Source organism: Sorangium sp. So ce726, assembly GCF_051521405.1.
Taxonomy (GTDB): Bacteria; Myxococcota_A; Polyangia; order Polyangiales; family Polyangiaceae; genus Sorangium.
The window spans coordinates 2,018,504-2,249,189 of record NZ_CP150349.1 but is presented as its reverse complement, the minus strand read 5'-3'; the positions used below and the strand labels follow the sequence as shown (position 1 = coordinate 2,249,189).

Annotated in this window: 182 protein-coding genes and 1 pseudogene (1 of these 183 only partly in view); 94 read left to right on the top strand and 89 right to left on the bottom strand. The window is 70.5% G+C overall.

Translation table 11 applies throughout. From position 1 onward, the window contains the following. Positions 1-492: 492 nt before the first annotated feature. From WME79_RS08520 to WME79_RS08510, 3 genes are all read right to left on the bottom strand, one after another. Entirely contained in the window at positions 493-1,821 is a 1,329-nt protein-coding gene (locus WME79_RS08520; protein ID WP_437534118.1) for an amidohydrolase, read from the bottom strand. Between the two features lie 140 nt (positions 1,822-1,961). Continuing rightward, on the bottom strand, positions 1,962-3,899 hold the full coding sequence (locus WME79_RS08515) for an RICIN domain-containing protein (RefSeq protein WP_437534117.1): 1,938 nt from the start codon (positions 3,897-3,899) through the stop codon (positions 1,962-1,964). Between the two features lie 118 nt (positions 3,900-4,017). Beyond that, positions 4,018-4,956, bottom strand: a complete 939-nt coding sequence (locus WME79_RS08510; protein WP_437534116.1) for a LysR family transcriptional regulator — start codon at positions 4,954-4,956, stop codon at positions 4,018-4,020. A 173-nt stretch (positions 4,957-5,129) separates the two neighbouring features. Here WME79_RS08510 and WME79_RS08505 point away from each other — a divergent pair, with 173 nt between their 5' ends. After that, positions 5,130-5,990, top strand: coding sequence for an NmrA family NAD(P)-binding protein (locus WME79_RS08505; protein WP_437534115.1), 861 nt, complete (start codon positions 5,130-5,132; stop codon positions 5,988-5,990). 142 nt (positions 5,991-6,132) lie between these two features. Here WME79_RS08505 and WME79_RS08500 read toward each other — a convergent pair whose 3' ends face one another. Together WME79_RS08500 and WME79_RS08495 are read right to left on the bottom strand one after the other, a co-directional pair. Then, positions 6,133-6,504, bottom strand: a complete 372-nt coding sequence (locus tag WME79_RS08500; protein WP_437534114.1) for a VOC family protein — start codon at positions 6,502-6,504, stop codon at positions 6,133-6,135. Positions 6,505-6,826: 322 nt separating this feature from the next. Continuing rightward, a complete protein-coding gene (locus WME79_RS08495) occupies positions 6,827-7,132 on the bottom strand; it encodes a hypothetical protein (RefSeq protein WP_437534113.1) in 306 nt (101 codons plus the stop codon). Between the two features lie 330 nt (positions 7,133-7,462). Between WME79_RS08495 and WME79_RS08490 the strand changes: the two genes are divergently transcribed. Further along, on the top strand, positions 7,463-8,851 hold the full coding sequence (locus WME79_RS08490; RefSeq protein WP_437534112.1) for a hypothetical protein: 1,389 nt from the start codon (positions 7,463-7,465) through the stop codon (positions 8,849-8,851). After that, the gene (locus WME79_RS08485) at positions 8,848-10,728 is read left to right on the top strand and encodes a prolipoprotein diacylglyceryl transferase (RefSeq protein WP_437534111.1); all 1,881 of its coding nucleotides are present in this window, start codon (positions 8,848-8,850) and stop codon (positions 10,726-10,728) included. The genes WME79_RS08490 and WME79_RS08485 overlap by 4 nt, the downstream gene beginning before the upstream one ends. A 52-nt stretch (positions 10,729-10,780) precedes the next feature. Here WME79_RS08485 and WME79_RS08480 read toward each other — a convergent pair whose 3' ends face one another. From WME79_RS08480 to WME79_RS08460, 5 genes are all read right to left on the bottom strand, one after another. Then, positions 10,781-11,365 (bottom strand): O-methyltransferase, encoded by a 585-nt coding sequence (locus tag WME79_RS08480; RefSeq protein ID WP_437534110.1) that lies wholly within the window; start codon positions 11,363-11,365, stop codon positions 10,781-10,783. 288 nt (positions 11,366-11,653) lie between these two features. Next, positions 11,654-12,385, bottom strand: a complete 732-nt coding sequence (gene mtnC, locus WME79_RS08475) for an acireductone synthase (RefSeq protein ID WP_437534109.1) — start codon at positions 12,383-12,385, stop codon at positions 11,654-11,656. Positions 12,386-12,387: 2 nt separating this feature from the next. Then, entirely contained in the window at positions 12,388-12,930 is a 543-nt protein-coding gene (locus tag WME79_RS08470; RefSeq protein ID WP_437534108.1) for a 1,2-dihydroxy-3-keto-5-methylthiopentene dioxygenase, read from the bottom strand. Then, entirely contained in the window at positions 12,927-13,565 is a 639-nt protein-coding gene (locus WME79_RS08465; RefSeq protein ID WP_437534107.1) for a methylthioribulose 1-phosphate dehydratase, read from the bottom strand. Before WME79_RS08465 ends, WME79_RS08470 begins: the two co-directional genes overlap by 4 nt. Before the next feature lie 102 nt (positions 13,566-13,667). Beyond that, positions 13,668-14,744 (bottom strand): glycosyltransferase family 2 protein, encoded by a 1,077-nt coding sequence (locus tag WME79_RS08460; protein WP_437534106.1) that lies wholly within the window; start codon positions 14,742-14,744, stop codon positions 13,668-13,670. A gap of 400 nt (positions 14,745-15,144) precedes the next feature. Between WME79_RS08460 and WME79_RS08455 the strand changes: the two genes are divergently transcribed. After that, on the top strand, positions 15,145-16,773 hold the full coding sequence (locus tag WME79_RS08455; RefSeq protein WP_437534105.1) for an N-acyl-D-amino-acid deacylase family protein: 1,629 nt from the start codon (positions 15,145-15,147) through the stop codon (positions 16,771-16,773). Between the two features lie 125 nt (positions 16,774-16,898). Here WME79_RS08455 and WME79_RS08450 read toward each other — a convergent pair whose 3' ends face one another. Continuing rightward, a complete protein-coding gene (locus WME79_RS08450) occupies positions 16,899-18,029 on the bottom strand; it encodes a hypothetical protein (RefSeq protein WP_437534104.1) in 1,131 nt (376 codons plus the stop codon). Between the two features lie 266 nt (positions 18,030-18,295). After that, a complete protein-coding gene (locus tag WME79_RS08445; protein ID WP_437534103.1) occupies positions 18,296-19,372 on the bottom strand; it encodes an MBL fold metallo-hydrolase in 1,077 nt (358 codons plus the stop codon). Positions 19,373-19,593: 221 nt separating this feature from the next. On the opposite strand from WME79_RS08445, the gene WME79_RS08440 reads away from it, so the two are divergent. Then, positions 19,594-20,556, top strand: a complete 963-nt coding sequence (locus tag WME79_RS08440) for an AraC family transcriptional regulator (RefSeq protein ID WP_437534102.1) — start codon at positions 19,594-19,596, stop codon at positions 20,554-20,556. Between the two features lie 33 nt (positions 20,557-20,589). On the opposite strand, the gene WME79_RS08435 is transcribed toward WME79_RS08440, so the two are convergent. Together WME79_RS08435 and WME79_RS08430 are read right to left on the bottom strand one after the other, a co-directional pair. Continuing rightward, positions 20,590-21,246, bottom strand: a complete 657-nt coding sequence (locus tag WME79_RS08435) for a hypothetical protein (protein WP_437534101.1) — start codon at positions 21,244-21,246, stop codon at positions 20,590-20,592. A gap of 76 nt (positions 21,247-21,322) precedes the next feature. After that, positions 21,323-21,787 (bottom strand): hypothetical protein, encoded by a 465-nt coding sequence (locus WME79_RS08430; protein ID WP_437534100.1) that lies wholly within the window; start codon positions 21,785-21,787, stop codon positions 21,323-21,325. A 278-nt stretch (positions 21,788-22,065) separates the two neighbouring features. Here WME79_RS08430 and WME79_RS08425 point away from each other — a divergent pair. From WME79_RS08425 to WME79_RS08395, 7 genes and pseudogenes are all read left to right on the top strand, one after another. Next, positions 22,066-22,188, top strand: a pseudogene (locus tag WME79_RS08425) (peroxiredoxin); the annotation flags it as partial. Positions 22,189-22,448: 260 nt separating this feature from the next. Continuing rightward, positions 22,449-22,886 (top strand): cupin domain-containing protein, encoded by a 438-nt coding sequence (locus WME79_RS08420; RefSeq protein WP_437534099.1) that lies wholly within the window; start codon positions 22,449-22,451, stop codon positions 22,884-22,886. Between the two features lie 255 nt (positions 22,887-23,141). Further along, a complete protein-coding gene (locus WME79_RS08415; RefSeq protein ID WP_437534098.1) occupies positions 23,142-24,281 on the top strand; it encodes a glucose 1-dehydrogenase in 1,140 nt (379 codons plus the stop codon). Between the two features lie 40 nt (positions 24,282-24,321). After that, positions 24,322-26,097 (top strand): IlvD/Edd family dehydratase, encoded by a 1,776-nt coding sequence (locus WME79_RS08410; RefSeq protein WP_437534097.1) that lies wholly within the window; start codon positions 24,322-24,324, stop codon positions 26,095-26,097. 26 nt (positions 26,098-26,123) lie between these two features. Then, positions 26,124-27,119: a C-terminal binding protein gene (locus WME79_RS08405; protein ID WP_437534096.1), complete on the top strand. Its 996-nt coding sequence runs from the start codon at positions 26,124-26,126 to the stop codon at positions 27,117-27,119. A gap of 82 nt (positions 27,120-27,201) precedes the next feature. After that, a complete protein-coding gene (locus WME79_RS08400; protein WP_437534095.1) occupies positions 27,202-27,903 on the top strand; it encodes a cyclase family protein in 702 nt (233 codons plus the stop codon). Further along, complete coding sequence (locus WME79_RS08395; protein ID WP_437534094.1) at positions 27,881-28,891, top strand: aldo/keto reductase; 1,011 nt, start codon at positions 27,881-27,883, stop codon at positions 28,889-28,891. The genes WME79_RS08400 and WME79_RS08395 overlap by 23 nt, the downstream gene beginning before the upstream one ends. A gap of 53 nt (positions 28,892-28,944) precedes the next feature. Here WME79_RS08395 and WME79_RS08390 read toward each other — a convergent pair whose 3' ends face one another. The 5 genes from WME79_RS08390 to WME79_RS08370 form a co-directional block, all read right to left on the bottom strand. After that, positions 28,945-30,999, bottom strand: coding sequence for an amylo-alpha-1,6-glucosidase (locus tag WME79_RS08390; protein WP_437534093.1), 2,055 nt, complete (start codon positions 30,997-30,999; stop codon positions 28,945-28,947). Positions 31,000-31,022: 23 nt separating this feature from the next. Continuing rightward, a complete protein-coding gene (locus tag WME79_RS08385; RefSeq protein ID WP_437534092.1) occupies positions 31,023-31,364 on the bottom strand; it encodes an SCP2 sterol-binding domain-containing protein in 342 nt (113 codons plus the stop codon). Positions 31,365-31,458: 94 nt separating this feature from the next. After that, positions 31,459-32,052 carry an HdeD family acid-resistance protein gene (locus tag WME79_RS08380; protein WP_437534091.1) on the bottom strand — a complete coding sequence of 198 codons (594 nt, stop codon included), beginning with the start codon at positions 32,050-32,052 and terminating at the stop codon, positions 31,459-31,461. A 180-nt stretch (positions 32,053-32,232) separates the two neighbouring features. Next, positions 32,233-32,970 (bottom strand): hypothetical protein, encoded by a 738-nt coding sequence (locus WME79_RS08375; RefSeq protein WP_437534090.1) that lies wholly within the window; start codon positions 32,968-32,970, stop codon positions 32,233-32,235. 305 nt (positions 32,971-33,275) lie between these two features. Then, positions 33,276-34,352: a hypothetical protein gene (locus WME79_RS08370; protein ID WP_437534089.1), complete on the bottom strand. Its 1,077-nt coding sequence runs from the start codon at positions 34,350-34,352 to the stop codon at positions 33,276-33,278. 155 nt (positions 34,353-34,507) lie between these two features. Here WME79_RS08370 and WME79_RS08365 point away from each other — a divergent pair, with 155 nt between their 5' ends. Then, positions 34,508-37,435, top strand: a complete 2,928-nt coding sequence (locus WME79_RS08365) for a sigma 54-interacting transcriptional regulator (RefSeq protein WP_437534088.1) — start codon at positions 34,508-34,510, stop codon at positions 37,433-37,435. Positions 37,436-37,440: 5 nt separating this feature from the next. Here the strand turns inward: WME79_RS08365 and WME79_RS08360 are convergent, their stop codons facing one another. Continuing rightward, positions 37,441-40,377, bottom strand: a complete 2,937-nt coding sequence (locus WME79_RS08360; protein WP_437534087.1) for a glycosyl hydrolase — start codon at positions 40,375-40,377, stop codon at positions 37,441-37,443. A 661-nt stretch (positions 40,378-41,038) separates the two neighbouring features. Next, positions 41,039-41,842 carry a helix-turn-helix transcriptional regulator gene (locus WME79_RS08355; RefSeq protein WP_437534086.1) on the bottom strand — a complete coding sequence of 268 codons (804 nt, stop codon included), beginning with the start codon at positions 41,840-41,842 and terminating at the stop codon, positions 41,039-41,041. Between the two features lie 66 nt (positions 41,843-41,908). On the opposite strand from WME79_RS08355, the gene WME79_RS08350 reads away from it, so the two are divergent. From WME79_RS08350 to WME79_RS08315, 8 genes are all read left to right on the top strand, one after another. Then, on the top strand, positions 41,909-42,799 hold the full coding sequence (locus WME79_RS08350; protein ID WP_437539800.1) for an SDR family oxidoreductase: 891 nt from the start codon (positions 41,909-41,911) through the stop codon (positions 42,797-42,799). A gap of 424 nt (positions 42,800-43,223) precedes the next feature. Beyond that, positions 43,224-45,746: a protein kinase domain-containing protein gene (locus WME79_RS08345; protein ID WP_437534085.1), complete on the top strand. Its 2,523-nt coding sequence runs from the start codon at positions 43,224-43,226 to the stop codon at positions 45,744-45,746. A 385-nt stretch (positions 45,747-46,131) separates the two neighbouring features. Beyond that, positions 46,132-47,121: a hypothetical protein gene (locus WME79_RS08340; RefSeq protein ID WP_437534084.1), complete on the top strand. Its 990-nt coding sequence runs from the start codon at positions 46,132-46,134 to the stop codon at positions 47,119-47,121. A 41-nt stretch (positions 47,122-47,162) separates the two neighbouring features. Then, entirely contained in the window at positions 47,163-47,795 is a 633-nt protein-coding gene (locus WME79_RS08335; RefSeq protein WP_437534083.1) for an RNA polymerase sigma factor, read from the top strand. Further along, positions 47,792-48,688: a hypothetical protein gene (locus tag WME79_RS08330; protein WP_437534082.1), complete on the top strand. Its 897-nt coding sequence runs from the start codon at positions 47,792-47,794 to the stop codon at positions 48,686-48,688. Before WME79_RS08335 ends, WME79_RS08330 begins: the two co-directional genes overlap by 4 nt. A 48-nt stretch (positions 48,689-48,736) precedes the next feature. Beyond that, the gene (locus WME79_RS08325; protein WP_437534081.1) at positions 48,737-50,272 is read left to right on the top strand and encodes a hypothetical protein; all 1,536 of its coding nucleotides are present in this window, start codon (positions 48,737-48,739) and stop codon (positions 50,270-50,272) included. Positions 50,273-50,875: 603 nt separating this feature from the next. Next, the gene (locus tag WME79_RS08320; protein ID WP_437534080.1) at positions 50,876-51,757 is read left to right on the top strand and encodes a hypothetical protein; all 882 of its coding nucleotides are present in this window, start codon (positions 50,876-50,878) and stop codon (positions 51,755-51,757) included. 48 nt (positions 51,758-51,805) lie between these two features. After that, positions 51,806-53,290 (top strand): hypothetical protein, encoded by a 1,485-nt coding sequence (locus WME79_RS08315; protein ID WP_437534079.1) that lies wholly within the window; start codon positions 51,806-51,808, stop codon positions 53,288-53,290. A 79-nt stretch (positions 53,291-53,369) separates the two neighbouring features. Here WME79_RS08315 and WME79_RS08310 read toward each other — a convergent pair whose 3' ends face one another. Further along, positions 53,370-54,875: a trypsin-like peptidase domain-containing protein gene (locus WME79_RS08310; protein WP_437534078.1), complete on the bottom strand. Its 1,506-nt coding sequence runs from the start codon at positions 54,873-54,875 to the stop codon at positions 53,370-53,372. Positions 54,876-55,242: 367 nt separating this feature from the next. Between WME79_RS08310 and WME79_RS08305 the strand changes: the two genes are divergently transcribed. The 5 genes from WME79_RS08305 (at position 55,243) to WME79_RS08285 (ending at position 59,742) form a co-directional block, all read left to right on the top strand. Continuing rightward, the gene (locus WME79_RS08305) at positions 55,243-55,824 is read left to right on the top strand and encodes an NADPH-dependent FMN reductase (RefSeq protein ID WP_437534077.1); all 582 of its coding nucleotides are present in this window, start codon (positions 55,243-55,245) and stop codon (positions 55,822-55,824) included. 151 nt (positions 55,825-55,975) lie between these two features. Next, positions 55,976-57,394 carry an STAS domain-containing protein gene (locus WME79_RS08300; protein ID WP_437534076.1) on the top strand — a complete coding sequence of 473 codons (1,419 nt, stop codon included), beginning with the start codon at positions 55,976-55,978 and terminating at the stop codon, positions 57,392-57,394. A 136-nt stretch (positions 57,395-57,530) separates the two neighbouring features. Further along, on the top strand, positions 57,531-58,115 hold the full coding sequence (locus tag WME79_RS08295) for a hypothetical protein (protein ID WP_437534075.1): 585 nt from the start codon (positions 57,531-57,533) through the stop codon (positions 58,113-58,115). A 251-nt stretch (positions 58,116-58,366) separates the two neighbouring features. Then, positions 58,367-58,789, top strand: coding sequence for a hypothetical protein (locus tag WME79_RS08290; RefSeq protein ID WP_437534074.1), 423 nt, complete (start codon positions 58,367-58,369; stop codon positions 58,787-58,789). Positions 58,790-59,091: 302 nt separating this feature from the next. Continuing rightward, the gene (locus WME79_RS08285) at positions 59,092-59,742 is read left to right on the top strand and encodes a glutathione S-transferase family protein (RefSeq protein ID WP_437534073.1); all 651 of its coding nucleotides are present in this window, start codon (positions 59,092-59,094) and stop codon (positions 59,740-59,742) included. Between the two features lie 173 nt (positions 59,743-59,915). Here the strand turns inward: WME79_RS08285 and WME79_RS08280 are convergent, their stop codons facing one another. Beyond that, complete coding sequence (locus tag WME79_RS08280; protein WP_437534072.1) at positions 59,916-61,427, bottom strand: serine/threonine-protein kinase; 1,512 nt, start codon at positions 61,425-61,427, stop codon at positions 59,916-59,918. Then, positions 61,424-63,769, bottom strand: coding sequence for a FecR domain-containing protein (locus tag WME79_RS08275; protein ID WP_437534071.1), 2,346 nt, complete (start codon positions 63,767-63,769; stop codon positions 61,424-61,426). Before WME79_RS08275 ends, WME79_RS08280 begins: the two co-directional genes overlap by 4 nt. Before the next feature lie 155 nt (positions 63,770-63,924). On the opposite strand from WME79_RS08275, the gene WME79_RS08270 reads away from it, so the two are divergent. Further along, positions 63,925-65,766 carry an OmpA family protein gene (locus WME79_RS08270; RefSeq protein ID WP_437534070.1) on the top strand — a complete coding sequence of 614 codons (1,842 nt, stop codon included), beginning with the start codon at positions 63,925-63,927 and terminating at the stop codon, positions 65,764-65,766. A 24-nt stretch (positions 65,767-65,790) separates the two neighbouring features. Continuing rightward, positions 65,791-67,596, top strand: a complete 1,806-nt coding sequence (locus WME79_RS08265) for an adenylate/guanylate cyclase domain-containing protein (protein ID WP_437534069.1) — start codon at positions 65,791-65,793, stop codon at positions 67,594-67,596. Between the two features lie 59 nt (positions 67,597-67,655). Here WME79_RS08265 and WME79_RS08260 read toward each other — a convergent pair whose 3' ends face one another. Further along, positions 67,656-68,204, bottom strand: coding sequence for a hypothetical protein (locus WME79_RS08260; protein ID WP_437534068.1), 549 nt, complete (start codon positions 68,202-68,204; stop codon positions 67,656-67,658). 478 nt (positions 68,205-68,682) lie between these two features. Here WME79_RS08260 and WME79_RS08255 point away from each other — a divergent pair, with 478 nt between their 5' ends. Beyond that, entirely contained in the window at positions 68,683-68,838 is a 156-nt protein-coding gene (locus WME79_RS08255; RefSeq protein ID WP_437534067.1) for a hypothetical protein, read from the top strand. A gap of 347 nt (positions 68,839-69,185) precedes the next feature. Here the strand turns inward: WME79_RS08255 and WME79_RS08250 are convergent, their stop codons facing one another. The 3 genes from WME79_RS08250 to WME79_RS08240 form a co-directional block, all read right to left on the bottom strand. Then, entirely contained in the window at positions 69,186-69,587 is a 402-nt protein-coding gene (locus WME79_RS08250; protein ID WP_437534066.1) for a hypothetical protein, read from the bottom strand. A gap of 225 nt (positions 69,588-69,812) precedes the next feature. Beyond that, on the bottom strand, positions 69,813-71,354 hold the full coding sequence (locus WME79_RS08245; protein WP_437534065.1) for an amidase: 1,542 nt from the start codon (positions 71,352-71,354) through the stop codon (positions 69,813-69,815). A 377-nt stretch (positions 71,355-71,731) separates the two neighbouring features. Further along, positions 71,732-73,009, bottom strand: coding sequence for a serine hydrolase domain-containing protein (locus tag WME79_RS08240; protein ID WP_437534064.1), 1,278 nt, complete (start codon positions 73,007-73,009; stop codon positions 71,732-71,734). An 840-nt stretch (positions 73,010-73,849) separates the two neighbouring features. On the opposite strand from WME79_RS08240, the gene WME79_RS08235 reads away from it, so the two are divergent. The 7 genes from WME79_RS08235 (at position 73,850) to WME79_RS08205 (ending at position 86,900) form a co-directional block, all read left to right on the top strand. Beyond that, positions 73,850-79,795 carry a PAS domain-containing protein gene (locus WME79_RS08235; protein ID WP_437534063.1) on the top strand — a complete coding sequence of 1,982 codons (5,946 nt, stop codon included), beginning with the start codon at positions 73,850-73,852 and terminating at the stop codon, positions 79,793-79,795. 177 nt (positions 79,796-79,972) lie between these two features. Continuing rightward, a complete protein-coding gene (locus WME79_RS08230; RefSeq protein WP_437534062.1) occupies positions 79,973-81,220 on the top strand; it encodes a hypothetical protein in 1,248 nt (415 codons plus the stop codon). A 366-nt stretch (positions 81,221-81,586) separates the two neighbouring features. Continuing rightward, positions 81,587-82,177 (top strand): GTP-binding protein, encoded by a 591-nt coding sequence (locus WME79_RS08225; protein ID WP_437534061.1) that lies wholly within the window; start codon positions 81,587-81,589, stop codon positions 82,175-82,177. 70 nt (positions 82,178-82,247) lie between these two features. Continuing rightward, positions 82,248-82,472 carry a DUF2188 domain-containing protein gene (locus WME79_RS08220; protein WP_437534060.1) on the top strand — a complete coding sequence of 75 codons (225 nt, stop codon included), beginning with the start codon at positions 82,248-82,250 and terminating at the stop codon, positions 82,470-82,472. A gap of 299 nt (positions 82,473-82,771) precedes the next feature. Then, on the top strand, positions 82,772-83,320 hold the full coding sequence (locus WME79_RS08215) for a hypothetical protein (protein ID WP_437534059.1): 549 nt from the start codon (positions 82,772-82,774) through the stop codon (positions 83,318-83,320). 140 nt (positions 83,321-83,460) lie between these two features. After that, entirely contained in the window at positions 83,461-83,829 is a 369-nt protein-coding gene (locus tag WME79_RS08210; protein WP_437534058.1) for a molecular chaperone DnaJ, read from the top strand. A gap of 590 nt (positions 83,830-84,419) precedes the next feature. After that, positions 84,420-86,900 carry a cellulose binding domain-containing protein gene (locus WME79_RS08205; protein WP_437534057.1) on the top strand — a complete coding sequence of 827 codons (2,481 nt, stop codon included), beginning with the start codon at positions 84,420-84,422 and terminating at the stop codon, positions 86,898-86,900. A gap of 186 nt (positions 86,901-87,086) precedes the next feature. On the opposite strand, the gene WME79_RS08200 is transcribed toward WME79_RS08205, so the two are convergent. The 7 genes from WME79_RS08200 to WME79_RS08170 form a co-directional block, all read right to left on the bottom strand. Next, a complete protein-coding gene (locus WME79_RS08200; protein WP_437534056.1) occupies positions 87,087-88,094 on the bottom strand; it encodes a rhamnogalacturonan acetylesterase in 1,008 nt (335 codons plus the stop codon). A 271-nt stretch (positions 88,095-88,365) separates the two neighbouring features. Then, a complete protein-coding gene (locus WME79_RS08195) occupies positions 88,366-89,529 on the bottom strand; it encodes a hypothetical protein (RefSeq protein ID WP_437534055.1) in 1,164 nt (387 codons plus the stop codon). Beyond that, a complete protein-coding gene (locus tag WME79_RS08190; RefSeq protein ID WP_437534054.1) occupies positions 89,526-90,587 on the bottom strand; it encodes a tetratricopeptide repeat protein in 1,062 nt (353 codons plus the stop codon). The genes WME79_RS08195 and WME79_RS08190 overlap by 4 nt, the downstream gene beginning before the upstream one ends. Then, positions 90,584-91,210: an RNA polymerase sigma factor gene (locus tag WME79_RS08185; RefSeq protein ID WP_437534053.1), complete on the bottom strand. Its 627-nt coding sequence runs from the start codon at positions 91,208-91,210 to the stop codon at positions 90,584-90,586. The genes WME79_RS08190 and WME79_RS08185 overlap by 4 nt, the downstream gene beginning before the upstream one ends. 87 nt (positions 91,211-91,297) lie before the next feature. Next, positions 91,298-92,536, bottom strand: coding sequence for an arabinan endo-1,5-alpha-L-arabinosidase (locus WME79_RS08180; protein WP_437534052.1), 1,239 nt, complete (start codon positions 92,534-92,536; stop codon positions 91,298-91,300). 238 nt (positions 92,537-92,774) lie between these two features. Continuing rightward, positions 92,775-93,698, bottom strand: a complete 924-nt coding sequence (locus WME79_RS08175; protein WP_437534051.1) for a TolB family protein — start codon at positions 93,696-93,698, stop codon at positions 92,775-92,777. A 70-nt stretch (positions 93,699-93,768) separates the two neighbouring features. After that, a complete protein-coding gene (locus WME79_RS08170) occupies positions 93,769-95,259 on the bottom strand; it encodes an MDR family MFS transporter (protein ID WP_437534050.1) in 1,491 nt (496 codons plus the stop codon). Between the two features lie 342 nt (positions 95,260-95,601). On the opposite strand from WME79_RS08170, the gene WME79_RS08165 reads away from it, so the two are divergent. Beyond that, positions 95,602-97,419 (top strand): serine hydrolase domain-containing protein, encoded by a 1,818-nt coding sequence (locus tag WME79_RS08165; protein ID WP_437534049.1) that lies wholly within the window; start codon positions 95,602-95,604, stop codon positions 97,417-97,419. Positions 97,420-97,548: 129 nt separating this feature from the next. On the opposite strand, the gene WME79_RS08160 is transcribed toward WME79_RS08165, so the two are convergent. Continuing rightward, positions 97,549-97,713, bottom strand: a complete 165-nt coding sequence (locus tag WME79_RS08160; protein ID WP_437534048.1) for a hypothetical protein — start codon at positions 97,711-97,713, stop codon at positions 97,549-97,551. A 234-nt stretch (positions 97,714-97,947) separates the two neighbouring features. Here WME79_RS08160 and WME79_RS08155 point away from each other — a divergent pair, with 234 nt between their 5' ends. The 4 genes from WME79_RS08155 (at position 97,948) to WME79_RS08140 (ending at position 101,918) form a co-directional block, all read left to right on the top strand. Further along, positions 97,948-99,162, top strand: a complete 1,215-nt coding sequence (locus WME79_RS08155) for a GAF domain-containing sensor histidine kinase (protein WP_437534047.1) — start codon at positions 97,948-97,950, stop codon at positions 99,160-99,162. Positions 99,163-99,255: 93 nt separating this feature from the next. Then, the gene (locus WME79_RS08150; protein ID WP_437534046.1) at positions 99,256-99,672 is read left to right on the top strand and encodes a Smr/MutS family protein; all 417 of its coding nucleotides are present in this window, start codon (positions 99,256-99,258) and stop codon (positions 99,670-99,672) included. Positions 99,673-99,724: 52 nt separating this feature from the next. Further along, positions 99,725-101,146, top strand: coding sequence for a sigma 54-interacting transcriptional regulator (locus WME79_RS08145; RefSeq protein ID WP_437534045.1), 1,422 nt, complete (start codon positions 99,725-99,727; stop codon positions 101,144-101,146). A gap of 133 nt (positions 101,147-101,279) precedes the next feature. Continuing rightward, positions 101,280-101,918 carry a hypothetical protein gene (locus tag WME79_RS08140; protein WP_437534044.1) on the top strand — a complete coding sequence of 213 codons (639 nt, stop codon included), beginning with the start codon at positions 101,280-101,282 and terminating at the stop codon, positions 101,916-101,918. An 86-nt stretch (positions 101,919-102,004) separates the two neighbouring features. On the opposite strand, the gene WME79_RS08135 is transcribed toward WME79_RS08140, so the two are convergent. Then, positions 102,005-103,390: an MATE family efflux transporter gene (locus WME79_RS08135; RefSeq protein ID WP_437534043.1), complete on the bottom strand. Its 1,386-nt coding sequence runs from the start codon at positions 103,388-103,390 to the stop codon at positions 102,005-102,007. Between the two features lie 459 nt (positions 103,391-103,849). On the opposite strand from WME79_RS08135, the gene WME79_RS08130 reads away from it, so the two are divergent. Continuing rightward, positions 103,850-105,346: a carboxypeptidase regulatory-like domain-containing protein gene (locus tag WME79_RS08130; RefSeq protein ID WP_437534042.1), complete on the top strand. Its 1,497-nt coding sequence runs from the start codon at positions 103,850-103,852 to the stop codon at positions 105,344-105,346. 458 nt (positions 105,347-105,804) lie between these two features. Here the strand turns inward: WME79_RS08130 and WME79_RS08125 are convergent, their stop codons facing one another. Further along, the gene (locus tag WME79_RS08125) at positions 105,805-106,170 is read right to left on the bottom strand and encodes a hypothetical protein (protein WP_437534041.1); all 366 of its coding nucleotides are present in this window, start codon (positions 106,168-106,170) and stop codon (positions 105,805-105,807) included. Here WME79_RS08125 and WME79_RS08120 point away from each other — a divergent pair. Continuing rightward, positions 106,163-107,065 (top strand): glycoside hydrolase family 5 protein, encoded by a 903-nt coding sequence (locus WME79_RS08120; RefSeq protein ID WP_437534040.1) that lies wholly within the window; start codon positions 106,163-106,165, stop codon positions 107,063-107,065. The genes WME79_RS08125 and WME79_RS08120 overlap by 8 nt on opposite strands. 65 nt (positions 107,066-107,130) lie before the next feature. Here the strand turns inward: WME79_RS08120 and WME79_RS08115 are convergent, their stop codons facing one another. The 9 genes from WME79_RS08115 to WME79_RS08075 all read right to left on the bottom strand — a co-directional run bounded on the left by WME79_RS08115 (position 107,131) and on the right by WME79_RS08075 (position 116,110). Beyond that, positions 107,131-107,316 (bottom strand): hypothetical protein, encoded by a 186-nt coding sequence (locus tag WME79_RS08115; protein ID WP_437534039.1) that lies wholly within the window; start codon positions 107,314-107,316, stop codon positions 107,131-107,133. 398 nt (positions 107,317-107,714) lie between these two features. Next, positions 107,715-109,388: an AMP-binding protein gene (locus tag WME79_RS08110; RefSeq protein ID WP_437534038.1), complete on the bottom strand. Its 1,674-nt coding sequence runs from the start codon at positions 109,386-109,388 to the stop codon at positions 107,715-107,717. Then, positions 109,385-110,329 (bottom strand): SAM-dependent methyltransferase, encoded by a 945-nt coding sequence (locus WME79_RS08105; RefSeq protein WP_437534037.1) that lies wholly within the window; start codon positions 110,327-110,329, stop codon positions 109,385-109,387. Before WME79_RS08105 ends, WME79_RS08110 begins: the two co-directional genes overlap by 4 nt. Further along, positions 110,326-110,652, bottom strand: coding sequence for an acyl carrier protein (locus tag WME79_RS08100; protein WP_437534036.1), 327 nt, complete (start codon positions 110,650-110,652; stop codon positions 110,326-110,328). The genes WME79_RS08105 and WME79_RS08100 overlap by 4 nt, the downstream gene beginning before the upstream one ends. A gap of 259 nt (positions 110,653-110,911) precedes the next feature. Beyond that, positions 110,912-111,955 carry a hypothetical protein gene (locus WME79_RS08095; protein ID WP_437534035.1) on the bottom strand — a complete coding sequence of 348 codons (1,044 nt, stop codon included), beginning with the start codon at positions 111,953-111,955 and terminating at the stop codon, positions 110,912-110,914. A 152-nt stretch (positions 111,956-112,107) separates the two neighbouring features. Then, on the bottom strand, positions 112,108-113,163 hold the full coding sequence (locus WME79_RS08090) for a polysaccharide deacetylase family protein (RefSeq protein ID WP_437534034.1): 1,056 nt from the start codon (positions 113,161-113,163) through the stop codon (positions 112,108-112,110). Beyond that, positions 113,156-114,004, bottom strand: a complete 849-nt coding sequence (locus WME79_RS08085) for a class I SAM-dependent methyltransferase (RefSeq protein WP_437534033.1) — start codon at positions 114,002-114,004, stop codon at positions 113,156-113,158. Before WME79_RS08085 ends, WME79_RS08090 begins: the two co-directional genes overlap by 8 nt. Positions 114,005-114,015: 11 nt before the next feature. Continuing rightward, positions 114,016-114,780, bottom strand: a complete 765-nt coding sequence (locus WME79_RS08080) for a class I SAM-dependent methyltransferase (RefSeq protein WP_437534032.1) — start codon at positions 114,778-114,780, stop codon at positions 114,016-114,018. Positions 114,781-115,120: 340 nt separating this feature from the next. Next, positions 115,121-116,110 (bottom strand): transaldolase, encoded by a 990-nt coding sequence (locus WME79_RS08075; protein WP_437534031.1) that lies wholly within the window; start codon positions 116,108-116,110, stop codon positions 115,121-115,123. Between the two features lie 115 nt (positions 116,111-116,225). Between WME79_RS08075 and WME79_RS08070 the strand changes: the two genes are divergently transcribed. Both WME79_RS08070 and blaOXA read left to right on the top strand, forming a co-directional pair. Further along, positions 116,226-118,178, top strand: a complete 1,953-nt coding sequence (locus WME79_RS08070; RefSeq protein WP_437534030.1) for a MutS family DNA mismatch repair protein — start codon at positions 116,226-116,228, stop codon at positions 118,176-118,178. A gap of 67 nt (positions 118,179-118,245) precedes the next feature. After that, a complete protein-coding gene (gene blaOXA, locus WME79_RS08065; protein WP_437534029.1) occupies positions 118,246-119,208 on the top strand; it encodes a class D beta-lactamase in 963 nt (320 codons plus the stop codon). A gap of 27 nt (positions 119,209-119,235) precedes the next feature. Here the strand turns inward: blaOXA and WME79_RS08060 are convergent, their stop codons facing one another. Beyond that, complete coding sequence (locus WME79_RS08060; RefSeq protein ID WP_437534028.1) at positions 119,236-120,141, bottom strand: alpha/beta fold hydrolase; 906 nt, start codon at positions 120,139-120,141, stop codon at positions 119,236-119,238. A gap of 153 nt (positions 120,142-120,294) precedes the next feature. Between WME79_RS08060 and WME79_RS08055 the strand changes: the two genes are divergently transcribed. From WME79_RS08055 to WME79_RS08025, 7 genes are all read left to right on the top strand, one after another. Next, complete coding sequence (locus WME79_RS08055) at positions 120,295-120,786, top strand: LEA type 2 family protein (protein WP_437534027.1); 492 nt, start codon at positions 120,295-120,297, stop codon at positions 120,784-120,786. A gap of 289 nt (positions 120,787-121,075) precedes the next feature. Next, a complete protein-coding gene (locus WME79_RS08050; protein WP_437534026.1) occupies positions 121,076-121,366 on the top strand; it encodes a hypothetical protein in 291 nt (96 codons plus the stop codon). Positions 121,367-121,382: 16 nt separating this feature from the next. Then, entirely contained in the window at positions 121,383-122,264 is an 882-nt protein-coding gene (locus WME79_RS08045; RefSeq protein ID WP_437534025.1) for a galactose mutarotase, read from the top strand. Positions 122,265-122,392: 128 nt separating this feature from the next. Continuing rightward, entirely contained in the window at positions 122,393-123,589 is a 1,197-nt protein-coding gene (locus WME79_RS08040; RefSeq protein ID WP_437534024.1) for a polysaccharide lyase, read from the top strand. A 157-nt stretch (positions 123,590-123,746) separates the two neighbouring features. Beyond that, positions 123,747-124,112 carry a DUF2089 domain-containing protein gene (locus WME79_RS08035; protein WP_272101125.1) on the top strand — a complete coding sequence of 122 codons (366 nt, stop codon included), beginning with the start codon at positions 123,747-123,749 and terminating at the stop codon, positions 124,110-124,112. Beyond that, positions 124,109-124,762, top strand: a complete 654-nt coding sequence (locus WME79_RS08030; protein ID WP_437534023.1) for a YIP1 family protein — start codon at positions 124,109-124,111, stop codon at positions 124,760-124,762. The genes WME79_RS08035 and WME79_RS08030 overlap by 4 nt, the downstream gene beginning before the upstream one ends. Before the next feature lie 128 nt (positions 124,763-124,890). Beyond that, on the top strand, positions 124,891-125,988 hold the full coding sequence (locus WME79_RS08025; RefSeq protein WP_437534022.1) for an alpha/beta hydrolase: 1,098 nt from the start codon (positions 124,891-124,893) through the stop codon (positions 125,986-125,988). 19 nt (positions 125,989-126,007) lie between these two features. On the opposite strand, the gene WME79_RS08020 is transcribed toward WME79_RS08025, so the two are convergent. Genes WME79_RS08020 through WME79_RS08010 form a run of 3 tightly spaced genes read right to left on the bottom strand, consistent with a single transcriptional unit; the run spans position 126,008 to position 128,013 of the window. Beyond that, positions 126,008-126,508 carry a hypothetical protein gene (locus tag WME79_RS08020; protein ID WP_437534021.1) on the bottom strand — a complete coding sequence of 167 codons (501 nt, stop codon included), beginning with the start codon at positions 126,506-126,508 and terminating at the stop codon, positions 126,008-126,010. Beyond that, positions 126,483-127,283: a hypothetical protein gene (locus WME79_RS08015; RefSeq protein ID WP_437534020.1), complete on the bottom strand. Its 801-nt coding sequence runs from the start codon at positions 127,281-127,283 to the stop codon at positions 126,483-126,485. The genes WME79_RS08020 and WME79_RS08015 overlap by 26 nt, the downstream gene beginning before the upstream one ends. A gap of 10 nt (positions 127,284-127,293) precedes the next feature. Further along, positions 127,294-128,013: a hypothetical protein gene (locus WME79_RS08010; protein ID WP_437534019.1), complete on the bottom strand. Its 720-nt coding sequence runs from the start codon at positions 128,011-128,013 to the stop codon at positions 127,294-127,296. A 538-nt stretch (positions 128,014-128,551) separates the two neighbouring features. Here WME79_RS08010 and WME79_RS08005 point away from each other — a divergent pair. Further along, positions 128,552-129,079, top strand: a complete 528-nt coding sequence (locus WME79_RS08005; RefSeq protein ID WP_437534018.1) for a hypothetical protein — start codon at positions 128,552-128,554, stop codon at positions 129,077-129,079. A gap of 3 nt (positions 129,080-129,082) precedes the next feature. Here the strand turns inward: WME79_RS08005 and WME79_RS08000 are convergent, their stop codons facing one another. From WME79_RS08000 to WME79_RS07975, 6 genes are all read right to left on the bottom strand, one after another. After that, positions 129,083-130,315, bottom strand: coding sequence for a styrene monooxygenase/indole monooxygenase family protein (locus WME79_RS08000; RefSeq protein ID WP_437534017.1), 1,233 nt, complete (start codon positions 130,313-130,315; stop codon positions 129,083-129,085). Between the two features lie 263 nt (positions 130,316-130,578). After that, positions 130,579-131,589 carry a P1 family peptidase gene (locus WME79_RS07995; RefSeq protein ID WP_437534016.1) on the bottom strand — a complete coding sequence of 337 codons (1,011 nt, stop codon included), beginning with the start codon at positions 131,587-131,589 and terminating at the stop codon, positions 130,579-130,581. A gap of 133 nt (positions 131,590-131,722) precedes the next feature. After that, positions 131,723-133,678: a M1 family metallopeptidase gene (locus tag WME79_RS07990; RefSeq protein WP_437534015.1), complete on the bottom strand. Its 1,956-nt coding sequence runs from the start codon at positions 133,676-133,678 to the stop codon at positions 131,723-131,725. Between the two features lie 194 nt (positions 133,679-133,872). Continuing rightward, complete coding sequence (locus WME79_RS07985) at positions 133,873-135,117, bottom strand: MFS transporter (RefSeq protein WP_437534014.1); 1,245 nt, start codon at positions 135,115-135,117, stop codon at positions 133,873-133,875. A 1-nt stretch (position 135,118) separates the two neighbouring features. Next, on the bottom strand, positions 135,119-136,258 hold the full coding sequence (locus WME79_RS07980; RefSeq protein WP_437534013.1) for a hypothetical protein: 1,140 nt from the start codon (positions 136,256-136,258) through the stop codon (positions 135,119-135,121). Between the two features lie 8 nt (positions 136,259-136,266). Continuing rightward, positions 136,267-137,145, bottom strand: a complete 879-nt coding sequence (locus WME79_RS07975) for a phytanoyl-CoA dioxygenase family protein (RefSeq protein ID WP_437534012.1) — start codon at positions 137,143-137,145, stop codon at positions 136,267-136,269. A gap of 294 nt (positions 137,146-137,439) precedes the next feature. Here WME79_RS07975 and nrfH point away from each other — a divergent pair, with 294 nt between their 5' ends. From nrfH to WME79_RS07960, 3 genes are all read left to right on the top strand, one after another. Beyond that, a complete protein-coding gene (gene nrfH / locus WME79_RS07970; protein ID WP_437534011.1) occupies positions 137,440-137,958 on the top strand; it encodes a cytochrome c nitrite reductase small subunit in 519 nt (172 codons plus the stop codon). 30 nt (positions 137,959-137,988) lie between these two features. Further along, positions 137,989-139,407 carry an ammonia-forming cytochrome c nitrite reductase subunit c552 gene (locus WME79_RS07965; protein WP_437534010.1) on the top strand — a complete coding sequence of 473 codons (1,419 nt, stop codon included), beginning with the start codon at positions 137,989-137,991 and terminating at the stop codon, positions 139,405-139,407. A 458-nt stretch (positions 139,408-139,865) separates the two neighbouring features. Next, positions 139,866-141,191: a M28 family metallopeptidase gene (locus WME79_RS07960; protein ID WP_437534009.1), complete on the top strand. Its 1,326-nt coding sequence runs from the start codon at positions 139,866-139,868 to the stop codon at positions 141,189-141,191. A gap of 29 nt (positions 141,192-141,220) precedes the next feature. Here WME79_RS07960 and WME79_RS07955 read toward each other — a convergent pair whose 3' ends face one another. The 3 genes from WME79_RS07955 to WME79_RS07945 form a co-directional block, all read right to left on the bottom strand. Then, complete coding sequence (locus tag WME79_RS07955; protein WP_437534008.1) at positions 141,221-143,377, bottom strand: substrate-binding domain-containing protein; 2,157 nt, start codon at positions 143,375-143,377, stop codon at positions 141,221-141,223. Positions 143,378-143,707: 330 nt separating this feature from the next. Then, the gene (locus WME79_RS07950; RefSeq protein ID WP_437534007.1) at positions 143,708-144,361 is read right to left on the bottom strand and encodes a hypothetical protein; all 654 of its coding nucleotides are present in this window, start codon (positions 144,359-144,361) and stop codon (positions 143,708-143,710) included. A 144-nt stretch (positions 144,362-144,505) separates the two neighbouring features. Further along, complete coding sequence (locus WME79_RS07945) at positions 144,506-145,207, bottom strand: hypothetical protein (protein WP_437539798.1); 702 nt, start codon at positions 145,205-145,207, stop codon at positions 144,506-144,508. A gap of 98 nt (positions 145,208-145,305) precedes the next feature. Between WME79_RS07945 and WME79_RS07940 the strand changes: the two genes are divergently transcribed. After that, positions 145,306-150,291, top strand: coding sequence for a sigma 54-interacting transcriptional regulator (locus tag WME79_RS07940; protein WP_437534006.1), 4,986 nt, complete (start codon positions 145,306-145,308; stop codon positions 150,289-150,291). A gap of 3 nt (positions 150,292-150,294) precedes the next feature. On the opposite strand, the gene WME79_RS07935 is transcribed toward WME79_RS07940, so the two are convergent. Further along, positions 150,295-150,714: an EamA family transporter gene (locus WME79_RS07935; protein WP_437534005.1), complete on the bottom strand. Its 420-nt coding sequence runs from the start codon at positions 150,712-150,714 to the stop codon at positions 150,295-150,297. 93 nt (positions 150,715-150,807) lie between these two features. Continuing rightward, positions 150,808-152,490 carry a hypothetical protein gene (locus WME79_RS07930; protein ID WP_437534004.1) on the bottom strand — a complete coding sequence of 561 codons (1,683 nt, stop codon included), beginning with the start codon at positions 152,488-152,490 and terminating at the stop codon, positions 150,808-150,810. 431 nt (positions 152,491-152,921) lie between these two features. Here WME79_RS07930 and WME79_RS07925 point away from each other — a divergent pair, with 431 nt between their 5' ends. From WME79_RS07925 to WME79_RS07910, 4 genes are all read left to right on the top strand, one after another. Continuing rightward, positions 152,922-153,509 carry a hypothetical protein gene (locus tag WME79_RS07925; protein WP_437534003.1) on the top strand — a complete coding sequence of 196 codons (588 nt, stop codon included), beginning with the start codon at positions 152,922-152,924 and terminating at the stop codon, positions 153,507-153,509. Between the two features lie 324 nt (positions 153,510-153,833). After that, on the top strand, positions 153,834-154,892 hold the full coding sequence (locus tag WME79_RS07920) for a hypothetical protein (RefSeq protein ID WP_437534002.1): 1,059 nt from the start codon (positions 153,834-153,836) through the stop codon (positions 154,890-154,892). A 260-nt stretch (positions 154,893-155,152) separates the two neighbouring features. After that, positions 155,153-156,223: a hypothetical protein gene (locus WME79_RS07915; protein WP_437534001.1), complete on the top strand. Its 1,071-nt coding sequence runs from the start codon at positions 155,153-155,155 to the stop codon at positions 156,221-156,223. 305 nt (positions 156,224-156,528) lie between these two features. Next, positions 156,529-158,715 (top strand): substrate-binding domain-containing protein, encoded by a 2,187-nt coding sequence (locus WME79_RS07910; protein WP_437534000.1) that lies wholly within the window; start codon positions 156,529-156,531, stop codon positions 158,713-158,715. Between the two features lie 30 nt (positions 158,716-158,745). Here the strand turns inward: WME79_RS07910 and WME79_RS07905 are convergent, their stop codons facing one another. Beyond that, positions 158,746-159,735, bottom strand: a complete 990-nt coding sequence (locus WME79_RS07905; RefSeq protein ID WP_437533999.1) for a LysR substrate-binding domain-containing protein — start codon at positions 159,733-159,735, stop codon at positions 158,746-158,748. A 126-nt stretch (positions 159,736-159,861) separates the two neighbouring features. On the opposite strand from WME79_RS07905, the gene WME79_RS07900 reads away from it, so the two are divergent. The 4 genes from WME79_RS07900 (at position 159,862) to WME79_RS07885 (ending at position 167,364) form a co-directional block, all read left to right on the top strand. After that, entirely contained in the window at positions 159,862-163,068 is a 3,207-nt protein-coding gene (locus tag WME79_RS07900; protein ID WP_437533998.1) for an efflux RND transporter permease subunit, read from the top strand. Continuing rightward, positions 163,065-164,375, top strand: a complete 1,311-nt coding sequence (locus WME79_RS07895) for an efflux RND transporter periplasmic adaptor subunit (protein ID WP_437533997.1) — start codon at positions 163,065-163,067, stop codon at positions 164,373-164,375. Before WME79_RS07900 ends, WME79_RS07895 begins: the two co-directional genes overlap by 4 nt. 589 nt (positions 164,376-164,964) lie before the next feature. Next, the gene (locus tag WME79_RS07890; RefSeq protein ID WP_437533995.1) at positions 164,965-166,383 is read left to right on the top strand and encodes a serine hydrolase domain-containing protein; all 1,419 of its coding nucleotides are present in this window, start codon (positions 164,965-164,967) and stop codon (positions 166,381-166,383) included. Between the two features lie 579 nt (positions 166,384-166,962). Continuing rightward, the gene (locus tag WME79_RS07885; RefSeq protein WP_437533993.1) at positions 166,963-167,364 is read left to right on the top strand and encodes a hypothetical protein; all 402 of its coding nucleotides are present in this window, start codon (positions 166,963-166,965) and stop codon (positions 167,362-167,364) included. A gap of 103 nt (positions 167,365-167,467) precedes the next feature. On the opposite strand, the gene WME79_RS07880 is transcribed toward WME79_RS07885, so the two are convergent. After that, positions 167,468-169,507 carry a membrane dipeptidase gene (locus WME79_RS07880; RefSeq protein ID WP_437533991.1) on the bottom strand — a complete coding sequence of 680 codons (2,040 nt, stop codon included), beginning with the start codon at positions 169,505-169,507 and terminating at the stop codon, positions 167,468-167,470. 139 nt (positions 169,508-169,646) lie between these two features. After that, the gene (locus WME79_RS07875) at positions 169,647-171,005 is read right to left on the bottom strand and encodes an ATP-binding protein (protein ID WP_437533989.1); all 1,359 of its coding nucleotides are present in this window, start codon (positions 171,003-171,005) and stop codon (positions 169,647-169,649) included. Positions 171,006-171,029: 24 nt separating this feature from the next. Between WME79_RS07875 and WME79_RS07870 the strand changes: the two genes are divergently transcribed. Further along, entirely contained in the window at positions 171,030-171,575 is a 546-nt protein-coding gene (locus tag WME79_RS07870) for a response regulator (protein WP_437533987.1), read from the top strand. A 96-nt stretch (positions 171,576-171,671) separates the two neighbouring features. Here WME79_RS07870 and WME79_RS07865 read toward each other — a convergent pair whose 3' ends face one another. Both WME79_RS07865 and WME79_RS07860 read right to left on the bottom strand, forming a co-directional pair. Continuing rightward, entirely contained in the window at positions 171,672-172,730 is a 1,059-nt protein-coding gene (locus WME79_RS07865; protein ID WP_437533985.1) for an ABC transporter substrate-binding protein, read from the bottom strand. A gap of 22 nt (positions 172,731-172,752) precedes the next feature. Then, the gene (locus tag WME79_RS07860) at positions 172,753-173,937 is read right to left on the bottom strand and encodes an MFS transporter (protein ID WP_437533983.1); all 1,185 of its coding nucleotides are present in this window, start codon (positions 173,935-173,937) and stop codon (positions 172,753-172,755) included. A 478-nt stretch (positions 173,938-174,415) separates the two neighbouring features. Between WME79_RS07860 and WME79_RS07855 the strand changes: the two genes are divergently transcribed. From WME79_RS07855 to WME79_RS07840, 4 genes are all read left to right on the top strand, one after another. Continuing rightward, positions 174,416-174,799 carry a hypothetical protein gene (locus WME79_RS07855; protein ID WP_437533981.1) on the top strand — a complete coding sequence of 128 codons (384 nt, stop codon included), beginning with the start codon at positions 174,416-174,418 and terminating at the stop codon, positions 174,797-174,799. Positions 174,800-174,923: 124 nt separating this feature from the next. Then, positions 174,924-175,730 (top strand): trehalose-phosphatase, encoded by an 807-nt coding sequence (gene otsB, locus WME79_RS07850; protein ID WP_437533979.1) that lies wholly within the window; start codon positions 174,924-174,926, stop codon positions 175,728-175,730. 398 nt (positions 175,731-176,128) lie between these two features. Next, entirely contained in the window at positions 176,129-176,563 is a 435-nt protein-coding gene (locus WME79_RS07845) for a hypothetical protein (RefSeq protein ID WP_437533977.1), read from the top strand. A gap of 339 nt (positions 176,564-176,902) precedes the next feature. Beyond that, positions 176,903-177,736: a hypothetical protein gene (locus WME79_RS07840; RefSeq protein ID WP_437533975.1), complete on the top strand. Its 834-nt coding sequence runs from the start codon at positions 176,903-176,905 to the stop codon at positions 177,734-177,736. A gap of 183 nt (positions 177,737-177,919) precedes the next feature. Here WME79_RS07840 and WME79_RS07835 read toward each other — a convergent pair whose 3' ends face one another. Next, positions 177,920-178,663 (bottom strand): SDR family oxidoreductase, encoded by a 744-nt coding sequence (locus WME79_RS07835; protein WP_437533973.1) that lies wholly within the window; start codon positions 178,661-178,663, stop codon positions 177,920-177,922. Between the two features lie 73 nt (positions 178,664-178,736). Between WME79_RS07835 and WME79_RS07830 the strand changes: the two genes are divergently transcribed. From WME79_RS07830 to WME79_RS07815, 4 genes are all read left to right on the top strand, one after another. After that, the gene (locus WME79_RS07830) at positions 178,737-179,633 is read left to right on the top strand and encodes a cupin domain-containing protein (protein WP_437533971.1); all 897 of its coding nucleotides are present in this window, start codon (positions 178,737-178,739) and stop codon (positions 179,631-179,633) included. A gap of 366 nt (positions 179,634-179,999) precedes the next feature. Next, positions 180,000-181,445: a protein kinase domain-containing protein gene (locus tag WME79_RS07825; RefSeq protein ID WP_437533969.1), complete on the top strand. Its 1,446-nt coding sequence runs from the start codon at positions 180,000-180,002 to the stop codon at positions 181,443-181,445. A gap of 58 nt (positions 181,446-181,503) precedes the next feature. Beyond that, positions 181,504-182,523, top strand: coding sequence for a hypothetical protein (locus tag WME79_RS07820; protein WP_437533967.1), 1,020 nt, complete (start codon positions 181,504-181,506; stop codon positions 182,521-182,523). A 10-nt stretch (positions 182,524-182,533) separates the two neighbouring features. Beyond that, the gene (locus tag WME79_RS07815) at positions 182,534-183,865 is read left to right on the top strand and encodes a hypothetical protein (RefSeq protein WP_437533965.1); all 1,332 of its coding nucleotides are present in this window, start codon (positions 182,534-182,536) and stop codon (positions 183,863-183,865) included. 139 nt (positions 183,866-184,004) lie between these two features. On the opposite strand, the gene WME79_RS07810 is transcribed toward WME79_RS07815, so the two are convergent. From WME79_RS07810 to WME79_RS07765, 10 genes are all read right to left on the bottom strand, one after another. Then, entirely contained in the window at positions 184,005-184,403 is a 399-nt protein-coding gene (locus WME79_RS07810; RefSeq protein ID WP_437533963.1) for an SRPBCC family protein, read from the bottom strand. Next, entirely contained in the window at positions 184,400-184,717 is a 318-nt protein-coding gene (locus WME79_RS07805) for an ArsR/SmtB family transcription factor (protein WP_437533961.1), read from the bottom strand. Before WME79_RS07805 ends, WME79_RS07810 begins: the two co-directional genes overlap by 4 nt. 145 nt (positions 184,718-184,862) lie before the next feature. After that, complete coding sequence (locus tag WME79_RS07800; protein WP_437533959.1) at positions 184,863-186,071, bottom strand: PAS domain-containing protein; 1,209 nt, start codon at positions 186,069-186,071, stop codon at positions 184,863-184,865. 232 nt (positions 186,072-186,303) lie between these two features. Next, on the bottom strand, positions 186,304-187,410 hold the full coding sequence (locus WME79_RS07795; protein ID WP_437533958.1) for a substrate-binding domain-containing protein: 1,107 nt from the start codon (positions 187,408-187,410) through the stop codon (positions 186,304-186,306). Positions 187,411-187,532: 122 nt separating this feature from the next. Beyond that, entirely contained in the window at positions 187,533-188,789 is a 1,257-nt protein-coding gene (locus WME79_RS07790) for a PAS domain-containing protein (protein ID WP_437533956.1), read from the bottom strand. Between the two features lie 429 nt (positions 188,790-189,218). Continuing rightward, positions 189,219-189,515: a hypothetical protein gene (locus WME79_RS07785; RefSeq protein ID WP_437533954.1), complete on the bottom strand. Its 297-nt coding sequence runs from the start codon at positions 189,513-189,515 to the stop codon at positions 189,219-189,221. After that, positions 189,512-191,941 carry a TonB-dependent receptor plug domain-containing protein gene (locus WME79_RS07780; protein ID WP_437533952.1) on the bottom strand — a complete coding sequence of 810 codons (2,430 nt, stop codon included), beginning with the start codon at positions 191,939-191,941 and terminating at the stop codon, positions 189,512-189,514. The genes WME79_RS07785 and WME79_RS07780 overlap by 4 nt, the downstream gene beginning before the upstream one ends. A 1-nt stretch (position 191,942) precedes the next feature. Next, complete coding sequence (locus WME79_RS07775) at positions 191,943-192,518, bottom strand: YfiR family protein (RefSeq protein ID WP_437533950.1); 576 nt, start codon at positions 192,516-192,518, stop codon at positions 191,943-191,945. Then, entirely contained in the window at positions 192,515-192,925 is a 411-nt protein-coding gene (locus WME79_RS07770; RefSeq protein ID WP_437533949.1) for a response regulator, read from the bottom strand. Before WME79_RS07770 ends, WME79_RS07775 begins: the two co-directional genes overlap by 4 nt. A gap of 4 nt (positions 192,926-192,929) precedes the next feature. Further along, on the bottom strand, positions 192,930-195,155 hold the full coding sequence (locus tag WME79_RS07765; RefSeq protein ID WP_437533947.1) for a HAMP domain-containing protein: 2,226 nt from the start codon (positions 195,153-195,155) through the stop codon (positions 192,930-192,932). A gap of 509 nt (positions 195,156-195,664) precedes the next feature. On the opposite strand from WME79_RS07765, the gene galK reads away from it, so the two are divergent. Then, complete coding sequence (gene galK, locus WME79_RS07760) at positions 195,665-196,819, top strand: galactokinase (protein ID WP_437533945.1); 1,155 nt, start codon at positions 195,665-195,667, stop codon at positions 196,817-196,819. A gap of 206 nt (positions 196,820-197,025) precedes the next feature. On the opposite strand, the gene WME79_RS07755 is transcribed toward galK, so the two are convergent. Then, positions 197,026-198,468, bottom strand: coding sequence for a cytochrome P450 (locus WME79_RS07755; protein WP_437533943.1), 1,443 nt, complete (start codon positions 198,466-198,468; stop codon positions 197,026-197,028). A 322-nt stretch (positions 198,469-198,790) separates the two neighbouring features. Between WME79_RS07755 and WME79_RS07750 the strand changes: the two genes are divergently transcribed. The 12 genes from WME79_RS07750 (at position 198,791) to WME79_RS07695 (ending at position 212,758) form a co-directional block, all read left to right on the top strand. Continuing rightward, positions 198,791-199,636 carry a PPK2 family polyphosphate kinase gene (locus tag WME79_RS07750; protein ID WP_437533941.1) on the top strand — a complete coding sequence of 282 codons (846 nt, stop codon included), beginning with the start codon at positions 198,791-198,793 and terminating at the stop codon, positions 199,634-199,636. Between the two features lie 376 nt (positions 199,637-200,012). Beyond that, positions 200,013-200,582, top strand: coding sequence for an RDD family protein (locus WME79_RS07745; RefSeq protein ID WP_437533939.1), 570 nt, complete (start codon positions 200,013-200,015; stop codon positions 200,580-200,582). Positions 200,583-200,598: 16 nt separating this feature from the next. Continuing rightward, complete coding sequence (locus WME79_RS07740) at positions 200,599-201,453, top strand: RDD family protein (protein ID WP_437533937.1); 855 nt, start codon at positions 200,599-200,601, stop codon at positions 201,451-201,453. Continuing rightward, on the top strand, positions 201,450-202,430 hold the full coding sequence (locus WME79_RS07735) for a stage II sporulation protein M (protein WP_437533935.1): 981 nt from the start codon (positions 201,450-201,452) through the stop codon (positions 202,428-202,430). Before WME79_RS07740 ends, WME79_RS07735 begins: the two co-directional genes overlap by 4 nt. Next, positions 202,427-203,224 (top strand): hypothetical protein, encoded by a 798-nt coding sequence (locus WME79_RS07730; RefSeq protein WP_437533933.1) that lies wholly within the window; start codon positions 202,427-202,429, stop codon positions 203,222-203,224. The genes WME79_RS07735 and WME79_RS07730 overlap by 4 nt, the downstream gene beginning before the upstream one ends. Further along, the gene (locus WME79_RS07725) at positions 203,221-205,317 is read left to right on the top strand and encodes a DUF4350 domain-containing protein (protein WP_437533931.1); all 2,097 of its coding nucleotides are present in this window, start codon (positions 203,221-203,223) and stop codon (positions 205,315-205,317) included. Before WME79_RS07730 ends, WME79_RS07725 begins: the two co-directional genes overlap by 4 nt. Continuing rightward, positions 205,314-206,279 (top strand): AAA family ATPase, encoded by a 966-nt coding sequence (locus WME79_RS07720; protein ID WP_437533929.1) that lies wholly within the window; start codon positions 205,314-205,316, stop codon positions 206,277-206,279. The genes WME79_RS07725 and WME79_RS07720 overlap by 4 nt, the downstream gene beginning before the upstream one ends. Before the next feature lie 5 nt (positions 206,280-206,284). After that, positions 206,285-207,580, top strand: a complete 1,296-nt coding sequence (locus WME79_RS07715) for a DUF58 domain-containing protein (protein ID WP_437533927.1) — start codon at positions 206,285-206,287, stop codon at positions 207,578-207,580. A 149-nt stretch (positions 207,581-207,729) separates the two neighbouring features. After that, a complete protein-coding gene (locus WME79_RS07710; protein WP_437533925.1) occupies positions 207,730-209,298 on the top strand; it encodes an AbgT family transporter in 1,569 nt (522 codons plus the stop codon). 156 nt (positions 209,299-209,454) lie between these two features. Then, positions 209,455-211,383 (top strand): serine hydrolase domain-containing protein, encoded by a 1,929-nt coding sequence (locus WME79_RS07705; RefSeq protein WP_437533923.1) that lies wholly within the window; start codon positions 209,455-209,457, stop codon positions 211,381-211,383. A 192-nt stretch (positions 211,384-211,575) separates the two neighbouring features. Then, a complete protein-coding gene (locus WME79_RS07700) occupies positions 211,576-212,172 on the top strand; it encodes a sugar O-acetyltransferase (RefSeq protein ID WP_437533921.1) in 597 nt (198 codons plus the stop codon). Between the two features lie 10 nt (positions 212,173-212,182). Then, on the top strand, positions 212,183-212,758 hold the full coding sequence (locus tag WME79_RS07695) for a TetR/AcrR family transcriptional regulator (RefSeq protein ID WP_437533919.1): 576 nt from the start codon (positions 212,183-212,185) through the stop codon (positions 212,756-212,758). A 21-nt stretch (positions 212,759-212,779) separates the two neighbouring features. On the opposite strand, the gene WME79_RS07690 is transcribed toward WME79_RS07695, so the two are convergent. The 4 genes from WME79_RS07690 to WME79_RS07675 form a co-directional block, all read right to left on the bottom strand. Beyond that, positions 212,780-213,334 (bottom strand): hypothetical protein, encoded by a 555-nt coding sequence (locus WME79_RS07690; RefSeq protein WP_437533917.1) that lies wholly within the window; start codon positions 213,332-213,334, stop codon positions 212,780-212,782. A gap of 145 nt (positions 213,335-213,479) precedes the next feature. Beyond that, positions 213,480-214,598, bottom strand: coding sequence for a DUF4185 domain-containing protein (locus tag WME79_RS07685; RefSeq protein ID WP_437533915.1), 1,119 nt, complete (start codon positions 214,596-214,598; stop codon positions 213,480-213,482). Between the two features lie 7 nt (positions 214,599-214,605). Next, positions 214,606-216,135, bottom strand: coding sequence for a sensor histidine kinase (locus WME79_RS07680; RefSeq protein WP_437533913.1), 1,530 nt, complete (start codon positions 216,133-216,135; stop codon positions 214,606-214,608). 473 nt (positions 216,136-216,608) lie between these two features. Further along, on the bottom strand, positions 216,609-217,043 hold the full coding sequence (locus WME79_RS07675; protein WP_437533910.1) for a GNAT family N-acetyltransferase: 435 nt from the start codon (positions 217,041-217,043) through the stop codon (positions 216,609-216,611). Positions 217,044-217,158: 115 nt separating this feature from the next. On the opposite strand from WME79_RS07675, the gene WME79_RS07670 reads away from it, so the two are divergent. The 4 genes from WME79_RS07670 (at position 217,159) to WME79_RS07655 (ending at position 222,469) form a co-directional block, all read left to right on the top strand. Next, a complete protein-coding gene (locus tag WME79_RS07670) occupies positions 217,159-217,932 on the top strand; it encodes an endonuclease/exonuclease/phosphatase family protein (protein WP_437539796.1) in 774 nt (257 codons plus the stop codon). Positions 217,933-218,200: 268 nt separating this feature from the next. Next, on the top strand, positions 218,201-219,850 hold the full coding sequence (locus tag WME79_RS07665; protein ID WP_437533908.1) for a serine/threonine protein kinase: 1,650 nt from the start codon (positions 218,201-218,203) through the stop codon (positions 219,848-219,850). A gap of 155 nt (positions 219,851-220,005) precedes the next feature. Continuing rightward, entirely contained in the window at positions 220,006-221,685 is a 1,680-nt protein-coding gene (locus tag WME79_RS07660) for a rhomboid family intramembrane serine protease (protein WP_437533906.1), read from the top strand. A gap of 73 nt (positions 221,686-221,758) precedes the next feature. Beyond that, entirely contained in the window at positions 221,759-222,469 is a 711-nt protein-coding gene (locus WME79_RS07655; RefSeq protein ID WP_437533904.1) for a GNAT family N-acetyltransferase, read from the top strand. A 193-nt stretch (positions 222,470-222,662) separates the two neighbouring features. Here WME79_RS07655 and WME79_RS07650 read toward each other — a convergent pair whose 3' ends face one another. Together WME79_RS07650 and WME79_RS07645 are read right to left on the bottom strand one after the other, a co-directional pair. Beyond that, the gene (locus tag WME79_RS07650; protein ID WP_437533902.1) at positions 222,663-224,078 is read right to left on the bottom strand and encodes a DUF6896 domain-containing protein; all 1,416 of its coding nucleotides are present in this window, start codon (positions 224,076-224,078) and stop codon (positions 222,663-222,665) included. 231 nt (positions 224,079-224,309) lie between these two features. After that, a complete protein-coding gene (locus tag WME79_RS07645) occupies positions 224,310-224,654 on the bottom strand; it encodes a hypothetical protein (RefSeq protein WP_437533901.1) in 345 nt (114 codons plus the stop codon). Positions 224,655-224,909: 255 nt separating this feature from the next. On the opposite strand from WME79_RS07645, the gene WME79_RS07640 reads away from it, so the two are divergent. The 3 genes from WME79_RS07640 (at position 224,910) to WME79_RS07630 (ending at position 227,682) form a co-directional block, all read left to right on the top strand. Then, positions 224,910-225,620 (top strand): DsbA family oxidoreductase, encoded by a 711-nt coding sequence (locus WME79_RS07640; protein ID WP_437533899.1) that lies wholly within the window; start codon positions 224,910-224,912, stop codon positions 225,618-225,620. 30 nt (positions 225,621-225,650) lie between these two features. After that, a complete protein-coding gene (gene ylqF, locus WME79_RS07635; RefSeq protein WP_437533897.1) occupies positions 225,651-226,562 on the top strand; it encodes a ribosome biogenesis GTPase YlqF in 912 nt (303 codons plus the stop codon). 196 nt (positions 226,563-226,758) lie between these two features. After that, positions 226,759-227,682 carry a DUF808 domain-containing protein gene (locus tag WME79_RS07630; protein ID WP_437533895.1) on the top strand — a complete coding sequence of 308 codons (924 nt, stop codon included), beginning with the start codon at positions 226,759-226,761 and terminating at the stop codon, positions 227,680-227,682. A gap of 29 nt (positions 227,683-227,711) precedes the next feature. Here WME79_RS07630 and WME79_RS07625 read toward each other — a convergent pair whose 3' ends face one another. The 4 genes from WME79_RS07625 to WME79_RS07610 form a co-directional block, all read right to left on the bottom strand. Continuing rightward, positions 227,712-228,152, bottom strand: coding sequence for a DUF3037 domain-containing protein (locus WME79_RS07625; protein WP_437533894.1), 441 nt, complete (start codon positions 228,150-228,152; stop codon positions 227,712-227,714). Next, on the bottom strand, positions 228,130-228,990 hold the full coding sequence (locus tag WME79_RS07620; protein ID WP_437533893.1) for a HipA family kinase: 861 nt from the start codon (positions 228,988-228,990) through the stop codon (positions 228,130-228,132). Before WME79_RS07620 ends, WME79_RS07625 begins: the two co-directional genes overlap by 23 nt. Before the next feature lie 305 nt (positions 228,991-229,295). Continuing rightward, the gene (locus tag WME79_RS07615) at positions 229,296-230,333 is read right to left on the bottom strand and encodes a hypothetical protein (protein WP_437533891.1); all 1,038 of its coding nucleotides are present in this window, start codon (positions 230,331-230,333) and stop codon (positions 229,296-229,298) included. Positions 230,334-230,642: 309 nt separating this feature from the next. Beyond that, positions 230,643-230,686 carry the final stretch of a dihydrofolate reductase family protein gene (locus tag WME79_RS07610; RefSeq protein ID WP_437533890.1) on the bottom strand. It continues 502 nt past the right edge of the window, so the window shows 44 of its 546 coding nt (coding positions 503-546); its start codon lies beyond the right edge, outside the window — the gene reads right to left on this strand; the stop codon is at positions 230,643-230,645.

Genomic DNA, 230,686 nt, shown 5'->3' with positions numbered 1-230,686 from the left:
CATTCATCGGCTGAGCACGGCCGGTGCCCGCCTGTGAGATAGTATCAAACCCCTACTTCACTGCTTCGAATGGTGATGGATCATCCGGCATGCGCTCCCCCTTGGGGCCGGTGACCGACGGGTGTTGAATGGAACGCGCGATAGCGCCTTCTACACCATGTGAAGCCGTCATTTTTTTGAAGTCAAGACTGAACTGCCCGCGGACTCGGAAATTTCGCCGCCCTGTCACGCAATGGTGTATGCAGCGGAACGCCAGGAAGCTGACGCCGGAACCCCATCATCTCTCGAGCGGCCAGCGCCGAGCCGAGGTGCACGCTCCTTACAGGCACATCAAATTCATCGTGGATTTGCTCGCACGGCACAAAGCGCGCTTCGAGTCGATTTCGGCCGCGACGGATCTCGTCGGGCCGTGTTCGAGGTCGTACGAACCGCTATCGGCGCGGCTCGCCTTCACGGTCGACCCACAAACGTCTCGTGGCCGGCGGGAGCCCGTTATCCGTGGTACTCGCGCAGCGGCGTGCCCCGGGCGCGGCGCAGCATGGCGAACGCGCGGCGCTCCGCTTCCCAGAGGATTCGCTCCTCGTCGAGCGTGAGGAGCTCATGGTCCTTCATGACGAGCCGGCCCGCGATGATCGAGTGGCGAATGTCGCTGGATCTCGCCGAATACACGATGTTGCCGACCAGGCTATGTCGAGGCCGGAGGTGAGGGCGGCGGGAATCGAAGAGGATCACGTCGGCCGCGGCGCCCGGAGCGATGACGCCGCTCGCCTCGAAGCCCAGCGCCCGCGCGCCGTTCCGTGAGGCCAGGCGGAGCACGGTGTCGCCAGGGAGGGCCTCGGCGTCGCGGAGGTGGGCCTTCTGCAACAGGCCCGCGAGCTGCGCCTCTTCCAGCATGTCGAGGTTGTTGTTCGAGGCAGCGCCGTCGGTGCCGAGCGCCACGTTGACGCCATGGGCGAGGAGCGAGGGGACGGGCGTCACCCCCATTCCGAGCTTCATGTGGCAGCCGGGGCATTGCGCGACGCTCACGCCGCGGGCGGCGAGGATCGCGATGTCCTCCTGGGTCACAGCGATGCAGTGGGCGGCGAGCTTCTGGCCGGGCACGTCGAGGAGGCCGACCGCGTCGAGGTGCGCGGGGGGCGTCTTTCCGTGGCGCTTCCGCGAGACCTCGACCTGCTCCTCGCTCTCGGAGAGGTGGATATGGACGCCCATGCCCTCCTTGCGCGCCGTCTCGCCGACGGTCTTGAGGAACTCCGGCGGGCAGGTGTACGGCGCGTGCGGGCCAAGGCACGTCTTGATCCGGCCGCCAGCCGCGCCCTGAAAGCGGCGAGCAAAATCCACGGCCCCGGCGAGATCCGTCTCGACCTCGCTGGAGAGGCCGAAGACGCACCACGCGAGCAGCGCCTTCAGGCCGCTCTCTTCGACGACCTGCGCGACGCGATCCATATGAAAATAGTGGTCCGCGAACCCGACAGTGCCGCTCCGGATCATCTCGGCCGCGGCGAGGTAGGCGCCCCACGCGACGTCGTCTGCGGTGAGGGCGCGCTCGGCGACCCAGATTTTTTCATTGAACCAGCGATCGAGCGGCAGATCATCTCCAAAGCTTCGCTCGAACGTCATGGCCGCATGCGTGTGCGCGTTCCAGAAGCCGGGCAAGGCGATGAGATCGGTGCCGTCGAGCACCTCGCCGGCGAGAAAGCCGGGGGGCGCCTCGCCAACGGCCACGATCGAGCCGCCCTCGATGGCGATGTCGACCCCGCGGAGCACATCGCCCGCGTCGTTGAGGGTGATCACATCGACGGACTTGATGAGGAGCGACGGCATGATGTTTTTACATCATTCTTTGCGCGAGGGTTCAAGACCCATGCGCGTGTTCACGACGGACGTGACGGCTCGTCGCGAAGCGGCTGGCTCCCCTCCCCCTGCTCCTGCCCGATCGGGAGCAGGGTAGTGGCGCGCGCTCCTCAGCGCGGCAGGAAGAGCTGTTCAGGGAGCGCGGTGTTGCAGGGCTCCTGAACGAGTTGCGCGTAGCCCGCGGTGCTGGCATCCTCGACGCTCAGGCACTTCTGGCTGTTCACGTTCATGATCGACCGATAAGCGCCCACCGGCCGCAGGACGAACTTCTGGTTGGGGTTGCCCGTGCAGGTGTATTGAATGAGCTCGGCGCCGTCCTCGAGGCTCGAGTAGTAGATGTCGAAGCAGAGCCCGCTGTGCCTTGGCTTGATGAACACGCTCCCGTCGGGGTCTCCCGTCGGGATGAGCTCGAAGCTCTGGTTGGGGTTGCCGGTCGCAGGCCATTGAATGATCGGCGAGAGCGGGGTCGTCTCCGAGTAATAGACGTCCATGTTGAGGCCGCTGTTCTGGTTGGTGAAGGTCACCGCCGGGTTGGTGCTGCTCACGCTCCCGAAGTCCACGGTCGTGTCGAGCTTGGGGGAGACAGAATAGTTTTGAGGATGCGCCTGGACGTAGAAGAAGTTCCAGTCGACATAGATCCCTTGGAGCACCTGGGTGTGCATGACGGAGAGCGGCACCTTGCCGTTGAACGAGCTCGGCGCGGAATAGACGGTTTGATACGTCGGCTGGAGGGTCGAGACCGCCAGGAACGGCAGCGTGTGGAGCGTCCCGGTCCACTGGTCGACGAGGTCGACGGGGTTCCAGTACGGATAGCCCTGCGCCGAGGTCATCCGGTAGCTCCAGGCCGACGTCAGCCCCGTGCTCTGATCGATCGCGGTGAAGTCGGACAAGGAAACGGTGGCGCTGTCCTGGAAGCTGCACGAGAAGCTGGCGCTCGCCGCGTCGGTGCCCCCCTGCGCGCCGACGCTGCAGCCGACGGAGCGCGTGAACGAGTTTTGTCCGTTCGGGGAGTTGGGCACGTGGGCGTACGGGCTCAGCGCCGTGCTGCCAGGCACGACGCTGACGTTCAGCTGCTGCTGGTAATAGCCCCGGTTGAAATTGCTGTTCGTGTTCAGCGGTCCCGGGTTTGCTCCCGCGCCCACGCCGGTGATGACCATGAATTTGTTGTTGGGCGTGGTGGAAGCGACGAGCTCGACCTCGTAGCTCAGATCCAGGGTCGCGACTTGAGAGGTGCCGGGGACGGTCCACCACGAGGAGCCGTTCACGATGAACTGGCGGTAGGTGCCTGGAGGGGCCGCGCTCGCGACGGAGAGGGCGAACGGCTGCACGACCGGCGCAGCCGCGAGCGTGCGGATGCGCGCCGCCACCTGGGCCGCGACGTCCTCGCGCGACGGACCGGCCGTGGGCGTGGCGCCCTCTGCGGCCTGTCCGGCGTGCTCACGGTCCGAGGCGCGCGCCGCCCGCTCCTCGGCGGGCAAGGGTGCGGCCTCGTGGTTCACCTTGATCGTGGCGGAGGAGGACTTCACCGCCGTCGCCTCGATGTTCCCGTAGAGCTTGATATCGAACTTCGTTCCCCCGCGCGATGGCTCCACGATCGCCACGTCGCCCGCGACGCCGTAGCCGAACACCGCGGCCATGCGCGCCGAGTCGCGGACATTCTCGAAGACGAACGGGATCCCGGCCTCGCTCGCGGCCTCGACCAGCGACCGGTAGGTCGCGAGATCCGCCTCATCGAGCTCGTCCATGTCGGCGATCACCGCGCCCGTTCGGCGAAGGAGGTCGCTGCGCTCGGCGGCGCCGGAGCGGAGCGAGTCCAGAGCGCTCTGCGCCGACGTCGCCTGGAGCTCGCCGGCGAGGTGATGGAGGACCGGTGTCCCGACCGCGGAGATCGGGGTCAGGGCGATGAACCCGGTACGCGCGGCGGGCGCCGCGGACGTCGATGAGCCTTCATCGAGCGGCTCGACGTCGGGGCTCCCGCAACCTTGCTGCAAGAATCCGAGGGCGAGCGTCGAGAGCGAGAACACCAGGCCGACTCTGGAACGGATCATGGATTCCTCCCTTGCGGCTTCCTTCGCCCAGGCAAGCGATCGAGCCGTCAGGTCCAGTTACGGTGGACGTCGGCATCGGTTTCGCAAATTTGCAAATTTGCCTCGGGGCAAAGACCACCTACTCGCGGCGGCTGCGCCCGGCGCGCGCCGGGTCGGTCGCCGGCAGCTCCCCGAGGAGGTGGTCGATGCAGGTCCGGACGGCGGCCGTCAGGGCTCGATGCGCGCGATAGAGGAGACTGACACCGCCGGCCTCGGCCTCGTAGCCCTTGAGGACGCGGACGAGACGCTTCGCGGCCACGTCCTCGGCGCAGAACACCTCCGGAAGCATCGCGATGCCAACGCCCGCGAGCGTCGCGCGGTAAGCGGCGGAGGACTCGCTCACATAGAAGCGGGGCTCGAAGGCGATGCGTCGTCTCCGGCGCCCCTGCCCGAGCGTCCACGTGGCCATTCCGTCCGCCGCGTGCACCGCGATGCAATCGTGATGCGCGAGGTCCTCGACCCGGTGGGGAATGCCCCTCGCCTCGAGGTAACACGGGCTCGCATACAGCAGCTTTCGCGTCGCCCGCCAGAGCTCTCGCGCCACGAAGTCGGTCGTGTCTTCTACGTGGCCCGGGACGATCGCGATATCGAAGCCCCCGGCGAGGAGGTCGACCCGCCGTGAATCGATCTCGAGGTCGACCGACACGTGGGGGTGCTTCGCGAGGTAGGTGCAGACGGCGCTCGCCACCGCGGCGCCGAGGGCGATCGGCGCCACGATCCGCACGCGCCCGCGCGGCTCGCTCTGGAGCTCGCGGACGTGATGCGTGCCTCTCGTGAGATCGTCGATCGCCCGCTCGGCGTGGCCGAAGTACGCGCGCCCAGCCTCGGTCAGCTCCAGCCGCCGCGTGGTTCGCTCGAGGAGCCGGACGCCGAGCGCAGACTCGAGCCGCGCGATGCGCCGGCTCACCGTGGAGACCGGCACGCCGCGCTCGCGGGCGGCGGCCGAGAAGCTGCGCGTCCGGACGACACGCACGAGGAGGGCGGCGTCGTTCAGGTCCAGATCGATTCGTGCGTCCACGGCAACAGTTCCTTCCCTCCAGGCACACTAATGCGCTCCGGTGGCCGGCGCTAGGCTCGACGACGTGAAGTAGCCCATCGTCACCGGGCCACACGGAGCACGGAGCGCCGCGTCCACGTGATGCTTGGGATGACCGCGCAGGGTCGCTGCGCCAAACGCAGCAGGAGGGTGTCATGATCATCGTCACTGGAGCCAACGGTCACCTCGGCCGAGCCATCATGGAGCGGCTCCTTCAGCGCGTGCCCGCCGCTCGGCTGGGCGTCAGCGTCCGCAACCCGGAGCAGGCCAGCGCGCTCGCCGAGCGCGGCGTCCGCGTACGCCAAGGGGCCTTCGACGACGTCGCGAGCTTGCGCCACGCCTTCGAGGGCGCCTCGCATGTCCTGATCGTCTCCATCAACAGCACCGGTGAGGCCGCGGTGCGCCAGCATGAAGCCGCGATCGAAGCGGCGCGCGCGGCAGGCGCCCGCCGCGTCCTCTACACGAGCCACATGGGCTCGAACCCGGCGTCCCGCTTCGAGCCCATGCGCGACCACGCGGCCACCGAGGCCTCGCTGCAAAGATCGGGGGTCGCGTTCACCTCGCTTCGCAACGGGTTCTATGCGGCGTCCGCGCTCATGCTCCTCGAGCGGGCGCTCAAGACGGGCAAGCTCGTCGCGCCAGAAGACGGCCCGGTCTCGTGGACAGAGCACGGCGACCTGGCCGACGCGGCGGCGATCGCGCTGACCGACGAGGCGCGCCTCGACGGGGTGACACCGCCGCTCACCGCCTCCGCGGCCCTCGATCTCACGGAGATCGCGGCGATCGCATCGGAGCTCATCGGGCGCTCGATCGCGCGGGTGACCGTCAGCGATCAAGCGTTCAGGGAAGACATGGTGTCTCACGGCGTCCCCGAACACCGGGCGGACCTGTTTCTGGGCATGTTCGCGGCGAGCCGAGAGCGCGAGTTCGCCGCCGTGGATCCGACCCTGGAGCGCCTGCTCGGCCGAGCGCCGATGTCCATGCGCCACTACCTGACGGCGCGCCTGTCACGCTGAGGCGCGGGGCGCACCTCGAAGAGCAGGTCGGCGCAGCGAGAGCCCCCGGAAAGGCGGCGCTACATCGACAATTTTCGAGAGGCGAGCGCCGCCTCGCGGCGCTACGCGGGGCCGATTGCGGATGAGGGTCCGGCGGTGGAGCTCAGGGCACCATGGTGAAGAAGTTGAGCTTGTTGCCGTCCAGGTCGCGGAAATACCCTCCGTAGAAGCTCTGTCCACGCGGCCCCGGCGCGCCCTCGTCCTTGCCGCCCAGCTCCAGGGCCTTCCTGTGGAGCGCGTCCACCTTGGCCGGGCTATCGACGACGAGCGCGACCATCACGCCGTTACCAACCGTGGCCGGCTGGTGGTCGAAGGGCAGGGCGACGGCGAGCGCAGGCGCGTTCGGCTTCACCGCCCAGATGATCATCCGCTCTAGCTGCCAGAGCCGCGTCGCGCCCAGCTCGCCCAGCAAGGCGTCGTAGAAACGGGCGGCGCGCTCCAGATCGTTCGTGCCCAGCGTGACATATCCGATCATCGATCTCTCCGTTCGTTGGAATGGTTCGTCTTCGTTGCCTGATCAGGGTCGGGTGCCCCGAACGCCATGCCGACCTGCCCCGCTCGCGCGTGGCACGCGCAAAAGGCGACCCAAGCCGGCGGAAAGCCGTGTACCATGGCGGCTGCCCGCGAGGTGCGGTTCCCGCGCTTCAGCGGGGTGATCGTGTTCTTCCACGATGTGGGAGCGGTCCTCCCGGGACGACGGCGGCCCCGCCGTCCGACGCGGCGGCGCGCACGCTCGGAGGTGAAGGCGAGCGCATTCTTCTGATGGATCCGGCGCGGCCGCAGAGATGGCGGCCGCGTCAGCCCGCGACGGGGTGGGCGCTGCCGCGCCGCGCTCCCGTGATCACGAACAAGATCCCCGAAAGGACGTACGGGCTCGCGATCACGAGCGCGTCGAAGGGCTGGTGAACCCGGGTGAGGCCATAGCTGGCGCCGCCGATCGCCAGGAGGCCGGTGATCCAGACGGCCTGGTTCCAGCTCCTGGTGGCGAGGCACAGACCTGCTCCTGCGCCCATGATCGAGAGGAAGGCGCTCATCAGAGAGAGGTGTCGATAGCGAATCACCTCGGCGAGGTAGCCGACCCCCGCGATCGGCCGGATGCACACGATTCTCTCCCGGAGCCCCCGGCGCGAGCAGTGTTCCAGGCGACATCACGCCCGCGCGGTGAGTGAACCGGCAGGCCGAGCGCGGCCGGTCGCGCCGGCGGGTCGAGCGCTGAGAACCCCGTTCCTGCGGGACGGACGCGATGGCGGGAACACCGAGCACCGGCTCGCACACAAGGCTCCATCGGTCACCCGTGGATCACGGCGATCCTCGCGGAAAGATCTTTTGGTACTGTGGTCGCAGGCGCCTCGCCTGCCTGATGCGCTCTCGCTCGATGGAGCAGGGCGCACCGAGTCGGGCCTCGCGCGCCTGAGGGGGTTCGAGGGAGGGGCATGCGAACAAAGGCCTTCATCGAGAGAGCGATACGCCATGCTGTCGCGTTGCTGGCGCTCCCGGCGCTCGGCGCGTGCGGCGCGGAGACACCGCCTTACGACGACCTGCCGCTGCGCGACGCGCTGAGCGCCGCGCCGGAGGTCCTCGCCGCCTTGCCGGAAGAGGTCCTGCACGACGTGGCGGTGCGGCTGGAGGAGACGCACGGCGAGCCGGGGGACGAGACGGCGATCGAGGGCGCGGAGATCGCGAGCGTCCCCGCGCTGGTCCGCAACGCGGACGCAGCGCGGGACGAGCTGGGCAAGGACGCGATCGTCCTCGGCTCGCTCGAGCCGTCCGAGGACGGGTTCTTGCTCCGCTCGGTCACGCCCGTTGCGGGGGGGCGCGGGCCCGAGGGGGCGCTCGATCGACCAGTGCCCGCCCTCGCGGGGCCGCCGGCGTCGCCGGAGACCGCTCTGCTGGAGGACGCGGCGCTCGGCGGCCGGGCGGGCGAGATCCTGGCGGAGCTCGCGCGGCGCGCGGACGCGCAGGACCTCGTCCGCGTCACCGGCCTGCCCGCGGGCGTCATCGCCCAGGATCACACGGTGTACGTCAACGCCGCGTGGCTCGTCGCGCTGAGCGCCCTCTCGCCCAAGGACGCGCCCGCGCTCCCCACCCCCTCGGGCGGCGCCGCGATGCCCGCGTGGCCCCGGAGCGAGCCGCGATCCGTGCGCTTCAACCCCTATCACCTCCCCTCGTCCGTCGCGGAGTGCGCCGCCGAGGTGCGGGACGTATGCACCTGCGCCGTGGCCGGGCAGTGCGAGCACGACCGCACCGACCCGACGTTCGAGGACGCCCAGGCGGAGTGTTCCTGGGTCAACGCCGGGGCGCTGAACGCCGAGGCGCTCTGCATCCTCGCGCTGCTGAGCATCGACGGGGTCAAGGAGTGTGTCTTCTCCGCGGGCAGCGGCGCGTGCGCCGCGCTGCCGATCGCGGGGCGCGACGGCGCCCTCGCGTTCGCCGGGGACGAGGGCTGCATGGCCTTGCTCGACCGCTGCCTCCAGTACGGCAGCCCGACGGTCCCCGCCGTCACCCCGAGCACGCCGAGCGGCACGTCGGGCGGCGACGACTGCGGCAGCTGCGGCGGCTGCAACGACGACGTCGCGGGTTGCAACCAGAACTGCAGCGAGTGCAACCAGAACTGCCGCGACTGCAACCAGAACTGCCGCGACTGCGACCAGAACTGCAAGGACGGCGATCCATCCACCGGCAGCAACTCGAGCTGCAAGCTGAGCGCCGGCCGGCGCGATCCCGGAGGAGGCCACCCGGGCGCGCCCGTGCCCCTCGGCGCCGCGTTCTGGCTGCTCCTGCCCGCGGGTTACATGCTGCTGCACATCCGGAGGCGGCCGTGAACCGGGCGGTGATGTTCTGGCTCGAGCGCCACGGCCTGCCTCCGTGGCTCGCGCCGACCTACACCGTGATGGTCGCCGTGGCGGGGCTCCTCGGGGCGACGGCGTTCTTCTGGCTCGTTCGCCGGGATCGGGGCGATGTGGCCGTGGAGGGCCGGGCGCTCCTCTCGGGCTACGTCGCGGCGCTCCTGGGCGGCTACGTCTTCGAGGCGCTGCGCGCCGCGCCCGAGGCGCTCGCGGGGGGCTCGTGGGGTCCGATGCTCCACGCCGGCCGCGCCGCCTACGGGGGCCTCATCGCCGGCGTCGCCGTGGCCGGCCTGGTCCTCTACCGCCGCGGCGCGGCCGTGCTCCCGTTCCTCGACCGGCTCGTGCCCGGGCTCGGGATCACCTACGCCTGCGTGCGCACCGGGTGCTTCCTTGCGGGCTGCGACTACGGCCGCGTCACCGGGGGCGCGCTGGGCGTCCGGTTCCCCGCCGGCAGCCCCGCGGCGGCGGACCACACGGCGGCGGGCTGGGTGCCCCTCGGCGCGCCGAGCCTGCCCGTGCACCCCACGCAGCTCTACGAGGCGGCGCTCGGGGCGATGGCGAGCGCGATCGCCGCCCTGTGGCTCGCCCGGGGGCACCGGGACGGGCGCGCCTTCGGGACCTGGCTCGCGCTTTACGCGGCGGGCCGGTTCTTCATCGAGCTCCTCCGCGGGGACGCCGGGCGCGGCGTGTACGGGGGGCTCAGCACCGGCCAGCTCGTCTCGCTCGCGCTCCTGCTGGGGCTCGCGGCGGCCGTCGTGCTGGCGCGCCGGGCTCGCAGCGCGCGTCGCGCCGCCGCCGTGGCGCCCGCGCTGGTGGCGCTCGCCTTCCTGAGCCTCGCCGCGGGCGAGGCCGCCGCCCAGCCGGCCCGCCCCGCGCCGCCCGCGCCAGCAAAGCCCGAGGCGGCAAAGCCCGCGGCCACGAGCTCAGCGCCGGCTCCGGCGCCTGCTCAGAGGCCGTCGCCGGCACCAACGCCCTACCCCTACCCGCCTCCCGCGGGCGGTCACGCCGCGCCCTACCCCTACCCGCCGCCCGCCGGCGGGTACCCCGCGCCCTACCCCTACCCGCCGCCCGCGGGCGGTCACGCCGCGCCCTACCCCTACCCGCCGCCCGCGGGCGGGTACCCCGCGCCCTACCCCTATCCGCCGCCTGCGGGCGGGTATCCCGCGCCCTACCCTTACCCGCCGCCCGCGGGCGGGTACCCGGCGCCCTACCCCTACCCGCCGCCCGCGGGGGGCCCTCCCCCGGCCTACCCCTACCCGCCGCCGGCGGGCGGATACCCCGCGTCTCCCCCTCCCTCGCCCGCGGCGGCCGCACAGCCGGAGCGGCGCACCCCGGATACGCCGCCGGGGCCCTCCGCGAAGGAGCCCGCGACGGGTCACCAGGCGGAGGCCAACGCGCGGCGGATGGCGCTCTCGCTCGGGATCTCCGGCTACTTCGTGCCGGGGCGCTTCGCGGTGAAGGACGGGATGTCCGTGGATCTCGACGTCCTCGCGCGCCTCCGCCTGAGCGAGACGCGCCGCTTCGAGGTCGGCCTCGAGTTCCGGACCGTCTCGACCACCGACGTCAACCAGCTCGCGGTCGGCGCGCCGCTCCGGCTCGTGATGGGGGTCGGGTCGCACGTCGAGATGTCGGTCGGGATCACGCCGGGCTACCACCGCATCTTCTTCGATTCCCCCTACTTCGAGAGCGTGGGCGCCTTCGGCGCTCGCTTCGGGTGGGGCATCCAGTTCCCGATCACCTCACACCTGTTCCTCGGCTTCTCTCCGGTGAGCTTCCTCGTGCTCGCCTCGGACGACGTGGACGCGCTCGTGGCGTACGAGCCCGGGCTCTGGGCTGGCGCAGGATTGCTGTGACAGACGTCGCTGGCGCTGCCGGCAGCTCCTCGAGGTGGGGCCCCGTCGTTCTCTAGGCGCGACCGATCCTGGTCGCGATGATGAGCCCAGACGACCAGCAGAGCTTGGTCAGCACGAGATCCTGGCGTCGCTCGAGAGCGGCGATCAGCTCCGCCACCTTGGGAGCGTGGTCATCGGGCCAGTTGGGCTGAGGGAGCATGTCGTCGATGACATAGAGCCCGCCGGGCTTGATCAGGCTCAGCGCCTCGTCCAGGGCGTAGTACTTCCCCGGCCATGTATCGGCAAAAATGAGCTCGAATTGCTGACCCAGCACAGAGCGCAAGAAGGCTTCGCCATCCATGTTCTTGAGCGTGAGGCGGGGGTCGCCTCCGAGGTGCTGGCGTGCCACGGCCAGGGCCTTCTCGTCGTGCTCCACGGAGACGAGCGTAGAGCTGGCATTCATGCCATCGAGGATCCAGCACGTCGAGATGCCCGTGCCGGTCCCGAGCTCAAGGAAAGCGCCCGACTTGGCGGCGGCGAGCGTACGCAGCATCGAGCCCGTCTGCCTGTCGCTGGCCATCGTAAACCCGATCTCCGCGGTGGCCCGCTCGATCCCTTCGAGCACCGCAGGCGGTCTCAAATTCCCCAGCTCCTTCATCAGCCGATCCTTCTCCACGCGGCCAGTCGCGCGTCACTCTACAGCACCTCGATCTGCCAGGCCTCGTGGAAAGAGCCAGCGGAGCCAGCGGGGGAGGGCGTGCTGCGCGGGGGGGCGGCGGGGCAGGCCCCCACAAACCCCGAGCGCCGGCCCGCAGCGCAGCCGGTCGCCCCCCGATCTCGCCTCCCGCACAGCAGGCAATAGCCCCCCAAAAGGCGCGAGTTTGTGGGACAGCCCCGCCGCCCCCCCGCGCAGCGCGCCCTCCCCCGCTGGCTCCGCTGCAGCCGTCTAAACCGACCGCTCTCCCGCGCCCCCCGCCGTCACCACAGCGATCTCATCGAAGCGCTCAGCCACCGCATGCCGGCTCCCCCCATCCCGCGCCGTCCCCGGCCGGATCACCAGCACCGTGCGCATCCCCGCCGCCGCCGCCGCGTCGAGCTCGGCCACCACGTCAGACAGGAACAGCACCTCCCCCGGCTGCACCCCGAGCGCCTCCGCGATCCGCTGGTAAGCGCCCGCCTCTCGCTTCGGCCCGGTCGTCGTATCGAAGAACGCCGTGAACAGCCCGGTGAGATCGCCGGCCGTCGTGTGCCGGAACAGGAGCTCCTGCGCCTCGACGGACCCGGAGCTGAACACGGCGAGCGTCACCCCGAGGTCTCGCCATCTCCGCAGCGCCGGCTCCACGTCTGCATACACGTGGCTCCGGAGCCCCCCCGACTCGTAGGCGCTGCGCCAGATCTTGCCCTGGAGCGCCTTCAGCGTCGTCTCCTTGCGATCCTGGTCGATCCACGCGAGCAGCGCCGCAGCGAGCTCGCCGTCGCTCACGGCCTGCTCGCTCTCGCCCCGCTCGCGCGCGACCGCGCGCCGGGCTGCCTCGACCTCCGGGCCCCCGGCGTGCGCCGCGACGTACGCCGCCAGATCCCGGCGCGCCACGGCAAACAGCGTCTCGTGCACGAAGCGCACGTCGGTCGTTGTCCCCTCGATGTCGATCAGCACCGCGCGCGCAGGGAGCGCCGCCACGCTCACGCCTCGAGCCGCGGGAAGCGCGATGCGATGTCCGACCCGGTGTGCTCGGCGACCCACCCCTTCGGATCGGAGAACCACCGGATGCAGGTGAACGAGGGCTCCGGCCCCATGTCGAACCAGTGCCGCGTCCCGGCCGGTACGCTGATGAGATCGCCCTTCTCGACAAGGAACGAGAGCACCCGCTCGCCGTGATGGATGCAGAACAGCCCTCGCCCCTCGACGAAGAAGCGCGCCTCGTCCTCGGTGTGGATGTGCTCGTCCAGGAACTTCCGCCTGAGGTCGGGGTGGTTGGGGGTGCCCGGCGACACCGACACCACGTCCGCTGTCACGAACCCGCACGCCTCGGAGAGCCGCTTCACCGGCCCCGCGTACGCCTCGAGCACCTGCTCCTGCGCCGTCCCCGGCGGCAGCGGGCGCTCGGCAGACCAGCGCTCGAAGCGGATCTGCGCCTCGGCGGCGACGCGGGCGATATCCTCGAGCGTCGTGTATTCGTCGGCCCTCGTCGGGTCGCTCTCCCGGTAAACCCGCAATCGGCTCATGATAGCCCTCCTTCCAGCAGCGCGCAGTCCAGCATGAACTCGATCGCCTCGATGTGGCGGATGGTGCTCGCGATGTCCGATCCCCACGTGTACAGCCCGTGACCTGCGATGAGGTAGCCGTACACGGGCGGATGCGCCGACATGAACGCGTCGACGTCCTCGGCCAGCTTCCGGATGTCCTGCGTGTTGACGAAGACCGGGAGGAGCACCGTGGCGGTGTGCGTCGTCATCCCGGAGAGCGCCTTCGCCACCTCGTAGCCCGAGAGGGTCACGTACCCCTCTTGCGCGCACCGGCGCGACAGCACCGTCGCCGCCCGCGAGTGGGTGTGCGCGACGGCGCCGATCTCGCTGGAGTGCCGGTAAAGCTGGCAGTGCAGCGCCGTCTCGGCCGACGGGCGGGCCGCCGAGGGCCCGGTCAGGCGGCCCTCCGCATTGACGACCACGATGTCCGACACGCCGAGCGCGCCCTTGGGCCGCCCGGACGCCGTGATCGCGAGGGTGCCGTCGCCGAGCCGGGCGGAGAAATTGCCACTCGTGGCCGGCGTCCAGCCGCGCTCATGGCAGAAGCGGGACAGCTCGATGAGCTCGGCCGCGACCGAGGAGAACGATGCAAACGACGTCCCGCGTACGCTCACGGCGCAAACATACCAAAGCGAACGCGGGCGATCAACGCGCCGCGCCGCCGCTCGAGCCGCGTCCGGGCCGCTGAACCCGGGGAATGCCGCGCTGCTCCGCGCTCACGGCGCCGGAAGGCGCTCGGCCTCGCGCCGGCCAACGCCGTCCCGCGCGCCGCGGAGCAGGCCGGCCCAGAACCCGAGCCCGTGCGCGGCGTGCACCGCGGGGAAGATGGCGCAGAGCAGGGGGAAATCACGCAGCGAGGCGCGCCGCGCGAGCCGGAGCGACTCCGCGATCACGAGCGCGGCGTAGCCGAGCGAGGCGAGCGCCAGCACCGGGCGGACCGCCGGCGCGAGCGCTGAGGCGAGCGCGAGCAGCGCGAAGGCCGTCACCATGAAGAACGGCAGCGCCGGCCGGAGCGACAGGAACTTGCGGCGGCACAGCAGCGTGCGCGCGCGCCCCTTGCCATACGCGAAATACTGCCGAACGAGCGCGGCGAACGACGACCGCGGGTAGTAATAGGCGACGATCTCCCGGGACAGGTAGACCGCGCCGCCAGCCTCGATGATGCGCTGGTTCAGCTCGGCGTCCTCGTTGGTGATGGCGGCCGGGTCGTAGAGGCCGGCGATCTCGAACGCCTCGCGCCGGAAAGCCCCGTTGAACACCGACTCGACGAACCCCTCGCGCGACGGGTCCCGGTACGCCGAGCCGCCCACGCCGAGAGGGCTCGAGAGCGCGACGCAGAGCGCCCGCTGAAAGCCGTTCCGGTGGCGCGGCCGCGCCGCGCCGCCCGCGTTGAGGGCGCCGGTCCGCCGGAGCGCCGCGACCGACGCAGCCACGTAGTCGCCGGCGTAGTCGGCGTGGGCGTCCATCCGGACGATCACCTCACCTCGCGCGCGGCGAATGGCGATGTTCATCGCGGTGGCCTGGATCCTGTCGGGGTTGTGGAGGAGCGTCACCCGTGGATCCTCCGCCGCGGCGCGGCCGACGAGCTCCCGTGTCCTGTCGGTCGAGCCGCCGTCGACCACGAAGATCTCGAGGAGCTCTGGAGGATAACGCTGCTCGAGGGCGCAGCGGAGGACGTCCTCGATGTAGCGCTCCTCGTTGTAACAGGGAATGACGATGCTGCACCGCGGCCGCTCGGCGAGCGGGCGCAGAGAGAGACGCCCGCCTCGCGGCGCGCTCGCTGTTTGATCCATGGCCTCTCCCAGTCTCTCGCGGGTCGAGCCGACCCGCCGCAGGACTGCGACAGCGGATACAATCGCGGGGCCACGCGATCTCGCGGGGTCGCCCGGCTCGAACTGCACTGCGTGATGCGGCCTGGACGCGGCCGGGGCAGCTCGCTGGGCTCTGGCTGCACACCGGCGGACTCATGCGAGGGGCGCGCGATGGGAGCGCGAACAGACGAGCGCTCGGCCTCGTGCTGCCAGGGCAGCGGCTCGAACGGCGCGTCCGCCTGGGCTCGAGAGCCACGGATCCCGGATCGGGGAGCGCACGGTCCGCGCGGAGCGCATGCTCCGCACCACGGCCGTCCCCGATTCGGTGGGCTTCCCACGGTCCCGCGTCGTCCGCGACAGAGCTTCTTGAGGAGGCGTGCAGATGGATTTCGATCTCGTCATCTCGCGGGGAACGATCCTCGATGGCAGCGGCCAGCCTCGCTACGTGGCGGACCTGGGCATCCAGAAGGGCAAGGTCGCCGCGATCGCCGGGCCAGGCGCCCTCGCGGGAGGGCGGACGCTCGACGCCAGCGGACTCGCCGTCGCGCCCGGCTTCATCGACATCCACTCGCACATCGACTGGCTGCTCGCGCTGCCCGACCACGAGGACGTCCTCGCGCCGATGGTCGCCCAGGGCATCACGACCGTGGTGGCGGGCAACTGCGGTCATTCCCCTGCCCCGGTCACCGAGGCGTCGATTCCGCTGGTGGAGCACTCGGCAGAGATCCTGAAGGACGGAGCGCTCGCCTACCGGTGGCGCTCGATGGGCGAGCTGCTGGCCGCCCTCGAGGCCGGCGGGCTGCTCGTCAATGCGGCGCTCCTGGTCGGCCACGGCACGCTCCGCCAGGCGGTCATGGGCAACAGCGCCGCTCCCCCGAGCCCGGAGCAGATGGACGCGCTCTGTTCGCTCGCGCGCGCGTCGCTCCGCGAGGGCGCGTTCGGGCTCTCGGCCGGGCTGGCCTACACGCCCGGGGTCTTCGCGCGAAGGCACGAGTTCCTGACGCTCCTCCGGACGGTGGCCGACGAAGGGGGCGTGTTCACGGTCCACGGCCGGGCCTACACGTGGATATCGCCGTTCTACAGGCCGCTGCTCCTCGGCCCGCCGCACAACCTCCGCTCCGTCCGCGAGCTGCTCGGCCTGGCCGAGGAGAGCGGCGCGAAGATCCAGCTCTCGCATCAGATCTTCATCGGCCGGCGGACGTGGCCCACGGTGCCGTGGGTGCTCCGCGCGATCGAGCGGGCCGTGGACAGAGGGGTCGACGCCGCCTTCGACGCGTTCCCCTACACGGTCGGCAACACCACGGTGAACGCCCTCTTCCCCGCCTGGGTGCTCGACGACTTCCGCGCCCGCATCAACGACCCGGCCATCCTCCGCCGGCTCCGGCGGGAGTTCGCGATGTTCCGGCGGCTCCTCGGGCTCTCGTATGCCGACATCCGGCTGCTCTGGGGCGGGGCGCCGGAGCTCGCGGCGCTCGAGGGGCTCGATTTCGAGGCGATCGCGGCGCGCCTCGGCGGGAGCGAGTTCGACGCCTACGCGCACGTCGCCCGCGTGAGCGACGGCAAGGCGCGCGTCCTCCTGAACACGTACTCGGGCGTCGATGCGCAGGACGAGCCGCTCCGGGCCGTGCTCTCGCACCCCCTCTGCGCGTTCGAGACCGACGCGATCCTCACCCGGCGCGGCCAGCACAACCCGGCGTCGTTCGGCACGTTCCCGCGGGTGCTCGGTCACTACAGCCGCGACGCCGGTCTGTTCCGGCTGGAGGAAGCCGTGCGCCGGATGACCTCGCTGCCCGCCGAGCGGATCGGGCTCCGCGACGTGGGGCGCATCGTGCCCGGGCACTGGGCGGATCTCGTCGTCTTCGATCCGGCCACGGTGGCGGACAACACGACGCCGCGGCGGGCCGACGCGCCGCCGTCAGGGATCCGCGCCGTCCTGATCACCGGCGAGGTGGTGGCGCAGGACGGCGCGCTGACGAGCAAGACCCGTCAGGGGCGCCTCCTGCGCAGGTAGGCGGGGCGGCGGTTTCCTTCGCTGACCAGGCGCGTTGAGCGAGCGATCTTCCGCGAATCATGGTCCGCGGCTGAAACGCGCTCCCCGTCGCGCTCGGGATCGAACGCGGACGGACAGCCCCGTCGTCACGGGCACGTCGCCGAGTCGTCGTTGTCTATCACGGACGCTCGTGGAACGCCGGTCCGCTCACGGAGCTCTTCCGCCTCACAGGTGGGGAGCCTCGGGTTCGTCGTGATCTCGAGAGCGTAGTGGATCCGCTCGAGCGAAGAAAGTCCATCGAGGCTGGTGAGCTCTCGGTTGTTCGAGATGGTGAGATTTTGCTCGATCGCCCGGAGCGCAGAGAGACCATCGATGGACGTGAGCACGTCATTGCTCCCGATCGTGAGATCTTGGTAGACCGTCTCGAGCGCCGAGAGCCCCTCGAGGCTCTCGAGGTTCGCGTTGCCGATGACGAGGAGGTTGGCGAGCTGGCTCACGCCTTCGAGGCCCTGCAAGTCCTTGAGCGCCGGGTTGAATTTGAGCACCACTGCGCCCGTGCCGGTCAGGTTGCGCAGCCCGGCGAGACTCGCCAGGACGGCGTTGTCCTCGATTTGAATGCCGAAGCGCACCGTCGTCAGACCCTCGAGTCCGCCCAGGTCAGCGAGGCGGAGGTTCGAATTGATGTTCAACGGGCCATCCACGGCCTTCAGGCCTTGAAGCCCCGTCATGCTCGCGAGCGTATCGTTGTTCGCGATCGTCAAACCCGCCGCGATGGACTCGAGCCGCTCGAGCCCCTCGAGCGTGGGGAGGTTACGCGTGTACCGGATGGTGACCGTGCCCGTGACGTGCCGTAGACAGCCAAGGTGATGCAGCCGATGCACCTCTTCACTGAGCACCAGGTCCCCGCGGACCTCCGAGATGAGCGGCAACTCGTCGAGATCGACCTGGTATTTCAGATCGAGCGAGCTCGAGATGGGCCGCGCCGTGGAGCAGTCCAGCTCCGCAGGTGCCCCCGCGCTCCCGCCGGTTCCATCTGGAGCCCCGCCGCTCGTGCTGCCCGAGCTCGCTGCCGCGCCGCCGTCGCCCGACCCCGTCGAGCCGAACGGGCCACCCGTGCCGGAGCCGTTGCCCGTGGTTCCGCTCGCGCCACTTCCTCCAACACCTCCCCCGGACGCCTCGTGCCCGGCCTCCCCGGGACCGTGGCCATCGGAGGAGGTTCCCCCTTCCCAGTCGCCCGCGACGCCTGGATCGTCAAGATGCGTCCTGCCGCAAGCCAATGGGCTTCCTGCTGCGACGAGCCCTGCCGCCGCTATCGGCGCCCAGTACCAAACGCGCCTGCTACGCACCGGCATGACCGAACCTCCGCCGCCGAGTATATGCCCAGGCGATGCCCTGGGGTGAGGGTCGGCGCCCGTCGAAGCCGTGCGGATCGAGTCCACACCGCCACGCGCGCCAAAGTTTGCGCCACCATTGACGGAAATGTGCCACGAGCGCGAAGCGCCGGGCCCCCCCAGGGCCGCGCGCGCGTTCTCGCGGCGTCGCGCTACTTCCTCTTCGCGTCGTCGACGTAAGGGGCGGGCACCCAGCGGTAGGACTCTCCGTCTCTCCGGACGTGGCCCAGCCCGGGGAACGGGGCGTGGGTGTGCGCGACGAGGTAGCCCTTGTCGGCCGCGTCGGCGAGCGCCTTCTTGCGCGTCTCCACGGCCATCGGCGCGTTCACGTCGAAGGCCACCGCCACCGAGGGATCGTCGAACTGAACGGCCATGATGTGAACGAGGTCGCCCCACAGGAGGAGCCTCTGGCCACCGCTCTCGAGAGCGTACAGCGTGTGGCCGGGCGTGTGGCCGTACGCCGGCTCCGCGCGGAACCCCGGAAAGAACTCGGCCGCTCCGGTGAACGGCTTCACTTGCCCGGCGTCGAGGTACGGCTGCAACGTGGCTTGCGCCGCGGCGAAGAACTGGGCCTGCATCCCCGAGGCTTTCGCGGCGATCGCCTTGTCCATCCAGTAGTCGAGATCCTTCTGGTTCAGGTGGACGGTGGCGTTCGGGAAGGCCCTCTTCCCGCCGATCACGAGCCCGCCGGAGTGATCCGGGTGAACGTGCGTGAGGAAGACGTCGGTGACGCTCTCGGCGCTCACGCCCGCCGCAGAGAGCGACGCGGGGAGCTTGCCTGTCGTGGGGCCCATGAGCTCTGCGCACCCGGTGTCGACGAGGATCGTCCTGCCGTTCCTGTGGATCAGGAAGGTGTTGAAGGACACGTCGATCGGCGACCTCTGGAAGGATTGCGCGAGGAGCTTGTCGACCTCACCCGGCTTGGCGTTGAGGACGAGGCCGTTCGAGAGTTCCAGGCCGAACGTGCCGTCGGAGAGCACGGTCACGTCGATGTCGCCCACGCGCGTGTGGTAGAAGCCCGCCTGACGCCTCTCGCCGCCGGACGGAACCAGCGCGCTCGCCGCCGGAGACGGCGCCGGTGCCGCCGGCGTCGCGGCGGGCTGCTCCGGAGCAGCCGGGCTCTTCGGAGCGCTGCTGCTCGGCGGGGCCGGGGCGGCGCACGCAGCGGGGAGGGTGAGAGCGCCCCCGAGCAGCAGCAGTGAGGCCGCGATGGACGCGATTCGCCGCATGGAAATCATCCGCATGATCGTTCTTGTCTCCGGGCTTTCTTCGGTCGTTGGCGGCGCGCGAGCGCTGCTCGCCGTCCTTCGGCGGGATGGCGGCCCGTGTTCGCCGCCCGTTCGTCGTTGCACCGTACGTCCCGGCATGTAGACTTGCTATGCCTGAAACATCAGAAAAATAAACCGGTCGTCCAGATGGGGCGCCTGATGGGCGCCGGAGGAGCGAGGCGATGGATGCCCTCAGCCGACTCTTTCATTCGCTGCACGTCGAGAGCGCCCTGTGCACGCGCTTCGAGGCGTCGGCGCCGTGGGGACACCGCGTCGCGCACCGCGGCCCCATCAAGTTCGTGCTCATCGTCGCGGGATCGTGCTGGCTGCGAACGCGCGCGCTCCCGGAGCCGAGGCTGCTCGGCGCAGACGATCTCTTCCTCGTTCTGGATGGCGAACCCTACGTGCTGTCCGATTCGCTGGACTCCGCGACCGTGGACTGCACCGCTCTCGAGGATCGCCGGGACGGCTATCTGATCCGCTACGGAGGCGGAGGCGCGCGCTCCACGCTGGTGAGCGTGGCCTTCGACGTGGATCCGACGGAGGGCGAGCCTCTCCTCGTCGCGCTCCCGCGCTTCATCCACCTGCGCATCGATCAGAACCGGAGCCACGGCCTCCAGTCGCTCATCGAGCTGTTGCGCCTCGAGGTCTGCTCATCGGAGATCGGATCGATCCCGATCATCCGCCGCCTCGCCGAGGCGCTCTTCATCTCGGCGGTCCGGGCCTACCTCCAGACCGGCGAGGGGCCGAGGAGGGGCGTCCTCGCGGCGATCGCGGACACGCAGCTCGCGCGCCCGCTCGGCGACATGCACGAGGACCTCGCGCGCGGCTGGACGATCGACGACCTCGCGCGCAGCGCGCGGATGTCTCGCTCCGCTTTCGCGGAGAGGTTCCGGAGCACGGTGGGCCAGACGCCGCTCGAGTATCTGACGCGGATACGGATGGACCGCGCGCGCGGGCTCCTGCGGGAGGGCATCCCCATCGCCGAGGTTGCCCATCGCGTCGGCTACGACTCGGCCATCTCGTTCACGCGCGCCTTCCGGCGCGTGACCGGCGGAACCCCGGGGGCGTACCAGCGCGGACACGAAAGCGGAGCGAGGCCCGAGGATGCGCGCGGGGAGGAGTCGAGGCCGCCACCGTCATGACGGTGGCGGCGATCCTCCCGCGCGCACGGCCGCTCATTGCACGACGCTCACCGGCAAAGGCTCGCCTTCGCGCGCGAGGTAGACAGTGGCGGTCAGCTCGCCCCTCGCGTCGGGCGTCGGCGGCGACGCGAAGAAGCCGGCGTTCCAGATCCGGGTGCCGGGGATCATGAAGGCACCCTGGACGAAGTTCCGGTAGCTCTCGAGGTCGGTGTGGCTCGTCTCGATACGGCACATGCTGGCGTGGCAGTCGACGTCGCGCAGCGCCGATGACTCGGGCAGCACCGCGGCGACGCGGGAGCTGACCGTGCGGCTCGCCTCCGAGGTCCAGGCGGGGTCGGGGCGCTCGGACGCGAACACCGTGTCGAGCTCGCTCTTCATCTCCGCAGGCTCGAACGTGGGGCGGGGCGGCTCGTCCTGCGCGTCTCTCTGGGGCGCCGCCTCGTCCTCGTCATCCTGCCCCGGCTCCGGAGCGAGCGGAGCCGTCTGCCGCGCGAGGACGGGCGCGGCCGCGGTCAGAAAGGCCTTGTTCGGCGGGCGGTCCTGCGCCGCCTCCACCGGCACGGACAGCGATCGCATCTCGGTGCGGAGGCCCGCGAGCTGCTGCTCGTGGCGGCGTTCGCTCCACACGTTGAGCGCACCGGCGGCCCCGACGAGCACGACGAATGTGACGATGACATGACCGTTCTTCATGGCTGTCTCCAGAGCAAGTCTCGCTCGCTGCGGGACGGGCGCGGGGAGGCTCGCTCCCCGCGGCCGGCCGTCGGGCTCAGTACGTCACTGTGGTGATGCGACCGCTGGGGGTGATGTCGCACGCCAGGTACGACGACCCGTTGGCGGGGTGGTAGCTCGTCACGTTGATCTGCTGGAACACGTTGACGGAGGTCAGCGACTTCGAAGGATAGAGATCCCAGGTGTAGCCGTCCCAGCTCGTGCCGATGGCGCGGCAGCTCACGTCGCTGCTGAGGTTGAAGGCAATGCCGCCCACCGAGAAGTTGGTCCAGCCGGCGTGGTCCACGACGGCGGGGACGAGCCAGGCACGCGGGCCAGCGCAGCCGGTCGAGCCGTTGTTGTGGATGTTGCCCCAGAACTCCGAGAAGCACGCGCGATCGGACGCCACGATGGTGGTCCCGGCGCTGGCCGTCGTCGTCCTGGCGGAGGCGGGCGCGGCGACAGCACCCACGGAGACAACGGCGACGGCGGCGAGGAGGAGGCTCTTGAAGGTGGTGCTCATGTGAGGATTTCTCCGGAGGGCAACTGTTGTTTGTCGGGAGCGGTGCCCTCCGTCCGCGCCCGAAGCCGCGTTTTGCAGGGCCCGTGCCGCGGGCTCCGGGAGCGCGGGAGGTCTGGATTCGTGGTGCTCGGCGTGACTGGCAGTCTGCGTGGCGAGCGGGTTGTCACGCGGCAGTCACATCGCGCCGGGGGGTTGTCGCCTGGCAAGCGACACTTCGGCGCAGGCTCCGGGGCTACGTTCTCCCGAGGCCTCGGACGACGTCGCCGCGCTCACCGCCGATGTCGTCGTCGGCCAGCCGCGGAACGGCGCGGGCCTCGGGCATCGCGCGCTCGAGCGACGGGAACCTCGACGTCACGCCGCGCCTGCCGCGCGAGATGGGCGGGCCGGGCGGCGGCACGTCGCGCTCGGCGCGTCACAAGAGAAACAGAAATGGAGCTCTTTCACATGCGCGGCGCGTGCTCACTCGCCGAGACGTTCCCCGGCACGCGGCTCCTCGGCGACGGCACGCCGCGTGCTCGCGTCGAGGTGATGCGCTGGGCGGCGTGCCTCGACTCCGACGTGCACAAGGCCTTCAAGCCGATCTTCACGCCGCGTCGGTTCCTCGCCGACCCCACGTCCGCCGCGCCCCTCGCGGACACGGCACCGCAACCACGAGGATCCCATGCTCCAGAATCTCCGTTTCGCCTCTCGCACTTCGAAGTTCGTGAAGAGCACCGCCGCCGTGGCGGCCGTCGCGGTGGGCCTGCTCGCCCGCCCCGCTGTCGCCGCGCCCGAGCCGGTCGTCACGACGCTCCTGACGAAGGAGCTCGCGAACATCCCCGGGAAGGAGGTGATGATGCTCATCGTCGACTACCCCCCCGGCGGCGCCGATCCGGTGCACCGTCACGACGCCCACGGCTTCATCTATGTCCTCGAAGGCTCGATCGTGATGGGCGTGAAAGGCGGCAAGGAGGTGACGCTCACCCCTGGCCAGACCTTCTATGAGGGGCCCAATGACATCCACACCGTCGGCCGGAACGCGAGCACCAAGAAGCCCGCGAAGTTCCTGGTCGTGCTCGTGAAGAACCGGGGCGTGGCCCCGTTGCTGCCCGTCCAATGATGCATCTCGTGGAGAGCCGGCAGCAAGCGACCGATCGAGTCCCGTCCGATCCGGTCAAACGCGATCACACGGGAAAGCTCACCACCTCCGCGCCTGTCGGGAAGCGACCGCCTTCTCCAAAGCGGTAGGTCACCGGCGAGTGCTCGCCACGGGCTTGCCGCATCCAGACGAACGACCCATGGGACCCGGCGCCGGCGTGCCCTGCCTGGCACGCACGGCGACGAGCGAGCAGGTGCTCGCAGGAAGAGGGGACGCGTGAAGTCGGTCGCTGCCTTGATGGCCGAGAGGGTGGTGTGTCTCGTGGAGGAGGAAGACCAACCGGATGCTCGGCCGCTGGCGAACGGGCACGCGCTGCTCCGCACGCTCGCGGTCGGAGTGTGCGGGACCGACCGAGAGATTGCCGCGTTCACGTATGGGTCCGCCCCGGCAGGGACGGACCGGCTCGTGCTGGGACACGAGGCCCTCGCCGAGGTCGTGCAGACGGGTGAGGGCGTGGTTCGCCTTCGGCCCGGAGATCTCGTGGTGCCGACGGTGCGTCGGCCCTGTACCAGGATCGAGTGCCCGGCCTGCCGCGTCGGGCACCAGGACTTCTGCGCGACGGGCGAGTTCATCGAGCGCGGTATCTCCGGGGCGGGCGGCTTCATGACCGAGCTCTTCGTCGAGGAGGAGCGCTACCTCGTCCCCGTCCCTCCGGCGCTCGGCGAGCTCGGCGTCCTCGTCGAGCCGCTGAGCGTCGTGGGCAAAGCGTTCACCCAGCTCGACGCTGCCCTGGCGCGCCTGCCCTGGGAAGACGACGCGCCGCGGGGCCTGGTCCTCGGCGCCGGACCGATCGGCGTGCTCACGGCGATGGGGCTGGTCGCGAACGGGTATCGGGCGGTCGTGTATTCGAGGGAGCCGAAGGACGGCGATCGGGCGCTCTTCGTGCGCAGCATCGGCGCCGACTACGTATCGAGCGAGTCCACCGATGTCGCCGGGCTGGTGAGGCGCCACGGGCGGTTCGACGTGATCATCGAAGCGGTGGGCGTGCCGGCGTTCGCGTTCAATACCCTCCCCGCGCTGGCGGCGAACGGCGCGTTCATCCTCACCGGCATCCCTGCGCCAGGGCCTGCGATCGACTTCGACGCATCCGGTCTGATGCGCGATTTCGTCCTCCAGAACCAGCTGATGTTCGGGACCGTGAACGCCGGCCGCAAATCCTACGAGGCAGCCGTCCGGATGCTCGAGCAGTTCCTGGTCCTGTTTCCCGACGCCGCGCGCCGCGTGATCGCGCGGCGGATCTCGCTCGACGAGGCGCCGGCCTTGCTGCGCGCGGGGTGGGGTGGAGCGAAGACGGTGATCCACGTCGCGGAGGCCGGAACCGCGACGCGTGATGAAGGGCTTCGGGCCGCTGGGTAGGCCGTGGCGCCCCCTCGTCCAGGAACCAGGAAGGACAGCGATGAACCAGAAGCGAAAGCTCAGGAGCCAGGCGTGGTGGGACGACGCGACCAATCCGGAGATGACGGCGCTGTACCTCGAGCGCTACCTGAACTTCGGGCTGACCCGTGAAGAGCTCCAATCCGGCCGCCCCGTCATCGGGATCGCCCAGACGGGGAGCGACCTCGTGCCATGCAATCGCCATCATCTGAGCCTCGCCGTCCGGGTCAAGGAGGGCGTGCGTGACGCCGGCGGGATCCCGCTGGAATTCCCGGCGCACCCCCTCCAGGAGACAGGCAAGAGGCCCACCGCAGCCCTCGACCGGAACCTCGCGTACCTCGGGCTCGTGGAGGTGCTCCACGGATACCCGCTCGACGGCGTCGTCCTCACGACGGGCTGCGACAAGACCACGCCGTCCTGCCTGATGGCGGCGGCGACGGTCGACCTGCCCGCGATCGTGCTCTCGGGCGGGCCGATGTTGAACGGATATTACCGGGGAAGGCTCGCCGGCTCGGGGCTCGTGATCTGGGAGGCACGCCGGCTCCTGGCGTCCGGCAGCATCGACTACACGGAGTTCATGGACATGGTCGCGGCGGCGGCGCCCAGCGTGGGACACTGCAACACGATGGGAACGGCCTTGTCGATGAACGTCCTCGCCGAGGCCGTCGGGATGACGCTGCCCGGATGCGCGGCGATCCCGGCGCCCTATCGGGAGCGGGCGCAGATGGCCTACGCGACCGGGCGAAGGATCGTGGAGATGGTGCACGAGGACCTGACGCCGAGCGCGATCATGACCAAGGCGGCGTTCGAGAACGCGATCGCGGTCGCCTCGGCGATCGGCGCGTCGACCAACTGCCCCATCCACATGAACGCCATCGCGCGCCACGTCGGGGTCGACTTGACGAACGACGATTGGCAGAGGGTCGGGCAAGACGTCCACTTGCTCGTCGACTGCCAGCCCGCCGGGCGCTTCCTGGGAGAGGACTTCTATCGCGCGGGGGGGGCGCCCGCCGTCATGAACGAGCTGCTCCGCGCGGGCCGTCTCCACGGGGATGCGCTCACGGTGTCCGGACGAACCGTGGGTGAGAACGTGGCGAGCGCCGTCGTCGCCAACCGCGACGTGATCCGATCGTACGAAGATCCTCTGCTCCGCGCCGCCGGCCTGCTCGTCATGAGCGGGAACCTCTTCGACTCGGCCGTCATGAAGAGCAGCGTGATCGGAGAGATCTTCCGCAACCGCTACCTGTCGGACCCCGCCAATCCCGATGTCTTCGTGGCGCGGGCCATCGTCTTCGAGGGGCCTGAGGATTACCACGCTCGCATCAACGATCCGTCGCTCGGGATCGACGAGCGCTGCATCCTCGTCATGCGCAACACGGGGCCCATCGGTTATCCGGGCTCCGCGGAGGTCGTGAACATGGATCCGCCCGACGCGCTGGTTCGAGAGGGGATATCCCTGCCGACGCTCGGCGATGGCCGCCAGAGCGGCACCTCGGACAGCCCCTCGATCCTGAACGCGTCGCCCGAGTCCGCGGTGGGCGGCGGGCTCGCGCTGATCCGGACGGGGGATCGCATCCAGGTCGATCTGCGCCGGCGTCGCGTGGACGTGTTGCTCTCCGACGACGAGATCGAGCAGCGCCGCAGGTCCCTGAAGCTGCCGGAGCTCGAGAACCAGACGCCATGGCAGGAGATCTACCGGAACGCGGTCGGCCCCCTGTCCACCGGCGCGTGCTTCGAGCCGGCCGTTCGGTACCAGCACCTCGTTCAGCTTCGCGGGCTGCCTCGTCACTCACACTGAACGGCACGGGAATGGAGGTAAGGACCATGAGCATGGAACGGACGGGGCAGGTCGTCGTGCTGGACTACGACTTTGGCGACGTTGACATCGAGCGCTCTCTCGTGGAACCGGCCGGCTTCGAGCTGGTCGCCGCGCAGTGCAAGACCGAGGAGGACGTCGTGGCCGTCGCGCGCGACGCCGTCGGCGTGCTCACGCAGTACGCCGAGGTCAAGGGGCGAGCCATCTCGGGGCTCCGGCGCTGCCAGGTCATCGCTCGGTACGGCACCGGGGTCGACACTGTCGATGTCGCGGCGGCGACCGGCCGAGGGATCCGCGTCACCAACGCGCCGAACGACTGGTGCGCCGACGAGGTCGCCGACCACGCCGTGGCGCTCTTGCTCACGCTCGCCCGCAAGCTGCCCGCGTACGATCGTGCCACGCGCGGCGGATCCTGGTCCTGGCAGGATGGCCGGCCGATCCACCGGATGCGGGGCGCGACCCTGGGGCTCCTGTCGTTCGGCGCGATCGCCCGAAACGTCGCCGCGAGGATGGCGAGCTTCGGTGTGCGCGTCACGGCGCACGACCCCTTTCTCGAAACGGACGAGATCCGCGCCGCCGGCGCTGTCCCCGTGTCCTTCGACGAGCTCCTGGAGCGCTCCGACTACCTCGTCATCCAGGCGCCGCTGACCCAGGGGACCCGTGGTCTCTTCGGGGAACACGAGCTCCGGCGCATGAAGCCGACAGCGATCCTCGTCAACACCGCCCGTGGTCCGATCATCGACGACGACGCGCTGTACCGGGCGCTCGAGGAGGGATGGATCGCGGGGGCCGGGCTCGACGACACCGCCGAGGAGCCGGCGAAGCGCCGGGACTGGAGGCCGACGAGCCCGCTCTTCTCGCTCGAGAATGTCGTCATCTCGCCCCACGCCGCCTACTATTCGGAAGAGTCGATCGAGTTCGTCCGACGATTCGCGGCGAGCGAGGTCGTTCGAGTCCTGTCCGGACAGGAGCCGATGTCGCCCGTGAACCTCATGGCCGCTTGAGCCCGCCGTCTCGCCGGCGTCAGTGGGTACGGCGGATGCATATGGATGCATATGACGGATGCAGCCTTGGAGGGACACATCCATGCGACAACCAGCCCTGAACCAGGCCGAGGAGCCGTGGGTCGACGTGAGCGTGCCAATCCGTGACGGCATGGTGCACTGGCCGGGCAATCCCCCGGTAGAGATCGTCCAGACGGAGCACCTCGAGCGCGGCGATCCCGCGACCGTCTCACGCCTCTCGCTCGGCGCGCACACAGGCACGCACGTGGACGCGCCGGTTCATTTCATTGTCCGCGCCGCGGGGATCGATCGCGTCCCGCTCGACCGGCTGATCGGCCCCGCGCGCGTCCTCGATCTCGGCGAGGTCGATCGTATCCAGCCGGCCCACCTCGAGCCCGTCGAGATCCGCCCCGGCGCTCGAATCCTCTTCAAGACGGGAAACTCCCGACGCTGGGGCGAGAAGCGATTTCGCTCCGATTACACGTACCTGTCCCTGGAGGCGGCCCATTATCTCGTCGAGCGAGGCGTCTGGGCCCTGGGGATCGACTACCTGTCGATCGGAGGCATGGATCGCGGGGCCGAGACGCACCGGCTCCTGCTCTCGGCGGACGTCGCCATCATCGAAGGGCTGGACCTATCGCGGGTCGAGCCCGGCTCGTACGACCTCGTCGCCCTGCCGATACGCCTGGAGGGGCTCGACGGGGCTCCCGCGCGGGTCGTCTTGCGCCGGCGGCGATCGGAAGAAACGGAGGAAGTGCACCATGGAGCAAGCAAACATTCGTGACGTGCCGATTCCAGCGAGCCGGGTCGGCCTCGGGACCTGGGCCATGGGCGGGTATCAATGGGGTGGCGCCGACGACGACGCGTCGGTCCGCACGATTCACGCGGCGCTCGATCTCGGGATCAACCTGATCGACACCGCGCCGGCCTACGGGTTCGGGCACTCCGAGGAGGTCGTCGGACGGGCCATCGCCGAGCGGGGCCAGCGCGAGCGCGTGATCCTCGCGACCAAAGGGGGCCTCGAGCGACGCGGCGACGCGCTCTTCCGGAACGGGACGCGCAGGCAGATCCTGGAGGAGGTCAAGCTCTCGCTCATCCGCCTGCGCACCGACTACATCGATCTGTATCAGGTTCACTGGCCGGATCCACAGACGCCCTACGAAGAGACGGCCCAGGCCCTCCTCGATCTCCAGCGTGAAGGCAAGATCCGCGCGATCGGCGTCTCCAATTACTCGATCGACGCGATGCAGCGGTTCCGCTCTGTCGCGCCGATCGCCTCGGCGCAGCCGCCGCTGAACCTCTTCGAGAGGCAGGCGGAGGGGGACATCCTGCCTTGGTGCCGCGACAACGGGGTCGCCACGCTCACCTACGGCGCGCTCTGCCGCGGGCTCCTGAGCGGCGCGATCGACGAGAAGACCGCGTTCAAGGGGGACGACCTCAGGAAGACCGATCCGAAGTTTCAGCCTCCGCGCTTCGCGCAGTACCTCGACGCGGTGAGGGGCCTCGAACGCTTCGCGCGCGACCGCTACGCTCGGGGCGTGCTCGCGCTCGCGGTGCGCTGGGTGCTGGACCACCCGGGTGTCTCGGTGGCTCTCTGGGGAGCTCGACGGCCGGAGGAGCTCGCGCCGATCAACGATGTGATGGGATGGAGCCTCGACGACGAAGCCCGCGCCCACATCGACGCCGTGCTCACCGGAGCCGTGCGCGACCCGGTAGGTCCCGAGTTCATGGCGCCGCCGGAGCGCCCCACCAAGGCGCGCAGCGCAGCCTGACGCTGCTTGCGAGTCCATGCCGGCGGCTACGAGCTAGCCGCCGGCATGGCGATTCACGCCGCCCGGAGCCCCGACTCCGGGCGCGCTCGGCCGAAGGCGTCGCACCTGCCCCAGCGCCCGGGGATGTCGAGCAGCCGAATCTCCCCGAGCTCGGCGGGGACCGCCGGATCGACGAACAGGCGATTGCCCATCGGCTCCAGCCCGAGCACGACGCGCAGAAAGAGCAACGGAGCCGCCGTGGCCCAGGCCTGTGGGCTGCACGCGGTCGGATACTCGACCGGGAAGCTGGTGAGCTCTCGTGGATACCCGGCAAACGCCTCCGGCAGGCGGTAGTGGAAGAAGGGAGCCGCGGCCAGGTTGCCCGTGGCGACGCGCCCCGCCTCCACGCTGAAGCCGTAACGCCGGAGCCCGAGCGCGATCAGCGAGTTCTCGTGCGGCCAGACCGTGCCCACGTGATATCCGATGGGGTTGTACCCGCCCTCGTCGTCTGCCATGGTGCGCACCCCCCAGCCGCTGAACAGATGCGGTCCGAGGAGGTGCTCCACAACGCGTTCGGCCTTGGATGTTTCGACGATACCGCTCCAGAGCAAGTGGCCGATGTTCGAGGTCAAGGAGTCGACCCGGCGCTTTTTGCCATCCAGCGCGAGCGCGAAGAACCCGCGATCCTCGAGCCAGAAGTCCTGATTGAATCGGCGTTTCAGCTCGGCCGCGTCTCGCTCCAGGCGCGCCGCCAGCTCGGGGTCCCGCCAGAACTCGCGCGCGAGCCGGGCGCTGCGCACCTTCGCGTCGTAGACGTAGCCCTGGATCTCACAGCACGCGAGCGGCCGCGGCGCGAGCGATCCATCATGAAAGACGATGGAGTCCCACGAGTCTTTCCAGCACTGGTTCTCCAGGCCCGTCTCGGGGTTGCGCGTGTCGTATTCGACATACCCGTCGCCGTCCCGGTCGCCCCACTCATCGATCCATCGAAGCGCGGCGCGCGCGGTGTGCTCCATGGACTGGACGAGCTCCGCGTCGCCGGTCCAGCGCTCGTACTCGTCCAGCAAGATCAGGAAGAGCGGCGTCGAGTCGGCAGAGCCGAAGTAGGGAGAGTGCGGCCGCTCTTCGAAGGCGGTCAGCTCGCCCCAGCGAACCTCGTGGAGGATCTTTCCCGGCTCCTCGTCGCGGAAATCGTCCCGGCGGCTGCCCTGGCGGCGCGCGAGATAGCGGAGCGTGGAGCGCGAGAGCTCGGGGACGAACGGCAACGCTTGCAGGCTCGTGATGATGCTGTCACGGCCGAAGGCCGCCATGAACCACGGTAGACCAGCGGCCGGAATGGCGGCGTCCGGCATCAGCTTGGAGAAGAAGCGCAGCGCGGCCAGGTCGACGAGGCTCCGCTCGTACGTCCGGGCGAGCGTCTCGTTCGAGGTGAGGAGTCGTGGCGCGTGGTCGACCCAGCTCTCGAGGCTGATGCCGATGTTCGGGCGCGCGTGGCTCTCGCCATGGGCGTACTTCACCCGGGTGTGCCGCTCCTCGAGGCCGTCGATCGCCGCCACGACGTCGAGGCACGTGCTCCAGCGGCCGTGCGGCGCGATGGTCGCCCGAAAGGTCATGCCGCGCGGATCGATCTGCGCGGGCTGCGAGGCGGAGATCCATGTCTCGCGCACGAAGCGCTCGCGTCGATAGCCGAGGACGAGCCGATTGTCCTCGATGCGGTGATAGTGCTCGCCTTTCTTCGGGAGCATGTCCTTGACCTCGAACAGGTCAGCAAAATCGGCGGCGGCCTGGATGCGGACCTCGAGCTCGACGGGGACCTTGCCGTGGTTCATGAGCAGGAGGTCCTCGTGGAAGCCATCGCCCGCAAACCGGCTCCGGACGATCGACAGGGTCGATTCGACGTACATCGCGGCAGGCCTCGGGACGAGGAAGAACTGGGCCTGGAAGTATTGCACGTCGTCGGTGGACAGCGCGGCCGGGACGACGCCGTCGATCGTCAGGATCCATTCGGACAGAAAGCGCGTATCGAGGTGAAATAGGCCGAGCGGCCGGCTGACGGAGTGTTCGATGTTGCCGCGCAGATCGCTGACGACGAACGTGCCGCCGTCCAGAATGCTCACTTGCCGTTCCATGGGCCCCCTCCGAGTACGGTGGCTCAGCGCGTCGCTTCTGGCGTCTGTTGGTCCCCCGGGGAGAAGACGCTCTGAAACATCTGGGCGACACCCAGGTCTCCTCGCACGCCGACGCGGCCCTGCATGATCGCCGTGATCAGGTTCTGTTCACCGCGAAAGATCCGCAGGAAATCGTCGAGCGAGCAGGAGAGCTGGCAGTCCTCGCTCGCGCCCTCGGGCGCGATTCCAAAGGACCCGTCGGCGATCTCCACGACGACGCGCTCGTCGTCGCTGAGCTGCACGGCGCACACCTTCCGTGTTCCTCGCAGGCGGGCGTCGTAGCGTCCTGCCGCGAGATCCTTGATGAGCTTCCTTGCTTGCGACATGATCAAAGAGTGTGTCCGGGTTGCCAACCTGGCCTTCGCGCTTCCCACCCCAGGCAAGGGGTGTGCCCTTCTGCAGGCGCGGAGGTCGCCTCCTTCACGGTCGCGTGTGGAGCACGCGAGCGCCGCCCAGCGCGATCAAGATCATCGACATGCCGCCGGTCAAGAGGCTGATTCCGACGAGCAAGCCGAGCACCCTCACGGCCGTTGTGACGCCGCCCGTGATGATCAGCATTCCGAGCCCCACCGCCAGGATGCCGTCGAACACGAGCCATCCCGAGCCCCGCAGCCCGCGGTGCTGATAGGCGCGGATGAGCTTGAGCGCGCCCTCGGAGACGAAGTATGCCGAGGCGATCACCATCAACGCGAGCTTGCCGGTCATCGGGGCGACCACAAGGAGAAGCCCGAACGCCACCTGCACCAGGGCGCTCACGAGCTCCCAGCCGGAGCCGGCCCAGCCGCGGCTCTGGATGGCGTGACTGCCCTCGGCCACGCCGGCGAGCACGATCAACCAGCCGAGGGCGATGGCGGTGACCCGGGAGGCGACGAAGGGCATGATGAACGCGAGCACCCCGAGCACCATCGAGGCAACGCCGATCGCGAGGAACCAACCGCGGTTCTCCCGCACGGTGTGAAAGTCGACCTGCGCAAAGCGCAGCTTCCTCGCGGACTCTCCGAGCGGAGCAACCATGGGCGACCTCTCTGGTTCGTGGAGCACGCATGTCCCGTCGGTCACCCGCCGCGCGAGGACGAGGTGGCCGGGGCCGCGTCCGCGTCGAGCATCGTCCGTGCCAGCGCGCCTGCGGGAACATTGTGCCTGCCGCGCATGGGAGGCGTCACGGCCGAGGGCGGCCACGAGCGCGCCGCCTGATCAGCGGGCGGTGGCCTTCGCGGCCCTGGTGCTCGGAGCGGTCGCCTGCCGGACCTCGCGCCGCTGGAGCTTCGAGCCCTGCTTCGCGCGATTGGCGCTCTTGCGCGTCGACTTGCGCGACGGGCGGTCCTGCGCCGAGTCTTCGAGCGTCGCTGTGGCCTTCCGTGCCCTCCGCATCGTGTTACGCCGCGCCGTCGAGCCGCCGCCCGCCTTCCGGTCGGTCGCGCTCCGCCCCGGAGCGGCCGTGTCGACCGGAACGTCACGCCGCTCCTTCTCGGGCCGCTCCAGCGCGCGCTCGAGGTTCTCCTTGCTGCGCCCCACGCGCCGCCCGATGAAGCTGCCCTCGGGCGATGGATGACCGAGCCGCGCCGGAGCCGCCGCGCCGCGCTTCGACGCTCGCGCCGTGCGCTTCGGGCCGCGCGCCGGCGCGCGTGATGCGGCGCGCGGCGCGCGCCTGAGGGCGCTCTGCACCGCCCGTACGATCCCCGGGACGGCCCTGTCGATCGTCTCGCGCGGCTGGTGGCCTCGCATCTGGTAGACGACGCTGGGGTGCCCGCTCAGGACGACCTTCACGTCACACTCGACGTCGACCCCGCCGCGTGGCCCGTTCACGTCCGTGAAGCGCACCGTGAGCCGCTCGATGTCGGGCGCGAACTTCCCGAGCTTCGCCCCGAGGGTCTGGCGCACGTACGCCCTCGTCGCCTCGTCGACGCCGACGCCGAAGGTCCGCACCGCCAACGGAGTCCGCTCCGTCGGTGTGCGCCCGGCGCGCGCCCGGACCGGTCGTGGCACGGTGGAAGGAAACTGCGGACGTCGCCCGGTGGATGGTCGCCCCATGCGCGCTACATCGAGACCGGCCCCCCGTCGTCAAGCGTCGCGATCCACGGCGAGCGAGATCGTGTTCCTGATCCATCCGCCGCACCTCGGTCGGCTGCCATTCCCACGGAGCGCCCGCATCCGCACCGCCGGGCGGACCCAGGCTGGTCGCCTCCCGGTCACCCACGCGTCGGCCGCTGGCGTCGGAGCCGTTGGCCAGCTGCTCGTCAATGCGAATGACAACCCGTGCAAAACAAGGCCGTCTTCACTGGCGGGTCGTTGTTCGGATCGTCGTCCCGGTAGAGCGCCGAGCGCATCGCGAGATCCGAGGCCAGCCGCTCCTCGACGATCGGCCGGTCACGCCACGTGGAATAGCTCTCTGTCAGCCGCGCATTGCGGAACATGACCTCGGCGGCGTCGACCTCGCCCTCCTTGACCAGAACATCGCCAAAGAAGAGGTAGAGCCCCTCTTGTCCATGCGGCACGCCGGGAGTGCTCCAACAGGCGGAATTGAGGCCCTGTTCTCCCTGCTTGTGGAGATAGGGGGTGATGTCCGGGTTCTCGCGATCGATCTTGGCCCCGACGCAGGTGTCGACCGTGGCCCACATCGCTTCCAAGGCCTCCGCCCACTCCGGGCTGGTCACCGGCTGCCTCTCGAACGCGACGACGGTCATGAACTGGCCGAATGCGGGCCAGCGTTCGGTCCCTGCGCCGAGAAGGGCGCGGCCCTGCTGCACGAGGTCGGCGCTGCGCTGGTCGAGGCCGCCGATGACCAGGGTGGCGCCGAGCCAGCCGTCGTACCGCGCGTCGTCCGGGTTGAGCTCGCGCCCCTCCTGGATGAACCGGAGGAAACTGTCCCAGGACGCGCCGATCTGCTGCGGGGTGAGCGGCGGGTCAGCGCGGTCGATCTCCCCCGTCGTCCAGAACCACGCATTGTAGACCTGGTGCGTGTTGGCGGCATCCTTGGGGTTCTCCTCGTAGGCCCGCATGAGGAGATCGCGGGAGGCGGCGAGATCTTCATAGCGATCGTTGAGGAAGGCGTCCCAGAAGGCCTCCTTCCCCTGCTGGGCGAGCGACGGTCGCCCTGACGAGGCGTCGGGGGCGTCCCTGGCTCCGTCGCAGGACGCCACGGCCAGCGCGGCGACACAGAGGGTTGCCGATTTCATCCTTCGGGCCCTCGCGCCAAGCTCAGGGATCGTCGTTCTGGGCACGAACAGCCTTCGTCGTCCAATGGGGGTCGATACCGTGGTCATCGCGTCTCTCCGTCGGGGTCTCCGGGTGACCTTGAGCAGGACCCGTGCCACGCCATCACAAACCACAAATCATAAGCTATTTCAATTATTTACACTGGCACAGCGGCCTTCGCCTGGGTTCGGAAGGACGATGGAACGAATCTGCGGATGTGATCCAAATGCCGAGTGGACTAATCCAAAATCTCCTGGAATAATTCCGGCCTTGCATGACCCCTCAACGCATCCGCAAGCTCCGAGGCGAACTCAGCCGCGCGGCCTTCGCGCGCCGGGTCGGCGTGACGCCGCACACGGTGTATCGCTGGGAGCTCCCGAGCGACGCCCCCGAGTCGCGGAGGCCCAGGGGCCGCGAGCTTGCGAAGCTTGAGCTGCTGGCGCGAGGCTCGCTCGCCGAGCCTGGGCCATCCGGTGCAAAGCCGGTGTTGCCCGAGGATAGAGCCCTGCCTCCCGAGGTCACACACGCGATTTCAGCGGATGAAGATCTCGCGAGCGTGCTGCCATCGCTGGAGCGCGTGGTCGGGGGCGATATCCGTAGGGCGTATACAGAGCTGGTTCAGCTTACCGCCAAGCAGGATCTATCGCTGAACACGCGGGCGCTCGCGCGCTTTGGCATCGCGCTCGTGGAGCTGGTGCAGTGCTCTGACGCTCGAGCGGCCTTCCTCGCGATCTCCCCTGCCCTCCTCGATGCACGAGCGTCGCTGCTCTCCAGCGACGTCGAAGCCCGCGTATTCGCGGCCGCGGCGCTGGTGCACGCGCTTCCGGACGCATCGCTGTTCGATCTCGGGCGCGTCCATGCCTACGCCGGACGCGCCGAAGCGCTGGCCTGGAACACGGACCCGCAAGCCGTGTGCGTCGCCTGCCTGGCGACGTTCTGCGCTGCCACGCTCGTGAGTGACAAGGAGCTGCTCGAGCGCGCCTACCTGCGGCTCGACAGAGCCGCGTTTACCGAGCTGCCTCCTCTGCTCGATCTGCACGTCGAGGAGTTCAAGGCCTTGCGCCCCATGCTTTCGGGCAAGACGGCCGCTTCGATCCGCGCGTTTGAAGCGATCATCGAGCGCGCCGCGGAGCACGGCTACGCCGTTCTCCACGCGCGGGTGCTCGGCCATGTGGCGCAGCAACATCTCGAGAACATGGCCGATCCCGAGGCGGTGCTCGCGATTTCGCGCCGGGCAAAGCAGATTGGCGCAGGGGCGCGCATCGCGCCGGGATTTCACGGGCTGTTCGCGCTGAGGACCGAGATCGAAGCGCTGCTCCGCCTGGGGCGCACCGCGGAGGCGCTCGAGGTCGTGGGCGAGCTTGATGCCTGGAGCAGCGACACGGGCATCGCGCCGCTCGCGGCAGCTCCGGCGCACGCCCGGCTCCTGTACCTGACGGGGCGCCTCGAAGCGCTGCGGGTGCTTGCTGCCCGGCTGCGTGAGTGCAGCGTGTCCTCGCTGAAGGCGACCTGCCACGCCTACGCCGCGTTCGTGGAAGCGATGGCGTGCACCGTGTCCTCGGAGGACCCGTTGACCACCGTCGCGGCATTCGAGCAAGCTGAGGCGGAAGCGACGGGCGCGCCATCACCGTTCTTGCTGCGCGACGTGCTGCTGTACCGCGTGATCGCTCATACGGTTGCAGGTCAGGACGAGGCGGCGCGGATCGCACTTCGGCGCGTCCAGCGCGTCAACGATCTGTTTCCATCGCCATGGATCACCGCTCACCTCCGGCGAATCGAGGGAATCATGCTGGCGGCGCGAGGGCATTGGAGCGAAGGGCGACAGCTCATCGAATCGGCGATGGCGACGTTCGACCTCGCGCAGGATCGCTGCGATGCGGCGCTGACGCGCCATCTGGTAGCGGTGTTCGCCGACTCCTACAGCGGACGCGACCCGGAAGGTGACATCGAGCGGACGCGCGCCGAGCTCGATCGCGTCGGCGTTCAGGTACCGCGATCGTTGCTGGTCGCTGCGGAGCGGCTACGTCGTTCGCGGCAGACTGCCGAGACCGAGCCGACAGGGCCGCAACGCCTGGGCATCGACGCGCTCGTCGTACCGATCCAGCGGCTCTCCGTGCGGGGCGCGGCGCCAGGGCTGATCTTGCGAGAATTGACGTCTGTCGCATCCAGGTTGCTGCCAGACCGGACGATTCGGCTCGAAGAGATCGACGCGACGGGCAAGGCGCGACGGATCGCCGGGGCGGGCGGGTCTGACGACGGCGTTGAGTGGATCGATTTCGGCGATGGATCCGGACGATTGCTGCGGTTCGGCGTCACCGGCGGTCTCTGCGTTCTCGAACGGTCCGCCATCGCCATGTTGACGACGATGACGTCGCTTGCCCTGGAGGTCGCGATGCTCCGCGGCTGCAGCGAGCAGGGCGATCCGAGCTCGATGGACGAGCGCGCGCCGGAGTTGCCGGGTTTCATCGCGGTGTCGCCCGAGATGCGCAAGCTGCGCGACGAGCTCGTGCGGCTCGCGGCTTCACGCGCCACCGTCATCATCACCGGTGAATCGGGGTCCGGCAAAGAGCTCGTCGCCCGGGCGGTTCACGATCTCTCGGATCGCTCGAAAAAGTCGTACGTCGCTTTCAACTGCGCGACGGTGCCGCGCGATCTGTTCGAAGGTCAGCTGTTCGGCTACCGGAAGGGCGCCTTCACCGGCGCGAGCTCGGATCATCCTGGCGTGATCCGGGCGGCCAACGGAGGCACGCTCTTTCTCGACGAGATCGGCGAGCTCCCGCTCGATGTCCAGCCGAAGCTGCTCAGGTTCCTCGAGAACGCAGAGGTCTTTGCGCTCGGAGAACGTCGGCCGATGCGGGTCGATGTGCGCGTGCTTGCAGCCACCCATCGGGATCTGGCGGCGCTGGTGCGTGAGGGACGATTTCGCGAGGACCTGTACTATCGCTTGCACGTCTTGCCGATCCACGTGCCGCCGCTTCGCGAGCGCCGAGAGGACATCGCTGTGCTAGCGCGCCATTTCGTGCGCGAGGTTTCCAGGCGCAAAGAGCCGCCCGTTCTGGCCCCCGACGCGATCGCCGCGTTGACATCGTATGCGTGGCCCGGAAACGTCCGCGAGCTCCGCAACGTCATCGAGCGCGCTATTGCATTCTCGCCCAAGCTGGATGTGATCCGGGCAGAGCATCTGCGGCTGACGAAACCATGACTGGCTCAGCGCACAACGACCTGGCCGTAGGGAATCACGCGCACCGGACCGATCAGGCCAACGGGCTGCCGAGGCACCGCCGCTTGCCCGGGGAACCCCGGGGTGACGCGCAGGCGATTCCGCAGCGTGGTCGCGACCTCCACGGTCACGGTGTTCCGTCCCGCCACCAGGTAGGGTCCGACATCGACGCGGGCCGTGACCTGATTGACAGCAGGCAGCGTGGTTCCATTGATGGCGACGTCGTAGGTCCCGACCACCTTGCCTAGATCCAGGTAAGCTCCGCTGTCCCGGGTCCACCCTTCTCCGACGGTAAAGCTGGCGCTGTAGCTGCCGATCCCGGAGACGTCCTCTAGCTCCGGGATGTCCGGCCACGCCGCGAGCCCCTGGAGGTCGAGGTCCTGTGTCATCTGGATCAGCTGGCCGTCGTCGCCCTGGCGCCAGTCGCTCACGTTGATGTGCCAGTCCGTCAGCGCGATCGGCGATGGCACGCTCGCGATGGCCACGTCCAGCGTCCTGCCGTCGCTCACCACGACATCATATCGACCAGGCTCGGTTGCCCGCAACACCAGCCCCTTGCCGCTGTCGAGGACCTCACCGCCGGTCGTGTCGACCGCGTACAGACGCGAGGCTGCTGTCGGAGTGACTGCGATCACCGTGGAGTCACCCGCGCTGAGCGTCAGCGGGACCTCGATGCGCCCCTCTTCCGTCGTATGATAGTGGGCGATCGCGGAGGTTGCTCCGGTCCACGGGTCGATGCGAATCGGCCGCCCGGTCCCCTCCAGCGCGATCTGTGTGGCCTGCGCCGAGCTGCCGTGATTGTACAGGTAGTAGAAATCGCCATTGCTTGCGCCTCGATGCACGACGCGAATGTCCGTGCCGGAGGCAATCTCGGCGGCTGCGCGGACGCCGAGCTGCGCCAGCGCGGCCGGCACCTCCTCGCGCGTCGCTACGCGGGCAACCGTTGGCTCGGCGAGCAGGCGATCCACCTCCTCGCGCAGCGTCGAATCTTCCTCCGGAGATTGCGGGACGCCCGGCGTGCGGCTTGGAGGAGCTCCCACGACCACGACCGGCAATCCCGCGCGGGTGTCCTCGAGGATCCCGCGCGCCGCCCGCAGCGGCAAGGCCTCCTGGTTGTCGAGGATCAAGGCTCCGTACGCCGGACCGTCGGGATAGAGCCGCCCGCGCTGCACCCGCGGCTCGCGTTGGTCCAGCTGGGCGGCATCGACGAAGTCGTACGAGTAGCCACGCGCGCCCAGCCCCGGATCCGCGTAGATTGTGCCGTCCTGGTAATAGCCCTGTCGATAGATTGCGACATCGACCTTCTGCTGCCCATGCCGCAGAACACTCTGCATGCGCGACATCCAGCCGGTCACCTTCGGCATGTCCTTCCACATCGGCTGCCGCGGGCCCCATGCCTCGGAGAAGCCAGGCCCGGCGCCGATGCCGTCGCTGAACAAGGTGAACGGTGAAAATCCTGGCCACGGCAGCCCCAGACCGTGCTCGGCCGCAAATCCGTGCACGACGACGTGGTTCACGCCGCCCGCGTAGGCCTCCTGGATGTACGCCAGCATCGCCTGCCACGTCTGCGCATAGGCGGCGTCGATCTCCGCACAACACTCGAACGACAGCAGACGCTTGTCGCCGATGTGGGTCGCGGACGCGACGGCGCGATACTGGTCGATGTTGCCGAAGCGGCCCAGCGACTCGACCTCGGGCACGTCGAGCACCATCGCGGCTTGGCTGCTGTCGATCGTGATAGCATACGCCTGCGCGCGCAGCGCGAGGCCCAGCGACTGAGCCCAGCTCCGGAGGGTCGCCAGGTGGGTTTCCTGGTAGAGCTCGGTCAGTGTCTGGTAGTAATCGTTGCGCGCCCGGGCTCCAATTCCGTCAGAGAGCTCGTAATCGGGGGCGCTGTCCGGCGTGGCGCCGCTGAGGAATTCGTGGAGTTGGGCGATGAACAACGCCGGCAAGTGCGCGTTCAAGGCATAGCCGCGTCGCTTCGTGAACTCGGCCAGCAGGTCGGGAGTCCAAAGCAGGTTGGCCTTGAGCTCGAGCGAGTCGATGTAGACATGCCCGCCGGCCGTCGCCAGCAGCCCGCGCATCGTCGGGGTCAGCACGTTGGTGTCCCAGAACCGGGTCACGAGCTGAGCGCCGGCAGCGCTGAAGTGGTCGACGACGTACGCGGGCGAGACCGAGGTGATCTCCTCCGAAGCGAGCTCACTCGCGAGGGTTATCTGAGCGGTGCCGCGCTGCCAGAAGCTGAACAAGGTCCACGTGCCCTCGCTCGGTGCGGTCCAGGTCAAGCCTCCATCCTGTACCGAAGCGGTCAGATCGATGGATGACTCGGCCTGCAGCATCACCGGCTTTGCCTCCGTGCAGTCGGCCACACAGCGGACCGCCTGAACGGAGATCAGGCTGCGCTGCGTGACCTCCGGCGGCGCGGGCGAGGGCTCCGGGAGCGGACCCGAAAATGTCGCTCCGCCCTCGACGACGGCGCTGCCGTACACGAGCTCCTGCTGCGTCCCCGGGGTGTCCGGCGTGAGCCCCGGCACGACCAGCGGCCACGCCGGGCCCAGTGTAAAGTCGAGACGGATACCCAGTTGGCTCGCGTACTCGAGCGCGGCCTCCATCCGGTCGCTCATCGCCGGACTCCCCCAGCCGTGGTTGGCCGGATCGGCCGTCAAGGTGCACAGAACTTCGGCCGCGCCGAAGCCGGCTTCGGCCATCTGGGTGAGCTCCTCGGCGATGTCCTCCGGGCTCATGTCGCCGCAGGTCCACCACCAGCGAATCTTGGGGCGCGCATCAGATGAATCTAGCAATTCGTTCAGGCCTGGCACCGGAGGCTCGGTCGAGACATCGTCCAGCGGTGCGGTGTCGCCGCCGCTGCAGCCCACAATCGCTGATGCGATGCCGGCCACTACGTGTAGCTTCCATGCTGTCATACGTCATTCCTCAGGGTGATAGCGGTGTCATCCCCGCAGGTCCTGCCGGACGATGCGCAGGGCAGCGCGCAGCGGCCCCACGTATCGCGGCGCGCTCGAAATGCAGTGCATTCGAGGCCGAACCCGAGGGATCCCTCCCCCAATTCTATTTCTGGCTGGATCTGGCGAGTTGGATGATCACCACAGCACCGAGCGCATGCGGCACGCCGGGAGTGCTCCAACAGGGGGAACCGAACCGCCTTCGTCGTCCCATCGGCGCCGGCACCGTGGTCATCGTGTCTCTCTTTCAGGGTCTCCAGGTGACCCTTGGCAGGACCCGTGCCACGCCGTCACGAACCTGAACTATCGAACTATTTCATGCACTTATGATGCACGAAGGACCCTGCGCCTGGGTTCGGGAGAACGATGGAACGTATTTCCGGATATAGTCCAAACGCCGATCGGACTAATTCCAGAGATCTTGGATTCGGCCGGAACACCACCCTCACGCCCGCGGACGTGGCCAAGCGCGCCACGCCTCGGTCGTGCGCCGGGTGGCGCCCTCACGCTCCACATCCGCGCCACCCGGGGGCGCCCGCAGGAAAAGGCGCACGGCGCTCGCCGCGTCGTTAGCGAAGGCGTATCTCGAGCGCTTGGGCGGCCTGCTCGCGCGGCTTCTCGATCAGGTTCCGGACCGTTGAACCAGCTGCGCGATGGCGCGCGCGCTTGCCTCGTTCGCGGGTGAGAACACGAACATCGAGAGGCCGTCGCTGCCTTCGACGTAGAACACCGACGACTCGAGCACGATCTCGCCGACATCGGGACGGACGAGCCGCTTCTGGAACCCGCCGTGCGACCGGATCTCACCTTCGTCCCACAGGCGGCGAAAGTCGGGGCTCGTCTCCATCAATTCGTCGATCAGCGCAGTCGCCTCATCAGACTGGCCGGCACGCGCGATGTCGACACGAAACGACGCGAGACAGGTGCGGCGAACGTCTTCGACGTCGTGCACCTTGTTCTCCGAACCCGGCTGGAAGACCCGGCGCAGCAGGTTGCGGTCGCGCTCCGGTACCGCCGCGTAATCTCCGAGCACCGCGACCGACGCGCGATTCCACGCGACGATCTGGAACGTCGGCGTCTTGACGAACGCGGGGACGGAGAGGTTGTCGAGCACGAGCCGGAGTGACGGCGTGACCGCTACGGGCGGCGCGGGCTTGCGCGGCGGCGGACGGTCGTGCGCCAGCAGGAACAGCATCTCGCGATTCGTGTCGTCGAGCTCGAGGGCGCGGGCGAGGCGTTCGAGCACGTCGTCCGACGGCACGCCGCCGCGACCTTGTTCGAGCCACGTGTACCAGGTGACGCTCACGCCGGCTCGGGCGGCGACCTCCTCGCGGCGCAACCCGGGAGTGCGCCGGCGCACGGTGGTCGCGGGACGGACGCGCTCGCGGCGGTCGCGCAGGAACGTCGGGAGGGTGGTGGTCGCCATACCAGGATAGCTGCCCGTCTTTTCGGACGAGCAATCCGAGCCTACGGTCCTCGCATGACCAAGTCAATGCGAGTGTTCGTCACCGGCGCGACTGGCTGGATCGGTACGGCGGTGCTGAAGGAGCTGCGCGGGGCCGGCCACAGCGTCCTCGGCATGGCACACAGCGATGCGGGCGCCGACAAGTTGAGGGCGCAGGGCGTGGAGGTTTATCGCGGCGACATCAGGGACCCACGATGCCTCGTCGAGGGCGTCCGCGCGACCGACGCGACGATCCACCTGGCGTTCCACATGGACTTCTCGGACTTCCCGAAGATCAACCAGATCGATCGCGACGCGATCAGCGCGATGCTCGATGCGATGGCGGGCACGAACAAGGCGTTCGTCGGCACGAACGGCACGCTGGTGGTCTCGAAGCCCGGCAAGGTCGCGTTCGAGACCGACGAGTCGCCGGCGGACTCGCCGCTCGCGGTCCGGCTGCGGGCCGAACGTCTCGTCGTCGATGCTGCGAAGCGCGGAGTGCGCGGCAGCGTCATCCGGCTGGCTCCGACGGTGCACGGCGCTGGTGACAAGGGCTTCATCGCAATGCTGATCAAGCTCGCGCGCGAGAAGAAGACCGCTGGTTACGTGGACGATGGCGACCATCACTGGCCCGCGGTGCATCGGGACGATGCGGCGCGGCTGTACCGGCTCGCCGTCGAGAGCGCACCGCCGGGATCCGTGTTGCACGGCACCGCGGAGGAAGGCATCACGATGCGCGCGATCGCAGAGACGATCAGCAAAGGCACCGGTGTGCCGACGAAGAGCATGCCGGCCGCGGAGGCAGGCGCTCACTTCGGATGGATGTCGATGGTCGTCGGGCTCGATAACCGGACCTCGAGTGAGGCGACGCGTGAGCTACTCGGCTGGAAGCCGGAGCAACCGGGCCTGCTCGACGACATGAGCGCTCACTACTTCTGATCTACCATGGAGCCATCAACGGCTTGTTCGTACCCACCGAAGAACAATCCCGCGACGCTCGTCGCCGCCGCGGCGCGACGCATCCACTGCCCCCTCATTTGTTTCAAGTCAGAGACAACTCGAAGGATTTTTATGTCACCTGAGGTGAGCGTGGCGATTCGCCCTTGACATCCTCGAATCGTTTTGCGTTTTCTTCTTCTCCGCGCGGGACACCGGCGATACCAGCGCCTGCCGGCGCGGCCCTCCGCGCCGCAACGCGTGACGCGCGCGACGCCGGAGGACGCGACGCTCCGGCACGGCATTCAGGATGAGCAGGTAATCTAGTGGGTCACGTACACTTCTGCTAGGTTCCGGGGCGCATTGGGCCAGGGTACGCATGTCCTGACATGTCGAGGCGCTGGCGCAGCGAGGAGCCGTCGCGAAGATGACACCGGGAACCATCATCGCTGGTCGCTACCGGATCGTCCATCCGCTTGGCGAGGGCGGCATGGGCGCTGTCCTTGTCGTGGAGCATATCGAGACCAAGGCGCGCCGCGCCATGAAGGTCATGCTGCCCCACCTGGTGCAAGATCCGAGGCTGCGTGAGCGCTTCGCGCAGGAGGCGCGCATCGGCGCCAGCATCAAGAGCGACCACGTGGTCGAGGTCATGGACGCCGGGGTCGACGAGCAGACCGGGACACCGTTCCTGGTGATGGAGTTGCTGGAAGGGGAGAGCCTGGACTGCGCGGTGCAGAAGCGCGGAGCATTCTCGCCGGCGCAGGTCGCCGATCTCTTCGAGCAGCTCTGCCATGCCGTGGGCGCAGCGCACGAGATCGGCGTTGTCCACCGGGATCTCAAGCCTGAAAACATCTTCCTCGCGATCCCCCGGACGACGGGCGTCGAGCTCACGGTCAAGGTGCTCGATTTCGGCATCGCCAGGCTCATCGCGGCGTCGCGCAAATTCACGGGCCCGGCGGGGACGTCGTACTGGATGGCCCCGGAGCAGACCCTCCATAACGCGGTTGTCGGGCCCTCGGCGGATGTCTGGGCGCTCGGCCTCCTGGCGTTCCACATGCTCACCGGCCGCTACTACTGGAAGTCCACCGACGACGAGAGCATCGAGGTGCTGATGCGCGAAATGTTGGTGGACGACCTCGTGCCGCCATCCCTGCGGAGCGGCGAGACGCTGCTCCCCGAGGGCTTCGATGAGTGGTTCGCCAGGTGTGTGTGCCGTACGCCGGGTCAGCGATATTCCACCGCCAGCGAGGCGTACGCGGCGCTTTCGCCCCTGCTGAGGGTCGCGGCGCCGGCCTCCAGCATTTCACCTCCGGCGTCATCCAGGCGGACTGCCCCGGCGGCGCTCGCCATCCCAGCGGAGCTCGCGAGAGACGTCCCGCAGCGACTTCCCTCACCACGAGCGCACCAGGACGGGTCGGCCTGGCCGGGGCCTCTCAGCGACCCGCCGCCCTCGGGGGAGCCCGCGCAGCGGCCGCCGGCATCCGTGACCTCTCCGCCCGTCAACAGGCCGACCCCGATTCCGCCTCAGGGGCCCACGCCGCCGTCGCCGAAGCGGTCCGTGGTTCCTGTAGCTGTGGCAGCGGCCGTGGGCGCCGTCGCCGTCGCCGTCGTCTTGCTCGCGATCCTCTTCGTTCGTGCCCCTCGGGCGGGCGATCGCCATGCGACACCCTCGGGGACGCCTTCGGACCTGACCCAGGTCATCTTGCGCATCCACGGCTCGAACACCATCGGCGCCGAGCTGATGCCGGCGCTCGTGGAGGCGTTCCTCGAGAAGAAGGGAGCCACGAGCATCACCCGCGTGCTGGGCGACAAGGAGATCAAGATGACCGGCGCCATCCCGGGAATCCTGGGATCGCAGGTCATCGAGATCGCCTCCAAGGGTTCAGGGACAGCGTTCGATGACCTGCGCGACGGCAAGTGCGACATCGGCATGGCGTCGCGCCGCATCAAGGCCGATGAAGAGGCCGAGTTGACGAAGCTCGGACCGATGACGTCGAAGGACTGTGAGCACGTGCTCGGTCTCGACGGGGTGGCCATCATCACCCACCGCACGAATCCGGTCACGATGTTCAGCCTCGATGACCTGAGCAAGATATTCTCCGGCGATGCGCGGCGGTGGTCCGACGTGGGGAGCGCGCTTCCGGGCGAAATCAAGATCCATGCGCGCGACGATAAGTCTGGCACCTGGGATACCGTGAAGGACGTTGTCCTCAAGGGGCGCCCGCTCCTGCCTGAGGCGCAGCGCCACGACAGCAATGAGGCGGTCGACACAGCGGTGGCGGCGGACACGAACGGGATCGGCTTCGAGGGGCTGACGGCGGTCCGCAGGACCAAGCCCGTCGACATCCGCGACGGCGACTCGCCCCCTGTTGCCCCAAGCTCGGTCGATGTGTCCCTCGAGAGGTATTCTCTCACGCACCGCCTCTACCTTTACTCCGCAAAGGATCCGCGGAATCCATGGGTAGCCGACTTCATCCGCTTCGCGCTGTCGCCGGAGGGACAGCACGTGGTCAAGCGCAGCGGCTTCGTCCAGCTGGATGCGATGCCCGTGGAGAGCATGGCCGCTTGCCTCGACTGCACACCGGAGTACAAGGAAGTGACGCGGGGGGCGATTCGTCTCAAGCTTGATTTTCGTTTCGGTTTCCAGCCCAACGCCATCCGGCTCGACAGCCGTGGCTCTGAGGACATCAACCGTGTCATCGAGGCGATGAAGGCGCCCAATAACAAGGGCAAGAAGATAGTGCTCATCGGCTTCTCGGATAACGTCGGCGACGCGGCGCACAACCGCACGCTCTCGCTGAAGCGAGCGGAGGCGGTCGATCGTGAGCTCCAGGCGAGAGGGCAGCCCCCCTCGGACGTGAAGGGGCTCGGCGAGGACATGCCGATCGCGTCCAACAGCACGGAAGACGGCCGTCAGAAGAACCGGCGGGTCGAGATCTGGATCCGTTGATCTCTCGCATCAGCTCGCTTCGGTGAAGCGGCCTCGGCGGGGCTTCTTGTCCTTGTCCTTGTCCTCCGGGTCCACCGCGATGCGAAGCCCGGGGTATTCCGCTGTAGGCCCGGTGAGCGGCCCTCGAAGATCTGGGCCGCCGACGCAGGGCGTTCGACGATCTCCGGCCGCGCAAGGGCGACGCCGGCGCAAGACGCCCGGTGCTGCGAGAGCGGTGTTGTTCGTCTTATCCTCCCGGCCCGTGGCACCTCGACCTCAGAAAGTCTCCGCGCCGCCGAGCGATCCTCGTCGGGTGCGCGCGCTGGGCAATGCCGTCCGCCAGGGCGCAATCGCGGCTCTGGGATGGCTCGTCCTGGTACGAGCGGAGGCCGCCCACGCCGCGAACATGGGGGCCGCGGTGGAGCTCGATGAGCAGCGCTGCGTGACGCTCGACGCGGTGCGGGCGGCGGCTGCGCTGCGCGGAGGGCGCGTGGACGCCGACTCCACGGTACGGCTCCGGGTCCATGTGCGCGAAGCGGAGCCGCCGAGCGCGGTGACGCTCGAGATCTCGGGAGAAGGCGCTCACGGCGCCATCGAGGCGCGCACGATCGTGGCAGACTCCTGCGCGGAAGCCGCCTCGGCGCTCGGGCTGGTCGTCACGATGGCCGGCGAGGACGAGCAGGCCCAGATCGAAGCTTCCCGCGCCGAGCCTCCCTCGCTGACGCCGCCGGAGAGACCGTCGCAAGGCACAGCCCGCGAGCTCAGCCCAACCCCAACAGCGCCGCCGGCGAGACCATCGCAAGGCACAGCCCGCAAGCGCAGCCCAACCTCCGCAGCACCGCCGGCGAGAGCGTCGCGAGCCACGGCTCGCGAGAGCACACCCGCGACGAAGCTGTATACGTCGCTCGGCGTCGTCGCCACGCCGCTCTACGAAGGGCCAGCAGGAGCGCGGCTCTCGGGCGGGTTCGCATCGGGTCGGGTGTTCTTTCCATGGGCCGAGCTCGGCATGGGGGCCACGTTGCCGCGCACCGTCTTCGGCGGGGGAGCGGCGGTGAACCTCACGTGGTTCACCGCTCGTGCCTCGCTGGCGCCGCTCGGCGCATCCCTCGGCGATCACGTCTTCGTGAGCGCTTACATCATGCTCGATGTGGGCGCGGTGCTCGCCTCCGGGGAGGGAGCCCCGAAGGTCGACAGCCGATGGCGCCCGTGGCTCGAGGCTGGCGCCGGCGCACGGATGCGCGCGCTGGTTGGCGCATGGTCCTTCGTGGAAGGGCAGATCGGGGCCGCGCTGCCCCTCCGTCGGGACGAGTTCTACTACGTGCACGGCGGGACGGCCTATCAGGCTCCCGTCGTGCGGCTCGACGCTGCGCTTTCCGTCGGGGTGCTTTTTCCGTGATCAGAACGGGGGCCTCGCGGATCGCCTGGGACGAGCCCCTCGTGATCACCACCACCGACGACGCCCCAGGTTCCACCGCCTTCCGCTTGGCTCGCCCTCTGGGCGGACTCGTCGACGCGCAGGCGCGCTCCCCCGGTGAGTCCACCGCCGACCTCGCTCGCGAGGCGCGCCTCGAAGAGCTCGCGTCGCACCTCGAGTTCCTGTGGCGATTCGCGTGCCGGATGGGCGCGGGCGAGGTGGCGGCCGAGGACATTGCGCAGGAAGCGTTCGTGGTGGCGGCGTCGCGCCTCGACGCGATCCTTCCCGGAAAAGAGCGCTCGTACCTCGTCTCGGTCGCGGTTCACATGGTCCGACGCGAGCGAACCCGGCGAGCACGTCACGAAGAGCTCACGGGAGAGCCCCCCGCGCCGGCGGGCGAGCAACCGGACAGGCGCCTCGACGAGGCGCGCGCGCGCAGGCTGCTGGATGCGTCGCTCGAGGCGCTGGACGACGGGCTTCGCGCGGTGTTCGTGCTCCATGAGATCGAAGAAGAGACGATGGCGGACATCGCTCTTCTGCTGGACTTGCCGCCAGGGACCGTGGCGTCACGACTCCGCCGCGCCCGTGAAGCGTGGAAGCGAGCGACGGAGCAATTGAAGAGGGGTCTGCCGGTGAGCGGCGGGAGGCGGCGGTGAGCGACTCGTACGACGACTTCGACCGCGCGCTGCTGCGCGCCGGGAGGGCGGCGAAGGCGCCTTCCTCGCTCCGCGTGAAAGCCCTCGCGGCCGCCGCGGCGGGGACCGCGACCGCGGCCGCAACGACGAGCCTCGGCGTCGGCGCGGCCAAGGCGAGCGGAGGGATCGCGGCGCAGGCCGCTCACGCGCTCGGCCTGAAGGCGGTGCTCGTCGCGTCCATCGGCGTCACGTCCATCGCCCTCGTGCTCGGGGGCGCGTACGTGGCGGCGACCCATCACGCGGACGCCGTCGTATCCACAGCCCCCGTGCGCCCGCCTCGCGCGGCGGAGGTCGGTGGGGTGGCGCCGGCAGCCGCGTCACCCACGCAGGAGGAGCCCGCCGTGCCTGCGAAGGCAGAGCCCGCCGCCGCCTCTGCCGCCGAGCCCGCCCCGCGCGCAGCGGCGTCGACCAAGAACGTGGCGCCCGCGCCCCAGGGGACCGGGCTCGCGCGCCAGGTCCCCTCCTCCGTTCCTGCGGCGACGGCCGTCCCCGCCGTCGACTCCCTTCCACGAGAACCCCGCAGTGAAGAGGTCGCGCAGTCCCCTGCGGCACCGACCTCCGTTCTACCCAGCTCCGTTCTATCGGACGAGCTCCGGCTCATCGATACAGCACGAGCGGCCCTCCAGCGTGGAGACGTGCCGCTCGCCCTTCGCCTCACCGCCGAGCACGCGGCACGCTTTCCAGGCGGCAGCCTCGCGATCGAGCGCGATGTCCTCCGTGTCGACGCCCTCGTGGCCGGAGGGCGCATCGCGGAGGCCGCGTCGCACGCGTGCGCCTTCGTCGCGCGGAGCCCGCGCTCCGCTCAGGCTCCGCGCATGATCAAGGTGGGTCGCTGTTCAAATACGATTCCGTGATCAAAAGCGCGGGGAGAGAGATCGCCGGGCAGTGGAGGACTCTCGATCATGCGACTTTCGCGGCTAGCACTCTCCTTGTTGTGGTTCCCGGTCGCTCTCTCAGCCACCACGTTTGGGTGCGGCATCGTTCGCGTGCCGATCGGTAATCTCGACCCCGACCAGCAGCCGCTCGACCCCGATGGCTTGGGCGCGGGCGGCGCAGGCGGCGCGGGCGGCTCGTCGGATTCCGGCGGCGCGGGCGGCTCGTCGGGCAGGTGCAGCGCGCGGGTGGCCTCCCGTCCCTTCAGCCTGGACGGCTGGCCGGCGACGAGCGGCACTTTTCCGCTGGCGATCACGGACATCGCCTTTGATCCATCCGGCAACCTCGGCATGACAGGATACACGACGTCGGACGTCGACATGGGCGGCGGCGTGCTCCGGTCCGGGGGAACCGACGACGCCCTCCTGGCAAAGTACGATGCCGCGGGCAACCACACCCTCAGCAAGCTCTTCGGCGATGATTCGAACCCGCAGGCCGGCGAGCACATCGTCTTCGACGCGGACTGCAACATGTTCCTCGTAGGCAGCTTCTCCCAGACCATGGATCTCGAGGGTGCGACGATGACCTCGCCCCGGGGCGCCAAGTTCCTGGCCAAGCTCGACAGCGCCGGCAATCCCCTCTGGAGCGTGCACCTCAACGCCGCGTATGACACAGATTGGGATATCCGATCCCTCGCTGTGGATCCGACGACGGGCGGCGTGGTGTTCACGGGGAATTTCGCCGGATTCCTCGATCTCGGGGGAGGTCCGCTGACGGCGCCAACCGATGCTGGAGGGGACCCGACGAAGGCCTATGTGGCGAAGTTCGATGCGACAGGACATTTTGTCTGGAGCAAGTACGCAGACGGCAGGTACATGCCAGGCGGCACCCTGGCCGTCGACGCTTCAGGGCAAATCGTGATTGCGACCGACGACTCGGACATCTCGGACGGCGGACAAACCAGAGACACGCGGCTCGGCCTCTCGCGGTTGGACGCCTCGGGAAACCGACTCTGGAGGAAGGAATTTGCCGATGCTTTCGACGGTGGAGCCCCCTGGGGCTACCACCGCAGCCTCACTGGCGTCGCGGTGCGTGGAGACGGAAGCGTGATCCTCGCAGGGAACGTGCCCTGCTTTTTTGATCTCGGCGGCGGACCCCTGAATGGCTCGAATTGTTTAGGCGACAGCCCCTTCGTGGCCAAATTCGACGCTGATGGAGTCCACCTCTGGAGCCAAGTCATCAGGGGCGACCTTCCTGACGCCGTGAGCTTCGGCGTCGACGCTCTCGGGAACACCTTCGTTTTAGGCAGCGTCGGCGGCCGGGGTCTGGAGGCCGACGACAGGCCGCCCGGCCCAGAGGGAGATTCCCGGCCGTTCATCATGCGGTTCGACGCCGAGGGGCATATTTCATGGGCCCAGATCCTCGGTCCCGAGGTCACCGACGCGGTGGGGCTCGCCGTGGATCCTGAAGGAAACGTCGCCGTCGTGGGGCAAGACGTCGATGCCGTGAATGCGCACTTCGGGGCCGGAAATGTTGTCATGAAGCTCAACATCGCGGCGCCGTGATTCCATGCGTCGGCCCTGGTGGCGGCGCTGTCGGTGAGCGCAAGCTGCGCGCCTCGACCGGGGCAGGGCGCGTCGCTGGCGTCTGACTCGACGCCAGCGACGCGCCGAGCCGCGGCCCTCCAGCGTGGAGACGTGCCGCTCGCCCTTCGCCTCACCGCCGAGCACGCGGCGCGCTTTCCAGGGGGGAGCCTCGCGATCGAGCGCGATGTCCTCCGCGTCGATGCCCTCGTGGCCGGAGGGCGCATCACGGAGGCCGCGTCGCACACTTGCGCCTTCGTCGCGCGGAGCCCGCGCTCCGCTCAGGCGCCGCGCATGATCAAGGTGGGTCGCTGTTCAAATACGATTCCGTGATCAAAAGCGCGGGGAGAGAGATCGCCGGGCAGTGGAGGATTCTCGATCATGCGATTTTCGCAACTAGCACTCTCCTTGTTGTGGTCCCCGGTCGCTCTCTCAGCCACCACGTTTGGGTGCAACATCGTTCGCGAGCCGATCGCGGATCTCGACCCCGACCAGCAGCCGCTCGACCCCGATGGCGCTGGCGGCGCGGGCGGCTCGTCGGGCTCCGGCAGCGCGGGCGGCTCGTCGGGCAGGTGCAGCGCGCCGGTGGCCTCCCGTCCCTTCAACCTGGACGGGTCTGCGGCGACGAGCGGCACCTCTCCGCTGGCGATCACTGGCATCGCCTTTGATCCCTCCGGCAACCTCGGAATGACAGGGTACACGGTGTCGGACGTCGACATGCCCGGGTCCTCGGAATACGACGACGCCCTCTTGGCAAAGTACGATGCCGCGGGCAACCACACCCTCAGCAAGCTCTTCGGCGATGATTCGAACCGGCAGGCCGGCAGGCACATCGTTTTCGACGCGGACTGCAACATGTTCCTCGTACGCGCGCTCGTGACCTCGTCCCGGTTCGACATGTTCCTGGACAAGCTCGACAGCGCCGGGAACCCCCTCTGGAGCAAGCGCCTCAACGCCGGGTATGAAGCAGATTGGAACATCACATCCATCGCGGTGGATCCGGCGACGGGCGGCGTGGTGTTCATGGGAAGATACGCCGGGGACCTCGATCTCGGGGGAGGTCTTCTACCGTGGGTAGAGGATGACGACAACCCGACGAGAGCCTACGTGGCGAAGTTCGATGCGATGGGACAATTCGTGTGGAGCAAGCCCTCCCCCCGCAGCAGCGGCAGGTACATGCCAGGCGGCATCATGGCCGTCGACACTTTCACCGGTACCCTGGACGCCGACGGCACGGCGCTAGGCGCAGAGGACGGAGCCGAGCGGCAGTTCGTCGTGCGGCTCGACAGGGATGGGCATATCTCGTGGTCCCACATCCTCAGCCCCGAGTTCAGCAGCGTGCAGGGCCTCGCCGTGGATCCTGAAGGAAACGTCGCCATTGTGGGGCATGACGCCAGCGCCTCAACCACTCGCTCGATCGCCTACCTCATCAGCAAGGTGGGTCGCTGTTCAAATACGATTCCGTGATCAAAATCGCGGGGAGAGAGATCGCCTGGTCATGGAGGATGATTGCTCATGCGATTCCTGAAGAGTGTAGTCTCGTTGTTGTTCCCACTCGCTCTCTCGGTCACCACGTTTGGGTGCGTCATCGATCGCGTGCCGATCGGTGATCTCGACCCCGACCAGCAGCCGCTCGACCCCGACGGCTCGGGCACGGGCGGCTCGTCGGGTTCCGGCGGCGCGGGCGGCTCGTCGAGCAGGTGCGGCGCGCCGGTGGCCTCCCGTCCCTTCAGCCTGGACGACTGGGCGGCGACGAGCGGCACCTCTCCGCTGGCGATCACTGGCATCGCCTTTGATCCATCCGGCAATCTGGGCATGACAGGGTACACGGTGTCGGACGCCGACATGCCCGGGTCCGTGGAATACGACGACGCCCTCTTGGCAAAGTACGATGCCGCGGGCAACCACACCCTCAGCAAGCTCCTCGGCGATGGTTCGAACCGGCAGGCCGGCCATCACATCGTTTTCGACGCGGACTGCAACATGTTCCTCGTACGCTCCTCGGAACGCTCCTCGGGCTGGTGGGACATATTCCTGGACAAGCTCGACAGCGCCGGCAACCCCCTCTGGAGCAAGAGCCTCAACCCCTGGTATGAAGCAGATTGGAACATCACATCCGTCGCGGTGGATCCGACGACGGGCGGCGTGGTGCTCATGGGAAGATACTATGGGGACCTCGATCTCGGGGGAGGTCTGCTACCGTGGATAGAGAGTGACTACGACCCGACGAGCGGCTACGTGGCAAAGTTCGACGCGATGGGAAATTTCGTCTGGAGCAAGTTCTCCCCCCGCGGCAGCGGCAGGTACACGCCAGGCGCCATCATGGCCGTCGACACTTCAGGGCAAATTGTGCTCGCGGCCGACGACTCGGACATCGTCGATGACGGATCAGGCAAATTCGCGCGGTTCCAACTCGCGCGGCTGGACGCCTCGGGAAACGATATCTGGAGTCAGGAATTGACCGCTCCTCTCCATGGTGGATCCGCCTCGGACCACCACGAGGGCCTTGCTGGCATCGCGGTGGACGGAGACGGAAGCGTGTTCCTCGCCGGGAACGCGCATTGCGACTTTGATTTCGGCGGCGGACCGCTGGTCGGCGCGAATTGTTCATCCGACAATGCCTTCGTGGCGAAATTCGATGTTCATGGAGGCCACCTCTGGAGCCGATTCATCGAGGGCAGCCTTGCATCCAGAGCCGTGAGCCTCGGCGTCGACGCTCTCGGGAACACCTTCGTTGCGGGCAGCGTCACCGGTACCCTGGACGCCGACGGCACGGCGCTCGGCGCAGAGGACGGAGCTGAGCGGCAGTTCGTCGTGCGGCTCGACAGGGATGGGCATATCTCGTGGTCCCACATCCTCAGCCCCGAGGTCAGCAGCGTGCAGGGTCTCGCCGTAGATCCGGAAGGAAACGTCGCCATCATGGGGCAAGACGCCGGTGCCGTGAATGCGAGCGCTCGGGGCGCAAATGTCGTGACGAAGCTCGACGTCGCAGCGCCGTGATTCTATTCGTCGGCCCCGGCGGCTGCGCTGTCCGACAAGGCGCTCCTCAGCAGCAGGCGGGTCGGACGAGGAGCCGCGGTCAGTCGGCGGGCGGGATGAAGAGGCCCGGGCAGGGCTCGTCGCCGAAGACCCTGGAGCCGAACCGGTACATCGTGATCTTCGGGTTCGGCGCCCAGTTCCAGCTCCCCCCGGCGTGGGAGTAATCGTTCGACTGGTTGAACGCCTGCCAGCTCGACGCGTGGAACGCGATGTTGAACCGGTCTGTGGAGGACGAGGGATCGACCGAGAGGAACGGCAAGCGCACGTCGAGGTAATGGGTCGCGCCCGCACAGCCGCCGCCGGGCACCTCGTGGAAGCTCATCTCGAGCTCGCTCGAGCAACCCCAGCACGTCGCCTCGAGCGAGCCGGGCGGCTCCTGGCTGAAGTAGTACCGCACGGTCGAGCCCGCGAGGTACACGCTCTCGCTTCCCGTGTTGCGCACCTGGATCCCGGGCGTCACCCAGCTCGGCTGCGGCGCGTGGGAGTCGTACAGCACCTCCAGCTGGCAGTCCGCCGGGCACGACGTGGTGCTCTCGCCGCTGCTGCAGATGCCGTCGCCGCAGGAGCAGTCGCTCGCGCACGACGCCGGGCTCTCGAGCGGGCCGCAGGCGCCGTCACCGCAGGAGCACAGGTCCGAGGCCGTGCGCTCGCACATGGCCTGGATGGCCCGGAAGGCATAGGTCACGTCCTCGCCTCGGCACGCGTCGTCGGCGCAGGTGAACGGACGCACGCAATCGCCGTCCTGCACGAAGTCGCGCTCGCCGCGCACCAGGATGCCCACGAGCTCCTTCGTGTTCAGGTCGAACACCCCGGACCCGGAGTTGCCCACGAACGTGTCCAGGTTGCCGACGAAGAAGTCGAGGCTCGGCGCGTTGCTTCGGACGGCGGCCCCGTCGGCCAGCTTGAGCGGCAACCCGCGGGGGAACCCGTGCACCACGAGCGGCGTGCCGATGGCCAGGGGATCGCTCGACGCACGCACCGCGGCGGGCGTCCGCCCCACGACCGGCCGATCGAGGCGCACGACCGTGTAGTCCGCGCCCCGCCGGTCCTGGTAATAGGCGATGAAATCCACGCAGCTGTAGACGTCATCGCTGGTGATCTGGCCGAGCTGGCCGGACGGCGTCATCGCATAATCGAAGACGAAGCGGCTGTCGCGGCAGTTGTTGATGCAGTGCGCGGCCGTGAGCACCAGATCGTCGTCGATCAGCGTTCCGCTGCAGTCGGCGAGCGCCGGCTGGGACGCGAAGCGCTCGTCGGGGCACACGCCGTCGCGCCCCGCCCACGTGGGCCCGGCGATCTGGATGTTGTTCGGGTCCGAGGCGTCGACGGCCGACGCGGGGATGAGCGCCACGGTGAAGTCGAGCGCCCGCGCGGCCCAGGCGGGATCCGCGTACGTGAAGGGATCCTCGCGGTCATCCTGGCCATAGATGACCTCGGATCGGGCCTCGCCAGCGGCCTCCTCCCCGGCAGGCGCAGGCGCCGCGCACCCCGCGGCAGCCCACACGGACAACAAGCCAGCAGCAATGATGAAGCGATTCGCTCTCATGACAAGCTCCCAGGTGTTCAAGGCAGAGCGAGGATCACCCGGCGGGCCCGATGACGACGTGTCGATGCCTGGCCGGCGTCGAGCAAGGATCTGACGCCTGACAAGCAAGAACCCCCGAGTGGCACGCTCGCTCCGTTCTCAGCGAGGGGGATCTACTTCGTCGTGAGGCGCGCACCAATTCATATGCGCCATGGACCTCATGCACACGCTGCATCGAGCCGGCGCGGCCCGGGCGCGAGCGCCCGCGAGGCCGTGCCCCTGACGACGGATTGACCATTGTCCAATGGATTGGCGCCGCCTCCAGCAGGCGGACATCCCGGATTTACCCTCGTCGCATCGGGAGATCGTCCTCCCAGGGAGCGCCACCATGAAGGTAGCCATCTTGACCGGCAGCGTGAGGAGCGGGAGACAGTCGCACAAGATCGCCCATCACCTGGAGCGGAAGCTCCGGGAGCGAGGCGCCGAGGCCGATCTGATCGATCTGGCGGAGACGCCGTTGCCGATCCTGGAGGACCGCTCGGGTCGCCCCCCGCAGCTCCAGGCGACGGTTCAGGGGCTGAGCGCGCGCCTCCGCAGGGCGGACGCGCTCGTGTTCGTGACGCCGGAATACCACGGGAGCTTCTCGGGCGTGTTGAAGAACGCCCTCGACTATTTCTGGGAGGAGTTCACCAGGAAGCCGATCGGCGTGGTCGCCGTCTCCGCGGGGAAGCTCGGGGGCATCAACGCCTCGACGCAGCTCCAGCACGTGATCCTGAGCCTGGGAGCATTCCCGCTTCCGCTCAAGCTGCTCGTCCCGGAGGTCCAGAACGTCTTCGACGAGTCGCTCCAGCTCAGGAGCGAGCAGGTCGCGAAGGCGGCGGACAGGTTCCTCGACGAGTACCTGTGGTTCGCTCAGGCCATCGTCCAGGCGAAGCAGGCCGGCGAGCGCTTTCGGCCTCTGGTCGCATAAGGTCCCGCGCTGGAGCTCGTCCTCGCCGGCAGCGTCTGCGCCCCGCGCGCGCTCCCGCAATCCGGGGCGGCGACGATTCATTGCGTCATCGTTCGACGAGCGTTGCTGCTCGGTTGACGCTCCACACGAAGCCTGCGAGGCTTGTATCCTCATGGATCAGCCGGGCACGACGCGCTCGATCGAGATCAATCGGATGAGCATCACCTGGGAGCTCGACCAGGGCAGGATGCTCACCTTCGGGAATCCGGCCGTGACCCTGTGGCTCAGGCCGTCGCTCGAGCGCCTCTTCCGGCCCCTGGTCGCGGAGATGGGCATTCCGCTCTTCCGTCTCCTCGTCGCCCACGAGTCGAGCGCGGGCGCCGAGGAGGATTACCGCGCCATGGTCACGACGCTCGGGTCGACGTTCGACGAGGGCTTCCTCGCGTGGGGCGCCTGCGTCTCCGCGTCGGGGTGGGGCAGCTTCGCGCTGCCCGTCTTCGACAGGGCGGCGCGGCGGGCGGTCGTCGCCGTCACGAACCCCTGGGAGCTCGCGATGCAGCGCGAGCTCCCCGATCACGAGCGCTGGGGCTGCCCCTTTCTTCAGGGCAAGATCATCGGCATCTTCTCGCGCGCTTTCGGGGTGAACTGCTGGGCCGACGAGGTGGGCGCGAGGGTCGACGGGTCGTCCTCCTACATCGAGTTCCACGTCCACGCCGACGACAGGACGATCCCGGACGAGATCGCCGCGCTGCGCGGCGATCAGCGGGCCGAGGCGCAGCGCAAGCTGGCCGAGGTGACGCGGACCTGGCGGGAGAGCGAGGAGCGGCAGCGGGCGATCCTGTCGTCGATCAGCGAGGTGGTCTTCACGCTCGATCCGGAGGGCCGCTTCACGAGCTATCATGTCCCGGAGGAGCTCGCCGACGTGTACGCGCCGAGCGAGGCCGTGCTCGGGCGGACCCTGGACGAGGTCTTGCCGAGGCGCTCCGCGGACGCAATGCGAGCGGCGCTGGCGCAGGTCCTCTCGAGCGGGAGGGCCGAGTCGCTCAGCTACGACCGAGTGCACAGCGGCGAGATCCGCTTCTTCAGCGCGAGGATGTCCGTCCTGCGGTGCGCCGGCGGCGCGGTCGCCGGCGTGACGGTGATCGAGCGCGACCTGTCCGAGCGCCTGGCCGCCGAGCGGGCGCTCGCGGAGCGGATCGAGATCATCGCGCGGCAACAGGAGACGATCCGCGCGCTGTCCACGCCCGTGCTGGAGGTCTGGGAGGGGGTGCTGGCGCTGCCGATCATCGGCGCCGTGGACAGCCAGCGCGCCGCCGCGATCACCGAGGATGTCCTCGGCGCGCTCGTGCGGACGCAGGCCCGCTGTGTGATCCTCGATCTCACGGGCGTCGAGGAGATCGACGCCGCCACCGCGGATCATTTCGCGAAGATCGCCCGCGCCGTGGCGCTGCTCGGCGCCGAGAGCCGGATATGCGGCATCCGGCCCGCCGTGGCCACGGCCATGACGGCGGTGGACGCGGCGCCGGCTCAGGCGAAGACCTACAGCACGCTGCGGAGCGCGCTCATGTCGGTGATCCGCCCCTCGCGCTGAGCGCCGCTGCGCCAGCGGGCGATCTGCGACGAGGCTGCCAGGGCTCCGGCTCTCGGGAGCAGGGCATCTTGCGGTGTCGCGCGATGTTCGATATCGTCGGTCGTCGGCGGAAGGAACGCCTCAACCACCATCAGATATGGCTCAATACGTTTCTCCACATCCCGGGCTCGAGGGCTCCGGGAGCGCCTTCGCGTCGGTCGCCGCGGCTCTCGGGGCGCACGGAGACATCGGGAAGCAGGTGCTCTCGACGCTGGGTGTGCCTGAGCTGGTCGCGGGCGAGTGGTACCCTCTCCAGATGCTCCTCGACCTGCTGAAGGGCGTGGCCCGGGCGAGCGGGGACCATACGCTGCTCGCCATCGGGAAGGCGCTCGTGGATCACGCCGTGTGGCCGGCCATGCCGCCGTCCATCGTGGATGCCCTCCAGATGATCGACGTGGCATACCACATGAATCACAAGTGTGACGGAGAGGTGATGTTCGATCCGGCGACCGGCGTCATGCGGGAGGGGATCGGCCATTATCGCTGTCATCCGGAGAAGCACCAGATCATCATGGTCTGCGATACGCCTTATCCCTCGGAGCTCGACCGTGGGATCCTGCTCGGCACGGCGCGGCGAGCGGCGTCGCGCGGGGTCAGGCCGCGCGTGGACGTCGTGCTCGACGAGTCCCGCCCGTCGCGGAAGCGCGGCGCCGACTCCTGTACCTACCGCGTCACATGGTGAGATCGCTCCCCCTCCGAGGTAGCCACCCGGGCCGCTCGAGTTCACCGACGACATCGATCCAGTTGAAGCTGTAAAGACTGAAGTTTCCTGACATCCACAAAAGCGCCAGGACTTCCTGCTAGCCAGATTGTGCCGTGGCACACGCCATCGAGCGCCTTCCGTTCCCGCGGGTGGAGCCCCATGACAGGCGCGTAGCCGCGCGATGCGCCCGCTTCGCCAGCGAATACGAGCGCACACGCGATGGAGGCAGCATGAAAACGAACCGGATTCGTCTGGGGATCTCTGCGCTCTTTGCCATGGCTTCCTTCGGGCTCGCGATCGCGGGCTTCACCGACACGATGGAACGCACGGAGGACACGGGAGAGGTGGACTGGAAGGCCTGTCAGCAGCGGTATGCCCACGCCTCCAGCCAGGTGGAGCGTGTCCGGGCCGCTTACCGGGCATGCGCTACCGACAACGATTGCGTCATCGTCGATACGAGCACCGACTGCGGCGGCACCTGTGGTGAGGTGGTCAACCGGGCGGGCGTCCAGCAGATGAGGCGCCTCATCCTCCACCTCAACGCGACCGTATGTCGCGAGCATCGGATGATGGACTGCCCCTCCGGCGCGCCCGCGTGCCTCGCGTCCAGGCCCGTCTGCGCCGGCGGCGCGTGCACGTTCGCCCCTCTGTAGGCGACGCCGCGCGACCCGGCGCCTTCGCTGTGCCTCGCGCGCGGCGAAGGCGCGGCATGATCGCTTTCCCACCTCCTCGATCCCTCTCGCAGATCGAGCGTGCCAGCCGGCGGCCGCAGCCATTCCGACCTGTCAAGAATTTCCCGCCAACGACCGGCAGTTGACATGACGTACAAAAAGTAGGATCTACTGATCCGCCTACAAAAACCACCAGATCCAACGAGTTCACTCGGCTGTGGCATATCGTATACATCACGCTGAGAGTTATTCCCAGCCGACGAACACAGGAGAGGCTTGCTGCGATGAGCAAACTGACCATCTGGACCTACGACTGGGTGCCTGAAGGCCCTCGTGGTTTTGTGCGTGATCTGAGGCTGAGATGGGCGTGTGAGGAAGCGGATCTCATCTACGCAGTCCAGACGATCCCCTTCGATGATCGCGAGACCAACCATCTCGCGCGCCAGCCATTTGGCCAAATTCCGTTCCTGAACGACGGAGAGCTGAAGATATTCGAAAGTGGTGCGGGGCTCCTGCATCTGGCCCGGAAAAGCGACAAGCTGATGCCGCCTGATCCGGTCGGAGAAGCGGAGACACTGCAATGGACGATCGCGGCGCTCAACTCGATTGAGATGGTCACCGTACCGTGGTGGTTTTTGAAGATATGCGGCGATAAGGACAATAAACTTACCGGATGGATGGCCAAGCGCCTTGATCAGATCGAAAAGATCCTGAGCGAGCGAGAATGGCTCGCGGCCGGCCGCTTCACCGTCGCAGACCTGCTGATGGCGGATGTGCTACGGGTCTCGGAGGTCCGCTCTTTCGGCGATCGGCCGGCGACCGAGGCCTATGTAGCCCGTGTAACGGGTCGACCCTCATTCAAGAAAGCCCAGGCCGACCAGATTGGTTTTTTCGAGGCGGCCGACGAGAAGAGAACAGGAAAAGGATCAGACTAACGAGCGTCTGGGCCTCTATCATTCCGGCATCGGTCGTCTACGAGGTCGACGCGCTGGCCGCCTCAAGATGGTGGTCCGATGATCGGGAGCTGCTCTCAGCCTTGCGCGTGCTTGAGGCACATCGGTTGCAGCGCAGCTGGCGACTTTTCTGGCTAGCTCTCTGACACGCGGGCCTAGCGCCCCCGGCGCACCACCCGCGCGATCTTGCGAGACAGCGCGTCCGGCGCGACCGGATAACGCGCCACGTCCGCCGCGCCCGCCGCGACGAGCGCGTTCATCCGGTCCGAGGAGAGCCCGGACGCGCACACGACGGCGCGCACGCCGGGCGCCGCGCGGCCGAGCGCCTCGAGCAGCGCGCACGCGCCCTCCACGTCGGCGCCGGCGTCGATCACCGCCACGCCGAGCCCCGCCTCGATCAGCGCGGCGGCGTCCGGCACCTCGGCGAGGTGGATCCCCTGCGCGTCGAGCCCGATCTCGCACGCCTCGCTGAGCCCCTGGCCCGCCGGCGCGAGCCGGAGCAGCGCGACGGTGCGCTCCGGCACGGGCGGGAGCTGCGCGGTCTCGCCGTCCGGCCAGGCCTGCGCCCGCTCCGCCCGGTCGCCGAGCGGCGCGTCCGCCTTGCGCGCGGGCAGCCGCCGCGCCTCGGCCTCCCGCGACATCGCCTCGTCGAGCCGCGACCGCGCGGCCGCGGCGCTCTCCGGGCGCTTCTCCGGCAGCTTCGCCAGCAGATCCAGCCGGAGCCGCTCCAGGAGCGGCGGGACCGGCGGAGCCCCGGGCGGCCGGCGCAGCGGCGGCGGGATCGAGAACATGTGCATCGCCATCAGCTCCACCGGAGGGAGACCGACGAAGGGCGCCGCTCCCTGCAACAGCGCCGTGAGGATGCAGCCGCACGCGTACAGATCGGTGCTCGGGCCCACCGCGAGCGAGCGGCACTGCTCCGGGCTCATGTACTCCGGCGTGCCCGCGACCATGTCCTTCGAGGTGAGCGTCGGCCCGGCGTCGAGCGGGTCGTCGAGGTGCGCCAGGCCGAAGTCGACGACCTTGGCGACGGGCTCCCCGTCCTGCTCGGTGAGCAGCACGTTCTCCGGCTTGAGGTCGCGGTGGACGATGCCGCTCGCGTGCGCGGCGCCCACGCCGTCGAGGATGTCCGCGAACAGGGCCGCGACCTCCGCGAGATCCAGCAGCTCCCGCGACCCCCGGAGCCGCGCGGCGAGCGACTGGCCCTTGAGCAGCTCCATCACGAGGTAGATCGAGCCGTCGCCGCCGTCCTCGTCGCCCCCGAGGTCGAGCACCTTGACCACGTTCCGGTGCACCAGCCGCGACGCGGCGCGCGCCTCTCGGAAAAACCTCCGCCGGCTCTCCGGAAGGATCGCGATGTGCGGGTGCATCGTCTTCACCGCGACCGGGACGCCGAGGAGCACGTGCTCCGCCTCGTAGACCTCCCCCATCCCGCCCGCGCCGAGCAGCCGCACGAGGTTGTACTTCCCACCAAGGACCCGCCCGGCGCGCGTCCGCTGCTGCGAGCCCGCGCCAGGCTCGTCCGAGGGGAGCGTCTCCGCAGCCGCGAAGCGCTCGGCGGGCGCTCGAGGCGCGGGCGCCCGCCCGTCCGGCGCCCGCTGGCCCTTCAGCACGGTGCGGTCGGGATCGCCGTCCGGCGGCGGGCGCTCGCCGTCGCCCGCGCTCACGGCGACGCCTCGCGGAAGCCCACCGCGATCTGCGCCGTCACCAGGCCCTCGCCCTCGTCGCGCCACGGGCTCACCCGCACCGACAGCGCCCCGAAGAGCGCGCTGCCCGCCTCCACGCCCGCCGACAGCCCGCCGAGCACGTCGTCCGCCCTGATCTCCCGGTGGACGAGGTGCAGATCCAGCGCGCCGTGCAGCCGGAGCCACGGCGCCGGATCCGCCGTCGCCCCTGCCAGCAGGAAGCCCTGCACGTCCGGCGTGGCCGGCTCGCCGCCCGCCGCGCTGTCGCCCGCGCCCACCGCCGCGCCGTCGTCCGAGGCGCGGATGCGGGCCCCGGCATCGGCCACCCACGTGAACCGGCCCGCGGCGCCGCCGAGCGCGATCCCGGGCTCGATGCGGAGAGGCGGGCTCCCGTCGGCCATGGGCACGCCCAGGCGGAGCGTGGGGCCGAGCTCGAGCTCCGAGCGCCCGAGGCGCAGCACGCGCGCGCGCGCGCCGAACCAGCCGGTGCTGCCCACGCCCGCGCCATCGCCCTCACCGGCCGGGTTCGAGCGGAGCGCGACGTCGAGGCCCAGCGGGCCGATCGCGCCGCTCGCGCGCACCTGCCCCGCGGCGACCCAGCCGCCCCCGGAGCGCGCCGCGGCCGCGCCGACCGCGGCGACCGAGGGCGGCGTCGGCGCGAGCCAGAGCGCGTCGGCCACCCCCGACATCGGGAGGAGCGGGAGGTACGCGCCCAGCACGGGCGCGGCCGGGGGCGCAGGGGGAGGGGCGGCTCGCGGCGCCTCCGGCGCGGCGGGCAGCTCGGCGTCGCTCGTCCCGATCACGCCGCCGCGGCCGTCGGCGACGTCGAGTCGGACGCGCAGCGGCTCGCCGGGGCGCAGCGCCTCTTGGGGCAGCGGGATCCGCGCCGTCAGGGCGCCGCCGCGATCGCCGCCGGCGAGCGCGACGGAGCGCACCCCGCCCGGCAGGTGGGCAAAGAGCCGCGGCGCCACCCGCCGTCCGACGTCGACCCCGGCGAGCCCTTCGAGCTCGACCCGGGCCTCGAGCGCCGGCCCGCCCGGCGTCGTCGCCGCAGCGCGCGAGGCCGAGACCACCGCGCCCACCTTCGTGTACCGGACCGGGAGCGACGTGGCCGCGTCGGGTGCGGAGCTGCCCCGCTCCCGCAGCCGGAGCGCGCGCGGGGCGCGCTGGAGCAGATCGATGCGCTCGGGGACAGGGCCAAACGGGCCGTCGTCGAGCGAGAGCTCGAGCGCGGGAGACGGCGTGAGCTCGACGATCCCGTACGGGTTCGCGGTGATCTCCTGCGCCGCCGGGACGACGCCCCCGGCGGCCCGCGCGGCGACGAGGTGGAACCTGCGCACCGCGCCCACCCCCAGGTACTCCTCGCGATCGATGACCCGGACCCGGAGGAAATAGGCGCCTGCCGGCATCTTCTCCGCGCGGAACGACAGGACGTCCGGCTTCACCTCCTCGCGGGCGATGAGATCGTTGAACTCCGCGTCGCGCGCGATCTCGACGCGGTAGCCGGCCGCGGCCGGCGCCGGCTTCCACGACGCCGCCAGGACGCCGAGCCCCTCCGGGGCGAGCGCGATCTGCGCGGCGTCCGCGGTCGTCCACTCGGGCGGCGCCGGCAGCGGGCGCGGGCGCGCGGGCGGCGCTTTGCCCACGAACCGGGTGCCGTGGTCCTTCGGGACCACGACGGAGAGGCCGCCCGACGTGACGCCCGCCTTGCCGTCGAACACCGCGACCGTCGTCCGCTCCCCGCGCCGCTGCACCACCGTGTCCCGCGACGACGCGCTCACGCGGCCGCCCCCGCTCGCGGCGACCTCGACCGACTGGCCCCGCAGCGCGGCGAGCGCGGCCTTCACCTCGCCGTCCGCGAGCTCGACGGCCGCGGGCGGCGTCTTCGATACCCGCGCTCGGCTCGCCGTCCCGTAGATGACGACGAGCGTATTCGGCGCGAGGAGCACCCGAGTCCGATCCACAAACTCGATATCTGCCCTCCCCTCATCCAGCGTGTTGACGCTCGAGTTCGTGAGCAGGGGCATCCCCTGAGCCGCGGGCGACCAGGCGCCGCCGGCCGGGCGCGCGCGCACGTCCGGGTGCATCGACCGGAGCTTCGCGTCGGGGATCGACGTCACCTCGGCCGGGAGGACCAGCGTGAGGCCCTCGGCGAGCTTCGTGCCCGGGCCGCACGCGACGCGGTTGTACCGCTGGATCAGCCCTGCATGCTTGGACGAGCCGTAGAGGACCGCCGCGATGTCGTCGCAGGTCTCTCCCGCCTGCACGCCCCATTGAATGACCGCCTCCGGATATCCGGGCGTCGGCTCTCTGGCGCTCGACACGCCGACGTATCCAACGTGGATCGCAGCGTGGGTGGCGCAGCCGAGGAGCACCGCGATAGCGACGGACTGGCCATTTGACGATGCCACGCCAGCGGCACGCTACCGGATCGAGATCGGCGTTGCAAGGGACCAGGCAATAGGATACGAGCAGACCGATGGCGTATTGGTCGGCGCGCGTCATCGCGCCCCTCCTGGCCTCCCCGCTGCTCGTCGCCGCGGCCACGGCTTCCATGCCGGCCGCAGCGCAGGAGGCCACAGCGCTCGACAGGCTCGCTCCCGCGCCCGCGGGCGACGGGCTATCCACTGTCCCTTCTGCCGGCGTATCGGGGGAGCTCCGGCCCGCCGTCGGACTTCTGTTCTCCTATTCTCATCAACCCCTCAGCCTGCGCGGGACTGCGCCTGCCGGCTCGGTAACGTGGGTGGGCCGGCAGGCGATCCTGCACGCGCTCGCGAGCATCGAGCTCCTGCGCCGGATCAAGCTCGATCTCGACGCGCCGTTCGTGCTGGATCAAGGCGGCGCGTCCGGCGCGCTCGGGGGCATCCGCGTCACGGCGCCCGCCGGCGGCGCCACGCTCGGCGATCTCCAGGCGGGAGGAAGGGTGACGCTCCTGCCCCAGGAAGGGCTGCGGCCGGCGGCGGCGCTCGGGCTCTCCGTCTGGCTGCCGACGGGAGACGAGGCGGCGTTCGCCGGCGCGGGCGCCGTGCGCTACGCGCCGCGGGTGATCGTGGGGTCCGAGCACCCGGGCTTCCGCTGGTCGGCCTCGGCGGGGGGCCGGTTCCAGAAGGCCTCGGCGGACAGCCTGACGGGCAGCGAGGTCCTCTTCAGCGCGGGCGCGGGCGTCCGCAAAGGCCCGCTGCAGCTCGGATCGGAGCTCTCCGTCTGGGCCGCCGCCGGCGAAGGGTCGGCGCTCGAGGTCCCGGGTCGCGCGGGGGGCGAGCTCCTGCTCACCGCGCGCTGGTCGCTAGGCCCCCTCACGCTCGACGCGGGCGCGGGCCCCGGCTTCGGGCGGCTGCCCGGCATACCGAAGGCGCGCTTCTTCGCAGCGCTCGGCATCGCCGCCGACGTCGTTCCATCGGCGCCCCCTGCCGCCACCCCCTCGGCCTTTGTCGGGACATCCACCGGGACGAAGGGCGCTCGCGGCGCGACGCAAGCTGCGCCTCCGGCCGCCGACTTCGACGGGGACTCGGTCCCCGACGCGGAGGACGCCTGCCCCAGGGTCATCGGCGAGGCGCGCCCGCCTGTCGCGGCGGCCGGCGCCCGATCGGCGTTCCGTCGCGGCTGCCCGCCGGACCGGGACGACGACGGGATCTACGATGTCGACGATCGCTGCCCGGACGTGCCGGGGGTCAGCAGCGCGGCCGGCGACGCGGGATCGGGCGGCGCGGGGTCCGGGGTCACTTCCGAAGCGCCTGCGAACGCGGGGTCCCGACCCACGTCCGCAACACCCGCGAACACGGGGTCCCAACCTGCGTCGAAGCACGGGTGCCCCGCGGACACGGACGGCGACGGCATCCCCAACGCCGCGGACGCCTGCCCCTACGAGCGCGGCAAGCCGAGCGAGGATCGCGCGACGCACGGCTGCCCGTTCGCGGTGCGCATCGAGGGCTCGCAGATCGTGATCCTGCAGCAGGTCCAGTTCCGGACGGGCCGGGCCGAGATCGAGCCGGAGAGCTTCGAGCTGCTCTCCGAGGTCGCGGCCGTCCTCGAGGAGCACCCCGAGATCGCCCGGGTCGCGGTCGACGGCCACACGGACAACCAGGGCGCCGCCCAGGCGAACCTGAGCCTCTCGCAGCGCCGCGCGCTCGCCGTCGTCGCGTGGCTGACCGCGCACGGCATCGACGCCCGCCGCCTCGAAGCGCGCGGCTTCGGCGTGCGCCGCCCCATCGCCGACAACCGCACCCGAGACGGCCGGACAAAGAACCGCAGGGTGGAGTTCCAGATCCGCAAGCGCACCGACGAGGGCGCGGCCGGCTGGAAGGACGGTCCTCTTGAGTGACGCGTCGCCCGCGGAGGCCTCCACGTGAGGGACTTCTCGCTCAAGACGAAGGCGATCGCGCTCTTCACGGCGATGGCGCTCGTCCCCGTCGCTGTCGCCGTGACGCTCCTCATCGACGTGAACCGGCGCGCCGTTCGGACCTCCGAGGAGAGACTTCAGACGGCGATCCTCTCCGAGGTGGCCTCGGCCTCGATCCAGCTCGTCCGGGACGTCGAGAGCGATGCCGTCGCGGCGGCGGCGATCTTCGGCCACGCCGCGGGCGGCGCCATCCGGGACGAGGACGCGGTCGCGTCGGTGCGCGCCCTCGTCGCGACCCGCGGGCTCGTCGACGCGGTGCGGCTCGAGGTGCCCGACGCGGGGATCAGCACCTTGATCCGCAAGGCGTCGTCCGAAGCGGACGTCCCCGCCGCGCCGGCTGCGCTGCGCCAGCTCGCTGACGAGCGCGGCGTCGGCTTCGGCGTGATCGGGCCGGCCCGCGGCCTCCTCGTCGCCCGCGTACGGCCCGCCGGCGACGCGGGCGCTGGCGCCGCGCCGGGCGCTGGCGCCGCGGCGCCGCCTCCCCCGGGCGGCCCGGCCGGCTACGTGGTCGCCGAGGTGCCGCTCGACATGCTCGGGCTCAACCTCGAGGTGATCGCCGGTCGCCGCCTCGGGAGCCGCGCGGTGCGCCTGCTCATCGCGGGCCACGACCGCCAGGCGATCGCGGCGTTCGGGGTGCCGGGCGTCGCGCCGGGCAGCGATGTCTCGTCCTTGCCGATCTGGCGCAACCTCCCCACCGGCGCCGGGTTGAACGACAGGATCGGCGTGCTCGCCCCGCATGACGAGGGCGGCCAGCGGATGATCGGCGCCATCGAGACGGTGCCCGACCTCGGCTGGGCGGTCGCGATCTGGCGCCCCGAGCCGGAGGCCTTCGCCGCGCTCGACGAGATGCGGCGCCGCGGCCTCGCCGTCGCCGCGGGCGCCCTCGTCCTCGCGCTCGCCCTCGCGCTCGTCACCGCCCGCCACGTGACGCGCCCGATCCTGCACCTCGTCGCGCAGGCGCGGCTCATCGGCGCCCGGCGCTGGCGCGAGATCGCGCTCGGCGACGCGCTGCGGAGGCGGCGGGACGAGATCGGCGAGCTCACGACCTCCCTCGGCCGCATGGCCCAGGACCTGGAGCAGGGAGAGGCGGACATCGCCCAGGAGGCGAAGCTCCGCGGCGATCTCGGCCGGTTCATGGACAAGGCCGTCGTCGACGCGATCGTGCGCGGCGAGCACCCGCTCGCCCTCGGCGGCAAGCGGGCGGCCGTGTCGGTGCTCTTCGCCGACGTCGTCGGCTTCACGCCGCTCGCCGAGTCGCGCGACGCCGAGCGGATGGTCGCCCTCCTCAACGAGCTCTTCTCGATGCTCACCGAGATCGTGTTCCGGCACGGGGGCACGGTCGACAAGTTCATCGGCGATTGCGTCATGGCCGTCTGGGGCGCCCCGATCGCGCAGGAGGATCACGCGCGCCGCGCGCTCGCGGCCGCGGAGGACATGATGCGCTTCCTCGAGACGGCGAACGAGGAGTGGCGCGAGCGGTACGACGTCGAGATCCGCCTCGGCGTGGGCGTGAACTCCGGCGAGGCGATCGTCGGCAACATCGGCTCTGACAAGCGGATGGAGTACACGGTGATCGGCGACGTGGTGAACGTGGCCTCGCGGCTCGAGGCGATCGCGGCGCCGAACCAGGTGCTGGTCTCCGCCGCGACGAGGGACCTCGCCGGCGACGCCTTCCCGCTACGCGCGCTGGGCGAGCGCAACCTCACGGGGCGAAAGACGACCACGGCCGTGTACGCGCTCGATCCGGACTGAAGGGGACGTTCACGTTCACGACCGAGCCGTTGCCGGGAGGCGGGCGCCAGCCTCGCCGCTCAGCGATACGGGCAATCGGCGTTCCAGCGAAGATTGATGCCGTATTCGCGCGGACAGTAGACGACGTGGGTCTGCACGTCGTTGCTGAGGCCAAAAGGCTGGTTCAGGTCGACCGGCGTGCCCGGCGCTCCGCCGGTGATCCGCCACTGGTACACGGCGTCCGGCGACCAGACGAGGTTGATCCCGTATTCGCGCTCGCGGTATTTGACGTACTTCTCCGCGCTCGGGTTGGTGACGAAGAGCGCGACCGGCTCGCCGTACCGCACGGCTCCGCCAGCCTGAGGGACGAACCGCACGTTGCCCGGGTTTGCGCCGCTTCGCCACCCGAGGTTGATCCCGTACCTGCGCTCGCTGTGCACAACGTACTGGTCGACGAACGTGTTCTTGAGACCGACGTACGAGCCGCCGGTGATGGTGCAGGGCACGCCCGGCGTGCACGCCGGTCCCTCTCCCCGCCATTCCACGTCGGGCGCGGAGATGGCGAGCTTCGCTTCCTCGACGCGCTCTTCATCCTGTGCTGAACCCTCGGGCTCATCCGCTGAATCCACGGCGCATCCCGTCATCAGGACGGTCGCGAAAGCCAGCCCAAACACAGCGCATCGCAGGCCAAAGGACTTGTTCTCAAGCTGAATCGATTTCATGTGAGCTCCTCATGGTTGCAGGGAATTGCAGCCGCAAAGCGGCCTCGACGGATGAGCGCAGGCGCGTGGGCCCCATGCAGGTCGGGTCGCTCCAGCGCGACCTGCACCGGCTCACACCGCTCCTGCGTCACCTGTCGTCGGTGTCGGTGTCGTCGGCGAGCGACAGCAAGCGAGGTGCCATGCGAGGAGGCCGTTGCCGGAGCGAGGCGGATGCGTGATGCGGAAGATGACTGCCCGCATTGTCTGGCGATCCGAGCGCCGCCGGGCGCCGAGACCGGCGCGTTCATCCGCGGGACCGGCGCGCCACGCTGCGTCGCGGACGCACCAGCGAGCTCCCGGCGCGCCAGCAACGCCGCCCGTCGAGCGGCGCTCGATCGGGTCGCTCGTGCACATCACGGTCGAGGACGCCGGCGTCGGGCTCGACCCCGGAATCGGCAAAGCGCGCCGATTCGACGCGTTCTACACCACCAAGGAAACCGGGCTTGGCATGGGCGTGTCCATCAGAGGGCCGATCCTCGATCGGCACAGCAGCAAGCTGTGAGCCAGCGCAAATGAGGCGTTCGGCGCGACATTCCAGTTCGCGATCGAGGAGCCAACAGGATCCCGAGATCGCGCGTCGCCTTCATCGTCGACAGCGACGAGTCCGTACGCGACGGGCTCGACCGCTTGTTTGCGTCGCCCGAGATCGCGGCGGAGGTTCGAGGAGCCTCGCAACCGGGAGAACTTCGCGAGATATCGACGCCCGCTACGACGCGGTCGTTTACATCGAGGCCGCGCGCGGTCGCGCCAGCGTCGTCGATCCCAGCGAGAGCCACGAGCGGCCACGCCGATGGCGGTGGCTGGGCGCTCACCTTCGGCGGTGCCTGGCTGGACTGCCGGCGGCCGAAACTAGTGCAGTCTGCAGCCCTCCAGCTGCAGCTGGTGGTAGTAATTCTGCGAGTTTTGCGGCTCTTCCTTTCCGGTAAACCCGTCCTTCATCGTGAAGTTGAAGGCCTCCCTGTACAGGCGCGAACACCAGGAGTCCGACGACACCAGATTGGCCATATGCTGCTTGCAGATCAGCGAGTGCGTGCGGGTGCACTCCATGGGCATCCGGAACGCGAGAGCCGTGAACGGTCGGATGACCAGGCGGTCGACGTCTGCATCCTTGACAGTTTCGCAGTATTGCTGGGCCAAGGCGCGCGCTGTGTCGAGCGCGGTCTGACTACAGCTCTGCGCCATGGTGTCAGCGCTGAGGCTCAGGACCCCGAGCGCCGCGGCAGCGGACGCCGCTAACAGGATTCGCGTCATGATGAGCTCCTTGATGGTTCGGAAACACGTCACGCCGCGCGAGGCGCGTCGCGCAAACGCGCCGTCGTGCGTTATGCCTTTGACGTGCAATTCAGGTGCCGTTCAGGACGTGTGCCGTTCGTACACGAGCGGCGTTCGGAGGCGCTGACAGCGAGAAGGAGAAGCACCACCGGGTAACCGCAGGCGCACGTCGCCCTCCAGGCGTTGGTCTGCCGTGGAGATTTGTCAGATCGCCGGCGCTCGGTAGCCGCCGAGCTCCCGCTCGATGTGACCGGCCAGGGCGAGGACGACATCCTCGCGGAAAGGGCGGCCGATGATCTGGACGCCGACAGGCGTGCCTCGCGACGAGGTGCCCGCGCGCACGACGACCGCCGGCCACCCTGTCATGTTGTAAGCGAACGAGTAGCTGAATCCTGCGTAGACCCCGTGCTCGACCCACGCATCGTGGGGCAGCGTCTCGAGGACACACGGCGGGCAGACGATGGCGTCGACCTCCTTCATGAAGCCGAGCATCCGCCCCCGCCACGCGTCCAGCCGCTCGACCGCCGCGGTCAGCTCACCGCTCGACAGCGGCTCGCTTGCGAGCGTGGCGTCCACCTCGACGCCGGGGTCCGTGGTCCCGGCCAGGTCCAGGAGCCGCTTCAACCAGGCGCCGCCGTCCGCCCGGAAGATATCTGCGTCTATCGTGAGCACGTCGCTCAGCGCGTCGGGCTTCTTCGACTCCACCCGCGCGCCGCCCGCCTCCAGCGCCGCCGCCGCGTCCACCACCGCCTGGCGCACCGCCGCGTCCGGCGCCGCGATCCCGTTGTCGGTGTGCATCGCGATCCGCAGATCCCTGAGCCGCACGTGCTTCGGGTCGCCGAGCGGCGCCGGGATCAGCGCCGCGTCGCGCCAGTCGGGCCCCGCCAGGATGCTGAAGAGCAACCAGAGATCGTCGACCGAGCGGGCCATCGGCCCGAGCACGGTGAACGACTGGAGCAGCCCCTCTGCCGGGACGATATGGCCCGTCCGCGAGATGCGGCCAGAGGTCGGCTTGAGCCCTGCAATCCCGCAAAAATGCGACGGCACACGGATGCTCCCGCCGGTGTCGCTGCCCACGTCGAACGGCGAGCCGCCCGCGGCCACGATGGCGCCCGCCCCCCCGCTGGAGCCGCCCGGCGACAGGTCGAGACCATACGGATTGTTGGTGCGCCCGTACACTGCGTTGTTCGTCTCGTACGACCACGTCATCTCGGGCGTATTGCTCTTGCCCAGCAGGATCGCGCCCGCTTCCTTGAGGCGCCGCACCACGGTGGCGTCCTCTGCCGGAACGAAATTCGTTCGCCCGCTCGTCCCGCCGGTCGTCACGACGCCGGCGGTATCGATGGAGTCCTTGATCGTCATCGGCACGCCGTGCAGCGGGCCGAGGTGCTTGCCTCTCGCCAGGGCCTGGTCGGCCGCCCGCGCCTCGGCTCTTGCCTCGTCGGCGCGGAGCTTCACCACGGCGTTCAGCCGCGGATTGATCTGCGCGATGCGGGCCAGGTGCGCCTCCACGACCTCGAGCGACGACACCCGCTTCCGGCGGATGAGATCCGCCAGCTGACCCCCGGTCGCCCGCGTGAGCTCCGACAGCGCCTCCGCTGTCGGCGCCTCGACGGGCGTCGTCCCGTCGCATGCGCCCGACAGGGCCGCCACGCCCCCGGCGAACGCCCGCAAGAAGAAGCGGCGCGAGATCTCCCCTGTGTGCGCGGCAGCGCCCGGGTCATTGACGTTTGCTGAGTTGCTCATGCTCTCCTCCCCACGGGAGCGTCGTGAGCCAGTGTCGCACTGCTCGCGAGACGCACGCCGCGATTCTTCAGGTCTAGATGATGCCTTTACAGGAGCCAATCCATTGCACAGCAGGATACCGGCAATGCATGGCCCGTTGGCCACATCCCTCCCGCGCGGAAGCGGAAACAACGCGACCCGGCCCACGGCGCATCTACGGCGCTCACCGCGCGCGGTTACGACGCCGACACGGATTCGATCGGAAGCGCGAACGGCGCCGCAGGCACCGACGAGCCGCACATCGCATCACCAGGCTGGAGGCGAAGCTGCCGCAGACACACGCACATCCGCGTACCCCGAGCGCACGTCGCCCTCCGGGCCCTGAATCGCGACGGCGCTCAGCGGTGCACGGCGTTGATGATGCCGTCGAAGAACTCGGTGCAACCGACGTTGTCGAGCATACGGTTCCAGCCGAGCTCGTCGAACGGCTGCGGCAGCCCGTGGTTGGTCAGGAGGACGCCGATGATCTCGAGATCCGGATCGACCCACATGAACGTGCCAGCGCCGCCCGCCTTGCCGTAGGAGCGCGGCGACAGGCGCATGCCGCCGTTCGAGAAGCGCCGCGTCCGCAGCTCCCACCCGAGGCCCTTCGGGGCGAGGAGCAGGTTGTTGATGGGCGATGTGTCGGTCTCCGCCTCCGTCACGAAGGGCGTGTTGTTCTTCTTCATCTGCCGGACCAGATCGGGCCGCAAGACCTCGGCGCCGCCATAGACGCCGCCGTTCAAGATCATCTGGCAGAAGACGGCGACGTCGAGCGCCGTGGTGAACACGCCGTCACAGCCGGCGACGCCGCCCAGCGCGAAGTCCTGCTCGTCCTGCACCTGGCCCCGCACAAGGCAGCCCCGGCGGGCGGAGTACCCCGTGGCCGCGACGCGCTCGACGAGCTCCGGGGGCGGGTTGTACATCGTGTCGCTCATGCCGAGAGGACGCCAGACGCACTCTCTCGCGATCGCATCGAGATCGTCCCCCGCGGCGGCCTCGATCATGCGGCCGAGGAGGCGGTACGTGAGATCGCTGTACAGCGCCGATCTGCCCGTCGCGTATTCGAGCGGCGTCTCGGCCATGATGCACCAGGCCGCCTCGACGTCCTCATCCAAGCACTGGTTGTCCAGCGGCAGACCGGACGAGTAGCGGAGCATGTCGTAGACGGTGACTGCCCCTTTTCCGTTGGCGGCGAAGTCCGGCAGGTACCTGGCGACCGGCGCGTCCAGCCGAATCACGCGCTCCTGCACGAGCGCGAGGGCCGCCGCCGCGGTCGAGAGCACCTTGCTCATCGACTGGACGTCGAAGATCGTATCGAGCGTCACCGGCTCGTCGGCGCCGGCGACCTTGCTGCCGAAGGCCCGGTGACCCACGATGACCCCGCGCCGCGCGACCAGCGCCGTGGCGCCGGGAAACAGGGCGTCGTTCACGCGGCGCTGGATCCGCGCGAAGACGTCCTCCAGCCGCTCCGAGCTCATGCCCACGTCCTCGGGCCGCCCCGTGGTGAGCGTGGTCGAGCAGGCGCCTCTCCATGGGTCCGAACCGAGCGCGGGCGCCGCGGCGGCCACCGAGGCGATCTGGGTCATCCCTTGCAAGAACAGCCTGCGGTTGACCGCTCGTCGTTGATCGATCATGGCTCTTCCCAACCTTGCTTTCATCAAGAACGAATCCTTCCACGACGTTTGCGCCCCCGGAGGACCGGAGGCGCATTCAGCGTGGGCGTCTGGCGTGAAGGCTCGCAATTTGTACGCCAGCGTGACCTGCCGTCTCCCCTTCGAGCTGCACCGCCAAAAAGTGCTACCACCTGGCCGCTGGTTTCAGCTGAGAGGTCCGGCGCGTCCCCTTCAATGGAGTTGGCACGACTAGAATCGAAGCGCAATCGATTGCGGGATGACGCAAGCAGATGACATCCTGGACGACCGTGGACGACCATGGACGAAAGAACGCGCTGTTCCCGTTCCGCTCCGTTCTGCCCTGTTCCGCGCCGTTCTGCCCTGTTCCGAGCTCGTTTCTGCGCCGTTCCGAGCTCGTTTGGATGCGGGCTCACCAATCACGGACGCCCTCCGCCGTCCGGCCCCGACCTGCTGTCATGTCCTATCGACTCCAGCGCGACGGCGCCCGACGCGCCCCGCGAGGCGAGGCCGCGGGCGCTCGTGGCCTGACGCCTCCCCCGCTGCCTCTCTCGTCGTCTCTCCCCCCATCACTCCCGCTCTTGCGCGCCAGCGGACGATACAGCGAGCGCTCCTCTCAAGGCCGAGCTCGGCAGACAGCGTCCGACGACGCCGCGATCGACGCGGCTCGCCCTGACCGGCCGTCACGCCGCAGCCGACGCGTCGAGTCGACCGGAGGCCTGGAGCCGCCGCGGAGCCGACCGCTCACCGCTGGTACCGATCCTGCCTGCCGATCGGCAACGCAGGCGCTTTCGAGCGCATCCGCGCCCCGGAGAGGTGTGTCACGCCCAGCACGCCAGAGCCATGCAGACAGCGACCGAATACCTCGCGGAGGCCGTGCTGGACGAAGGACCGGATTTCGCGCTCTACCGGGCGCGCGAGCCGGCGGGGCGGAGCGTCCTCGTCAAGGCCCTGAAGGCCGCTCACCCCTCGACGGCCGAGTACGAGGCGCTGCGGCGCGAGCTGGAGGCGACCCGGCTGGTCGGCTGCGACGTGGCCATGGAGGCGGTGCGAATCTGCACGTTCCATGGCCAGCCCGCGCTCGTGATCCAGGACGACGGAGCGACGCCGCTCGCTCGCCTCATGGGCACGCCCATGGATCTCGGCCGGTTCCTGAAGCTCGCCATCAGCATCGCCGAGGCGCTGGCGACGATCCACGGGCGGCAGATCGTCCACCTCGGCCTCACCCCGCACCGCGTGATGCTCCTGCCTGGCGACGACATCAAGCTGACGGGGTTCAGCCCCTGGTCGCTCTCGCCGGGCCGGTGTAGCCCGCGATCGGCCCGTCCGTCCCCCTGCACCTGGCCGTACCTGTCGCTCGAGCAGGGCGGGCGCCTCGGCGTGGCGATCGATCACCGCTCGGACCTCTACTCCCTCGGCGTGATCCTGTTCGAGCTCCTCACCGGACGGCTGCCGTTCGCCGCGAACGATCTGCTGGGATGGCTCTACTGCCACGCAGCGGTCGTCCCCCCCTCGCCGCTCGTGTCCGTGCCCGGGCTGCCCTCCACCGTCGCCGAGCTCGTCCTGAAGCTGCTCGCGAAGCTCCCCGAGGACAGGTACCAGAGCGCCGCCGGCCTCCAGCACGATCTCGTCCGGTGCCGGGAGGCGCTCCGGACGGAGGGGCGGATCGCGCCGTTCCAGCCAGGTCTCGCCGACGTGCCGCCGCCTCTGCGGCTGACCCCCGGGCTCTACGGCCGCGCCGGCGAGGTCGCGCGGCTGGAGGGCGCGGTGGCGCGCGTCGGGAGCGATGGCCGGACGGAGCTCGTCCTGATCTCGGGCCTGCCGGGCGTGGGCAAGACGCGCCTTGTCCATCGCCTGGGCGAGTCCGTCCGCGCGCCCGCGGCGCGCTTCACCGGCGGCAGGTGCGAGGCGGGCCCGCGCCATGCCCCGTGCGAGGCGCTCCTCGCGGCGCTGGACGGCGCGCTCGTCCAGGCCCTCGACGAGGGCGAGGCGTCGCGCGCGGAGCTGCAGCGCGGCCTCGCGGGGACGCTGGGCGCGAACGCGTCGCTGCTGGCCGGCATGCTCCCGGCGCTCGCCCGGATCCTCGGCCAGCAGAGCCCGCCGCCCGGGATCCCGCCGCCCGAGGCCGAGGCCCGGTTCCTGCTGGCGCTCAGCCAGCTCCTCGGCGCGCTCGCGCGGCCGGGGAGGCCGCTCATCGTCTTCCTCGACGATCTCCAGTGGACAGACGCCGAGACGCTGAAGGTCGTCGAGCGCTGGGCGACCGACCCCGGCGTCCGCGACACGCTGATCCTCGGCGCGTACCGGAGCAACGAGGTCTCCGATTCCCACGCGGTGCGCCGGATGATCCGCCGGCTCCGCGAGCAGGACGTCGCCGTGACCGAGATCGCGATCGCCCCGCTGTCCGCTGACGCCGTGACCTCGTGGGTGGCCGACTCGCTGCGCGCCCCCCGGGAGGAGGTCGCCCCGCTCGCGGTGAGCCTCCACGAGAAGACAGGGGGAAATCCGCTGTTCGTCGCGCAGCTCGCGGGCACGCTCTACCAGGAAGGGCTGATCCGCTTCTCGACCACCGCCCGGGCGTTCCGGTGGGATCTCGAGAAGATCCGGGCGAAGAGGTGCTCGGACGACGTCGCCGAGATCATCGCCGCGAACCTCCGCAGCCTCGACGCGGGCACGCAGGACGCCGTGCGGCGGTTCGCCGTGTTTGGCGACGCCGCGGATCTGACGACCCTGGCGCTCCTCCTCGGCTGCCCGGAAGACGCCGTCCTCGAGCGCCTGCAAGCCGCCTTCGCCCTGCGGCTCATCGTCCGGATCGACCGCGAGATCCGCTTCCTTCACGACCGCATCCATCAGGTCGCGTACGAGCTCACCCCCGCCGAGCAGCGGCCCGAGGCGCACCTCGCCGCCGCGCGCGCCCTGCTCGACGGCCTCCCGCCCGACCGCATCGAGGCCCAGCTCTTCGAGATCGTGCGCCAGATCACCCGCGGCGCGTCGCGGATCACGTCCCCGGAGGAGCGGACACGGGCCGCCGAGCTCGACCTGCGCGCGGGCCGGAAGGCCCAGGCCGCGACCCACCACGCCGCGGCGATCGGGTTCTTCCTGCTGGGCGCCGAGCTGCTCGCGGGCGCGCGTGGGGGGGCGGCGCGCGCCGAGCTCGCGTTCGAGCTCGACTTCGCGCTGGCCCAGTGCCGGTTCGCGACCGGCGAGCTCTCGGCCGCAGAGCGCATCTGCGCGTCGCTGTGCGAGCGCGCCTCCGGGCGGTGCGCGGCCGCGACCGTGTACGCCCTGCTCGCCGAGATCCAGGTCGCGCAAGGCGCGATGGACGCCGCCGTCGAGAGCTGCGTCGCAGGCTTCAGCAACTGCGGGCTCCCCCTGCCGCGCCACCCGGAGGCCGCCGCGGTCGACGCCGCCGTCGCAGCGGTCCTGGGTCGCCTCGATGGCGGCGCCCTCGCCATCTCCGCCCTCCCGGACCTGCCGCCCATGACCGACCCGCGCGCCCGGGCCGTCTGCGATCTCGCCGCCACGCTGTACCAGCCCGCTTACCACGCGAGCTGGGACGTGATGGCGGCCGCCGCCTGCCTCGCCGTGGAGCTCTCGCTGACGCACGGGAACACGTGCAGCTCCGCGGTCGCCTACGCGACCTTCGGGCTCGTCCTCGCCGAGCGGCGCGGGCGCCCCGCGGACGCGTTCGCCTTCGGCGAGGCAGGCTATCGGCTCGCGCAGCGCGAGGAGCACTCGCCCTACAGGCCCAGGGCGAGCTTCACGTTCATCGTCTTGCTCGGCTACCTGAAGATGCCGATCCGACGCTGTCTGGAGCTCGCGCGGCGCGAGCTGGACGCGGCGCTCTCCGCCGGCAACTACCCCTTCTCATGCTACTTCGGCCACCAGCTCATCGCGTTTCAGCTGTTCGTCGGCGACTCCCTCGACGACGTCGCCGAGGAGGCTTCGCGGCGCCTCGCGCTCGCCGAGCGCACCAGCAGCCCGGTGGATCAGGACATCTTCCGCGATCAGCTGCGGCTGCTGGCGCGGCTGCGCGACCCACCCACGCCCGGTCGCCCTCCGGAGTGCTCCGCGGAGGAGCTCGCGCGGAGGGCGCCGATCAGGGCCTTCTATGGCCATCTCCTCGATCTGCAGACGCGCGTGCTCCTCGGCGATCTGGGCGAGGCCGCCGGCGCGGCGGAGCGCGCGGGCGCCTTGCTGCACGCTGCGCGCCGCTTCCTCGGGGCTGCCCAGGTTCACTTCTACGCGGCGATCGCGCGCTCCGCGAGCCACGCTCGCGCGCCCCCGCCGGCCTGCCTCGAGGCCGTGCGCGCGCACCTCGCCCACCTGACGGCGCTGGCGGACGCGTCCCCGGAGAACTTCGCACACCAGGTGGCCCTGGTCTCGGCCGAACTCGCGCGCCTCTCGGGCGATGAGCTCGCCGCGGAGCGCGCGTACGAGCAGGCCCTCAAGGACGCCCGCGCGGGCGGGTTCGTCGAGGTCGAGGGGCTCGCCAGCGAGCTCTGCGCGCGCTTCTACGAGCAGCGGGGGCTCGATACGGCGGCGAGCGCCTACCTCGCGCGCGCCCGCGACAGCTACGAGGCCTGGGGCGCGCGGGCGAAGGTCTGCGCGCTGCTCCAGCAGCACCCCGAGCTCGCGCGGCGGCCCGCGTCCGGGTGTGGCGACGTCAGCGACGTCAAATTCCTGGATATGCTCGGCATTTTGAAGGCCTCGCAGGAGATCTCGAGCGCGCTGGTCCTGCCCCAGCTGCACGCCCGCCTCCTGCTTGTGGCCATGGAGCACGTGGGCGCGCAGCGCGGCTGCCTGCTCCTCTCGTCGCCGGAGGGCCTCGTCCTGGCGGAGGCGAGCGGCGACGGCGAGCGGGCCTTCGGCCCCGCCGGCCGCCTCGCGGCGCCGTCGCAGGTGCCCCTGTCGCTCTGCACAGCCGTCGTCCGCTCCCGCAAGCCCATCGCGATCGCCGACGCGGCCGCGCCCCACCGGTTCGCGATGGATCCCTATTTCGGCGATGCGCTGTCCCGTCGGCGCTCGGCCCTCGGCGTGCCCATCGTGCGCCAGGACGAGGCGGTGGGCCTGCTCTACCTGGAGAACAACCTGGTCCCGGGCGCCTTCTCCACAGCGGAGCTGGGCGTCCTCGATGTCCTCGCGTCGCAGGCGGCCATCTCGCTCGAGAACGCGCGGCTCTACGGCGAGCTCGAGCAGGAGAACGCGCAGCGCCGGCGCGCGGAGGCGTCCTTGCACGACAGCAACGCGCTCCTGCAAGCCATCCTCGACAACACGCCCGCCGTCGTGTTCGTCAAGGCCCCAGACGGGCGGTACCTGCTCATCAACCGCCGTTACGAGGACGTCGTGCACGTGAGCCGCGAGGACATCGTCGGCAAGACCGACCACGAGCTGTTCCCGGCCGAGATCGCCGACGCGGTGCGCGCCAACGATCTCGCCGCGCTGCGGGAGGACCACCCCATCGAGCGGGACGAGTACGTTCCGGCGCCCGACGGCTTGCACGCGTACATCTCCCTCAAGTTCCCGCTGCGCCATCCGGACGGGAGGTCGTATGCGGTGTGCGGGATCGCGATGGACGTCACCGAGCGCAAGCGCGCCGAGGAGATGCTGCGCCACTCGCACGCGCTGCTCGAGGCCACGCTCGACTCGACGGCGGACGGCATCCTGGTCGTCGACGACGCGGGCCGCCCCGTGCGGCACAACCGCAGGTTCAGGGAGATGTGGGGGATCCCCGAGCAGGTGCTCCTCTCGCAGGACGACCGCCTGGCGCTCTGCCTCGATCAGCCCGCGGACTCGGAGCAGTTCCTCCAGGAAGCGAGGATGGCGAGGATGACGAGGAGCGTCGACGATCCTCGCGAGGCGAGCGGCATCGACACCTTGACGTTCGACGACGGCAGGGTCTTCGAGCGCTACTCCCAGCCTCAGCGCGCGAGCGGGCGCATCGTCGGGCGGGTCTGGAGCTTCCGCGACGTCACCACGCGCGTGCAGGCCGAGCAGCAGCGGGACCGCCTGCTCGCGGACGAGCAGCGGGCGCGCGCCCGCGCGGAGGAGGCCGTCCGCGCGCGGGACGAGTTCCTCTCCGTCGCCTCGCACGAGCTCCGGACGCCGCTGACCAGCCTGCAGCTCGCCGTCCACTCGATGGAGAAGAAGCTCTCGCGCGGCGCGGAGGGCATCGAGCGGGCGCGCGCGTCGGTCGATCTCTCGCAGCGGCAGATCAAGCGCCTCGTCGCCCTCGTCGACATGCTCCTCGACGTCTCCCGCATCCACGCGGGGCGCCTCGATCTCGACCCGATCGAGATCGATCTCCGCGCGATCGTGGGAGAGGTCACCACGTACCTGGACGACCAGCTCGCGCGGGCAGGCTGCGCGCTCGACGTGCGCGCCGCCGGGCCGGTCGTCGGCCGCTGGGACGCCCAGCGCATCGAGCAGGTCGTGACCAACCTGCTGAGCAACGCGATCAAGTTCGGCGGGGGCAAGCCGCTCGAGCTCACCATCGCGTCGGACGGAGAGACCGCCCGGCTCTCGGTCACCGATCATGGCATCGGCATCCCCGCCGACGTGCGAGAGCAGGTCTTCGAGCGGTATCGCCGGGGCGTCTCATCGCGTCATTACGGCGGGCTCGGGCTGGGCCTCTACATCACGCGCACCATCGTCGAGGCGCACGGAGGGCGGGTGAGCGTGGCGAGCGAGATCGGCAAGGGCTCGACCTTCTCCGTCGAGCTGCCGCTCGCGCACGACGTCAGGCCGCCCGCGAACGGCCGCGAGCCGCGGCGGCGGCGCATTGAAGATTGAGTAGCGACGAGCGCGTTGACAGCGGGCGCGCTGGCGCTACCCTGAGCACACCGGTCAGGAACAGGATCCGTCATTCCACCGACCGACGAGTCATGACGGGCCGCGCTAGCGCCTGGCGACGATGGACCTGAGAGTGTCCCTGATCCCACATGGGGTCTCGGGTGATGAGGTCGCGCCATGCGAAAGGCGGAGATTGAGGCCCTGGTGCGCGCGCACCGGGGCCGTGCCCGTCCCGTCGCGTTCTTTCATGTGCTCCGTCAGCCGTCGCTGGAGCCAGACGATCATGCCTTCCTGTCCGAGCACATCGACGAGCTCGGGACATCCGATCTCCTGCGCTGGAGGGCGCGCTGCGAGAGCGGCTTCAGCGGGCCGGTGATCCGGCAGCTCGCGCGGCTCGCGATCCAGGATCCCGCGCACTTCCAGCATGAGGTGCTCGGCGTGCCGCGCCTCGTGCTCGACGAGGAGGAGTGGATCGAGCTCTCGGATCTCGTGCGCGGCAAGGTCCCTGCGGGGATCTACGAGCGCGTGCTCGAGCGTTGCCGGCGCGAACCTGTCCAGTGGCCCTCGGGGTTCATCCTCGCGCCCAAGGTCCACAAGGGGCTGCCGCCGCTGCTCGACGGGGACGAGCTCGACGGCCTGAACGGGGAGCGCCCCGCGCTGCGCGATCTGCCGGTCCCGAAGATCCTCGCGGCGAGGCGGGCCGGGGTGCTCTCGCTCGACGACGACGCGCTGGCCGCGCTGGCGATGGAGCGCGCGCGCGGCTCGGACGAGGACTGGAGCGTCGATATCCTCCATTTTCCCCCGGCGCTCCGGGATGCGATCCTCGAGAAGGCGCGCCGGACGCCGCGGGGCGCGGAGCGGGCGAACCTGCTCGGCTGGCTCGAGGCGCACGGCGTGGCGCGGGCCGCGCTGATGGACATCGCGCTCGGCGCGATCCGGGCGGGGGACGACGCCTATGCCGTGCTCTCCTGGCTCGCGCGCCAGCTGACGACGCGGGCGGCCTGGGACAAACACGGCCTGGAGACGCTCTCCACGCTGATGTCGGCGCGCGCCTTCTCGGAGATAGGCGAGCTCGTGACGCTCGCGTGGAGCGAGGCCAGCCAGGGCGGCAAGGAGGTCTCCCGCGGCTTCCTGGAGGCGATCCAGGTCGCCTTCGCGCTGGTGCTGCTCGGGATGGCGCGGGAGGCGCTCGCGGCGGGCCGCGAGGCGGGCGCGACGGCGGCGCTGTCGGCGCTCGCGTGCCTCGACCCACCGTCGCGGGTGAGCCGCGCGGTGCACGAGCTCCGGCGGTTCCCGGGCGCGAGCCCGGACGTGGTGGAGCTCATCGCCGTGAACGAGCGGCTGGTGAAGCACAGCGACGCGCGCGACGCCTCCCTGGAGGGCTTCGTGGCCGCCCTCCACGCGATCGCCGACGCGTCTTCGTGATCGCCGCCGGCGCGGCGCCGCTCGCGGCGGCAGCAGCGGCGCGGCCGCTCGCCGCTGGCCGCGCGTGACGTAGCGCCGGGGAGCAGGCAGCGCGGCGCGCCGTGCTGGGCTCGCGGCTCGCGGCGCGCCCCCAGCGCGGCGCGTGACGCTGGGACGCGTGGGGGGAACGGCCAGCGCCTCACCTCCCATGGCGGGATCGACCACGGACGCCGCTTCCAGCGCGGGCACCGGTGGCCGCCTTCGTTTCCATTGCGCTGGACGACCGCAGCCATCGCTTCCAATGCGATGGCCTCCGGTCGCTTTCAATTTCAATGCGGGGACCGGCCTTGCCTCCCCCTCGAACGTCGACTCTGGAGGAGCACGCCGATGGCGTTCATCAACTATGCGACCCGGGAGATCTACTGCAAGATCGTCTATTACGGACCTGGTCTCTGCGGCAAGACGACGAACCTTCAATACGTGTACGATCGGACGGTGCCGGCCGCCAAGGGGCGGCTCATCTCGCTCAAGACCGAGAGCGATCGCACGCTGTTCTTCGACTTCCTTCCGCTCGATCTCGGGGGCCTGTCGGGCTTCCGGACGCGCCTTCAGCTCTACACGGTGCCGGGCCAGATCTTCTACAAGGCGAGCCGGAAGCTGATCCTGAAGGGGCTGGATGGCGTCGTGTTCGTGGCGGACTCTCAGCGCGCCCGGCTCGACGCGAACGTCGAGTCGATGGCCGATCTATGGGACAACCTCGCCGAGGAGGGCCGCTCGCCCGGGCGGCTGCCGTTCGTCGTCCAGTACAACAAGCGGGATCTCGACGGGATCGCCGATATCGAGGAGCTCCGGGAGCTCCTCAACCCGGGTGGAGCGCTCGAGTTCGAGGCCGCGGCGGCGAGCGGGCGCGGCGTGTTCGATACCCTGAGGGCGATCGCGAAGCTCGCCCTCAAGGAGGTGCAGCGCCGCCACCGGTAGGGCCCTCGCGAGCGCCGTTCTCTTGCGGCTCGCGCGCGCCGAGCTCACCCTGCCGGAGGGAGGACACGCCATGACCCAGAGACTCGCATACCACGTCATGCCGGACCCCGACGGCTGGGGCTGGGTGGTCGCGGCCGAGGGATACGTCACCCGCTCGCTCCCGTACGGCACGGTGCAGGAAGCGATCGAAACGACGGAGGACCTCGTCCGCCAGCACCCGGGGAGCACGCTCGTCGTCGACGAGCAGCCGCCGCAGCTCACGCCGATCGAGATAGAGCACCGGCTCGCGGCGTGACCGCGGCCAGATGGGTCGCCTCATCGAGGCGATGCGCCGGGCCGTCGAGCTGCTCGCCACCGCGGCGCTGCAGCCGAGCCCGATCCCTTGAGCGAGCCCTCGCCCAGCTTGAGCAAACCCTCGCGCAACGCGCCGATGGACGCCCGCAGGCCGCGCGGCGCGGGCCTCGATTTCCCGCCCTTTTCGCCGGTGCGCGGCGCCCGAGGGGACGGGCACATCGATTGCGATGAGCCCGGCACGCTCGCCCGAACGCCCCGCTCCGGGGATGGCTCGGGCAGGGACAGCTCGAGGGAACGACCATGAACAGGGTAGGGGCGAAGTCGCTTTTTCTCAGTATCGCCACCGCGCTGGCCGGGTACGGGGCCGACGCGATCGAGGAGCCCGCGGGCCCGGAGATCGCCGAGGCGCAAGAGGCGCTGTACGGAGAGCTGAACACGAGCTCGAGCGCGCTTGCGCAGCGCGACGTGCTCGTGGAGGCCCACGAGGCCGGCCGCCAGATCGCGATGACCGAGGAGTTCGACGCCTGCCTGCGCTACCGGAGGATGGAGTGGTGCGTGCGCCTGCCGCCCGACGAGGGCGGGACGAACGGGCACAGCATCGAGACCTGCCGGTTCTACGATGAGCCGACGCCCACGACCGTGCTCGCGGGCACCTCGTACGCGGAGGTCGTGCTCGTGGTGACGGTGCCAGAGCCACACGCGCAGCAGGTTCGACCTCGGGGCCGGCCTGGCGAGCGCGGTGTCGTTCGTGGAGGTCGCCCCTCCGCTGCTGGGCACATCGACGCTCAGCGTGGTCCGCGCGGCGGGCAGCGGCGCGGGCCACGCGGTGAGCACGCCGCTGAACCTTGATTGCACCTCGAGCTGCTCTGTCGCGTTCCCGGCGCGCAGCGAGGTGCGCGTGAGCGTCCGCGCCACGCCCGACGCGATGTTTCTCATCGGGACGCGAGAGAACGCCTGCACGCGGACGGGAAGTGCAGTACACCCGATGGATGGCAGAAACGTGCGGGATTTGCGGAGGCGACGGTCGGATCGCCAACTCGTTTGGAAATACGACCACGTGCCCGAGCTGCCACGGCTCGGGGCGGCGGTCCGACGACGGGGGCTTCCGAGACGTCACCAAGACGAAGGCCTCGCACCACCGTCCGACGAACGTGGCGGCCGTCGTCGAGAAGCAGACGTGGCCCGGGACCTTCGAAGGGAGCCAGCTTGCGAACGAGGTGCGGGCCAGCGCGACCGTCTCCAACGAGACGAAGGCGAAGCTGACGCGAGAGATCATCGAGCACGAGGGCAGCCACGGCAAATGCACGCAGACCTTCATCAAGAAGATCCGCAAGCAGATCCGCCCGCCGGCGCCCTGATCCCTGGCGCGGGTCGCGGGCGCGGGGGCCGCCCGGGCCCCCGCTGACGTCTGGCGTCGAGCAGGCGCGACAGCAGCCTGGCCCACCGGCAACGCCAGGCTACGCAGACATCTGAACGTTTGTCCACATCATGTGGGTTATCTGTGGGCAGTGGTCGAGCTAACACGCCGCTGCGGGCTCACACGCCGCCCTTTCCCGGTGCTCGAGGAGAATCGGCGGCTCCGGCGTTGCCTCGGGGCGACAGCGCTCGTTGTGGACGAGCACGGTCCCTCGTCTGCACGAGATCTGCGCACGAGATCTGCAAAGGATGTCGAAAAATCGCCGGCAAGGTAACCCCGGTGGGTACCCGCCATCGTCAGGCGTCGGCGGGACGATCACGCATTCTCGTACGCCGCAAAAACTCCCATCTGCCGAAAAACGAGGGGGGGTGCGCTGCTTTGGTGATTGAGTCCGAGCTGCTCGAGCAAACATGGAGGTCATTCATTGCTCCTCGGTCTCCGAGCGCCGCTGGCCGCAGGGCCACCGGCGCCGGAGGCCGGGGACCTTTCGCGGATCGCCTTGCGGTCCGCGTGCTCTGAAAGGAACTTTCCATGCGAACTTGCTTGTCGGCGGCGACCGCCGCCGCCCTCGTGCTCCTCGGGGCGTGCGTCGTGGAGGACGCCTACGGACCGGAAGTGGAGCTCGAGCAACAGGAAGGCTGGGATCAGCCGCTGACCGGAGACGGGCTGACCGCCACGCTGACGGTCGCGTCGGACTGGGGGACCGGGTACTGCGCCGACGTCGCCATCCGGAACACGGGAACCGCGACGACGACGACCTGGCGGATCGCCACCAACCTGAACGGCTCCACGCTCGCGAACGCGTGGAGCGCCACCACGAGCGTGAGCGGGTCGCAGCTGGTCGCCACGCCCGCAGCGCACAACGCGACCCTGGCGGCGGGCGCATCGACGAGCTTCGGGTTCTGCGCCAACGCGAGCGGTCCCGCGCAGCGCCCAGCGCTCGTCAGCGTGACGGCGGGCGGGTCCGGCAGCAGCAGCAGCGCCAGCAGCACCAGCGCCAGTAGCAGCAGCAGCGCCAGCAGCAGTAGCAGCGCCAGCAGCAGCAGCAGCGCCAGCAGCACCAGCGCCAGCAGCACCAGCGCCACCACCGGCAGCGGCGGCTCCGGCGGCGCAGGAGGCTCCGGCGGCGCAGGTGGCTCCGGCGGCGCGGGTGGCTCTGGCGGCGCAGGTGGCTCCGGCGGCAGCGGCGGCGCCGCGCCGACTGGGCATTACCAGATGGAGGACCTCGATCGCGGCGTGGTCGCCGTCAAGGTCTCGAATGGCGTCTACGTCGGATGGAGGATGTTCGGTTACGAGTACGACGCGGCCAACCCGAGCGCGATCTCGTACGATGTGTACCGCAACGGTACGCGCATCGCGAACGTCACGAACAGCACCAACTACCTCGATACCGCCGGCACCAGCTCTTCGACCTATGCGATCCGGGCAGTCGTCGGCGGCGCCGCTCAAGCCGCCTCCCCCGCCGCCGCGACCTGGGGCCAGAACTACCTTCGCATCCCCCTCACGGCCCCCGCGGGCGGAACGACGCCATCGAAATGCGATAACGCCGGCGAGAGCTACTCGTACTCCGCGAACGACGCGAGCGTTGGAGACGTCGACGGCGATGGGCAGTACGAGATCATCCTGAAGTGGGATCCCTCGAACGCCAAGGACAACTCCCAGGCTGGCTGCACGGGGCCCGTTTACCTCGACGCCTACAAGCTCGACGGGCGGCGCCTCTTCCGCATCGATCTCGGGAGGAACATCCGGGCGGGCGCGCACTACACGCAGTTCGTCGTGTACGACTTCGACGGCGACGGCAACGCGGAGATCGCGGTGAAGACCGCTCCCGGAACGCGCGACGGCGCGGGCGCCTACCTCAGCCGAGGTCCCGCGGCCTCCGACGACGACGCGACGGACTACAGGAACGCCGCGGGCTACGTGCTCACCGGCCCCGAGTACCTGACGGTGTTCAGCGGCGCGAGCGGCGCGGAGCTCGCGACCGTCGCCTTCGACGTGGCCCGCGGGACGGTCTCGTCGTGGGGTGACTCGTACGGCAACCGCGTCGATCGGTTCCTCGCGAGCGCGGCGTTCGTGAGCGACCTCGGGACAGGCCAGGACGCGAGCGGCAAGCCGGCAATCCTGATGGCCCGCGGCTACTACACGCGAGCCACCGTGACCGCCTGGAGCTTCCGCGGCGGCAAGCTCACCCAGATCTGGAAGGCCGACAGCAACGCAAACACCGCCTACACGGGCCAGGGCGCCCACTCCATGGTCGTGGCCGACGTCGACGCCGACGGGGCGCAGGAGGTGATCTACGGGGCCTCGACGATCGACAGCAACGGCACCCGGAAGTGCTCGACGGCGCTCGGGCACGGCGACGCGCTGCACGTCAGCGACTTCGTCCTCTCACGCCCGGGGCTCGAGGTGTTCATGCCGCACGAGGACGGCACCAAGCCGACCTACGATATCCACGACGCGAACTCCTGCGCGATCCTCAAGCAGGGCCCCGTCACGGGGGCCGACACCGGGCGCGGCGTGGCGGGCGACGTGCTCGCGAGCAACGCCGGCGCGGAGATGTGGACCAACTCCACGGGAGGGCTCCTGTCCGCGACCAGCGGGTCGAACGTCGGGAGCCAGCCCGCGTCGGTCAACTTCCTGATCTGGTGGGACGCGGACGAGCTGCGCGAGCTGCAGAACAACACGTCGATCACCAAGTACGGCGGCGGCTCGCTCCTCAGCTGCAGCCAGTGCGCCTCGAACAACGGCACGAAGTCGACGCCGGCGCTCACGGCCGACCTGCTCGGCGACTGGCGGGAGGAGATCGTGTGGCGCGAGTCCGACAATTCGGCGCTGCGGCTGTACACAACGACGAACGTGACGACGCGCCGGCTCTACACGCTGATGCACGACCCCCAGTACCGCATGCAGGTCAGCTCGGAGCAGACCGCCTACAACCAGCCGCCCCACACGAGCTTCCACATCGGCGGCGGAATGGCGGCGCCCCCGAAGCCGGACATCCACGTGAGGTGACGTCGACGCCCTGACCAATCCCCTCATTCTGTTGGTATTATTAGCAAAATAAGAGAATTGAACAGGGAGACGGGGAGATCGGTGGGATTTTACTCCCCGTCTGCCCGCCTCCCTGTGAATCTTCCCGAAAAATTCGAGGGGATGCTTCAGGTCGACGCCGCGTGCTCGACAGGCGCGTCCGTCCCGTCACTTCCTGTACTGCGCGAGCGTCAGGCCGGCGTCCTCGGTGCCGTCGGCCACCAGGCCCGCCATGACCCGGGCGCCGGTCTCGTTGAAATGGGTTCCATCGACCGAGCCGTCCGCCCGGACGAGGAAGAAGTCCTCGCCCGCCGCCACACACCCGATCGAGTTCAGGTGGGCGAGCGTCTTCGCGTTGAGATCGATGACGGCCACGTCCAGCTCGTCTCCGAGCTCCCGCATCGCCTGTGAATGGGCGCTCAGGCCGTTGCCGAATTCGTGGCTGTCCCCGGAGCACGATCGCCGCGGGGGCGGGGTGACCAGCACCGGCGTCGCGTCGCGCGCCTGCGCGCCCGTGATGTACTGCTCGAGGTACGATTTGAAGTCCGTCGCGGGGTCCAGGTAATAGGGAATGGTCTCGCCGTCGTGCTCGTACGTCGCGGTCTTGTTGCTGTCGTTCGTGCCGAACTGCACAAGGAAGTAGTCTCCGCTCTGGATGTCCTCGAGGACATCGTCGAGGCGGCCCTCGTCGATGTACCGGCGCGCGGTCCGGCCGCCGATGGCCCGGTTCTCGACGCGCACCCGCTCGTCGAAGAACTCCCCCAGCATCTGGCCCCAGCCCGCCTGGTGAAGGGCGCTGTTCACGTAGGTCTGAACGGTCGAGTCGCCGGCGATGTACACGGTGACATCCGGCAGCTCGGCGCTCCCGCCGCCGCCTTCCGAGCCGCCTGAAGCGCTCGTCGCCCCTCCGGCCGCGCCGCCGCCGCCGCCCCCCTCTCCCGCGCCGCCCACCCCCGCGGCGCTGGAGCCGGTAGCGCTGCTCGCTCCGCCCACACCGCTGCTGGCGCTTGTGCTTGTGCTCGCGCTGGTGCTGGTGCTGCCGCCACCGCCGCTGCCTGTGGTCTGCGCGGCGGGGTGATCGTCGGGGTCTCCCGAGCTGCAGCCCCCAGACGCGAGGCCGATACCGGCGACGAAAGAATGAAGCACGACGGTCATGAAGATGGGCCGAATTCGCATGACGAGCTCCTGCAGGAAGACAGTGCACGACGAGCACGCGTCGGGAGCGTGCCCGGAGGGACGTACGTGGCCAACGTGGATAAAAAGAGCGGGTGAAGAGAGCGCGAAGCGACCACAAAGCGCCGCTCTGTCCTCCCCACGTGCGCCGAGGCGGCTGCGATCAATCACGCATCGTTCGATTTTCTCGCGGGCGCCTGGGCCGTCGCGTCAAAGCGCAATTTTTCATAAGAACGACCATCCCAGGGCTCGACTCCTGGCCGACCCGACGCCGTCAGAGCTCGACGCCGAGCAGCACGCCAGGCCGGAAACGGTACCGCGCAAGGACGGTCTCGGTCCCCTGCTCGAGCGCGAGATCGTAGCGGACGCGCGCGGGATCGAGCTCGACGAAGAGCTCCGTGAACAGCCGGATATCGCGGCTCAGCGGCAGCTTGGCGACGGCGCCGGCCACGAGCACGAACGCGTTCGAGGCGCTCGCCCCGGCGGGGACGAACGACGGCGCGCCAGCGTTGCCCGGCCGCGGCGCCGCCTCGACATGATCGAGGCCCGCGCCGAGCCGCGCGCCGAGCTCGAGCGGCGCCACGCCGGGCGTGAAGGCGTAGAGCCAGGAGGCGTCCGCGCGGAGCCCTATCGTGCGGAGATCGAGGCCGATGCGCGGCTCCTCGTAGCGGCGCTCGAACTGGTACTGGATGCGCGCGTCGAGGGCGAGCCGCTGCTGCCCCGAGCTCCCGCCGAGCGCGACACGAACGCCGGGGCCGTGCGTCCAGCCGATCTCCGCCGAGTGCACCGTGACGCCATAGAAGGCCCCGAGCTCCAGCGCGCTGCGCAGCGCCGGCGCCGCCTGGCCCGGCGCGCCGCCAGGGGGCGCCGCCTTGCCCGGCGCGCCGCCCGATGGCGCCGGCTGCTGGCCCGGCGCGCCGCCCGGCGGCGCCGCCTGGCGGAGGACGAGCGCGCGCGCCTGATCCCGATCGAGCGACGCGCGCGCGCCCCCGCGCAGCGACCGCAGCGAGAGCTCCACGACCTGGGCCACGGACTCGCGATCGAGCTCGTCGAAGCCGCCCGACAGCTCGATCGAACGCACCAGGAAGCGATCGGCCACGGGATCGGTGAAGTAGAGCGCGGCGCGGCGCGGGTCGCTCACGTCGATCCAGCAGGAGAGGGCCACGCCGGAGGAGGCCCGCGCCGCGAAGAGCGCCGCCGCGTCGAACGTCGGCGCGACGCGGAACCGGAGCGTGAACGCGGAGAGCGCCTGAGATTCGAGCGCCGCCCGGATCGCGCCGAGGTTCGGCGCGGGGCCCGTCAGCACGATCTCCACCACCGGCGCGCCGGGCGACGCGGACGCCGTCGAAGGCCCCTCCTCGATGGCCAGCGCGCGCGCCGCGGAGAGCGCGATCGCCGCGGCGAACCCGAGCCAGATCGGCGCTCGCTCCGTGATCACCCTCCGAGCTCGGCGAGGCGGCGGCGGGCGTGCTCGACGTACGGTGAGCCCGGGTGCTCCCGGAGCAGGCGCCGCCAGGTCTGCGCCTCGTCGCCGGCGCGCCCGAGCGCCCGCAGGGCGCGCCCGCGGCCGTAGAGGGCCTCGACCGCGAGCGGGCGCGAGCCGGCGACGCCGAGGTACCGGTCGAACTGCGCGAGCGCCACGGCAGGCGAGCCGGTCTGGAGGAGCAGGCCGCCCAGCGACACGAGGGAGAGCGTGGCCTCGGGCGACGACGCGAACCCCTTCTGGAGCGCGCGGTAGAGCTCGATGGCGCGCCGGGAGCTGCCGGCGCGCCGCGCGTCGTTGGCCTCACGGAACAGCTGCTCCGCCGTCGAGGCGCTCGGAGAAGCGCTCGGAGAGGAAGCCGCCGCGCTCGGCCCGCGCGCTGCCTCGCGCGGCTTCGGAGCGGCCGGCGCGAGCCCCGCCGCTTCGGTGGGCGCCGGCGCAGCCTCGCCCTCGGACGGAGCAGCCGCGAGGGACGCGGCCGCGCGCGCACGGGACACGGCTACGCGCAGCGAGGGCTCGATCCGGCGGGCGCTCGGCCCCATCTCCGCTGCCGGACGCGGCTGGACGAGCGCCGAGGTCGCGAGCGACACCCCGGCGACGAGGACGGCCGCCGCGGCGTAGAGCCAGGCGCTCCGCGTCCATCCGGCCCAACGCCGCCCCGCGAGGAGGCTCCCCGGTCGAGCGTCGTCGTCTCCGCGCCGGACGTCGTTGTCGGGCCGCACGGGCGCGCTCGCGAGCCGCACGGGCGCTCCTTCGCGCCGCCGCCGCGCCGGCGCTCCCTCGCACGGCAGGTCGATCACGGCCCCGCCGATCGCGGCGTTCGCGATGCGCGCGAGGAGCTCTGCATCTCCGGGCTCCGCCGCGCCCGCGGCGTCGAAGTCCAGCGCGAGCACCCAGCTGATCCGGCACGACGCGCAGGTGCCGAGGTGGGCATCGAGGGCGAGCCGGTCCGGCTCGGTCGCGACGCCGCGGCGCACCCGCGTGAGGAGCTCGCTCCGGCAGTCGGCGGTCATGTCTCCCTCCCTCGGAAGAGCTCGGCCAGCTTCGCGTTGTTGGCGAGCGCGCGCCGCAGCGCCTCCTTGCCGAGCCGGAGCCGACTCCAGACCGTGTTCGGAGAGACGCGGGCGAGCGCCGCGATCTCGTCGACCGTGTAGCCGAGCACGAAATGGAGGGCCAGCGCCTCCGCGGTCGCCTGGGGCATCCTGTCGAGCACCTCGAGCACCATCTTACGCCGCCGGCTCGAGACCGCCTCGGCGAACGGCGACGCGCCGCTCTCGTCCGGGGCCACGTCGATCGGCGCGTCCGGCTCGTCGAAGCGCGCGCGCACGCTGAGGCGCCGGCGCGCGCCGAGCGCGGTCATCACGGCGATCCGGTTGGCAAAGTGGAGCACGGTGCACTCCGCGCGAAAGGACGGCAGCGCCTGGAGCAGCGCGAGCACGGCTTCCTGGGTCACGTCCTCGACGTCGGGGTGATGAGGGCCGAGCACCTTCCGCACGCTGCGCAACATGGCGCCGCCGAGCTCGGTGATGAGCGTGCGGATCGCCGCCGGATCGCGCGCCGCCGCGGCGCGCGCGAGCCCGAGCAGCTCGTCCGCCCGCGGAGGCGCTCCCTCCGGCGGCGCGTGGAGGTCAGTCACGGGCTTTCGCATTGTGGCAACGACGGTTGAGTCCATAAATCCCGATCATCAGGGCGCGCAGCGCAGAGCCCGGCGACGGTGGCGCGACTAGGGCCCTCCGGAGCGCGGCCAACCGTCGGTGTCCCATGCCAGATCGGAGATCCGCAGCGTGGGGGCGCCGTTCGATTGCGCGTCGTACGCGTGATAGACGTTGTAAGAGCGATCGCCGGAGAACAGCACGGCATTGTGCCCGGGCCCTCGCCAGCGGGTGCCTCCTTCCACGACGATGCTGCCACCGCCGGACATCATCCGTGTCCCCTCCTTGTCGACGTACGGGCCCGTGATGCTCGTCGAACGACCGACGGCGATCTTGTACGTGCTGTCCGCCCCGCGGCAGCAGGCGTCGAACGAGACGAACAGGTAATAGAAGCCGCAGCGCCGGACGATGAAGGGCGCCTCGAGCGCCCCGCGGGCGTCGGGGCGGGAGGCGAGGGCGTGGAGCTCCCCGTCGGCCCGCTCCCCCGACGCGGCGAGCTTCACCATCTTGATACCGCTCCAGAAGCTCCCGAACACGAGCCACGGCGTCCCCTCCTCATCCATCGCGACGTTGGGATCGATCGCGTTCCAGTCGTCCCGCGCCGCGCCGTCGTTGGAGCAGATGGCGGCGCCGCGGTCCGTCCAGGGACCTGCCGAGTCGAGCGATGCCTTCGTCGCGTGCCCGATGCACGACCGGTTGCTGCCGAACGTGGAGGCGGAGTAGTAGAGATGGTAGGTGTCCCCGAAGCGCGAGATATCGGGCGCCCACAGGTCGCTCACGCCCGGGACCTTCTCTTCCAGCCAGGCGGGCTTCGCCTCGAACACCCGACCGGCGGCCTGCCACGCGGTGAGGTTCGACGAGCTCTTCATCGGGAGCCTGTCCCCCGTATGGAACAGGTAGTAGCGGTCGCCGGCCTGGATGATCGCCGGGTCGTGGGTCCCCAGGTTCCCGGACAGGGACAGCGCCTCTGGCGGGCTCGCCGGGTCGTAGAGGGCATCGGCGCACCGGTCCGCGGCCCCTCCCGCGCCGCCGCTCCCGCCCGCGCCGTCGCTGCCGCCAGCGCTGCCGCTCCCGCCAGCGCCGCCGCTCCCGCCGGCGGCCTCGGCGCCCCCCACCCCGGCCGTCGCGCTCGGGTGGCCTCCCGCGCCGCTGCTCGCCGTGGTGGCAGAAGCGGTGGTCGTGGCGCCGGCGCCGGTCGCGCCGCTGTCCTGGCCGCCTGAGCCGGAGCCCTGCACCGAGGAGGTCTCCGTGCTGCAGCCCGCGAGCGTTGCGACGACGCCGATCAGGAGGCTCCACGTGGGCGCGGACACCCGTCGTCGCCGTGACCGGCAAAGCGTGAGACGCATCTTGAACTCCTGAGGCTCCATTGGCGGATCATCCGTCGAGGTGCTGGCCATGGGGGTCGGCTCGATGTCCTCCGGAACGAGCCGTCCCGCTCTCCCACGTGGGCCGGAGCGCCCACGATCAATCATGGGTTGCTCGAGCTTCTCGTGGAGCACCAAAAACCGTCTTCGCAGAAATTTTACACCGAGACGGCGATGCCACGACTCATCGTGCGACGCGCCGAGCTTCGTAGAGGTCGGCCACCCCGCTCCGCGTCGACGCGAAGAACAGGACGGCCCCGTCGGGCGAGAGGTGTGGATCGGTGTCGCGCTCTTCGGGAAGGTTCAGCGGCTCACCGAGCGACTCCGCTTCTTCGAAGGCCGCGTCGGTCGACGGCCGCCGCGCCCAGAACAGGTCTCCTCCGCCCTCGCGGCTCGATCGGAACAGGATCTGGCGGCCCTCGTCGAACAGGAACGGAGCGTGCTCGTCACCTGGGCCGTCCAGCCCGGGGAGCGGGGCGAGCGCGCTCCAGGGGTCCTCCGGGCGTTCGCGCGACGCGATCGCGATGTACGTCTCGGCGTTCGGGGGCTCGACGCCGACCACGACGCGGAGCTCGGAGGGATCGACGTGGGGGGACATCACCTCGCCGTCGTCGGCGACGAGCGAGTCCACGCGGGCCGGCGCGCCCCATGGGTCGTCTCGGCCGGCGCGCTCGGCGCGCCAGATGCCCTTCGGAGCGCGCTCGCTGAAGAACCAGATCCTCAGCCCGTCCTCGGAGACGCAGGGAGTGTCCTCGACGCTATCGGCGCTGTTGAGCGCCTCCACGGCGCGCGGCGCCTCCCAGGGCGAGCCTGGCGCCGCCCGCCGCGACGTCCAGATATCGCGGCTCCCGCCGCGATCGGACATGAAGTAGATCTCGAGGAGATCGCCTGTCAGCGTCGGGTCCTCTTCCCTGGAATCGCTGTTCAGCTCCGTCATCGCCGTCGGCGCATCGAACCTCGGCCGCTCCTGCGCGCCCGCCGCCCCCCCTCCCCCGCCCTGCCCCGGCGCGAACACGCCGATCACGAAGCGCTGGTCCTCGCACCCCGCCCCGCCGAGCGCGAGCCAGAACCAGCACGCCACCGTGATCCCCCGGGACCGCCACCTCATCCGCCCCCGTTCATACGCGCCAACGTGCGCTGGATCGAGCCCCCGTCCCTGCCGACGAGGGCGGGGCGCCTCACCCGACGCCGGCCTCGCTCGGCGGCGCGACCGCCACGTCTCCCCCGGCGGCCTGGAGCGGCACGCGGGGGAACCACAGCGCCGCGATGAAGCCGATGACGCCCATGGCCGCGATGATCCAGAACACCGTGGTGAGGCCGGACGTGAGCGCCTCCCCGAGGTGCTGGAGGATCGACGGATCGAGGCCGCGCGCCCCCTCCGCCGTCAGGAGCCGGCTCGCTGCGTCCGCGGGGATCGACGGGTCCTTCGCGAGCTGGGCCGTCAGGACGCCGCCCATGATGCCCACCGCCACGACGCCGCCGAGCAGCCGGGAGAACATCGTGCTCGCGGTGGCGATCCCGCGCTGATCCCACGCGACGCTGCTCTGCACCGCGATCAGCAGCGCGACGTTGGAGAGCCCCATGCCCACGCCGAAGACCAGCGTCGTCGCGCGGAGCATCAGCGGCGTGTCGTGCGCCCCGCCGAGCGCGAGCGCGAGCCCCGCCGTCGCCGTGACGCCGAGGCCGATCCAGATGAGCGGGCGGAACCCGACCCGGGGGATGAGCCGCCCGCCGATCGCGCTCGCGACCGGCCAGCCGATGAGCATCGGCGCGATGGCGCTGCCGGCGTCGGTCGGGGTGCCGCGGAGCACGCCCTGCACGAAGAGCGGCACGAACGTGATCGTGCCCATCATCGCGCCGCCGAGGATCGCGCCGGCCACGTTGGAGATGAGCATCACCGGGCGCCGGAAGAGCGGCAGCGGGATCATCGGCTCGGCGGCCCGGCGCTCGACGGCGAAGAACACGGCGAACAGCGCCACCGACGCGACCGCCGCGAGCAGCGTCGTCCCCCCGCCAAGCCTCCCCGTGGCGAGCAGCAGCGCGACCACGCCAGCGGACAGGAGCGCCGCGCCGAGGAAATCGAGCTCGTGAGGCCGCCTGTCGATGCGCTCGTGGAACGAGGTCGCCACGAGCGCGACGGACGCGACGCCGAACGGGATGTTGATGTAGAAGACCCAGCGCCAGGAGAAGTAGTGCACGATGAGCCCGCCCACCATCGGGCCGATGATGCCGAACAGCCCCCAGGCGGCCCCGAAGACGCCCTGGATCCGCGCGCGCTCCTTGAGGTCGAAGATGTCGCCCGAGATGGTCATCGCCATCGGCTGCATCGCCCCGGCGCCGGCCCCCTGGAGGGCGCGGAAGGCGATGAGCTGCGGCATCGATCGCGCCGCGCCGCTCGCGATCGAGCCGATCAGGAAGACGGCGATGCCGAAGAGCATGATCGGCTTGCGGCCGTAGATGTCCGACAGCTTGCCGCAGATGGGCACCAGCACCGACGAGGTGAGCAGGTAGGCGGTGGTGACCCAGGCGTACTGGTGAATGCCGCCGAGATCACCGATCACGGTGGGCATGGCGGTGGCGACGACGGTCGATTCGAGGGCGGCCATGGCGAGGGCCAGGATCAGCCCGGCGACGGTGAGGGCGCGGTGGGTCTTGCGTTCTGAGGCCATGCTGGTCGTGGGGATGTGGTGTGGATGAGGCGGCGCGGCAAGCGGGACGCAGCGCTACGCCGCGCGCGCCGCTCGCCGCCAGAGCCCCCCGCGAGGTGGTGCGGCGGCGTTGCGGTGTCATGACCGCGTGACGGATGGCCGTCATGGCCGCGTGACAGCGCCCCTCGGAGCCCCGCGATCCCGGCCTTGAGCGGCCTGGCCTCTCGGTTGCAAACACGCAAACACGCAAACGAGCAAACGGGCAAACAGGCAAACGCCCCGAGCGGCCGCCCTTTTGCGCTTGCCTCGGCAGGAGCGCCATGAAGCGCCTCCTCCGCCCTGCCCACAACGAAGGAAGAACCCATGAAGCTCAATCGATGGATCGCAGCGTGTTTTGGCGTCGCCCCCTCGCTCGTGGGGTGCGCAACCCCCCAGCCGGAGATCGAGCAAACGGCCTCCGAGGAGCGCGTCCAGGCGTCCTCGGACCGCCTCGATTTCATCGCCACGACCCCACCGCCTCTCGTGAACGCAGCGCACGACGACCTCGCCTGGAAGCTCGATGACTACACGGGCTACCCGGCCCCGGGCGCGCTCACGCCGGGCATGATCGCCGCGGTCGTCAAGGGCAAGCACATCGTCGCGCTCGGGGCGGCCGGCTACGCGAAGCTCCCGGAGCAGACCCCGATGACCGAAGACATGATCTTCAACATCGGGTCCAACACCAAGAGCATGACCGCCACGCTGCTCTCGATCCTCATCGAAGAGAGCCCCGCCCTCGACTGGGACACCACGCTCGCCGAGGCGCTCCCCTGGGCCACCGAGCCGGGCAAGGAGTACATCAAGCCCGCCGCGCGCAAGAACGTGACGCTGCGGCAGCTCGTCGCGCACCGCTCGGGCATCGCCTGCAGCTACGAGGTGGGCGACACCACGATCGATAACCAGCTGTACAGCCACCCCGATTACAGCGCCGGCTGGAAGAGCAAGACGCACCAGCAGGTGCTGAAGGAGTACGTGCGGGGACCTTCCATCCCCGCCGGCGGGAACGCCACGGGGCTCCTCGCGGACTGCAGCGACACCATCGGGGTGTACCGCTACGAAAACGCGAACTTCACCATCGCGCAGGCGGTCATCGACCAGTGGGCCGGCATGGCGTTCGTCGACTACGCCAGAGAGAAGCTCATCGACGCGCACGGCTTCGGGGCCACCTACCAGACCTCCCAGGCGTTCTTCCTCGCGCAGAGCGGCTCGATCAACGGCACCGCCTCGCAGAGGGTCTACTGGAATCCGTATTTCTTCAACCCCACGCACCCCTATCTGGCCGCCGGGAAGTTCGTCTGGGGCCACAACGAGGCGGGGACGCCCCACTCGGTGAACGATCCGGACGTGGACCCCTGGGCCGTCGCGCCCGGCTCGGGCGGGTTCGCCTTCAACATCCTCGACTGGGCCCGCTACGCCATCGCCCACATGCGCGACACCTCGCCTGCCTTCACCAACGTCCACGCGCTGGACTTCTCGAGCTACAACTACGGATGGAGCTCAGGCCCCCGCTGGACCAGCGGCGGCATCCAGTATACCGGCCTGTGCCACACAGGCTCGATCACGGGCATGCAGTCCAAGATCTGCGTCTACCCTGAGCTCGACATCGCCTATCTCTCGTTCGCGAACGGCGGCCCGGGCTCGGGGACGGCGAACGAGAACGTCGTCACCTGGATGGCGAGCCAGCCCGCCTACGCGCGGACCACGGGCGGGTGCAAGGACGATCCGGACCTCGTCACAGGGGTGCAGCGCTTCTGGGACGACGAGATGTTCGGCTGCGCCGGCAGCGTGACCTACCCCGACCGCGCGGACCTTTGCACGACCGGCTATCACGTGTGCAGCGCCGAGGAGTTCGTCGAGAAGAACGGCTACGGCTCCACGAACGCCGAGGCGCCGAAGCATCACTACTGGACCGACGACAACCTCAAGTACACCGGCGTGGGCTCGGGGAGCTGCTCCGCGGCGCCGACCGGCATCAGCTGCGGCGCCAATACCCCCATGCGCGTGTGCTCCCCCGACGGCGTCGATCCCGAGGGGAACAAGTGCAACTGGGTCAACTGCGGCCACGGCGACAGCACCCAGAACCGCTATTTCGGCGGCTGCGCGGGCAACACCACCGCCGGCACGCTCTGCTGCAAGAACTGACCGGCAGCAGGGCCTGTCGCCGCTCCGGCGGCGCGGCAGGCCTCCGTGCGGCGCGCTCGTGAAGCGCAGGATCCGTCTTGTTTTACAGACGCGCCGACAAGGGGTCGAAACGATGCTGGACGTGGCGTGTCAGCGCGCGGGCTCGTCCAGCAAGGCGCGGACGCGCCCCTCGACCGCCGCAAACTCGGGGGTGGCGGGCTCCAGCTTGCCCCCGAGGTGCACGTGCCGCACGAGCCCCGCTCGATCGAGGAGGAAGCTGACGCTCGTGTATTGTCGCTCCGGATGGCCATCCATCCACCAGCGCCGCCCGAGCTCGTCCGTATCGCCGGTCGCTCGCGTGGACCCGCGCCGGAGCGGCCCCCGGCGCCGCGCACACCTACCGATCGGGCGACAGCGTCGTCATAACGACCCAATCCACCGTCCACCGCCGGCTCGCGCTTCTGCTGCCGAGCGCACGGTGTCGAGCGGATCACGGAGCGAGAAAGCAGCATGTCCGGAAAGGAAGCCTCCTCGAAGGAAGGTAGGCTGATGTCGACACTCGAGCGCTTGCTCGAGCTGCCGGCGGCCGAACTGAAACAGTCGCTCAACCAGGCGAGTGACCTCCTCGTCGGCGCTCTCGGCGCCGACAAGATAGACATCTTCCTCTTCGACCCTGGCAGGAACACGCTGCGTGCCCTGGGGACGAGCAAGACGCCCATGGGCCGGCGGCAGCGGTCGCTCGGGCTCGACATCCACCCGATCGCCAACGGCGGCTCGATCACCCGCGTCTTCACGACCGGCGATCCCCACATCACCGGGCATGCAGAGCAGGAGCCCGACGAGGTGCCCGGCCTGGTCCACGAGCTCGGCGTGCGGTCACACATCGCGGCCCGGCTCGTCGTCGACGGCGAGCGGCGCGGGGTCGTCTCTGCTCACTCGGCCGCGCCGGAGTTCTTCTCCGAAGAGGATCTTCGCTTCCTCATCGCGGTCACGCACTGGATCGGCGCCCTGACGCACCGGGCGGAGCTCGTCGAGCAGGTCACCTCCGCTGCGGTCGCGCAAGGCCGGCGCCAGGCCGCGGAGGAGCTCATCACCGTGCTGGCGCACGATCTGCGAAACTACCTGAGCCCGCTCATGGGCCGCCTTGGCATGCTTCAGTATCGTGCAGAGCTCGACGGCCGGATCGACGATCTGCGCGACGCCGACCGGGCGACCGACTCGGTCACCCGGCTCGGCCAGCTCATCTCGGATCTGCTGGACGTGGGGCGCATCGAGCAGGGGCTCTTCGAGATCGCGCCTGCGCCCATGGACCTTGTCTCGCTGGCGCGGGACATCGCCGCTGCGCTCGGGACACCCGGCGTCGAGATCCGCGTCGAGGGCCCGCCGGAGCTCGTCGTCGTGGCGGACAGGGATCGCCTCCGCCAGGCCCTGGAGAACCTCGTCAGCAACGCGACCAAGCACTCGCCCCCGGGAAAGGGGGTCATCATCAAGCTCACCAGCGAGCTGATAGAGGGGATGGAGTACGCCCACGTCGACGTCGTCGACCGCGGATCCGGCGTGCCGCCGGAGATCCTTCCCCGCATCTTCGACCGCTTCGTCACGAACGGCCATGCATCGGGGATCGGCCTCGGGCTCTACCTGGCGAGCAGGATCGCCGCCGCCCACGGGGCCACGTTGACCGTGAACTCCCCTCCTGGAAGCGGCGCGACGTTCCGACTGAGCTTGCCCACGAGCGGACCGCCCGTTTGTGGGGATGAGCCGTGATCCCGCTGCGGTGCCAGCGCAAATGCCCCTCGCGCCGGCAAGCGCGGCGCCCCGCGCGGTGGCGGGCCCCGCCGGCTCGGCTACACCGCGCAGATGCTCCGCCGGCTCCGCGAATGGCTCGACCGCGCGCTCTCGCCCCGCGCGCCCGCGCCGCCCGACCTCGCCGAGATCGAGGCGCCCGAGGCCGGGTCCCCCGAAGAAGCAGCCGAGCCGCCCGGCGACGACGGCGTCGTGGTCATGCCGATCGAGGACGCGATCGACCTGCACACGTTCGCCCCGCGCGACGTCGCCTCCGTGGTCGAGGAGTACCTCCACGAGGCGCAGCTGCGCGGGTTCCGCGAGGTGCGCATCATCCACGGCCGCGGCAAGGGCGTGCAGCGCCGCATCGTCCGGACCGTCCTCTCGCGCCACCCGGCGGTGGACGGCTTCCGCGACGCCCCGGCCTCCCGCGGCGGGTGGGGAGCCACCGTCGTGTGGCTCAAGGCGGCGGGCGGCGACCTCTCGCCCTGAGCCAGCAGGGCCACCTCTGGACGACCCCAGGCTCGCGCGTAAGATGGCGCGCATGCCGCGCCCCCCCGCCACGCCCGACGACCCCGGCCCGCCGAGCCTCGCGGCCTCCACGGAGCCTCGCATGACGAAGGGCGAGGTGCTGGCGGTGCCCCGGCTCGAGCTGTGCGTCGAGCGCGAGGCGGGCAAGCCCGCGAGCCGGGCCATGGTGCTCGACGGCGATTTCATCCGCATCGGCTCCCACCAGAGCAACGATCTCGTGCTCGCCGACCGCGCCGTCTCCCGCTTCCACTGCATCCTCGAGCGCGTGAAGTCCACGTTCCGGCTGACGGACGTCGGCTCGCTCAACGGGACCTACATCGCCGGCGTCCGCGTTCGGGACGCCGACGCCATCCTGCCGGAGTGTCGCATCGAGCTCGGCGAGTCGGTCGTGCGCATCCGCGACGCCGACGCCGTCGCCGAGACCGAGCTCGCGCGCGCGGTCAGCTTCGGGGCGCTCCAGGGCGTGTCGGTCCCCATGCGGCGCCTCTTCCCCGTCCTCGATCGCGTGGCGAAGAGCGCGCCCGACGTGCTGATCGAGGGTGAGAACGGCACAGGCAAGGAGGTCATCGCCACCGAGCTCGTCCAGCGCGGCGCCCGCGCCGACAAGCCGCTCGTCATCGTCGACTGCGGCGCCATCTCGCCGAGCCTCATCGAGAGCGAGCTGTTCGGCCACGTGCGCGGCTCGTTCACGGGCGCCACGCGCGACCGCGCCGGCGCCTTCGAGGAGGCCGACGGCGGCACCGTCTTCCTCGACGAGATCGGCGAGCTGCCGCTGGAGATGCAGCCGAAGCTCCTCCGCGCCCTCGCCTCGCGCGAGGTGCGCAGGCTCGGCGAGAGCCGGGTGCGCAAGGTCGATATCCGGGTGATCGCCGCCACGAACCGGCGCCTGGAGCGCGAGGTGAACAGCGGCAGGTTCCGCGAGGACCTCTATTACCGCCTCTCGGTGCTCACCGTGCGCGTCCCGCCGCTCCGGGAGCGCAAGGAGGACATCGGCCTCCTCGTCCACTGCTTCCTGAACGAGCTCGGCGCCATCGACAAGGTGCACCTCTTCCCCCCCGAGGTCATCGAGGACATGAAGCGTTACGACTGGCCCGGCAACGTGCGAGAGCTGAGGAACTATGTCGAGCGCCGCGTCGTGCTCGGCGAGGGCGCCGCCATGGGGACGACGGCGCCGCCCGAGCGCAGCTCCGCGGCGCCCTCGAGCGCCGCGCCGCAGGGCGCCGCGCCCGAGGGGCCCGCCGCGAACATCGAGATGCCCTTCAAGGAGGCGAAGGACGCGATCATCGACCAGTTCGAGCGGCGCTACCTCGCCGCCCTGCTGGAGTGGTCGAACGGCAACGTGAGCCGCGCCGCCCGCAAAGCAGGGCTCGACCGGATGTACCTCCACCGCCTCCTCCAGCGCCACGGGCTGCGCCGCGCCGCCGCCCTCGACTGAGCCACGCGCGGATGGGCCACCGCCCGCGCCGGCCTCATCAGGGCCAGCCCGAGGCCGCCATCCCGTGCGATAGAAAAGGGCGCAACGGTGCTGCACATGTCACAGTCGCGTCGCAATGGCGCGATCCGTCCGTGTGCGCAACCTCGCAAAATCTCTGAATATTTCAGAAACCGATCTGCTCCTCTGGCTCGCGGAGCATGCGCCAGCGACGGAGCTCCGCCACCCCGCGGACTTCCTCCCGGCGGAGCTCGCGGGGCAGGCTCAGCAGGCGCTCGGCCGGTCCCCGCCGTCGGCGCCGGCGGAGGAGCGGGTCGAGCGCCGCTGCGCCGAGTGCGCGAAGCTCCCGGCGAAGGCCGGGCTCCGCGTGGTCGAGGTCGGCGCCGACGCCGTCTGCGACCTGTGCGGCAGCTCGGCGAACAAGCGGGCAGCGCTCGCGATGATCGGCGCGTTCCACGCGCGCGGGCTGCGGAGGCTGCTCGTGGTCGGCGGCGGGCCAGGCACGTCCGAGGACCTGCGGCAGCTGCTCGCGGGCGAGGTCGAGATCCGCATCGTGGACGGAGAGGGTCACCGCAACGCGGCGAAGGCCGACGCCGATCTCCGCTGGGCCGACGTGGTCGCGGTCTGGAGCTCGACGATCCTCTCGCACAAGGTGTCGAAGCTGTACACCGATCAGCGCGCCAGTTTCCGCGAGAAGCTCGTGACCGTCCCGAGGCGCGGCGTGGCCGCGCTGTGCATGGCCGTCACCGAGAAGGTGGGCGCGCCGGCGGGATGACCGGCGCCCGGCCACCCCGCCTGCCCTCCGCGGGGCCGCGCTTCAGCAAGGCTCGGGGCGGTTGATCGTTCGTCAAGCGCGAGCGATCACGCAGGGCGGCTGCTCAGCCGCACCCGGCGGAAGGTGCGCCGCGCGTGGGGCACCCAGCCGTGGAAGTGCCAGCGCGCGGCCATGACCAGCCCGCGGACCCACTCGTCGGCGGCGTAGGCGACCCAGACGCCGGCGAGCCCCCAGCCGAGGTGGACGCCGAGCAGCCAGGACAGCCCGACGGCCACGGCGAACATCGAGAAGACGCCGAACCCGACAGGGAAGCGGGCGTCGCCGGTGGCGCGGAGCCCGTTGATCACGACCAGGTTGAGCGTGCGGCCCGGCTCGACAAGGAGGGTCAGCCACAGCAGCCGGGAGCCGGTGGCGATCACCTCGGGATCGCGCGAGAAGAGGCCGAGCAGGTGGGGGCCGAGCAGCGCGGTGGCGATCACCAGGCTCACGCACACGCAGAACCCGATCGCCAGGCCGCCGCGCACCAGGCGATCGGCGCCCTGCAGATCGCCGGCGCCGATGCGGTGCCCGACCACGATCTCGGTCCCGAAGCCGATCGCCATGCCGAACAGGAGCAGGAAGTGCACGATCTGCATCGTGTACGTATGGGTGGTGAGCGCTGTCTGCCCCATGTTGGCGACCATCGCGAGGATGATCATGAAGCTGATACGATAGACCACGTTCTCGCCCGCCCCCGGCAGGCCGATGTGCAGCATCTCGCGGAGGCGATCGGGGCGAATGCGCCAGAAATCCTCGAAGGTCGGTCGGATCCCGAGGCGCGAGATCCACAGCTGCCGGTGCATCCAGAAGGAGAGCGCGCGCCCGACCACCGCGGCGAGCGCGAGCCCCATCATGCCGAGCCCTGGAGCCCCGGCGACACCGAACATGAGCGGCAGGCTCAGCGCGAGCTGCACGATGTACATGACGACGATGAGGCGCAGCGTGTCGCGGGTGTAGGTGTGCGCGCGCAGCACCGAGCCCATCGAGAAATTCACCGCGTCGAACGCCAGCATCACGCCGACCGCGATCAGATAAGGCTCCGCGATCGGGAACAGGGAAGGCGGCAGGCGCATCAGCTCGAGCAGCGGCCTCGCGCCGATCGCGATGACGACGAAGCTGAAGACGCCGAGCCAGAGATTGGCCGCGAGCGACGCCCGCGCTACCTGCTCCGCCCCGGCGCGGTCCCGCGCGCCGAGATACTGGGTGACCACCACGCTCGCGCCGACGCTGACGAAGCGAAAGGTGATCATGAAGGTCAACATGATCTGGTTGGACAGCCCGTACGCGGCGGCGGCCTCGTCCGAGAGGCGGCTGACCAGCCATACGCCGAACACGCCGACGAGCATGTGCAGCAGGTTCTCGCTGAAGATGGGCCAGGTGATCTCCAGCAAACGCGGGCGAGGGAGAGCGGGGGCAGGTAGGACTGATTGCAAAGCGCCGCATCCTACTCTGCCGAAGAGCATCTCGCCACGACGGAGCATGGCCACGCGAGCGCCGTCGCGCGGTCTCGCGCGGTCTCGCAAGGTTCCGCGATGTCCCGCAAGTTTCGCGCGGTTCTGCGCGGTTCTGCGCGGTTCTGCGCGGTGGGTCGCGCGGCCGCGGGGCGCGGTGGTACGCGGAACGGAGGTTGGGGCCGCTGTCGCCTATCTCCTCACGGTCCGCTCGATCGCACGGACACCTAGCGAGACCTAGCGAGACCGAGCGACAGACGCCCGACTGCCTCGCACCGCCCCCAGCGGCGCAGACGGAGAGGGCGGCTTCCGGCAACGCACGCAAAAGCGTGTTCTCGCTCGCATCCTTGCATGGTTGTCCCTTCCCGTGTCCTCGCGTATCGATTACTCTGGGAATGGGCAGAAAAGGGCACACTCGCCCTTCTGCGCCTGGAGGATCAAATGGGGATATTGCACGGCAGCGCCCGATGGCTCCTGGCCGCGGCGGCCATGGCGCCGGCTGTCGCTGGCGGATGCTCCTGCGGCGAGTCCAGCGGGACGATCGGCGCCACGTCCGGCGGCGGAGCCGACCAGAGCGCGGGGGGCGGCGGCTCCGGGGGAATCCCCTTCCAGGCGGGGAGCGGCGGGTTCCTGGCGGGGAGCGGCGGGTCAGGGGTCACGAGCGGCGGGTGCGAAGGGCTCGAGTGCCAGCAGATCGCCTGTCCAGGCGGCGGCACGACCACCGTGAGCGGCACCGTGTACGAGCCCGCGGGCAAACTCCCGCTGTACAACGTCACGGTGTACGTCCCGAACAGGGAGCTTGAGCCCATCACCGACGGCGCGAGCTGCGATCGGTGCAATGTGACGCTCTCCGGCGATCCGATCGCGACCGCGCTGACGGACACGAACGGGCGTTTCGTGCTGGAGAACGTGCCGGTCGGGGTGGACATCCCGCTGGTCATCCAGCTCGGCAAATGGCGGCGCCAGATCACGCTGCCGAAGGTCGAGGGGTGCGTCGACAACCCGACCGTGGACACGACGGTCCGCCTGCCGCGCAGCAAGGCGGAGGGCCATCTCCCGAAGATCGCGCTGACGACCGGCGGCTCGGACGTGCTGGAGTGCCTGCTGTACAAGATGGGAATCGACGCGTCGGAGTTCACGCCCGAGGCGGGCGACGGGCGGGTGAACCTGTTCGCCGGGCGCGCCATCGAGGGCGACAGCGCGACGAGCAGGTACCGAGACGGCCTGAACGGCGGCGCGCCCTTCTCCCTCGCGCGGGAGTTCTGGGGCTCGCTCGACAACCTGCGTCAATACGACATGGTGATCCTGTCGTGCGAGGGCTCCGAGTTCGTGGACGACAAGCCGGAGGCCGCGCTGCAAGCGATGTTCGACTATGCCTCCGCGGGAGGCCGCGTGTTCGCGTCGCACTGGCACAACACATGGATCCGGCTCGGGCCGGAGCGGTTCCCGGAGACGGCGGAATGGGACGAGGAGAGCGATCCCGACGACGGGCTCCCCGTGCTGGTCGACACCACGTTCCCGAAGGGCCTGGCGCTCCAGGACTGGCTCGCCAACGTGGGAGCGTCGACCGTGCCCGGGCAGATCGAGATCAACGATCCGCAGCACTGGGTCGACTCGGTGAACGAGGAGATCGCGACGCGGTGGCTCTACAACGAGGCCAACACGGATTTCGACGCGCCCGCGGGGGTCAAATACTTCACGTTCAACACGCCCATCGGCGCGCCGGAAGAAGCGCAGTGCGGCAGGTTCGTGTACACGGACATCCACGTGGCGGCGAGCGACGTCGCCGGGGCGCCGTTCCCGAGCGGCTGTGAAGACCGCGGCGGGGCGATGCACGAGCTGACCGCCCAGGAGAAGGCGCTGCTCTTCATGCTGTTCGACCTGTCCGCCTGCATCGCGCCGGACGACGAGCCGCCGCCAGTGCCCGTGCCGACGTGACGAGCGCCTCGACGGGGCGCAGCGAGCTCCCTCTCCGAAGGCCCGCTCGAGGCTTGACATTCCGGGGGCGCTCGCTCGCGATTTCCTGAGCGATATTGACGCCCTGCGCATGGATAGGCGGTTGCCCAGGGTGGTCACCCGACCACCAAGGGGAACACCGTAGCCTGCGTGGCCCCGCGCGGCGCAGCCCCCACGCCGAGACCAGAGACGCAGCGCAGCAGCGCCCGCTTCACGGGCTCTGCCAACTGGCATATTTTTTGCGAAATTTCTGTTGCCTGCACACCACAGCTCCCTCAGATCGGCGCCCGTGAAGGCTTCGCCTCACGGTCTCGCTGGAGACCACCGGCCGCAGTTGTAATCTGCACGCACTGACACTGTATTCTGCCATACAAACAGCATCGAGTTTATCCCTTAACCAGGGGCACGCAGAGGGCTTGCCATGGCGCTGAACTGCCCTTTTAATGCCGCGCCATCCGGATACTTCTCTTGGAGGACATGATGAAAAGTGTTTTGCTTCGCGGTGTGCTTGGCAGGTCGAAGTGGTCATTCGGCCTTGCGGTGGTTGCCTTGCAAGCAACCGTGCTGATCGGCTGCGGTGACGCGGCGACGGACGACGGCGCGGGCGGCGCGGGCGGCGCGGGCGGCGGCGGGGCGACCTCCGCGAGCTCGACGAACTCCGCGAGCTCGACGACCTCCGCGAGCTCGACGAGCGCTACGAGCTCGAGCGCCTCGACGACCTCGGCGACGACGTCGAGCGCCTCGACGACCTCGGCGACGACATCGGCCTCATCCACGACGAGCGCGAGCACCGGGGGGGTGCCCACGGACGGCACGCCGGTCGAGCGTCATGGCCGGCTCCGGGTCATGAACGGCAACATCGTCGGCGAGCACGGGTCCCCGGTCCAGCTCAAAGGCATGAGCCTGTTCTGGAGCCAGTGGAGCAACTACTACAATGCCAATGTCGTCAACTCGATCGCGGACAACTGGGACGCGACCGTCGTCCGCGCGGCCATGGGCATCGAGGGCGAAGACGGGTACCTCCAGAACGCGGGCGCCCAGAAGGCCAAGGCGAAGACCGTCGCTGACGCGGCGATCGCGAAGGGCATCTACGTCATCCTCGACTGGCACGATCACAACGCGCACCAGCACCTGGACCAGGCGAAGAGCTACTTCCGCGAGGTGGCGCAGGCCTACAAGAACGTGCCCAACGTCATCTTCGAGGTCTTCAACGAGCCCCTCAACACGAACACCTGGCCCGCGGTGAAGTCCTACGCCGAGGCGGTGATCTCCGAGATCCGCGGCCAGGGCGCGGACAACCTGGTCATCGTCGGCTCACCGAACTGGTCGCAGGACGTCGACATCGCCGCGAACAATCCCCTCAGCGATCAGAACGTGGCGTACACCCTCCACTTCTATGCCAACACGCACAAGGGGCCGCTCCGCGAGAAGGCCCAGAAAGCCATCGACAAGAAGCTGGCGCTGTTCGTGACCGAGTGGGGGACCTGCTCCGCCGACGGCAACGGCCAGCTCAACATCGGCGAGTCGCAGACCTGGCTCGACTTCCTGGACGCGCACAACATCAGCTGGGCCAACTGGTCGCTTGGCGACAAGGCCGAGGCGTGCTCCGCGCTCAGGCCCAACGCAAACCCGATGGGCAACTGGACGGACGACAATCTCACCGAGTCGGGCAAGTGGGTGAAGGGGAAAGTCGCGGAGTGATCCCCGTGCGGGTCACCGGCCGCTCGCGCCGGTGACCCGCCCCCCAACCAACGGCGCCGCGCCGCTCACCCGTGCGCGCGTTTGCTCTCCACGGACAGGGGCCGCCCGGCACAGAAGGGGCATTGATCGTCCGAGCACCAGTCGTCGTCCTCGAGGCCGAGCGCCCGGAGCTGCTCCAGCTCCCACGCGCGCGCCTCGGGCGAAAGCGGGGCGGGACAGGTGGACTTGTGGTCTCTCAGGCTGCTCAACATGGACGGTCCCGTTCGGCTGTGCTCCGGAGAGCGATTCCGGGATCTATCGCGCACAGCCCTGCAGCGCCCGCGAAATCGGCCGTGCCGCGCCGCGTCTGTCCATGGTCGAGACGAACGGAAAAGACCTCTGGAGGACGGTCCCCCGGCAGACCGCCAGTTCACCCGAAACCACGGCTCTGTCGCCGCGTCCAACCGTCGGCTTCCGTAGCATCGCCGTTAACCAAGCTTCGCGCCGCGTTCTCCTACATCCGAACGTTTACGTGGTCGTGGTCGTGGTCGTCAACGATAGGCCGTGAACGACCACGACCACGACCACGTAAACGTCCACGTCCACGTTCACGTAAACGTTCACGTTCACGTTGGTGACGGATGATGGGGTGGAGGGGGCGGAGCGCTCTTCAGCGAAGCCCTCCCCCGCGCAGCCGCTCAGCGACCTCCCGCCGTCGCAGCTTGCCGCTCGTCGTCTTGGGCAGATCGCCCGGCGGAACCAGGACGACCTGGTCGACCGTGACGCCGTTCGCCCGCAGCGCCTCCCGCACGCGCTCCACAAGGCCGGCGTGCTCGGACGCCTCGGCGCGCGTCTCGGCCACCACATAGACCGACTCGGTCTGGCGCTCCTCGACGAACAGCCCGACCGCGACCACGCACCCGGCCCGGATACCGTCGACCCGAGAGGCGATCTCCTCGATCACGGCGGGGATCATCGTGTGACCCCCCTTGATGATCACCTCCTTCTTCCGGCCGGTGACGAACAGCGTCCCGCGATCGATGAACCCGAGATCGCCCGTGCGCAGCCACCCGCCGACAAGCGCCTCCGCGGTCGCCTCGGGCTCGTTGAAATAGCCCTCCATCACCGTCTCCGAGCGCACCTCGATCTCCCCCACCGTGCGCTCCGGGACGGGGCTGCGCTGGGCGTCCACGATCCGGATCTCCGTGTGCGGGATCGGCCTGCCGACGCCGGCGAGCTCCAGCGAGAGGGGGCCAGGCGCGGCCTCCTCGACGCGGCCCTCGCGCTCCAGGAGGCCGCGATCCACCGTGAGGGCGCGCGGCTCGGCGTAGAGGTCGGGGAAGGTCACGGCGACCGTCGCCTCGGCCAGCCCGTAGACGGGGAAGAACGCCTCGATGCGGAAGCCGCAGGGCGCGAACGCCTCGGCGAAGCGGCGGAGCAAGGCGGGGGAGATCGGCTCGGCGCCGATCATCGCGCACCGCCACGCGCTGAGATCGAGGCCCGCCTCGACGGCGCGGCGGGCGAGGCCGATGCCGATGGCATAGGCGCTCGGCGGCCCGAGCGAGATGACGCCCCGGATGCTCGACATCTCCGCGAGCCACAAGAACGGCCGCGTCCGGAACTCGAGCGGCGAGAGCATGTGCACGGGGAAATCGTTGAAGAGCGGGAAGAGCAGCCCGCCGACGAGGCCCATGTCGTGGTGGAGCGGCAGCCACGAGACGCCCCCCGCGCCCTCGCCGCGCACCGGGAGCCGCTGGCTCATCGCGTCGAGGTGCAACATCAGCCGCTCGTGCGGGATCACCACGCCGCGCGGGTGCCCGGTGCTGCCGCTCGTGAGCTGGATGAGCGCGGGCCCGGGCGCGCGCTCCGGATCGGGCAGCGAGCCCGCGAGGGGCGCGTCGAGCAGCGGCTCGGCGGCGAGCTGGAGGAGGCCGCCCGCCCCCTCCTCGCCCTGCGCGAAGCCGAGCAGCGCGGACGAGACCACGAGCGCGCGCGCTCCGACGCGGTCGGCCGTCCGCCGGAGCTCACCGAGGAACGCCGCCACGTCCGTGAGCCGATAGGGCACCCCGACCTGGATCGGCACCGCGCCGAGCACCCAGACGCCGAAGAGGCACGGCACCGCCACCTCCACGTCCGTCACGAGCAGGAGCACGCGATCGCCCGGACGCACCCCCGCCGCGAGCAGGCCCGACGCCGCCGCGCACGCGCGGCGCCAGTACTCCGCCCACGACCAGCCGACGAACTCGCCCTGCTGCTTGTGGTAGAACCCGAATCGATCCGGCGTCGCCTCGGCGCGCGCCCTGAGCAGGCCCGCGACCGTCCGCGCAGAGAGCCCGCGGCTCACGGGGCGCGCCTCGGCTCGGGCGAGGGCGCGACGCCGAGGCGCTCGCGGCCGCCGCCCTTCGTCGCCACGATCATGTACTCGAGCGCGGTGCGGCGCGCGAAGGAGAGCCGGCCCACGGTCATGTACGTCTGGAGCAGCCGCGAGAAGCCGGGCGCGCGGGCGTCGATCCGGGCGCGGTTCGTGCGCACGTTGTCGATCCACCGGGCGACCGTGTGCACGTACGAGCTCGTGAGATCCTCGACGCGCCGGATATCGAGGCCGGCCTGCTCGATCAGCCCGAGCTCCTCGGCCAGCGAGATCAGGCGGCAATAGCCGAGCGCCTCGACGAAGATGTACTGCGTCGCAGAGCTCTCCCGGTCCCCGCGGGCGCGCGCCGGGAAATAGCAGTCGGAGATGAGCAGCCTGCCGCCCGGGCGCAGCGCGGCCGCGATCTTCTGGTGGATCCGCTCGCGGTTGTGCATGTGCACGATGCTGCCCACGAAGAGCACGGCGTCGAGCGACTCGGGCGCGAGCTCGATGTCCTCGATATGAGCGAGATCGATCCGTACCCGCGAGGCGACGCCCGCCCGGTCGGCGCGGCGGAGCGCCTCTTGCCGCTGCTTGTCGCTCAGCGTGACGCCCTGGAAGCTCCCGCCGGTGTGCTCGGCGAGATAGATGAGGTTCGAGCCCCAGCCGCACCCCACGTCGAGGACGCGCTCTCCGGGGTGGATGTCGAGCTCTCGGCGGACCCAGTCGTACTTCCGCTCTTGCGCCGTCTCGAGGCTCTCGGCGGGATCGAGGAAGATGCCCGTCGCGTAGGCCAGGCGGCTGTCGAGGACCATGGAGAATATCTCCGGGTCGTTCTGGTAATGAGCGGCGACCTCGCGCCGCTCGTGCTCCCGCTGCTCTTCAGGCGTCCGGACGGCGGCCTCGCGCTCGGCGCGCGTGCGCGGGGCGATCAAGGCGCCCCTCCCCGGCCGCCCCGCGCCGCGATCTGCGCCTCGACGAAGGCGATGACGTCACCGACCGTGCTGATATGCGCCTGATCGGGCGCCGCGAAATCGGGCGCCACGATCTGGAATCGCTCCTCGAGCGCGACGTTGACCTCGATGAGCGCCAGTGAATCCACGCCGAGGCCGCTCTCGAGCGACAGGTCGGGAGTCACGGCATCGACGCTCATCCCACATCGCTCTGCAATGATGGTACGGACCTCTCTGGCGATCTCCGGATCTCCCCCGCCCGCCACCTGCGGCTGCTTCCGAAGCGCCGCCTCGCTCTTGTTCATCGCGCTCTCCAGTCCAGGGTTCGGCGCGCGCGACCTTCAGCACGCCAGCGCGATAGATGCTCATGCCAGCGCCGGTCACGGCCGTAGCGCGACGTACCATGATCACCAGTCGTCGTCCATGCCCGGACGAGCCCGCTCGACCGCGAGGTCAGCGCGTCGCGGGCGCGCTCGCGCGCTGCGCGCCGGAGCCTACGCGCGACCGACGCGCGAGGCCCTGCCGCCGCGCCTCGCCGCGGCCCGGCGCGCCGGCGCGAGCGGCTCAATCGCCGAAATCGCCGTCGAACCCGCCGCCGTCATCGACGCCGCCGCCGTCATCGAACCCGTCGCCGTCATCGCCCCACGGATCGCCGTCATCCGCCCCGTCCCCCTCGTCGCCCGCCGAAGGGTCGTCGCCGCCGCGATCCGCGTCGTTCAGGAGGTCAGGATTCTCGGCGGCCTCCTGCGCTGTGCCGAGCATCGTGCCCGCCGGGTTCACGAAGAGGACGTGTGGGGGCGTGAGCATGTGCATGAACGAGGTGATGAGCATCACGTCCAGCATCATCCCGAGCGGGCTGGGTGGGTAATAGACGACGAACGGGTCATAGCCCGGGTGCGTGGGGCTCACGGGAGGCCGCTCGGCGCCCGCGCCGTCGCCCGCGCCGTCACCCGCGCCATCGCCCGCCGGCGCGTGCACGACGCGCGCGTCGGCGTGGTGATGCTCCACGCGCGCCTCCGGCATCGTGGCCTTGAGGGCGCCCTCGACCCGCCCGACGAAGGACTCGAACTGCAGCCGCGCCGCCTCGAACAGCGCCGGATCCTTCACCAGGGGCTCGACGCGGCGGCGGTAGTCCTCCCCGGACTCGCCGGCTCGCGGCTCGAGATCCCGCAGCCGCCCGCCGATGGAGACGAGCCCCGCCGGCTCGTCGTCGGCGTGCTCGGTGCGCGCCCGCGTCTCGATGACCAGGTGCAGCCCTGCTTCCTCGTGCTCGGCGGCGAACCTGAGCTCGCTGAACCCGCGCCCGAACACGGTGGAATGCTCGGACAGCGCGAGCACGAGATCGGGAAGATCGTCCGGCTTCCCGTCGGTGTCCTGGAAGATGACGGTGTCATCGATCACGAGCGAGAGGGCGTTCGTGACCCCGAGCTGGACGAGCGCCCCCCGCACCTGATCGACCACGGCGGTGGCCTCGAGCTCGACGCGCACGCGATCGGTGTCGAGATCCACCGTGGCGCCGAAGCTGCGCTTCAGCTTCTCCCAGACGGTGGGGTTGCGCTGGATGATGCTGCCCTTGAGCGAAACGTGGATCTGTCCGATGAGCCGCATACGCGCTACTTAGCACCGCGGCGGCGCGCCATCGTCGACGACGCTCGCGAGCCTGGAGGGCGGCAGGGGCGCGGCGCCGGGTGAGCGATCGGCCGCCGCGCCGCCGCGCCGCCGCGCCGGCGCAGGAGCCCGGCCGCCCCTGGCCGACGGGGCTAGCCGAACGTGAACCGCTGCGCCACGCGCTTGTACGCCTGCTCGACGACGCGGCGGGCGTGGTGGATCGGGTTGGAGTGGGGGAACTGCAGCGAGGGCGGCGCGCCCTCGTCGATGCCATGCGCGTCGGAGGCCGCGTCCGAGAGCCGGCGCGCGAGGGCGCCCACGGTGTCGACCTCGAAGTCCTTCGAGTTCTCGTCGAGGAAGCGGCAGAGCCCGCGGAGCCGCTCGACGTTGAGCCGGTTCGGGAAGCCGCGGCGCGCCTCCGCCGAGTCGAGGAAATAGAACTCGAACGAGTGCGTCACCAGCGTGACCTCCTTCACCCCGAGGGCGCGGTAGCGGAGGAGACAATGCTTGATCTCGTCGAGCGTCACCGCCGTGATCTGAAGGTGCCTGAAGCGCTTCGTGGGCTCGATGAAGTTCGTGACCGGCAGCTCGTACACCCCCGGCTCGGGCGTCTCGAAGAGGCCGAGCCGCGCGCCCGGATACTGCATCTTGCAGTTCTTGCTGAAGTAGCAGGGGTTGTAGTTGCTGCTCAGCACGAGCCCCGCCCGCTTCATCGCCCGCCAGGTGTCGTTGCTCGCCCCGAAATTGCCGGCGCGGTAGCCGAGCAGCTCGCTCGCCGGGACGCCCGCGCGCACGAGCAGGTCGCGCCCCTCGAGGAGGAGCCGCGTCTGCTCCTCGACCGGGTAGTCGGCGATGTCGTCGGAGACGCGGGGCTCGCCCCGGGTGTGCCAGTCCGCGCGCCGCTGCACGGGGTGCACGTGCAGCTGCACGTCGTGGCCGCGGCTGTGGAGCGCCTGGCACACGCTCGTCAGACCGTCCATGCCGAAGCTGTACGAGCCGATGGCCTCGACGAAGAACGTCCCGCGCTGGCCGTACGCCTCGAGCTCGCGCATGATGAGCTCGATCCCGAGGGGCTCGCGCTGGTTGACGAAGCGGCCCCAGATCCGGAGGTCGTAGCCCATCGCGGGAGACTTGGTATCGCCCAGGATGCGCTCCTCCGCGCACTCCACGTCCACGGTGATGTATACCCGCGTCCTCCCGTCAGCCATCGCCAGCTCCTCCCTCACCGCGCTTCTGAAGAACCATCGTGATCGTCGGAGACACGAAGCCCACGTGCATCCCGAGCGGGCCGAGCAGCCGGTTCGCTGCCGAGAAGACCATGAGCCGCGGCCCGGACAGCCCCATCTTGGCCTTCAGGTCGACGATCAGCCGGCCCCGATCCTGCTGCGAGATGTCGACATAATCGCCGAACCCGCGCCGGAGCTGCCAGGGAAATACGCTGTAGATCGACTTGCCCGGGAACAGCGGGCGCAGCGCCCGAGGCACGTAGTTGATCAGGAGACGGCCGCTGTGGCACTCGACCGGCCAGAGGCGGTTGCTCGTGCCCAGGACGACGATGAACCCCCACGGCCCGAGCACCCGATCGATCTCGCGCTGGACGGCCGGCAGGCGCTCAGGCGGGACATACTCGAGCACGCTGTTGCAGGAGACGAGCTCGAACTCCGCATCGGCAAACGGCATCGCGGTCGTGTTGGGGACGTGATGAACACGGATCCTGTCCGACAGCCCGTGGCGCTCGGCGTTCAGCTGCGCCAGCTCGACGTACATGGGGTCGACGTCGAGCGCGGTCACCTCGGCGCCAAGGGTCGCGAGCACGACCGCCGTCCCGCCGAAGTGGCAGCCGAACTCGAGCACCTTCTTGCCGCGGACCGACGTGAAGAGGTCGTCGTAGGCGTGGCGGCTGCGCCGCCACTCCCACGCGGCATACCCCCCGACCCACGGGTCGTCGGGATCCCAGCCGTGGCGCCGCGCGCACTCGCGGAAGCGGTGATCGGCGTCTGCGTCTTGGACAGCCGGCGGGGTGGCGACGCTCTGGCTCGGCTCGCTCATCGGGGAAAGGATCAAGCGTCGGCTGTCCCTGCGGGCAGCAGGGGCGCCCGGTAGATGGCGAACAGGAAGGGCGAGAACCAGGGGTTCGTCTCGCCGGGGACCACCCGGCGCGCGATCGCCCTGAGGGGCGGGACGATCTTCCAGACGACACGCCGCGCCAGGAGCGGCGCCTCGTCGTCCAGCCAGAAATCGAAGTGGCCGCCGGTGTATCGAGCCTGGACGATCTCGGCGCCGTTGCGGCGGGCGGCGGCCTCGAGGAACGGCAGGTTCATGATGCGGGTGTTGTGGCCGTTCAGGTTCTTGCGATCGAACAGCCAGTGGAGCGCCTTCTGTCCGCCGCCGAAGTTCGGCATGCCGATCACCACGGTGCCCCCCGGCTTCACCATCTCGAAGTGCCGATCCACCACCGCCCCGGCGTCATCGAAGTGCTCGATGAACCCGAAGGAAGCAACGATATCGAACTTCTGCTGGGGCTTCCAGTTGAAGAAGTCCCCCTTCTCGATCTTGCCGACCTTGATGCCGCGCTTCCGGATCTCCTGCTCGACGACCTCCGGGTCGCAGGCGTAATCCAGGCCGTTCGCCGTGAACCCCAGGCGCCCACAGAAGTCGACCAGGATACGGCCTGGCGCACAGCCGATCTCGAAGAACGACAACCCCTCCCCGCGCGGCAGGAAGGGAGCGACGTCGTCGTAGATCTCGCAGCCGCCACCCAGATCGTCGGTGCCGACATAGCCCTTCCAGTGGTTCTCCCAGTACTCCTGTGACGTGAGCTTCAACGTCGCCTCCTCGATGCCTTCGCGAAAAGGGCGGCTCCACGAGGAGCCTCCCGGAGAACCGCAGTCGACCACGCGCGGCGCGGGCGATCGAATGCTGCCCGAGATTCGTCCAGTTTGACGAATCCTAGAGGACCGGGAGGCTCACATGCAAGCCGGCCCTCCGCCTTCTTCCCGCGCCGCCGTTCCTTAACGCAGACGCACGCAGGCGCACGCAGGCACACGCAGACGCACGCAGGCGCACCTACGCAGCGCGGGGTCGCCGCGCCTGCGCGGCGCGCGGGGTGCCCGGGCCCGCTGCCCGGAGCTCCGCCGCACGCGCCGCGCTCGCGCATCGCCAGCGCTAGGAAGCGGCCCCCTTCTGGAGGCGCTCGCGGAGCAGGACCTCGAGCGAGGCGAGCGCCTTCGCGAAGCCGTCGATGCCCTCGGCCAGCTTGTCGCTCGCCATCCGGTCGGCGGCGTGCATCGCGCGGAACGCCGCCTCATCCATCGGGATCTTCGCGATCTGCAGGGCGCGCGCCGCGTCGGGATCGAGCTTCCTCGGCAGGTCGCCGTGCGCGGAGGCGAGCTCCGAGAGCAGCTTCGGCGAGATCGTCAGGAGGTCGCAGCCGGCGAGCTCCTTGATCTCGTCGATGTTGCGGAAGCTCGCGCCCATCACCTCGGTCTTGTAGCCGTGCTTCTTGTAGTAGTTGTAGATCTTCGTGACGGAGACGACGCCGGGGTCCTCGGCCGGCGCGTAGCTCGTGCGGCCGGTGTCCTTCAGGTACCAGTCGAGGATGCGTCCGACGAACGGCGAGATGAGCGTCACGCCTGCCTCGGCGCACGCGATCGCCTGGTGCAGCCCGAAGAGCAGCGTGAGGTTGCAGTGGATGCCCTCCTTCTCGAGGACCTCCGCCGCGCGGATGCCCTCCCACGTCGAGGCGATCTTGATGAGGACGCGCTTGCGCGAGATGCCGGCCTCCTCGTAGAGCCGCACGATGCTCCGGCCCTTCTCGATGGTCCCCTGGGTGTCGAAGGAGAGGCGCGCGTCGACCTCGGTCGAGACGCGGCCGGGGATGATCTTCAGGATGCGCAGGCCGAAGTCGACGGCGAGCCGCTCGAAGGCGAGGCTCACGACGTCGCCCGGTTCCTTGCCCCGGCCCGCCTCCTTCTGGCCCCAGGCGAGCGCGCCGCTCACGATGTCGGCGTACTCGGGCATCTGGGCCGCCGCGGTGATGAGCGACGGGTTCGTCGTCGCGTCCTGGGGGCGGAATTTCTCGATCGAGTTGATGTCGCCGGTGTCCGCGACGACGACGGTGTACGCCTTGAGGCGCTCCAGCAGGTTCTGGTCCATGGGCGGCATTGTACGAGCAGCCAGGCAGGACGCTTCAAAGCTTTCGTGGCCTTCGTGTGAGGACCACCCCCTCCGGCTGGATGCACGGCCGGCGGTGGCCTATGGAGAGGGCCCCGTGGAGCCGCCCCCCAACGCCGTCGCGCAGCGCGTCCTGTCCGCCTACGATGACCGCCTCTCGGTCCTGCGCGCCGAGGCCAGCGCGCTCGATCGCCGCTCGAAGACGTTCTCGCTGCTGCGCGGGGTCTCGTTCGTGGCGGCGGCCGTGGCCGGGGGGTACGCGCTCTTCGGCGATGTGCCGCGGTGGGTCTCGTACGCCGCCGGGGCGGTGACCGCGGTGTTCCTCGGGCTGCTCGTCGCGCACGCGCGCCTCGTCACCCGGATGACGGAGCTCGAGCAGCGCATCGGCCTCTACGTGCGCGGCAAGCGGCGGGTCGCCGGCGATTTCGGCGATTTCCCGGAGCGGGGAGATCGCTTCGCCGCGCCGGACCACGATTACGCGGGCGATCTCGACGTGTTCGGGCAGGCGTCGCTGTTCCAGCTGCTCAACGTGGCCCAGACGGGCGAGGGCGAGGCCACGCTCGCGGCCTTCCTCGCGGAGCCCGCCCCGGCGCCCGCGGTGGCGGCGCGGCAGGAGGCGGTGCGCGAGCTCGCCGGCCTCGGGGCGTTCCGGGAGGATCTCGCGGTGGTGGGCATGCAGGCGGGGGCGCGCGGGCGCGAGGCCGGCCCGCTCATCGCGTGGGCCGAGGCGCCCCCGGCGCTGCTCGGCCCGGAGGCGCGCGCCGGCGGCCTGCCGGTGAGCGCGCTCCTGACCGCGGCGAAGGTGCTCGTGCCGCTGACGCTGGCGCTGCTCGCGGCGCCGCGGTTCATCCCCGCGGAGCAGCTCGGGCTGCTCCGCCACGCCTACCTCCTGCCGCTGGCCGCCCAGATCCTCGTGCTGGTCCTGCTGCGGCCGGCGTACGAGCCGATCGTCGCCGCGGCCTCGTCGCGCGAGGCGCCGTTCGCCAGGTACCGGCCGATCCTCGCCCGCATCGAGGAGCAGGCGTTCTCGTCGGCGCTGCTCCGCGAGCTCAAGGCCGAGCTCGCTGGGCCCTCGGGCGTGCTCGCCTCGCGGGAGATGACGGCGCTCGAGAGCCGGGTCGGCTACTCGGACCTGCGCCACAGCGGGCTCGTCCACATCGTCGCCAACCTCTTCCTGCTCTGGGACGTGTGGTGCGCGCTCGCGCTGGAGCGGTGGAAGCTGCGCGCGGGCCGCCACGTGAAGGCGTGGATGCGGACGCTCGGGCACATGGAGGCGCTCGCGAGCCTCGCGACGTTCGCGCACGAGAACCCCGACAACGCGTACCCCGACGTGAAGGACGGCGAGCCGCGCTTCACGGCGGCGGGGCTCGGCCACCCGCTCCTTCCGCGCGACCGGCGGGTGACGAACGACGTCTCGCTGGAGGGCGCGGGCGCCGCGCTGCTCGTGACGGGGTCCAACATGTCGGGCAAGAGCACGCTGCTGCGCGCCGTCGGGGTGAACGCCGCGCTCGCCCTCGCGGGCGCGCCGGTCTGCGCGTCGTCGCTGTCGCTCTCGCCGGTCCGCGTGCGGACGAGCATGCGGATCAAGGACTCGCTCGAGCACGGCGTCTCGCACTTCTACGCCGAGCTGACCCGCCTGAAGCGCGTCGTCGACGGCGCGAACGGCGGCGAGCGGGTGCTGTTCCTGCTCGACGAGATCCTCCACGGCACGAACGCGCGCGAGCGCCAGATCGGGGCGAGGGCGGTCGTGCGGCACCTCGTCGCGCAGGGGGCCATCGGCGCGGTCTCGTCCCACGACATGGGGCTCGCCGTGCTGGAGCAGGAGACCTCGGGACGGGTGCGCAACATGCACTTCGAGGAGCTCGTGGTCGAGGACAGGATGACCTTCGATTACAAGCTGAAGCCCGGCGTTGTGACGAGCGCGAACGCGCTGCGGCTCATGAAGATCGTCGGGATCGACGTCGACTTCTCGGAGGGTGAGCGGACGGCGGCGGCCGCGACCGCGGCGCCGGGAGCGAGCGCGCCGGCCGCGGCGGCGGCGCGGGAATAGCGGCGGCGGCGACGACCGCGGCGATGGCGCGGGAATGCGCGCGGCCCCCGGCCGCGTTGAGGGCGCCATGCTTTCTCCGCTCCCCTGCAGCCTCTCGCGCCGCGCCCTGGTCTCGGCGCGTCCCTTGCTCTCCTGCGCGCTCCTCGCGATCGTCACGACAGCGAGCGCCTGCGCCACGGCGCCGCCACCGCCGTCACCTCCCCCGCCAGCGAACGGCGGAGCGGCCCCGCCGGCCGCGGCGCCGGGCGCGAGCGCGCCGGGCGCGAGCGCGCCGGCCGCGGCGCGGACCGAGATCGACGAGGGCGGGGCGGCGCTCCTCCGCGCGGAGGGCGTGGACGGCGCGTTCGTCCTGTTCGACGCCGCGCGGGGCGTCACCCGCGTCGTGAACCCCGACCGCGCGGCGGCGCGGTACGTGCCCGCCTCGACCTTCAAGATCCCGAACACGATCATCGGCCTGGAGACCGGGGTCATCCCGGACGAGCGCTTCACGCTCCGGTGGGACGGGGTGCAGCGCCGCGTGCCCGACTGGAACCGCGACCACGATCTCGCGTCGGCGATGAAGCACTCGGTCGTCTGGTTCTACCAGGAGGTCGCGCGCCGGATCGGGCCCGAGCGCATGCAGGCGCACCTCGACACGCTCGGCTACGGCAACCGCGACATCTCGGGGGGCATCGACCAGTTCTGGTTGACCGGGGGGCTCCGCATCTCCCCGCACGAGCAGATCGATTTCCTGCGGCGGCTCCACGCCGGCGCGCTGCCCTGCTCCGCGCGGAGCATGGACATCGTGAAGCGGATCCTCGTGCTGGAGCAGACGCCGGCCTACACGCTGCGCGGCAAGACGGGGATGGAGATGGACGAGCGATCGAGCACCGGCTGGCTGGTCGGCTACGTCGAGCGCGGGGCAGACACCTACTTCTTCGCGACCGTGCTCGTCGGCACAGGCAGCGACGGCGAGCGCATCATGCCGCTGCGCCGCAGCCTGACCCGCGCCCTGCTCAAGCGGCACGGCGCGCTCCCCGAGGACGCCTGACGCCGGCGCCTCGCCCGGCGCCGCCCCCTACGCCGCCGGCGCTGCGCTCGAGGGCGACGGCGCCGCGCCCTGTGACGCCGTGGAGCGCGCCGCCCACGCGAACGCGGCGATCCGCTCGGCGAAGCGGCGCGGGTCGTCGACCTGCGGGCAGTGCCCGATGCCTTCGGGCTCCTCGATCTCCGCGTGCGGAGGGAGGTGCCGCCGGTAGTACTCGAGGTTGGCGCTCGGCATCAGGCGGTCCGAGCGGCCCCAGATCAGCAGGATCGGCATCGAGAGGGCGCTCAGCTGCTCGGGCGTGAACGCGTGGTCGCACCGGGCCGAGCGCCTGAAGGAGAGGATGGTCTCGCGCGAGAACGTCCGCATGACGTCGCCGGCGATGAGCGGGGTGAACCACGGGACGCGGTGGTAGAGGCGCGCGAAGAACGCGTGGGCGTCGGCCCGCGACCGCAGGTTGAACACCGCGAGCAGCTCGGCGAGCTCAGCCTGCTCCATGCCGGCGCCGGCCGGCGACGCGAGCACCAGCGCGCGCACGCGGTCCGGCGAGCTCAGCGCGTAGCTCACCGCGACCGCGCCGCCGAGGGAGTTGCCGACGACGATCGCGGGCTCGTCGAGCTCGCGGTCGAGCAGCTCGTGCATGGCGGTGGCGAGGCACTCCGGCGTGAACGCCGACGCCGGCGCCGCGCTCCACCCGTGCCCCGGCGACTCCGCGGCGATGACGCGGCGGGCGCGCCGCCGGAGGCGCTGCAGCACCGGCGCGTACGGGAGCGCCGAGGAGCCGATGCCGTGGAGCAGGACCACCGTCGGGAGCGGGCCTGTGCCCGGAGCATCGTAGAGGTGCAGCCGGCAGACCGACGTGTCGACCCAGCGGCTCTGCACCCCGGACCTGTTCAGCGCCTTCTTGGCGAGGCGTTCGGCGAGCGGGAGGATGCCCATGCGCCGGGCATAGCAGATCGAAAGGGTTCCCGCGGGGGCGGAAGCGGAGGTGCGCGCGCGCGGGCTGTCGTTCGATCGGCGGGCCGCGGACGAGGCCGGGGGCGCGCCCGATTTCCGTTGAGCTCCATGGAGATCCGCGCAACATCTCCGGCCGTGCGATCGCCTCTCCTCGCCGCCGCCGTCACCCTGATCGCGTGCTCACGTCCCGAGCCGCCGACGCTCAAGCCGGAGCTCGCGACGGTGACCGCCGTCACCGTCCAGGGCATCGATCTGCGGGTCCAGATCCAGGCGTACAACCCGAACAGCATCGATCTCTCGACGCGCTCGATGAAGGCGAGCGTGCTGCTCGACGGCAAGTACGACGTCGGCACGGTCACCGCGCTCACGCCGCTCCAGCTGCCCGCGAAGAAGTGGACCCGGATCGACGCGCCGCTCTCGGTGAAGTGGAAGGATCTCACGAGCATCGCCGCGCTGGCGGCGCAGAGCCGCGGTATCCCGTACCAGGTGAGCGGCACCGTCGCGATCGGCGGAGAGACGCTCAACGTGGATGTGCCGTTCCGCCTCGCGGGGACAATCACACACGAGCAGCTCGTCACGGCGATCGGCAACTCGCTCCCGGGCCTGCCCCTCCCCGGTCTGCGCTGAGGAGCACAGCCCGCAACGGACGGGCGAGCAAGCCCCTCGGGTGCCCGCCCGCCATCGCCCTCATTCAACCCTCGTATCGCTCGATCGTTGAATACCCCTCGACCGTACCGCTCGACGGGATAGCTCAGAAGGCCCAGCGCGCCCTGTTGTCTCCAGCGTTGTCTCGGGCCCACAAAGCTTGCAGAATCGCAGCGGAGGAGACGTCCGTGCCCGTCCACGAGGAGCCCCCCGTTCGCGCGCGCCCGCGGTCATCGACGCGCTCGTCTCCGCCGCCAAAGGACGCAGCCCCATGTCCGGCGGCCTGATCTTCCACGACGGCGGCGGCGGGGCCGTCGCGCGCTGCACGCGCTGCGGCGCCGAGGCGGCGGGGCCGTGCGCGCGCTGCAGCACGCCCGTGTGCGGCGACTGCTGCGTGCTCACGGAGGGCGGCGCGCGCGTCTGGGCGATCTGCCTCGCCTGCGAGGATCGCGGCGGCCGCTCCCTCCGCCGGGGCTGGGCGACCGTCCTCGGGTGGATCGCGCTGCCCATCGCGGCGCTCGCGGCGCTCGTCGCGCTGCTCGCGTGGCTGCAAAGCAACTGAAGAGACCGGAGGAGTCATGTTCAGCGTGAAGGAAGTCGAAGGCGCGATTCCCACCATCGAGCTCGCCGACAGCGACGCCGCGAGCCGCGCGGTGCTGGCCCCGGCCCGCGGCGGCATCCTGACCGAGCTGACGGTCGGCGGCCGCGCGCTGCTCTACCTCGATCGCGCCACCTTCGAGGATCGCAGCGCCAACGTGCGCGGCGGCAACCCCGTGCTCTTCCCCTCTCCGGGCAAGCTCGCCGGCGACGCCTGGTCCGCCGCCGGCGCGGCGGGCCAGATGCGCCAGCACGGCTTCGCCCGCACCCTGCCGTGGTCGCTCGACGACCATGGCACCCTCGAGTCGGGCGGCGCGTACGCGCGCCTCGTCCTTCGGTCGAGCGAGGCGACGCGCGCGCAGTACCCCTGGGATTTCCGCGCCGAGTTCACCTACACGCTGCGCGGCAGGGCGCTCCGCATCGATCTGCGCATCACCAACGAGACCGGCGCAGGCGCCCCGCCGATGCCCTTCGGAGCGGGGTTTCACCCGTATTTCACCGTCTCCCAGGCGGACAAGGCCCGCGCGTCGATCGAGACGCGGGCGACGCGCGCGTTCGACAACACCACGAAGCAGGAAGCGCCCTTCTCCGGCTTCGACCTGACCCGGCCCGAGGTCGACCTCCACCTGCTCGACCACGGCTCCACCGAGAGCTCGCTCTCGATCGAGGGCGCCCAAGGGGTGCGCATCGTCGTCCGCGGCTCACCGGAGTTCACCCACTGGGTCGTGTGGACGTTGCAAGGCAAGGACTTCGTCTGCCTCGAGCCCTGGACCTGCCCCGGCAACGCCCTCAACACCGGAGAGCGCCTCATCCACCTCCGGTCGCACGAGACTCGGGCGCTCTGGATCGAGCTCTCCGCCTGAAGCGATGACGGCCGCGCGCCCGCGACACGCTGGAGGGCGCGCTGGAGAGACCGAGGAGCCGCGCTGCGTCGGCGGTGACGCGCGGCTTCTCGGTTGACTGCCGGCCGGAAAACGCGTCGAATCCCGCCATGACTTCTACCGATCTCCTTACCGCACATCGATCCCTGCTCGCCCGCTCCCGATCGCACCTCGGGCGGCGACCTCGCCTCTCGCTCTCCACCCTCGCGGCTGCCGCGCTGGCGACGACGCTCACCACGGGCGCCTCCGCGGCGCCGGTCTGGACCGGAGACTTCGAGACGGGCAATCTGAACCAGTGGAACACGACCCTGAACGGCGAGCACATCTCCGTGGTGACGTCGCCTGTCCTTCAGGGCACGAGGGCCGGGAGGGTCCAGCTCACCAACGACGCGAGGTGGTCGAACGGCATCAAGCGCGTCGAGCTGAACCACAAGCCGGCCAACGCCCGCACGGCCGAGGGCGCCCAGACCTACTTTGCCTGGAGCTTCTATCTCCCCGAGGCGCTCGCGGCGGACCCGCCGACGCAGATCGGATACTGGGAGTCCGAGGGGAGCTACAACCAGATGATGTCGTTCGAGGTCGTCGGACAGCATATCAGCTTCGCCACCCGCAAGCCCAACAACAAGGTGCACTGGGAGGCGGACGGCGCGCTGACGCCCGGCGTGTGGCACCGCATCGCGCTGCACATCCGGTGGTCGACGAACCCGAACCAGGGCTCCGTCGATGTGTGGTTCGACGGCGAGCAGGTCGTCACCGGAGGGAAGGCGCAGACGCTCGCCGACAACAACGCGCACTTCACGCAGATCGGCCTGCTGCGCAACCCGTCCGAGTTCACGGACAGCCCCGTCATCGTCCTCGATGATGCCGTGGAGGGGGACACCCTCGAGGACGTCCGCCCCGCGCTGCCCTCCTCCGGGGAAGGCGGCGCCGGTGGCGCGGGCGGCGCGGGCGACGCGGGCGGCTCCGGCGGCGCAGGTGGCTCCGGCGGCGCAGGCGGCGTGGACGGCTCCGGCGGGACCGGGAGCACCGGGGCCGCCGGCGGCGACGCCACAGGCGGCAGCGACGGCGCGGGCGGCGGCGTGGCGCCCGGCCCCAGCGCTTCGAGCTCCTCCTCCGCCGCTTCGGGCGCCGGCTCCACCGGCGCGGGGACGGGCGGCACGGACGAGGTGGCGTCTGACGAGGGCGACGACGACGGCGGCTGCAGCTGCCGCGCCGCCGGCTCGCCCGCGGCCCCCGCGCCCATGGCCCTCGCCGGCCTCGGCCTCATCGCGGCGCTCGCGTTCGCGCGGCGGCGCGAGCGGCGCTGAGCTGTCGCGAGCGGCGCGAGCCGCAGCGCCCCGGGCGGGCCAGAGCCGCGCCGAACACATGACGAGGGCCGTTCTTAAACAAAATTGATTTTCGGATCAATTTTCATCACCTCGACATTGACAATATTGACCGCGGTGAGGATATTACGCTCATCCCGTGGCAAGATTTGTCGTCCGATGCCCTAGCTGTGATGGAGAGCTGCGCGCGACGCGGCTCGGTTGCCAGAGCTGCGGAACGAACCTGGACGGTCAGTTCGAGATCCCTGCGCTGCTCCAGCTGTCGCCGGACGATCTCGCCTTCGTGACCGCGTTCGTGCGCTCGTCAGGCAGCCTGAAGGCGATGGCTCAGGTCCTTCAGATCAGCTATCCGACGGTGCGAAATCGCCTCGACGAGATCATCGGTCGGCTCGATGCGCTGGAGCAGGGCGTCGCGCGGCGCCGGCACGAGATCCTGGATGCGCTCGAGAAGGGGAGGCTCTCCGCAAAGGAGGCCGAGGAGGCTCTGCGCAAGGTGGGATTATGATGATGACCAGGCCTGACGAGAGAGTGCGCGCGCTCGTGCGCGACAACGTCATCAACCCCGCGGAAGGCGAGCGGCTGCTCGCCACGATGTCGCCGCAGCCTCCGCGGCGCGGATGGCAGCTCGCGCTGAATCCATTCGAGCGCTTCGGCGGGGGGACCGCCGCCGCGGCGGGGCTCACCGTCGCCGCGCTGAGCGTCGCCGTCACGAGGCTTGGCGTCCGCTTTGACGGCTTCCTCGACCTGCACGCGGCGCCTGCCGTCATCTCGTACCGGACGGCGCTCCTCGAGCAGGTCGTCGCGTGGCCGTTGCCCGCCCTGCTCTTCTGGACGTATGCGCGGCTCCTTCGGCGCCGCGTGCGGCTCATCGATTTTCTCGGCGTGCTCGGCCTGTCGCGCGCGCCGCTCGCGCTCGCCGCCGTCGCGCTCGGCCTGCTCGCCCCGCGGCTGCCGGCGGGCGCGCCCGCGTTCACGCCCGAGCTGGCCGTCATCGCCGTCCTCGGAACGGTGTGTCTCGTGTGGTCCTTGACGCTCCTCGTTCGGGGCTTCAGGAACGCCTCCGGCCTGCGCGGCGCGCCTCTGATCGCAGGGCTCATCGGCCTCGTGCTCCTCTCGGAGATCCTCTCGAAGGTCGCGCTCGCGCGCCTCGGCTGAATCATCGATCTCCCCCGGCGCGCTGCCCGGCTCGCGCGGCGCGCTCTGCGGTGCTCGCGCGACCGCGAGGGCGCATTGGTGCGCCCCGGGCGGCGCTGCACCTCTCTCTCATCCTCGGAGGGCTCGTCATGTCATTGCGATCGGTTCTCGTGGTCCCGGCGCGCCGCGCCGCGCTCGCCGTCTCGTGTGCCGCCGCGCTCGCGTCGTCGCCCCTCTGCGCGGGCTGCGGCGCCGGAGAGCGCGCGTCGTCCGCTGGCGGGAGCGACGCGCTCCCTGACGACGTGCCTGACACGGAAACGCCGACAACGCCGGACGCGCCGGGATGTCCGGCGGCGGTGAGCGCCAGGATCACGGTCGATAACGCGCGAGGCACGCTGGTTGGCACGCTCGTGGTGCCGGCCGGATGCGGGCCGTTCCCTGCGGTCGTGATCATCCCCGGATCGGGGCCGACCGACCGGGACGGCAATCAGGTCGCCGCGGGCGTCGAGCCGGACACGTACAGGCTCCTCGCGGAAGGGCTCCGTGACAGGGGTATCGCGTCGATTCGCTACGACAAGGCCGGCATCGGCGCGAGCGTCTCCGCGGCCCCCGAGACGGAGCAGGAGCTGCTCTTCGAGATGGGCGCCGACGACGCCGGCCTGTGGGTGAAGAAGCTCCGCGAGGACGGGCGCTTCGCGACGATCACGGTGGTGGGGCACAGCGAGGGCTCGCTGCTCGGTATGCTGGTCGCCCGGGAGACCGAGATCGACGGCTTTGTCTCGATCGCCGGCGCGGGCCGGCCCATCGGCGATGTCCTGCGCGAGCAGCTCGAAGGCCTCCCGGACCAGGATCGCGAGAGGGCAGACGCGATCCTCGGCCAGCTCGAGGCCGGGGAGCTCGTCGCGGACATCCCGCAAAACCAGCTGTTCATGAGCCTGTTTCGCCCGAGCGTGCAGCCATTCGTCATCTCCTGGATGAAGCACGATCCCGCGGTGGAGCTCGCGGCCGTGACGGCGCCGATCCTCCTCCTGCAAGGGACGACCGATCTCCAGACCAAGGTCGAGGACGCGGAGCGGCTCGCCGGCGCGCGGCCGGACGCGACGCTCGTCATCGTCGAGGGGATGAGCCACACGCTCAAGGAGGCGACGTTGTCGAATGCGTCGCAGGCCGAGGCGTACACCGATCCGACCCTGCCTGTCGTGCCGCGCGTCTTCGAGGCGATCGAGGCGCTGATCCGGGAGGAGTGACGCAGCCCCGGAGGCAGCGCTAGGGGACCGGCGTCGCTGCGGCGATGATCGCCTTGACCTCCCGCAGCATCTCGGCCGTCTCGGCGCGCTGCGCCCCCTCGGCGAAATACGCCGAAAGCTTCTCCGAGCCCGCCCGGATCGCGTCGCTCTCCTCGCGCACCACGACGCGGAAGATCGGCCGCTCGGCGGTGCCCGCGAGATCGACGCTCCCGTCGGTGGGCAGCGCGTCGCTCCGGTAGATCGCGAGCCGCTCGTCCCGGAACAGCTCTCGAAGACCCGAGATCTGCTCGGCGCTGAGCGTTCCGCGGATCGCCGTCTTCCCCTGGTGCCCCTCGAACGTGCCGCTCAGCTCGATCCAGACGACGGTCTCGTCGCCTGCGCCGCGGTTCACCTCGAGCTGCGCCCAGGGCGCCGGCGGGATGTCCGAGCCGGGGTGCCCGGCGCACCCCGCGAGGCACAGCGTGCCCCACAGGATGCCGCCGAGCGCCGCCCTCCTAACACGTGATGATCTTGCTGCCATTGCTCGTGATGTTGAAGCAGGGATTGACGTCGAACATCGTGTTCAGGATCCGGTTCGCCTCGTCCCTCGCGAAGGCCTTCATCGTCGACGAGCTGTGCTGCGCGTCGGCCTCGAAAGCGTACCACCACAGCCACAGGACCTGGTAGCCGTCCGCGCCACGCCCGCTGGGCGACCCGATCCCGGAGCACCCATCCAGGTACTTCTCGTCGCACGACTCGCTCTTCGCAGGGCACTTGTTGCTGCCGTCGTTGCCGCTGTGGCCGCACCAGTCGGAGTGCCGCGACTCGTGGATCAACGTCCCGGCCCGCTCCACGACGTTCTCGTTGTAGAAGAACGGGATGTAGAGCTCCGTGTAGTCGTCGAACCCGCCCCAGGTCGTGTACGCCCGCTTCGACCCATCCCCGCACCGCGCGTCCAGCTCGTCGAACTCACGAATCGTGTAGTTGCCGCCCCAGCGCAGGATGTTGCCGGCGAAGTCGTTCGTCTGGTGTGGCTCGTTCGGCGATGCATAGTTGAGGAGCTGGATCGCCTGGAACGTGCGCGCCAGCGGCCGCCTCCGGTCGCACGCGGCCTCCCAGCCGAAGCCGTCGTCCCAGTCCCCCTTGTCGAAGTCGTACGCATCCCAGAAGAAGTCGATCCACGGCTGCGTGCACCAGAAGCTCGTCATCACCCCGGGATCGGTCCCCCGCACGGTGTCGCAGGTGTCGGCGCGGGCCTCGGAGGCGACGCCGAGGAGCAAACAAGACGCAAGAATGGCGCTGATCGTGCTTTTCATGATCGATCCCTCAACGAGTGATAGCAGGCGTGTCGGTCCGAGGAGCCACCTTGAATACCCGTGATCCGGGCTTCTCCGGCTGCGCCGGCCGACCGTTGTTCGGGTTGTAATCCTTGGTGTCGGCGACGTCCTCCGCGAGCGCCTTGCGCGCGTCGATCAGCTGGATCCCGCCGACGTCGATCCCGAGGGCGTAGAGGCTCGCCGCCGCCGGGTTGCGCAGGAGGTCGCCGGCGGAGAAGATGGCCTTCAGCTCCTCCGCGGCGCCGAGCGCCTCGAGCCCGGCGATCGCGCGCAGGCGAACGCGGTATTCATCCGCGAAGAGCTGCTCGTCGGCCTCGGGGTCGGGGAGCTTCGTCGTGGCGATCTCGTTCAGCGGCTTGATGCCGTCGCGCGAGCCGAGCAGGCCGAGCAGGTGAGCCGCCCGCCAGCGCATCTCGCCAGGCCTCGCCGATTCGGCCTTGTCCGGCGGGACCGACACCGACCACGCCTTGTAGACCTCGGCGACCACGGGGACGACCGCCGGGCCGATGGCCACGAGCTCCCGGAGCGCCCCGACGAACTCGGCCTCGTTCCCGAACTCTCCCATCAACGAGAGCTGCCTGTTCACCATCGCCAGGATGCACTCCTTGCTGCACTCGACCGCCTGCGAGTCGACCGCCGTTTCCTCCGGCGCGTCCTTCTCGGCGGGCACGGCGCAGCCCGCGGCCGCGCCGATGAGAATGAGGATCATCGTTGTTTTGATGGAGACCGACGACATGGTTCACCTCGGGTTCGGTTCGTGTTGGGGCGCTCTCGCCCCCTCAACGGCGCGCGCGGTCGCAGCGCCCCGCGTCGGCAGGCCTGCGCGCTGATCTCACGCGAGCGCGATATGAATGCTGTGCAGGCGCTCTTCCCGCCCCTCGACGTCATGGTGGGAATCGCCTGACCGACCGTGCGACCGACGGTTCGAGGTAATTGCAATCGTCAGGCCATGCGCTGAAGGCAACGCTGGGCGACCCGGCGCGGCGCCACCGAAGGCCGCGCGCCGGGCGGCATACCCCCGAGTTCGCAGCGCTTGTGTGTGGAGCGAGCGCCGGGCTCGCGTGACGCCCATGCGCCTGTTGAAATGGTCCGGGCGCCGCTCGGGGGCCATGCCCTGGAGGTCGGGACCTCCATGTGTGGAGGCTGGACCCTCCAGCGCAACGCGCCAGGGCCCGCAATGGCTGGCCCTGGCGCGGCCCCGCCATTTCGGTCCTCCCGCCGCCGAGGCGTGCTAGAAGGCGACGATCATGAGCAGGCTCTCCGAACGCGCGTTTGCCGAGATGGTCGAGGCGGGGTGTCCCGCGTGCGGGGGACAGAAGCTCAACCTACGCTCGTATGTCGACGGGCTCGTGCCGCTCATGGAGGGCGAGCCCGTCGGGCCGGTCAAGTGGGTCTACAAGGGCGAGATGTTCGTCGACGGGCTGTACGAGATCACGTGCGGCGCGTGCCAGCACCTCGTGTTCACGGACGACCGCTGCCCGCGGTGCCACGCCGACGGCGGCCTCGCGCGCGGGCTCACGACGACCAACACGTACGCGGTGCCGGAGCGGTGCTCGCGGTGCGAGCACATCGAGGTGCGTTATATCGCGTTCGTGCCAATGCGCGTGAAGTACGAAGGAAAGCGCGCGGACAGGGCGCAGACGAGCGTCGAGCTGCACGACCCCGGCTTCCACGGCTATCGCGTCGACTGCAAGGACTGCGGCAAGATCGCCGAGCGCGCGGACGCGTGCCCGATCTGCGAGAGCCCGGCGCCGATCCGGGCGCGCTTCAGCTGATCGTCAGGCGTGGCTCGCGATGAAGCTGGCGGTCGCCTCGGGCGACGAGAGGATCGCCCACTGGCGCTCCGGGTACGAGAAGTTCGTGGCAAACGCGTCGGCCACCGGCTGGCTGCGCGCGGCCGCGGCGAGGAGCGCCAGCGCGTGGTCCGGCGGCGGCAGGAGGAAGGCGTTCGTCCACTCTGTGGCCGGCCGGAGCGCGTTCCAGAGGCGATCCTCCAGGTCCGCGCAGAACGCCTCGTCGAACGGGGCGCCGGCGGCCGCCTGCCCGGCGATCTGCTCTCCTGCGAGCGACGCCGCCAGCGTGGCCATGTTCGCGCCCTGGCCCGTGATCGGATCGTAGGTGATGTGGAGATCGCCCAGCGCGAGCGCGAACCTCTCGCCGCCGACGGGCACGTATGCGCGCCGCACCACCGGCGTCACGGCGCCCGTCAGGTAGTCGCGCGGGCCGGCCACGCCGAAGCTCGCCCGATCGATGCGCTCGGCCGTGAGCGGCGCGTGCGCGAGCACCGCGTCGAGCAGCGCCGCGTCGAACCGCGCCGGATCGTCCTCGTAGCGCATCCGCGTGATCGGCTCGAGCGCGCCGCCGGGGATCGCCTCGATGAGCAGCGAGGGCACGATCCCGCCGAGCGTGATGTACTGGTTCTCGAAGATCTCGCCGTGCCCCGGGGAGAGCTGGAACATGAACTCCATCGGCCCGGGCGGCATGCGGAGCCCGCGGACGATGCCCGCGAAGAGCCGCCGCATGGGCGCGGCGTGCGGGCTTCGCTCGGGGACCTTCGGGAAGAGGTCCGTGAGGCCCGCCCGGCCCGTGGCGACGACCACGAGGTCGTGCGCCGCGGCGAGGCCGCGGACGCCGGCCGCATCGAGCGAGGCCCTCACCACGCGGCCGCCCCGCGCGACGAAGTCCTCGAACAGCTGGGGCAGATAGACGCGCATGTCGATGAAGAGCGCTTGATCGGCGAGGCGGCCGACGAAGTCGAGCGGCGGCGCGGCCGCCACGCGGATCCGGATGGTCCTGGTGGCATGGTCGGGCCCCTCCCAGTGCGCGACGCCGAGCGCCCGCTGGCGGGCCCGGGTCGGCGGGGAGAGCCCGACGGTGCTGGGCAGGCGCCCCGTCCGGATCTCGTCCGGCGTGCGCTCCTCGTAGAGGCTCACGTCGAGGCCCTCCTTCTGGAGGTGCAGCGCGAGGTGCAGGCCGGCCACGCCGGCGCCGACGATTGCAATGGTGGGCATCCTTGTCCTCCTCGTTTCTTCTCAGCTGTGCGTGCGAGCTTCACGGCATGTGAGGTCCGCCGGGCTCTCGGCGCCCCCGACCACGGCGACGTCGCGGGAGCGGATCGCGGCCGCGGAGGCCCCTCGCGCAGCGGCTCCGTCCGGCAGATCCATGGTCGCCACCGTCACCCCTCCGTGGATCTGACCAGCGTAGTGGAAGTACGAGGACGCGTCGCGGCTTCGAACGCTGCGCCGTGACCGAGCTCAGCGCGACGTCGACCGGGTCATCCCAGGTCCCCCGCCGCCGGCAGGTGCGCAGCGCCGAGCGTCACGCCCTGCGCCGCGCGGATGGCGCGCACCACGGCCAGCGTGCACACCTCGGCCGCCATGACGCATAGAGTCATCATGCCGAGCGTCGAGCCGGACGCGCCCGTGCCCAGCGCGAAGAGGGCGTCGCCGTCGGAGAGCGTGTGCAGCGGGTTGATCGCGCGCGCCAGGCCGTCGTGCCCCACGGTGGCAAGGCGGCAAGCCTGGTTCTTGGTGAGCACGGCGTCCGTGGCGATCACGCCGATGGTGGTGTTGCTGCCCGCGAGCATGGGCCTGGGCGTGTCGCCTCGCAGCAGCGCGCGCCGCGTGTCCAGCAGGCGCGTGCCGCGCTCCGTGCGCGCGCCGGCGAGCACCTCGCCGGTCTCCGGGTCGACGACGTCGCCCAGCGCGTTGCAGGCGACGATGGCGCCCACCGTCACGCCGCCGACGGTGACGGAGGCGGTGCCGATGCCGCCCTTCATCGCGCGGTGGAAGCCGAAGATCTTGCCGACCACAGCGCCGGCCCCGGCCCCCACATTGCCTTCGGCGGGCGGCGTCCTCGACGCGGCCTCGCAGGCGGCGTAGCCAGCGTCGGCGTCGGGACGGATGCGCTGATCGCCCAGCGCCAGGTCGAACAGCACGGCGCCGGGCACGATGGGCACGCGGGCGGGGCCGACGGCCATTCCCACGCCGCGCTCGTCCAGCCAGCGCATCACGCCGCAGGCCGCGTCCAGGCCCCAGGCGCTGCCGCCGGCCAGCAGGACGCCGTGCACGCGCTCGACCACGTTGGATGGTGAGAGCACGTCGGTCTCGCGCGTGCCAGGCGCGGCGCCGCGCACGTCCGCGCCGGCGACGGCGCCCTCGCGCGCCAGCACCACGGTGCAGCCCGTGGGGCGGCGGCTGTCGGTGAAATGGCCGACCTCGATGCCGGCGACGTCGGTGATCGCGCCGGGGCGCGGGGAGGCGGACGCGGGAGCGCCGGGAGGCATGCGCTCATTGTCCATGGCCCCGAGGAGCCGCGCCATCCGGCCGCGGCCGTCGCGGGGCACACGGCCGCGCAGCGCTGGCGGGCTCCTGCGCCTGCTGGTGACGTATCGGATGGGTCGAGGCGCGGCGCCGTCCTCAGCAGCCGGACGGGTCCGCGAGCATCGCGGCGGCATAGGCGGAGAGCTCCACGCCGTCGAGGCCCCCGACAAACTCGCTCCACGCCGCGGCGTCGCCCTGCGTCAGCTCGTGGGCGACGCACACCGCAAAATCATCGAGCGGCGTCGTCGACGCCGTGCGCAGCTGCTGGAGCAGGGCGGCCAGGGCCTCCGCGTTCTCCGTCGCGGTGGGCGCCTTCGTGAGGCTCAGCCCGTCGAGCGCCTGGTAGAGGAGATCGAGCACCTCCGTGGACGCCACGATCTCGGCGAAGAAGGCGCGGAGGGCAGGGACGTTTTCCGGCCGATTTCGATCGATATCGTTACGGATCCTGGACATGGCGAGCGAGCGCGCGCGCAGCGAGCTGGACTGCCTGGCGACGTTCCCCCACGCCGATAGCACCGTTTCGCGCGGCAGCTCGAAGTTGTACAGGAACTGCAAGTGCGCGTCGGAGAGGTCGCCGGCCGGCGGCCCCGCCGCGAGCGCCGACCACTCGTCCGCGTAGAGCGCCAGCGCGTCGATGACCTCGCCGCACGCCCCGTACTCCAGCCACGGCGTGAACTCGGTCCAGCGCGCGAAGGGCGGCCCCGCGAGCAGCGGCGCGAGCGCGCTCGACCACGCCGCGCGCAGCGCTGGATCCAGCGCCGGATCCGCGGCCCTGACGCACGCTGCGGCGACCGCCATGCCCTTGGCGTCCTCGGCGTCGAGACCGTCGAGGAAGGCCGCGAACGCGCCCGGGGCCACGGGCTCCGGCAAGCCGACATTGAGGGCGGCCGTCTGGTGAACGCCGCCGGCCTCGAGGAGGTTCGCGACCTGCAAGGGGCTCGTGGGAAGGCGAAACGAGGAGAAGCGCGCCGCGGGGTCGTCCGGGTCCACGCTGGAGTCGACAAGGTAGAACCAGGGGATGTGGCGGTCGAGCGGATCGAAGATCAGCAGCTCGCCCTCCTGCTGCGGGGCGACGTCCGCGCTCTGATCGGGCTCGAGCACCTGCGAGCGCGTCGCGCCGTCGGCCCGGAGCGCCCGCCGGGCGCGGGCGGTCGCGTCGGGGCCGAGGTGCCGCGCGAAGGCGCCGAGGAACTCGTCCGTACCGATGGCGCCGAATCGGTGGTCGTTGAGGACGTCGCGCAGCGTGCCCCAGAAAGGCTCCTCCCCGATGAGGCTCCGGATCTGGGTGAGCAGCCACGCGGCGCGGTCGTAAGGTCCGCTCGTGTACTTCTCGTCGGGATCGCGGTCCGGATCCACGATGAGGGAGTCCACGACGGCCGCGAAGGAGTCGCCGTTCAGCGTTCCCTCGCCGCTCTCATCCAGGTAGAGGCGCGCGCCCTCCTCTGCGAGCAATGTCGCCATGCCCTCCTTGATCCACAGATCGTCCCAGGTCTTGACGGTCACTAGGTCTCCGAACCACTGGTGGCCGAGCTCGTGGATCGTGAGCCTCAGGTCCTCGGAGCTGGTCGGAGCGGTGCTCCGGGACTCCCCCTGGAAGGTGATGCCGAGGTTCTCGATGCCGCTGCCGAACTCCGGTACGAGCACCAACGCGTACTTCTCGAAGGGATAGGGCACGAGCAGCTCCTCGAAGAGGCCGATCGAGCGGACCACCTCGTCGAGCAGACGGTCGTAATCGCCCGGGACGCCGCGCCGGTGCCAGACAGAGACGGGGAGGCTCCCCTTCATCGTGCCCTCGACCTCGAAGTCGCCGATCGCGAAGGCCATGAGGTAGATGGGCACCGTGTAGTCCGTCGCGTACTTCATGCGGCGGCCGGACGCGCCCTGCTCGTCGGAGACGAGCGTGCCGTTCGCGATCATCGTCTCCTGTGCGCCCATCCCGAGGTCGATGGAGAAGAAAGCGCGGTCCTCGGGCGTGTTGTGGCACGGCATCCAGAGCGCGGCGTTGAGCGGCTCCGAGAGCGTGTAGACAGCGCGGGATCTGGCAAGGTCCATTCGAACACCTCGATGGAGCGAGGGACGCCGTGGACCTCCGTTGATTGGCTCCTCTTCCCGTCGGTTTTGTGCTCCTCGCACGGAGGGAGCGGATCGAGGATGCGGCGCACCCCGCGCTTGAAGTGAAGTCAGGGCTGTCGAGCCCCAGCTTCCGAGCGAGCATCCTGGCCAGGTTTCTGAGACACGAAACCAGGCTATACCCGCGCCGTCTCCTCGAGCTCCTTGCCGCGCGTCTCCGGGAGGAGCCACAGGATGAGCGCGAGCGCCACCAGCGGGAAGAGCGCCGTCGCCGACACCGCCGGTCCCCAGCCGATCTCCTCCGCGGCGAAGCCGACGGCGATCGGAGAGAGCATGTAGCCGATCCGGCCGAGCAGGTTGTTCGACCAGGCGATCGCGTCGCTCCGGAGGTGCGTGGGGAAGAGCTCGGTCATGTAGGCGTTCAGCACGGGGAGCACCCCGCTGGCGCCGAAGATGGCGAAGACCAGCGCGGCCGTGAGCCCGCCCCGCGAGCCCAGCGAGTAAGCGCCGAGCACGCCGGCCGCCGCCAGCACATAGATGATCACCGCGCCCTTGCGGCGGCCCACCACGTCGAGCAGCTTGCCCGAGACGAAGATGAGCGGCATCGAGACGAGCGCGGCGAACGTGATGCTGCCGCCCACCTCGCCGTCGCTGAGCCCGCGCTCCCGGAGCGCGAACGTCTTCCAGAACGTCACCGCGTTCTGGGTGCAAACGTACGTGAGCCCCCAGATCAAGGCGAGCTGCAGCATCCGCTTGCGGTACGGCGTGCGCAGGATGCGCGTGAACGGCGGCGTCCCCTCCCCCGCCCGCTCGGCCGCCATCTGCTCGAACCGCGCCGTCTCGCGCAAGCCGCGCCGCGCGACCGCGATGAGCAAGAGCGGGACGCCGCCGACGAGATACACGCTGCGCCACCCGTACGGCGTCGCGAGGAGCAACGGAACGACGCCCGCGCACACGATGGATCCCAGGCTCGAGAACGCCTGGATGACGCCGATCACCATCCCGCGCCGATCGCTCGGGTACTCCTCGGCCGCATACACCATGCTGACCGCCCACTCGCCGAGGAGGAAGATGCGCGCGAGGAGCTGCAAGACGGCAAAGACATAGACGTTCGGGGAGAACGCCGTCAGCACGGAGAAGATCGTATACCCCGCGATGGTGACCGATAGCACCCGCCGCCGTCCCCACTGGTCGGCCTTGCGCACGAGGAGATACGCGATCATCGTGCCCGAGTTGATGACCCCGACGAGGAGCCCCTCGTGGCGGGGCAAGAGGCCCATCTGCGCGCCGAAGTTGGGCAATATCTGCGTGAGCGCCAGGAAGTCGTAGCCCTCGAAGAACGAGGCCACGCTCAGGAACCAGAACAGCCGCCGCTGGTACGGCGTGAACGGCGTCTTCTGGTGCGGGGCAGCTGTCGTCATATCACCTGTTCCCTCCGAGCGGGCGCTCGTAGACGCGATAACGCCGGTAAGGCACGCACCCGGCCGACTCCACGATATGGCGCATCGCCGCGTTGTCCTCGTGGATGAGCGACGCCTCGAGCCGCTCGTACCCCGCCGCAAAGAGGCCTTCGACGACGTGCCGCACGAGGAGCGCGTGGAGGCCCGTCGACCGGAACGCCGGCACGACGCCGATCAGCTTGAAGCTCGCCGTCCGGACGCGGCGGAGCGCTCCGAGGACGCGCGCCCACCCGAGCGGCAGGAGCCGCCCGCGCGCCGCGGCGAACGCCTCGTTCAGCTCGGGGAAACACGCCGCGAACGCCGCGGGCTCGCCGCGCACCGTCGCGATCTGCAAGAGGCGCGGGCTCGCCAGGGCGACGAACGCGCGCCCCAGGTTCACGAACTCCGCGCGCGACATCGGGACGACCTCCGGCACGGCGCGGTACGCCTCGGTGAAGACGGCGTGGGCGATCTCCATGTCGCGCGAGATGCGGTGAACCGCGACGCGGCGCACCTCGAGGCCGGGGAGGCTCACCGCGTCGGCCTTCCGGCGCAGCGCCTCGGGGAGCTCGCGGCGGCGCCCCGCCGCGTCGACGAGCGGGGTGTCGTACGCGAGCATGTCGTAACGCTTCGAGAACCCCTCGGCCTCGACGAGCTCGCGGTAATACGGAGGGTGATGGCCCGCGAGCATCGGCGGCCGGGAGCCATAGCCCTCGACCAGGAGCCCGATGTCCTCCACCCGCGTCACGTTGCGCGGGCCCCGCAGCGACGTGGCGCCGAGCGCCCGCGCCCGCTCGCTCACCGCGCCGAAGAGCGCCCGCGCCGCCTCCGGATCGCGCTCGCACTCGAAGAAGCCGAAGAACGCCGCGCGCTCGCCGCTGTGGCGATCGTGGCGACCGTCGAGGAGGAGCGAGATCGTCCCGACCGTCTCGCGCCCGCGCCGCGCCCGGAACAGGCGCAGCTGCGCGTCGCGGAAGAAGGGGTTTCGCGGGTCGAGCCGCCGCAGCACGAGCGGGCGGAGGGGCGCCACATAGGCAGGGTCGGCCGCGTGGAGGCGCAGCGGCAGGTCGAGGATCTCGGTGAGATCCGCGCCGCGCTTCGCCTCCTCGATGGTGATCGACATCGAGGCGCTCAGTACCCTGCGAGCCGCTTCAGCCGGAAATAGAGGGGCGTGGGGCTGCCCTCGTGCTTCTCCTTGAGCGGCCCGCTCATGAGCGGCAGGTACATCACGCGCCGCTGGCTGGCGTCGCCCGTGGCCGTGGCCTGCGCGACGCGGTGCCAGATGCGGCCGTCGTGGATCGTGAGGTCCCCCGCCGCGGCCTCGAGCGCGTACTCGTCCGGGTCGGGCCGGTGGTCGAGGAAGTAGGCCTTGCGGGTCGTCATCTCGAAGAGGCCTTGTCGGTGGGACGACGGTATCAGCCGCACGCCGCCCTTCGAGAGGGGCGAGTCGTCGAGATAGAAGCCGACGTTCAGGTACCGGCGCGGCTTCTCGAGATAGAAGATGTCGCGCAGGCTGTCGGTGTGCCAGCCGAGGCGCTGGTACGTCGACCCCTCCTCGTGGCGGTAATGGTTGATCACGAGCCCGTCGCGCTCCCGATCGCCGATCCGATAACCCGGCCCGGCCACATCGAGGATGGCGCCGAATCGAGGGTCGCGCAGGAAGGCGCGGAGGCGCTCGCCGAAGAGCGACGCGAACACCATGCGCTGGATGTAACGGGAGCCGTCCTTCCGCGTGCCGAAGAGGAGCGGGACGCCGTTGATGTGCGCCCTGCCCTCCCCGACGAGCCGGAGGTCCACGGCCTCGACCTCCTCGACGAGCGAGCGCACGGCGCCGCGACCTTCGAACCCGCGGAAGCGGATGAACCCGTGCTCGTCCAGGAAGTCCCGCTGCTCGGCCGTGAGCTCGCTGCCGAGCTCGAAATCCGGCAGCCGGATACGGTGGTTCGCTGGAGGCAGGCCAGCGCTCGCGGGCGTGGCGGCGGCTGGCTGCGTGTCGCGCGGGGCGTTCACGTGACGTCTCCTGGCCAGATCCCTAGCTCAGTCGGGCCGCGGCGGGAACAGCGGCCGCAGGGAGCGCCCGCCAGCGCGGAATCTGCACCGCTGCGCACGCCTTGCAGCCGAGCGCGCCGGCCCGCCGCGGCGTCCCGCGGTCGCCCCTCGCGCCGAGTCGGCTCGTCCCCGCCGCCAGGCCGCCGATCGCCGCTCCGGCCGAGACGCGGCGGCACCTGCCTTGCAAAGCGGAGGATCGAGGATCGATGAACCGGTGAACCGGTGCGGCGACCGATGGCAGACGAGCAAGATCCGATGACGGAAGGGCAACGGCGAGATGAACCTGGGGAGCCGCCAGCGCGCGAGCGAGCGCGCGGCGGGCGCGGCTCCACAGGGGCCTTGCTCCTCGCGCTCTGCGTCGCGCTCGGCGTGGCCGCCGGGCTCGGCGGGTACACCTTCGTTTATGCGAAGGGCGCCTCGTACCTGGGGAGCGATCCGTCGGCGTGCGCCAACTGCCATATCATGAACGAGCAGTTCGCCGGGTGGCAGCGCTCCAGCCACCGGGCGGTGGCAGGGTGCAACGACTGTCACGCGCCGCACACGTTCCTGGGGAAATATGCCACGAAGGCGTCGAACGGGTTCTGGCACTCCTTCGCCTTCACCTCGGGCCGCTTCCCGGACCCGATCCGGATCAAGCCCAGCAATCTACGCATCACGGAGGAGGCCTGTCGCGGGTGTCACGGCGACGTCGTGGATGCGATCGACAGCGAGCACCACGGCGCCGCGAGGCTCTCGTGCGTGCGCTGCCATGAATCGGTGGGCCACCTGCACTGAGGGACGCCTGCTGCACGAGGGATGGAACCGATGACGGAGCCGAAGGACGAAGGATCCACGCAGAAGAGCGCGAGGCGGCCGGCGCGCTGGCGCTACCTGCCGCTCGCGGCGCTCGCCGCGGCGGCGGCGACCGCCGGGATCGCCGCGCTGCTGGTGAACATCTTCGAGCACAAGCAGGAGGCGAGGAACCCGTTCTATCGCGTCGTCGAGCTTGACGACACGATAGACGACCCGGCCGTCTGGGGGAAGAACTTCCCCCTCCAGTACGACGGCTACCGGCGCACGGTCGACCAGAAGCGCACGCGCTTCGGCGGGAGCGAGGCGGTGCCGCGCACGCCGACGGAGGCCGATCCGCGCAGCGTGGTCGCGCAATCGAAGCTCGAGGAGGACGGGCGGCTGAAGACGCTGTGGGCCGGCTACGCCTTCGCGCGCGACTTCCGGGAGGAGCGCGGGCACGCCCACATGCTCGAGGATCAGGTGTACACCGAGCGGCAGATCGCGACGAAACAGCCGGGCACTTGCCTTCACTGCCATGCGTCCGTGTACGTGCCGTACAAGAAGCTCGGCGGCGGTGACCTGATGCGCGGGTGGGAGGCGATGAACCAGATGCCCTTCTCCGAGGCGCGCAAGCTGGTGACGCACCCGGTCTCGTGCATCGATTGCCACGACCCGGAGTCGATGCAGCTCCGCGTGACGCGGCCCGGGTTCATCGAGGGGATCCGCGCGCTCAAGGCGTCGATGGGCGAGGCCAATTACGACGTCAACACGATGGCCACGCGCCAGGAGATGCGCTCGTACGTCTGCGGCCAGTGCCACGTGGAGTATTACTTCAAGGGCCCGGAGAAGCGCCTCGTGTACCCGTGGGCGAAGGGCCTCAAGGTCGACGAGATCTACGCCTATTACGAGGAGAACGGCCACTCGGACTGGACGCACGCGGAGTCGGGCGCGAAGGTGCTGAAGGCGCAGCACCCGGAGTTCGAGATGTGGAATCAGGGCATCCACGCCCGCTCTGGCGTGGCCTGCGCCGACTGCCACATGCCGTACCAGCGGGTCGGCGCGACGAAGATCAGCGATCACCACGTGCAGAGCCCGCTCCTCAACGTGAACCGCGCGTGCCAGACGTGCCACAGGTGGCCCGAGGACGAGCTCCGGCAGCGCGTGGAGACGATCCAGTCGCGCCATTTCGAGGCGCGGAACCGGGCGATGGACGCCGTGACCGCGCTCATCGGCGATATCCGCCGGGCGAAGGAGGCCGGGATGGCCGACGAGGCGCTCGCGGGTCCGCGCGCGGCGCAGCGGAAATGCCAGTTCTTCGTCGACTTCGCCGAGGCCGAGAACTCGTCCGGCTTCCATGCGCCTCAGGAGGCGATGCGTATCCTCGCGTCGGCCATCGACATCTGCCGCCGAGGTCAGCTCTCTCTGCGCGACGGCACTCCCCCCGAGGAGTGACCCGAACCAGCGTAAACGTAAACGTGGACGTGGACGTGGACGTGGACGTGGACGTGGACGTTTACGTGGTCGTGGTCGTGGTCGTGGTCGTTCACGGCTTATCGTTGACGACCACGACCACGACCACGTAAACGTCCACGACCACGTAAACGTTCGGATGTGGGAGAACGCGGCGCGAAGCTTGGTTAATGCCTACCTCTCCTCCACTCCCGCTCTCCTGCTCCAGTCCACCCGGAGCGCTCGCCAGCGGACCGCGCGTCTGCGCGAACAGGCCGAGCGGCCTCGTCATCGTTGCTCACGGCCTGACGAGCTGGACCATGACTCGAGAGCTCCGGCGAAGCGCTCATGTGTCCCTCATTGCATTTAGCGCGATTCGATCCAAAGCTCGACTCCTCGCGAGATAGTGCTTGGATAATTCGTTTGAGATCCGTACGGTGTCGCCGAAAGGGGAAGACGCCATGACAACCTGCCGCAATCGTTCAAGCGCCGTCGCCGCGCTGGGTGCCGCCTTTGCGCTCGTCTCGACGTCGTGCGCGTCCGGAGATCCGGGCGCGCCGGCGGCCGGAGAGTTCCACGTTTCGCACGTGGGCAAGGATACGGTCAGCACGTTCCTGAACCGGCTCGCGACGGAGACTGGCCAGGTCGTCGTGACCCGCGCCAGCGTCGATGACGCCTGGCAGAGCGTCACTCTGAAAGAAGAGCGCGGGGCCTCGCTCTACCTCGTGGAGGGGCCGCTGCCCAGCGCGGCGCTCCCTGGCGAACGCGCGCGCGTCGGTGGGATCGCCGCCGTCGCCGTCCCGACGGGCCGCGACCCCCATGACTGGCTCGGCTCGCACCGCCTTCACGCGGAGCCGATCGGGGAGCACGATGTGGTCCTGTCGCGCGCTCCGGGGCGACAGGGGACCCGCGCTCCGGCCGGGACGCGCGCGCCGCTCGACGGCGACGCCGCCGAGCTCCCCGAGCTCCACATCGACGCCGCGTTCCTCGAGGCGCGGCTCAAGGAGCTCTCCGGCGCCGCGCCCGTGACCGTCAACGGCCGCTCGGCGGTCATCCGCGAGCGCGGCTCCGAGGACGGGCGCGCGCTGGCCCGCGCCTGGATGCGCCAGCAATACGAGGCGATCGGGTTCACCGTGGCGGAGCATGCCTATCGAAGCGGCTGGAGCCGGGGCGTCAACCTGACGGCGGACAGGCCCGGCGCCGATCCGTCGCGCGTCCTCATCCTCTCGGCGCACTACGACTCCATGAGCAACGCCGGCGCCGACGACGACGGCTCAGGCATCGTGTCGTCGCTCGCCATCGCCCACGCGCTGAAGGACGCGAAGCTGAGCATCGGGCTCCGCGTCGTGGCCTTCGATCAAGAGGAGGACGGCCTCCTCGGCTCACGGGCCTACGCGAGCAAGCTCTACCAGAACGGGCAGATGGATCAGGTGGTCGGCGTCCTGGATCTGGAGATGATGGGCTACGACTCCAACGATGACGGGGCTTATCACGTCATCCACTGCAACGAGAACACGTCGTCCGATCTGGCCGCGCTGGTCGAGGAGGCCGCGTCGCACGGCGAGCTCGGCCTGACCCGGGTGGACGCCTGCACGAACCGCAGCGATCACTCGGCGTTCTGGCGCTACGATACGCCGGCGGTGGCCATATCGCAGAACTTCTTCGGCGATGATGGCAACCCCTGTTATCACCAGCGCTGCGACCGGGTCGATCAGCTCAACTGGGACTACATGCGGCGGCTGACCGAGGCCGCGGGGCGCGCGGCGGCCAAGCTCGTGTTGAAGTAATTCGAGCGATCTCGGCGCGCCCTGCCGCGCTACTCCGCCCGCCTCGCCTTCGTCTTCGTCTTCTTTTCTGGCCTGGTCAGCTCGCTGATGGCGGCGGCCAGCGACTGGAAGATGGATATGTCGTGCAGCTCGATCCCGAGGCCGACCATGCCCTGCGCCATCCTGGGCCCGACGCCGACGAGGCTCACGCGCGCGCCGAGCAGCCGCGTCGCCTGCGCCGTCTGCACCAGCGCCCCCGCGATCGCCTCGTCGACGTACGGCACGCCGGTGACGTCGAGCAGCACCCACCGGGCCCCCTCTCGCGCGACGCCAGAGAGCGCGGCCTCCATGATCTGCTGCGCCCTCGCGGTATCGATCGCGCCTATCAGCGAGATGAGCAGCACCCCGGGCAGCAGCGGGATGACGGGACAGCCGAGCTCCCGCACCGTGCTCGCCAGCGCGCGCTCGCGCTCGTAGGCGGCGGCCAGCATGTCGCGCTCCGCCTGCAGCGTGGCCTCCATGTCGTGGTGCTCGAACGCGGCGATCAGGAGCGACACCCACATGGCCAGCGGATGGAGGTTGTCCACGAAGCTCTCCAGGTGCAGCCCTCCCAGCACCAGAGTCCCCCAGTCGCGCCTCGCGCTCACGAGCGGGATCAGCAGGAGATAGCCGCTCGGCTCGTCCGGCAAGGCAGCCGCGCGCAGGGCGGGCGGCGGAAAGTCGCCGGCCGGATATCGGTGCCCCACGAGCGCGGTCAAGTCGATATCGTACGGGTACACGGAGTGGACGAGGAGCGCCGGCTCGGCCGAGCCCGCCGCATCCGCCCAGAGCGCGATGCACCCGATGCCAATGGAGGTCTGCGCCAGCCACTCCAGGCGCTCCTGGGTCCATGCGTGCTTCGAGGCGAGGAGCCTGCTCATGTGCACCTTGGCGCGGACCAGCCGCTCGAGGCTCTTCACGTTCCGCCGCTCCCACGCGGCGAGGGCCCGCTGCTGCGAGAGGCGCACGCGGTCGAGGAACGTCTCCACCCGGCGCGCGGCCTCCGGCTCCGGCGCGCCGGCGAGCCGCCGCGCGGCGGTCTGCTCGACGAGCTTCACCACCGCGAGGAGGACCTCGATCTTGTCGTTTTGCGCGACCCCGGCGGCGAAAGCGCTCTGGAGCGTCCCCACGTCCAGCGGCTCCTCCCCGGCGAGCGCTGCGCCGAGGCCCTGCGCGATCACCTCCGCCTCGGGCCAGCCGAGGGACGCGTCGTCGAGCAGCGGGCGCCCCCACCCATCCATGAGGAGGCTCATCTGCCGGGACAGCGCGCGCGGCCAGTCGCCCTCCGGCGACTCGACCGCTGGCCCGACCGGCGCGGCGTTCCACGCGGCGCGGCCGCTTCCGCACGAGCGACGCACCACCAGCTCGGCCGGGGCGCGGGTCACGAGCTCACGAAAGGGGAGGCCGTCGAGCAAATCGATGAGCCGCTCGACGGCCATGCTCCCGAGGAGCGCCGGGTCCTGCCGTACCGTGGTGAGCGGCGGATCGCAGTGCTGGGCAGCGTTGATGTCGTCAAACCCCACCACGGCGATGTCCTCGGGAACGCGGTAGCCGTGCGCCCGGATCGCGTTGATGGCGCCAATCGCCATCTCGTCGTTGCCCGCCACGAGCGCGGTGCAGAACTTGCCATTGCGCTCGAGCAGCTCGTGGAAGCGCTGCTCTGTATACAAGATCGTGCACTCGTGAAACTCGGAGAGCAGGTTGAGATCGGCCTCGATCCCGCGCGCGCGCAGCGCCTCATCGAATGCCTTGCTCCGCTCGTGGAAATCGTCCGACCCCGTCATGCCGATGTACGCGATCCGGCGATGTCCAAGCCGGATGAGGTGATCGACGAGCAGGTGAATCGAATCGTGGTTCTCCGCGCGGACGACCGGGCAGCGCGTCCCGAGCGGGGGCGCGCAGAAGATGACGCCAGGCTGCCCGTCAGAGAGCAGCTCCTCCAGGCCGTCGATGTTGTACATCGCGATCCAGCCGTCCACATGGCGAAGCGCCACGCCGCGCTCGAAGACGCGCCGAGGCGTCGCATAGATGAGCAGGAGCTCGTAGCCCCGCGCTCGCGCGGCGCGGTGCATGCCGCGAAAGGCCGTGGCGTTGAAGGAATTGTCGAGGAAGACCGACGCGACGCCGATCACCTTTGATGTGCGCTGATCGACAGGCCCAGTCTTCATCCCGGTCGCGTTCGCCCCCTCATCCCCGGGCGAGCCTATCACCGTCCTCGATGAAACAACTCAGGAAGTTCCGCGCGTCGACGGACCGCCGCGCGATCCCGCGCGCCGCGACAGGTGCGCGCATGTAAACAATCCGGAGCGGCCGCTTCCGCCGACGTTCACGCGCGGCGCCGGCTGCGCAGCACGGCCGTGCATCGATGGTCGCGGGGAGCCCACGCAGGAGGGCGAGGTCGATGATGGGAGCGCTTCAGGGCGCGGCGGGCTCTCCCCGCGGAGCGCGCAGGGCGGCCGCGCGAGCCCCCTTCTCAGGGCGGCAGGCCGCGGGCGCGGTCACTTGCCTTGACCAGCGCGCCCGACGGGGAGGTCCGAGCCGACGCAGCCGCAGCCGCACTCGTCCGAGAAGAGCGCCTCTCCCGGCGCGCAGATGAAGTCGACGAGGTGGCAGTACTCCGGATCGTGAGAGACGTAGCGGACGTCCGGATCCGCGGCGTCAGGGCAGGTCTCCGGCGCGGGCCCGACGCAGCCACAGCCGCACTCGCCGCCGAAGAGCTTCTCGGGCGGTGAGCAATCGAAGTCGATGAGCGCGCACTCATTCGGATCGTGGGAGACGTAACGGACGCCCGGATCGCTCGGATCCGGGCACGCAGGGGGCGGCTCCTCGTCGATGCAGCCGCAGCCGCACCCTGGTTGGGTCATCAGCCGCTGTCCCTCCGCGCAGACGAAGTCGATGAGCGCGCACTCGTCCGGATCTTGAGAGACGTAGTGGACGCCCGGATCGCTCGGATCCGGGCACGCAGGGGGCGGCTCCTCGTCGATGCAGCCGCAGCCGCACCCGGGCTCGGTCATCAGCCGCTGTCCCTCCGCGCAGACGAAGTCGATGAGCGCGCACTCGTCCGGATCCTGAGAGACGTAGTGGACGCCCGGATCGCTCGGATCCGGGCACGCCCCGCCGCCGCCGCCCGTGGGAGGGTCACAGCCGAACACTCCGACGATCGAAGAGGCCGCAAGAAGCAACAAGGCACAGGCTCGCATGTTGGTCTCCGTATCTTTCTCGTGTGGGTTGGGAGATGCACCTCCCCCTCGAGGCCCGTCTCGAGCCTCCCGGAGGAGCAGAGAGCTGGAATCGACTCAGGGAGCGCCGGGCACGAAGAGCGTCACCGCCCGCCGGAAGACCTCCGGTGAAGACACCTCGATCAGCGCCACTTCCTCGCGCGCGGCGGCCTCGGTCGGCCGGTACACCACGCGGAGCTCTTCGGCGCGCCCCGCCTCGAGGACCACGGGAGCGGCCGTTCCCTCGAGGCTGTACTCGGGCGCCGGGGCGCGCAGCGCGATCCTGTCGATCGCGAGCGGCTCGCCGCAGGCGTGCGCGAGCGCGATGGCGCGGCCGGACGTCGCGCCGATAGCCGTCTCGGGCAGGGCGAGCTCCCGCTCGACCTCGAAGCAGTCGGCGAGCGGGCGAGGCGACGGCTCGAGGGCGCCGGCCCCGGCGATGAGGTCCACCGGCTCGGAGCGCAGCGCGCCGCGCCGCGCCTGGATGCGCAGCTCGTTCCCCCGGAGGCCGTCGATGTCGAGCGTGAAGCTGCCGTCGCCCGCGACCGGCGCGACGACCGGGGGCGCGGTCCCGTCGAGGTTCACCGCCCAGACCACGTCGGCGTCGGTCACGCTCCCGGGCGCGCCGGTGAGCTCCAGCGGGGCACCGTCGCACTCGTCGCACACCGCGCCGACGACGTCGCCGGCGAGCGCCGGCGGCCGCTCGAAGGGCGGCTCCGGGATCGGGTTCACCCCGCACCCGGCGGCGCAAGCGACGAGAAGGACCGCAAGCCAGCGCATCACGCCGCCCCTCTGTTCAAGAGTCGCGCCAATGCGAGCCGCGGCGTTCCGCGGAAATCGTGGCCCCTTGTTGTACCATTCTGTATCATATTGTACCGATGGTACACCACGGCATTGCGCCAGGGGCCGTGGTCGATGGCCGTTACGAGGTGGTGCGCGCGCTCGGGCGCGGCGGGCTCGCCTCGGTCTACGAGGCGCGCGACCGGCTCTTCGATCGCGACGTCGCGATGAAATCGCTGAGCTTCGGCTCGGCGGGCGCGCTCGAGGCGTTCCGGCGGGAGTTCTCGCTGCTCTCGGCCTGCGCTCACCCGCGCCTGCCGCGCGCGTACGACTTCGCCCGGACGACGGCCGGCGGCGCGCCGGGCCAGCCGCTCACGTACGTCACGACGGAGCTCATCCGAGGCCGGACGCTGGCCGAGCACGCGCGGGGGCGCGCCTTCCGCGCGGCCCTGCCCGTGCTGCTCGACGCGCTCGACGCGCTCGGGTGGCTCCACGGCGCCGGCATCGTCCACGGCGACTTCAAGCCCGAGAACGTCCTCGTGCGGGACGACGGCGCGGGCGTGCTCATCGATCTCAGCGCGGCGCGGAGGATGCGCGCGGACGCGGGGGACCTCTCGGGGACGGCGCGGTTCTTCGCGCCAGAGCTCCTCCGGGGGGCCCCGCCGAGCGCGCGCTCCGATCTCTTCGCGGTGGGGCGGACGCTCGAGGCCCTGTTCCCGCTCCTCTCCGGGGCGCCGCCCGCCGCCGTTCAACGCCTCGCCGAGCGGCTCACCGCGGAGGATCCGGCCAGCCGCCCCTCCGGGGTCGAGGAGGTCCTCGAGGCCCTCTCCGCCGGCGGCCTGCCGCGGCGCGCGCCCGCTGTCGTGAGCGAGCCGGGCGAGATCGTGGGCCGGGAGCGCGAGGTCGAGGCGTTCGGCGCGGCGCTCGAGGCGCTGCTCCGCGGCGAGCGCGGGCCGCGCGCGGTGATCGTCACGGGCGAGGAAGGCGCGGGAAAATCGCGGCTGTTCCGCGAGCTCAAGTGGCGCGCGCAGCTGAGCGCGCAGGTCGTCGAGGGCGCGCCCCGCGGCGACGATCCGCTGCGCGCGCTGCTGGTCCGGGCGCTCGGCGGCGCGGCGCTCCCGGCCGGCGTCGACGCGCTGCTCGGGGCCCGCGGCGAGCTCGCGGGGGCGCGCTCGCGCGAGGGCGAGGCGGCGCGGGCAACGCGTGATTCGCGCGATGTGCGGGATTCGTACGGATTGCCCGCGCCGCACCGGCCGCGCGTGCTCGCGATCGACGACGCCCACAGGCTGGGCGCGCACGACCGGGCGCTGCTCGAGGCGCTGGTTCGATCGACCGAGCCGACCGACGCCGTCCTCTGGCTGATCGCCTCCGCGGAGCGGCTCGACGTGGGCGGCGGCGCTGTCGTCGAGCTCCCGCTGGGCCCGCTCGGGGAGGACGCGGTCCGGGTCTGGACCGCGCCCCTCGCCACGGCGGCGCGCACGTCGGACCTCCTGCGCGCGAGCGGCGGCCGGCCGCGCGCGCTCAAGGAGCTCTGCGCCGCGCTGGCGCAGCGCAGCCTGAGCGAGGCGGAGCTCGACAGGTTCGTCCACACGACGGGCACCCCGGAGCTCTGGCGACGGCGCGTGGCGGCGCTCGACCGCGGCGAGGCGCGCGCCCTCGCGGCGCTCGCGGTCGCGGATCCGCTCGGGCCCGAGGCCGCCGCCGCGCTCGGCGTGGGGCGCGCGGCGCTCGACGCGCTCGAGGCCGCGGGGCTCGCGCGGCTCGACGGCGAGGGGTTCCGCCTCGGCCAGCCCGGGCAAGCCAGGGCGCTCCTGCCCTGGCTCGACGCGGGCGTCGTGCGCGAGGCCGCGGCCGCGATGGCGGCCCACCTCGCCAGCGCCAACGAGGCGGCCCTCGCCCCGGCGCTCCGCAGCCAGCGCGCGGCGGACCGGGCGAGGGCGCTCGTGCTCGCGGGCGACCACGAGGCGGCGCGGCGGGCGCTCGCCGCGTCCGGGCCGATGCTCGAGTGGGCGCCGCGCGCCTGGGTGCGCGCGGCGGACGCCGCCTGCGAGGTTCTGCCGGCGCCTCGGACGCTCGTGGCCGCGGCGTCCGCGATCGAGGCGGCCGGCGACCCGCGGCGCGCGCTCTCGCTGCTCGCGCGGGCGAGGCGCGCGGGGCCGCCCGCCGACGTCGGCGCGGAGCTCTCGTACCGGGCGGCGCGCTGCTACGAGAAGCTCGGCAAGGTCGAGCGGGCGCTCTGGCAGCTCGGGCGCGCGCGGGCCCTCTCGCCCGGGCCCTGGGGCGGGCGGCTCGCGAGCCTCTCCGCGCGCTGCCTGCTGCGCCTCGGCCGCTACGACGAGGCCCGGCGCGAGGCGGACGGGGCGCTCGCGGCGCTCGCGGCGCCCGGATCACGCGCGGCCGAGGGCGCGCCCCCGAGCGGCGAGGCGCGCGAGGCCGAGGGCACGCCCCCGAGCGGCGAGGCGCGCGAGGCCGCCGCGGAGCTCGCCGAGACGCTCGGCCTCGCGCTCGGGTACCTGAGCGACCAGACCGGGGCGCTCCAGAGCCTGGCGCGCGCCGTCGCGCTGCGGCCGGCGTCGGGCTCGCCCCGCGCCCGCGCCCGAACGCTGAGCTACCACGCGCTCCACGCCTACCGCGCCGGCGACGCGGCCCTCGCGGCGCGCGGGTTCCAGGAGGCGCTCGACCTGGCCGAGGCCGAGGGCCTCGGCGATCTGCTCGCGACGGCCGCGCTCAACCTGGGGACGGCGAGGCACCAGCTCGGCGACTGGGGCGCGGCGCTGCGCTGCTACGAGCGCGGGCTCCGGGCGGCGATCGCCTTCGCCAAGGAGCGGACCGAGGCGACGCTGCGCTTCAACCTCGCCAAGATCCACGCGGACGTCGGCCTGCTCGAGCGCGCCGAGCTCGCCGTCGCGCGGATGCGAGCGCCCGAGGGCCCGAGGGCCCCCGAGGAGATCGCCGTGGCGGCGCTCGGGCTCGCGGCGGAGATCGCCGCCGCCCGCGGCGCGCTCGGCGAGGCGGCGCGGCTGCTCGAGGAGGCCCGCGCCGGCCACGCGGCGCGCGGGTCGAAGCGCGAGGCGTGCGAGGCGGTGATCCACGCCGCGGAGGTCGCGCTCGCGGCGCGGGACAGGGCCGCGGCGGGCGCGCGGCTGGCCGAGGCCGCGGCGCTGCTCCGGGAGGCCGACGCGGCGGACCTCGCGCTGCGCCACGCGACGGCGGGCGCGGAGCTCGCGCTGGCCCGCGGCGACACGGACGCGGCCCTCGCGGAGGTGCAACGGGGCGCGGGCCTCGTGGCGAGGGTCTCGCAGCTCGAGCTCCACGCGAAGCACGAGGAGGCGTCCGCCGAGGTGCTCCGCCTCCGGTCGGCGACGGCGCTGGCGGAGCGGCACCGCACGGCCGCGCTCGAGTGCTGGGAGCGCATCGGGAGCACGCTCCCCGCCGAGCTCGCCGAGGTCTTCTGGCGGCACCCCCGGCGGGCCGCGCTCCGCGGCGGGCCCGCGCCGCCGGGGGCCCGCATGGAGCTCGTGCTGAAGCTGCTCGAGGTGAACCGGCGCCTGAGCTCGACGCTCGACGCGGAGGAGGTGCTCCGCCTCGCCATGGACGCGGCCATCGAGCTGACCGGCGCCGAGCGGGGGTTCGTGATCCTCGCGTCGCCGTCGCCGGAACCGGGAGGCCACGCGAAGGGCAAGCTCGAGGTCGCGGTCGCGCGGAACCTCGATCGCGAGCGCGTCGGCAAGAGCCAGCTCAAGTTCAGCCACGGGATCGCGAAGCGGGTGGTCGAGCGCGGGGAGGCGGTGCTCACGGTCGACGCGCTGGCCGACGAGCGGTTCCACGGGAACGCGTCCGTGCACGGCCTGCGGCTCCGGTCGATCGTGTGCGTGCCGATCCGCGCGCACGGCGCGGTGCTCGGCGCCGTCTACCTCGACAACCGGTTCCAGCGCGGCAAGTTCGCGGAGGGCGACGCGGATCTGCTCGGCGCGTTCGCGGACCAGATCGCGGTCGCGCTGCACAACGGCAGGCTGATGGCCGAGCTCCGGGACCGCACCCGGGCCCTGGAGGAAGAGCAGCGGCGGGTCGCGGAGCTCATGCGCTCGCAGGCCGACGAGATCGAGCGGCTCTCGCACGAGCTCGAGCGGACCCGCGCGGATGCGCGCCGCGACTTCCCGGAGATCGCGGGGAGGAGCGCGCCGATGCGCGCGGTGCTCGCGCTCTGCGAGCGCGTCGCGGAGAGCGACGTGACCGTGACGGTGACCGGCGAGAGCGGCACCGGCAAGGAGCTCGTCGCGCGCGCGATCCACGCGGGCGGGCCGCGGCGGGACGGGCCGTTCGTGGCGGTGAACTGCGCCGCGCTGCCGGAGGCGCTGCTCGAGTCGGAGCTCTTCGGCCACGTGAAGGGCGCGTTCACCGGCGCGGTCCGCGATCACGGCGGGCTGTTCGTCTCGGCGCGGGGCGGGACGCTGTTCCTCGACGAGCTCGGGGAGGTGCCGCTCGGCGTGCAGGCGAAGCTGCTCCGCGCGCTCCAGGAGCGATCGATCCGCCCGGTGGGGTCGGACCGGAGCCTCTCGGTGGCCGACGTGCGGGTCGTCTGCGCGACGAACCGGGATCTGCGGGAGGAGGTCGCCCGGGGGCGCTTCCGCGAGGATCTCTACTACCGGGTCAGCGTCATCGAGATCCGCTTGCCGCCGCTGCGCGACCGGCCGGACGACATCCCGGCGATCGCGCAGGCGATCGTCGAGAAGCTCGCGGCGCGCCAGGGCCGCCCGCCGTTCCGGCTGTCCCGGGGCGCGCTCCGGCGGCTCTCGTCGTACGGCTGGCCCGGCAACGTGAGGCAGCTCGAGAACGTGCTCTCGCGCGCGTGCGTGCTCTCGCCGGGCCCGGAGATCGGCGCCGCCGACATCCAGCTGCCGGCGGCGGCGCCTGCGCCGCGTGGCCGGTCGCGCGCCGAGTACCAGGGCGCCGAGGAGGAGCGGATCCGCGCCGCGCTCGAGCTCTCCCGCTGGAACGTGTGCGAGGTGTCGAGGAGCCTCGGGATCCCGAGGATGACGCTCTACCGGAAGCTCACCCGCTATGGGCTCTTGCGGAAGGAGTGAAGGTCAGGCCAGCGTGAGCAGGGCGCCAGCGACCATCAGCCCCACGCCGAGCGCGAGCTTCCAGGTGATGGGCTCGCCAAGCGCGACCGCCGCGAGCACGATGGTGAACGCGAGGCTCAGCTTGTCGATGGGCGCGACACGGGACGCCGGGCCGAGCTTCAGGGCCTGGAAGTACGCGAGCCAGGAGACCCCCGTGGCGAGGCCCGACAGGGCGAGAAACACGGCGGTGCGGACGCTGATCTTGGCGATCTCGCGGTGATGGCCGGCAGCGAAGACGATCCCCCAGGCAAAGACGAGGATCACGACGGTCCGGACCGCCGTCGCGAGGGTGGAGGGGACGCCCTCCACGCCGATCTTGGCCAGGATCGCGGTGGCGGCCGCGAAAACGGCGGAGAGGAGCGCGTAGATCCACCAGGTTGCCATCGTTTCCCTTCGGTGTTCCCGATCAGCGATGCCTCCAGGAGGTGCCCGCTTCCACGTGCACGTCGAGGCGCCGTTCGGCGGGGGAGGACGGGCCTAATCCCAGATGCGCACCACCATGAGCCCCAGGTTCGACCGCTTCCCCGCGGCCACGATGCGGCCGTCGCGCTGGACGGTGACGGCGTAGAGGTAGTTCTGGTCCGGATGGTCGTCCAGCACGGCCGCGCCCGAGGCGCCGAACCCGGCGTCCCTGGATCCGTCCGGCAGGAGCCGCAGGATCGAGGCCGTGATGCCCGAGCTCGGGGTGCCGCCCGCGACCGCGCCGAGGATCTTGCCGTCGGCCTGGAGGGCGACACCGTAGCCCCGCACATAAGGTTTCTCCGCGCCGCTCGCATTCACCATGCCGCTCTCGCCGAACGTCGTGTCCGCCGAGCCGTCCGCGTTGAAGCGCGCGAAGGCATAGTGGTTCACGCCGTCGAGCGCGTATCCGACGAGGATCGGCTTGCCGTCGCTCCCGAGGGCGAGGTCGTTATCGTTGTACGGCGTCTGCGAGAGATAGGCGATGCCGCCCGTTCCGAAGCCGGGATCGAGCGCCCCGTCGCGATCGAGCCGCACCGCGAGGAAGGTGGGGCCCGCGTCCCGCTCGGTTCCTCCGGCGACGATCTGCCCGTCCTCTCCGAGCGCGACCGAGTGCAGCGGTCGGTTCTCGAACGAGACGAGGCCCGAGCCGCCGAAGTCGCTATCGACATCGCCCGTGGAGGAGAACCGCACGACGATGCCGCGGTTGCCCGGCTTCCCGGCGCCGGCGGCGATGATCCGGCCGTCGCTCTGGACGGCGGCGTCGAAGCCCTCCGAGCCGCTGATCAAGGCAGGATCGAGCCTCGCGACCCCGCTGGCGCCAAAGGCCTGATCGATCCCGCCGCTCGCGTTGAACCGGACCACCGCGAGCTGGTCGTTCCGTGTCCCCACGGCCAGAATGCGGCCGTCCGGCTGGAGGGCCAGCGACTTGACAGTTCCCTCCTGGCCGACGACGAGGCCCGCTGTGCCGAACTCCGGATCGAGCGCGCCGCTCGGCAGGAAGCGCACGAGTTCCCATGTGTCTCCGTCGATGCCGGCGACGAGGATCTTGCCGTCTTCCTGGACGACGATGGCGCGCGCCTCGTGGGGCGTTCCGCTGGTCGCGATTCCATCGCCATCAAACGACTGATCGAGCGTCCCCGGCAGATCGGCGACGAGGAGGGAGAGCGGCACCACCTGGTCCTCCAGCCCGGGCGCGCTGGCCACGAGCGAGGGCGCGGCGCCGCCGAGCGTCGCGAGCGGCTCCGCGCTCAGCGTGAGCGCGCCGGTGGCCTCGCCGCCTGGGACCACGACAGGGCTCGCCGAAACGCCGCTCGGCAGGCCTGACAGCGAGAGCTCGACGTCGCCCGCGAAGTCGTCCGAGCGGGTGACGGCGACGGTGAGCGATGCCGAGCCGCCGCGCACCACGCGCGCCGCCGCCGGGTCGAGCGCGATCGAGAAGCCCGCCCGAGGCGCGCCGCCGCCGCTGCCGTGCGCGGAGACCTCGCCGCCGCCCCCGCCTCCGCCCGACGCGGCGGCGCCGCCGCCAGCGCCGCCGTCACCGCCGGCCCCGTCGCGCGAGACGTCGTGAATGCCGAGGATGTCCTGGCAGCCGAGCGCGAGGAAGGCCGCGGCCGCCCCGGCGAGGAAGGCCACGCGCGCGAGCCGGACACCCCGGGCTGGCCAGGGCAGCGCGCTCTTCTGGGCGAGCGGGAGGATCATGCCGGCAGGCTACCACGTCGGCTCCCAGCCGGACGCAGCGCCGCGACGGCGCCGGGGTCACGAGTCCAGCCAGGGATCCGGAGAGAGATTTCAACGCAAAGGCGCCAAGACGCAAAGACGCAAGAAAGAACAAACACCATGCCTTTTTGCGTCTTTGCGTCTTTGCGTCTTTGCGTCTTGGCGTCTTTGCGTCTTGGCGCCTTTGCGTTGAATCTCTCTCCGCTCGCGAGGTGGAGCCCTCCGCCCCGCCTCCTCGTCACGAGCGTCTCTGCCACTGCCAGGTGGAGGGAGCGGAGGAGATGGGGCGCCGCCCGATCCGATTCGTGACTTGGTCCGCCATGCCCGGGCGTCCGCCAATCACGGACGGCCCACCGTGCCGTGAGCACCCGCTACACCTGTACATCCGTTCAATGATCTGCTAGCCGATCGGCATGCGCTCCCGCAAGGCCGCCGCCGCCGTCGTCGTCGAAGAGCTGCCGTCCGCCGAGGAACCCATCGACGCGATCCCGCCCGACGACACCGCGGCGGACGAGCCGATCTCCGCCGTCCGGGAGCCGCTCGCGCTCGATCTCATCTGCATCGACTGCGGCAGCAGCGGCGGCGGTCACGACGGCTGCGCGCACCGCGAGCGCGCCCGCTTCCACGCGCCGCCGCGGGCAGCGGTGGAGCTGGTCGCGCGCCTGCGCCGGGCCGCCGCCGAGCACCGCGCCGCCGCCCGCGCCCTCCGCGCCCTGGTCACCGCCGAGCACGCGCGCGGTCGCGCCGAGATCGAGCGGGCGGATCCGGTCGAGCCGCCGCAGCCCGAGGCGGCGCCAGAACCCCCGCCGCCACCCCGGCTCGAGATCGCGGCGCCGGAGCCGCCCGCCGTCTGCCCGCGCTGCGCCGAGCGGACCGAGGGCGAGCCGACGGAGGCCGGGGCGCCGCCGCGCCGGCCAAAGCGCAGGGGGCGGGTGATCCTCGAACAGCAGGCGTTTCTCTTTTCGAGCGATTCCGAGCAAGGGTCCCCGCACGGGGCCTGAGCCGCGACCAAGGCGCTGCCGAAGGAATCGGAAACCTGGGATCGGCGTTAGGCTGCGCCGATGTCCCCGAGCCCGTCCCGAGCTCCTTGCTTGCGCGCCGGAGGCGCCGTTCTGGCCGCCGCGCTGCTCTGGCAACTCGCCTGCACGGCAGGAGCTCCACCCGGAGCTCTGCCCGTGACCGGAGCGCGCCGGTCACTCGCGCCGCCCCGGCAGGAAGACTCAACACCACCGCGCCCGCTGCCCGCGGAACGCCAGAGGACGCCGGCACCGCCGCCAGGGCCAGCTCCGGGCGAAGCGCCGCTTCCAGCCGATGTCGTAGCCACGATGCAGGCGCTCGCCGCGCTCGACACCAGCGCGGACGGCATCGGGCTGAGCGCGCCCCCCGCGGGGGCTCCCGCGCTGCTCCGCTCCTTGAAGGCCGAGCTCCGAGGCGTCGTCGGGCGCGCGCTCGACGCGGCCGAGGGCGCGCCGGCCGCCGCACGCACGCGCGCGATGGCGGAGCTGGAGCGGCTCGGCGTCCGCCCCGCCGGCGAGGAGCGGCGGTGGGGCAGCCTGCTCGACCTCCGCATCGAGCAGCCCGCGGCGCACCCCGAGCTCCGGGTCGCGCTCCTCACGCTCGCGGTCCCCTGCGGCGAGGACTCGTCTCTCTACGTCTTCGAGCGGGGCCGGGCGGGCTTTCGCCTCGCGCTCGCTCACGAGAGCGATCTGTCGGAGCGGACGTCGGAGGGAAATCGGCTGTCTTACGGCTTCCTGCCGGGCCAACCGAAGGGACGCTGGGCGCTGGCCGTCTCGAGCGCCGAGTCGTCCTGTGTCTCGCTCTGGAGGACGCTGACCACGAGGGTGCTGCTGGAGGGAACAGACCCGCTGCACCCGCGCGCGGCCTTCGCGAACAGCCTCCGATTCCACATGCCGGCAGGCTACACCCTCGCGGTGTCGGCCAGAGGCTTCACGCTGCGCTGGACAGGCGACCCGAGCTTCCTCCCATGGTACCCGCGCTGGGACGCCCTCGCCGCGCGTTACACGGTGGAAGGCGACAGCGTGCGTCGAGCGCCGCCCCTCGCGCCTGACGCAGAGTCGTTCGTGTACGCCTGGCTCGGGCTCGAGTGGGCAGAGGCCGAGCGCTGGCTCTGTCCAGAGGCATCGCCGTCCGCGGGCGAGCGCTGGCACCGGGAGCTGCGCGCGGCGCTGCCAGGGCTCGGGTCGACACCGCAGCTCGGCGCGTGCGGGGGCCCCGATGGGGAGGATCCCACGAAGTGCGAGGATGTGGAGCTGTGGCTGACGCGCCCGGGCCTCGCCCGGTCCACCGCAACTACCCACGTCCTCCTGGCGAAGCACGGCGCGGACCGCTGCGTCGAGCGCGTATTTTCGAGGGTGAAGCCATGAGAGGTCCGGGCAGCGGCTCGGTCGAAAGCAGGATGCTCGCGGCGACGATCGCGCGGCCGGCGTGGCGGCGCCTGCGCGGACTGGCCCTCTCTTGCGCGGCCTGCCTGTCGCTCGCGCTCACGGCGTGCGCGGCACCCGCGCCCGAGGCGAGAGGGCCTTTGGTACCTCGGCCGGCAGCGCGGCCCGTGACGCACGGCGCTCCCACAGCCCCCGCCACAGCCCTCCCAACAACCCCCCCAGCGGACGACGCCACGGACCTCGTGAGGGAGGCGCTCGCCCCGTTCTTCGCCGCCCCGAGATCGGGCGCGGCCGACGATCAAGACACGTGGCTGACGCCGCGGGTGAGCGTGGAGAAGCTGCCGGCGGAGTGCTGGGAGCTGGCGCCCGAGCAGGACGCGGCCGGGCTGGCGATGGTCGCGCTGCATCGGCGCGAACGCGGCCCCGTCCAGTGCGCTCCGTTCAGCGCGCGCCTCGCGCCGTTCGCCACGTTCGCCGTCGACAGGCGCGCTGGCACCGTGCGCTGGTGGGACGAAGCCACGCCACGGCCGATGCGCGAGTTCTTCGCGGCGCGCCAGGAGTCCCTGAGAGCAGCCGTCTCGGCGCTGGAGAAGCGCTTCATCGACGACGCCATCGCCTGGGAAGGCACGACCGCGCTGCACGTCGAGGACGAGACGGCCATGCACCTCCACGTGTCCGTGCTCTCGCCCGACGGCCGCAAGCGGCTCGCGCGCTTCCGCGTCGACAGGCGCACGCGCGAGCTCTCGTGGGACGACAACGGCGAGCTCCGCGACTACGCGGCGTTCAAGGCGAGCTGGTACAGGGACCATCACCCGGCGGTCACCGCGCTCGGCCAGCTGCTCGAATGGAAGTGGTCCGGAGTCGATTCGCTCACGCTGGAGGCGTCCCACGGCCACGTCTTCGATCTCGTCGCCCGGGCCGGGGAGACGTGCTCACCGGCGAGCCGCATCTGCGCCACGGAGCGATTCCGCGTCGATATGCGGCGCGGCGCGGCGATGTGGCACGACGGCAAGTCCTACGTACCCATCGAGCGCTTTCTTCAGGACCTGGAGCGGAAGGGGCAAAGAGCCGTCCTCCTGGCCAGGGCCTGGGCGCTGAAGCAGCGAGGGCCCGCCGGCGCCTCCTGCGTCGCCTTCCGGCCCGAGGGCGTCGACAGGGCGAGCGCGCACGTCCGGATGCACCTCGCCCTGCCGTGCAACACCTCCCCGATGCTCATGACCCTGGCCTGGTACTTCGTGGATCTGCGCACAGGCAGGGTGTGCTCGCTCGAGGACGAGACGTGCGCGTCGGAGGCCGGACAGGAGAGGCCATGACATCGTCCAGCAGGGCTCCGGCCCCATGAGGTCGCCCGCCGAGGTGCCCTCACGACCCATCGAACGGAGCTGACAAGGGAGGCCGTCCGTCCGATACTCTCGCCGCTTGCCGCACAGCGCCGCTAGCCATTCAGCCGACGACCGGGAGCCGGACGTGAGGACGCGGGAGACGACGCGGATGCGCTCCCACCGCGAGCGCGCCGCAGAGCGGCATGACCACACGGGTGCCCCGTGCTACCAGCTTGCGTTTGTGATCGCGGCACGACGGAACGCCGGCGCTGAGGACCACCGAGGATCCTGCCACCATGTCTCCCGATAGAGCCATCGGCATCATGTGCCCCGACATCTGGGGCAGATATGTTTGCGAGCTTCTCGGCGGTATCCAGTCGGCCGCCGCGCGCGCCGGATATCGGGTGATCGCCATCCGGGCGTCCCCGCGAGACGTCCACAGGCTGCGGCTCGCGCGAGACCAGGTCGACGGGTGGATCGCGCTCATCGACGCGGCGGAACTCGGGCCCTTCCTCGACGACGGCCGGCCCGTCGTGACCCTCAGCGCGCGCGCCGGGGACGGGCGCTGTCCCTACGTCCTGCCCGACAACCACGGTGGCGCCCTCTCGGCCGTACGCCACCTGCTCGACCACGGGCACGAGCGGATCGTCTTCGCGGGCCACATGGCGCACGAGGACATCCGGCAGCGCTTTCAGGCCTACCGGGACGCGCTCGAGGAGCGCGGCATCCCGTTCGACCCCGAGCTCGTCTTCGATCTCCCGAACAACGAGCGGGCGAGCGGCCGGCTCGCCGTGCAGCGCCTGCTGGAAGGGGGCGTCACCTGCACCGCGATGTTCATGTCGGCCGACCAGGAGGCGCTCGGGGTCCTCGACGCGTTCGCCGAGGCAGGCATCCGCGTCCCCGAGGACATCGCGCTCGTCGGGTTCGACGACATCGAGGCGGCCCGGTACGCCTCGCCGCCGCTGACGACGGTCCGCCAGCGGTTCGACCGGCTCGGCAGGACGGCCGGCGAGCTGCTCATCGACCTCCTCGCCGGACGGGAGCTCCCCTGCGCGGGGCACATCGCGCCGACGACCCTGGTCCTGCGCCGCTCCTGCGGCTGCTCGCCTGTCCCGGCGCTGCGTGACGCGCCCCCGTCGTCCCGCAGCGCCGCTGCGCCGGCCAGCGCGCCCGCATCGGCCCGCAGCGCGCCCGCATCGGCCCGCAGCGCCGCCGCGCCGTCCGGCGCGCTCGCGCGGGAGCTCGCCGCGCTCGCGAGCGCCTCGACGGCCCTCGAGCCGAGCGCGCCGCCGGAAGAGGCCTGGTCCGGGGCGACGGAGGTGGTCCTCGGGCTCGAGGCGGCCGTCTGGGGCAGGCCCGGCCCCGCCGCCGCGGCGCTGGAGAGGGCCTGGCGAGAGGCCGCGGAGCAGATGCCCGACATCGACCAGCTCCTCGAGATGGTCGACCGGCTGGAACGGGCGGGCCAGACGATGCTCCGCGGCGCGGGGGACGCCGCCGCCGAGCGGCGCGTCGCGGCGTACATCCGGGCGGCCCGGCGCGCCATGATGGAGGGCCGAGTGGCCATCGAGGCGGCCCGCGCCGACTACCTGAACGGCCTGCTCGACATCAACCTCGTCATCCGGGAGACGCTCCTGGCGGACGCGGGCAGCAGCGGGAGCAAGCTGAGCTGGCTCTCCGCGGTGCAGATGAGCTGGGGCTGCCTCGCCGTGTGGGAGGCGCCCGGAGACACGGATCCCCTGCTGCGGATCGTCGAGAGCTGCTCCCCCGGAGCGACGGCGGTCTCGCCGGAACCGGGCGCGCGCGTCGCGGCCGAGGGGTTCCCGCGCCGCGCGTGGCTGCCCGCCGCCGCCCAGCGCGACGACCACGTCCTCCGGCTCATCCCGCTCTGCAGCGACGGCGAGGAGCGCGGCGTCCTCGCCGTCTGCGCCCCGGTGAGCAGCCCGCTCGGGCTGGATCACCGGGACATGGAGATGTGGGTGTCGATGCTCACCACGGCGTTCGAGCGCGCGTCGCTGATCGAGTCGCTGATCGAGCAGGAGCAGCAGGCGCGCGCCGCCTACGAGCGCGAGCGCGCCCTCGCGGACGACGTGCGCCGGCTCGGGTGCCCGGTCATCCCCCTCGACCAGGGCGTGCTGCTCGTGCCGCTCGTCGGAGCCATCGATCTGGAGCGCGCGCGCCACGTCCTCGAGGTGGTGCTCACGGAGCTCAGCCGCCAGGAAGCCGACGTGCTGCTGATGGATATCACCGGCGTGCCCTTCGCCGACATGCAGGTCGCGGCGTCGCTGATGAAGACGACCCGCGCCGCCCTCCTGCTCGGCGCCGAGGTCATCGTCGTGGGGATGCGGCCCCAGGTCGCGCAAGGGTTCATGCGCCTCGGCATCGACCTCCAGGGGATGAAGCTCCACCAGACCCTCGGCAGCGCGCTCTCGGCGCTGCGCCGCAGGCGGCAGCCGCTCGGCGCGCCGCGGGTCCCCCGGGCCTGAGCCCCCGGCGCGCGCCGCGCGTCGGCGCCGCTATTCCTCTGCGCCCGGCTCCGCCGCGGCCGCCCCGCGGGCCCGGCGGCCGCGCTCGCCTTCCCCCGGTTCCCCCGGCGCGCTGCGCGCGGCGCGCGGCTTGCCCCTGTTGACGCTGACGCCGACCCGCCGCACGAACGACAGGAACTGCCGGAGCGTGGGTGAGGCGTCGTCGGCGCGCCACGCGACGAGGAGGTCGGTCGACGGCGCGCCCACGATCGGCCGCAGCGCGAGCCCTTTGCGACCGACATTCTTGATGGATTCCGGCAGGATAGAGACGCCGAAGCCCGCCGCCACCAGGCTCAGGATGTCGAGGTGCAGCGCCTCCTGCGCGATGCGCGGGGAGAAGCCCGCCGCGCGGCAGAGCCCCATCACCAGGTCGAAGAAGGCCGACCCGCGCTGGCGCGGGAACACGACGAACGGCTCGCGCGACAGGAGCTCGAGCGGGATGCGCTTCCGCGCGGCGAGCGGGTGGTCGGCCGGCAGGGCGACCAGGAGCGGCTCGCGCCGGACGCACTCGGACGCGAGCCGGGCGTCGTGGAGCGGCGCCCTCACGAAGCCGACGTCGATGCGCCCGTCCTTGAGCGCCTCGATCTGCTCCTGCGGCGGCATCTCGCGGAGCGCGAGCTCCACCGCGGGGAGCTCCCCGCGAAAGGTGCGGACCAGCTCGGTGATGCCGCTGTACGCGAGGGACGACAGGTACCCGACCACGAGGCGCCCGGTCTCGCCCACGCTCGCGCGCCGGGCCTCGTGCACCGCGAGCTCGAGCGCGTCGAAGACCCGCCGGACATGGGCGAGGAACACCGCGCCCGCGGGCGTCAGCTCGACGCGCCGCCGCGAGCGATCGAAGAGCGAGAACCCGAGCTCGGACTCGAGATCCTGGATCTGCCGGCTCAGCGGCGGCTGCGCGATGCCGAGCCGCTGCGCCGCGCGGCCGAAGTGCCGCTCCTCGGCGACGGCCGTGAAGTACCGGAGGTGGCGCAGATCCATACCTTGAAGGTATCGTGTGATACGAAAGAATAGATTGGACGAACGTCAAGGGCACCCTAAATGCGGAGCCTGCCCTCAGGCGCCACCCCCGGCCGGGGCGCTCCGGAGGGGGACGGGAATTGGCCCATGTGGCTCGTCCGGATCGCGCTTCAACGCACGTACACGTTCATCGTGATGTCGATGCTGATCGTCATCCTGGGCGTGTTCACCGTCGCCCGGATGCCGACGGACATCTTCCCGGACATCGACATCCCGGTCCTGTCGGTAATTTTTAACTACGGCGGCCTCCCCCCCGAGGAGATGGAGAAGCGCATCGTCAACAACTACGAGCGCTTCCTCACCACGACCGTCAACGACATCGATCATATCGAGAGCCAGTCGCTCACCGGCATCTCGATCATCAAGATCTTCCTCCAGCCCGGCGCCAGCATCGAGGCCGCCACGGCGCAGGTCACGGCGATCTCGCAGACCGCGATCCGCCAGATGCCGCCCGGGATCAGCCCGCCGCTCATCATCCGTTACAGCGCCTCCAACGTGCCGATCCTCCAGGCCGCGCTGGAGAGCGAGTCGCTGAGCGAGCAGCAGCTCTTCGATTACGCGGTCAACTTCATCCGCGCCGACATCGCCACGATCCGGGGCACGCAGATCCCGTACCCCTACGGCGGGAAGCAGCGCCAGATCATGGTCGACATCGACCCACAGCGCCTCTTCGCCTGGGGGCTGTCGCCGCGCGACGTGAACGCGGCGCTCGGGCTGCAGAACGTCGTCCTGCCCTCCGGCACGGCGAAGATGGGCGAGAACGAGTACCCCGTCATCCTGAACAGCAGCCCCGCGGCCTTCGAGGAGCTCGGCAAGCTGCCGCTCAGGACGGTGAACGGCAGGACCGTGTACCTCCGCGACGTCGCGAGCGTGCGCGACGGGAGCTCGCCGCAGACGAACATGGTGCACGTGGAGGGCAAGCGCAGCGTGCTCCTGAGCATCCTCAAGAACGGGAGCGCGAGCACGCTCGAGGTCGCCTCGCGCATCCACGCGATGCTGCCAGCCACGCTGGAGAAGCTCCCGAAGGAGCTCAAGGTCTCGCTGCTCTTCGATCAGTCGGTGTTCGTCCGCGCCGCGGTCTCCGGGGTCGTGCACGAGGCCCTGATCGCCGCGGGGCTCACGGCGCTCATGATCGTGCTGTTCCTCGGGAGCTGGCGCAGCACGCTCATCGTCGTCATCAGCATCCCGCTCTCGATCCTCGTCTCGATCATCGCCCTCAACGCCCTCGGCCACACGCTCAACGTGATGACGCTCGGCGGGATGGCGCTCGCCGTCGGCATCCTTGTCGACGACGCGACCGTGGCCATCGAGAACATCCACAGGAACCTCGGGCAGCGGAAGCCGTTCCTCCGCGCCATCGTCGACGGGGCGCAGGAGATCGCCGTCCCGGCGCTCGTCTCCACGCTCTGCATCTGCATCGTCTTCGTGCCGGTCGCCTTCATCACCGGCGCCGCGCGGTCGCTCTTCGTGCCGATGGCCATGGCGGTCGTCTTCGCCATGCTCACGTCGTACTTCCTGTCGCGGACGCTCGTCCCGACGCTCGTGCGCCTCCTGCTCGAGCGCGAGGCGGCGGAGCACGCGCACGGCCACGCACCGGAGGGGACGGCGAACGCCGATCCCCGACCCACGTCGCGCCCCCAAGGCCTCTTCGGGCGCGTCTTCGCCGCGTTCAACCGCGCCTTCGACCGGCTGCGGGCGGCGTACGGCGGGTGGCTCGCCTGGGCGCTCGCGCACCGCGCCATGTTCGTCGGGGCGTTCCTTGCGCTCGTCGCCGCCTCGGTCGCGCTGATCCCGCTCCTCGGCCGCGACTTCTTCCCGACCGTCGACGCGGGGCTCATCAAGCTCCACGTGCGCGGCCCGCCGGGCACCCGCCTCGAGGAGAGCGAGCGGCGCTTCGCCCGGATCGAGGAGACCATCCGCGGGACGCTCCCGCCGGGCGAGATCCGCACGATGCTCGACAGCATCGGGATCCCGGCGAGCGGCATCAACCTGTCGCTCAGCGAGGGCGCGCAGATCTCGTCGGCCGACGGGCAGATCTTCATCGCGCTCGCGGAGCACCACCGGCCCACCGCGGACCACGTCCGGGCGCTGCGCGCGAAGCTCAACGCGGCGTACCCCGACACGACGTTCTTCTTCCTCGCCCCCGACATCTCGACGCAGGTGCTGAACTTCGGCCTCGCGGCGCCGATCAACGTCCAGGTCGTCGGCCCGATCGGCAAGGAGGACGAGACCTACGCCGTCGCGCTGAAGATCGCCGATCGCATGGAGAAGATCCCCGGCGCCGTCGACGTCCACCTCGCGCAGGTGCCGGCGAGGCCGCAGCTCCGCATCGACGTCGACCGCACCATGGCCGACCAGCTGGGGCTCAGCCAGCGCGACGTGGCGAGCGACGTGCTGGTCTCGCTCTCGTCGAGCGGGCAGACGTCGCCGACCTACTGGCTGGACAAGCGCGGCGTGCAGTACCTCGTCGCCGTGCAGACGCCCCAGTACGCGATGGGGTCCATCGACGACGTGAACGCCACGCCGCTGTCGACAGGCGACGGCCGCCCCCAGCTCCTGTCCAACGTCGCGTCGATGTCGCGCGCGACCGGGCCGGCGAACATCACCCATTACAACGTGGCGAGGACGTTCGACGTCCAGGCGAACGTCGACGGCACCGACCTCGGCTCGGTCGCGGGCGCCGTCTCGCGCGTGGTCGACGAGCTCCGGCCCGAGCTGCCGCGCGGGACGAAGGTGACCATCAAGGGGCAGGCCGAGAGCATGGACACCTCGTTCACGGGGCTCGGCTACGGGCTCCTCTTCGCGGTCGTGCTCGTCTACCTGCTGATGGTCGTGAACTTCCAGTCGTGGCTCGACCCGCTCATCATCCTGATGGCGCTCCCGGGCGCGGTGGCGGGCATCGCGTGGGTGCTCTTCGTGACGCACACGACGCTGAGCGTGCCCGCGCTCATGGGCTCGATCATGTGCGTCGGCGTCGCCACGGCGAACAGCATCCTCGTCGTGACGTTCGCGAACGACCAGCGCAAGCTGGGCCGCGACGCGGGCACCGCGGCCCTCGCCGCGGGCATGACGCGCCTCAGGCCGGTGCTCATGACGGCGCTCGCGATGATCTTCGGCATGCTGCCCATGTCGCTCGGCCTGGGCGAGGGCGGCGAGCAGAACGCCCCGCTGGGGCGCGCGGTCATCGGCGGCCTGCTCGTCGCGACGCTGAGCACGCTCTTCTTCGTGCCCGTGATGTACAGCCTCCTCCGGAACAAGGCCCCGGCCAGAGACCTGCTCGCAGAGGACCTATGAGCTCCCCCGCCCGCCGCGCCCCTGTCTCCCCTACGACTTCCCCTCCCCCGCCTCCGGGCAGCCCTGCCGACGACCTCGGGTTCGATCTGCCGCCGCCCGCCGTGCTGACGAGGACCCGCGGCCTCGCCCTCGGCGTGGGCCTCGTCGTCGTGCTCGGGGCGGCGTTCGCCGCGGCCTACCTGCCCCGCCGGAACGCCCGCGCCGCGCTCGAGCAGGGCGCGCGGGCCGCCGAGGGCGCGGCCCCGCGCGTGGGGGTCGTCGCGCCGCAGCCGGTGTCGAGCGACCGGGCGCTCGTCCTGCCCGGGAGCATCCAGCCGCTCGCCGAGACGGTCGTCTACCCGCGCGTGAGCGGCTACGTGCGGAAGTGGACCGTGGACATCGGCGACAAGGTCGAGGAGGGGCAGATCCTCGCCGAGATCGACACGCCCGAGCTCGATCAGGAGCTCGCGCAGGCCCGGGCGCAGCTCGTGCAGGCGAGCGCCGGCCTCGTGCAGGCCGAGGCCAACCGCGACCTGTCGAGGTCGAGCGTGAAGCGCTACGAGCAGCTCGTCCCCGCGGGCGTGGCGCCGCAGGAGGAGCTCGAGCAGCGGCAGGGGCAGGCGCACGTCGCCGAGGCGAGCGTCACCGTGGCGCGCGCGGCGATCACCGCACAGCAGGCGAACGTCCAGCGCATCCTGGATCAGAAGAAGTTCGCGAAGGTCGCCGCGCCGTTCGCGGGGACGGTCACCTCGCGCACGACCGAGCGCGGGGCGCTGGTCACGGCGGGCAACGGGACGCCGCTCTTCACCATCGCGGCGACCGACCCCGTGCGCGTCTTCGTGGGCGTCCCGCAGGACGTGGCGCCCAGCGTGCGGGTCGACGCGCCGGCGAAGGTCACGGTGCGCGAGTTCGCGGGGCAGCCGTTCCAGGGCACGATCGCGCGCACGGCCGGCGCGCTCGACGCGGCGACCCGGACGATGAACACGGAGGTGCGGGTGCCGAACCCCGACGGCCGGCTCCTCGCGGGCATGTACGCGGAGGTCGCGCTGACCTTGCCCACGCCGCACCGCGTGCTCGAGATCCCGGCGACGGCGCTCTACAACGACGCCAAGGGGCTCCGCGTGGCCGTCATCGACCCCGGGAGCAGGATCCGCTTCGCGCCGATCGTCGTCGAGCGCGACACGGGCGCGACGATCCAGGTGTCGACCGGGCTCGACGGGAGCGAACGGATCGTGAAGCTCGCGAGCGCGGAGCTGAGCGAGGGGATGGCCGTCGAGATCCTCCCTGAAGGGCCGCCGCCCCCGCCTCCGGGCGGACCTACCCGCTGACGTCAGCCTCGTTCGCGTCGAGCTCCTGGGCAGGCGGCGCCCTGAAGAACGCCGGGCGGTGGGGTACTTACCCCATCCTGCGGCCATGATGGGGCCGCCAGGACGCCAGAAGACGCCAAGATTCTGATGTCGCGCCGTGCCGATGTCACGATGTCACGCCGTGACAACGTCACGATGTCACGCCTCCGCGAGCGTGCCTTCGTGCGGCGCAGCAGCGCGCCGAGCCACTCCCCTCTTCCTCGCGAGCGGCGCCGCGCCAGGCGGAGGCGGCGCCCGGCGCGGCGCTGCCGGAGGCGTCATGAGCTCGCAAGTGGCTGAGTTGCAACGCGTTTCCGCGGGCTCCAGGCGGCGCCACGGCCGCTCCTGAGGGGCGCGCGACCGCCGTCGCGGCCACCACGCCGCGCGCACCGCGCGGGGTGCGCTGCTCTCCGGAGCGCTGTGCGGCCCGCTGGCACGAAGGGTGGATAAGCGCCTGACGGGGCGCGGGCGAAGAGGCGCTCCAGGACCGCAGCCGATGACCCCGATAGCCCTTCGCCCCGCCCCGCGCTGTGCTGAGGCTGCAGCACCATTCAAGGAAGGAATCGCGAACATGAGAGCCAGTAGCTTGATCTTCTGTGGAGCCGCGGCCGCCGCCTTCGTCGGTATGGCGCCCCCGGCTCACGCTCAGGACACGTACCCTCTGTCGGTGGGAATCTTCCCCCTCCGCGCTGGCACACCGGCGTCGGTGGGTCTGTCCAGCGTCCTCCTCGACCAGGCGGTCAACGAGCTGGAGGATGCGGTCGACGACGGGGATATCAACGGCGCGGTCCTCCTGGTCGCCCGCCGGGGCCGGATCGTGCTCCACACCGCCGTGGGGACGAGGGACGGCCTGAACGAGGACGATCCGGGCATGCCATCGGTGCCGATGCCGCTCGATGGGATCTTCGATCTCCAGTCCATGACCAAGCCGTTCACCGTCTTTCTCGCGATGAGAATGCAAGAGTCCGGGGATTACCCGGGGTTCAACATCAACAACACGGTCGCGACGTATTTCTCGGAGTTCGCCGTCTCCTCGGTCAACAACAAGAGCTCTGTCACGATCAGGGATCTGATGAGCTATGTATCGGGGGAGAATGTCGACTACTTCGACGACAGCAATCCGAACGGCCTCTTCGACGACGCCGACCCCTGGCACACGATGCTCGACGCGCCGCTGGCCCACCCGCGGGGGACGAAGGTCGTCTACAGCGATCTCGGCTTTCGGATCCTGGGCCACGTGCTGGAGACGGTCGGCGGCGACTCGCTCCAGAACCTGATGAAGACCTACATCTTCACCCCGCTGCAAATGACGGACACAGGCTTTCAGCCGTGGCTCAACATGCCGGAGAAGGAGGACCGCTTCGTCGGCACGGCGTGGTCCGCGGCGCGCGAGCGGTATCTCCGGGGCGAGGTGCAGGACGAGACCGACTACTTCCTCGAAGGGGACGGCCCGGACCCGGCCGAGCACCTCACCGGGTGCGACGGCCTGTTCTCGACCGCGAGCGATCTGGCGAAGTTCGCCCAGATGATGTTGAACCGGGGCAAGCACATCTACAGCTGCAACCTCACCCGTTTCAACATCTGCATAAACTCCATGCTCCCTGCCCAGACCGTGCTCGACATGACCACGAACCAGACGGGCTCGCTCCATCTCAACAGGTCGGCTTGGACGTACTCCGAGAACCTGCTCTACTCGCGCAAGGGGTACGGCTGGGAGATGTGGGACGGAGGCATGTGGCCCGGCGGGGAGTCGACATCGACCGTCGCCTACAGCAAGACAGGCGCCGCAGGGACGCTCATGGTGCTCGATCCTGAGCCGAGCCGCGGGATGTTCGCGATCCTGCTCACGAACCACGGGCTGCCGAAGTTCGACCATTTCACCGTCGACCCGGTGACGGGCAAGATCTCCTGGGAGGAGTTCGACTGGATGCTCGGTGACATCCGGGCCAACGAGGTCATGACCAAGGTCCACGGGTCCCTCACCTGGTGACCCGGCCCGCGGAGACGACGCGCGGGCCGAACCGCGCCCCGACGCGCATCGCCTAGAACACCAATCCTGTTGAAACCCGGAGAATTTTCACAGGGAGGCGGGGAGGCGGGGAGGAAGAAAAAAAAAGAATCTCTCGCTCCCCGCCTCCTCGCCTCCCTGTGAAATCCCTGCTTTTTCTCGAGGTTTCAATCCGTTTGTCCCTCTAGCTGCGGCCGGGCCACCGCCTCCTCGTGCGGCGCGCTCCGGGCCCACGCGATAGCGCACGCCGCGAGTGGCTGATATGCCATGCATTGACCTTCGGGGGGCAAAGAAATTTGCCAGGTGGGGCAAGAACGTTTGCCCTTATCGCATCTCTGACCGTGCGGTACTACCTCCGTACCAGATCACGGTCCTCGTACGAGCTCCGCAACGCAACGGCGGCTCCGCTGCAGCGACAGATACCGAAAGCATGAATGGAGGCAGAGCATGACACACGACATCAAGAGCGAACAAGGCACACTCCTCGAAGGCCAGGGCGGCTGCACCATGGCCCGACCCGAAGATGACCGGCGAGCTCGGTCGAGCGGGAAGGGCCGAGGCATGAGGTTTCTCACGAAGTTCAGTGGGATGATCGCCGTCCTCGCCTCCATGGCGCTCGCGGGCTGCATCGCGCAGGAGGGCGATGAGGCCCTGAGCGACGAGGACCTGAGCGAGGAGACCGTGGAAGAGGCGGAGCAGGCGCTCCAGATCGGCCTCACGTCGGTGACCTGCAACAGCGGCTGGCCTGGTACGCGGGGCTGCTTCAAGAGGATCACGAGCGCGACGGACATCGTCGCCGGCACGATCACCGTGCAGATCGATGGCCACAACGGCGCTGTTGGGTTCAGCGCGTCCCAGACGGGGCCCCGAACCATCGAGTTCTCGGCGAGCATCCGCGAGGGCGACGCGTTCAACCCGGGGGCGAACACGACCAAGTTTCTCGTGGCGTGGATGCGCCAGTAGCAGCGGGACCAAGGCCCGACCCAGGTCGGCCGCGCGGCACGGCTTTGCCGCGCAGGGCCAACCCGGGTCGGGTCGCCCCAACCCCGGGCCGGACGTGCACAGATCAGGGGACGGAGCGGCCGACCGTCTCGGCCTTCGCCCACATCTGGGCGAAGCCTTCGGCTCCGCTGTAGAGCCGGTCGATGAGCTGCTCGCCCCCCGGAAGCGCCTCGACGTGCTTGAGGAAATCCGGGAAGAGCCCGACGTGAACGACCCCCTCCTCGTTGTAATCCCATGAGCGGCTCCCCATCCGGGCCCTGGGGAAGCTGGAGTAATCGACGCACGCCTCGGCCGCCGGATCGACGCATCGGTACACGATCTCCATGGCCTGCGTACAGAACGCGCGCGTCGCCGCCTGGACGCCGGCGCGGCTGTATTCGTCGGGGGTCGGCGCCTTGTAAGAGCAGGACGCCTTGTCGTTGCAGGTGCGGCCGACGAGGCTCGTGAGATTCCCGCTGGTCTGGATGTCGAGGCAGCCGATGCGCGCGGAGCGCACGTCGATCTCGCCCCCTGTACACCGGAGCTGCGCGGGCGGGTGGCTCCAGGCGTCGCCTGGCACCGTCACCACCTGGTCCGGGGGCGCCTGGCACTCGGGAGAGCGCGGCATGACGACCATCCCGTTGATGTCCGAGCCGAGGGTGATCTGAAGCGGCTTGCCGCCTGACGTGATCGCCGCCACGGCGGCCGCGTTCCGCAGGAAGGTCCGTGCATCGGAGTCGCCGAAGCCGACGCCCGCGAGCCCGCCGCGCGCAGCGAGCTCCGTGTACTGGGCGTTGGTCCGGCCGTTCTCGTTGCCGCTCGAGCCGCGGAGCCCGTTGTGCCCCGAGACGAGCGGATACGCGCCGCCGGGCGTCGTTCGGGTGAGCGCGAGCACGTCGCTCACCATCCGCTGCGACATGTGATCGATGTCGATGACCATCCCGAGCTTCATCATCTCGTTGATGGCGACGCGGCCCATGGGCAAGAGCCCCAGCCGGTTCTTGTGGCCTTCACCCGGCTGGCAGCTCGGAAGCGGGATGCTACCGCCGGCGTCGCCGAGCTTCATCAGCTTGAAGAGGTCGTTCCCCGACTGGATCTGCTTCGTGATGCCCTCTCCGCGGGAGCACTCGAGGTCCCACCATTTCCCCGTCTGAAAGCGGTTCGCGCGCGCTACCTCGTCCTCGTAGGCGGCGGTGCCGCCGAAGAGGTTGTCGGTCAGGTGGACAGGGAACACGTAGCGCACGCCGAGGACGTGGAGGCGCTTGATCTCCGCGCGGATCTGGGCCTCCGTGGGCGACGCTTTGTTCCACACGAAGTTGCCGATGTCGTCCAGCTCGACACCGACGATCACCGCGAGCTTGTTCTTCTCCACGATGCGCCGGAGATCGGCGGATGAACGCGCGATCTCCATCCACGTGTCGTGCTTGCCGACGAAGCGGACGAGCTCCTCGATCTGGAGGTTGCCCGACGCCCTGTCGTCGATGGGCGGGTTTGCTTCGATGCCGTGAGCGAGCGTGCGGCTGTTGACGGCCAGCGCGACCATCACCCGGAGGCCACCCTCCTTCGCGCGCCGGATCCAGTCGACCCACATCTGCTGGTGCAGGATATCGTTATGAGCCGGGAAGTGCGCGAACGTCGGATAACCCACGGGGCGCTCGACCTCGAACGAGCGGATGTCATGGGATTTCGCCATTTCCCCGAGCACGAGCTGGCGGACGTGATTCCCGCACTTGTTCGTGAGCAAATCGTGACCCCGGTGGGTGCTGTAGCTGGTCCCCAGCGCCTCCGCGATGCTGGCGGCGCGCCGCGCTGACGCATTGCACGTGGCGCCCGACAGGCCTTGACCGCTGGGATCGTAGATGGTCCCCGGCGCCATGAGCACGTCGGCGTCAGGAGCGCCGTGGAGCACGTGCCCCCCGAAGCCGAGGTGCGCCATCGGGTGGGTGTGGAGATCGGCGAACCCGCGCAGCGGTCGGCCGGGGGCGTTCAGCGCGGGATCGAAGATCGGTGAACGCCGCGCCTGCGCGCTCGCCGGGCCGGAGGCCGCGAACGTCAGCGCGGCCGCGGCGATCGCAGCCCAGGTGGGAGCCAATGCAGGACCTGTCATTGGTCTGGTCTTCTTCATGCCGAGTTATCCTTCAGAGGTTTACGAGCGACGGAGTCCATGCGAATACCCACTTCGCCACCGAGTGGTACCGCATGGCCATTGGCGCGATGAGGGCAAATTTTCTTGCCACCCTGTCCGCGCGCCGTGCGCGCCGCCGTCACACCGGCGCTTCGAGCAGCTCGATCGTGACCTTGGCGCCGCCTTCCGGGAGGTTGGCGCGCAGGACGAGCCCACCGCTCGATTCCACCATGCCGGCCACGAAGCCGAGCCCCTGTCCGGACCCGCCCGGCTTCGGGCTCGGCGCGTCGTGGAACCCGGGGCCGTCGTCCTTCACCTCGATGGCCACCCGCCCGCCGCCGAGCGGGCGCGCGTCCAGCGTCACGCTGGACGCCCCGCGCTCGCCCGTCCCCTCGCACGCGTTGACGAGGAGGTTGAGGAGCACCCGCTCCAGCACGTCGTGCCCCCCGGCGAACAGGACCGCGGTGCGCTCCGCGCGATCCGTGACGTCGACCTTCACCGCCTGGTAGCGCCGCCGGACGACCCGGAGCGCGCCGCGGGTCGCCTCGCCGACCTCGGCGGGGGCCGTCGCGCGCAGCGCGTCGAGCTCGCGCATCGTCCGATCGCGGATGTGCCCCATGGTCGACGCGACATCCTCGATGCTCTCACGGAGCTGCTCCAGCTTTCGCAACATGCGCTCGGCGCTCGCGGACTCGACCCGAAGGAGCTCGCGCCGGAGGAGATCGGTGTCGATGAGGGCGGCCGAGAGCGAGGTCTTCACGTCGTGGTGTTCGTGCAGCATGACGCTCAGGTTCCGCTGCGCGCGCTCGGCGCGCAGCGTGGAGCGCGCCCCGAGCTCGACGACGCGGACCGTGCGCATCGTGACAAGGAGCGCCGCGCTGGCGGCCGTCAGGAGCAGGATGAAGAACAGCGACGCCGGCGCCCAGAAGGCGTCGAGGTGGCCGCCGTTCAGCGCGCGGTCGAGCGCGATGAGCACGAGCGCGGAGAGCGCGTTCGCCGCCGTCGCGAGGAGCACCGCCCGGCGGACGAGCCGGAACGCGCTCACGGACACCGTGATCAGGAGCGCGGCCATGTCGGGCAGGTGCAAGATTCCCGGGTAGCTGTCCCAGGGCCAGAGCACGTTCGGCAGCAGCGCCAGAAAGCACAGGAGCGCGTCGAGGCCGACCGAGACGAGGATCAGGTGAGGAGGGGCATCGGTCCTCCGGCTCCGCCACCACACGTACAGCGAGGCGGCAACCGCGCCGAGGAGCAGCGGAACCTCGATGAGCGAGCGAGCGTGAGAGCCTGACGGCGTCAAGCCGCCGACGGCGAGGAACCGCGCGAGGAGGGCCGCACAGAAGACGCTCCGCGCGATCGAGGCGGTGCGCTCACCCCGCAACGCCTCGCGCGTGATGAGGGCGTCGAGCTGCGCGCTATTTGACACCGCCGACACTGCCGACATCGCCGACAACGCCGGGAGGCTGGCCAGCTCCGCCCTCTTGAGACTATGCGCCTCCATGGACCGGGGGCATGCTACCACGCGATGCTGCGCTGGCTGGTCGTGGAGGATGACGCGAGGCTCAGGCGCGCGCTGCGCGAGGCGCTCGAGGCGCGCGGCGCCGAGGTCGTCGCGTGCGCATCGGTGGCCGAGGCGCATCGCGCGCTCGCAGAGGGGGCGTTTCAAGGGATCATCGCCGATGTGATGCTCCCGGACGGGAACGCCGTCGACGTCGTGGAGCGGGCCATGACCTGCGCTGTCGCGCCGACGATCCTGGCCATCAGCGGCTCGGCGAGCCCGGCCGTCTCGTTCCGGCTCGCCCAGATGGGCGTGCGCTCGTTTCTGGCGAAGCCGCTGCGCCTCGAGGAGCTGGAGCGCGCGATCGACGACGCGCTGACCCGGCCGCCCGATCTCCGGCCTCAGGTGCGCGCGGCGGTGGGGCGGGCGTCGATCCAGGACGTCGAGGAGCAGGTGCGCACCGTCATGGTCGACGAGGCGCTCGCGCGCGCCGAAGGAAACCGCCGGAAGGCGGCAAAGCTCCTGAACGTCTCGCGCCAGCTGCTCCAGCACATCCTCCGGCGGCGCTCGTAGGAGAGGCCAGCGCAGCCGCGCGCGGGCCGTGAACCACGGCAAATTCCTCCTCTACCGCAGGCGGTGGCGAGTAGGGACGCGCCGGTGCTGGCGCCGTCACTGCGCCTGTGTCGCCGCGAACGGGTTGAGCTCGTTCGTGAACAGGTCCTCGGCCTTGAGCTGCCCCGCCTTGAGCTCGCCGTCCTTCACCAGCCAGTCGATCCAGATCTGGTATTCCCCGGCCGACAGGAGCCCCCCTTTGCCGGCGACGCCCAGGCTGGTCCAGTACTTCACCAGCGACGCGTCCTCGTTGCGGCCCCGCCGCTCGATGATGCGCTGCAGCCGGGCCACCACCTCCTCGCGCGGCGTGCTCCTGGCCCACTCGATCGCGCGCGCCGCGGCCTCCACGAACTTGCGGGCGCTGTTCGGGTTCTCCTTCAAGAATCGCTTGCTCATCACGTAGCTGCCGGCGGTGAGCTCGCCGAACAGCTCGTGATCCGAGAACAGCGCCCGGACGCCGCCGCGCTCGAGCGCCTTGTCGCGCAGGATGTCGCCGAGGACGGCGACCTCCACCTGCCTCTGTCGGAGCGCCTGCTCCGCGCTCACCGGCGGCAGCACCACCAGCGTGACCTGCGCGATCTCGGCGCTCGTCAGCCCCTGCCGCGACAGGTACTCTTTCAGCATCAGCTCGTGGTGCGCGCCCAGCGTGTTCATCGCGACCTTCTTGCCGATCAGGTCCCGCGCCGACCTGATGGGGCTGTCCTCGGTCACGTAGAAGCCGCTCCACCGCTTCGCGTCGATCCCGTAGCCGCCCACCACCGCCCGGAGCGGCGCCCCCGCGGCGATCAGCTTGATCACCGCGCCGTTGAACGCCTGCCCGAGATCGGTGTCTCCGGTGACCACGGTCTGGATGTCCTGCGGCCCGCTGATCGTGTTGCCGACGTAGCTCAGCCTGATCGGGGCGAGATACCCGAGGTCCTCCGCCAGCTCGGGCACCGAGACCATGCCCGAGAACCCCTGATAGCGCAGCTCCTGCACCTCGTAGTCGCCGGCGGCGCTGTCGCCGTTGCCGGGGTCTCCCTTCGAACAGGCCGCGAGCGCGAGCGCGGCGCAGAGGGCCGCCGCGAGCCGACGGCGTGTTGTGGCGATCGAAGATGGCTTGTCGAGCACTCGCATGGTGGTTGTCTCTCCTCGGCCGTTACTCCGCGGCCGCGGGCTCGGCGGGCGCGGGGCTCGCGGCGGCCGCCGCGCTGGACGTCCTGCGCGCCACGGCGAGGAGCACGCCGAAGAACACGGACAGGAGCAGAAACATCGATTGGAGCCCCAGGCTCCGGCCCACGAGGCCGCCCACGGTGCTGCCGAACAGGCCACCTGACGGCCCCACGAGCGCCTGCAAGCCGGCCACCTTGCCCCGCCCCGCCCGCGCGCCGATCCGGGCGATGCGGGTGAGGTTCGCGATCTGGAGGACGCCGAGCCCGAGGCCGAGCAGCAGGCCGCCGGCCCGCAGCGGCATGAGATCGCGCGAGAGGCCGAGCAAGAGGAGCGCGCTCGGGACGAGGACCAGGCTCGCGAGGTAGACGCGCTCGTGCCCCACGCGGCCCACGAGGCCGCCCAGCGCGAACAGCGCGAAGATGAAGGTCACGCCCTGCCAGGCGAGGAGCCCCGACGCTTCGGCCGCCGTCAGGTGGGCGACGGAGATGCCGATGGGGATGATGAAGAACATGAAGAACGAGTTGACCGACTGGGCCGCGAACTCGATCAGGCACACGCTGCGCAGCTCGACGTCCTGCGCGAGCAGGGCGAGGTCGGACCGGACGCCGGAGAGGCGGAGCGATCGAGGCTGCGCGGACCGCGCCGTGTAATGGCCGAAGACGATCGGCGACATGAGCACGGTGATCAGGAACGAGATCCCGATGAGCCGGTACGTGCCCGAGAAGCCCAGCGCCTTCGTGAGGCCGGCCGCGATCATGGGGCCGAGCAGGAACATGCCGACCATATGGGTGCCGCGGTACCAGCCGGCCTTGCCCTCGCCCACCGTCTCGAGCTGCTGCATGAACACGGTGCTCAGCGAGACGAAGCGCATCGGCATGAAGAAGCTGATCGCCGTCGTGCAGACCAGCAGGAACACCGGAGACGGGACCGCCGGCAAGGCCATGTAGAGGGACCCCGCCACGAGGCTCCCCAGCACGAACAGCCGCGAGGGCCCGAGGTGATCGACAAGGAGCCCGATGGGGATGCTCATCAGGAGCACCCCGACGCTCTGCGATCCGGAGATCAGCCCGAGCAGCGCCTCGTTCGCCCCGAGCTCCAGCGCGTACAGCGTCGTGCTCACCTTGGCCACGCCGACGCTGAGGCCCATGACCGAGGACAGCGCCGCGAACATCAGCAGAAAGCGGTTCTTGTCGATGAAGGAGCGCAGTTGGACCTCGGGGCACGGCGCGGATCAAGCCTGTTGAGCCGCGCCGGCGAACACCCGCGGTCAGCAACCCCCATGCCGCGCCGGTGCGGGCCGGAACGCGGGGCCGAGAGCTTCCGCGCTGCTGCCGTGGCAGCAGCGGGTGGTGATCCGGTGCCCCGGCGCGAGCAGGCGCGCGCCCGAGCGACCACGCAACGTTGGACCGCTGCGACGAGGCGACGCGATCAACCGACCAACCGGGCAACCGGGCAACCGACCAGGCGCGCGCGCGCTGCCGGTAGCAGGTTTTGCACCGAGCCGCCCGCGCTTTGTTGTTGCCGTCGTCATTTCGAGGGTGGTACTGGTGCAAGGCATGAAATTCTCTGCGATTCATGCATTGATCGCCGCGTGTACGCTCTGTTCCACGGCCGCGTGCTCGTGGCAGCCGTATGGCGAGGTTCGCGTCGTGAGGCGGACGAAGGTCGGCGGCGAGCTCGCGATCCTGGGCGATCGCGAGGTGGCCATGCAGAAGGCGAGCCAGACGATGGCCACGACCTGCGGCGGACCCGAGAGCTACGAGATCGTCGAAGAGGGCGAGACCGTGGTCGGGGAAGAGTCCGTGTCCGAGTCCAGCGAGCGCCGCGAGAAGGATTTCTTCGGGCCGAAGAAGCGGAAGCAGGAGAGCACGCACACGGTGCAGAAGACCGAGTGGCGCGTGAAGTACGAGTGCAAGAAGGACGAGCCGGCGGCCGCCGCGGAGGGGGCGCCCGCGGGCGACGCCGCGCCCGCGGAGGCCACCGAGGGCAAGACCGAGGGGCGCCGCGTCCACGAGGTGATCATCCGGTTCTGACGCGCGTCTCCACGCGCGGCGCGCGGCGGCGAGCTGTCCGTCGTGGAGCAGCAAGGCCGGCCACCGGGTCGCGCCGGCTTTGCCGTCGTGCTCTTGGCCTGCCCAGTGGTAGATCTGGTGCGGCATGGACGTTCTTGAGTTGGTGGAGCGCGCGGCGACCGCGCCGTCATTGCTGCTCGCGACGGACTTCGACGGGACAATCTCCGAGATCACCGCGGTCCCGGGCGGGGCGGTGGCGGCGCCGCGCGCCCTCGGGGCGCTGGGGGCGCTCTCGCGGGCGCCGGGCACGACCGTGGCGATCGTCACGGGGAGGACGATCCACGACGTCGCGGCGCGCACGGCGGCGGTCGGCGCGGTGTGGCGCGTGGGCGAGCACGGGGCGGAGATCGCGGCGCCGGGCGGGGAGCTCGTGTACCTGGGGGAGGCGCCGACCGAGGCGCTCGACGCCCTGGAGCGCGAGGCGGAGGAGGCGGTGCGGCGGGTCCCTGCGCTCGGGATCGAGCGCAAGCGCTTCTCGATCGCGCTCCACTGGCGGCTCGTCTCGGCGGAGGCTCGTCCGGCGGCGTTCGACGCGCTCGGGACGTGGGCGGACGCGGCGGCGCGGCGCGGGTTCGTGGTCATGAGGGGGCGCAGCATCCACGAGGCCCGGGACGCGGCGCACGACAAGGGCCGCGCCCTCGCGTTCCTGCTGGCGCGGCTGCCGCCTGGGACGCTGGTGGTCTATGCAGGCGACGACACGACCGACGAGCCGGCGATCGCCCATGCCCGGGCGATCGGCGGCGTGGGCGTCTACATCGCCTCGTCCGAGCGGCCGGACACCGCGGTCGAGCCCAACCTGACGCTGGATGGCCCCGAGGCGTGGATCGCGTTCCTCGAGGCGCTCGCGGCGAGGCGCAGCGGCGTGATCGGCGAGGCGCCGCGCCTGGCCTGAGGGCCGTCATCGAGCCTCGCCAGAGCGCCAGGCAAAACGTTGCTCGTTGACGCAAGCCCGCGCGGTCGCCTCGCCGCCGCCCACGGCCTTCATCGCGCTCTCCGCGCGGGCTTCCACGCGGCACGGGCCCTGCAAGCGCCTGCAAGCGCCTGCAAGCGCCTGCAAGCGACTGCAAGCGACTGCAAGCGAGAGGCGACCCATGGCGACGCCGGTCCGGAATGGGCGCGGACGATCGGGGAGAGCGCCGTGATGGGCGCGGCGACACCGAACATCCGCCCCGGCCCCGCCGGCCAGCGAGAAGACAGGAGATGACGATTCCTTTCCAGAGCAAGGATTTTATGAGCGATCGCGGAGCCGATCCGGGCGTGGGCGCTGATCGCGTGGCACGGATGCGAGGCATGAAATCCTCTGCGATTCATGCGCTGTTCGCCGCATGCGCGCTCTGCTCCACGGCGTGCTTGGGGCAGTCGGCGTGGGAGCCGTATGGCGAGATTCGCGTCGTGAGGCGGACACAGGTCGGCGGCGAGCTCGCGCTCCTGGGCGATCGCGAGGTGGCCATGCGGCAGGCGGGCCAGACGATGGCCATGACCTGCGGCGGACCAGGGAGATACCAGATCATCGAAGAGGGCGAGACCGTGATCGGGGAAGAGTCCGTGTCCGAGCTCAGCGAGCGCCCCGAGAAGGACTCCTACGGGCGGGAAAAGCTGGACTTCTTCGGGCCGGAAATGCGGGACTTCTCTGGGCCGGAAACGCGGAGACTGGAGCGCACGCACACGACGCACAAGACCGAGTGGCGCGTGAGGTACGAGTGCTCGTGGCCTGCGCAGGGCTAGATCTGGAGCAGCACGGACGTTCTCCAGTGGGTCGAGCGCGCGGCGGCCTGATCAGCGAGGCGCTTCGCCTGGCGTGAGGGCCTAACCAAGTTCTCCTGTCTTGCACCTCGGAGAGAAGATCAGGAGAAGCGGCGCGGAGCGCGCAGCGCGCGGAGCACGGGTGTACGGCGGGCAGATGTGGTGGGGTGGTGAGCCGGACAGCGGTGTCTCGCCTCGAACGGAGCGTGAGTCCACCTATCGTATCCGCCGCCAGTAAACCGAGCACGCCGTTCGTCCATGACCGCTCGAAAGAAGAAGTCTGATTAGCGGGTGAGCTGGACCGACAGTAGAGTTCGGCGCATGTGGACATTTCACATCTCAGCATTTCCGCGCCGCCGCACGAGCCGCGTGCAGGCGACCTCGGTGCCGCTGTGCCTCGTCGTCGCGCTGGCGGGTTGTTCGCCCAAGGCCCGCAGCTTCCAGGGCGACGGCGGCGTCGGCGCGGGCAGCGAGGGCGATCACGGGGCCGGGGCCAGCGAGCCCGGCGCTGGCTGGGACGGAGAGGCCCCTGCGTGCGCGGCCGAGACGCAGGCGACCGACTGCGACGATGACAATCCATGCACCGCGGACGCGTGCACCGCAGGTGCATGCGTCAACGTCCCGCTCGACGGCGTACCGGCCCTGCCGTCCGGGCAGAACGCGGGCGACTGCCAGGTCCTCACCTGCGCTGCGGGACAGCCGTATCCTGCGCCGGACGACGCCGACACCGAGGACGACGGCGACCCCTGCACGAGAGACGGGTGTGAACGCGGGGTCGCCACGCACGTCGTGGCTGCAGGTCCGCCGTGCGGCCAGGGCGGCGTCTGCGACGCAGCGGGCGCGTGCAGGGGCGCGAACGGTCGGGCGTGCACCGGTCCGCGGGACTGCGCGAGCAGGAAATGCGTCGACGGCGTCTGCTGCGACACGGCCTGCGATGACACCTGCATGGCCTGCAACGTCGAGCGCTCGGTCGGCACGTGCTCACCCCTCGGCCCCGGAGTCGAAGACGAGCCGGACTGCGAGCTGGAGCACAAGGTCTGCGATGGCATGGGCGCCTGCAAGCTGGCGCCCGGCCGGCGGTGCCATCGAGACGAGAGCTGCGCGAGCGGCGTCTGCCGCGGGAGCGGCCGCTGCGGCGACTTCACGACGGAATGAATCACCATCGTTCCCAGCGATCCGCGGTTCAAGGGAAAAGGGAAACCGAAGGACAATGTCGCTGGGGATGCGTGACCATTCAGGACAGGTCAGCTTCGCGGGCTGCTCCAGGAGCAGGCCTGTGCCGGGGAACCAAGCGCGAGGGCGCGCGCGGGCGACAACCCCAACACCCCATGGGGTCGCTCACCTGGCCAGCGCCAGCGCCACCGCGTCGGGACCGGCCGGGAAACGGAGCTGCCCCGATACGTCGTTCGCTGCGCGCCACACCCCTTCGGCCACGTCGGACTCGCTCGTCACCAGCGCCGGTTGCCCGATGGAGGCGAAGATACGCTGCGCGAGAGGCGCGTAGGCGTCGGGAATCAGGCCTTCCATGCGGGGTCCCCCGTTGCTCGTGAAGCGCGTCGTCGGGCCGTAGCCCGGCTCGACGAGCTTCACGCGCACGTCGAAGGCTTCGAGCTCGAACGCAAGCGACGCGGTGAACCCTTCGATGGCCATCTTGCTCGCGGTGTACACGGCGACCAGCGGCATCGGCGCGAGCGTCGCGCTCGACGTCACGTTCACCACCACGCCCGATCGCCGCGCGCGGAGCTGGGGCAGCACGGCCTGCGTCATCGCCATCACGCCAAACGTGTTGGTCTCGAACACCTCGCGCACCGTGGTCATCGGCGTGGCCTCGAAGGCGCCCATGAGCCCGACGCCGGCGTTGTTCACGAGGACGTCGATGGGCCCGCTCGCCTGAAGCGCAGCCGCGATGCTCTCGGGCTTCGTCACGTCGAGCGCGACCACGCGCAGCCGGTCCGACCGAGGCAGCACGTCCTCGCGCGGCGTTCGCATGGTGGCGACGACATTCCAGCCCTGCGCGTGGAAGTGGCGCGCGGTTTCGAGGCCATAACCCGAGGAGCAACCAGTGATGAGCACGGTGTTCATGGCGAGAAGATAGCGACGGCGCGCTGGACTATCTACCATTGGTAGTCCACGTTTCGTTTGCTAGAGTCCAGACATGAACGACCCTCTCTCGGAGGTCATCGCGCTGCTCCAGCCGCGCGCCGTGTTCTCGAAGCGCATCAGCGGCGCCGGTCGCTGGGGGGTCCGCTACTCGGACTTCGGCCAGCCGAGCTTCTGCGCCGTGCTGGAAGGCAGCTGTCGTCTCGCTGTCGACGGCGAGCGCGCCCTGACGCTCGAGGCGGGCGACTTCGTGCTCCTGCCGGCGACGCCGGGGTTCACCCTGTCGGGCTTCGATCCGGTGAGGCCAGAGCGCATCGACCCGAAGGTGACGCCCGCGCCGACGGGCGAAGTCCGCCACGGCACGCGCGGTGGACGCCCGGACGTGCGGCTGCTCGGCGGCTACTTCCTCTTCGACTCGCCTGACGCGGCGCTGTTCGTGTCGCTGCTGCCAGCGCTGTTGCACGTGCGCGGCGTCGAGCGCCTCTCGGTGCTGGTACGGCTCGTAGGCGACGAATCCAACGAGCAGAGATCGGGGCGCGACCTCGTGCTCACGCGGCTCGTGGAGGTGCTGCTCATCGAAGCGCTGCGGTCGACTTCGGCTGAGGACGCGCCTCCGGGGCTCCTGCGCGGGTTGGCCGATCCGCGGCTCGCGCCGGCGATACGGCAAATGCACCGTCAGCTCGCGCGCTCGTGGACGGTGGCCCAGCTCGCCAAGACTGTGGCCCTTTCACGCTCGGGGTTCTTCGAGCGTTTCACCCGCACCGTGGGCCTGCCGCCAATGGAATACCTGCTCGCCTGGCGCATGGCCGTCGCAAGGGATCTGCTCCGCCGCCACGATCTCGGGATCGCCGAGGTCGCCGAGCGCGTCGGCTACGGCTCGGCGAGCACCTTCAGCACCGCGTTCAGCCGGCACGTGGGCCAGCCTCCGGGCCGCTACGCGCGCGCGGGGTAGTCGGTGAGGGTGGAAGGAGAGCGCCAGCTGCCTCCTCATCTGGGTCGTCTGGTTTCCGGTAGTTCTTTCGAAGCGTGGACAGCTCCGGGCTTTGGCGCGTGCAACGCGAATACCATCGGACGCTGCCCTTGCCGACGAGGACGAGAAGGCTGTCGAGGCTGTCGAAACTGCTGCGGAGACCCTGGCCTCGGAGACCAGCGCCGACCCCGACGCTGTGGCTCGCCATCGAACGAAACGGGAACGTGCCGCGGCAGCGCGCCGCCGGCGCCGATCCGGAAGAGGCACGCTCTCGTGCTCTTGCCGACCTGCGCGGGCCCATCAAGCGACGCTTGACCTCCCGGAGCCGCCGAGACCACATGGCAAGCCATGATCAAAGCCCCGGTCCGGCCCGGCGACGTCGTGGCGGGCAAGTACCGCGTGGAGCGTGTGCTCGGCGCGGGGGCCGTGGGGGTCGTCGTTGCGGCGGTCCACGTCGAGCTCGACCAGCGCGTCGCCGTCAAGTTCATGCGCTCGGCCCACCACGCCGCCGCCGACGCGCGCGCGCGCTTCTTGCGCGAGGCGCGCGCGGCGGTGCGGCTGCGCAGCCAGCACGTCGCCCGCGTGTTCGACGTCGGCACCCTCGAAAGCGGCGCGCCGTACATCGTCATGGAATTCCTCGAAGGGCGTGATCTCGCTGCGTTGCTCAAGGAGAGTGGGTGTCTCTCGCTCGACGACGCCGTGGAGTACGTTCTCCAGACGTGTGAAGCCGTCGGCGAGGCGCACGCCGCCGGGATTGTGCACCGCGACCTGAAGCCGGCGAACCTCTTCGTCACGCAGGACGTCAGCGGCGCGCCGTGCATCAAGGTCCTCGACTTCGGGATCTCGAAGATCAGCGGCGCGGAGCTCGCCCTCACAGAAGACGACGAGCAGCTTGGCACCCCCTACTACATGTCGCCCGAGCAGATGAGCTCGCCGAAGGATGTCGACGCGCGCAGCGACGTCTGGGCGCTCGGCGTCCTCTTGTACGAGCTCATCGCCGGGCAGACGCCATTTCACGCGGAGACCTTGGCGGAGTTCTATGGGCGCATGCTCGCGGCCAAACCTACGCCGCTCCACGAGCGCCGGAGCGACGTGCCGCCGGAGATCGACGCGGTGATCCAGCGGTGTTTGGTGCACGATCGCGAGCAGCGCTGGAACGACGTCGCAGCGTTCGCCGGCGCCCTCGCGCCTCACGCGCCCCCGCGAGCGCCGAGCTATCCGGAGCGGGTTTCGCGGGTGCTCTCCATGTCGCGGTCGTCTTCGCCGGGAGCCAAAAACGCGCCGGAGTCGCGCCGCGTGGAGGCTTCCTCGCCGCCGGCCAGCGCGGGGGCAGCAGGGTCGATCGCGCCGCGCCCGCCGGATTCCGTGGCGGAGACAGCGCCCACCGCGTCCTGGCCCGATGGCGCCTTATCGCCCTTCGGGGTGCTGCTGTCGAAGCCGCGCTACTGGGCTCCCCTTCTCCTCGGCGGTGCGTTCGTCGCGGGCGCTGCGCTGGCGGTGATCGCCTGGGGCGGGCAGGAGGGGGCGCGATCCCCTGCACCGGCAGGCCCACCGGCGGCCTCCTTCGGGGCGCCGAGCGCTGCCCCATCCGCGCCCGGTGAACCCCAGGCTCCCCCGTCCGCGCCCGCCTCGCGCGACGCGAGCGCGAAAGCGCAGGCGGAGCCCACCTCGCCTTCGCCGGCGGCGACGGCCACGCTGAAGGCAACGAAGCCGTCCCTGCGGGCGAAGCCCCCGGCCAAGGCCCCTCCCACCTCGAAGCCTGAGCCGGCGTTCTCGTACGACGAGCGTCGCTAACCCTGGGACAACGGCGAGCGGTGCCGATATAATGGGATCGGTGCGTGGCCCAGGACCGATGCGTGTGAAGCGCAGTGTCGTCGCTGCGAGTGCGCTGATCCTGTCGTTGTCGCTCGCGCCGCGCGCCCTCGCGGACCCGACCGCCGAGGACCGGGCAGCCGCCGATGTGCTCTTCCGCGAGGGGCGCACGCTCGTCAAGCAGGGCAGCTACGCCCTGGGGTGCTCGAAGCTCGTCGCCAGCCAGAAGCTGGACCCAATGGCCGGGACGCTGCTCGCCCTGGCGGATTGCTACGAGCTCAATGGCGAGACGGCGAGCGCCTGGGCGACCTTCAACGACGCCGAAGCGATGGCGCGCAAAGCGGGCGATGGGCGGCGCTCGAAAGAAGCGGGGCGGCGGGCGGGCCTCCTCGATCCGCAGCTCACGAGGCTCGTCATCGAGGTGGCGCCGGAGGCCCGGGTCGAGGGGCTCGAGGTGCGGCGCAACGCAAAGCCGCTCGATGCGGCGATGTTCGGCTCGGCGATCCCGGTCGATCCGGGCGAGCATACGATCGAGGCGGCGGCGCCCGGCAAAAAGGCATGGATCACGAAGGTGGTCGTCGAGCCGAACCCAGGGCAGAGGACGGTGCGCGTCCCTCTGCTCGACAACGCGCCCGCGCCACGGCGGGAAGCGCGCGCGCCTGCGGCCACGAGCGCCACGCCCGCGGCGAGCTCATGGAGCACCCAGCGAACCGTTGGGCTCGTGCTGGGCGGGGCGAGCCTGGCCGGGATCGCGGTAGGCGCTCTGTTCGGTGTCGAGACGCTCTCGAAGATGAGCGAGGCGCGCAGCCAGCACGGGTGTACCAACGACGACCCTCCCCGTTGTGACGCCGAGGGGGTCAAGCTCCATCAGGACGCCAACACGACCGCCAACATCTCCAACGTGGCGTTCGCGGCGGGAGGCGCGGCGCTCGTCACAGGCCTGGTCGTGTTCCTGACCGCGCCGTCGAGCGACGCCGTGCCGTCGACGGTGCTGGAGGTGCGCCTGGGGCATCCGGCCCGGGCCGGAGCAGCGGGGCTGTCGTTGCGAGGTAGCTTTTGAGATGCGCCCGATGCGACCATGGAGGCTCGTCATCGTCGGGGGCGCATTGCTCGTCGCCGGCTGCCAGATCATCGCGGGCGTGCGCGCCGACGCGGAGCTGAACCAAGGAGGCAACGGCGGCGAAGCGTGCAGCGCTTCTTCCGAGTGTCCGAGCGGCGTCTGTCAGGACGGCGTGTGCAAGCCGGCCGAGGCGAAGTGCGCGCTCGACCTCGAACCGTTCGACATCCTCACGTCCGAAGACCTCGGCGGCCATGAGGTCGACACCTCCTCGCTCGTGCTGGCGAGCGGACCCGATCGCGTATCTGTCTCGGTCATCGACAAGACTGCCAGCCGGCTCGTGATCGGGACGGTGCACGAGATCGGGGAGCCAGCCGGGTCGAAGACGGAGTTCCCCTTCACCGACGGCGCGGCTTTCGTCACCGGCCGAGAATCGGAAGGGCGAGTGATCCTTCAGGGCAGGGTGGGGTACGAGATCGGGCAGCTCGTCTTCCCCACGACCGCCGACGGCGTCTCGTCCGAGGGGACGTTCCAGCGGTTTCCCGCGCTCGCACCGGAGTGCTCGAGCCCCAACGTGGCAGCGTCGATGGCGTTCGTCCAGGCGGGCGATAACACCCTTTATGCCGCGACCTGCGCGGCGCCCGGCGGCTCGACGCGAGCGCTCGTCGTCGGTGGATCGGCCGAGCCTGCGCCGACCCTGGTGGCCCAGGGCTCACGTACCGATGCCTCGCTCAACGTTCACTACTACACCGTCACGAACGGCCAGCACCTCCTCTTGTTGGATGACAGCGCGACCGGAGAAGCGTTCTTCAGAACGGGCGCCTCGCGCGCCGATCTCAGCGCGGCGCACCAGATCCAGTTCAGCCCGTCTCCTGACGAGGTGGAGTCTTTCTTTGGGGCGTTCCCGCTGCCCGAGGGCGATGGCGTCACGCTCTTGATCGTGCACCTCGTTCCTCCGCCGAGGCTCGCTCTCTCGGCGGAGGTGGGCGTCGTAAGGGACTTCCTGTCGCTCGGCCAGGTTCCCCCGCCCGGCTTTACCCCTGTCTTCGAGCTCCAGAATGTAAACCAGTACAATCCCCCGGGCCCCGTCGCGAGCGACGGCGAAAACGTGTATTTGACGTTGGTGCCGCCCCCTGGAAAGAGCGTGGACCTGGGCTGGTTCACGCGAACAGGTGAGAACGTGCTCCCCCGCCAGCTCATCTTCTCCCTTCCGGACGGCAGCAGCGCGCAGATCCTCGGCTCGACCGTCGCGAAGCTCGGCGTCAAGCTGCTCGTCGCCTGGATCGAGCAACGCGACGGTGCCTACTCCGTGCGCGGTCAGCGGCTTATCTGCACGCTGCAATAAGGCGCCGACCGGCGCGGCCAGCTGGAGCGGCTCGTTGGTCGGCGGGAGCGCCTCGGGAACGCACGTCCTTTCGCGACCCGTCCACGATCCTCCCGTGGCTCACCATCGTCACAGCGCATAAAGGTGCGCAAGCCGAGGCTCAGAGCGTCCTTCCGAGGTTCTCCAGCACCTTGGGCCACCCAGGCTTCATGCCCTCGAACGCGGTCTTGCCCATCGCCGAGTCGAGGTTGAAGCCCTCGTGCGTGAGCGTGAGGAGCGTGCCTGGCCCTTCGGGCGTGAGGCGCCAGGTGATGATGGTGTCGAGCTTGCCGATCGCAAAGCGGTACGAGAAGAGCCGCTCCGCTTCGACGGCGAGCACCTCGCAGGCCTGCTTGCCCCAGGGCCCCATGTCGAGCTCGAAGCGGTGTCCGACGACGGCTTTGACGTCGCCCGGAGCCCACCAGCGCGCGTGCAACTCCGGATCCGTGAGCGCCCGCCAGACGGCGGACGGAGGCGCTGTGTAACGATGTTCGAGGCGGATGACTGCAGGGGCGTTCATTTTTTTCCTTCTTCGTTGAGGAGATCTTCAAGGGCGGCGAGCCGCGTCTTCCAGTACTGAGTGAACGTGTTGAGCCATTCATCGACCTCGCTCAGCGGGCGCGGATCGAGGTGGTAGTAGCGCTCGCGTCCGCGCGGCTCCTCGCGCACGAGGCGAGCTTTGCGGAGCACCTGCAGGTGCTCCGACACCGCGGGGCGGCCCAGGTCGAAGCCACGCGCGAGGTCGTTCACGGCGCGAGGTCCCATGCGGAGCTGCATCAGGATCTCGCGCCGCACCGGGTTGGCGAGCGCCGAGAACACGTCGACTTCAGACATGTCTTTAATATGTCGGAAAGTTCCGACGCGTCAACAAAATCCGACGCGTCGGCCGCGCGGCAGGTTCGCGCGCAGCGCGGATCCCGCCCGCCGCAGGCGGCCGCGCAGCGGGGCGAAGCGCCTGGAGCCGCGGGGCGGTCTGCTGTCAGGTTCGCTTCAGCGCGTAGGCGATGCCGCTCCGCAGCGTCCCCGCCGTGACCAGGCCCCGCAGGTCGACGTCGAGCTCGATCAGCGTCTGCGCGATCGCCGGCTGGATGCCGGTGAGCACCACCTGCGCACCGAGCAGCCCGACGGCGCGCGCGGCATGCACGAGCATCTCGGCGACCTGGACGTCCACCGCCTTGACCCCGGTGATATCGATGATCGCGATGCGGGCCGCGTGCCTCTCCACCCCCTGCAGCAGCGTCTCGATGATCCGGCTCGCCCGCGCGCCGTCGAAGAAGCCGATGAGCGGCATCACCAGCACCCCCTCGGCGATCGGCAAGAGCGGCGTCACCAGCTCACGTATCGTGTCCTGCTGCGCCGCGATCAGCTCGTCCCGCGCAGCCTCCCGCTCGCGCTCTGCCGCCTTGACCCGCGTGATGTCGACGGAGATCCCGGCGACCGCGCCCTCCGGGATGCCCTCGCCGCGGAGGGGGAACTTGATCGAGTAAAACGTCTTCTCGCCCCGGGCGTGAGGGACGGGATCCTCGGCCTCGAACGGGGCGCCGTTCCTCCGCACCAGGTTATCGACATCATTGTAAATAGACGCAACTTCCGATGGAAAGAAGTCGCCATCGGTCTTTCCAAGCATGCTGCCCGGGGTCGCCCCGACGAGCTCCTCCACCGAGCGGCTCACCAGGAGAAAGGCGCCTTCCCCGTCCTTTGCATACATGAGGATCGGCGCGTGATCACAGAACGTCGCGAGCAGCACCTCGCTCCTGTGGAGGCGCTGTTCGCGCCGCTTTCGCTCTGTGACGTCCTCGGCCGACAGGAAGATCTCGCGCGCGGATCCATCCTCGCTTCGCGCGAAGACCTCCGCGCGCACCACGAAGATGCGCTCGTCTCCCTGGCGGCCTCGCGCCCGGAGCTCACCCTCGATCACCTCGCCGTCCCGCGCCCGCTTCAGCCGCTCCGAGCTCGCGGCGAGGCCGGCCATGTCGTCCGGGTGGATCCGATCCGAGAGCGCCTCGACGCCGCGTGTCGAGAGCTCTTCGTCCGTACAGCCGAGCGAGCGGGCGAGAGCGGCGTTGTGCGCGATGAGCCGCCGCTCATCGAGGCCCACGACACACAGGATCGTCGGCGCCGCGTCGAGCATCCGCTGGGCTCGCACGCTGAGCCCGTCCTGCTGCTCCTTGGCCCTGGTCTCCTTCATCGCGGCAGGCCTCTCCTCATGGTGGCTCCCTCCAGGCCCGGGCGGCGGACGCGCGGGCCAGAGCTCGATCCATGATACATACCCACGGCGCGCGCGCGGCGAAATCGAAGGCGCGGCGTCGCCTCCCTGTCGCGGCCGGCCGGCGTGGCGCCGTGGTCTAGCCTACCCGGCGCAAGCGACGATCGTGGCGCGCGTCACGCAATGTGGCCTGCCGGGCTGAGCAAGGCCGGGCTCAGGGGAGCAAGCTGCACTTCGACAGGGGCGTCCGGTAGTCCATCGCCTGGGTGTTGCGCTCGAACTCCTCCAGGTTGTTCGGACAGACGACGTACCAGCCAGCGTCGGTGAAGGCGCTCACTTGCCGGTCGGTGGTGGCCAGATCGTACGCGAGCATGACGGTATCGTAGCCCCAGCCGAACAGCTTCTGACCGAGGAGCACGTCCACGTACCCCTCGCGCATCCGATCCATGTATTCCGGCAGCGTGTCGAACGCCACCGAGTGAATGGTCTTCTCCTTCGCTCTCGCGGTGAGCGTCGGCGCGTTCGCCGCGAGGTCGGGCTCGCCGAGGAGCTTGCTGTAGGAGAAGAAGAAGCCCATGATCTCCTCGTCCTTCTCCAGCGCCTCCTCCGCGGTCTCCGCACAGAAAGGGATCGCGTAGTCGCAGCACACGCAAGGGAGGCTCACGGCGTTCGTCATGTCCGGGTACTTCTTCAGCGACTCGGTGAACCCGGCAGACCGGTCGATGAAGGTCCCCGCCGGGGTGGGGGTGTAGCCTCCGTCACTGTCTTCATCCATCATCGTCTGAAAGGCGATCTTGCCGGTCTTCCCGTTGATGGTCGCGAGCGCATCCATGAGGAAGGCGGCAGCGGCCTTGTTGTCCATGCCGTAGTAGGTGTGGCGCTTGCTGGCCGGAGCGTCGCCGCCGTACGTGACGACCTTGATGCCGGCGTCCACCGCCTGGTTGATGAGGTCGTTCTCGCAGACACCGTCGAAGACATCGACGGATATCGCATCCACCTTCATGTCGATGACCTCTTGGAGCACCTTCATCTGCGGCCGGGAAAGGTAGCAGGCGTCGTCGGGATCCAGCGGCTTGCCGTCCTCCGTGAGCTCCGGACATTCAGGGTCCAGGATCATCACGTTGACCGGCCGTGTGCTCGTCGTCGACAGCTCGCTCTGCGCCTGCGCGGCGCCCGCGCGACCCAGATCGTGGAACCGATTGCACTTGTTGTGGGTGATGTAAGCGATGGTCAGCGGCGCTTCCGCCGTGCTCTCGCTCGAGCTGCAGGCAAGCCCGCTGGTCGCCAGAAGAATGCTCCCGATGATGGCGCGATGGTCCATGAATCCCCTCCTCTTCTCGATATGGCTCGACCCGTTTCACCGTCCCCTGACGGTTCAGCGCGGCTGTGCGCGCGCCGACATCCGGCCCCCCTGCGATGGTGCGCGCTCAGCGCGCCTCGCCCTCATTCGCGGCGCGCGTGGCGCGGCTCCTGTCCACCGCGTGCTTGCCCGACCGGATACGCATACGCGATGCCGCTCCGCAACGTCCCCGCCGTGACCAGGCCCCGAAGATCGACGTCGAGCTCGATGAGCGTCTGCGCGATCGCCGGCTGGATGCCTGTGAGCACCACCTGCGCACCGAGCAGCCCGACGGCGCGCGCGGACTGCACAAGCATCTCGGCGACCTGGGCGTCCACCGCCTTGACGCCGGTGATATCGATGATCGCGACGCGGGCCGAGTGCCTCTCCACCCCCTGCAGCAACGTCTCGATGATCCGGCTCGCCCGCGCGCTGTCAAAGAAGCCGATGAGCGGCATCACCAGCACGCCCTCGGCGATCGGCAAGAGCGGCGTCACCAGCTCACGTATCGTGTCCTGCTGCGCCGCGATCAGCTCGTCCCGCGCAGCCTCCCGCTCGCGCTCCGCCGCCTTGACCCGCGTGATGTCGATGGAGATCCCGGCGACCGCGCCCTCCGGGACGCCCTCGCCACGGAGGGGGAACTTGATCGTGTACAGGGTCCGATCACCCTGGGCCTGCGGGACGATCTCCTCGGCCTCGAACGGGGCGCCGGTCCTGCGCACCAGCTGTTCGACGTCTTTGTAAATAGACGCAACTTCCGCCGGACAGAAGTCGCTATCGGTCTTTCCGAGCATGCTGCCCGGAGCCGCCCCGACGAGCTCCTCCGTCGAGCGGCTCGCCAGGAGGAAGGCGCCGTCACGGTCCTTCGCATACATGAAGACAGGGGCGCGGTCGCAGAGCGCCGCGAGCAGCACGTCTCTCCTGTGGCGGCCCTGCTCTCGGCGCTTTCGCGCTGTCACTTCCTCTGCGAAGACGACGATCTCACGCACAGCGCCGTCGTCCCCTCGCGTGAAGACCTCCGCGCGCACGGCGAAGATGCGCTCCCCTTGCCCTCCCTGGATGCTCCGCGCCCGCAGCTCGCCTTCGACGGCTCCGCCGTCGCGCGCCGCGGCGAGCTCGGCCGCGCGCGCTCCGAGGCCGGCGAGATCGTCGGGGTGAATGCGCGCCGAGAGCGCCTCGACGCCCCGCGAAAGGAGCTCTTCTTCCGTGCAGCCGAGCGCCCGGACGAGCGCGGCGTTATGCCCGGTGAGCCGCGGTCCCGCGAGGTCCAGAACACACACGATCGCCGGCAACGCGTCGAGTATCCGCTGGGCTCGCGAGATCGTCGCGCTCTGCATCCGGCTGGCCTCAGTCTCGTTCATCGCGCGCATCGCGGGGACTTCTCTCGAGAGCTTCCTGCCCGGTCAGGGCGAGAGATCGCGCTTTGTTTCTCGCAGTACATCGATGACGATGGCGCTCACCTTCATGGCGATGGCTTCCTGACGCTCGCCGCCGGGAGAAGACCGCCAGAGAAATTTCGGTCGTGCACGCTCCCCCTTCACGACAAGAACACAGCGGTCCAGTCGAGTTGCATCATTACGACTATGGGAAACAGGATCGACTGTCAACGCCTTTTACGTCCTCGTTCGCGACGATGCCGACCATGCGAGTTCCAGCCGGAGAGCATGCCAATCGACAGTAGGGTACCGTCGGAGATGACTCCACGGTGGACGATTCGGCCCCTCATGTGGCGATAGGTTGACGCAATCCACCGCGATGAGGCGAGGACCACCGCGCTCGTCCGCCCGCGCTCACAGCCCGGCGCCGCCGGCGCCGCCTGCGCCGCCTGAGCCCGCGGAGCCGCCGTCACCGCCTGCGCCGCCTCCGCCATCGGCGCTCGCGCCGCCTCCGCCAGCCCCGCCGGCCCCGGTGGTTCCGCTCGGCTGAGAAGAGCTCGCGGAGACGCCCGTGTCGAAGCAGTTCGGGTTGTCGGCCTCGACGAAGCAGCCCACCTCGATGGGGTGGCCGACGTCGACGCAGCCCGCCGCCAGGAGGCCTGTTGTGGCCGACAAGCGGAGGAGGAGCGCGGGAAAACGTGTGCTCTTCACGGGGAAGCTCCGTGGCTCGCGCGCCCGACGGTCGCGGTGGAGGAGGGCCTGGCCGCCGCTGCCGGGCTGCCTGCGGCGGCGTCGTCGTCGAGGTGAAGCTCGATCCCGGCGAAGAGCGTGAGGCGGTTCTTCAACGCGAAATCCGCGGAGGGGCCGCTCTCGACGAGGTAGCGCGGCTGCCCCTGGTTGGGCCCGACGACGTAGGGCTCATGGCCTGAGAACGCGTATTGCCCGCCGAGCGTGTACCCAGCGCCCTTCACCCCGGGTATCGCGCCCGTCACCGCCACGCGGAGCTCCACCTGCGGCGGCACCTCCGGGCGAGGGGCGATGTTCGACGGATCGCCGCCATAGTACGCTTGGTCGGCGATCCGCCGGCCCATGTAAGCGGCCGCCAGGGATACGGCGCCAGAGCCGACCTCGTACGATATGCGGGCGTTGCCGTACACCTGCGGCGCGACCGTGATGGGGACGTCGTCGCCGGTGCCGAACGGCGCGTTCCGGGTGATCTGCTGAGAGGACATGCGGCGTCGCGTCGCGGCGAACGTGGAGTTCACGCCGACGCGCAGCTTCCGCTCGAGGAAGCTCGTCTCGAAGCCGAGGTTCGCGCCGTAGTTCTCGATGCCTGGCACGTTGTTGTACCTCGAGACGCTGGGCGCCTTGGCCCTCAGGAGCTGGAGCTCGATGACGTCCCGCCAGTCCGAGTAGAAGCCGCCGGCCGTGAAGGAGTACGCGCCGCTCCGGAACGACGAGACCGCCTCCAGGGAGGAGACCTTCTCCGGCTTGAGGCCGTCCGGGTTCGGCAGGAGCCTGCCGCTCACGCTGTAGAGCTCGACGAAGCTGGGCGCGCGGAATGCGCTCGAGTAGATGAGCTTGACCGACACCCGCTCGTCCGGCGTGAGGATCAGCGCGGCGCGCGGCGAGATCGCGTTCGTCACGTACTCGAGCGGGATACGCGAGTCGAGGTCGACCCGGATCCCGGCGTTGAGCGAGAGGGGCCGGAACAGGCGGAGCGTCTGCTGCACATAGGCCCCGAGCGCGGCCTCGTCTTCGAGACGGCTTCCTCCGCCGTGCCAGCGCGTGCGCGCCGGGTCGGAGCCATAACTCTTCCCCGTGAGCTCGTCGAATGCGACGAACTCGAAGGCCGACGTGCGGAAGCGCCCGTCGAGACCCGCCATGGTCGTGAAGGCGCCGTCGCCTGCCCAGTCGTACCGCGCCTGGAGCTCCAGCCCGACCCAGCGGGAGAGGAACAGCGCGTCCTTCCGGCAGGGCCCGGACGGGCCGCGCGGGCACTGCTCGGGATCGAGCACGCCGAGCGGGACGTTCGGCACGAGCGGGTCGTGGCCCACCACGTAGCGCGAGCGCTCGATCCGGCTGTACCCGAAGTACCCGCGCGCCACGCCCTCGAGCCGCTCGCTCAGGCGGGCGCGATAACGCACGCTGGTCAAGACGAGCGTCTGCGTGTTGTCGTTGCGGGCGTCGTCATAGGCCCCGACGCGGTTCTCGTGGAGATCCATGAACGGCGCGGCCCACCTCGAGCGGGTCGCCTGCGCGACGGCGCTCAGGTCGCCGACGTCGAGGCGCACGAAGGCCCCTGCCTTGCGGCGAAACCACTGCTCTTCGACCGGGCCGCCCCAGAAGCCGGGCTCGGCGTGCGAGCCGAGATCCATGACGGACACGCCGTCCGCCCCGACAGGGAGCCGTTGCTTCCGGAAGCTCACCTCGGGCCCCTCGAAGCGGTTCATGTCGACCGCCGCCACCACCCCCGCGGGCTGCCCGAGCAGCGTGAAGCGGCGCCCGAAGCCGAGCGCCGCCGTGCCCTCGCCCCCGATGCCCTCGACGTCCGGTGCCCTGATGTTGCCCGATTCGTCGAGCGGGGGCGACGCCCCGAGCGTCAGGGAGGCGCGGAGGCCCTGGTGATCGGCGGCCTTCTTCGTGACGACGTTGATGACCCCCAGCATGGCCTGCGCGCCGTAGAGCACGGAGCCTGGGCCCAGGACCACCTCGATATGGTCGACGATCTCGATCGGGATATCGTGCAGGAAGACGGCGCCGCCGCCCTGCTCGTTCACGACCATGCCGTCGAGCACGATCAGCACGTGGCTGTTCGAGTCCCGGGTCAGGGCGACCCCGCGCGCGCCGACCTCCGGGACCGACATGCGGTCGTGCGCGAAGACGCCGCTCGCGAGGAAGGTGAGCGCGTCGGCGAGGCGCCGTATGCCGAAGAGCTTGAGCTGCGCGCCCGTGATCACCGACGACATGGCGGGCGCGTCGCTCTCGCGCTCCGCGGAGCGCGAGGCGCCGGACACGACGTTCTCTTCGAGGATCTCGAGGAGCGAGCTGACGTCCTCGGCCCGCGCCTCGCGCGGGGCGGTGGCCGACCACGCGAGCGACGCGGCGCAGAGCAGTGCGAGACGGGTCGACCTCACGTCAATAGATCCTTGCCAGTTTGAGGATGGGAGCGGGGAAGTCGATCTGCTGGGCCCGGGCCTGCGCGAGGTTGATGCTCATGCGCGGCTTGCCGTCCGCGACGTCGACGCCGAGCACGGCCCCCTGCGAGACATAGGGCTCCACGGCCGCGAAGCTCAGGATGCCCGTGTCGGTGAGCGCGCCGCGTATCGCGGCGACCTCCCTGCCGAGCCCCGAGGAGATGTACACGACGTTGATGTCGCGCGCGCGGCACGTCGCGGCGAGCTCGGAAGCGCTCGAGTACTCGGCGCTCTCCACGCGGATCGGCTTGTCACGCACCTTGCCGATGTCGTTCAGCGCCCTCCTCATCTGGAGCGCGGCGCTCAGCGAGTCCGCGTCGCCCGCCCGAGAGAGCAGCAGGAAAGAGACCTGCCCCTTCACCCGCTCGGGAAAGCCCCTGTCGTACGGCAGGATGCGCGTGACGATCTCCGCTTGCACGGCGAAGGGCGCCGTCGCCGGCTCCGCCATGACATGGAACGGGACGAGGGCGGCCGCGACGAAGAGGCCGAGCACAAGGGCGCGCCGGCGAGGCGTCATTTCTTGCGTTCCTTGCCGCGCGACAGGCCGGCGAGCTTGCGGATGCGGAGCGCCGCTTGCACCTGCGGGGTGAGGGCGAGGAGATCACCCTTCCTGCTGAAGACGCCGTCGAAGCCGAGCTCCGCGTACCGCGATCCGGCCTCGGCGTCCGTCGTGTAGAGGTAGAAGAGCGGCGGCTTCTCGCCCTCGGGCACCGCGGCCTTGAGCGAGCGGAGGACGGCAGCGCCGTCGAGGCCCGGCATGAAGAAGTCGACGATGACGAGATCGCAGCCGCGCAGGTGACGGGCCGTGCCCACGAGCTGCGTCGTCGTGACCACGTCGTAGCCGGCGCTCGACAGCTCGACGCGGATTCGCATCAGCACGATCTCGCTGTCATCGATCACCAGGATGCGTCCGCCATGTGACATCGAGTCATTCTCCGTTGCTGAGAGGGGCAGCCTGGGGGCGGATCACGAACGCCGTGCCGGTCTGGCGCGACGCGTCCACCTCGATGAGCCAGCCGACCGAGAGGAGATCGGCGCGGACCGCGGAGAGGCCGATGCCGCGGCCCGCGAGGTCGCTGACGTCGCCCTTCGTGCTCACGCCGGGGGTGAACAGGAGCTCGCGTGCCCGGCGCAGATCCTTCGGATCGACGCCGGCGCTCGTCGCGAGGGCGTCGAAGTCAATGCCCTGGCCGTCGTCCTCGACGAGGAGGGTGGGCAGCGGCCGATCGTCGATGCAGCTGGCGCGGATCACGCCGATCTCGGGCTTGCCCATCCGGGTGCGCGCGTCGGGGGGCTCGATTCCATGGGCGATCGCGTTCCGCACGAGGTGGAGGAGCACGCCCGGGAGCAAGCGGGCGAGATCCGAAGGAATGGAGGCCTCGCGGCCGTCGATCTCGAGGCGGGCGCGCTTGCCCTCCCGCTCGGCCCAGCGGGGGACGCGCTCGACGAGCGGCGCGAGCACCTCGCCGAACGGCCGCGCCGCGAGGCGGCGGACGATCTCGGCGGCCTCGCCGCCCTGCGGGCCAACGAGCTCGCCGAGCCGGGTGACGTCGGTGCGGCGGACCGTGATCTGGTCGAGGATCGCGCTGCCCACGGGCGAGGCGTCGACGAACGTCTCCTGCGCGCGCGTGAGCTCGTCCGCGACGCGGGTGAGCCGCGAGCGCCACGACGCCGAGTGCCCCTCGACCGAGGGCCTGTCCTCCGAGCGCGCGCGCGCCTGGACCATGGAGAGCTCGTCCTCGAGCGCCATGATCTCGTCCGCGAGGCGCTCCAGGTCGAACGACCGGGCCTCGCCCTTCATGGTGTGCAGCTGCTGCAAGAGCTCGTCGATGTCCTCGGGGCAGAGCTGCCCGCCGGGCCTCAGGATCTCGCTGCACCGGGCCACGCGCTCGCGCGAGATCTCGATGAAGCGGACGAAGACCTGGCCGCCGCCGGCGATGAGGCGGCGCATGGCGGCGATCTGGCGCGCGTGCTCCTCGTCCTTGGTCTTGACGCTCTCCGCGAGGCGCCTGAGCTCGGTCTGGTCGGTCGCGAGCAGCATGATGCGCGCGATCTTCTGGCCGGAGACGATGGGGCAGAGCTCGATCCGCAGGAACCTCCGGTCGCCCGGCGCGCGCTCGAACCACACCTCGCGCGGGGCGAGCTCGGCGATCTCCGGGAAGGCGTCGACCTCCGCGTCGAACGCCGCGTCGACCCATTGCCGGAGCGCCTGGCTCTCGACGCAGAGCGGCCCGCCGCGGTAGAGGAGCTCCGCGACGTGGTTGCCCTCCGCGGCGCGGTCGCCGAAGAGCTGCCTGGCCTCTTTCGAGGCCTCGCTGCCCAGCCGGCCGTCGGGGCCGAAGGCCACGATGGCCTCCCGCATGTTGTCGAAGAGCTCACGGAGGCTCTTCGTGGCCATCTCGAGCTTGCCCTCGCGCTCGAGGATGGCGGAGCTCATCGCATTGAAGACGTCGGCGAGCCGGCCGAGCTCGTCGTTCGTGCGGACGTTCACGCGGACGGCGCGGTCCCCCTCCCCGACGCGCCGCGCGGCGTCGACGAGCCGCGAGAGCGGATGCACGATCTGCCACCTTGCGAACGCGAGGAGCAGGAAGGCCGTCATCGCGCCGACGATCCCCGCGAACGCGAGGATGTTGCGGCGGGCCGCGGCGAACGCGGCGTTCTCGGGCTCGAGGGAGAAGACGAGGACGAGCGTCCCGAGGCGCCGCCCGTCGTCGCGCACGACCGGGCGGGCGACGCGTATCTCGCGCTCCAGGACCTGGTTCTCGGCGCCGCGCGTGGTGAACGCCGACAGACCGCCTTCCGGATGACCGATCTTGGCGACGGGCTCGGCGTCGCTGCCCCACGCGACCGCGGCGATGAGCGCGCGGTTTGACCGGAGCTGGTCGAGGTCGCCCTGCGCCGTGTCCCGATCGCCGAAATCGAGCGACGCGGTCAGGGAACCCGAGAGCAGATCCGCCATCATCGAAGCGGCGTTCGCCTTTGCCGACACGAGGTCATCTCGTGTCTTCTGGATCACCTGATTGGCCACCAGCACGGTAACGCTGGTGAGGACCACCACGGTCGCTGCGGCGAGCTTGACGCCGATGCCAAGGTGAACACCAGAGCGCCGCTGGTGAGCCGCTGGGGGCCGGGAAACAGGGGCAGAGACCAGCATCACGCGCTCGGCGCAGCAGGCCGTATCCGAGCCAAAGAACGGTCGAATCCACGAGCGTGCGTCATCCGCGCCCCCCTCCACGGCAGAAGCTTCGCCAGGCGCACCATCGGAAGCACCCGAGGGACGAGGACAGGCGCACGGCGATGCCCTTCCGACCTCGACGGTACGTAGTTCATTTCATTTCTGCAACAGGATTCTCCTCGCCCACCGCCGACGTGACTGTCCGCTTCGCGCGTCAACGGCAACGGGTCCATGCGTCAACAGGTCCACGCGTCAACGGGTCCGCGGTCCGCACGTTTGCGGGTTCACCAGGTTACCGGTCACCCACCCCCGTCATCGGCCCGGCGGCCTGCTGGGGTCTTTGCCGCTCCGCGCCGTGTGGAGGCGGGTCGACGCACGACCCGCTGGGGAACGGCAGCGCTGGAACCAGTGAGCGGGCCAACGCCGTTGGGACTTGACGTCTCTGCAACGTCTGAGTTTGCTTCTCCCGTGGACATGGGCGCGCCGCGATGGCGGTGAAGGGGCCGGGCTTCGAGGCCATCTTCGGCCGTCCGGCGAAGCTCCTGGCCGAGGCGCCAGGGCGCGTGAACCTGATCGGTGAGCACACCGATTACAGCGGCGGGTACGTGCTGCCGACGGCGATCCCGCAGAAGACGCGCGTCGAGATCGCGCCGCGGGGCGACGGGCTCGTCCAGGTCGCGACGCTGAGCGTGGGCGACGTGGACGACGTGAACGGCGGCGCCCGGCTCTCGTTCCGCGCCGGCGAGGAGGCGCGCCGCGGCCTGTGGCTCGACTACGTGCAGGGCATCACCGCGGTCCTCCGCGGCCGGGGCGCCTCGATCCCCGGCTTCGACGCGCGGATCGACTCGTCGGTGCCGCTCGGAAGCGGCCTGTCGTCGAGCGCCTCGCTGCTCGTGGCGCTCGCCCGCGCCCTGCGCGCGATGCTCGGCCTGTCCATCGACGACGTGGAGATCGCCCGGATCGCGCACACCGCAGAGCACGACTTCGTGGGCGCGCCCGTCGGGACGATGGATCAGATGGCCGCGAGCCTCGCCGACGAGGACACGGCGCTCTTCATCGACACAAGGACGCTCGCGTTCGAGCGCATCCCGTTGCCGCGGGACGCCGAGCTGCTCGTCGTGGACTCCGGGGTGGCTCACCAGCACGCGAGCGGCGACTACAAGACACGGCGCGCGGAGTGCGAGCGCGCGGCCGCGGCGCTGGGCGTCCCGCAGCTCCGGGACGTCGACGCGGCGGCGGAGCCGCGCATCGCGTCCCTGCCGGCGCCGCTCGACCGGCGCGCGCGCCATGTCGTGACCGAGAACGCCCGGGTGCTCGCCGCCGTGGCCGCGCTCCGCGCGGGCGATCTCGGCCGCCTGGGCCAGCTCTTCGACGCGTCGCACCGCTCCATGCGCGACGACTTCGAGGTATCGGTGCCGGCGGTCGACGATCTGGTGGAGAGCGCGCGGGCGCAGCCGGACGTCTTCGGCGCCCGGCTGACCGGCGGCGGCTTCGGCGGCGCGATCGTGGCCCTGGCAAAGCGCGGGTGTGCAGCGAGGGTGGGGCGGGCCGTCGTGGAGGCCTACGCGCGCACGCCGGGCCGGCGGGCGACAGTGCTTGTAGGAGGGCCCGTCATGACCTCCCAGAGCGACAAACGGGGTTGAACGGTGCCTCAATCAATGGGTTGCGAGGCCGACCGATCTAGCTCCAAAGGCCAGGAATACGGGAGAGAGACAAACCGCAAGGGGCGCAAGGGGCGCAAGGGACCAGAGACGAGATATGTTCTTGCCTTCCCCTTGCGCCCCTTGCGCCCCTTGCGGTTTCTCTTGCCTTCTGTTGATTTCCTCGGGACTCGAACGCGCTCGGTGCTCTAGCCGGCGAGCGCCTCCGTGACCACAGGCGGCTTCAGCGGCGCGCGGTCGGCGAGCGCCGATACGCGCAGGCGCAGGCCATCCCGCGGGCGCAGCGTGAAGAGCGGTTGGGGATCCGTGGGAGCGCCCGGCGCCCGCTCGAAGCGATAGCGCTGGAGCAGCATCGGCAACAGGATCTGCATCTCGACGAGCGCGAAGCGCTCTCCGACGCAGCGCCGGGGGCCGAGCCCGAAGGGCAGGAATGCATGCCTGGGAATGGCGTCGACGCGCGAGGGCGCGAAGCGATCCGGGTCGAACCGCTCGGGGTCGGGCCACAGGTCCGCGCGGCGATGGAGAAGGTAGGGCGAGACCACGATCACCGCGCCCCGCGGCAGTCGATGGCCGAGGACCTCGCGCTCCTCTTTGCACTCCCGCTCGAACGCCCAGGCGCCCGGGTAGAGCCGCATCGTCTCTTGCAACACCTGCGTGCAGTACTCGAGCTCGCGAAGATCCGCCGAGGTCGGAGCGCGCCCGCCGAGCACCCGGTCGACCTCGGCCCGCAGGCGCGCCTCGACGTCCGGATGCGCGGCGAGGAGGAGCAGGCACCAGGTGAGCGTGTTCGACGGGTTCTCGGGCGCCGCGACGAGGACGCCCATGACCTGGTCAACGACCTGCGCGCGCGCGGCGTCCGGCGCGCTGCCGCGCAGCCGATGGTAAGGGCAGCCCTGAAGCCGCTGCTCGTGGCCGGCGGCCGACGCTCGGACGCGCGCCATGTAGCCGTTCCCCGCCGTGTCGACCGCGCCGCGCGCGAGCCGCGCGGCGATCCTGCGCAGCGCCGCGCTGGCGGAGCGGGCCCTCTGGTTGCCGCGGGTCGGCAGATGACGGAGCGACAGGACGCCGTTCGCGAGGATCTGGAAGACATCGACCTGCGCGCTCCAGAACAGATCGACGAACTCGCTGGCCTCCCGCTCGTCGGTCTCGATGCCGAAGAACACCCGCGTGGTCACGCGGTAGGTCAGCTTCATCATCTCGAGCGAGATCGGAAGGGTGGACGAGGCGTCCGCGCGCTCCCGCCACCGCGGAAGCTCGCGCGCTGCGATCTCTGCAGCCGCCTGCGCGTGCCTGTCCTGCATGGCGCTGACGAGCGGCTGCTGCAGGTCCCGTCGGTGCTGCTTCCAGGCCGCGCCGTTCTCGGTCAGCACGCCGCTGCCGATGAACGGCCGCAGCACGTCGGGGCTGCCCGCGCCCCGAACGAAGCTGTCCGATCCGTCGAGCAATACCTGACGCACCCCTTCGGGATCGTTCACAAGGTGCAGGAATCGATGTCCGAGCCGGATCCGCCCTATCGGTCCGATCGCCGCCAGGCGCGAGAGGACCGTCAGCGGATTGCGGCGAAACTCGGCGTAGTGACCGAGCAGGTTCCCCGACGGCAGCGTTGGAATCGCCCCGCCGGCAGATCGCATCCGGTGGGCCTCGTCAGGCGGTGTGCGGCGGTTCGTCGCGCGGAATCCCATTCTTCAGGATAGGTTCGCTCCGCTCCCTCGCTCAACGAAAACATCCAGGCGGCGCCCGCGCGCTGAACGCGCGTTCCAGGCATCGTTCTGCCATCGTTCTGCCATCGCTCTGCCATCGCTCTGGCTCGCCGAGCATGAAGGTGATTGTCGCATTCGCCTCCACTCTGGCGCCCGCTCGTCCGTGCCGAGCTGCTCGTCGCCGCCGCGGCGTCGTGACGTCGCGCGTCACTCCGGCGACGGCGACGCTGCGGGATCGTGTAGGCTCGCGGGCATGCCCATCACGCGACTCACGAAGCCTGATTCGAAGTTTCGCCTCGATGACGTCTCGACCGATCCGCATCGGGACGCGACGAAGCAGGAGGCAGCGGAGCGGCTCAAGAAGCTCGGCGACGAGCTGCTCGAGCTGCAGGAGCTCATGTGGGGAGCGAGGACGCACAGCATCCTCATCGTGCTTCAGGGCCGCGACGCGGCCGGCAAGGACGGGGCCATCAAGAACGTCGTCGGCGCGCTGAACCCGCGCGGCGTCACGGTGAGCTCGTTCGGCGTGCCCACGAAGGAGGAGCGGGAACACGACTTCTTGTGGCGTATCCACCGGCAGGCGCCGCGGGCGGGGGAGTTCGCCATCTTCAACCGCTCTCACTACGAGGATGTGCTCGTCGTGCGCGTTCACGACCTCGCGCCCAAGTCGCTGTGGGGGGAGCGCTACGGTCACATCAACGACTTCGAGGAGCTGCTCGCCGAGCACGGGACCATCGTGATCAAGTTCTTCCTGCACATCAGCAAGAAGGAGCAGGAGGAGAGGCTGCTGGAGCGCGAGGAGAACCCGTCGACCGCGTGGAAGCTCAACGTGAACGACTGGAAAGAGCGGGAGCACTGGGACGAGTACACCGAGGCTTACGACGAGGTCTTCCGGCGCTGCTCGTCCAAGCACGCGCCCTGGTGCATCGTGCCGGCCGACGCGAAGTGGTACCGCAACCTCGTCGTCGCCGAGACCGTGGCGGAGACGATGCGGGAATACCGCGATGGCTGGCTGAAGACGCTCGAGCGGAACGGGAAGGCGGGCCGCGAGGAGCTCGACGAGTACCGGAGGTCGCGGGGTGGGCGGAACAAGGGGTGAGCGCGCCCGACCGATATCCGCTCTAGCGCAGAACGCAAGTCGCGCGCTGCGACCAGCGTGGGCCCCTGATGCCATGGCACGGAGCCCACGCGAGGGATTCCGTGGTTGCATGGACAATTGATTTCCCTCCAGCCGGCGGGGCCGTTCGACGACCGTTGTACTCGTCGACGATCTCAACACGTGACCCCACGCTGTGGAGTCAGGAGGTCGTCCACGGTGACCTCCGGGGGGAACGGCTCTCGGCTCGCCGACGGTGCTCGCCTTTCAGGGAGGCGGTGGCCGGGCGCCGCCGCGCGCGCGCCGTGTGAGGCCGAGCGGCTCGGCCAATTGACGCGCTGTCGCTCGGGTGATGCAATTCCGGCGAGGAGGAGGGGGCATGCAGTTCGACGATCCCAGGCACGAGTACAACCCGTACGCTGCACCGACGACCGACAACGCGGGCTCCTATGGCGAGGACGAGCCGGATGAGCACATCCTCGCCGAGCGTGGCACGCGGCTCGGCGCGCGGATCCTCGACAACCTGCTGCTCGTCGGGTCCGCGCTCCCCGTCATGGTCCTCTTCATCGGCACCAACGCGATCGATGGCGTCGCGACGGACGAGTGGAATGTCTACCTGATCATCGGCGCCGGCGCGCTCCTCGGCCCGCTCCCGCTCGTCATCTACCAGTGGTACCTCATCGTCACGCGCGGGCAGACGCTCGGGAAGAAGTGGACGGGGATCAAGATCATCAAGGCGGATGGCTCGCGCGTCGACTTCATGTCCGGCGTCGTCGTCCGCAACTGGCTCATCGCGCTCCCCGGCCTCATCCCCGTCGTCGGCCAGGTGCTCAACGCGATCGTCAACCTGGTCGACGGCCTCATGATCTTCAGCGATGACCGCCGCTGCATGCACGATCGCATCGCCGGTACCAAGGTCGTCCTCGCCGCGCCCAAGGCGGGCTCCTGATCGCGCTCCTCGCCGCATGATCCACCGCGAGACGCTCCACGAGCCGCTCGACACGAGCGCCGAGATCGAGACGCCGGAGCACGTGCGGTTCCGCCACCAGGTCGCGGGCCCGGCGCGGCGCGCGCTGGCGTACCTCATCGATCTGGTGCTGCGCGGCGTCATCGTCTTCGCGGTCGGGATGCTCGCCGCGGTCGGCGGCATCGCCGTGGGGCCAGCGCTGCGCGGCGCGTCGACGGGCTTCGTGCTGCTGGTCCTCTTCGCGATCGAGTGGGGGTATTACGTCTTCTTCGAGACCCTCTGGAGCGGCCGCACGCCCGGCAAGCACGCTCTCTCGCTGCGCGTCGTCACCGACGGCGGCCAGCCGCTCCGCTTCGGGGACAGCCTGCTGCGCAACCTGCTGCGCGCCGCGGATCTCCTCCCCCCCTTCATCGATCCGTTCTCGTTCCTCGGCACGTACGCGGTCGGCCTCACCGTCATGGGCCGTGATCCGCGCTTCCGCCGCCTCGGCGATCTCGTGGGCGGCACCCTCGTGATCGTCGAGGCGCGCCACACGGTCGCCGGCCCGCTCGTCCTCCGACCTGCGCCGAGCCCCGCGGAGCTCGCGAGCCTGCCCGCGCGCCTCCCGCTCTCCGGCGAGGAGCTCGACGCCATCGAGCTCTTCCTCCGCCGCCTCGATCGCCTCTCGCCCGCGCGCGCCAACGAGCTCGCCGAGATGGTCGCGCCCGCGTTGGCGCGGCGCATGGGCGTTCGCTACAAGGACGCGACGCGCTTCCTCGGCGTCCTCCACTACCGCGCGCACGCGCACCGCGGCGGTCAGGATGGGGCCGCGAGCGGCCCAAGGCCCGGCCGCAAGAAGGAGGTGAGCGCGTGATCAGCGCCCGCTCCCAGGACGAGTTCGTCGCTGCCCGCAGGCCCGACTGGCAGGAGCTCGATCGCCTCCTCCTCCACGACGGCGAGTCGCTCGCGAAGAAGGACGGCGCCGCCATCTCGCGCCTCGCCGCGCTCTACCGCTCGCTCTGCACCGATCTGATGCGCGCGCGCGCGGCGCGCTACACGCCCGATCTCACCGCGTACCTCGACGCGCTCGCCGCGCGCGCGCACGCGACGCTCTACGGCGCGGAGCCCTTCCGCCTCCCCGACATCGTCTCCCTCTTCACCCGCGATTTCCCGCGCGCGTTGCGCAAGAACGGCCGCTTCTTCGCGATCGCCTGCGCGCTCTTCTTCCTCCCCTCGCTCGTCGGCATCGCTGGCGCGCTCGCCTCCGACGAGTTCGCCACCCACGTGCTCCCGGGCCCGGTGCTCCAGGGCATGGCCCAGACGTACAGCGAGGGCCTCAACGGGCGCGACGCGGGCACCGACACGGGCATGGCGGGGTTCTACGTCTTCAACAACGTCGGCATCGCCTTCCGCTGCTTCGCCACCGGCGTGCTCTTCGGCGCGGGCAGCATCTTCTTCCTCATCTACAACGGCCTCTTCACCGGCACCGTCGTCGGCCACGTGATGAGCGTGGGCCACGGCGGCAACATCTGGACGTTCATGTGCAGCCACGCGCCCTTCGAGCTCACCGCGATCGTGATCGCCGGCGGCGCAGGGCTCGAGATGGGCTACGCGCTCGTCGAGACGCGCGGCCGCACGCGCGTCGGCTCCCTGCGCCGCGCGGCGCCGTCCATCGTGCGCCAGATCCTCGGCGCGGCGGCGATGCTGCTGATCGCCGCGGGGATCGAGGGCTTCTGGTCCCCCTCTGGGCTCCCCCCGCCGGTGAAGTGGGCGGCCTCGGGCGTCTTCTCGCTGCTCATCGTCCTCTACCTGGCGCTCGCGGGTCGCTCCGCGAAGGAGGCCTCGCGATGAACCTCGGCGCCTCCGCGATCGTGCTGCGCCCGCGCCCGCTCTCCGAGATCCTCGATCTCGCCTGCCGCCTCTCCATGTCGCGCGCGTTCGGCCTCTACGCGCGGCTCTCGGCGATCCTCTTCCTCCCGATGCTCGCCGGCTGCCTCGCGCTACGGTACGCGGCGGGCTGGTCGTGGCCCGAGGTGTGGGGCGTCGCGATCGCGCTGGGCGGCGTCGCGCAGGGCGTGTTCACCGTCGCGGTCGGGCGCCTGCTCTTCTCGGAGGAGCTCAGCGCGGGCCAGGTGCTCCGCCTCTTCAGGGCGCGCCTTTCCTCGTACCTGTGGATGCTCTTCTTGAGCCGCCTCCTGCTCGCCGCCGCCGCGCTCCCGCTGCTCCTCGGCCTCCCCCTCGCCTGGCCGCGCCTCGTCTTCGTGCACGAGGCCAGCTTGCTCGAGGCCGCGCCCGCCGGCGACGCCATCCAGCGCAGCAGCCGCTTCGTGACCGGCCGCGTCGCCGCGGTCCTGGGCGCGCTGATCGCGCTGCTCCTCGCGCAGGCCGGCATCGCGCTCACGGTGGAGCTGCTAGGCCAGTCGCTCGTCGACGCGATCCTCCAGCTCGGCAAGCCGTTCGGCGCGCTCCTCGACGACGGCGGCTCGCCCTTCGCGCTCGCGGGCTTCTTCGCCGGCATCCCGTACGTCGCGACCGCGCGCTTCCTCCACTACATCGACGCGCGCACGCGCGCCGACGGCTGGGACATCCAGCTCCGCTTCCTCGCGATCGCCGCGCGCGAAGGCGAGAAGAGGGCCGCCGCGTGAGCCGCCGCGCGCGCCTCTTCCTCGCCGTCTTCGCGCTCTCCGCGGGCGCGCCGCTCGCGCGAGACGCCTGGGCAGAGGGCGTGGAGAAGAACGTTCACTGGAGCGTGCGCGACGTCCTCGAGGACGATCGCTACCGCTTCTGCCACGAGGACGACTACCCGCTCACGCCCGAAGAGCACGCGTGGTGCCCGATCATCTCCGGATCGAGCGACGTGTGCCCCAAGCTCCCCGCCGCGTGCAAGCTGCCCGCGGTCGAGCTCTCGCGATCGATCGCGTCCCGCCGCGGCGGCCGCGGCGGCCGCGACGCGTCCGGCAAACATCCCGCGAGCGACGCGCCGGCCGATCGCGGCCCGAGCGAGGACGAGCGCCGCCGCCCCGCGCCCGAGATGCGCGTCGATCTCTCGGGGATGAGCGTCGTCGCGTCGGTGCTCCTCATCGGCCTGCTGGTGGTCTTCTTCGGGGGGGTGATCCACGCGCTGGTGAAGAACCTGCTCCGCGATCGCGCGCCCGCCCAAGAGGCCGCGGAGGAGAAGGCGCCCGCGCGCGGCCCCACGCCGGAGGAGACGGCGAAGCGCGAGATCGAGACCGACGTGCAGCGCCTGCTCGCGCGCGCGCGCAGCCACGCGGCGCGCGGCGACTACGCGCGCGCGATCGACGACGCGTACGCCGCGCTCCTGCGCCGCCTCGACGGGGATGGTCTCATCGAGATCCACCCCTCCCGCACCAACGGCGACTACGTGCGCAGCCTGCGCGAACGGCCCGATCTCAACGGCGCGATGAGATCGATCGTGCGCGACGTGGAGGGCGTGCAGTTCGGCGTCACCCCGCCCTCCGAGCCGCTCTTCCGCGCGGTGATGGACCGCGTGGTCCCGCTCGTGAGCCGCGCGCTCTCGCTCGCGCTCGCCGTGTTCGGCCTCTCCGCCGCGCTCTCCTTCATCTCTGTCATCTCCTGCACCCCGCACGCCGGCGGCGGCGACGAGGGCGGCGGCGATCGGTCGCCCTCGGGCACCCAGGCGGTGCTCGAGGTGCTCGGCACGCAGGGCGTCAAGGCGCGGCGCCGGGGCGAGGCGCTCAAGGCGCCGGATCGCGCGCTCGCGCTGGTGGTGCTGCCGGGCGCGACGATCGACGACGCGACGTGGAAGGACCTCTTCGCGTGGGTGAGCGACAAGGGCGGCACGCTCTTCCTCGCCGGCCTTCCGCGCGTGCCCGACGAGGTCGGGCTCGGCCTGCGCGTGGCCGAGGACGCCGAGACGTCGACGGCGCTCGCCGCGGACTGGTCGCGCGGGCTCCGCGCCTCGCTCCCGCCCGGCAAGCGCCTGGTCGACGTGAACGGCGACGAGCCCGACGACCTCTTCATGATCCTCCGGGGCGAATCGTCCTCGACCGCGGGCGTCGTCCGCCGCCTCGGCCAGGGCAAGGTCGTCGTCGTCGCGGACGATCGCCTCGTGTCGAACGTCTCGCTCGCGGCCCCCGACAACGCTCAGCTCTTCCTCGATCTGCTCCGGTTCTCGCCCCCCGCGGCCGAGGTCGAGATCGTCGACGAGTGGACAGGCGTCGGCGCCGAGACGCCCTTCGCGGCCGTGCGCGAGGCGCGCCTCTGGCCCGTGATCGCGCAGCTCTTCCTGCTCCTCGCGCTGCTCTACCTCTGGAAGGGCAGCGCCTTCGCGCGCCTCCGCGATCCGCCCCCCGCGGGCCGCCGCGCCTTCGCCGATCACGCGCGCGCGCTCGGCCTCGCCTACCGGCGCGCGCGCGCGTCGCGCCACGCCGCGGGCCTCTACGCGAGCTGGGCGCTCGATCGCCTGCGCGAGCGCGTGCACCGGTCCGGCCGGCGGGGCCTCATCCCGCTCGCCGAGGCGATCGCCGCGCGCACCGGCCGCCCCGAGAGCGAGGTGATGCGCGCGCTGGTCGAGGCCTCCGGCGCCCGCGACGAGGCCGCGCCCGCCTCGTCGCTCCGCGCGCCGCCGAGCGCGCGCGGCGCGCGGCCCTCGCCCCGCTCGCGCGACGGCGCCGCCGCCGATCTCGAGCTCGTGCGCGAGCTCCAGGGCTTCCTCAACGCGACCGGTCAGCGAACCTCCGATCGAAAGACGACATGAACCCGATTGAATTCCGCGATCGCTTCGATCTCCTCCGACGCGAGGCCGGCAAGGTGCTCCTCGGCCAGGAAGAGCTCATCCTTCACACGCTCGTCGCCGTCCTCGCCGGCGGTCATGTGCTCATCGAGGGCGTGCCCGGCCTCGGCAAGACGCTGCTCGTGCGCACCCTCGCGCACGTGCTCGGCGCGACGTTCAAGCGCATCCAGTTCACGCCCGATCTGATGCCGAGCGACGTCACCGGCGGCAACGTCTTCAACCAGAAGGAAGACCGCTTCGTCTTCCACGAGGGGCCGATCTTCACGCAGCTCCTCCTCGCCGACGAGATCAACCGCGCGCCCGCCAAGACGCAGAGCGCGCTGCTCGAGGCGATGCAGGACCTCGCGGTCACCTCCGACGGCATCACGCGCGCGCTGCCAGATCCGTTCTTCGTCATCGCCACGCAGAACCCCATCGAGTCGCAGGGCACGTACCCGCTCCCCGAGGCGCAGCTCGACCGCTTCTTGATCCAGGTCAACGTCAAGCACCCCTCGCAGGCGGTCGAGAAGCTCATCCTCAAGAACCACGTCAACGGCTTCCACGCGGCGCGCCTCGATCGCTTCGAGATCCAGCGCGTCGCCACCGCCGCCGAGCTCGTGGAGATGCGCGAGGGGCTCGCGCGGATCCGCGTGGACGACGGCATCATCGAGTACATCGCCGACATCGTCGGCCGGAGCCGCGTGCACCGCTCGGTCTACCTCGGCGCCTCGCCGCGCGCGTCGATCGGCCTGCTCGCTGTCGCGCGCGCCATGGCCGCGAGCGAGGGCCGCGAGTACGTCATCCCCGACGACGTGAAGGCGCTCGCGCCCGCGATCCTGCGCCACCGGCTCATCCTGCACCCCGACGCCGAGATCGAGGGCGTGAGCGCCGACGACTGCGTCGACGACATCCTCCGCGAGGCCAAGGTGCCGAAGACGGCGGCCTGATCGCGATGATCCCCTCGCGCGCCCTCGTGCTGCTCGCGATCGTGCCCCTCGGGCTCGCGGTGGCGACGCTCGTCGATCGCACGCTGCTCCTGCCCATGCTCGCCGCGGACGCGGGCATCGCGCTCTGGGCCGCGATCGACGCGCTCCTCGCGCGGAAGCCGCTGGTGACGGTGAAGCGCCACGCCCCCGCGGTGCTCTCCATCGGGCGCCCCAACCTGATCACGCTCGAGATCCGCTCGCTCTCCCGCCGAAAGCTCGCGATCGAGGTCGCCGACGATCTCTTCGATCACGCCGAGAGCGACGACCTGCCCGTGAAGCTCGAGCTCCCGCCCAGGGAGCGCGCGGCCGCCCGCTACCACGTGCGCCCCACCCGCCGCGGCGCGCACACGATCGGCGATCACCACGTGCGCTACCTCTCCCCGTTCGGCCTCTGGATCCGGCAGGTCACGGTGCCGGCGGAGACGCCGGTCAAGGTGTACCCCGACGTGCAGGCGGTGCGCACCTTCGAGCTCATGGCGCGCCAGGATCGCGATCCGGCGGCGCTGCGCGCCTCGCGCAAGCGCGGCGGCGAGAGCGAGTTCGAGCGCCTGCGCGAGTACCGCCGCGGCGACGAGTTCCGCTCCATCGACTGGAAGGCGACGGCGCGGCAGAAGAAGATCATCAGCCGCGAGTACCAGCTCGAGAGCAACCAGAACCTCGTCTTCCTCCTCGACGCGGGCCGCCTGATGACCGCGCAGACGCAGGGGCTCTCGCTCTTCGATCACGCGCTCAACGCGACCTTGATGCTCTCGCACGTCGCCGCGCGCGGCGGCGACCGCGTTGGCCTGCTCGCCTTCTCCGACGGCATCAAGAGCTACGCGCCCCCGGTGAGCGGCGCGGGCGCGGCCAAGCACGTGCTCTCCGCGGGGTATGACCTCTACCCCGAGCTCGTCGAGACCAACTACGGCTCCGCGTTCCAGCACGTGGGCCTGCGCGTGCGCAAGCGGAGCCTGATCGTGCTCTTCACCCAGGTCGTCGACGACGTCGCCGCGAGCGAGCTGCTCCGCCTGATGCGCGGGGTGATGCCGCGCCACCTGCCGCTCATGGTGCTGCTGCGGGACGTGGAGATCGACGCGCTGGTCGAGGGCGGCGACGTCGACCCCTACACCCGCGGCGCCGCCGCCGAGCTCTCGAGCTTCCGCGATCGGCTCGTGCGCGACCTCAAGAAGCAGGGCGCGCTGGTGCTCGACGTCGCGCCCGGCCAGCTCACCGGGCAGCTCATCAACCGGTATCTCGAGATCAAAGCGCGCCATTTGCTCTGATCTGCGCTGCGGCCCTGGCGCCCATTGCTGCTCCAGCAGCAATCGCTGCTGATCCATTGCTCCTGCACAAGCACACCGGCGTCGGCCCGAGCAGCCGATCACGGCTCAACGCGTCACGCTCCGCGGGGTGATCGCTTTAAGATAAGCGCATGTCCAGCGAGCAACCCGAGCAGTCCCTTCCCCTGCCCCGCGCCGAGCTCCGCGGGGCGAGCCGCGTCCTCGACGCGCTGGAGCGCGCAGGCAACAAGCTGCCTGATCCGGCGGTGCTCTTCGTCCTGCTGGCCGCGGTGGTCGTGGTCCTCTCCGCGGGGCTCGCGACGCTCCAGTTCAGCGAGATCGACCCGCGCACGAAGCAGCCGCTCGTGATCCACAGCCAGCTCTCGGGCAAGGCGATCACGGAGTTCCTCGCGACCATGGTGCAGACCTTCACGAGCTTCCCGCCGCTCGGCGTGGTGCTCGTGGCCCTGCTCGGGGTCGGCATCGCCGAGCGCTCGGGGTTCATCAACGCCGGCCTGAAGAAGGTCCTCGCGGTCACGCCGAGGGTGCTGCTCACGCCGATGCTGATCGTCGTGGCCATCGCGAGCCACACCGCCGCAGACGCAGGGTATGTGCTCGTCATCCCGCTCGGCGGCGTCATCTTCCAGGCCGCCGGCCGGCACCCGCTCGCGGGCATCTCCGCGGCGTTCGCGGGCGTGTCGGGCGGCTTCAGCGCGAACTTCATCCCGTCGAGCCTCGACCCGCTGCTGCAGGGCCTCACCCAGGCCGGCGCGAGCATCCTCGACCCGAAGCGCACGGTGAACCCGCTCTGCAACTGGTTCTTCTGCAGCGCCTCCTGCCTCGTGATCGTCGCGGCCGGTTGGTACATCACCGACCGCGTGATCGAGCCGCGCGTCGCCCGGACGCCCGTGGACGTCGCGCCCGAGGCGGAGCAGCGCATGACGGCGGCGCTCGCGCCGCGCGAGGCGCGCGCGCTGTGGCTGGCCCTCGCGTCGATGGCGGCAAGCCTCGCGCTGCTGGTCGCGGCGAGCGTGCCGGCCTCGTCGCCGCTGCGCGCGCCGAGCGGGCAGCTCACGGTCAGCGGCGCGCCGCTCATGGGCGCGATCGTGCCGCTCATCTTCCTCTTCTTCCTCATCCCGGGGCTCGTCTACGGCTACGCGGCCGGCACGTTCACGAGCCACCGCGACGTCATCGACGGCATGAGCAAGACGATGAGCACGATGGCTTATTACCTGGTCATGGCCTTCTTCGCCGCGCAGTTCATCTCCCTCTTCAACCGCTCGAACCTCGGCGCGCTCCTCGCGCTGAAGGGCGCCGCGGGGCTGCAGGCGATGGCGCTCCCGAGCTCGGTGACCATCGTGGGCGTCATCCTGCTCACGGCGATCACCGACATCATCATCGGGTCCGCGTCGGCGAAATGGGCGCTGCTCGCCCCGATCCTCGTGCCCATGCTCATGTCGATCGGCATCTCACCGGAGCTCACGCAGGCGGCGTACCGGATCGGGGACTCGACAACGAACATCATCTCGCCCCTGATGGTGTATTTCCCGCTCGTGGTGGTCTTCTGCCAGAAGTACGTGAAAGGCACGGGGATCGGCACGCTCGTCGCGCTGATGGTCCCTTACTCGGTGACCTTCCTCGTCGCGTGGACGCTGTTCCTCCTCGCGTACTGGCAACTCGGGCTCCCGCTCGGGCTGGACGCGCCGTATGTCTACCCCTGACAGACCTCTCCGGGGCGGCTGCACACCAGGGGGACTGGCAGGGAATCGAACTCCGCTTCGCGCCGGATCGTGCCGATCCCAGCCACCCTCCTGAGAAGCCGTTCGCGACCGCTCACCGGCTTGTCCTGTGGACGTGGTTTGATGGAACATCGCAGCATGGTCGTTCGCAAGGTAGGTGCAAGCTGGCTGGCTGCGATCGCGCTCCTCGGCTGCGGGACGAGCAACCCCATCTCGGCCGTTTCCCCGGCGCCGCCTCCAGCGCCCGCGGTTCAAGCCTTCGAGCCCGGGACCGCCGACCCGCAACGCAAGGCGCGGCTGGTCGCCCTCGCCGGCGATCTTGACGAGCTGTTCCGTACCAAGCTCGAGGAGACGGGGGCGACCGCGCTCGCGGCGGGCATCCTTGTCGACGGTGAGCTCGTGTATCAGCAGGCCCTCGGCGTGCGCGATGTCGCTTCCGGGGCGCCCGTCGACGCCGATTCGGTGTTTCGGATCGGCTCGCTCAGCAAGAGCTTCACCGCGCTCTCGGTGTTGAAGCTGCGCGACGAGGGCAAGCTGTCGCTGGATGCGCCGGCGGAGCGCTACGTCCCGGAGCTCTCGCTGCTCGTGCCCCCGACGGCGGATTCCCCGCCGATCACGCCGCGCTTGCTGCTGACCAACGCCGCGGGCCTGGCCTACGACGATCTATGGGGCGCTGTGACATTCGGGCAGAGCGATCAGCAGCTCAACGAGGTGCTGCGCGCGGGGGTCCGGTTCTCGAGCGTGCCCGGCACCAAGTACGCTTACTCGAACCTGGGCTGGGCGCTGCTCGGCAAGGTCGTCGAGCGCGCGTCGGGCGTGAAATTCCGCGACTACGTCACGGCCAACGTGCTCCGCCCGCTGGGGATGAACGCGACGGTCTGGGAGGCCTCCGACGTACCGCCCGCGCGCCTCGCCATCGGCTACCGGCGCGAGAAAGGCGCGCTGGTGCCAGAGCCCCGGCCTTCCGATGGCGTCTTTGCCCCGGCCGGGGGCCTCTACACCTCGCTCCATGACTACGCGCGCTACGTCGCGTTCAACGTGATGGCCTACCCGCCGCGCGACGACGCCGAGGCCGGCCCGGTGCGCCGCAGCACGCTCCGGGAGATGCACGCCGGGCAGCGCTGGAGCCGCAACAGCGACAAGGACGCGCCCGTGCTCCGGCGCGCCGTCGGCGGGCTGCGACTCTCTGCGAGCAACTACGGGTTTGGATGGACGAACGTCACGACGTGCACCGAAGAGGGCCGGGTGCAGCACGGCGGCTTCGAGCCTGGCTACTTTGCGACCGTCATGCTGCTGCCCAGGGAGCGGGTCGCGCTGTTCGTGCTCTCGACAACGGCGGCGGTCGGCAAGAGCTCAAACGCCGCGGTGTTCGAGGTCCTGCGCGCCGGAGGGGTCTTGACCCCTCCCGTCCTTCAGCCCACGCCAGCGCTGGAGGCGGCCAGGACGGCGATCGACCACCTGCTCGACTCCTGGAACCCTGGGGTATTCCAGGCTGCGTTCGATCCACAGAGCGCCATGTACAGCTGGAACGCCGATCTGCCCGCGAAGTTCGAGGCGCTCGCGCGCGACCATGGGGCCTGTCGCTCGAGGACGCCGATCGAGGCGTACAACGGCTCTCACGGTGGCTGGCGCTCGACCTGCAAACGCGGCGCCATCGAGTTCGAGGTGATGCTTGCGCCGACGACTCCACCGCGCGTGCAGGCGCTGCTCTGGCGGCAGCAGTTTCCGCTCGACGAGGAGACGCGCGGGACGGCCGCGGTCCTCGCGGGTGCCGTCGGCCACGGGCTCAGCGATCGCAGCAGCGAGTGGATCTCGCCGAGCGCGGACGTCGTGCCCACCGTCAGGCTGCTGCATCAACTCGAAGCGGATCATGGCTTCTGCGAGCTCGAGGATGGCGTGATCGAGATCGAGCACGCGCCGCTGTCGACCCAGACCAGAGCGCTGCGCTTGAAGCTCGCCTGCACGAGGGGACCGATGGAGTTGCTCGTCGGCCTCAACGAGGCCGACAAGATCGTCAGCCTCTCGGGTTACGCACCGCACGCCCCGGATGCCACCTGCTGGCTCTGACGGGGAGCAGCCAGCCGACCAGGAGCGCCGAGACCGCCCGGGAGGGCCTGGAGACCCGCCGCCGTGAGCGTCGAGGCGCAGGGCACGGGCGGCACCGGAGCCCTGACGCGTCCTTTCCGGCCGCCGATGTGGACACCAGTTCCTATCGAGTGTACACTCGTCCATATGTCGACCCCTCACGATCCCCGGTCCATGCGCGAGCGCATGCTCGCTGGCGACCTCTACATCGCCGACGATCCCGAGATCGCCGAGCAGAGCGCGGCTGCGCTGGATCTCATGGCGGCGTACAACGCGACGTCGCCCCGGCAGCGCCCGCTGCGCCGCCGCTTGCTGGAGCAGCTGCTCGGCGCGATCGGCGAGGGCACCGAGATCCGCCCGCCCTTCTACGTGGACTACGGTTCGCGCATCACCATCGGGGCGCGTTGCTTCGCGAACTTCGGGCTTGTCGCGCTCGACGTCGCGCCGATCACGATCGGCGACGACGTGCAGATCGGCCCGAACGTGCAGCTGCTCACGCCGACCCACCCGGTGGAGCCCGAGCCCCGGCGGCAGAAATGGGAGGCCGCGAAGCCCATCACGATCGGGAACAACGTGTGGCTCGGCGGCGGCGCCATCGTGCTTCCGGGGGTGACGATCGGCGACAACACCGTGGTCGGCGCGGGCTCCGTCGTGACGCGCGACCTGCCGGCCAACGTGATCGCGGTCGGGAACCCCGCCCGCGTGATCCGCGCGCTAGGCGTCGCTGGCGCCGCGGGGGCCGCGCAGGCGCCGGGCGAGGCGCGAGGCTGACGGAGGCGCGATGAGCGCTGCCAGGGCGAAGCGCGCCGCCCCCGCGCGGCGGGCCCGCCGCCACGACCCAGGGCGCCGGGAGCGGCTCCTGGCGACCGCGCTCGACGTGATCGCCGAGCAGGGCGTCGCCGGCGCGTCACACCGCTCGATCGCCCGGGCCGCCGACGTGCCGCTCGGCTCGACCACGTACCACTTCGCCTCGATCGACGAGCTGCTCGCCGCGGCGTTCACCCGGCACGCGGACGACGTGGCCACCCGCTTCGAGGAGCAGATGCGCGCCGCGTGCGATCGCGAGGCCGCGGTCGAGCTCCTTGTCGAGCACCTCACCACGGCCCTGCTCGGCTCCGAGCGCGACCTGGTGCTCAGCGTCGAGCTCTACGTCGCCGCCGCCCGGAGGCCCGCGCTGCGCGCCGTCACCCAGGCCTGGATGCTGCGGAGCCGGCGCGCGCTGGAGATCCACTTCGACCCGGTGACCGCGCGGGAGCTCGACGCGCTGATCGAAGGCCTCGTGCTGCACAGCGCGTTATCGACGGATCCCATGGCGCCAGAGCAGATCCGGCACGCCATCCGCCGCTTCACCCGATGAGCTCCCGAAGGAGATTGCTCCTCAGCAGTCCACGCCGCAGACCAGCCGTCCGTCTGGACACGTCACGCCGGGCGTGCTGTCAGCGCCGCAGCTCACCTTGCACTCCGCCGTCTCGGCGCACGTCGCGACACAATCGACGTCGCACTTGAGATCGCAGTGGCTCTCGTCCTCACACCGGATCGTGGCGCCGGGACCCAGGTTGAACTTGCACGTGGCCTGATCTCGACAGACCGCGGTGGAGCCAGCGTCCGCCTTCAGGTCGCAGTTCGACTCCTCCGTGCATGTGATCACGCTGCCGTCGCCGCCGTTGCCCTTGCACTCGCTCGTGTCGATGCACTGGAGCGTGAGCGCGCCTTCGCTGCTGCCGTTGCACTTGGCGTCCGTCGTGCAGTCGAGCGAGCACGACGTCGAGCCGCACTCGGTCTTGCAATCGGCGCCCGCCACGCACTCACAGTCGAACCCGCTGCACGCACATCCTGCACCCGTGCACGTCGCGCTCCCTGTCTCTCCCCCGTCGCTCCCGCACCCGGCAACCGTGAACATCGCGAGCGCCACCAGCCAAGCTCTTGCCGTCATGGTCATCCCCTCCGAGAGTAGGTCGATCGCTAACCGAACGTAGACGGCATCGCCAACCTCGTCATGCAGAGCAGAACGCGCGTCGCGCCGCATCCGTTCGGCCGCCTGCGGCAGGGGGCGACGAGCGGCGGCGAGCGCCCGCCCGTCACTTCAGCACGACGCGGACGAGCGCGAACTCCGACCCGAACCAGCCGCTCGTCGGCCTCGAGTACGTGATGTACTGCACCCGGCCGCCGTCCTCCTCGTACTCTGCGTGGTGAACCGAGTCGTACGGCGCGCGCTCCTCGGGGGCCGTATAGAGGGTGGCCTCGTCCGACCATGGACCGGTGAGGTCCGGGGCGGTGCGCGCCACGATCCGGTGGTCGAGCGGGGGCGAGTAAACCGCGAGCCATGCCCCGAGGTGCTCACAGTACGAGACGGACATGATGGGCGCGCCGTCGAACAGCTCTGCGGCATCCCCCGCGTCGTCGCTCCAGCCGTCGCCGTCGAAGTAGCGAAAGGCGCCTCGGTCGAGGGGCGTCTCGAGCGGCACGCGCGCGAGGCTGCACGGCTTGGACAGGCTGCCGTCGCACGCGAAGGTGTACAGGTCGTCGCCGTGGGCGACCAGCGCGGCACCCCAGCCTGGATCCCCTTCCCCGAAGAGCAGATCGGGGTGCTCCGCGCTCGCGTCCACGATCGGCCGCTCCGGCGCCTCGTCGAGGCCCTCCCAGATCGCGAACGACTGGCCCACGCCGCGGAAGTTGAAGTCGCCCGGCTCCGCGTAGATGAGGCCATACGGGATCAAAGCGCGGTCGCGCGCCGCATCGAACACCGGCGCCCCGGGCCACACGGCCCAGCGGGCGCCGCACGGCGCCTCGGCGCAGTCCTCGCCGGCGTGAGCGTCGTTGAACGCCTGCTCGTCCGCGGTGGGCGCGATGAAATACCCCGGCGCCCCCACGCCGTCGGCCGGCGATGAGAAGCCACCGATGCCGTCGGACGCGTCGAGATCGTCCGAGATGTCGAACGAGTTATGGTGCCAGTTCGTCCCGGCCTCGTCGGCCGCCGTGAGAACGGTGTCGCCGTAGACCCAGACCGACTTGCCCCACGCGACAGCGCTGTCCCCACCGTCTCGCCCTTCGATCCACGAGCTCTTTTCGATGACGCCGATCTCCTCTGCAGACTCGACGCCTGGCCCCGGCTCCCCGCCACACGCCGCGAGGACCAGATGCACGATGACGATGGGGACAGAACGAGAGAGCGCGATGGATCGGCGTACGGAGCGCATGACGCCATCATCGCACGACAGCGGACGGCGCAGTGCATCGCGTTGCCTTCAACGGCTCCACCACGTGCTCGATGGGCAGCTCGACGACGAAGGTTGAACCCATGCCGAGCGCGCTCTCGACCCGGATCGAGCCGCCGTGAGCCTCGACGATCTGCCTGGCGATGAAGAGACCGATGCCCACCCCGGCGTAGTCGCGCGACGAGACAGCGCGCTCGAACCGCTCGAAGATCCGCGCCGTGTTCTCGGGGGCGATGCCGATTCCGTGATCGCGCACCGCGATCACGGCCACGTCCCCGCGCCGCTGTACGCTGATCTCGACGGGGGCGTTCGCACCATACTTCAGCGCATTGGACACGAGGTTCGTCACGACCTGCTCGATCCGCAGCGCATCCCAGCAACCGAAGATCTCGCGCTCGACGCGCAGAGACAGCGAGCAACCCGCCTGCGCCAGCACCACCCGGAGGGGCTCGACGGCCTGACGCACCACCTCGGCGAGATTGACCCTCTCCGGATCGAGCTCGAGACGACCCGCCTCGATGCGCGACAGATCGAGCAGCTGATCGACGAGCCGCGTCAGCCGCGCGACCTGTCGAAGGCTTCCCTCCACCGCTCGGGCGGTGCGGTCATGCTGGAGGGTCGCTGACTCGCCGCCGCCAGGCCTGCGCTCCAGCGCCTGCAGCGTGAGCTGGAGCGCGGCGATCGGCGTTCGGAGCTCATGGGACGCGATGGAGAGGAACTCGTCTCTCTCTCGGACGGAAGCCTGGGCGGCCTCCTCACGGAGAGCGAGTCGGCCGCGATCTTCTACGGCCCTTCCCCGATCCCGATCGATGCACTCCAACGCGGCAGCGCTCTTCCAGATGTGGCGCACGATGAGGACGATGCAGCCGACGACGAGGAGCGACGACTCGAACGCCGAATCGTAGAGGCCGAGCTTCCGACCCTTCACGATCAGCCAGCCGAGGAGGAACGGCGCGCCGAACGCGGCGATGATCAGGCGGCGTGCCATCGCGCCGCCTGCCCCCGCGCTCATCAACAGCTCGACGCCGCTCAGCTCGGGCCGCGCGCACAGGACGCCAGCAGACAGCACGAGAAAGAGCAGCGCCGTATGCAACGCCATCTCGGTCGTCGCCCCGACACCATAAAGATACCCTACCCCGAGCACATATCCGAGCACCGCCAGCTGCCCGAGCAACGCGATCAGCGCGACCATCGCGAAGAAGAGCCGGCGCACGCGCCGCGCCTTCGCGTCGAGGAGACACAGCGCCGAGCCGGCGAGGAAAAAGCAGGTGGCCGTCGTGATAGCCATTCTTCCGAGGTGAGGTGTGCCGACGGCGCCCGGCCCTTCCCGAAAGAGAATTTGATCGATATGGAGCGGCTGGCTCAGCGCATATTCCAGGAACGTGAGCAGCCCGACGACAGCGACTCCGCCGGCGCACGCCCGCGAAAGCCGGCGCGTCCACGAGCTCGATCCCGCGCGGCAGCGGAGCCACAGCGACGCGGCGGCGGCGAGGAAGGCCAGCGCCGTGTTCGCCTTCATGGTCACGAATGTCGGATGAACACTCTTGAGAATCTGAACATCGAGCCACCAGCCCACGAGGACGGCGCCGGCGGTCACGACGGTGATGGCACACGCGGCTCGCGGGATGATCCCAATCCAGTCGAGCGGAGGTGAATCAGGAAGCCCGCGCGGGCAGCCAGGCCCGTCCAATCCGCTGCTTCGCCCGCCCGCTTTCGACATCATTGCTCAGGGAGATTGTCTTCGAACACCGCGATGCGCAACGTGCGCTAGGAGGCACACGCTGCTTTCTCGTCACGCCTCCCAGCGCTGCGCTCTGCGAGTCTTTTTGGCATCTTCGGGTCTGCGATCTGTACAGGGGCAACCCACGCGAAGCGGCGGGGTCCGTCCGTCCGCGGATGGAGCGGCAGAGGTCGCGACCTGCTGCGGCGCGCCGAGCACGCAGGTGGCCGTCGCCATCCCTGGCCGGACTTCTATGCCCGGCGTCCGCGGGCTCAGGCCATCCGCCGGACCATCTTCGTGTGCGGGATCCCCGCCTCGTCGAAGATCGGCCCCTCCTCGACGAAGCCGAGCTTGCGATAGAACGGCGCTGATGCGACCTGGGCGTTCAGGACCAGCGCGCGCGCGCCCTCTGCGCCGGCGACGCGGATCGCCTCCTCCATCAGCAGCCGCCCGAGGCCCGCGCCGCGTAGCTCTTTCCTGACGGCCACGCGCCCCACCTTGAGCGCGCCCTCGTACGGCACGATCCGCATCGTCGCGACGACCTCGCCGCCGTCGAGGACCACGAAGTGCCGCGCGACGGGGTCGAGCTCGTCGATCTCGATGTCCTCGGGCACGGACTGCTCGACGACGAAGACCTCGCGCCGGAGGCGGAGCGCGCCGGCGTAGAGCGGCGAATCGCTGTGGATCGGGAGGACGTCGCCGGCCATGCCCGCGTCGTGCGCCCTCTCGGGCGCCGCGTCCACCCGATTCAGCGCGCCCTTTGCCTGCTCCGCGCAGACGCCCCGGCCCCGGAGGAGCTAGCCTGATCGGACCGTGAAGATCATGACCTTCAACATCCTCTTCGGCGGCGAGGATCGGTTCGAGGCGATCCTCGCGATCGTCGCCGCCGCGCGCCCGGATCTGCTCGTCCTCCAGGAGTGCGTGGGCTGGGAGGATGGCGCCCGGCTCCGGGCCGTCGCCGAGGCGATCGGCGCGCCCGCCGGCGAGCGGCACGCCGTCCTGGGCAACGCCAACCCGCGGCCGAGCGGGAGGCGCAACCACGTCGCCGTCGTCAGCCGGGCGCCGCTCGCCGGCGCGCGCGTGCACGCGCCCGAGGTGCTGGCCCACTGCCTCGTCGAGGTCGAGCTCTCGCTCGACGGCGAGCCGCTCGTGGTGCTCGGCACCCACCTCAACGCCGGCAGCGAGGATCGCCGGCTCACCGAGGCCCGCTGGCTGCTCTCGCTCGTGCCGCCCGCCCGGTTCGCCGCGGGCCTCTGGGCGCTCGCGGGCGACCTCAACGCGCTGTCGCGCCGCGACCCCTACCCCGCGGATCTCGGCCCGCGCCTCGCGGCGGCCGGCATCGAGAAATACGGCAGCCCGCCGCGGTTCGACACGATGGATGCGATCGAGGCGTTCGGCTGGGCCGACGCCCTGATCCAGAGGCCGCGCTCCTCGCGCTGGTTCACCGCGCTGCGCGGGCGCAACGGCGCGCAGGTGGAGACGCGGACCGACTACGTGCTGCTGTCGCCGCGGCTCGCTGGCCGGCTCGCGCTGGCCGACGTCATCGACGTCGGCGCCGCGTCCGACCACCACGCGGTCATCGCCGAGCTCTCCTGACACCGCACGCCGCGCGGGGGATCCGTCCACGCCTCTGCAACAGCGAAGCACGGTTCTATCAGCAATCCGCACATCGAGCGCGGTGGCATGCAGCGACCGAGCAATGGACCGAGCGCCGGTGTGACCTGGTCGAACCGGGGACGACTCCACTGGAACAGCACACAACGCGATGTCTTCGGCTCGCCAGCGGCCGACAACATGATTGAATCGGCGGTATCGCGCGCGACACGCGCGGGGGCTCCGGTACGCAAACGCTTCGGTCCGCGCCATGGATTCAACCTACGGCCTGCAAGCTGGCAGCATCATCGGCGGCGACTTCGAGGTCGTGCGCCCGCTCGGCTCGGGCGGCATGGGCAGCGTTTATCTCTGCCTTCAGCGCAGCACAGCGCGCCAGCGCGCCGTGAAGGTCATGCACCCGGTGCGCGCCGTCGACCCCGAGGAGCGCCGCCGCTTCGAGCGAGAGGCGCGGGCTCCTGGGCTCATCGGGTCGCCGCACATCGTCGAGGTGCTGATCGCCGGCGTCGACGGCGTGACAGGCCTGCCCTACCTCGCGATGGAGCTCCTCCAGGGCGAGACCCTCTCGGCCTGCGTCGAGCGGGCAGGCCCGCTCCCTATCGCGGAGGCGCGCCGCGTGCTCGGGCAGCTCGGGCGCGCGCTCGAGGACGCGCACGGCGCGGGCATCGTTCACCGCGATCTCAAGCCCGAGAACGTCTTTCTGGAGGACGCCGGCGACGGCGCCCCGCCGCGGGTCAAGCTCCTCGATTTCGGCATCGCCAAGATCATCGCCGACGCGCGCGCCTCGCTGACGGCCGCCGTCGGCACGCCCCTCTGGATGGCCCCCGAGCAAGCGCGCGAGAGCCAGGGGGCGCTCCCCCAGAGCGACGTCTGGTCCTATGGGCTCCTCGCGTTCTTCGTCCTCACGGGCAAGCCCTTCTGGCAGGGCCGAGACGTCCCGGCGCTGCTCCGGGAAATCCTGTTCGAGCCCATCCCGACCGCGAGCCGGCGCGCGGGCGAGCTCGGACTGCCGCCCTTCTTCGCCGGATTCGACGCCTGGTTCTCTCGCTGCGTCGAGCGCGACCCCCTCGCCCGCTTCACCAGCGCGTCCGCGATGTGCCCTGTGCTCGAGCGCCTCCTCGACGGCGCCGCGCGCGTGGCGCCGACCGCGCCGGCGTCGACCGCGCCAGCGTCGCGTCGCCGCACCTCGCTCCCGCCGCCGGAGGCGTCGCCCGGCGCCGCGGCGGTGCGTCGCCGCAGCTCGCTCCCGCCGCCGGAGGCCTCCCCGGCCGGCGTGGTCACGGCGAGGCCGCCCGCCCCCGTCGCCGCGTGCTTCAACAGCACGCTCGCGGCCCCGCTGCTCAGGGACCACGACGATCCCGCGCCGCCCGCGAGCTCGCCGCCGCCGCGCAGCGAGGGGGGAAGCAGGGCGATGAGGCCTTTCCTCCACGCGCTGGATGAAGATCACTGCGTCGCCACCTGGAAGGGCCTCCTCTTCCAGATCTGGCGCCGGCACACCACGGCAGCTGCGGTGCGCGAGGTCCGGAGCATCCTGCGCGAGCGCGGCAGCGAGCTGCAGGCGACGCTGGTCATCCTCGAGGAGAACACCGTCCCGGCGGGGCGGGAGGTCCGGAGCTCGCTGGCGGAGCTCTCCAGGGAGCTCGCGGCCCACGGGATGTGCGCCGCGCTGGTGTTCGAGGGCCACGGCTTCAAGGCGTCGCTCGTGCGCAACGTGGCCATCGAGTTCATCCTGCTGAGCCGCTCGCGGCTTCGTTACGAGGTGTTCAGCACCATGGACGACGCCGTCGCCTGGCTGATGCGCAATCGCCCGACGCGGGACTGGCTCAGGGAGCTGCCGGGGGTCACGGAGGCCCTCCGCCGCGAGGTGGCGGCGCACGCGGCGCGGGCGTCGCACATGCCCTAGCGAGGAGGCCGAGCGCGAAGGCCCGGGACGAGCGCGGCAGCTCGCGGTGCGCGCTCCGCGATCCTGCGCGCGCCGCCTTTCGGCTACGCTCGCCGCGCGACCTCTCGCAGGAGAGGGAAGCAGGAGGAGAAGCGAGCGTGGTGGATCTGCCGATCATGGACCGTGCGCCCGGGGACGACGCGGCGACTCGACGCGACCGCCTGCTCGCCGCGCTGCTCCGCGGGCCGGACGCCCTCGTGCTGCTCCGCTGCGACGCGGGCCTGGCGCTCCTCGCGGGCAGGGCGGCGCCCCTCCAGATCGCGCTCGTCACGGCGCCAGGGGACCCCACGGCCGACGAGATCCGCGCCCTGCTCGAGCCGCTCGTGAAGGCGGTGCAGCCCGGCGGGCCTCCGACGCACGTCGTGCTGGTGGGCGGCGGCGCTGCCCCAGGCCAGGCCGCGCTCGCCAAGGTCGCGCCGTTCGTGCAGCCCGTGCCGATGGGCTTCCACCAGCTCGACGCGGCGGGCGAGCTCGCGCGCGTGAAGGGGCAGGCCCTGCCGGCCCTCGAGCGGGCCTACGAGCGCCTCGCCGAGGTGGGCCCGATCGAGCCTGACGCGCTCGCCGAGGCGCTCGTCGAGGGGCACGCGCTGGCGCAGCAGGAGCGCGCGATCGTCGACCGGCTGAGGGGCAGCCGCCGCGTCACGGCGACGCTCATGATCGCGTGCGCCGTGCTCCTCGCCGTGAGCTACGCCTTTGGCTCGGGCACCCACGAGGCGGCGCTCTGGCGCATGGGCGCCAACAGCGGCGAGGCGGTGCGCCATGGGGAGCTCTACCGGCTCCTCGCCTCGGCGTTCCTGCACGCCGACCCGATGCACCTCTTCGTCAACATGCTGGCGCTGTGGTCCTTCGGCCCGATGCTCGAGGCGCTCCTCGGCCCGCGGCGCTTCCTCCTGCTCTACGGGGCCTCGGCGCTGGGCGGGTCGCTCGCGAGCGCGATGCTGGAGGACCGGTGGAGCGTCGGCGCGTCGGGCGCGATCTGGGGCCTCATGACGGCCGGCATCGGCGTCGCGCTCCGGCCGCACGGGCTCCTGCCCCCCGCGATGATCGCGCAGATGCGCAGCCGCGCGTGGCTGCCGCTCGGGCTCAACCTCGTCTACAGCTTTCAGCCGGGTGTCGACCTGCTCGCGCACCTGGGCGGCGGCGTCGTCGGCTTCGCGCTCGTCGTCACGGTCCTCCCCCGGGGCCTCACGCCCGTGGACCAGCGCGAGCGCGCGGCGGACGCCGAGCCGAGGCCGCGCCCCCTCCTCACGGCGGCGGCCGCCCTGACGGCCGCGGCGATGGCGCTGTCCGTGGCGACGGCGTTCGCCGCCGGCCGCCCGTGGGAGCTCCGCGCGCCGCCGGCGCTGACGCGCACCGCGGTCGCGGACACGGGCGTCGCCCTGGACCTGCCGGAGGCGCTCGCGAGCGCCGCGTCCGTGGAGGAGCTGGCCGGCGTCCGCTTCCACACGTACGGGCAGCTGCCCCGGACGCCCGTCGTGTTCCAGGTCGCCGTCTTCCCGCTCGAAGGCACGGTGCCGCCCGATCAGCTGGACGCCCTCCTCGAGCAGGAGCGCAAGGTGCTCGACGAGCAACGGCCGGCGAACACCGTCACGAAGGGCCCGGCGGCGCGCGTCACGCTGGGCGGGCGGCCGGCGGTGAGCGTCAAGAACGGGCTCAAGAACGGGGTGCAGATGGTGAGCTACGTCGTCGTGCTCGGGGACCGCGAGGTGATGCTCCAGGCCTACTCGACGGCGGATCGGCCGGCGACGTGGGAAGGGATCGAGGACAAGGTGGCGGCGACGATCGGGGCGCAGTAACACGCGGCTGGCGGCGCCCACGCCCGGCGCCGCGAGCGAACGACCTTGCGGAGATAGCGATCCCGTGGAGCACATGAATTCTCTGATGCAGCCGATCGGCCACCCTCTCCCCGGCTGGACGCCGCGGCCGCTGCCGCCGCGCGAGATCCTGCTCGGGCGCACGTGCCGACTCGAGCCGATCGATCCCGAGAGGCACGCGGCGGACCTCCATGCGGCCAACCTCGCGGACGCGGAGGGGCGAGGCTGGACCTACCTGCCCTATGGGCCCTTCGCGACCCTCTCGGACTACCGCGCCTGGATGGACGCCACGTGCCTGGGCGATGATCCGCTGTTCCATGCGATCATCGACGCGACGACCGGACGGGCGATCGGCGTCGCGGCTTACCTGCGCATTGACCCGAAGAGCGGCGTCATCGAGGTCGGACACCTCAAGTACTCGCCGCTCCTTCAGAGGACGCCTGCGGCGACGGAGGCGATGTACCTGATGATGCGGCGGGCGTTCGACGAGCTCGGCTACCGGCGCTACGAGTGGAAGTGCGACGCGCTCAACGCGGGCTCGCGGGCGGCGGCGGCGAGGCTCGGGTTCCGCTTCGAGGGCGTGTTCCGGCAGGCCACGGTGACCAAGGGGCGCAACCGCGACACCGCGTGGCACGCGATCATCGACAAGGAGTGGCCGGCGGCGAAGGCGGCGTTCGAGCGCTGGCTCGATCCATCGAACTTCGACGGCGCGGGCCGCCAGCGGCAGAGCCTCTCCGCGCTGATGGGCGTGGAGGAGCGGCGGTAAGCGGGGGTGACGGGGCGACGGCGAGGCGGCGCCGCGTCGCCCGGGGGTGGGGTGCTTTGGCCGAAGGTGTGTTCTTTTGAACCGCCAAGGCGCCATAAGACGCCAAGAAAATAATAATCATCTTGGCGTCTTATGGCGCCTTGGCGGTTCCATCACTCCCGCAGGATGGTGGAATTCCCCAACCACCTGCAGTTCATCCCCACACAACGCGGTCGAAGTCCGGATCGATCCCCGGTCGGATCGCGTCGGCCCAGGCGCGACGTTCGTCGATCTCGTACGCGAGCGACTCATCGGTCCAGGCCTCATCGTTCTCCTCCCATCGATGGCCGGGGCCCTCCGTCGTCCGCAGGACGTGGGTCTGCGTCCAGTACCTCACCGCCGCGCGCGCCTCGCCCGACCCGATCCACGAGAGCGCGGCCCGCACGGAGGCCGATTCCTCGAACGTGGCGGCGTCGTCCAGCGCGAGCACGAGTTCTCGAAGGCACCACGCCTGACCGAGCGCCGCGAGCGCCGCGGCGACGTCCGTCCGGACCGCGGGCGTGCTCGATCGCAGCCCCCTGCGGAGCGCGGCGAGCGCGTGCGGCGGCGAATGCTCGAGGAGCAGCAGGGCAAGCTCGCCGAGGAACGGGTTGCCCAGGTAGCCCTCGACGACCTCGACACGCGCGAACGCCAGCACCACCTCGATCGCGCGATCGCGCTCGATCCCGCGGCGCAGCAGGTACCGGGCCGCGGCGTGCACGGCGTAGGGATGATGTAGCGCCGGATCCGCGCGGGCGAGCAGCCTGCCTACCGCCGGGCAGACGGGGTAGTCCGGGTGTACGTCGAGCCGCTCGATCGCGCGCCCAGCGGTCGTGTTCACCGAGGCGTCGATCAGCCCCGCGCACACATCGACGAACTCCGCCGGCGCGAGCGCTGCCTCGAGGGGCTCGATGAACGCGCGCGCCGTCGCCTCGTTCGCGATCCCCGCGAGCAAGTACCGCTTGTAGGCCTCGCGCTGCGCCGCGGCTCGCGCCTGGGTGGCCGCCGAGGGCCGCTCGACGGAGAGCAGCTCGTGATCGCCGAGGTGCTCCGCCCAGTGCGCGCGGAGGGACGCGTCGGAGAAGTCGACCGAGGCGAACGCCCCGGCGTTCTCCTCGATTTCAGGGGCGACGCGGAAGACGTGCCCGTGCTCGTTGAGGACGAGCAGTCCCTCCCGGGTGAGCTCGCGGATCGCGGCGTCCATGGCGTCCGCTGTCGGAAGAAATGCGAGCAGGCGCCGCTCGGGAAGCGCGGGGTGAGGGAGGCTCAGGATGCGCTGCGTGAAGAACCAAGGATCGATCGTGAGGCCGTTGTCGCCGTGATCGTCGACGTCGATCGTCTCGCCGTCGGGTGCGGTCAGGCAGAGGCCGATGCCGTGAAAGTAAAACTTCCAGCCCGGCATGCCCGGTACGTCGCCACGGCGCGAGGCATGAGAGAGGCGCTCACGCTGGACATGTACCAGCCAGCGCTGCCGATCGACCTGCCGCGCGAGCGCAACGAGCAGCCACGCGTGCCACGGGTCAGGAGGCGGACCGGCGGCGACCGGGCCCGCTGCGAGGGCGGAGCTAACGGCAATAAGGACGGTATGCACAGGCGTCTTCGTGACGCGGCTGCGGGTGCGCGGCAAGGCGGGGACGCGAGCGCCGGCGTAAGCGCTCGAGGGGCAGCTTCATCTCATCGACCACGAGGCGATCGCGGGTTCGCTACCAGTGCTTGGGCAGCGGCCTGTCTCAAACCTATTGGCATCGTCCGCTACACCGAAGGTCCCAAGCAGGTCACGCTCCACGACCGCGCGATCGCCATCTCATCGAATTCATTCATTTTATCCAGCGGACAACACATCCCCTCCCTTCAATGCCCGCGCGCATCGCTCAGTCAATGCATGTATTTCATGAGCCGCTTGACGCGCCTCGCCACTGTCCAATCCCGGCCCGATCAGCTGGTTGATCCGCTTGACGATTTCGAGGTTCTCCACTGAAAAATCGGCCGTTCCGACACCGAGCTTTCCCGCGGCGTGAAGCTCAACGAGCTGCTCGTATGCGCCTTCGAACGACGCAAGATCCTCAAGAATTTTCCGTCGATTCGCGACCGCATAAGCCCAGATGGCGACAACATTGACCACATGGGCACCGTTGTAGAAGTCGACCAAGAGCTTCTCAATGTCCATCACGCCTCCCAGTTCCACCATCAGCCTTGTATGGGCGCACGACGAGTGCAACACATCCAATTCCTTTCGCCAGACCACAGAACGCCACCGCGAAGGCGGCGGCCTCTCACAGGCGGGCGTACACGTGAGGGCTCGGCGCTCCACTCGGCTCTCCGCAGCGAGCTCGACACGCACCCAACCGCCGCGCCGACGCCCCTCCCGCCCGCAACGCACGCGGCCTGGCCGGCGGCGCCGCGGCGCCCTACCTTGACGGCCATGAAGAAGCTCCGTGTCGATGTCTGGTCCGACATCGCGTGCCCGTGGTGCTACGTCGGCAAGCGCCGGCTCGAGGCCGCGCTCGCCAGGTTCCCGCGCCGGGATGCCGTCGAGGTCGTCTGGCGCGCGTTCGAGCTCGACCCCTCGGCGAAGCGCGTGCTCGACACCGAGGTGTCCTACGCCGGGCGCCTCGCGAAGAAGTACGGCGTGCCCGTCGCCAAGGCCGAGGGGATGATCCGGCAGATGACCGAGGTGGGCGCGGCGGACGGCCTCGATCTCCGCTTCGACAAGGTCCGGCCCGGCAACACCTTCGACGCGCACCGCGTGCTCCACCTCGCGGCCGAGCGCGGCGTGCAGGACGCGGTGAAGGAGCGGCTGCTCCGCGGCTACATGACCGAGGGCGAGGCCATCGGCGAGCCGGAGGTGCTCGCGCGCCTCGCCGGCGAGGCGGGGCTCGAGCCGGACGAGGTCCGCGCGGCGCTCGCGAGCGACGCCCACGCGCGCGAGGTGCGGGCCGACGAGGCCGAGGCGCGAGAGATCGGCATCACGGGCGTCCCCTTCTTCGCGTTCGGCGGGCGGTACGGCGTCTCCGGCGCGCAGCCGGCCGAGGCCCTCCTCGGCGTGCTCCAGAAGGCGTGGGACGAGGCGGCCGACGCGCCCGAGCAGGCGCTCGCCGAGGGGGCGGCCTGCGGCCCGGACGGGTGCGCGTGAGCCGCCGGGCGTGGTAGAGCTGCGCGGCGGATGTCGATTCAATGGTATCCAGGCCACATGACCAAGGCTCGGCGCTCGATCGCCGAGTCGATGCCGTCGCAGGACGTCGTCATCGAGGTGCTCGACGCCCGGATGCCGCTGGCCAGCGAGAACCCCGTCCTGGCCGAGCTGCGCGGCCAGAAGCCGTGCATCAAGGTCCTGAACAAGAGCGATCTGGCAGACCCGGCCGTCACCACGGCGTGGCTCCGCTACTTCGAGGCGGAGCACGCCGCGCCGCCTGACGAGGCGGAGCGCGGCGCCTCGCCGGGGGGCCAGGTGCTCGCGATCGCGATCTCCGCGAGCCAGTCGTCCGAGGCGCGGCGCCGGATCCCGGAGCTCTGCAAGCGCCTCGCGCCCCCCAAGAACGGCCCCGGCAAGGTGGTGCGGGCCATGATCGTCGGGATCCCCAACGTCGGCAAATCGACGCTCATCAACGTGCTCATGGAGCGCAAGGTGGCCAAGGTCGGCGACGAGCCCGCGGTCACGAAGAGCCAGCAGCTCGTCACCCTGAAGACCGGCATGGCCATCTCCGACAACCCGGGGATCCTCTGGCCCAAGATCGACGATGAGGCGGCCTCGTTCCGCCTGGCCGTGGGCGGGGCGATCCCCGACACGGCCATCGATTACCAGAGCGTCGCCCTGTTCGCGGCGGGGTACTTCCTGCGGCGCTACCCCGAGCTCCTCGTCGCCCGCTACAAGCTGAAGGAGCTGCCGGAGACGGCCACGGCGTTGATCGAGGAGATCGGCCGCCGCCGCGGCTGCCTGCGCAGCGGCGGGTCGGTGGACCTGCACAAGGCGTCGGACATCCTGGTCCACGACTTCCGCGCCGGTCGGCTCGGGCGCATCAGCCTGGAAGAGCCGCCGGGGCTGGAGTCGCCGTCGGGGATCGAAGAGAGCGCGTGAGCCGCGGCGCGGCGTCGCCGGCCAGGCTGGCCGATCGACGTGGGCGCCCAGGATCTTCGACCCGCCGGCCGCCGACGCCCGCTACCATGCCCACCGCGACGGCTGCCGTGCGGCGCCGCCCGTGACGTTCGCCACGCTCCCCGCTCCCTACGCTCCCTACGCTCTCTACCCATTCACCCGACGAGGACCTCACTCCATGGCCGGAAGCAGCCTGCTCGCCCTGATCGACGACATCGCCACCGTGCTGGACGACGTTGCCGTGCTGACGAAGGTGGCCGCCAAGAAGACCGCCGGCGTGCTGGGCGACGATCTGGCGCTGAACGCGCAGCAGGTGACGGGCGTCAACGCCGACCGCGAGCTGCCGGTCGTGCTGGCCGTGGCGAAGGGCTCGATGCTCAACAAGGCCATCCTGGTGCCGGCGGCGCTGGCGATCAGCGCCTTCGCGCCCTGGGCCGTCACGCCCCTGCTGATGGTCGGCGGCGCCTTCCTCTGTTACGAGGGCTTCGAGAAGGTCGCCCACAAGGTGCTGCACAGCAAGCACGAGGACGAGGCGCACCACGCCGAGCTCGTGCAGGCGCTCTCCGATCCGAAGATCGACCTCGTGGAGTTCGAGAGGGCCAAGATCAAGGGCGCGGTGCGCACCGACTTCATCCTGTCGGCCGAGATCATCGCGATCACGCTGGGCACCGTGGCGGCGTCGCCGTTCGGCACGCAGGTCGCCGTGCTGAGCGGCATCGCCGTGCTGATGACGGTGGGCGTCTACGGCCTGGTCGCAGGCATCGTGAAGCTCGACGACGCCGGCCTCTACCTGAGCCGCCAGAGCGGCGGTCTGCAGCAATCGCTGGGCAGCGGCATCCTGAAGGCGGCGCCGTGGCTGATGAAGGGCCTGTCGGTCGCCGGCACGGCGGCGATGTTCCTGGTCGGCGGCGGCATCCTGACGCACGGCGTGCCGTGGCTGCACCACCACATCGAGGACATGACCCAGGGCGCCGGCGCCGTGCTCGGCGCGGTGGTGCCGTCGCTCGCCAACATGATCGTCGGCGTCGCGGCCGGCGCGGTCGTGCTGGGCATCGTGACCGCGGTGAAGCAGGCGATGAACCGCGAAAAGGACGATCACTGACCCTGGAGCGCGGGCTCGCGCCGCGCCGATCAGCCCGGCCCGGACCGCGCTGGCCTCACCAGCGTCGCGAGCAGCCGGTCGAGCGCGGCGGCCGGGTCGGCGCAGAGGCCCGCGTGGACACGCGAGGGCTGGACGATGGTGCTCGCCGGGGACACCACCCAGCCGAAGCGCTCGGCCTGGGGGAGCTCGGCGACGTACCCGCACGCCCGATCGCCGGCGCAGACGCGGCGGATGAAGTCGAGGTGGCCGCGGACCGCCTCCAGATCGAGGCCGGGCCAGAGGGCGAGCAGGCGCCGCTCGTCGGGCTCGAAGCGCGCGTCGAGGAAGCCCTGAGCGCGGCAGAAGAGGACCACGCCGATGTTGACGCGCTCGCCGCGCTCCACGCGCGGGACCACGCGCAGCACGGCGTAGTCGAACGGGTCGGCGGCGGCGGGCGCGCCCGGAGGGCTACCGCCGGGCACGGGCGGCATCGAGCGCCTCCTCGACGAAGCCCCGCGGCGACGCGAGGCGGTGGGTCAGGTAGGCGGCGTACGCCGCGCGCCGCGCCGCGACCGGCGCGGCGTCGGGCCGCGGCGCCTCGGCCGCGTCGGGCGAGAACGCGGACCACCGCTCACCCGAAGGCCGGGCGCGGGGATCCTGGTCGGCCAGCCACGCGTCCGGGATCGCGGCGACGATCCCCGCGATGCGCTCGGGCGTGAGCCGGGCGCTCAGCGCGGCGTCGGCCGCGGCGAGATCACCCGCGAACGGGAGCAGGACATGGCTCTTGACGAGCGGGAAGCGGTCGTGGGCGTCGGCGCGCGGGTCGGTCGCGTCGGTCCAGGCGTGGTGGACATAGAGCGCCGCGCCGTGGTCGATCAGCCAGAGGCGGCGGTGCCACAGGAGCAGGTTGGGGTTCTTGGGCGTCCGGTCCACGTTGCTCGTGAAGGCGTCGAACCAGACGACGGCGGCCGCAAGCCCCGGATCGATCGCCGGGCCAGCGAGCGGCTGGAAGGCGAGCGACCCGGGCAGGTAGTCGAGGGCGAGGTTCAAGCCCGCGCTCGCCGAGAGCAGGTCGGACAGCTCTGGATCCGGCTCGGCGCGCCCGAAGGCGGGGTCGAGCTCCATGAAGACGATCTCCGGCACCGGAAGCCCGAGCGCGCGCCCGATCTCCCCTGCAACGAGCTCCGCGATGAGCGCCTTCGGCCCCTGGCCGGCGCCGCGGAGCTTCAGGACATAGAGCCCGTCGTCATCGGCCTCGACGAGGGCCGGCAGCGACCCACCCTCGCGGAGCGGGGTGACGTAGCGGGTCGTGTGGACGGTTCGGATCATGCCGCAGCAGCGTAGCGGGTGGTCGGGGAATTCCCCCACCCTGCCGGAAGAATGGAGCCGCAAAGACGCCATGAGGCGCCAAGTTTTTTGTGTTTTTCTTGGCGTCTTTGGCGTCCTTGGCGCGCTTGGCGGTTCATAAAGAGCCCACCTTCGGCCAAAGCACCCCGCCACCCGCAGTTACGTGAGACGGGGACGCTGGGTCGAGCTGGAGCGCACCGGGAAGCGCGCCCTCGATGATCGATGAGGCGGCCCGGGCGCTCGCTCCGCGCAGCAGCGCGAGAGCGAGCGCCGCAGGCCCGCGTGGATCACTCCTCGCCGAGGGGATCCAGCCTCGAGCCTTGCACGGGCTGGTAATCGCCGAGCAGGAAGCCCTGCAGCCCGTCCGTGAACTCGAACGGACCGATCACATTGACCACCTCGCCGCTCGCGCCGCCGGCGCCGCCCTCACCGGTGGCGCCCGCCGAGCCGCCCTCACCGGTGGCGCCCGCCGAACCGCCCTCGCCGCTCGTGCCGCCAGCGCCGCCCTCACCGGTGGCGCCCGCCGAGCCGCCCTCGCCGCTCGTGCCGCCAGCGCCGCCCGAGCCGCCCTCACCGCTCGTGCCACCAGCACCGCCGGCGCCACCCTCGCCGCCCGCTCCGCCGGCGCCGCCCGAACCGCTCGTGCTGGCAGACCTCGTGACGGTGATGGAGTCGATATAGACGATGGTCGGGTTGGCCCAGGGCCCTTCGGCACCTGCGTCGACCTTGACGCCGATGCGCTTCACCTGGGCCTTGTTGAACGTCGTGGACGCCGCAGCGGAGGCATCGACGTCGATGGTGAGGTCGGTCCAGTCTTTCAGGTCGCTGAAGCTCGTCCACGCCCAGGGGACGCCCGCCCAGCTCTGTGCATTGCCGTTCTGCACGAAGACCTGCAGACCGCCGCCGGTGGCGGTCTGAGCCTTCACACGGAACGTGACGGTAGCGCCGGTCAGATCGGCCAGCTGAGCGAAGTCGAACTGGAACAGCGTCCCCGTGGAAGCCGTGGTGAGCGGCACAGCCAGCCGGGCGCAACCCGAGCAGCTCTCCCCCGGACCGGGACCGATGTCGGGGGCACCGCCGCCCGCGCCGCCTTCGCCGCCTTCGCCGCCGGCGCCACCGTCGCTGCCGCCCGCGCCGCCTTCGCCGCCAGCGCCACCGTCGCTGCCGCCCGCACCGCCTTCGCCGCCTTCGCCGCCGCCCGAGCTGGTCGAGCTGCTGTGGGAGCTCGACGACGTCGTGCTGGAGCTGGTCCCACCGCCCGCGCCGCCGCTGCCGGTGGTGTCGTCATCACCGCAACCCGTCATGGCGAATGCGCCGACCAACATCCCGCACATTGCCAAAGAAAGAACTGATCTCATCCTGACCCTCTCCTGATGTGCACCACGAGGCCACGCAGCCCGGGCCGCCTTTCGCCATGGCGGTTGCCACCGCCCGCGAGCTCCTCCGAGCCAGCCGCGTGGCGCAAGTTACCCTGGGCAGAAATTTTTCTCAACAGCCCGGACGTGTGAGCCCGGCAACCAGCTCAGTCCTGTCGAGGCGCGGCGCTCAGCGCCCGCCCGACAAAAACGCCGCGGCGGCCCCGATGACGGCGCCGCGACGGAATCGTGCGATACGCCCTCGCCCGCGGCGGCCCCTCAGGGCGCGCCCCCGCGCTTCACGTCGTACCGGAGGAGCGAGA

Bases quoted from the DNA above. Each gene is read 5' to 3' on its own strand.
- WME79_RS08520 (WP_437534118.1), bottom strand. From the start codon at position 1,821: ATGCCGTCGCTCCTCATCAAGTCCGTCGATGTGATCACCCTCAACGAC.
- WME79_RS08515 (WP_437534117.1), bottom strand. From the start codon at position 3,899: ATGATCCGTTCCAGAGTCGGCCTGGTGTTCTCGCTCTCGACGCTCGCC.
- WME79_RS08505 (WP_437534115.1), top strand. From the start codon at position 5,130: ATGATCATCGTCACTGGAGCCAACGGTCACCTCGGCCGAGCCATCATG.
- WME79_RS08500 (WP_437534114.1), bottom strand. From the start codon at position 6,504: ATGATCGGATATGTCACGCTGGGCACGAACGATCTGGAGCGCGCCGCC.
- WME79_RS08490 (WP_437534112.1), top strand. From the start codon at position 7,463: ATGCGAACAAAGGCCTTCATCGAGAGAGCGATACGCCATGCTGTCGCG.
- WME79_RS08480 (WP_437534110.1), bottom strand. From the start codon at position 11,365: ATGAAGGAGCTGGGGAATTTGAGACCGCCTGCGGTGCTCGAAGGGATC.
- WME79_RS08470 (WP_437534108.1), bottom strand. From the start codon at position 12,930: ATGAGCCGATTGCGGGTTTACCGGGAGAGCGACCCGACGAGGGCCGAC.
- WME79_RS08460 (WP_437534106.1), bottom strand. From the start codon at position 14,744: ATGGATCAAACAGCGAGCGCGCCGCGAGGCGGGCGTCTCTCTCTGCGC.
- WME79_RS08455 (WP_437534105.1), top strand. From the start codon at position 15,145: ATGGATTTCGATCTCGTCATCTCGCGGGGAACGATCCTCGATGGCAGC.
- WME79_RS08445 (WP_437534103.1), bottom strand. From the start codon at position 19,372: ATGCGGCGAATCGCGTCCATCGCGGCCTCACTGCTGCTGCTCGGGGGC.
- WME79_RS08440 (WP_437534102.1), top strand. From the start codon at position 19,594: ATGGATGCCCTCAGCCGACTCTTTCATTCGCTGCACGTCGAGAGCGCC.
- WME79_RS08435 (WP_437534101.1), bottom strand. From the start codon at position 21,246: ATGAAGAACGGTCATGTCATCGTCACATTCGTCGTGCTCGTCGGGGCC.
- WME79_RS08430 (WP_437534100.1), bottom strand. From the start codon at position 21,787: ATGAGCACCACCTTCAAGAGCCTCCTCCTCGCCGCCGTCGCCGTTGTC.
- WME79_RS08420 (WP_437534099.1), top strand. From the start codon at position 22,449: ATGCTCCAGAATCTCCGTTTCGCCTCTCGCACTTCGAAGTTCGTGAAG.
- WME79_RS08410 (WP_437534097.1), top strand. From the start codon at position 24,322: ATGAACCAGAAGCGAAAGCTCAGGAGCCAGGCGTGGTGGGACGACGCG.
- WME79_RS08405 (WP_437534096.1), top strand. From the start codon at position 26,124: ATGAGCATGGAACGGACGGGGCAGGTCGTCGTGCTGGACTACGACTTT.
- WME79_RS08400 (WP_437534095.1), top strand. From the start codon at position 27,202: ATGCGACAACCAGCCCTGAACCAGGCCGAGGAGCCGTGGGTCGACGTG.
- WME79_RS08395 (WP_437534094.1), top strand. From the start codon at position 27,881: ATGGAGCAAGCAAACATTCGTGACGTGCCGATTCCAGCGAGCCGGGTC.
- WME79_RS08390 (WP_437534093.1), bottom strand. From the start codon at position 30,999: ATGGAACGGCAAGTGAGCATTCTGGACGGCGGCACGTTCGTCGTCAGC.
- WME79_RS08385 (WP_437534092.1), bottom strand. From the start codon at position 31,364: ATGTCGCAAGCAAGGAAGCTCATCAAGGATCTCGCGGCAGGACGCTAC.
- WME79_RS08380 (WP_437534091.1), bottom strand. From the start codon at position 32,052: ATGGTTGCTCCGCTCGGAGAGTCCGCGAGGAAGCTGCGCTTTGCGCAG.
- WME79_RS08365 (WP_437534088.1), top strand. From the start codon at position 34,508: ATGACCCCTCAACGCATCCGCAAGCTCCGAGGCGAACTCAGCCGCGCG.
- WME79_RS08360 (WP_437534087.1), bottom strand. From the start codon at position 40,377: ATGACAGCATGGAAGCTACACGTAGTGGCCGGCATCGCATCAGCGATT.
- WME79_RS08355 (WP_437534086.1), bottom strand. From the start codon at position 41,842: ATGGCGACCACCACCCTCCCGACGTTCCTGCGCGACCGCCGCGAGCGC.
- WME79_RS08350 (WP_437539800.1), top strand. From the start codon at position 41,909: ATGCGAGTGTTCGTCACCGGCGCGACTGGCTGGATCGGTACGGCGGTG.
- WME79_RS08345 (WP_437534085.1), top strand. From the start codon at position 43,224: ATGACACCGGGAACCATCATCGCTGGTCGCTACCGGATCGTCCATCCG.
- WME79_RS08340 (WP_437534084.1), top strand. From the start codon at position 46,132: ATGGGGGCCGCGGTGGAGCTCGATGAGCAGCGCTGCGTGACGCTCGAC.
- WME79_RS08325 (WP_437534081.1), top strand. From the start codon at position 48,737: ATGCGACTTTCGCGGCTAGCACTCTCCTTGTTGTGGTTCCCGGTCGCT.
- WME79_RS08315 (WP_437534079.1), top strand. From the start codon at position 51,806: ATGCGATTCCTGAAGAGTGTAGTCTCGTTGTTGTTCCCACTCGCTCTC.
- WME79_RS08310 (WP_437534078.1), bottom strand. From the start codon at position 54,875: ATGAGAGCGAATCGCTTCATCATTGCTGCTGGCTTGTTGTCCGTGTGG.
- WME79_RS08305 (WP_437534077.1), top strand. From the start codon at position 55,243: ATGAAGGTAGCCATCTTGACCGGCAGCGTGAGGAGCGGGAGACAGTCG.
- WME79_RS08300 (WP_437534076.1), top strand. From the start codon at position 55,976: ATGGATCAGCCGGGCACGACGCGCTCGATCGAGATCAATCGGATGAGC.
- WME79_RS08295 (WP_437534075.1), top strand. From the start codon at position 57,531: ATGGCTCAATACGTTTCTCCACATCCCGGGCTCGAGGGCTCCGGGAGC.
- WME79_RS08290 (WP_437534074.1), top strand. From the start codon at position 58,367: ATGAAAACGAACCGGATTCGTCTGGGGATCTCTGCGCTCTTTGCCATG.
- WME79_RS08285 (WP_437534073.1), top strand. From the start codon at position 59,092: ATGAGCAAACTGACCATCTGGACCTACGACTGGGTGCCTGAAGGCCCT.
- WME79_RS08270 (WP_437534070.1), top strand. From the start codon at position 63,925: ATGGCGTATTGGTCGGCGCGCGTCATCGCGCCCCTCCTGGCCTCCCCG.
- WME79_RS08250 (WP_437534066.1), bottom strand. From the start codon at position 69,587: ATGACGCGAATCCTGTTAGCGGCGTCCGCTGCCGCGGCGCTCGGGGTC.
- WME79_RS08245 (WP_437534065.1), bottom strand. From the start codon at position 71,354: ATGAGCAACTCAGCAAACGTCAATGACCCGGGCGCTGCCGCGCACACA.
- WME79_RS08240 (WP_437534064.1), bottom strand. From the start codon at position 73,009: ATGATCGATCAACGACGAGCGGTCAACCGCAGGCTGTTCTTGCAAGGG.
- WME79_RS08235 (WP_437534063.1), top strand. From the start codon at position 73,850: ATGCAGACAGCGACCGAATACCTCGCGGAGGCCGTGCTGGACGAAGGA.
- WME79_RS08230 (WP_437534062.1), top strand. From the start codon at position 79,973: ATGCGAAAGGCGGAGATTGAGGCCCTGGTGCGCGCGCACCGGGGCCGT.
- WME79_RS08225 (WP_437534061.1), top strand. From the start codon at position 81,587: ATGGCGTTCATCAACTATGCGACCCGGGAGATCTACTGCAAGATCGTC.
- WME79_RS08220 (WP_437534060.1), top strand. From the start codon at position 82,248: ATGACCCAGAGACTCGCATACCACGTCATGCCGGACCCCGACGGCTGG.
- WME79_RS08215 (WP_437534059.1), top strand. From the start codon at position 82,772: ATGAACAGGGTAGGGGCGAAGTCGCTTTTTCTCAGTATCGCCACCGCG.
- WME79_RS08210 (WP_437534058.1), top strand. From the start codon at position 83,461: ATGGCAGAAACGTGCGGGATTTGCGGAGGCGACGGTCGGATCGCCAAC.
- WME79_RS08205 (WP_437534057.1), top strand. From the start codon at position 84,420: ATGCGAACTTGCTTGTCGGCGGCGACCGCCGCCGCCCTCGTGCTCCTC.
- WME79_RS08200 (WP_437534056.1), bottom strand. From the start codon at position 88,094: ATGCGAATTCGGCCCATCTTCATGACCGTCGTGCTTCATTCTTTCGTC.
- WME79_RS08190 (WP_437534054.1), bottom strand. From the start codon at position 90,587: ATGACCGCCGACTGCCGGAGCGAGCTCCTCACGCGGGTGCGCCGCGGC.
- WME79_RS08175 (WP_437534051.1), bottom strand. From the start codon at position 93,698: ATGAGGTGGCGGTCCCGGGGGATCACGGTGGCGTGCTGGTTCTGGCTC.
- WME79_RS08170 (WP_437534050.1), bottom strand. From the start codon at position 95,259: ATGGCCTCAGAACGCAAGACCCACCGCGCCCTCACCGTCGCCGGGCTG.
- WME79_RS08165 (WP_437534049.1), top strand. From the start codon at position 95,602: ATGAAGCTCAATCGATGGATCGCAGCGTGTTTTGGCGTCGCCCCCTCG.
- WME79_RS08160 (WP_437534048.1), bottom strand. From the start codon at position 97,713: ATGGATGGCCATCCGGAGCGACAATACACGAGCGTCAGCTTCCTCCTC.
- WME79_RS08155 (WP_437534047.1), top strand. From the start codon at position 97,948: ATGTCGACACTCGAGCGCTTGCTCGAGCTGCCGGCGGCCGAACTGAAA.
- WME79_RS08150 (WP_437534046.1), top strand. From the start codon at position 99,256: ATGCTCCGCCGGCTCCGCGAATGGCTCGACCGCGCGCTCTCGCCCCGC.
- WME79_RS08145 (WP_437534045.1), top strand. From the start codon at position 99,725: ATGCCGCGCCCCCCCGCCACGCCCGACGACCCCGGCCCGCCGAGCCTC.
- WME79_RS08130 (WP_437534042.1), top strand. From the start codon at position 103,850: ATGGGGATATTGCACGGCAGCGCCCGATGGCTCCTGGCCGCGGCGGCC.
- WME79_RS08115 (WP_437534039.1), bottom strand. From the start codon at position 107,316: ATGTTGAGCAGCCTGAGAGACCACAAGTCCACCTGTCCCGCCCCGCTT.
- WME79_RS08100 (WP_437534036.1), bottom strand. From the start codon at position 110,652: ATGAACAAGAGCGAGGCGGCGCTTCGGAAGCAGCCGCAGGTGGCGGGC.
- WME79_RS08095 (WP_437534035.1), bottom strand. From the start codon at position 111,955: ATGCGGCTCATCGGACAGATCCACGTTTCGCTCAAGGGCAGCATCATC.
- WME79_RS08090 (WP_437534034.1), bottom strand. From the start codon at position 113,163: ATGGCTGACGGGAGGACGCGGGTATACATCACCGTGGACGTGGAGTGC.
- WME79_RS08085 (WP_437534033.1), bottom strand. From the start codon at position 114,004: ATGAGCGAGCCGAGCCAGAGCGTCGCCACCCCGCCGGCTGTCCAAGAC.
- WME79_RS08075 (WP_437534031.1), bottom strand. From the start codon at position 116,110: ATGGACCAGAACCTGCTGGAGCGCCTCAAGGCGTACACCGTCGTCGTC.
- blaOXA (WP_437534029.1), top strand. From the start codon at position 118,246: ATGCTTTCTCCGCTCCCCTGCAGCCTCTCGCGCCGCGCCCTGGTCTCG.
- WME79_RS08060 (WP_437534028.1), bottom strand. From the start codon at position 120,141: ATGGGCATCCTCCCGCTCGCCGAACGCCTCGCCAAGAAGGCGCTGAAC.
- WME79_RS08050 (WP_437534026.1), top strand. From the start codon at position 121,076: ATGTCCGGCGGCCTGATCTTCCACGACGGCGGCGGCGGGGCCGTCGCG.
- WME79_RS08045 (WP_437534025.1), top strand. From the start codon at position 121,383: ATGTTCAGCGTGAAGGAAGTCGAAGGCGCGATTCCCACCATCGAGCTC.
- WME79_RS08040 (WP_437534024.1), top strand. From the start codon at position 122,393: ATGACTTCTACCGATCTCCTTACCGCACATCGATCCCTGCTCGCCCGC.
- WME79_RS08030 (WP_437534023.1), top strand. From the start codon at position 124,109: ATGATGATGACCAGGCCTGACGAGAGAGTGCGCGCGCTCGTGCGCGAC.
- WME79_RS08025 (WP_437534022.1), top strand. From the start codon at position 124,891: ATGTCATTGCGATCGGTTCTCGTGGTCCCGGCGCGCCGCGCCGCGCTC.
- WME79_RS08020 (WP_437534021.1), bottom strand. From the start codon at position 126,508: ATGGCAGCAAGATCATCACGTGTTAGGAGGGCGGCGCTCGGCGGCATC.
- WME79_RS08015 (WP_437534020.1), bottom strand. From the start codon at position 127,283: ATGAAAAGCACGATCAGCGCCATTCTTGCGTCTTGTTTGCTCCTCGGC.
- WME79_RS08010 (WP_437534019.1), bottom strand. From the start codon at position 128,013: ATGATCCTCATTCTCATCGGCGCGGCCGCGGGCTGCGCCGTGCCCGCC.
- WME79_RS08005 (WP_437534018.1), top strand. From the start codon at position 128,552: ATGAGCAGGCTCTCCGAACGCGCGTTTGCCGAGATGGTCGAGGCGGGG.
- WME79_RS08000 (WP_437534017.1), bottom strand. From the start codon at position 130,315: ATGCCCACCATTGCAATCGTCGGCGCCGGCGTGGCCGGCCTGCACCTC.
- WME79_RS07995 (WP_437534016.1), bottom strand. From the start codon at position 131,589: ATGCCTCCCGGCGCTCCCGCGTCCGCCTCCCCGCGCCCCGGCGCGATC.
- WME79_RS07990 (WP_437534015.1), bottom strand. From the start codon at position 133,678: ATGGACCTTGCCAGATCCCGCGCTGTCTACACGCTCTCGGAGCCGCTC.
- WME79_RS07985 (WP_437534014.1), bottom strand. From the start codon at position 135,117: ATGACGACAGCTGCCCCGCACCAGAAGACGCCGTTCACGCCGTACCAG.
- WME79_RS07980 (WP_437534013.1), bottom strand. From the start codon at position 136,258: ATGTCGATCACCATCGAGGAGGCGAAGCGCGGCGCGGATCTCACCGAG.
- nrfH (WP_437534011.1), top strand. From the start codon at position 137,440: ATGACGGAAGGGCAACGGCGAGATGAACCTGGGGAGCCGCCAGCGCGC.
- WME79_RS07965 (WP_437534010.1), top strand. From the start codon at position 137,989: ATGACGGAGCCGAAGGACGAAGGATCCACGCAGAAGAGCGCGAGGCGG.
- WME79_RS07960 (WP_437534009.1), top strand. From the start codon at position 139,866: ATGACAACCTGCCGCAATCGTTCAAGCGCCGTCGCCGCGCTGGGTGCC.
- WME79_RS07955 (WP_437534008.1), bottom strand. From the start codon at position 143,377: ATGAAGACTGGGCCTGTCGATCAGCGCACATCAAAGGTGATCGGCGTC.
- WME79_RS07945 (WP_437539798.1), bottom strand. From the start codon at position 145,207: ATGCGCTGGCTTGCGGTCCTTCTCGTCGCTTGCGCCGCCGGGTGCGGG.
- WME79_RS07940 (WP_437534006.1), top strand. From the start codon at position 145,306: ATGGTACACCACGGCATTGCGCCAGGGGCCGTGGTCGATGGCCGTTAC.
- WME79_RS07935 (WP_437534005.1), bottom strand. From the start codon at position 150,714: ATGGCAACCTGGTGGATCTACGCGCTCCTCTCCGCCGTTTTCGCGGCC.
- WME79_RS07930 (WP_437534004.1), bottom strand. From the start codon at position 152,490: ATGATCCTCCCGCTCGCCCAGAAGAGCGCGCTGCCCTGGCCAGCCCGG.
- WME79_RS07925 (WP_437534003.1), top strand. From the start codon at position 152,922: ATGCGCTCCCGCAAGGCCGCCGCCGCCGTCGTCGTCGAAGAGCTGCCG.
- WME79_RS07920 (WP_437534002.1), top strand. From the start codon at position 153,834: ATGCAGGCGCTCGCCGCGCTCGACACCAGCGCGGACGGCATCGGGCTG.
- WME79_RS07910 (WP_437534000.1), top strand. From the start codon at position 156,529: ATGTCTCCCGATAGAGCCATCGGCATCATGTGCCCCGACATCTGGGGC.
- WME79_RS07905 (WP_437533999.1), bottom strand. From the start codon at position 159,735: ATGGATCTGCGCCACCTCCGGTACTTCACGGCCGTCGCCGAGGAGCGG.
- WME79_RS07900 (WP_437533998.1), top strand. From the start codon at position 159,862: ATGTGGCTCGTCCGGATCGCGCTTCAACGCACGTACACGTTCATCGTG.
- WME79_RS07895 (WP_437533997.1), top strand. From the start codon at position 163,065: ATGAGCTCCCCCGCCCGCCGCGCCCCTGTCTCCCCTACGACTTCCCCT.
- WME79_RS07890 (WP_437533995.1), top strand. From the start codon at position 164,965: ATGAGAGCCAGTAGCTTGATCTTCTGTGGAGCCGCGGCCGCCGCCTTC.
- WME79_RS07885 (WP_437533993.1), top strand. From the start codon at position 166,963: ATGAGGTTTCTCACGAAGTTCAGTGGGATGATCGCCGTCCTCGCCTCC.
- WME79_RS07880 (WP_437533991.1), bottom strand. From the start codon at position 169,507: ATGAAGAAGACCAGACCAATGACAGGTCCTGCATTGGCTCCCACCTGG.
- WME79_RS07875 (WP_437533989.1), bottom strand. From the start codon at position 171,005: ATGGAGGCGCATAGTCTCAAGAGGGCGGAGCTGGCCAGCCTCCCGGCG.
- WME79_RS07870 (WP_437533987.1), top strand. From the start codon at position 171,030: ATGCTGCGCTGGCTGGTCGTGGAGGATGACGCGAGGCTCAGGCGCGCG.
- WME79_RS07865 (WP_437533985.1), bottom strand. From the start codon at position 172,730: ATGCGAGTGCTCGACAAGCCATCTTCGATCGCCACAACACGCCGTCGG.
- WME79_RS07860 (WP_437533983.1), bottom strand. From the start codon at position 173,937: ATGTTCGCGGCGCTGTCCTCGGTCATGGGCCTCAGCGTCGGCGTGGCC.
- otsB (WP_437533979.1), top strand. From the start codon at position 174,924: ATGGACGTTCTTGAGTTGGTGGAGCGCGCGGCGACCGCGCCGTCATTG.
- WME79_RS07845 (WP_437533977.1), top strand. From the start codon at position 176,129: ATGAAATCCTCTGCGATTCATGCGCTGTTCGCCGCATGCGCGCTCTGC.
- WME79_RS07840 (WP_437533975.1), top strand. From the start codon at position 176,903: ATGTGGACATTTCACATCTCAGCATTTCCGCGCCGCCGCACGAGCCGC.
- WME79_RS07835 (WP_437533973.1), bottom strand. From the start codon at position 178,663: ATGAACACCGTGCTCATCACTGGTTGCTCCTCGGGTTATGGCCTCGAA.
- WME79_RS07830 (WP_437533971.1), top strand. From the start codon at position 178,737: ATGAACGACCCTCTCTCGGAGGTCATCGCGCTGCTCCAGCCGCGCGCC.
- WME79_RS07825 (WP_437533969.1), top strand. From the start codon at position 180,000: ATGATCAAAGCCCCGGTCCGGCCCGGCGACGTCGTGGCGGGCAAGTAC.
- WME79_RS07820 (WP_437533967.1), top strand. From the start codon at position 181,504: ATGCGTGTGAAGCGCAGTGTCGTCGCTGCGAGTGCGCTGATCCTGTCG.
- WME79_RS07815 (WP_437533965.1), top strand. From the start codon at position 182,534: ATGCGACCATGGAGGCTCGTCATCGTCGGGGGCGCATTGCTCGTCGCC.
- WME79_RS07810 (WP_437533963.1), bottom strand. From the start codon at position 184,403: ATGAACGCCCCTGCAGTCATCCGCCTCGAACATCGTTACACAGCGCCT.
- WME79_RS07805 (WP_437533961.1), bottom strand. From the start codon at position 184,717: ATGTCTGAAGTCGACGTGTTCTCGGCGCTCGCCAACCCGGTGCGGCGC.
- WME79_RS07800 (WP_437533959.1), bottom strand. From the start codon at position 186,071: ATGAAGGAGACCAGGGCCAAGGAGCAGCAGGACGGGCTCAGCGTGCGA.
- WME79_RS07795 (WP_437533958.1), bottom strand. From the start codon at position 187,410: ATGGACCATCGCGCCATCATCGGGAGCATTCTTCTGGCGACCAGCGGG.
- WME79_RS07790 (WP_437533956.1), bottom strand. From the start codon at position 188,789: ATGAACGAGACTGAGGCCAGCCGGATGCAGAGCGCGACGATCTCGCGA.
- WME79_RS07775 (WP_437533950.1), bottom strand. From the start codon at position 192,518: ATGACGCCTCGCCGGCGCGCCCTTGTGCTCGGCCTCTTCGTCGCGGCC.
- WME79_RS07770 (WP_437533949.1), bottom strand. From the start codon at position 192,925: ATGTCACATGGCGGACGCATCCTGGTGATCGATGACAGCGAGATCGTG.
- WME79_RS07765 (WP_437533947.1), bottom strand. From the start codon at position 195,155: ATGCTGGTCTCTGCCCCTGTTTCCCGGCCCCCAGCGGCTCACCAGCGG.
- galK (WP_437533945.1), top strand. From the start codon at position 195,665: ATGGCGGTGAAGGGGCCGGGCTTCGAGGCCATCTTCGGCCGTCCGGCG.
- WME79_RS07755 (WP_437533943.1), bottom strand. From the start codon at position 198,468: ATGCGATCTGCCGGCGGGGCGATTCCAACGCTGCCGTCGGGGAACCTG.
- WME79_RS07750 (WP_437533941.1), top strand. From the start codon at position 198,791: ATGCCCATCACGCGACTCACGAAGCCTGATTCGAAGTTTCGCCTCGAT.
- WME79_RS07745 (WP_437533939.1), top strand. From the start codon at position 200,013: ATGCAGTTCGACGATCCCAGGCACGAGTACAACCCGTACGCTGCACCG.
- WME79_RS07740 (WP_437533937.1), top strand. From the start codon at position 200,599: ATGATCCACCGCGAGACGCTCCACGAGCCGCTCGACACGAGCGCCGAG.
- WME79_RS07730 (WP_437533933.1), top strand. From the start codon at position 202,427: ATGAACCTCGGCGCCTCCGCGATCGTGCTGCGCCCGCGCCCGCTCTCC.
- WME79_RS07720 (WP_437533929.1), top strand. From the start codon at position 205,314: ATGAACCCGATTGAATTCCGCGATCGCTTCGATCTCCTCCGACGCGAG.
- WME79_RS07715 (WP_437533927.1), top strand. From the start codon at position 206,285: ATGATCCCCTCGCGCGCCCTCGTGCTGCTCGCGATCGTGCCCCTCGGG.
- WME79_RS07710 (WP_437533925.1), top strand. From the start codon at position 207,730: ATGTCCAGCGAGCAACCCGAGCAGTCCCTTCCCCTGCCCCGCGCCGAG.
- WME79_RS07705 (WP_437533923.1), top strand. From the start codon at position 209,455: ATGGTCGTTCGCAAGGTAGGTGCAAGCTGGCTGGCTGCGATCGCGCTC.
- WME79_RS07700 (WP_437533921.1), top strand. From the start codon at position 211,576: ATGCGCGAGCGCATGCTCGCTGGCGACCTCTACATCGCCGACGATCCC.
- WME79_RS07695 (WP_437533919.1), top strand. From the start codon at position 212,183: ATGAGCGCTGCCAGGGCGAAGCGCGCCGCCCCCGCGCGGCGGGCCCGC.
- WME79_RS07690 (WP_437533917.1), bottom strand. From the start codon at position 213,334: ATGACGGCAAGAGCTTGGCTGGTGGCGCTCGCGATGTTCACGGTTGCC.
- WME79_RS07685 (WP_437533915.1), bottom strand. From the start codon at position 214,598: ATGCGCTCCGTACGCCGATCCATCGCGCTCTCTCGTTCTGTCCCCATC.
- WME79_RS07680 (WP_437533913.1), bottom strand. From the start codon at position 216,135: ATGAAGGCGAACACGGCGCTGGCCTTCCTCGCCGCCGCCGCGTCGCTG.
- WME79_RS07675 (WP_437533910.1), bottom strand. From the start codon at position 217,043: ATGGCCGGCGACGTCCTCCCGATCCACAGCGATTCGCCGCTCTACGCC.
- WME79_RS07670 (WP_437539796.1), top strand. From the start codon at position 217,159: ATGACCTTCAACATCCTCTTCGGCGGCGAGGATCGGTTCGAGGCGATC.
- WME79_RS07665 (WP_437533908.1), top strand. From the start codon at position 218,201: ATGGATTCAACCTACGGCCTGCAAGCTGGCAGCATCATCGGCGGCGAC.
- WME79_RS07660 (WP_437533906.1), top strand. From the start codon at position 220,006: ATGGACCGTGCGCCCGGGGACGACGCGGCGACTCGACGCGACCGCCTG.
- WME79_RS07655 (WP_437533904.1), top strand. From the start codon at position 221,759: ATGAATTCTCTGATGCAGCCGATCGGCCACCCTCTCCCCGGCTGGACG.
- WME79_RS07645 (WP_437533901.1), bottom strand. From the start codon at position 224,654: ATGGACATTGAGAAGCTCTTGGTCGACTTCTACAACGGTGCCCATGTG.
- WME79_RS07640 (WP_437533899.1), top strand. From the start codon at position 224,910: ATGAAGAAGCTCCGTGTCGATGTCTGGTCCGACATCGCGTGCCCGTGG.
- ylqF (WP_437533897.1), top strand. From the start codon at position 225,651: ATGTCGATTCAATGGTATCCAGGCCACATGACCAAGGCTCGGCGCTCG.
- WME79_RS07630 (WP_437533895.1), top strand. From the start codon at position 226,759: ATGGCCGGAAGCAGCCTGCTCGCCCTGATCGACGACATCGCCACCGTG.
- WME79_RS07625 (WP_437533894.1), bottom strand. From the start codon at position 228,152: ATGCCGCCCGTGCCCGGCGGTAGCCCTCCGGGCGCGCCCGCCGCCGCC.
- WME79_RS07620 (WP_437533893.1), bottom strand. From the start codon at position 228,990: ATGATCCGAACCGTCCACACGACCCGCTACGTCACCCCGCTCCGCGAG.
- WME79_RS07615 (WP_437533891.1), bottom strand. From the start codon at position 230,333: ATGTTGGTCGGCGCATTCGCCATGACGGGTTGCGGTGATGACGACACC.